Raw genomic sequence first — 230,686 nt, 5'->3', positions numbered from 1 at the left:
TAATGTACAAGTTCGAATATGTAATGAAGCAGGAGAAGAAGTACAGACAGGTGAGGTAGGAACTGTGTATGTGAAAAGTGATCAGTTTTTTATGGGCTATGTATCGGATGGAGCTATAATCCCGCAATTGTCCGAAGGTGGCTGGATGACAGTGCAGGATGTGGGCTACCAAGATGAAGAAGGCTTTATATATATTGTTGGTAGAGAGAAGAATATGATTTTATTTGGAGGAATCAATATTTACCCAGAAGAGATAGAAAGTGTGTTATATACGCATCCAGCTGTTGAAGAAATAGTTGTGGTTGGTGTAGAAGATAGTTACTGGGGTGAAAAGCCTGTCGCTATCGTAAAAGGAAGTGCTACAAAGCAACAATTAAAGAGTTTTTGCTTACAACGATTATCATCTTTTAAAATACCGAAAGAATGGTACTTTGTTGATGAAATACCTTATACAAATAGCGGGAAAATAGCTCGCAATGCAGCAAAAAGTATGATTGAAAACCGGGAGAAGATATATGAATAGGGCGGTTATTGTAGAAGCGAAGAGAACACCTATTGGTAAAAAAAATGGGATGTTGAAAGATTATGAAGTTCAGCAATTAGCAGCAACACTTCTTACGTTTTTAAGTAAAGGAATTGAGAGAGAAATAGACGATGTTATATTAGGGAATGTTGTTGGACCGGGAGGTAATGTTGCAAGATTATCTGCTTTAGAAGCTGGGCTTGGTTATCATATTCCTGGTGTAACGATTGACCGGCAATGCGGCGCTGGATTGGAAGCAATTCGTACTGCGTGTCATTTTATTCAAGGGGATGCAGGTAATTGTTATATTGCTGGGGGCGTAGAGAGTACAAGTACGTCACCTTTTCAAAATAGAGCGCGGTTTTCGCCTGAAACAATTGGGGATCCTGATATGGGAGTGGCAGCTGAGTATGTTGCAGAGCAATATAACATAACAAAAGAGATGCAAGATGAATATGCTTGTCTTAGCTATAAAAGAACGCTGCAAGCATTAGAAAAAGGATATATACAAGAAGAGATATTACCTCATTATTTTAATGGATTATTAGATGAATCTATAAAGCGAGAAATGAATTATGAAAGAATGATTAAGAGAACGAAACCTGTATTTTTACAAAATGGAACGGTAACAGCAGGGAATTCGTGTGGTGTAAATGACGGGGCATGTGCTGTTCTTGTAATGGAAGAGGGGCAAGCTCGGAAATTAGGGTACAAGCCAGTTCTTCGTTTCGTTCATAGTGCTGTAGTTGGAGTTGACCCAAATCTTCCAGGAACTGGTCCGATATTTGCCGTACAAAAACTACTTAGAGAAATGAATTTAGTAATAGAAGATATTGATTGTATTGAGATGAATGAAGCGTTCGCCGCTAAAGTTGTTGCATGTGCGCAAACGTTACAAATTCCGTATGAAAAGTTAAATGTAAATGGTGGTGCAATAGCACTTGGTCATCCGTACGGTGCGTCTGGAGCTATGCTTGTAACGCGCTTGTTTTATCAGGCTAAAAGAGAGTATATGAAATATGGAATTGCTACATTAGGAATTGGGGGAGGGATAGGGCTTGCTCTATTATTTGAGAAAGTAGAAAACTAGCAAGATAACTAGTTTTCTACTTTTTCAGGAATATAGACGTTGTTACCAGGTTTTGCTTTTATTTTGTTCCAAGCAGCGATAGCATCTGTTTTTGATTTTCCTTTGTTGTATGGGTCTTCGAAAAAAGCGCGAGTAAAACGATTGTATTCAAACTGTGTACCGATAGTTGTTTTATAGGATGGTTCTTTTTTACGTTCGTTTTCTTCGTACCAAAACGTTATCGCGTCTTCATACGTTTTTCCGGTATTCTTTTTAAAAAACTTTTGAAGGGCTACTGTAAAGCGGAAGTTTGCTCCAATTTTTTCTTTGAAAAAAGCACGCACATCTTCACTACAGCGGTGATTTTCAGTAATAATTGTTTGAAGAGAAAGATCTTTATAAGAGAGGGAAGCTTTACTTACCTTTTGATGAGAACAGTTTTTTAATATTTTACCTGTAGTTAAATAGTGTGAGATACGCTCGGTTATTTCGATTTTAGAGCCACTAGCTGGTAAATCATGCTCACGACAAAATGTTTGCAGTTCTGTTTTTAACCAATAATAGTTTTGGAAATCTTCAAGGGATATAGGCTTTGTTAAAGGTGGGCGCATGCATATAACAACTTCTTTCTTCCATAATTTTCTTTAATTATAAAACGTACGTTCTTTTTGTGGAAGGATTAATTTATAAATTTAATAGGAAGAGGAGATTACATATGGAAAATGTAATGCAAGTTCGTGTTACTGGGATTTTAATTGAAGGTGAAAAGGTATTGCTAGTAAAACAAAAAGTTGTGAATCGGAATTGGTCTTTACCTGGGGGAAGAGTAGAGAACGGTGAAACGTTAGAAGAAGCGATGATTCGAGAAATGAGAGAAGAAACCGGATTAGAAGTTAAGATTAAGAGACTACTCTATGTTTGTGATAAACCAGATGCTACCCCATCTTTATTACATATTACATTTCTGCTTGAAAGGATTGCAGGTGAAATCAAGCTTCCGTCTAATGAATTTGATCTTAATCCAATTCATGATGTACAAATGGTAGCGATAGAAGAATTGAGTAGATATGGTTTTTCTGAGAAGTTCATTAAACTTGCATCTGAAAAGTTCTTGAACGCAGGAAGTTATCAAGGATTAAAACAAAATATTGGTTTGTAAACATAAGAGGAGGCTGTTATTTTAGAACAGCCTCCTCTTACTCTATAAGTTGTGTTTATTCTCGTATTTTGTTGGAAAATCGATATTTCTTATAGAATCGTTGATATATTTTGATTTATGATAGATATATTTGAAAAATCGTTAATATAATTTCATTTACTGTATTACTATGTATGAAGCAAAGCAGCAAAGAGGATATCATCCAGTTCAATGACATCCCATTCATAAAATAATTTACACTGCTGACTGTAAAGAAGAAACAAGTTGATTTAAAAACTCGTTCCCAGTCATAACCGCTTTTCCTCCGCCGCGAGCACTCTTTTTATTTCCTCCGCCTTTTCCTTCAATAGAAGGGAGGGCATCTTTTAAAAGTGTATTCATATCGAGTGTCACTGCTTTACCACAAGCAAGAATACATTGTAATTTTCCCTCATTTTCAATAACGAAATATGTAATTGCGTGTTCTTGTTGTTCTGTAATAATAGCAGACAGTTTTGCAATTTCTTGCATAGGGCGGTTTGTAAATACTTTAGAAATAAGTATTCCACCGTGTATTTCTAAAGGCTGTTGCAATAGTTCATTTGCTTCTACAAATAATAGTTTTTCATTCATTGCTTGTACTGCCTTTTCGTTTTCTTTTTGAGAGGTAAGAAGTTGTGCCACTTTTACTGGAATATCAGTTTCGCTACTGTTCAATTGCTTAGAAACATCTGTTAATATTTGTTGATGTTGTCCCATTAATTTAAGAGAACGCCAACCAGCAATAAATGTTAAGCGTATACCACCTTTATTGCGCTCCCATCCTAGTACTTGAATAGGGCCTACTTCACCTGTATGTTTCGGGTGTGTTCCACCACAACCGTTGTAGTCATAGTTTTCGATGATAACAACCCGTATATTTTCTGTCATAGTCGGTTCTTTGCGAAGGGGGAATGCTTTGGCCTCTTCTAAGTTCATCCATTTAATACGAATAGGGTGGTTTTCAAAAACAATTTGATTAGCAATTTGTGCGGCCTTCTCAACAGTTTCTGTAGAAAGGTTAGCAGTTTCTAAATCAATGGTTATAGTTTCTTTTCCAAGATGGAATCCGATCGTCGGTATGTTAAAATGATCCCAAAAAGCAGCAGATAAAATGTGCTGAGCTGTATGTTGCTGCATATGATCAAAACGGCGCTCCCAATCTATTTTACCCTCTACTTCTTCTGTATGTAATTGTTCTATTATGAAATGACGAATTTCTCCATTTACTTCTTCAACGTTACTTACCGGAATACCATTTAAGGTTCCAGTGTCGTGTGGTTGCCCGCCGCCTGTTGGATAAAATGCAGTTTCATTTAAGACAACATATAAGTTTCCTTCTGTATCATGCTCTTGTTTTATAACTTTAGTTGTAAAGGTTTGCTGATAAGCATCGATGTAATATAATTTTTTCTCCAATTTTCTTTCCCCTTTCGTGTTAGCTAGTTTCATTGTAAAGCAATTGAAATTAGTTTCCTAATATTTCAGAAGAAAGAAACTTTTTTTAGAATTTTCTTGCTATAATAAGAAGAAAATGCGGGGGGGAATGAAAATGCCATATGAAAACGGCGTAGATAAATTGCTTAGTTTAAGCAGAAATATTTCCGAATTATATCGAGAATTAAATGAGATGACCCGGATTTTAACGGATTGTAATCGAGAAAGTGTGAAATTTGATCGGTTATATGTAAAGGAGTTACTTTGGAAAAAAGAAGATGTGATAGAGAAGTATGAACAATTACTCGTCCAGCTTTGTATTAATGAATGCTTTGATTTAAAAAGTGTAATTACTGGCGAATATAAGTATACATATGAAGAAGTAGAAAGCATTGTTTTAGAATTTAATGAAAAGTATAATGTAGCTATTTTGATTAAAGATGTTTGTAAAGAACTACAGTTTACATATGGAATTGATATGGAAATAACGAGAACAGCTCGAGTATAAACATCTCAAGTATAGAAAAAGGAAAAAGAAAGCAGATCCTTTGCTTTCTTTTTTTATGTAAGAAAAGGGAGAGTAGGTTTAAAGATGAAGGGGAAGTTACAAAATATTCATCCACTTGGAATGAGTATCATTATAGGGACATTATTTGCTAGGTTTGCAACTTCAATGAGCATTCCTTTTTTAGCGATTTATTTAACGACTGTTAAAGACGTATCGGCTGGAATGACCGGTGCTATCATTGGAACGAGTGCGCTTGTTGGAGTGTTTGCTAGTTTTATTGGGGGCAATTTATCGGATCGATTTGGTCGAAAGATGATTATAATATGGTCCATGATTGTTTGGGTGTTTGTATTTATAGGATTTTCAGTTGCAGAGCATGTTTTGAGTTTCTTTCTATTAAACGCTTTGAATGGCTTATGTCGTTCTTTTTTTGAACCGACATCAAGAGCTTTATTATCAGATTTAACGAAACCAGAGTATCGTTTACTCGTATATAATTTGCGTTACGGTGCGATAAATGTTGGAGTAGCGATGGGTCCACTTGTTGGATTACAGATTGGAAGTGCAAAATCAACGATTCCTTTTTTAGTAGCCGCTGGAGTGTACATTTTATATACAGTTATATTAGCGTTTCAATTTAAGAAATATCCACTTGATAAAAAGAAAGTAGCTACAGAAAATCCGGTCACAATGTTAAGTGCGGTTCGGATTTTGCGAAAAGACATAGTATTTTTAGTTGCTTTAGTCGGAATCATTTTGAGTAATAGTGGTTTTTCACATTTAACGACGACACTATCTCAATATTTTGCAAACGCACATATATTTCAAGATGGAGTAAAGTTGTTCTCATATATGCTAACTTTAAATGCGATTACAGTAGTAGTTATTCAATACCCTGTTATTCAAATGTGTAAAAAGTATACGCCGTTAGCATCTATTATGGTTGGAACGTTATTTGTGAGCGGGGGATTGTTTGGATTTGGACTAGTAGAATCTATGTTAGGGGCTGCTATATGTACAATTATTTTTACATTCGGAGAAGTATTAATGTTTTCAATGACAGATGTATTTATTGATGAGATAGCTGTTCCACATTTGAAAGGGACATATTTTGGAGCTATGGGATTTTCAGGAATTGGAGTAGTAATTGGTCCTTGGTTTGGCGGGATACTTCTCGATCATTATGGATATCAAAATGGCTTTATAGTATTTTTAATATTAGCTATATTTTCAAGCATAGCGTTCCCAGTTCTTTTAGTGACAAAAGGTTTAATGAAAAAAAGATATATTAGAAATTCTAAAATAGAAATACATGCGAAATAACATGAGCCCGAGCAAACTAAAAGGTTGCTCGGGCTTATATTTATATCAATCGTTAATTCGAAAAAAGACTTTCTCTTCATGTTTATTGGCAACTTCGTTTTTGGAAATATGAATGGCTAAACATCCATTCTCTAAACAGGCTAGCATCTTGTTATAAATGATATTAGTAGGTAAAGGAACAATCCGCTGTAAAGAAGTGTTTTTATAAAGTATACAAATGTTTAGGCCTGTCTCCATCTTTTTAATGAGTACATTTTGTGCAATTGCATTTGGTACATCTGTTTCCAAAATGTATTCTTGTTCTGTTTCACAAAGGTCAATATGAATTTGATTTGGAAAACTAAAGTTGCTACAAGAATCAGAACAAAATTGATCCATCCATTCTTCGAAACCATCAACATGAAAAAGACAATCCTTCTTTTTCTTGCCCATGAAAGACACCCTCCGTAAAATCTCAATTCATACTATGTTATGCATGAATGAAATAGAGGTGAAGAACAAATAGAAAAATATAAACATTTTATGTGAAAGATACAGTGTGTGTGAATGCTTTTGCTTTACATATCATGATGTGCATGATTTTTTTGACGTGAATGATTATGATTTTTAACTTTGTGAGATCCACTTAAAGGTTCGGGCTGTCCAGAAGATTGCCCTTTTTTCTCGTTTTGACGATTAGATTGATTATTGTTTTTACCCATTGTATTTTACACCTCCTCTCCCTATTTAGAATGAGAGAAGTTTGCGAATTTATACGAGAATGTTTTTTGAGAAACGGGTAAAGATAAGTAGGACTAACTCATATAGGAAGGGGAAAGTGTTATGCCATATCATAAAGATAAGCAACAGGCTTTTCAGGCCGCGCAGCAAGGGGTTGTTCAAGCGGAAAATATATTCAATAATATTGTGAAAAATGACCCGAATTACGGCCATGATTTAAAAGAGTTACGCCAAGAAGTGCAAGAGGCGTACGAACAAATTCAAAATGCACTTGAAGTAGCATCAGAAACGCAGCGTCCACAACTTGAGCAATATGAAAGTAATCTCCAAAATATTATGCGAAATGTAGATCAAATAGAAAAGTGAAAAGGTTGTTGTGAATTCAACAATCTCATTACTTTTAGTGCTACTATGCTGAAACGAAAAATTATTCTATCAATTTTTTCTTTAATTTGTGCAGTACATATATTTCAAGTGGACAAAGTGGAAGCTAAAATGTTGTTAAGAAAAGAGCTAGAGCCAACTGGCTATGTAACATGGGAAGTACCAAATAATGAAAAAATTATCGCAATTACATTTGATGATGGACCGGACCCAACTTATACACCGCAAGTATTAGAGTTATTACGTCAATATAAAGCGGAAGCGACTTTTTTTATGATTGGCTTTCGAGTTCAGCGTAATCCGTACTTAGTAAAGCAAGTGTTGAAAGAAGGGCATGAAATCGGAAATCATACGATGAATCATTTGTATGCGAGTAATTCATCAGATGAAAAATTAGAACATGATATTTTAAATGGAAAGAAATATTTTGAAAAATGGGTGAAAGAACCTTTATTGTTCCGTCCGCCAGGTGGATATATTAATGATGCTGTATTTACTACGGCAAAAAAAGCTGGGTATCAAATTGTTCTATGGTCATGGCATCAAGACCCTCGTGATTGGGCGAATCCAGGTACAGAATCCATAGTAAATCATGTTGTGAAAAATGCTAAAAGTGGAGATATTGTACTGTTGCACGATGGAGGAAGTGATCGTAGTCAAACAGTGGCGGCATTAGCAAAAATTTTACCTGAGCTGAAAAAGCAGGGGTATCGATTTGTAACAGTTTCGGAGTTGTTACGTTATAAACATTAGAGAAAATCCCAAAAGGTATACCTTTTGGGATTTTTCGTTACTGATTCTTTTTTCGTTTTTTATTATTTTGTCGCTCTGCCGGAGTTAAAGGTTCATTTGCGAACTCTTCGTTATAACCAGTTCCTTGTCCTTGTGCGGATGCAGCATTCATTCCTGAAATAGTATGATTTGCTTTTCGTTTACCCATTTTTTCTCACCTCTATAATATTTTTTATAGATGAATCATGAGTTGTTCATAACATATATGAACGTAAAGTAGAGTGCTTTACTTTACAATAATAGTATTTATAAGGAGCATGGACACTATTCAAATTTAGAAAGATAAAGAAAACTTATTATAATCCATAAGTTTCTTATTATTTACTTATTTAGAAAGTTGTAATAAGATATTATCGTAAGGTATTGAAAAGTTTGTCTACATTTTATATTCAGACAAATTAGTCACGTTTAACAGGGGGGAAACATAATGGTCAAACATAATCCATTTCAATCACGTGCAACTTTTGAACTAGATGGAAAGACGTATCATTATTATCAATTGAAAGCGCTTGAAAACGCAGGGGTTGGCAACGTATCTCAATTACCATATTCCGTGAAAGTTTTACTTGAATCTGTACTTCGTCAAGTAGACGGACGCGTAATTACAGAAGAACACGTTACAAATTTAGCGAAATGGGGAACGAAAGATGTTCAAGATATCGATGTTCCGTTTAAACCATCTCGCGTAATCTTACAAGACTTCACAGGTGTTCCAGCTGTTGTAGATTTGGCTTCGCTTCGTAAAGCAATGGCAGACATGGGTGGGGATCCTGACAAAATTAATCCTGAAATTACTGTAGACCTTGTAATTGACCACTCTGTACAGGTTGATAGAGCGGGTACGGCAGACTCGCTTGCATTCAACATGGACTTAGAGTTTAAACGTAATGAAGAACGTTATAAATTTTTAAGCTGGGCACAGAAATCATTTGATAACTACCGTGCAGTTCCACCAGCAACAGGTATTGTACACCAAGTAAATCTTGAATATTTAGCACCGGTTGTTCATGCGGTGAAAAATGCTGAAGGTGACTTAGTTGCATACCCAGATTCATTAGTTGGAACAGACTCACATACAACAATGATTAATGGTATCGGTGTTCTTGGATGGGGCGTTGGTGGTATTGAAGCAGAAGCAGGAATGCTTGGACAGCCTTCATATTTCCCAGTACCTGAAGTAATTGGTGTGAAATTAACTGGTACACTTCCAAGTGGTACAACAGCAACTGACGTTGCATTAAAAGTAACACAAGTATTACGTCAAAAAGGTGTAGTTGGTAAATTTGTTGAGTTCTTCGGTAATGGACTAAAGAGCATGCCTTTAGCTGACCGCGCAACAATTTCAAATATGGCACCAGAATACGGTGCAACTTGTGGATTCTTCCCAATCGACGACATTTCATTAGAATACTTACGTTTAACAGGTAGAGATGAAGAGCAAATTCGCGTTGTTGAAGAATATTGTAAAGCAAATGGCTTATTCTATACAGCAGACAGCAAAGATCCAATCTATACTGATCTTGTTGAAATTGATTTAAATACAATTGAATCTAATCTTTCTGGACCGAAACGTCCGCAAGATTTAATCCCACTTTCAAATATGAAAGAGGAGTTCCATAAAGCTGTTGTAGCACCAGTTGGAACACAAGGACTTGGATTCAATGAGCAAGAGTTCGATAAAGAAGTGAAAGTTACATTGAAAGATCAAGAAGTAACGATGAAAACAGGTGGAATTGCAATCGCTGCAATTACAAGCTGTACAAATACGTCAAATCCGTACGTGTTAATTGGAGCAGGGTTAGTTGCGAAGAAAGCAATTGAAAAAGGACTTAAAGTACCTGGTTACGTAAAAACATCGTTAGCACCAGGATCTAAAGTTGTTACAGAGTACTTAGATAAGTCTGGTTTAACAACGTATTTAGATCAATTAGGTTTCCAAACAGTTGGTTACGGCTGTACGACTTGTATCGGTAACTCTGGTCCATTAGCAGAGGAATTAGAAGAAGCAATCGCAGCAAATGATTTATTAGTAACATCTGTTTTATCTGGTAACCGTAACTTTGAAGGTCGTATTCACCCACTTGTAAAGGCAAACTACTTAGCATCACCACCACTTGTTGTGGCATATGCACTTGCAGGTACTGTTGATATTGACCTGAAAAATGATGAAATCGGTAAAGATGTAAATGGTAATGCTGTTTACTTTAATGATATTTGGCCATCAGCTAAAGAAATTGAAGATGTAGTTCAAAGTGTTGTTACATCTGAATTGTTCAAAAAAGAATATGCACAAGTATTTAACAGCAATGAACGCTGGAATGAAATCCAAACTTCAAATGAAGCTTTATATACTTGGGATAATGATTCAACATACATTCAAAATCCACCGTTCTTCGAAGGATTATCTAAAGAGCCGGGTGAAGTTGAAACGTTATCAGGTTTACGCATAGTTGGTAAATTTGGTGATTCTGTAACAACAGACCACATTTCACCAGCAGGTTCAATTGGTAAGCACACGCCAGCTGGACGTTATTTACTAGAAAACGGCGTACAACCAGTTGACTTTAACTCTTACGGTTCTCGTCGTGGTAACCATGAAGTTATGATGCGTGGTACATTCGCAAACATCCGTATTAAAAACCAAATCGCACCAGGAACAGAAGGCGGATATACAACATATTGGCCAACTGGTGAAGTAACATCTATCTATGATGCTGCTATGAAATATAAAGAAGATGGCACAGGCCTTCTAGTTGTTGCTGGTAAAGACTACGGTATGGGAAGTTCTCGTGACTGGGCTGCGAAAGGTACAAACTTATTAGGTATTAAAGCAGTAATCGCAGAAAGCTTCGAGCGTATTCACCGCAGTAACTTAGTATTAATGGGCGTATTACCATTACAATTTAAAGATGGCGACAGTGCTGAAACATTAGGTCTTGTTGGTGATGAGTCATTTGAAATTCAAATTGACAAAACGGTTAGACCACGCGATCTTGTAAAAGTAGTTGCAATCGATGCAGAAGGCAAAGAGAAGCAATTTGAAGTAGTGGCTCGTTTTGATAGTGAAGTTGAAATTGACTACTACCGTCACGGTGGTATCTTGCAAATGGTTCTTCGTTCGAAAATCGAAGAGTCTAAAGTGTCAAACTAAATAATTGAAATGAATGATAAGGAAGCTAACATTTGTTAGCTTTCTTACTTTATGTACAGAGGGAAAGGGATGAAACCACTTGGTTTCATCCCTTTCCTTTTATTATGCAAAATTGGAGGAATGACAATGAATGAGTATAGAAGAATAATGTTGCCGCTGTTGCAAGAAAAGCTATTGCTAATTAGTGCGATTTGTAGCGGAATAGTAGCTGCCATTTTAAATTTATCCCGTCCGCTATTTATGGGGCTAATTGTAGATAACCTTATTCAGCGGGACTTAAAAGGTACGTATGTATATATTGCTTTGTTTGCGGGGAGCCGCTTTTTGATGTGGGTGAACAATCTGTTATTTGATTATGTAAGCTCAAAAGTAAGTCAGCGAATATTACGAGAGAAGCGTATAGATGTATTACGTCATTTTTTCTTATTACCGTTTGAAGAAAGTGAGAAGGTAAAACAAGGGGAGTTAGAAACATTAGTCGTTTCTGATATTCCGAATTGGGTAAGGTTATATGGATCTATATTAATAGAATACATCCACGCCATTGCACAATTTATTGGTGCGTTCATAGCTCTACAACATATCGATGTACAGTTCATATGGTGGATAACCCCGTTTTTATTTTTAAGTGCAATTGTTCCAATGATTATGGGGGAAAAAGTAAGAAATATTGCAAGTATTGCTCAAAAAAATCAATCAAGTGTTGTAGAGATGATGTCACAGTTTGTAAAAGGTATACAAGATTTACGTAGTTTACAAAAAGAAAAATGGGCAATTCATTTGTTTAAAGGAGTGACGGCACAATCTTATAAAACAGAAGTAAAGAAGACGATGATACAACATTGTATTGGGATAGTTGGAACGGTAATAGAAACAGGAGCATATATAGTTGTTTTTATTGTAGGAGCAAAAAAAATAATAAAAGGGGATATGGAAGTCGGTTCGCTTGTGGCGGTATTAGCTACAATTGAGATGTTATTTTTCCCCGTTCGTTATGCGAGTGATTTATTGATGATGACACAAGTTGCTATTGCTTCGGCAAATCGAGTTTTTGGCTTTTTAGATATACCGGCTGAATACAGAAATGTAGAAAGAGCGATGGGAATGAAATTAACAAACGTTTCATTTCAAGAGAACGGTGAAGAGAGATGTAGAATTAAAAATATACATTTGCAAATTAATCCTGGCGAACTCGTTATTATTGTAGGAGAAAGTGGTGCAGGAAAAACAACGCTTTTAAAATTAATAACGGGTTTGTATAAACCATCTAACGGTAGCATTGTTTATTATGGTAATGGGGCTCGTATGACTACAGTGTGGCAAGAACCTCGTTTCTTTCGTACGACAGTAAAAGAGAATATGTATTTTGGGGAAGGGGTCTTAGAAAAACAGTTAGAAAAAAATATTGAACTTGTAAATGCGAAGTCAATTATTAGGAGTTTATCTAAAGGGATTCAGACTGTACTACATAAAAGCGGTGAAGAGTTTTCGGGAGGAGAGAGAAAGCGTCTTGCGTTATTGCGAGCGATTGTATCAAATCCGAATCTCATTATTCTAGATGAACCGACTGCGGGATTAGATCTGAGCAATCAAGAAGTGGTTTGGAATATGCTTAGAGGGCTAGAGGGGAATGTAACGAGAATTGTGACGACACATGATGTCGAGAGGGCGATGATAGCGGATCGGATTGTTGTCATGAAGAATGGGATTATTGTGGAATGTGGGGATCCTAGAGAATTATTAAATTGTAAGTCATTGTTTAAAGAGATGCTAATAAAAAGATAAGAGCTATATAGCGCTCTTATCTTTACTCGGCATTATTAAGTTGATACGTATAGGAATCAGGGTCATTAGTACTAAATTCTTTGACTAGAGTAAGTTGATTCGTATCTGGATTATATTTAAAGATTTTGATTGTACGTTCGCTACTTAGTGATGGATTATATTCTTGAATAGCAAATGTATTTTCAGCAATCTGTGTCATATTACTGGTTGAAACGTTTTCTACGGCATCATGATTTGTAGAAATTTTAACAACTCTTTCACCGTTGAAAAATAAAAGAACGATTACTAAAACAACTAAACATATTCGTATATAGCGAAGTTCTTTACTTATAGGATGTTCTCCCAAAAATAATCATCCTTTCTATAATTATTGTATAGTAGTGGTGGTGATAGTCATTGTGAAGAAACTAAGAATACCGAGGCCGGCTAAAAGGATAAATGAGATTAAAGCGATATAGAGACAAATACGTCCAACTTGCTTTTTTTCAGGATCTTTACTGAAGAGCGAGATGATCCAAGTGATAATCCCGATTGGGGAAAATATAAAACTAAGAATATATAATAGTATTTTTTCAAATAAATTCATAAAAATCCCCCTTTTTGAAAGTTCTACATGTGCAGTTTTCTTCGTATTAGCGCTGCCGTTATGTAGGAAAGTACAGAATAAACAGCACTATAAACAATCCAAGCGTCTAAGTTTTGTAAAGCTAGGTGTATATTAAATTTAGAGACGATAATGAAAAATATAAGTGGAACAGTAAAAGAAATAATAATTGCAGCCCATTTGAATTTGTATAGTAAGGTGCTAAAAAAAATACATAGTAATGGTAAAGTGAAAAAAACAAAAGTGAAAGGGTTGATAAGTAATTGTAAAATACATATCACCTCGCAAGTTTTGTGTTTATTTCTAATTATATGGTCAACTACCCCCACTGAGATAAAGCGTTTCAGTGGGGGCTTGAGTTAGAACGCTAGGTCTTTTCGTCTATCGCTAGACAGTTGACGCTCTAGAATTCATGCCACCTTATGGTAACACCCCAAGTAAGTTTTTGGTTGGTACTAGAAACGAACAATCGTTTCCCCACTTGCACCACCCTTTCGAAAAAGAGCAGTTCTTCCTTATGGAAGAAGCCACCACTCAGATGAATCCGGCGTGTGCTACAAGCCCCGACAAGTCGAGTACACATGGATGGTTGACGCACCCACTAAGCTATGCGCGAAGCAACAGCCTTACGTGTTTGCACTTCTAATAGAATCGGCGTTTTCACTTTAAGATTTTCATCCAATTCTACAACTTTTGATTTTTGCAATGTATTCAATGCACCATTAATATCAGCATGGATACATGTTCCTGCTTTACTTTGGTACAGACCACGAGTGATTCGTTTGCCACTAAAGTGATAATGCGTCCTATCCTCCTTAGACCAAACTGGAACCTTATCTTTATCAAGAAAACTAGCTTTTGAAGTATAGCTTTCTTCTTGTTTTAAAAATCGGATGCCTTCTTTTATACATTTATTCTCAATCGCTGCAATCAGTTTATGAAACGGGATTTGAACAAATTTTTGATTATTCTTTTTTCCCATATCAGATTTTTGTTTCCAACCCGCGTTATACCCTACGACAACCGTATCTATGTTGCATGCTTTCACTTTTTTGAACAACAGGCCTACAGTTTGTGAAATGTAACCATTTATTTGTCGTTCTCGTTCTCGTTTATGCCAAAGTGCAGCCATTTGGTTCGTTACAACACGTTTTGAAAGTCCATTTTCCATATTTTTCAGTTGTAGATTACGTATCATTTTGTTGAAGTATTGGTTAATGGATTTAAGTTTTTTTCCATCAATTAAAAATGTATCACCTGTATTTGTCGCACAACTTACTAATCTGTCTACACCTAAATCGCAACTCAAAGCATTACTAGTAGTCGTGAATGGTTTCTTCATTTGAGAAACGTGCATCTCATATGTGTAATGCACCTCAAAGAACCGACCTTTTTGCTTCGGTACAATCTCAATGTAGGAGATTTTCTTATTTCTTACATTTTTAGGCATACGTATTTTAATGGAACCGAATTTTTTCCTGAATGCAACATTCATTGGAATCATCCAATACCCGTTATCATCCACCTTTGGAACTTGATAGATTTCAATAATTCGTTTGTCAGTTGAACGAGAATAATTCGGAAACTTAGGACGACCTGTGAAGGTTTCAGGTTTTTTCTTCCACTGTTCCAATGCTTTAAAAAAGCTTTTTACTTCTGTAAATAAGGCTCTACGAATCGCTTGAACAGAGTTTGATTGGACGCCCGAGTAGTTCATATCGGCTTGCATGGCAGTGTCCACTTCTTTTATAGTAGCCATCTTGTTATTATTCAGATAACTTTGTTTAATCGTGTACAATCCAACATTTCGCAACGCTTTTGAACTATGTGACATGCGTTGCAGTAAGCGGAATTCTTTAGCTGTAAGACAAGCTCGTCCGATATTCTGTTTCTGCGTGAATCGTTGCATGGTTTCTCTTTTCTTTTGTTTCCGTAATACTTTCACTGCTTTCTTTCTAACCATTGTTTTCACCATCTTTCGTAGAGAGTTCATTACTTTTGACAAATCAATATTTGAAACGGAACGGAACAAAATTTGAACATGGCCTTCATCATAATTCCTTTTGCCTCAAGTAACCAAATGATTATTATTATCCAATTTCGTTGTCTTACGATATATTCCCTCCTTATCTAGGGGCAGATTATATCGTAAGACAAAAGAAACAAATATTCGCCCCGGGAAAATTGTTATGAACGAAACAAAAGCGTTCAACCTACCTTCTGACGGCAATTCATCTCCACCTGAATTGTTGGGTTTCACCCGTAACACAAATCAGATGGAGTCTTCTTGCCAAAAAGGATAAAAAGGGAAATACTTCATCTTAGTTAAAAATATTCCGACTATTTCGACTGTGAATATTTCCAAGCTTGTCCGTATAAGCTAAAATAAGGTATATAGTATGTAGTTAATTATGTTATAAGAAGATAAACACGTAAGGGTGATATAATATGTGGCGGAAGCTTACCATTATTGTAGTGTTACTTTGTTTAGCGGGATATGCAGCTTATGAACAGTTTGGTAAAGAGGATCAAGTAATGCAAGAAAAGCCTGCCAAAAGTGAAGCTGCTATGAAAGAGATTTTCGCAAGGAACGGTATTGAAATTGGAAAGAGCGCACCAGATTTTGAATTAGCAAAGATAGATGGAACGAATGTAAAGTTATCCGAGTTAAAAGGAAAGAAAGTTATTTTAAACTTTTGGGCAACGTGGTGTGGGCCTTGTCAGCAAGAAATGCCTGATATGGAGGCCTTTTATAAAGAACATAAAGAAAACGTAGAAATTTTAGCTATAAACTATACTCCTTCAGAAAAAGGAGGGGGAGAAGAAAAGGTAAGGAACTTCGCTAAAGAAAAAGGAATTACTTTTCCTATTTTATTGGACAAGAACATTGATGTGACAACAGCGTATAAAGTAATTACCATTCCAACTTCTTATTTTATTGATACAGAAGGTGTCATTCAAGATAAGTTCATTGGACCGATGACGCAAAAAGAGATGGAGAAACGGATTGCTAAATTAAAATAACGGTGAAAAGGTAGAGGTGGAAAGTTACCATTTCTGCCTTTTCTTTTTCACGTAGTGATAGCAGCATGTTATGATAAAAGAAATATAAACGTTTAGAGGTAAAGGAGTGTTTGGAGTGGGGAATATATCCTTACCGTTAGATTATGTTGTAATTGATTTTGAAACAACAGGATTTAACCCTTATAATGATAAAATTATTCAAGTCGCAGCAGTGAAATATCATAATCATGAACTAGTAGATCAATTTGTTTCTTATGTGAATCCAGAGCGTTCAATTCCGGACCGAATAACAAGTTTAACAGGTATTACAAATTATCGTGTTTCAGATGCACCGACGATTGAAGAAGTATTACCTTTATTTTTAGCATTTTTACATACAAATGTTATTGTCGCTCATAATGCATCTTTTGATATGCGTTTTTTAAAAAGTAATGTAAATATGCTTGGACTACCTGAGCCTAAAAATAACGTTATTGATACTGTGTTTTTAGCGAAAAAATATATGAAGCATGCGCCTAATCATAAACTTGAAACGTTAAAACGAATGCTTGGAATTCGATTAAGTTCTCATAATGCATTTGACGACTGTATTACGTGTGCGGCTGTTTATCAAAAATGTGCAGCGGTTGAAGAAGAAGGAAAAAGAAAAGCGAATAAGGAAGTACTTGATGAAACAGCGGTATTTGAAGCAGTAAAAGAAATGCTTGTACGAAATAAACGTGATATTGAGTGGATTCGTTGTATGAATGTTGGGAGTTATTTAGATATAAAAGCCTTTTACCCAATTATAAGGTTAAAGGTCAAAGGGCGAAAGAAATATGTGTTAACAGAAAAAATGGAAGACGATGTAAGAGAAATTTGTACGAGCTTAACATACGAGGCAGCATTGAAAAGTGAGATTGGCAACACGAGAATTATGATTGACAGTGTAGAGGACATTTTGAAGCTAGAGAGCTACATTGTAGAAGAATACGATTCTGTATTACGAGCGCTGGATGAATATAGAGCAAATAAAGTAAATGCGGATGAAGAAATTAAAAAATATTTAAATATGATGGTGTAAAAAATCCCATGTGCAATATATGCGCATGGGATTTTTTATCAAAACATAAAATTTTCTTGCAAATCTGATTAAAGAGTTTTTCATTTGCTCATACTATGTAATAAGAAAGCGTTGAAGAAAGGGTGAGCAACATGAGAAGAAGTCGCCGTAGATCGTTTGAAGAACTTGTAAATGAAAATAAACAACAATTATTAAGCGATCGTGATGCAATGGATCGAATTGAAAAACGAATTGAAAAACGTTATGAAATGAAACTTTTTAAGCAGGCTGAATAATTCTTAACACTAGTACGATACTAGTGTTAAGGAGGCGATAGTAATGGGTAATCCGAAAAAAAATTCAAAAGACTTTGCACCAAATCAAATTGGAACACAATCGAAAAAAGCTGGTGGCAATAAAGGGAAGCAAATGCAAGACCAAACTGGCAAACAACCAATTGTTGATAACGGTTAAAAAAAGGAGAATGTCATCATTCTCCTTTTTGTGCGTTTGGATAATATTGTAAAAATATTTAAAAAGCTGACTTTCGTCAGCCTTTTTTCGTAATTGTAAAGTTTTCAACGAGTAAACGCCAATTTTGTGGGAATGGTAGACCAATCTTCCAATAGCTAATACCGCCAATGCCTTGTTCTTTCATTAAATTGAATTTACTTTGAATAGACCTCGAATCTTCAAACCAAACCTCGTGTTGTACGCCGTTTTCATCAAAGTAATTAAAATGTGGAGCTTGGGCTGTGAAATCATAGCGGATAGGAACATTGTATTTACGAGCAAGTGCAACAGCTGCGACAGAGCTAACTGCTTTTGCGGGTGGATTCCCTTGTTTGAACGGAAGTTTCCAATCAAATCCATATAAATTTTGCCCCATCATAATTTTTTGTGGAGGCATTTGAGATTTTGCATATTGAAGTACTTCTTTCACAGGACCAATAGGGGAAATCGCCATTGGTGGGCCACCTTGCCAACCCCAGTCGTATGTCATAATGACGACGAAATCAACAATTTGTCCTTGTGCTTTATAATCGTGAGCCTCAAAAAATTTCCCTTTTTGATTGGAACTTGTTTTCGGTACAAGCGTTGTACTTAATGTGTACCCGCTAGGTAAGCGTGTTTTCACATTTCGTAAAAAACGATTATAGGCTTCGCGATCTTCAGGTGCCACACTCTCGAAATCGAAATGAATGTCTCGCATGCCATATTTTTCAGCTGTTTGCAAAATGTTAGTAATAAACTTGTTTTGAATTGTTGCATCGCGTAAAATAACCGAGGTCAGATCGGCACTGAAATTTCCATTTTCGATATTTGTAATAACGAGCATAGGGATGGTTTTACCTTGCGTTGCAATATTAGCGATTTTCGCTGTTTCGGTTGGTTCTTTTAATGTACCGTCTCTTTTTGCTTCAAAACTAAAGTAGGCTAAATATGTTAAAAATGGGTTGATAGCACGTGTAGCAGTTACTAAACTTTCTTTTATCGGTATTGTTGAAGGTTGTAAATAAGCAATGGATTCTACTGCTCGTTTTGTTCCTTTCGGTATATATAATTGCTGTCCGACATGGAGAATAGATTTTAATGAAAGGTTATTAACTTTAGCTAAACTGGCGAGAGGAACGTTATACGTTTGAGAAATTCGATAAAGGCTGTCGCCAGGCTGTACATAATAATTATTGCCTTTCGTATTAACGATAAGTGCCTGACCAACAACGAGTGTTTCGGCTGGATTTAGTCCATTGTCTTTTACAATCTCTTCAGGTGTAGATCCATATTTTGAGGCTAAACTATATACGCTATCACCGCTACGAACAGTTACAATTTGAATCATGTGCTTGCCCCTTTCGGTAAAAGATTCACTGTTTTTATTTTATTTTTGATTCCACTGTATTATGATTAAATGTATGCAAGGGAACAGAAGTGAAAGAAGGCGAATAGAAATGTTTGTAGCAGAACATGAAGTTGAAATCCGTTATGCGGAAACAGATCAAATGGGTGTTGTTTACCATTCAAACTATTTAGTGTGGCTTGAACTAGGGCGCACGAAACTTATACAAGATTTAGGATTTTCATATGTTGAAATGGAGAAAGAGGGAATTATTTCTCCTGTGTTAGACTTACAAATTTCATATCGTAAAGCGATGCGTTATGGAGAAAAAGCTATTGTGAAAACGTGGGTTGATACTGTGAGCCCGCTCCGCGTTGTATATGGATATGAAATTTATAATGGTGATGGCGAACTTTGTATTACTGCAAGCACGACGAATATTTGTGCGAAAAAAGAAGGGTTCCGCCCTGTATCATTTAAAAAATTATATCCTGAGTGGTATGCGAAATATGAGGAAATTAAAAAGAAATAAAAAAGCGTGGCAGAAGCCACGCTTTTTTATTTTTCATAATTAAATTGAGGGAAATCATCACCGTCGTTAAGTGTAACTAATAAATTATGTCCATCGAAGAACCACTCATCATCGCTTTCAATAAAGAAGTTAATACCTTCTTCTTGAGTTTGAACAGCAGGGTGCGCAGGGTCATCTTTACGAATACCTAAAGAAAGTCCTTTTTGCACAGTACTGCAACCGCCGTATTGTACGAAAAGGCGTATTGTTTCACCCGATTGTAAGTTTAATTCGTTTTTATACCATTGTGCTGCTTCTTTTGTTACGGAAAGATTCATGTATAGTTCCTCCAAATTATGTTGCTTTTTCTTTTAGTATAAAAAATAACGCAAAAAGACGCTATTAATATGCTTCACGTTTTCTTTTTGCGTTATGTGGGTTACGATCTTATTTTTGCTTTTTTGAAAAGTTTGCTTTTGGTTCAGTTTTATTTATAATTCGTCCGATATTTGCACGGTGTTTATAAATAACCATACCTGCTAATAAACACATCGCAATAATGAAGATTTTATCCCCGCTAACAATGGATGCAATAACAGCAACGACAGCTGTTATCATAGAAGAAAGTGATACGTATCTTGTTGTAAATAAAAGGCTGAAAAAGACAACAGCTAATATTGCAAAAACAACTGGTGAATAGCATAATAGCACCCCAGCAGAAGTTGCAACTGCTTTCCCCCCGCGGAATTTTGCGAAGATCGGATAGACATGTCCAAGAACAGCGGCTAATCCAAACCATAGTGGGTGAATATCTGACCCGAAAATAATCGGTAGACCTGTTGCTAATGTACCTTTTAAAATGTCAGCAATTGTTACGATAAAACCTGCTTTTTTCCCTAATGTACGGAATGTATTTGTTCCGCCTAGATTACCGCTTCCATGCTCACGAATGTCGATTCCATAACCAATTTTTCCAACGACTAATGCAAATGGAATCGAACCAAGTAGATAGGCAACGATAAATAAAAGATATGTAATAACCATGAGTTCAGTCTCCTTTATACAAATGTGTTGATAAAGGGTAAAAAGAGTTTTTCCCATTTATTGTACCATACATTTGTAAAGAGCACATTTCTTTTTTATAAATGAAAAAGTCATTAATTTTTAAAAAAACTTTCACAGGAATGTTACATTTTTCACAGGAACAGAAGAACTATATGTTGTATGATTTTAATCAAAAGACAACAACATGTTGGTGGAGGGTTATGAATGTTGAAACAAAATGTACGTGGAGAAGAATTAATGAAAGTATTTGAGACAATTATCCACGGTAATGAACAAGATTTAATGCAGGAAAATGCAAATGTAGATGGTCGATCTCCAATGGGAGTAATGGGAACGTTCGCATCTGAGAGCGCAAAGTATTATGCAGTAGAAAAATTATTATCAGATCAAGTGAAAAAAGCGATAGATCAAAATATATTATATCCACATGATTTAGATTTTTATGCAACAGGAACGACGACTTGTTCGCAAATTCCGTTAGCGCAAATGCTAGCTAACGGTTTTCATACTGGCCATGGACATATGAGACAACCGCAAGACATTAAAAGTGCGTTGGCGCTTTCTTCAATTATTTTTCAGGCGAATCAAAATATGCAGCACGGTGGTCAATCGTTTGCACTCTTTGATATTGATTTAGCTCCATATGTGAGAAAAACAGTAAAGAGACATAAAAAACGACTACAGTCATATCCGCTTACGAAAGAACAAATAGAGGAATTTGCATGGAAAGAGACAGAAAATGATACGTATCAGGCGTGTGAGGCTTTCGTTCATAATTCAAATAGTATGCATAGTAGGGGCGGGGGACAAGTACCATTTATTTCTATTAACTACGGAACAGACACATCGAAAGAGGGAAGACTTTTAATTAAGCAACTTTTAAAAGCGACGCAAGCTGGACTTGGTAAAGGGGAAACACCGATTTTTCCTATTCAAATTTTCAAAATGAAAAAAGGCGTGAACTTTGAAGAGTGTGATCCGAACTATGATTTATTTGAATTAGCGTTAGAAACGACCGCTGAGCGATTATTCCCTAACTTTTCGTTTTTAGATGCTCCGTTTAATGCTGTGCATTATGACGGTCGACCTGAAAGTGAAGTATGTTATATGGGGTGCCGTACTCGTGTTATGTCTAATATACATGGGGAAGAAACAGCAATTGGAAGAGGGAATTTATCGTTTACTTCTATTAATTTAGTGAAATTAGCGCTAATTAGTGGTTCAAAAGAAGCGTTTTTTGAAGCGCTAAGTTATTATTTAGATTTAGGCGTTAAGCAATTATTAGAGAGATTTGCTTATCAATGTACAAAGAGAGCAAGAGATTTTCAGTTCTTATATTCACAAGGTGTATGGCGCGGTGGAGAGACGTTACAACCTGAAGATGCTGTGGCACCGATTTTAAAACAAGGGACGTTAAGTCTTGGTTTTATCGGTCTTGCAGAATGTTTAGTAGCGTTAACTGGAAAGCATCATGGAGAAAATGAAGAATCGTGGAAGCTTGGATATGAAATTATTTCCTTTATGAGAGAGAGAATGGATAAGGCGATGGAAGAACATCAACTCAATTTCTCTGTAATTGCAACGCCAGCAGAAGGGTTATCAGGAAAGTTTGTGAAAAAAGATAGAGAAGAATTTGGTGAGATTAGCGGTATAACGAACCATAATTACTATACGAATTCATTCCATATTCCAGTTTATTATAACATTCAAGCGATAAATAAAATTCGTTTAGAAGGACCTTTCCATGCCCTATGTAACGGGGGACATATTACGTATATTGAACTAGACGGAGCAGCTATGCATAACAAAAAGGCATTAAAGCAAATTGTGCAAGCGATGGCAGAGAATGGCGTTGGGTACGGTTCAATAAATCATCCTGTTGATCGTTGTAAGTGCTGTAGTTATCACGGAGTTATTGGGAATGAATGTCCAAGCTGTGGAAATGAAGATGAGGCTAATATAGAAAGAATTCGCCGCATAACGGGCTATCTTGTAGGAGATATGTCAAAGTGGAATAGCGCGAAACGTAGTGAAGAGATGGATCGGGTGAAGCATAAATGAAAGTTATGAATATCATTCATGATAGTGTAGTAGATGGAGAAGGGTTGCGGACAGTCGTGTTTTTTGCGGGCTGTCCGCATCGTTGTTTCGGATGCCATAACCCGAAATCTTGGAATGTTTGCAATGGAACTGAAATGACGGTAGAAGAAATTGTGAAAGAGATTGAAAGTAATTCATTAACAGATGTAACATTTTCAGGTGGAGATCCATTCTTCCAAGCTGCTGAAGTGAAAAAAGTAGCAAAAGCTGTGCAAGATTTGAAAAAAAATCTATGGATGTATACAGGTTATACGTTAGAAGAGATACAGAGTTCTCGAAATAATGATATGATAGAGTTGTTACAGTATGGGGATGTTTTAGTCGATGGAAGATTTGAAATCGAGAAAAAAGATTTAACACTTCCATTTCGCGGAAGCTCCAATCAACGTATTATTCGATTGAAAGAGTAAAAAGGCGGGATAGATTATATGAATAAAACAGTATTACTTGTTGAAGATGAAAGAAGATTACGTGAAATTGTTAGTGATTATTTTCGTAATGAAGGCTTTGAAGTAATCGAAGCGGAAGATGGAAAAAAAGCGCTAGAATTATTTGCTGAACATACAATTGATTTAATTATGTTAGATATTATGTTACCAGAAATAGATGGTTGGTCTGTTTGTAGACGAATTAGAAAAGAGTCAGCGGTACCAATTATTATGCTGACAGCACGTTCTGATGAGGATGATACATTACTAGGCTTTGAACTAGGGGCAGATGAGTATGTAACAAAACCTTTTAGTCCGAAAGTGTTAGTAGCTCGTGCAAAGACGTTATTGAAACGTGCGGATGGAGCAGTAGGAGTATCAGAAGAAAATACTATGTCTTTAGCTGGAATAGAAGTGAATCGACTATCTAGAACAGTTTTAGTAGATGGTGAAGAAATTATATTGACACATAAGGAGTTTGAACTTCTTGTTTATTTAATGGAGAACAAAGGAATTGTGTTGTCACGTCAACATTTATTAGATCAGTTATGGGGATATGATTACTACGGTGATGACCGAACGGTTGATACACATATTAAAAAACTGCGAAATAAGCTAGGAGATAAGGCGAAGCATATCGGCACTGTTATTCGAGTAGGTTACAAATTCGAAGAATAACCTTTAAGCTACTATGCATCCCGGCTTTGGGATATAGCAAATTTACACTCTCCTTTGTAGGTGGAATGTACAAAAAATACGTTTCTTGTCTACAATGGTAGATAGGAGTATTTTTTTAATTGGATTTCACGATGAGTTCACAAGAAGGACACAAAATGTGACTATACTGAAAGTACGAATTCACCAGGGAGGGGAAATAAAACATGGGATATTACGACGGACCGAATTTGAATGAAGAGCATAGTGAAACGAGAGAAGTGAAAAAATCAGGTAGTAAAAAAGGATATTTTTTCACAGGTTTAGTTGGAGCTGTAGTCGGGGCGGTTTCGATTAGTTTTGCAGCACCGTACATGCCATGGGTGCAAAATAATGATGCAGCTGTTTCGTCATTCAATTCTAATAAACAAGTAGAAGGAACTGTAGTTCCAGTTGTAAATAAAGCGAAAAATGAAACTGATTTACCGGGAATGATCGAAGGCGCGAAGGATGTTGTTGTAGGTGTGATTAATATGCAACAAAGTGTTGATCCATTTGCGATGCAACCGACAGGTCAAGAACAAACAGCTGGTACAGGCTCAGGTGTTATTTATAAAAAAGCAGGAAATAAAGCATATATCGTAACAAATAACCACGTAGTAGATGGTGCAAATAAACTTGCCGTTAAACTAAGCGATGGAAAGCAAGTCGATGCAAAATTAGTTGGTAAGGACCCTTGGTTGGACTTAGCTGTTGTAGAGATTGATGGATCTAATGTGAATAAAGTTGCAAGTTTAGGTGATTCCAGTAAAATCCGTGCGGGTGAAAAAGCAATTGCAATCGGTAATCCATTAGGATTTGATGGAAGTGTAACGGAGGGTATCATCAGTAGTAAAGAGCGTGAAATTCCAGTTGATATTGATGGTGATAAACGTCCTGATTGGCAAGCACAAGTTATTCAAACAGATGCAGCGATTAACCCTGGTAACAGTGGTGGTGCACTATTTAACCAAAACGGTGAGGTAATCGGTATTAACTCAAGTAAAATAGCTCAGCAATCAGTAGAGGGTATTGGTTTTGCAATTCCAATTAACATTGCAAAACCAGTTATTGAATCACTTGAAAAAGATGGAGTGGTGAAACGTCCAGCACTAGGAGTCGGTGTCGTTTCATTAGAAGATGTGCAAGCTTATGCAGTAAATCAATTAAAAGTGCCAAAAGAAGTAACAAATGGAGTTGTATTAGGTAAAATTTATCCAATATCACCAGCGGAAAAAGCTGGTTTAGAGCAATATGATATAGTAGTAGCGTTAGATGATCAAAAAGTAGAAAATTCACTTCAATTCCGTAAATATTTATATGAAAAGAAAAAAGTAGGCGAGAAAGTAGAAGTTACATTCTATCGCAATGGTCAAAAAATGACGAAATCAGCTACGTTAGCAGATAATTCAGCTACAAAGAATCAATAATCGGAATAAAAGAAAGTCTCTTTCATGTTGAAAGAGACTTTCTTTATCGGATATACTAAAGGAATAGGAGGGATAAATTATGACAATTGAAAACCCAACTCGTACGGAAATTGGTGAAGTATTAAAGAAAAGTAAAACGATTGCAGTTGTTGGATTATCAGATAAGCCAGAACGCACATCGTATATGGTTTCAAAAGCAATGCAAGATGCTGGGTACCGCATTATTCCAGTAAATCCAACAGTAGATGAAGTACTCGGAGAAAAGGCGGTTTCTTCACTGACGGATATTAAAGAACATGTTGATATTGTAAATGTGTTTCGTCGCTCGGAATTTTTAAAGGATGTTGCGGAAGAGTTTGTAGAGATTGATGCAGATGTTTTCTGGGCACAATTAGGAGTACAAGATGAAGATACATATAAACTTTTACAAGAAAAAGGCTACACAGTAATAATGGATCGTTGCATTAAAGTAGAGCATGTAATGACAAAATAGTATAGATTTTAAAGATAGAAAGATTGATTCAGCCCTCGCTTTTTACATAAGTAGGGCGGATGAACGAGGTGTTCATCATGAGATTTTTTAAAGGCTGTTTTTGGGGATTATTACTTGTTATCCCATTTTGGATATTGATCATTTGGATCATGATAAAGGTTTGGAATGTATAATGTTGGAATACATATCCATTTCTCGTTGACAAACGATTATTTTTCTGAAATAGTAGCCTAGAGGAATCCTTGTGAAAAAAACAAGGATTTTTCTATTGAAAATAGTATATAAAAGAGATAAGATAACTTGCCAAAACTATAGTCGAGGCGTTATTCTATAATAGAAACATATGTTCTGATTTGATTAGGAAAGGGGCAAGGAGTTTGGCGAAGCATCAGTTCCAATATAATGAAGATGCAATTCAAGTGTTAGAAGGACTTGAAGCCGTTCGAAAACGCCCGGGTATGTATATCGGGAGTACGGATAGCCGTGGATTGCATCATTTAGTATATGAAATAGTAGATAACTCCGTTGATGAAGCATTAGCGGGATTTGGCGACGAAATTTCTGTCGTAATACATAAAGATAATAGTATTAGCGTAATTGATAAAGGGCGAGGAATGCCTACGGGAATGCATAAGCTTGGAAAGCCGACACCTGAAGTTATTTTAACTGTACTTCATGCTGGTGGTAAGTTTGGCCAAGGAGGCTATAAAACGAGTGGTGGTTTACACGGTGTTGGGGCATCAGTTGTAAACGCCTTATCAGAATGGCTAGTAGTAACGATTAAGCGAGATGGTAGCATTTATGAACAACGCTTTGAAAATGGTGGTACTCCTGCAACGACGTTAGAGAAAATCGGGAAAACGAAAGAGTCTGGTACAACGATGCACTTCAAACCAGATACAACTATTTTCAGCACAACAAATTATAATTATGAAACATTATGTGAGAGATTACGTGAATCTGCATTCTTATTAAAAGGAATGAAAATCTCGATAAAAGATGAACGTAATGATTTAGAAGATGTGTTTCATTATGAAACAGGAATTGAGGCTTTCGTTTCATACTTAAACGAAGAGAAAGATTCGATTCATCCAGTTGTATATTTCTCGGGTGAGCAAAATGGAATTGAAGCAGAGTTAGCGTTTCAGTTTAATGATGGTTACTCAGAAAACATTCTTTCGTTTGTAAATAATGTACGTACAAAAGACGGTGGTACACACGAAGCTGGATTTAAAACAGCAATGACACGTGTGTTCAATGAGTATGCTCGTAAAGTTTCTTTATTAAAAGAAAAAGACAAAAATTTAGAGGGTACAGATATTCGAGAAGGATTAGCTTCGATTGTTTCTGTACGTGTACCAGAAGACGTACTCCAGTTTGAAGGGCAAACGAAAGGGAAACTAGGTACAAGTGAAGCTCGTTCTTCAATTGATGCAATTGTATCTGAGCATTTAGCTTACTTTTTAGAAGAAAACCCGGATGTAGCTACACTTCTTGTGAGAAAGGCAATTAAAGCAGCACAAGCACGTGAGGCTGCTCGTAAAGCGAGAGAAGAAGCGCGTACTGGTAAGAAGAAGAAAAAATCAGAAGGTACTTTAAGCGGGAAGTTAACACCTGCACAATCACGTAATCCTCAGAAAAACGAATTGTATTTAGTAGAGGGTGACTCGGCTGGCGGTTCAGCAAAGCAAGGGCGAGATCGTCGTTTCCAAGCGGTGCTACCATTACGTGGTAAAGTAATTAACACGGAAAAAGCAAAGCTTGCTGATATTTTTAAGAATGAAGAGATCAACACGATTATTTACGCAATTGGCGGCGGCGTAGGGAATGAGTTCGCGGTTGAAGATATTAACTACGATAAAGTTGTTATTATGACCGATGCAGATACGGATGGAGCACATATTCAAGTGTTACTACTGACGTTCTTCTATCGTTATATGAAACCACTTATTGAAGCTGGTAAAGTATTTATCGCACTTCCACCTTTATATAAAGTAAGTAAAGGAAAAGGGAAAAGTGAAGTAATTGAATATGCATGGTCTGATGAAGAATTAGGTGGTGTAACGAAAAAGGTCGGTAAAGGCTACATGTTGCAGCGCTATAAAGGACTTGGCGAAATGAATGCCGATCAATTATGGGAAACAACGATGAACCCTGAAACACGTACGTTAATCCGTGTGAAAATTGACGATGCATCAAGAGCTGAGCGCCGAGTTACGACATTGATGGGTGATAAAGTAGAACCTCGTCGTAAATGGATTGAGCGTAATGTACAATTTGGTATGCAAGAAGAAGGAAATATTTTAGAAAATGAAATGATTATGGAGACGGAGGTGGAATAACATGCAGGCAGAGAAGTTTCATGACCTCCCGCTTGAAGACGTGTTAGGTGACCGCTTTGCACGTTATAGTAAATATATTATTCAAGACCGCGCGCTTCCAGATGCGCGTGACGGTTTAAAACCGGTACAAAGACGTATTTTATATTCTATGTATGTAGAAGGAAACGTACATGATAAAGCGTTTCGTAAATCAGCTAAAACAGTAGGTAATGTTATCGGTAATTATCATCCACATGGTGATTCCTCTGTATATGAGGCGATGGTCCGTTTAAGTCAAACTTGGAAAGTACGTAATGTTTTAGTTGAAATGCACGGAAATAACGGTAGTGTTGATGGGGATCCAGCAGCGGCAATGCGTTATACGGAAGCACGTTTATCACCAATCGCATCTGAGTTATTACGTGATCTTGATAAAGAAACAGTAGAATTCGTGTCAAACTTTGATGATACGAGTGAAGAGCCTATTGTATTACCGGCAATGTTCCCGAACTTATTAGTGAACGGATCTACAGGGATTTCCGCTGGTTATGCAACAGAAATTCCACCGCATCATCTTGGAGAAGTAATTGATGCTACAATGATGCGTATCGATCAACCGAATAGTTCTGTGGATGACTTGTTAACAGTTATTAAAGGACCAGATTTCCCTACAGGTGGTATTATACAAGGGATAGATGGCATTAAAAAAGCGTATGAAACAGGTAAAGGGAAAATTATTATTCGCGGAAAAGCAGAGGTTGAAACGATTCGTGGCGGGAAGCAACAAATCGTTATTACAGAAATTCCGTACGAAGTAAATAAAGCGAATCTTGTTAAGAAAATGGATGAATTACGTATAGATAAAAAGCTAGATGGAATTGCTGAAGTACGTGATGAGACAGATCGTACAGGTCTTCGTATCGTTGTAGAATTAAAAAAAGAAGCGAATGCTGAAGGTATTTTAAATTATTTATATAAAAATACAGATTTACAAATTCCATACAACTTTAATATGGTAGCGATAAATAATCGTCGTCCGACACTTATGACATTACCTAAGATTTTGGATGCATATATTGGACATCAGAAAGAAGTTGTTACAAGACGCTCACAATATGAATTAAGAAAAGCAGAAAATCGTCAGCATATTGTAGAAGGTTTAAAGAAAGCATTATCAATTTTAGATGAAGTGATTGAAACGATCCGTGGGTCTAAAGATAAGCGTAATGCGAAAGATAATTTAAGTGCGAAATTTGGATTTACAGAGGCGCAGTCAGAAGCAATTGTTTCACTGCAATTATATCGTTTAACGAATACAGATATTACAGCGCTAGAGCAAGAAGCAGCGGAACTTAGTAAGAAAATTATAGAGTTACAGTCAATTTTACAAAGTGAAAAAAGACTTTTTCAAGTTATTAAAACAGATTTGAAGAGAGTAAAGAAAACATATAGTGATAATCGCCGTGCGATAATTGAAGAGGAAATTGAAGAAATTAAAATCGATGTGGAAGTTATGATTCCGCAAGAAGATGTCATCGTTACTGTAACGAAAGAAGGCTATGTGAAACGAACAGGTTGGCGTTCGCATAATGCATCGAACGGGAAATACTTCGGTATGAAAGAGGGTGACATCTTACTTGAGCGTTTCGATACAAATACGACAGAAACCGTTCTTTTATTTACGAACAAAGGAAATTATATTTATCTTCCTGTGTATGAAATGCCAGAAATTCGTTGGAAAGATTTAGGTCAACACGTTGCGAATCTTGTTTCACTCGAGCGAGATGAATCGTTAATTTGGGCAACAGTCGTACCGAATTTTGAAGAAGAAAAACGATTTATCGTATTTGTTACACGAAACGGTATGATTAAGAAAACAGAATTAAACCAATATAAAGTGCAGCGTTATTCACGGGCATTCGTTGCTGTAAACTTGAAAAAAGATGATGAAGTTGTTGATATATTTGCGACAGATGGGACAAGTGATATTGTTCTTGCAACACATGGTGCATATGCACTTGTATTCAATGAAGAAGAAGTAAGTCCAGTTGGTGTCAGAGCAGCTGGTGTGAAAGCAATTAATTTAAAAGAAGATGACTATGTTGCTTCTGGTAAACCGTTAAATGGTGAAAAAGATCAACTTATTCTCGTTACGCAGCGAGGTGCTGTGAAACGTATAAAGGCATCGGAAATTGAGAAATCAACGAGGGCGAAGCGAGGCCTTGTAATTTTTAAAGAGTTAAAACGTAATCCGTACCGCATTGTCGGTATTGAAATTGTTCGAGATGATGAATTAGTTTACATGAAGACAGAGAAACACGTTGTAGAAGAAATTGATCCGAAAGCGTTTCGAAATAAAGACCGGTATAGTAATGGTAGTTTAGTACTAGATGTTAATGATACTGGTGAAGTAATTGAAACGTGGACAAAAAAACGAACAGAGTAAATGTGAAAAAACCTTGCTAGTGTATAACTAGCAAGGTTTTTAGTTATGAAAAGGTATGTATGAGCAAAACGTTATGTATATAAAAATAATCTTGTTATAATAATGAGATGAAATCGTTCTCATAAAGTGAAACTTTAATCAGTGGGGGGGGTTCTTCATCCCCCACTGATTATTAGCTTTCACCAATCGGGCTTTTACGAGCAGTTGATTCCTCACCTAATTTCTTTGCTTTCGCTGAATTTTGAGGTAGGAATCTTACTGCCCGCAAATAGCGGGACAAATGGAGGGGCAACATGAAAAAAATAGGTGTAGGGATTGTAGGATTTGGATTTTCTAGTACAACATTTCACATCCCGTTATTACAAACGATAGAAGAATACGATATTCGTGCTATTTTATCATCAAAAGAAGAAGTAGTGAAACAAGCATTACCAAATGCTGAAGTTGTTGGTACAATTGATGAATTAGTAAACCGAGCTGATATTGACTTAGTGGTTATTACTTCGCCGAATACAACCCATTTTCCATATGTAAAAGAAGCAATTGTACACGGCAAGCATGTTGTTGTGGAAAAACCATTCGTTGTTTCAATTGAAGAAGGAGAAGAACTTATTTCATTAGCGAACCGACATAATGTCGTTTTAAGTGTGTATCATAATCGCCGTTTGGATAATGATTTCTTAACGATAAAGAAATTGTTAGAAGAAAAAAGAATAGGGAATGTATACGCATATGAAGCGCATTTCGATCGTTTCCGCCCACATGTACGTGATCGCTGGAGAGAAAAGAATTTACCGGGATCAGGAATTTTATATGATTTAGGCTCACATTTAATTGATCAAGCATTATCATTATTTGGGAAACCAGATGCGATACATGCTGATGTAATAAAGCAACGACCAGGTGCAGAAATTGATGACTACTTCCATGTTGTACTTCACTACGGAGTAAAGCGTGTCATTTTACATAGTAGCAGTTATGTGAAACAAGCTGGACCACATTTTACACTGCATGGAGATAAAGGTTCTATCGTGAAGTATGGTATGGATTCACAGGAAGAACAATTAAAGACTGGAATGAAGCCGGGAGATAATGGTTATGGAGCAGACCCTGAAGAGAATTTTGCTACTTTAGAAACAGAAGAAAGCTTAGAGCGTATTCCAACAGAAGTCGGCTGCTATGACATGTATTATAAAGGCGTGCGAGATAGCATATTAAATGGTGAAAAACTACCTGTAACTGCTCAAGAAGGTTTAGACGTTATTAAATTGATTCAATTGGCGACTGAAAGTAGTGAAACGGGTAGAGTCATTGCGGTAAAATAAAAAAGACACGAATTTCGTGTCTTTTTTATTTTTGTGGAACAGAAAGACCGTAAAAAAACATAGTGACTATATCTTGTATATGTTTTTCTCGATCTCCTTCAAGAAGTTGTGCCCCGAAATCATCACCTAACTTAGTGAACATTTGAATGTATAGTAACATCATTTCTTTAGTAAGGTGAGGGTTAATTTCATTTTTTTGCTGTGCTTGTTCTAGTATTTCTAAATACCAAGGCAGGATTTTTTCGTTTTGATAACTATAAATAAACTCTCGGAGCTCTTCATCCCTTTGCATCATTTGTAGTAACATATCTGGCTGAAATAACCCACCAGTATTCATTTTCCTTACAATCATTTTTTGCATCATATCATGAAAAGGTAAGTTTTCTTCTGCAAGATCTTTATAATATTGAAATTCAGATATTATAAATTCTTGTATGAGCTCTCTAAATAACGCATCTTTACTTCCAAAATGATTATAAATTGTAACTTGAGAAACGTTTGCTTTTTTTGCAATATGTTCTATTTTCACTTCATTAAATCCACGTTCTGAAAATAATGTAAAGGCCGCATCTTTAATGGCACGTTTTTTCTTTTCTTTCACTTTTTCAAAGCCGTTCAAAGCAATCACCTCATTTAAAATATACAAGAAAAAATAATTGAAAACAATATTTTTGAAATATGGACATATAAATATTTCAAAAAGTTGTTGCGAATATGAAAGATGAGGAGTACAATAATTTTGAAATATCATACATTAAATATTTCAAAAAATGAGGTGGGCTTATGATTTCAGTTCAAAATGTCACAAAACAGTTTTCAAATGGAAAAGGCTTGTTTGATATTACATTTGAAGTGAAAGAAGGGGAAGTTTTTGGCTACTTAGGACCAAATGGTGCTGGGAAATCAACAACGATTCGTAATTTAATGGGATTTATAAAACCGACAGCTGGTAAAGCGACAATTTTCGGATTAGATTGTTGGGAAGATGCTGCGAAAATTCAAAGAGAAGTTGGCTATTTGCCAGGAGAGATTTCTTTTATTGAAGGAATGAATGGATTAGAGTTTTTAAATTTGATGCAAGGAATGCGTGGGTTAAAAGATATAAAAAGACGAGATGAATTGATAGAACGTTTGCAGTTCGATGTGAAAACACCAATTCGAAAAATGTCTAAAGGAATGAAACAAAAAGTAGGTATAGTTGCGGCATTTATGCATGATCCAGAAGTGTTAATTTTAGATGAACCGACATCAGGACTCGATCCACTTATGCAACAAGTATTTATAGATTTAATATTAGAGGAAAAGCAAAGAGGAAAAACAATCCTTATGTCATCACATATTTTCACTGAAATTGAGAGAACTTGTGACAGAGTAGCTATTATTAAAGATGGTTGTCTTGTAACCGTTGAAAACATTCATGATTTACAAGGCATGAGAAGGCAGGTGATAGATGTAACAGTATCATCTCAAGAAGAAATCGAGTCTCTTAAACAATGTGATTTGCAATTTGAAGCGGTGAAAGGAAGAGAAGCATCGATTATTGTACAAGGAAACTATCAAGCTGTTTTACAAATACTTTCAAACTATAATGTAACGGCACTTCAAACGAGAGCAATGGATTTAGAACATTTATTTATGCATTATTACGATAAGAAAGAAGGGGTAAAGCATGAATAAGCAATTGTTTTTAGCTAGTTTGAAAGAAACACAAAAAAGTATTTTGAGTTATGCAACTGGTGCAGCTCTTTATTTATGGTTATTAATTTGGATATTCCCATCGATGGTTTCAGCGAAAGGGTTAAATGAATTAATAAGTGCCATGCCTGATAGTGTAAAAAAAATTGTTGGAATGGAAAGTCCAATTCAAAATGTAATGGATTTTTTAGCTGGTGAATATTATAGCCTATTGTTTATTATCATTTTAACAATCTTTTGTGTCACGGTTGCAACGCATTTAATTGCTCGTCATGTAGATAGAGGGGCGATGGCATATTTATTAGCAACACCTGTATCCAGGGTGCAAATTGCTATTACACAAGCGTCTATTCTCATATTGGGACTACTAATCATAGTAACTGTTACGTATGTAGCGGGTATAGTAGGTGCAGAGTGGTTTCTACAAGATAATAACTTAAATAAAGAATTATTCCTGAAGATAAATGTAGTCGGAGGACTAATATTTTTAGTAGTTAGTGCTTATTCATTCTTCTTTTCTTGTATATGTAATGACGAAAGAAAGGCACTAAGTTATTCAGCAAGTTTAACTATCTTATTTTTCGTATTAGATATGGTAGGTAAATTAAGTGATAAGTTAGAATGGATGAGAAATATATCCTTGTTTACATTGTTTCGTCCGAAAGAAATTGCTGAAGGAACATATAATATATGGCCAGTAAGTATAGGCTTAACTGCTGGAGCGCTTAGTATCTTCATAGTAGCAATTGTAGTGTTTAGGAAGAGAGATTTGCCGTTGTAAAGTAGAAAGTCCACTTAATTAGTGGGCTTTTTTCGTTTGTAAATTCGAAGGGATATCTTTTAGAGAAACATTTAAGTAGATAGTCAAAATTGAATGTTTACATTTTTTCTTGTAGAAATATTCAAAAAGAAGGGAACCTTTTTCTAGGATACTCCGTCTAATATGTGTAAAGTTTAATTAATAGTGAGGCTGAAACAGGAGGACCAATTGTGAAAGTAATTCCTTTATATAAGATGATTGTAAAAGAAGAAACGGATGTTTCTTTAGCAAAAAAGGGTAATCATGAGGCTTTTATGACACTTATACATACAGAAAAAGTAAAGATGTATCGCATTGCGAAGGCGATGTTACGTAATGAGACGAATATAGAGGATGCAATGCAGGCAACAATTTTAAAAGCTTATGAAAATATAAAAAAACTGAAAAAAGAAGAGTTTTTTCAAACGTGGCTAATTAGAATTTTAATAAATGAGTGTAACAATATAATTCGCTCTTATAAAAAAGTAATTGTAATTGAGGATCATGATAGTAATATGGTGGCGTTCGATCGATATGAAGATATTGATCTTTGTTATGCTATTCAGTCTTTAACCGAAGAACTAAGAGCTGTAACCGTACTTTATTATTATGAAGATATGAATCAAGAAAGTATTGCAACGCTTTTAGAAATTCCAAAAGGCACGGTTAAATCAAGATTGTCACGTGCAAGGGAACAATTAGAAGAGCGATTAAAGATGGAGTAGGAGGTGGTTAAAATGGATAAAGAAAAATCATTTGATGAAAAATTAAAAAAGAGAATAGAAAAGGATAATACCGTATTGCCACAGGCACTAAACGAAAAAATTAATGATACACTTCATAATCTTCCTGTAAAAAGAAAGAGTTATAGAGTACATATGATGTTTATTAGTGCCGCTGTTCTAACGCTATCAATTGTATCTATGTCTGAGTTTTCTATACAGAGCTTTGCACAAAATGGAGGGATGTTTAATTACGTAAAGAAGAATGCATTTTCTGATTATGAGAATGAAGAAGAAATAAAGTCGAACGTCAATTATCCAGATAAGGAAAAGATTCATCAAAAGATGCTTGATTCAATTGATCATTTCCAAAATGTTTCAGGGCAATTCGAAGAATATTCTAGCTCTACAAAAATTGCTACAACATATAAATATGCGATTGATACGGAGAAACAAAGTGGTATTTCATCTAAAGAAGACAAACTATCGAAAAAAAGCACGATTATTTATAACGAGGGCGGAAAAAAAGAGTTTAATGATAAGAATAATACGTATAAAGAGACGAGATGGAGCCCAAAAGAAAGAAATAATGAACTATTAAAGTTAAACCCTACGGAAAGGTTGTTGAGAAAATCAGGTGAGAAGAAACGGTATGATGACGAATATGTGGGATTCGCTAAGTACAGTATTCAATCAGAATTTGCTGATCTATTAATTCGATATAAAGATTGGAGTTATAAAGAAACGAAGTATCTTGGACTCGATTGCTACAAAATAGAAGGGGTAATAAACATAGAAATGCCTGTAAGTATATCTGAAGATTTGAGTGGGAAATTTGAAATGGTTGTAGATAAAAATACGGGGATTATGTTGAAGTTCCTTAGTTTCCATGAAGGTATGATTCAATATTCGATTACGACTGAATGGATACAAATAAACAAAGGATTGAAAGAGAATGTATTTCAAAAGGATAGCACTAATTATGAAAAATCGAAAAACATATTAGATGAATAGAAAACGGAGGGAACTATATGGAGAATACCTCTCCTTCAAGAGAAAAGAAAAATAAACGAAAATATAAAAAGACAACGATAATAAGTGTATTGTTAGGAGTATTACTATTTGGCGGAGTTGGGTATGGTGCTTATGTATATATGAAAACTTCTAATCTCGTACAAAAATCTAATTTGAACTTATCGCGTGGTGAAAAATCAAATTTACGTGAGAAAGCTGTAAAGCCAATTACACACAACGTTTCAATGTTAATTATGGGAATTGATGAAAATCAAGAACGGCAAAAGGGGTATAATGGTACATTTCATACGGATGCATTATTGTTAGCTACGTTTAATAAAGAAGATAAGACAGTGAAGTTAACCAGTATACCACGAGATACATATACATATGTTCCAATCGAAAAGAAAAAGGATAAAATAACACACGCATATGGAAGTGGTTTCGTTAAAAACGGAAAAGATGGAGGGCCACAAGCTTCTGTTGAGGCAGTAGAAAAGTTACTGCAAGTACCGGTAGATTATTTTGTGAAATTTAATTTTGGTTCATTTATTAAAATTGTTGATGGGCTCGATGGTGTTGAGGTAGATGTCCCGGTTGAATTTACTGAACAAAATAGTAAAGATGAACCTGATACGATTCACTTGAAAAAAGGGGTTCAAAAATTAACGGGAGAAGAATCACTTGCTTTGGCGAGAACTCGTCATATTGATAGTGATGCAATGAGGGGGCAGCGCCAACAACTTGTTATTGAGGCGATTTTAAGTAAATTAAAAAGTGTAGGGTCTATTACAAAACTGGAGAAAATGGTTGAGGCCGTCGATGGCGATTTTAAAACAAATTTAGCATTGGATGATATTTTATCTTTTTATAAATATGGTTTAGATTGTTCAGTTGAGAAGATTCAACTGAACGGTGATGATTTATATTTACCAAATGGCCCAAATGGGAAGCGTGTATATTATTATAATCCTAATAAAAAAGACTTGCAAAATTTGAGTAATACACTCAGAACACATCTTGGATTAAGTGAGAAGCAAATTGAGGGAAATTAAAGCGGATGCTATATCTGCTTTTTTGTTTTTGTAGGAAAGAGATTTCTAAAATATACATTATTTATTAACGACAATCTACAGTCTATTTATTGGGAAGTATCATTAACACTATTAAATTAGTGTATATGTAACGATAAAAAACGATGTTAAAAAACTATATGGAATTTTTATGAATATTACTGTAAGAAAATAATTTTTTAATAATTTTCAATAATAACACTTTACAAATTTTAAAAAATTAGTAGAATAAGAAGTAGTAAGAATCGTCTGATAAATATATAAAGAAAAACAGAATTATCAGAAAATTCTTAAATAGCTATCGTTTAGAATTAGGGAGGGTACAAAAATGAAAAAGAAAAAAATGAAAAAACTAACAGCAGTTGTAGTACCGGTTTTAGCAATGAGCATGGCATTAACAGCATGTTCTACATCAGGCGGAGATAAAAAGACAAGCACAAACTCAAGTGGAGATAGTAAATCAGGAGAAAAACTAGCAGCGAAACAAGTATTAAATCGAACAGAGACAAATGAAATTCCAACGATGGATACTTCGAAAAATACGGATACACTTGGTTCACAAATTTTAGGAAATACAATGGAAGGTTTATATCGCCTAGATAAAGATAATAAGCCAACCCCAGCTGCAGCGGAATCTAGTACGAAAAGCGAGGATGGCAAAAAATATACATTTAAATTACGTAAAGATGCAAAATGGTCAAATGGTGATCCAGTAACTGCGAAAGATTTCGTATATGCTTGGCAACGTCTATTAGATCCAAAAACAGCTGCTGAGTATGCATTTATCGCATTCCCAATTAAAAATGCAGAAGCGGTTAATAAAGGAGAAAAACCTGTAACTGAATTAGGAGTGAAGGCGGTAGATGATAATACGCTTGAAGTTGAATTAGAGCAAGCAGTGCCGTACTTCTTAAACTTAGTTGCATTCCCATCATACTATCCATTAAATGAAAAATTCGTAAAAGAAAAAGGGGATAAATACGGTTTAGAATCTGATACAGTAGTGTATAATGGACCGTTCGTTCTTACTGAATGGAAACATGAGCAAGGTTGGAAATTGAAGAAAAATGATCAATATTGGGATAAAAAGACTGTAAAATTAGATGAAATTAACTATAGCGTTGTAAAAGAGCAAGCAACTCGTGTGAATTTATATGATAGCGGTCAAGTTGACTTTGCTTTACTAAATGGTGAGTTTGTTGATAAATATAGAAATAAGAAAGACGAATTTGGAACATATTCACAAGTGAGTACGTATTTCATCCGTCTGAACCAAAAACGTGGTGGACAAGATACACCATTAAAGAGCAAAAAATTACGTGAAGCAATTGCGTTATCAATTGATAAAAAGAATTTATCAACTGTTATTTTAAATGATGGCTCACAGCCAGCTGATTTCTTAGTACCAAAAGGTTTAGCGACTGGACCAGACGGAAAAGACTTCCAGGAAACATTTAAAAATGGTTTGAAACAAGACCCTAAAAAGGCAGCGGCAGCATGGGAAGAAGCGAAAAAAGAGCTTGGCAAAGATCAAGTTACGATTGAATTTTTAAACTATGATACTGGTAATGCGAAAAAAGTTGGAGAATATATAAAAGATCAAATTGAGAAAAATTTAAAAGGTGTAACAGTAAATATTAAACTTCAGCCATTCAAGCAAAAACTAAAATTAGAAACTGAGCAAGATTATGATATTTCGTTTGCTGGCTGGGGACCTGATTATGCAGATCCAATGACATTCTTAGATATGTTTGATTCTAAGCATTCTCATAACCAAATGAGCTTCTCTGATCCGAAATATGATGAAATGATCAAAAAAGCGGGCGGTGAATTAACGAATGATGCGAAAAAACGTTGGGAAGAACTAGGAAAAGCAGAGAAATTATTACTTGAAGAGGATGTAGTGCTTGTACCTATATACCAACGTGGAGATGCTTACGTTTTACAACCGAATATAAAAGGCATTGTTCACCATAATATTAGTCCAGAGTATAGCTTTAAATGGGCTTATGTAACTGAGAAAGACGGGAAATAATGGAATTTAAAAAGCATTGCAAAAGTGGCTAATCTACTTTTGTAATGCTTTTTTATTGAGCTTAAAATACTAATTTGTAGTGCAAGTAAATAGAGAAGCATAAGGGGTATAGTACGTACATATAGTAGATGGGGGATAAATCATACTAAATTACGAATATTAAAATCAGAATATTTAAAATAAAACTATTTACAAATGCGAAAAAAAGAGTAGAATAATATTAGTTGTAATTTTCAGAAAACTAATTGTTAGCAAGGGGTCTCTCAAGGGTTGGTAATGTACATATAATTAGGGAGGGTACAAAAATGAAGAGAAAAAAGATGAAAAAGTTAACAGCGGTTGTAGTACCGGTTTTAGCAATGAGTGTTGCATTGACAGCATGCTCTGGTTCAGGTGGGGAGAAGAAAACGACTACTACATCTAATAGTGGGGAAGAAAAAAAATCTGATATTAAATATGCAGCGAAGCAAGTATTAAATCGTACAGAAAATCAAGAAATTCCGACGATGGACACTTCTAAGTCTACTGATACGTTAGGCGCACAAATTTTAGGGAACACGATGGAAGGATTATATCGTCTTGATAAAGATAATAAGCCTATTCCAGCTGCTGCAGAATCAAGTACGAAAAGCGAAGATGGTAAAAAATATACGTTTAAACTGCGTAAAGATGCGAAATGGTCAAATGGAGATCCTGTAACAGCGAAAGATTTCGTATACGGATGGCAGCGCTTACTTGATAAAAACACAGCGGCAGAATATGCGTTTATTGCCTACTATATTAAGAATGCAGAGGCAATTAATAAAGGTGAAAAACCTGCAACAGAATTAGGAGCAAAAGCTGTAGATGATTATACACTAGAAGTAGAATTAGAAAAACCGGTACCGTACTTCTTAAACCTATTAGCATTCCCGTCATATTATCCTTTAAATGAAAAGTTTGTAAAAGAAAAAGGAGAGAAATTCGGTTTAGAAGCAGATACAACATTGTATAACGGGCCATTTGTAATGGCATCGTGGAAACATGAACAAGGTTGGCAGCTGAAGAAAAATGATAAGTATTGGGATAATAAGACTGTGAAATTAGAAGAAATTAATTACAGCGTTGTAAAAGAAGTGGCTACAAAAGTAAATTTATATGATACAGGATCGATTGACTTTACATTACTGTCAGGAGAATTTGTAGATAAATATAAATCGAATAAAGATGAATACGGTGAGTATGCAGAATCAAGTACATTCTTCTTACGTTTAAATCAAAAGCGTAACGGACAAGATACACCGTTAAAGAGCAAAAAACTTCGTGAAGCAATTGCGTTATCAGTTGATAAAAAAGGTTTAGCAAATGTTATTTTAAATAATGGATCAAAAGCAACAGATCAATTGGTTCCAAAAGGGCTTGCGACAGGACCTGACGGTAAAGATTACCAAGATACGTTTAAAAATGGTCTGAAACAAGATACGAAAAAAGCAGCAGCTGCATGGGAAGAAGCGAAAAAGGAACTTGGAAAAGATCAAGTTACAATTGAATTACTAAGCTATGATGATGGAACTGCGAAAAAGATTGCTGATTATGTTAAAGATCAAATTGAGAAAAATTTAAAAGGTGTAACAATTAACACGAAAATTCAGCCATTCAAACAGAAATTAAAATTAGAATCAGCGCAAGACTATGAAATTTCCTATGCAGGCTGGAGTCCAGACTATGCGGATCCGATGACATTTATTGATATGTTTGAATCGAAGAGCCCATATAACCAAATGAGTTATTCGAATCCGAAATACGATGAAATGGTGCAAAAAGCAGGTAATGAATTATTATCTGATCCGAAGAAGCGTTGGGAAGCGTTAGGAAAAGCAGAAAAATTATTCCTTGAAGAAGATGCAGGGTTAGTTCCTTTATATCAAACAGGAAGATCGTATGTAATGAAACCGAATGTAAAAGGAATTGTGAAACACAACATTAGTCCAGAATATAGCTTTAAGTGGGCGTATGTAACTGAGGATGGCGGAAAGAAATAATATGAAAGCATTTCAAAAGCGGCTAATCTGCTTTTGAAATGCTTTTTTTGTATGAATAAGAGAATAAGGCACATGGAAATTAGAAAGGAGTTCAACAATTGGATAGATAAATGATAGCAGAGATTTCATATTGATGAAAAAAATATAGAACATAGCAATAGAGAAGAATAAGAGGGGATATGTTTACATATAGTAGACGGGGGATAATTCATATAGTAGTAATAGTAAAATAGCAAGTTATTATCATAAAAAAATAAACATTTAGAAAATTTACAAAAATACTTTACAAAACTGAAAAAAATAGTAGAATATTAATTAATAAGAATTTTCTGATAACGAAAGTTAATAGAGAATCTCTAAATGTTAATATCGTACATATAATTGGGGAGGGTACAAAAAAATGAAGAGAAAAAAGATGACAAAATTAACAGCGGTTGTAGCACCAGTTCTAGTAATGAGTATGGCATTAACAGCTTGCTCGGGATCAGGGGATAAAGATAAGGCAAGCACAACGCCGAAAAGTGGCGAAAAAGAAGGCGGGAAATTAGCTGCAAAGCAAGTACTTAATTTAACGGAGAGCCAAGAGATTCCATCTATGGATTCTTCTAAAGCGACAGACCAAGTATCGTTTCTTGCTTTAAACAACGTAATGGAAGGTTTATATCGACTTGATAAAGATAATAAAGCAGCACCAGGGGTTGCTGAATCATATAAAAAGAGTGATGATGGTAAAAAATATACATTCACATTAAATAAAAATGCGAAATGGTCAAATGGAGAACCTGTAACAGCGAAGGATTTCGTGTTTGCTTGGAAACGCGCGGTAGATAAAAATACAGCAGCGGAATATGCATACATTATGTTTGATTTAAAGAACGCAAAAGCAATTAATGAAGGAAAAGCAGAGCTTGATACGTTAGGAGTAAAAGCTGTAGATGATTACACATTAGAAGTAGAATTAGAAAATCCAGTTCCTTACTTTGTAGAATTAACTTCATTCGGAACATTCTATCCGTTAAATGAAAAATTCGTAAAAGAAAAAGGTGAAAAATACGGTTTAGAGTCGGATACAACGTTGTATAACGGACCGTTTACATTAACAGACTGGAAACATGAACAAGGTTGGAAATTAAAGAAAAATGCACAATACTGGGATAATAAAACAGTTAAATTAGAAGAAATCAACTTTAACGTAGTAAAAGATAGCGGTACACGTGTCAACTTATATGAAAGTGGACAAATCGATCGTGCAGCACTTGCATCTGAAATGGTTGACAAATATAAATCAAATCCAGATTTCTTTACACAAAAAACACCGTCAACGTTCTTCTTACGATTAAACCAAAAACGTGGTAATCAAGATACAGTGTTAAAGAGTAAAGATTTACGTTTAGCGATTGCAATGGCATATGATAAAAAAGGCTTAACGAATGTAATTTTAAATGACGGATCTACACCTGCAGATTACTTAGTACCAAAAGAATTTGCGAAGAGTCCAGATGGAAAAGACTTCCGTAAAGATAACGGAGATATTTTAAAAACAGATGTGAAAAAAGCAAAAGAGCATTGGGAAAAAGCGAAAAAAGAACTTGGAAAAGAGCAAGTAACTGTAGAGCTATTAAACTACGATAGCGATAATGCGAAAAAAGTAGGTGAGTTCTTAAAAGGAGAGCTTGAGAAGAACTTACCGGGCTTAACAGTGAATTTGAAAAACCAACCGTTTAAACAAAAATTAAAATTAGAATCAGATCTAGATTATGATTTATCTTACGCTGGTTGGGGACCTGATTACTTAGATCCAATGACATTCATTGATATGTTCGTTACAAATGGACCTCATAACCAAACTGGATATTCAAATCCGAAATACGATGAAATTGTAGAAAAAGGTAAAGGCGAGCTATTAACGAAAACGAAAGATCGTTGGGATAGCTTACTGAAAGCTGAGAAAATGTTACTTGATGACGCTGTAATTGCACCGTTATATCAACGTGGTGATGCTCTTGTTCAAAGACCGAAAGTAAAAGGTATTATTCACCATCCAGTTGGTGGAGATTACAGCTACAAATGGGCATATATTGGTGAAGATAAGTAAGAGAGAGGGCGCGCGATGCGCCCTTTTTTTATGCACTTTTCTTCCTTCCTGGAATATATAAAATAAAAAAGGGAGAATCGTATGGAACGGAATACTTACATCGACTTCTTAGCTTATTACGGAATAGGGAGTGCTCATCCTGGGGGTTTTACGTTAACGAAGCAATTACTATCTCAATTGCCACTTAGACACGGAGCAAATGTTCTTGAGATAGGTTGCGGCACGGGGAAAACAGCGGCGTATATGACAAAAGAATTGGGTTATAAAGTGACAGCGGTTGAAAAGAATGAAATTATGATTCAAAAAGCGAAAGATAGATGGTTGTTTGATGGTTTAAATATACAATTGATTCAAGGCGATGTAGAAGGGTTACCGTGTTTAAATGATTATTTTGAGCTTGTACTTGGAGAATCTATACTCGCTTTTACAAATAAAGAAAAGGTTATTTCGGAATGTTATCGTGTATTACAAAAGGATGGGAGACTTGTTGTCATTGAAATGATTACCGAAAAACATATTGAGAAGAAAGAGGAGGAAAAGATTGGACAGTTATACGGTATGAAAGAATTATTAACTGAGAATGAGTGGGTTCATTTATTTCAAGCGGCAAATTTTAAAAGAATTACAATTGCGGGTGGCGGAACTATTGCAGAAACAGTTGCAGGACATGTGGAAGAGCCAGAGTGGAATGTATCACCGTTTATTCCGGAAGAATTGTATGAGGCGTGGGTGCAACACGAACAAGTACTGCTTATGTATCAACATATTTTAGGGCATCGGATTTTTATATGTGAAAAATAGAAAAAGAGTTGGCTAAAGATAGTCAACTCTTTACTATGTTAGATGAAAAATAATGCAGCCAAAGTAATTCCAAAAATAAAGCCAAATCCGAGTTCAAGGCCCCAGCCACCGCCGCCACAACCACCGCAACCACGACCGCCGCAACCACAGCCACTAAATCCACCACCGAATCCACCACCGAATCCACCACCGAATCCACCACCGAATCCACCACCGAATCCAAATCCACAGCTGTCACATCTACTAAGACCACCGCAAATATCACATCCACCGTTTGAATATGCGTCATAGTATCCGAATCCTGTATCAAAAGATGAGCGCTGTTGCATTGGTTCAATCCAAACAGAATCGTTTGTTACATCGATTATTTTGCCTAAGTGAATGCGACCATCCCGATCTTCAATTCGAACAACTTTACCGAAATAACGTTGGCATGTATCATAACATCTTTTTCTATGCATGTTCTTTCCTCCTTCCCCATTACAGTAATACGATATGTAGGGGGGACAAGTGCGGCTTGTATGAATGACCTATCTATCATAATTGTTATACGAAAGGGGAAATATACGAACAGGATACATAACGAGGAGGAAGAGAAATGAAATCTACAGACCAATTTCAGACGTACGAAGTTCCTTGGGAGGAATTAATAGAAGCACTGCGAGGTGAAATGAAGAAACAAGTAGGAGCGGATATTATTGATACGGTCGTATGTAATTTGAAAGATGGTTTTGAAGTGTATACATATGTGCAGGGTGATTTGGATTTCGAGTATACAGAAGCTCTTGAACGAAAATATGGGAGTGACGGGAAAATCCCTAATTTGTTAACAGTTATGCTGGTAGCTAGCATTTATAATACGGGTGAAGAGAATATACGTTTACATGCAGATAATAAAGAAAATCCAATTGTTGAGGTATATGTGAAGCAATGAAACACGCTGTGAAAGGCGTGTTTTTTATTTATATGATAAAATGTTAGAAAATTAAGAAAGAAGGCGAGTGAATTGAAAATTAATCATCTTAATTTAACAGTTATAGATGTAACAGCTGCTAGAGAGTTTTTAGAAAAATATTTTAGTTTAACTTGTAGTGGAACAAGGGGGAATGCCTTTGCGGTTTTTGCGGGATAATGATGGGTTTATATTAACTTTAATGAAAGGGAAAGAAGTTCATTATCCGAAAACATTTCATGTAGGATTTCCACAAGAAAATGAAGAACAAGTTAATAAAATTAATCAAAGATTGAAGGAAGACGGATTTTCAGTCGAACCGCCTAAACATGCACATGCGTATACGTTTTATGTCGAAGCACCTGGAGGATATACAATTGAAGTGATGTGCTAATTAAAAATCAAACTTTTTGCTAGGAGTTTTTAATTTTAAAAGTAGGAAAAGTCTGTTTTAAGGGTGGAGCTTAAACAGGCTTTTTTACTTATATAATTGGATAGAAAATGCTAGAAGGAATATTACCAAGTTATATATCTATTTACATAATAAAGTTATGGTTCGTTCGTTGTCCTAAAATACAAGTCATATATCTTGTTTCCCCTCATAAATTTAAACATAGGAATTTGTCTACAAAGGTGGCGAAGCCTCATCATGAAAATTCGAATTTGTGCCACGTTCATGTTGTTTCTATTTATATGTTTACCTTTTTCAGTTTTTGCAAAAGGAGAGGAGGCAAAGGAAAGGGTCGTTTCACTTGTATATGATGATTCGGGCAGCATGAGAAATAACGATCGCTGGAAGTATGCCAATTACGCCTTGCAAAGTTTAGTTGCGCTATTAGATGAGAAAGATAAATTTTCTTACGTTCCAATGAGTAAGCCAAATGATCCGTTAAACATTTCGTTAACAAAGGATCAAAGGCAAACAGAAATTAATGGAATCGGCGCGTGGAAAACATATTTAAATACTCCATTTAGCGCAGTAGAAACGGCGATGCAATCTATAGAGAAGGAAGCAGATATAGATGGGAAACGTGAATTTTGGCTTATTGTATTAACTGACGGGGCATTTAATGATTTGGAGAAAGATAAGATTGGCGGAAAAGAACAAATTACACAGAAGTTAGCGCAGTTTAAGAAAGAGATGGATTCTAAAAAGATCTCTTTACACCCAGTCTTAATCACGATGGAAGAGGATTTAGGGCAGCAAGAAAAAGAGCAGTTAAATACGTTTAAAGAGATTTGGAAAAAAGAAATGAATGGAGTTGTCATGCCGTCTAGCGGTGAGGATGGTATTGTACAAAGTGTGAATCAAGTGGCAGCATTAGTTGCAAATCGTGATCCATTTTCTTCTGTTGAGTCGATTGTCAAAACGAAAATAGTAGGGAAAAAAGTAGAGATTACAACACCATTTCCATTAAAGCGTATGACGCTTGTACGACAATCACCTTCTTTGTCTAATTATAAAGTTATGCAACTTTCCAAACCGTTACAATTGCAGTCTTCTTTTTCTATACATGCACCAGGAGAAGCTAAATTATTCGGAAATATAGTGCATGTAAGTACAGCGAACCAGGAAGTGATTAAGCCAGGGACATATACGATAGAAGTGGATCAGGACATTGAGAAAGAGGGATTACAAGTACTTGTTGAACCAGCGCTTAATTATACTGTTTCTACGTACGACAAAGATGATAAAGATAGAAAAACGCTTGAAAAAATGTATGAAGGTGTGACAGCTGTTATTGAAGCGAAACCTACTGAATTACCAATTCAAACTTCTTATTTCGAAGCAGAAGTAGAAATAGACAGAAAGCAGTATCCGATGAAGTGGGATGATAAAAGACATGTGTTTTATTACGAGACACAGGTTGGTAAAGAGTTAGTACGCGGGAAAGTCCATATGAATATAAAGGGATTTTATAGACAGACGAAAGAATTCAAGATTGAACCAGCTGAAAAACCAAAATTAACACTTCAAGCTGTTACGAAAGATTATGAAGAAAAGGTAACAAATTTAGAAAATAGTAAACCATTTATTTTACAGCCCCAGTTAAATGGTAAACCGATGACAGAAGAGGCTGTAAAGAAACTATTAAAATCTACTGGTGTCACATCGAATCAATCGATCAACTATGAATTAAAACAGCATGGTAGTCAAGTTTATGTTTATCCTCGACCTTATTACTCCGACACATTCAATTTTACAGATACCGGCACCGTAGAGGCTACCATCACGATCAATGATTCAACATTACAAGAAGTAAAGGAAAAGATCGTACTGCACATTGAAAATGCGCCGTTTTTTGAGAAGTATGCGCTCATTTTTAAATTTGTAATTCCTATCACTTTATTACTTTTAATAGTAGGAATTATTATTTTAGGATGGGTTGTTCGTCCGAGATTTCATAGGAAAGCATTACTATATTACGAATGGGATCAAGAAGTAGCGAAAGATTGGCTTTATCAATCTGAACCAGAGTTACTTAAAAATAAATGGTGGAAGCACTATTTTGGCATTCCATTCCGAGCAGAAAGAAAGACTGTGCAATCTGTAACATTAATAGCGAAAAAAGGATCGAAATCTATATTTGTAGCAAAAGAATCGCAAGTAGTTGGGATGATTATTGATGGGATGTTTATAACAGAGGAAGAGGTAGGAATGGAGCATAAGACGTTGTATCCAAATGAACTTTTAGTAATTGATAGAGGATATGGTAAGGAGATTTACCGGTACGAATGTGAATAGTAGATAGGCTGTAAGAGGGGCGGAGGAGGCCCGTCTCTCTTTATTCTTCTTTTCAAACAAGCAAGAATAGGAAGGTGGTTCACATGACATTACAAGTTCCAACAATTTTAATTGGCTTAGGTGGAATCGGTAGTACTGTCACACATCAAATATATGAAAGATTACCTGAGGAGCGTCGTAAAAAGGTAGCAATGCATGTATTTGATACAGATGTGAATACATTGAGTAAATTTGATCATATTCGGAAGTTTAAGACGCAAACGAGTTCGAGTAAAACGCCGAGAGAGTATATTGCGGGAGATCCAACGATTCCAGAGTGGTTTCCGATGGACCCGACTATACTGGATAAACCGTTAACAGAAGGAGCCGGACAGTTACGCGTCATTTCACGTTTAGCGTTACGTGCTGCGATGAAAGAAGATAAACTCACATCGTTTTGGCAAGAAATCGAGAAGATTTTTCCAGTTACAAGTGATCAGACGGAATATGGTGTACGTGTCATTATTGTAACATCACTAGCCGGCGGAACAGGTTCAGGGATGTTTTTACAAATCGCATTATATTTGCGTGAGATGCTCCGGAAGAAATTGCAGCATCATAACATTTTAATTCGCGGTGCGTTTTTAATGCCAGATGTTTTAGTTAAGACGAGAACGGTTAGTGCGAAAGAGTTTGAAACTGTGCAAGCGAATGGTTATGCATCGTTAAAAGAGTTGCACGCTATTACGCTTGGATCGACTGGTGAATTATCCAAACGAGGCGGCGTAACGATTGAATTAGAATATCGTCCTGATCAAGTGGATGAAGATGGAAGAACAAATCATACGATAAAGCAGCATCATTTACCGTACAATTATTGTTTTTTATATGATTATGAAAATTTACATGGGCACCATTTGCACAATTTATCGGATTATATGGAGCAAATGGCAAATACGATTTATTTACAGTTATTTAGTCCAATGTCTGCAAATCATTTTGCACAAGAAGATAATCAAATTCAGCAATTGGCAGAATCGAGTGGGAAAGGGAGATATTGCGGAGCAGGAACGGCGAAGCTCATTTATCCGTATGAGCACGTTTTGAAATACTGTGCTTTAAAATGGGCGGTGCAAGGTTTAGATGAATCGTGGCTTCATTTAGATCAACTGTTTCAAGAGAAGAAGCAAAGATACGATCAAGATGTAAAACGTGGTATGCAGCGTGAACAGCCAGAGCGTGGGAAAAGTTATTTAGAAGATTTAGAGCATCTTGCTACTCGTCCAGAACAGGCTCATATTTTTTATAGACAAATGTTCAATGAGACGCGCGAAGGAGCAGAGGGCAGTAAGGTTGGTGTCGCGAAGTCTAAGTTGTTTTTAGAGGCTGTCGAAAGCTATGTACACCGTACAGTGCAAAAAGATGAAGAATTAAATCGCCTGCAGCATGAGTGTAAAATATCGGCTGCGAAGCTTAAAATGATGGAACAAATGAAGGGGGAAGTAGCGAGAGTTGATCATGCGGTTCGTTTATATGCTTATGCCATTCCGAGCCGTGTACATGAGCATGTGACTACTCTTTTATATGACATGATCGAATCAGATCGTTTTACACCGAGTGGCTCAGAAGGACAGTCTTATCAATTAAATACATGGTTTTTAAAGAAAACGGATCCTGTCCATCCAGTCGCAGCACGTTTTATGCTGTATGAAATTCGAAAGCAGTTAGTAGAGAAGATGAATCGACTGCATGAAAATAATGAACAAAAGCGTAATTTAATTCAAAACTACGATAAGAAATTTAATGTGAGTAATATTGATGGAACGGTAACGGCTGTTCGCCGCGTTGAAATTGCGCAGCAACAAGGCTGGGTCGGGAAAATGTTTTACAATCAGCAACGTGTGTTCAAAAAAGAATTTGAAGATATCGTAACGCAATATGTCCACAAATTAAGTGAGTATCGTAAAGAAATGTTATTAGAACTCGTGTATCAATCGCTATACCAAGCAGTTGATAAAATGATTCAATATTGGGAAAGGTTCTTTGATAATTTACACGAAACACGTGAAAATTTATTGTTTGAAATCCAAAAGCGAAGCAAGGAATTTGAGGGGAAAACGAACCCGACGAATGTATACGTATTAGCTGAAGAGAAATTGCAAGAAAAGATTTGGCAAGATATGCAGCAGCATTTAAATTTAGGTGTATTACCGAAAGATATATCGTCCGAAATTTATATGAGCTTGTACGGGGAATATTGTCGTGATGCGAAAGCCGAAGAAATTCAGTCGAAAAAGGTGGAAGACTTCTATCGTGAACATATATTGAGTTATTGTTATGATGAACTTCAAGTGCGCTATCGTGACAAACTAGAGCTTAATATCGTTGAAGCATTGCGAAAAGAAGCAGATTTCAAGAAACGTGATCGTGATGAATACGTTCGTGAAAAAATTGAAGATCTTTTCCATTTAGCAAGTCCGTTCGTTCCGAAAGTTTCTCATCATAGAGAGTTACAATATTGGGGCGTACATCCTTCTTTAAAACAAGAATTGCAAGAAGAGTTATTGCAAGAAATGTTTAAAGAAAAAGATACGGTAAACGAGGCGTTTTCACCATTTGAAGTGATTTGTTATCGTGCTCATTACGGATTATCGCTACAAGATTTTCCTAAGCTTTCATCTGGACATATTGCGAATGGCTTTATGAACGATAAAGGTGATTATTTTCAATCGTATTATCGCCGCGTGAACAAATTAAATAGTAAAAAATCTAGTTTGACGCCGCATTTAGATAAATATTGGCACTTACCAGCCTTTATGCCAGACTTGAATGCAACGCAAACGAAGTTAGATTACGATAAATGTAATCGTGCTCTTCTGTACGCGTATATGTATCGCTGGATTAGCCTAGTGGCTGTTGATGGACAGTTCGTGTATCAATATAACGGTGTTGGCCGTAGCTTTTTAATTCAGTCGATGGGGAAAAATATTTCAAGTGAAAGTTATAAGTTGCACAGAGCATTGCTTCATAATCCGTTTATTTATGAAAACATCTTGTCACGATTTGAAGAAGAACAAGAAAAGGCAATGATACAAGGTGGACATTTATATACACATGCATTTGTATTAGGCGCTCAAGATATAAGATGGCTCCGTAAAGAGCATGTTCATAATATTTTAGATATGATTTTAATGTATGACCGTGAGGCAAAATATGACCCGACGTTAGAAGAAACATCTGACGATTTGTTAAGGCTATTCCTTGATGAAATTGAGCTGTATTTCCAAAACTATTACGGAACAGGTGCAGATATGGTTGCGAAGAAAGAGAAAGAGATGTTTATGAAACAATTGTGGGATCGTTCGTATGCGAAAGGGTATGTGGATCCAAATAGTGCGCCTTATAAAAAATGGCAAAATATATTACATGTTCCCGATGAAGAAGAAGTGCCAAAAACGAATGTATAATGAGTGAAAAGGGAATCCTTAAGAATGACAATACAACTTTAGAAATGAGGGATTCCGATGCCATTTTTAGGAAGTGTATATCAAATATTTGGATTATATCCAGAAATTTATTATGGAATGATTTCAGCGGAAATCGCTGAACAACAAATGGAAGAACAGAAAGAACAAGAAAATCAAGAGACTGAATTATAAAACCATGCAGGCTACTCGCCTGCGTGGTTTTTTCGTGTTACAATAAAGCGAATTTTTTAAGGGAGAGAATAAGATGAAATGGATATACTTTATTATTATTAACGTTATAGCATTTAGTATGATGGGGCTTGATAAGCGAAAAGCGAAGAAAAAGCAGTGGAGAACGCCAGAAAGTACGTTGTTTTTATCAGCTGCAGCTGGAGGAGCGGTTGGAGCTTGGATTGGTATGTATATGTTTCATCATAAGACACATAAAAGTAAATTTGTCTTCGGTATTCCAGTGCTCGTTATTATAACAGTAGGAGTGTTTTTATACATATAAAGGATTTGCAAAAGGAATGTCGAAAGAAATGCAGATTGAATATTGGTAAAGTAAGCATGTGAGACTTTATAATGAAGAAAAAAAGAGAAGAGGAGAAAAAGGAAGATGGGGAGTCAAACAGCAGAGCAAAAGCAGGGGATTATATATGCAGCAGGTGCGTATACGATGTGGGGAGTCCTTCCGATTTATTGGAAATGGGTGGAGGAAGTACCGGCAGATGAAATATTAGCGCATCGCATCGTTTGGGCATTTGTTTTTATGTTGTTAGTTTTAGGAGTAACGAAGAGGTTTCGTCAGTTTGGTGGGGAGTTAGTGGCCCTTTTTAAACGACCTAAATTATTAATGTCATTAACAATTGCTTCGGTACTTATTAGTGGAAACTGGTTTGTATACATATGGGCCGTAAATCATAACCATGTAATCGAAGCAAGTCTTGGGTATTATATTAATCCACTTATAAGTATTTTACTTGGTACAGTTGTTTTAAAAGAGAAGCTTAATTTTTGGCAATATGTTGCGGTTGGTTTAGCTGGATTGGGCGTTGTTATTTTAACGATACGTTTCGGATCAATTCCATGGGTCTCTCTTTCACTTGCTTTTTCATTTGGATTATATGGATTAACGAAAAAATTATTAAATTATGATGCAACAATTGGGCTTACGATGGAAACGATGTTAGTGACGCCATTTGCACTTATATATTTGTTTATGACAGGAGTTCATGGCTTTGGTTCGTTCGGTTCTATTTCGGCAATATCAACGTTTCTTTTAATAGGGGCAGGTATTGTTACAGCGTTACCACTCTTTTATTTTGCTAAAGGAGCACAACTTATTCCGCTCTATATGATAGGGTTTTTACAATACATCGCGCCGACTATTAGTTTGATTTTAGGTGTGTTCGTTTTTGGTGAACATTTCACATCTACTCATATGATTGCGTTTTTCGGTATATGGATTGCTTTATTTGTCTTTTCAATGGCGAAAACAAAGTTTCTACTACAGAAGCAACCAAAATTCATTAAAAATAAATCAGCAAAAGTATCATAATGCGTAGTATTTTCTACGCATTTTTCTTTATACTTATATTATATAGAAATTCCATTATAGTCAGTGAGGAGCTGAAAAACATGGAAACAATTTTACATAATGATCCACTTATAGCAGCTATAATTTCTTGGTTTTTAGCACAGTTAACGAAAGTCGTTTTTAAATTAATAAAAACAGGCGAGTTTGATTTTGCTAAGTTCTTTGCTTCAGGTGGAATGCCAAGTTCGCATGCTTCGACTGTTACTGCACTTGCTACAGGTGTCGGAGTGGTGGAAGGTGTGGAGAGTCCAATATTTGCGGTTGCCGCTATTTTTGCCATTATTGTTATGTACGATGCTTCAGGAGTAAGGCTTGCGGTAAGTAAACAAGCGAAAATATTGAATGATTTTTTTCATGGTAGACAAACAGAATATAAAAAGTTAAATGAGCTCGTTGGACATACACCGTATCAAGTTGTTGTTGGTGCACTATTAGGAATTGTTGTCGGGGTTGGGTATTGTTTGTAAGCAGAATGTGTGTAATACACGTTCTGCTTTTCTTTGTTTTCATACATATTTAGATGAGTTTTCGAATATCGTATACGGACTTAGAAAAGGTGGGTGAGCGGTGTGCTACTATATGACAAAGTGCATGAGGAGATAGGGCGGAGAACGACTGCACTTCAAACGATGCAAAGGCAAGACGGAACGTGGCAATTTTGTTTTGAAGGAGCTTTGCTAACGGATTGTCACATGATTTTTTTACTCAAATTATTAGGGCGAAATGACGAAATAGAACCGTTTGTGAAAAGGTTAGTATCTCTTCAAACAAATGAAGGGACTTGGAAATTATACGAAGATGAAAAGGGAGGGAATTTATCCGCGACGATTCAAGCATATGCTGCTTTACTTGCTTCGGAAAAATATTCGAAAGAAGATATGAATATGAGGCGAGCTGAAATGTTTATTAAGGAACATGGGGGAGTTTCTCGTGCTCATTTTATGACGAAATTTTTATTAGCGATTCATGGAGAATATGAATTTCCTGCGCTTTTTCACTTTCCAACGCCAATCTTATTTTTACAAGATGACTCCCCCCTCAGTATATTTGGGCTAAGCAGCTCAGCGCGTATACATTTAATTCCGATGATGATTTGTATGAATAAGAGATTCCGTGTAGAGAAAAAGTTATTGCCAAATTTAAATCATATTGCAGGCGGGGGTGGGCAATGGTTTCGAGAGGAGCGGTCTCCGCTGTTTCAATCGTTGTTAGGTGATGTGAAAAAGGTAATATCTTATCCATTATCGTTACATCATAAAGGATACGAAGAAGTAGAGCGCTTTATGAAGGAGCGTATAGATGAAAATGGAACATTATATAGTTACGCCAGTGCTACGTTTTATATGATTTATGCTTTGCTTGCATTAGGGCACTCTATTCAGTCTCCAATTATTGAAAAAGCTGTGATAGGATTAAAATCTTATATATGGAAGATGGACAGAGGAAGTCATTTGCAAAATTCTCCTTCTACCGTATGGGATACCGCTTTACTTAGCTATTCATTGCAAGAAGCTAAAGCTACAAATGAAAATAAGATGATTCAAAGGGCGACGGAGTATTTATTGCAAAAACAACAAACTAAAAAGGTAGATTGGAGCGTACATGCATCATCACTTGTAGCTGGCGGTTGGGGATTTTCAGATGTTAATACGACGATCCCTGATATAGACGATACTACAGCTGCCCTTAGAGCGTTAGCGCGAAGTAGAGGGAATGATAGAGTAGATGATGCGTGGGGAAGAGGTGTGGAATGGGTAAAAGGATTGCAAAACAATGATGGAGGCTGGGGAGCTTTTGAACGAGGGGTAACGAGCAAGTTACTATCGAATTTGCCGATTGAAAATGCGAGTGATATGATAACCGATCCGTCCACACCAGATATTACAGGTAGGGTGTTAGAATTATTCGGAACGTATGCACCGAATGAATTGCTTGAAGAGCAAAAAAAGAAAGCTATCAAATGGTTAATGGATGTACAGGAACAGAATGGATCATGGTATGGAAAATGGGGGATATGTTATATATATGGGACATGGGCAACGATGACAGGCTTACGTGCATTAGGAGTGCCTTCTACTCATCCATCGTTGAAAAAAGCAGCTTCATGGCTCGAACATTTGCAGCATGAAGACGGAGGGTGGGGAGAATCCTGTCAAAGTAGTGTAGAGAAAAAATTTATTTCTTTACCTTTTAGTACGCCGTCACAAACAGCGTGGGCACTTGATGCACTCATTTCTTACTACGATCAAGAAACACCGATTATTCGAAAAGGAATTTCATATTTGCTTGCGCAGTCTACTATGAATGAAAAATATCCTACTGGTACAGGGTTACCGGGGGGCTTTTATATTCGCTATCATAGTTATGGGCATATATATCCGTTACTTGCTTTAGCGCACTACGTAAAGAAATATAGAAAATAAACCGAGAGATACTCTCGGTTTATTTTGATGGGTAGTAGGTCCCTGTTGAAAAGAATAAGGAACGTTGTAGTGCCTTATTTTTCTGTTGATTGGCGTTTTTGACGTGCATCAGCGGCATTTGCACGTGCGTTTGCTTCTAAGTCATTGTGGTCAGCGAGTTCGCGAGCGAACTCAACATCAATGCCATCGGCAGCTTTGTTTCGATTTACATTCTTTTTTTTCATTCGACACAATCTCCTTGTGTTTTATGCGGTGTTGCAAAGTTAGTTTGACACAAATAGACTTTTTTATACAAAGAGGATTTGGAAAGCATAGAGCCGAAATATACAATATAACTAATAGAAATGGGGGATAGAGATGGAATCATTGAATGGGAAAACAGCTGTTGTAACGGGTGCTGCGCAGGGGATTGGAAAAGAAATCGCACGAGTTTTTGCAAAACTAGGGGCCAAAGTATTAATTAGTGATGTAAATGAAGAGAAGCTACAAGAAACGACACGTGAATTATCAGATGAAGGGTATGATGTGAGTTTATATCGATGTGATGTGAGTAATCAAAATGAAGCGAAGTCGTTAATTGAATATGCGGTGCAAAAATTTGGTACATTACATATTTTAGTGAATAACGCTGGAATTACAAAAGATGCAATGTTACATAAGATGGAGAAATCAGCTTGGGAACAAGTATTACAAGTGAACTTAACTGGCGTTTTTTACTGTATGCAGCCAGCGCTTCTTTATATGAGGCAACAAGGGTATGGGCGGATTATTAATATTTCTTCTATTAGTAGGGAAGGAAATATTGGACAAGCAAATTATGCGGCTACAAAAGCAGGGGTTGTAGGTTTAACAAAAACAGCAGCGAAAGAGGTTGGGAGTTTTGGTATTACGTGTAATGCGATTTGTCCAGGATTTATGGATACTGATATGACAAAAACAATACCGGATAAAGTAAAAGAGAAAATGGTTGGAGCGATTCCAGTTGGAAGAATCGGAACGCCGGAAGATATTGCAAACGCAGCTGCCTTTTTAGCATCAGAGTATGCGTCTTACATTACAGGAGAGGTATTAAATGTGAGCGGTGGGTTGCAAGTGTAAATGAATACATAATGAAAAGAACCTGACCGAGTAGGTCAGGTTCTTTCTCGTTAATTTAAGTTAATCCAAACGCTCTTCACTTCTGTATAGTTGTTCAGCGCGTAAGATCCCATTTCGCGGCCAAGACCGGATTGTTTAAATCCTCCAAATGGAGATGCTGCATCAAAGACGTTATAACAGTTTACCCATACAGTACCAGCACGTACTTTACTTGCAACATAGTGTGCTGTTTTAACATTTTCTGTCCATACACCAGCCGCTAAGCCGAATTGTGATTTATTTGCACGTTCAATTACTTCATCAATATCGTTAAAAGGTATTGCAGAAATAACTGGACCGAAAATTTCTTCTTTTGCGATCGTCATTTCGTCATTTACGTCAGCGAATACTGTAGGAGAAACGAAGTAGCCTTGATCGAATGGATTATTTCCTCCGCAAAGTACTACAGCGCCTTCTTCAATCCCTTTTTCAATGTAGCTCATTACACGTTTTTGTTGTTCTTCGGAAACGAGAGGACCGATTGTTGTTTCAGGGTTAAGACCGACACCTTGATTTAGTTTTTTAGAATAGAGGACGAGATCAGCCATGACATTATCATACATTTTCTTTGGAATAAATAAGCGTGATCCAGCAGAGCATACTTGTCCTTGGTTAAACATAACACCAGAAAGTGCACCAGGAATCGCGCGAGATAAGTCGGCGTCTGGTAAAATAATGTTCGGTGATTTACCGCCAAGCTCTAAAGTAACACGTTTCAATGATTCAGATGCTTGTCGCATAATTTGTTTACCGACTGGAGTAGAACCAGTAAATGCAATTTTATCAACGAGTGGATGATTAACAAGTGCTTGTCCAGCTGATTCACCGAATCCAGGAACGATATTAATAACACCTTTCGGGAATCCAGCTTCTTCAATTAATTCAGCTAAGTATAGAGCGGATAGTGGAGTTTGTTCTGCAGGTTTTAAAACGATTGTACATCCTGTAGCAAGCGCAGCTCCCATTTTCCACATTGCCATAAGAAGTGGGAAGTTCCAAGGGATAATTTGACCGACGACACCAACAGCCTCATGGCGTGTATAGTTAAAGTAATCACCGGAAACAGGAATTGTTTGACCAACAATTTTCGTCGCCCAGCCAGCATAATAGCGCATATGCTCAATTGCAAGTGGTATGTCTGCCGCCATTGTTTCACGGATTGGCTTTCCGTTATCTAACGTTTCGAGCTGTGCGAGCTCTTCTTTATGCTCTTCCATTAAATCAGCGAGCTTGTACATAAGACGGCTGCGTTCAGCAGTGCTCATGCGTGACCAAGGACCTTCATCGAAAGCCATTCGAGCAGCTACCACAGCTTTATGAATGTCTTCGCGACCAGCTTCAGCAACGATAGCGAGTGTTTCACCAGTTGCTGGGTTAGGAGTTTTAAAAGTTTTTCCGGAAGCGCTTTCAATGAACGCTCCGTTCACATATAGTTTCTTTGTGCCTTGAAGAAATTTCTCTACCTTTTCATGAAGATTTACAGCTAGTTGACTCATTGTATAACCCCCTTGAAAATATAATTTAAACGCAGTACGAGACGGCGTTTATTCCGAAATCAAGGATGTAGGAACTAGATGGAAAGCCTCTAATTTAAATCATAATTAACAAATGCTGAAAATTCAAATTTCATTTGTGTTACAATTGTAAAAAATATGTAATGTAAGAGGGTCTTCTATATGATTATAAAAAATCCTGCTTGTTTTTGCTTTCTAGTAGGAAAAACTAGAAGAACAATGGTACAATTATACATCGTGAGAGGAGGGGGAAAATGAAGAATTATCATGATGATCCGCGCTTTCGAGTTGCCCATAGAGAAGCGTTAATTGGTCTTGGATTAGCTATTATTAATTTTATAATATGGTATGGATTTGCTTATGGGCTTGGAAGTAAGGATCCGAGTGAATATACATATGTATTAGGTTTTCCAGCATGGTTTTTTTATAGCTGTATCGTTGGATTTATCGTAATGGTTATTTTGCTTATTTTAGTTGTTCGTTTTTTATTTCAAGATATTTCACTCGATGAGGAAGAAAAAAGTGAGGAATGATAGATGAATTGGTATGTAATAATCCCAATGATAATTTCTTTTATCGTTGTGTTTTTAATTGGTGTATATGCATCAAGACGTGTACAAGCAACCGCTAATAATAAATTTTTACAAGAATATTTTCTTGGTGGGCGTGAACTTGGTGGCTTATTATTAGCTATGACGATGATTGCTACGTACGGTAGTGCAAGTAGCTTTATCGGCGGGCCTGGTATTGCTTACAATATGGGTCTTGGATGGGTGCTGTTATCAGCGATTCAAGTTGTAACAGGATATATCGTTTTAACGGTTATTGGTAAAAAGTTTGCTATTATCGCTAGAAAGATGGAAGCAATTACGCTTATTGATTATTTAAAGGGCAGATACAATAATAAAGCGGTAGTTGTTCTTTCTGCGTTATGTATTATAATCTTTTTGTTCTCAGCAACAGTAGCCCAGTGGGTTGGCGGCGGACGATTAATTGAGTCGCTAACAGGACTTTCCTACACAACGGCACTATTTTTATTTACATTTTCTGTACTTGTGTATGTGTTAATTGGTGGATTTCGTGCAGTCGCTTTATCAGATACGTTATTAGGAATCATTATGTTAGTCGGAACAACAATCATTTTAATTGCTACTGTCATTGCTGGTGGCGGAGTTGAAAAGATTATGCAGGAACTTATTCAAATTAATCCGAATTTAATAACACCGTTCGGAGCGGATGGAAGTTTAACGAAATCATATGTCACATCATTTTGGATTTTAATTGGAATTGGTGTCGTTGGATTACCGCAAATTAGTGTGCGTGCTATGTCTTATAAAAATTCAAAAGCTATGCACCAAGCATTAATCATTGGAACGGTTGTCGTCGGTACAATTATGATTGGTATGCATTTAACAGGTGTGTTTGCAAGAGTAGTCCTTCCAGGCATAACGGTACCAGATAAAGTAATGCCGCTACTCGCGATGGAAGTGTTGCCACCTTGGTTAGCTGGAGTTTTCTTAGCTGCACCAATGGCAGCGATAATGTCTACTGTGAATTCATTGTTATTACTTGTAAGTTCGTCAATTATTAAAGATATATATGTGAACTACATAAATAAAGATGCCGCGGATAGTACGATAAAGAAAGGTAGCCTATTGATTACTGGTATCGTAGGATTACTCGTATATGCTGCCGCTATTAAGCCACCAGACTTTTTAATTTGGTTAAATTTATTTTCTTTCGGTGGTTTAGAAGCAGCGTTCATTTGGCCGATTGTGTTAGGTTTATATTGGAAAAAAGGAAATGCAACTGGAGCTCTTGCATCTATTCTAGTTGGAGTAGGCTCCTATATGTTAATTCATCTTTGCTTCCCTAATCCATTTGGTATACATACAGTTGTTTTCCCGATTTGCTTGGCGTTTATCGCTTACATCATTGGAAGTATGAGTGTTGTGAAAAAAACAGTATAAGTTAGAAGAAAAACGTAGTCCATATAGGACTACGTTTTTCTTCTGAATTTGTTCTTTTCTATTCTGTATATCCATGGTTATTCATAAATTAATAACAACTGAGGGGATGGAGTTGAGGTCAATGAAAAAAGTGTTGTTTTTGGGAGACCCGGGAATTGATGACTCTTTAGCAATTATGTATGGATTATTGCATCCTGATATTGATATCGTTGGAGTCGTAACTGGATATGGGAATGTAACGCAGGAAAAGGCGACGAGTAATGCGGCGTATTTATTGCAAATAGCTGGCAGGGAAGATATACCTGTTATTAATGGTGCTAAAATACCTTTGTCTGGTGATTTTGTGACGTATTATCCAGAAATTCACGGCGTAGATGGCTTAGGACCTATTAAACCCCCAAAAGCTTTTTCACCAAATATAAAACCCTTTTGTGCATTTTTCGATATTCTTGAAAAGTATAAAGGAGAATTAATTATTGTTGATGCTGGTAGGTCAACAACATTGGCAACAGCTTTTATTTTAGAAAAACCGATGATGAAGTATGTGAAAGAATATTATATAATGGGCGGTGCGTTCTTAATGCCTGGAAATGTTACACCAGTCGCAGAGGCGAATTTTCATGGTGATCCTATTGCGTCACAATTAGTTATGCAAAATGCAAAAAATGTGACAGTAGTGCCGCTTAACGTTACATCCGAAGCAATTATTACACCAGAGATGGTAAAATATATTACGAAAAACTCTAAAACAAGTTTTAATAAGTTAATCGAACCGATATTTACGTATTATTATAAAGCTTATAAAAAGTTAAATCCCAAAATAACAGGTAGTCCAGTACATGACGTTGTTACAATGATGGTAGCGGCAAATCCATCTCTTTTAGATTACGTGTATCGTCGTGTTGATGTAGATACGATTGGAGTTGCGAAAGGGGAAAGTATCGCTGATTTTCGCCCGCAACCTGAAGCAAAAGCGTTGAAAAATTGGGTTAAAATTGGCTGGTCTTTACATTATAAAAAGTTTCTAGAGGATTTTGTGAAAATTATGACGTAGACATAATAGGAACATACAAGTTAAAATAATGGAGATGATTATTTAAATAATCATCTCCATTATGTTGTTTTTAAAAGATAAATAGAGAAGAGTTACACAATAGGAGAGGAATTTTACTTGAAAAAAACTATAGTATGCGCAGTGGTTGTGGGTATTTTTGTTTTGCTAATATCAGGTAACTTTTTAGTGAAAAAAGTTTGGAGTTCAAATAATGATGATGCGGAATATATAGCATCCTTTATTGAAGAACATAAAGATGAAAAAAATAGCGCGCTTCTAGTAAAGAGAAATGATAAAGTTGTTTATTCTGTAAATCCAAATGTTGTATTGCCAGTTGCTAGTACGATGAAATTAATTGTGGCGCTTGAATATACGAAACAAGTTACCGAAGGGAAAATTGATCCGTCTAGTTTCGTCTCAATTAATGATGTGAATCGTTATTATGTACCAAATACAGATGGTGGTGCACAAGACAGGTGGCAAAATTATTTGCAAAAAACAGGGAAGATAACTGAAGGAGCGGTTTCTTTAGAAGAAGTTGCAAAAGGAATGGTTAAGTTCAGTTCAAATGCAAATACTGAATATTTAATGGAATTGTTAGGGCTAGATAACATTAATCGAAATTTACAAAGCTTATCGCTCCCTGCACACCAACCACTATTTCCGATTGTTTCATCATTATATATTCCAGGATATTTGCATAAAGAATTACATGTTCCAAAATATAAAATAGAGAAAAAGTTAAAAGAAATGTCCCAAGAGCAATATCGAGAGTATGCCATGATTATTCATGAACGCTTAAAAAAGAAGGGACCATTATTACAGAAGGAAATTCCTCTTTATTTAGAGGAACGATACGACAAAATTTGGTCGGATAGATTGCCTGCTGCTTCGGCAAATGATTATATGGTATTGCTTCAAAAGGCAAATCATAAGGGTGGTCTTACAGAAGCTGAAGAAAAAGTGTGGGCGAATATCGTTGAAACAGATATGAGCGCAAAGAAATATCGTAAAACATTCAGGCATGCTGGACAAAAGAATGGTTATACACCATGGACGGTAACTAAAGCAGTTTATGCAATGGATAAACGCGGAAACTGTACAGAAATTGTTTTCTTAGCAAATAATTTAAATGAAGATGACAGTGCTGAAATACGTAAACACTTAGCAAATTTACATTTCCAAGTGTTGCAAAGTGATAAGTATGATGCGACTTTTATTAAATAAACTCGGTGCTATAAGCACCGAGTTTATTTTTACGTACAAGCACTTTTTTGCCATCCCTGGGTATGATGGGTAGTAATACTTAGTTGAGAGGGGAAAAGGTGATGAAACAGAGTAAAGAAGAGTTTATAAAGAGTGAAGGCGCTGATTTCCCTGGGAAAACATATGTGGATTGTGTATTACAGCACGTATTTAATTTTCAGCGTAATTATTTATTAAAAGATATGTTTCAAGTGCATAGGGCACATATTACTATGTTAACTGAAGAAAAGTTAATGAAAAGAGAAGAAGCGAAAGTTATATTAACCGCACTTAAAAAAGTAGAGGGGATTCCAAAGGAGAGGTTGCTATATACAGAGCAACATGAAGATCTTTTTTTCTTAGTTGAACATTTGCTTTCTCAAGAAGCAAAGTGTGAATTTGTAAGTAATATGCATATCGGTAGAAGCAGAAATGATATGGGTGTAACGATGTATCGCATGAGTTTACGGCAATTTGTATTGCGGTTAATGGAACATCATTTATTGCTGCAAGAAAGTATGCTGGAGCTCGCCGGTGAACATATGGAAACAATTATGCCCGCGTATACACATACACAACCGGCGCAGCCGACAACATTTGGTCATTATGTTTTGGCAATTTATGATACGATGCAACGAGATTTAGAAAGAATGAAAAAAGCGTATCATCTTTTAAATCATTCTCCAATGGGGGCAGCTGCCCTTTCTACAACAAGCTTCCCAATTAAGCGAGAACGAGTGGCGCAGTTACTTGGGTTTACAAATGTAATTGAGAACTCATATGATGCTGTTGCTGGAGCGGATTATTTATTAGAAGTTAGCTCGTTACTAATGGTAATTATGACGAATACGAGTAGGTGGATTCATGATTTTTTACTATTAGCGACGAAAGAATATGATGGGATTACTGTAGCGAAGCCATATGTGCAAATAAGTAGTATTATGCCGCAAAAACGAAATCCTGTTTCAATAGAACATGCCCGTGCTATTACGAGTAGTGCTTTAGGGGAAGCATTTACTGTATTTCAAATGATTCATAATACACCATTTGGCGATATTGTCGATACGGAGGATGACTTGCAGCCGTATTTATATAAAGGAATCGAAAAGGCGATTCGTGTTTTTTGTATGATGAACGCAGTTATTCGAACGATGAAAGTAGAAGAGGAAACGTTAAAAAGTCGTTCATATAAACACGCGATTACGATTACAGATTTCGCAGATGTTTTAACAAAAAACTATGAAATACCATTTCGGCATGCACATCATGCAGCAAGTGCGATTGCGAATATGTCATTGGAGCAGAAAAAGGAGTTACATGAATTAAATTTCAAAGATATAAATGTATACTTACAAGAAAATTTGAAAGTAAATTTATTAGAAGAAGAGTGGAAAGAAATTATATCGCCAGAAGCTTTTATTCAAAAAAGAAATGTATATGGTGGACCGAGTAAAAAAGAGATGGAGCGTATGATTAAAAATCGAAAAGAGTCATTTCAAAAAGAAGAAGAGGTATTTGAAAAGGAAAAACAAAGAATTTTACAAGCTGAAAATGATTTGAATACGTTAGCTTCGAATATTATTGAATCGTAAAAGAAGGATTTAATGAATTAATCGCCAATACTTAATTTAAATATAAATCGAGGGAAGAGATTGTCGATGATTCAACTACATGTATATGAAGAGATTCTTAATTTTACAGAAGAGGTTACACCATTTTTAGAGAAGAATGAGCAGGAAAATAATCTCATATTAGGTGTATTACAAATGGTCCAAGAACCGATATTTATAGGAGTAGCAAAACAAGAGGAAGAAATTGCAGCTGTATTTCTTCAAACAGAAGAAAAGAAACAAATAATTGTTGCTACGTCTGAGATTTCGGCAGTAGCTATTAAGGAACTTGCAAAAGAGTTAACGAAAGTATATCCAAATATTCCTGGATTGATTGGTAATAAAAAAATCGTACAGAAATTAGCGGAAGAGATTGCAGTGTTAGAGAATAAGAAAACTAATGTTGCAATGGAGCAAGGTATATATGAATTAAAACAAGTAAAGAAAAAGTGGAACGGAGATGGAATCTTTCGAGAAGTAAGTAGTGATGAGCTAACATTAATAGAGCAGTGGATATATCAATTTTGCGAAGATGTGAAGCTTCCTACTACGAAAGAAGAAGCGAAACAAACTGCTCATACATTAATTACTAATCATCGTCTATTTGGTTTAGAAGTAGACGGGAAGATTGTTTCTGTAGCTGCAAAAACGAGACCGACTACAAACAATATAACAGTTAATTTCGTATATACACCGAAAGAAGCTCGGAAAAAAGGGTACGCATCTAGTTGTATCGCTGCACTTAGTCAACGTATGTTAGATGAAGGCTACAAAACAACGACATTATATACGGACCTGGCAAATCCAACATCAAATAAAATTTATCAAGAGATTGGTTATGAGAAGATGATGGAGTCTGTACTCATATTTTTAGAGAAATAGAATGAAAAGGCACGCTATTATAGCGTGCCTCTTTGTTATTCATCAATTCGAATTACTTCACCCTGCGGGAAATTCTCAGTTTCTAGTAAGTTACGAATAGCTTTCGCAACATATTCAGGTGACAGTAGCTTTCCTTCTTCTTTTAATGCGGTGAATCGATCTAAGTTAATAAAGTCTTCCTTATTTGTTTCACGAATTTGTGCTTGCATATTTGTATCAACAACACCAGGTGCGAAAGCGACAGTTTTTACAGGATATTCTTTCTCCACTTCTTCAGTAGCTGCGCACTGTGTAAACATATTTACACCGGCTTTCGTTGTACAATAAGCTCCCCATCCGAAATAAGGATTTTTTCCTGCGCCAGATGAAATATTTATAACGCGTTTATCTACTTTCCAGTCTTTCGTATGTTTCATGAAAGCGGAAGTAAGGATCATCGGTGCAAGTAAATTAATGTGAACGTTCGTAATGAATTGGTCGCTTTCTGCTTTTTCAATCGGCTTCATAGGTGCAACTGTACCCGCATTATTAATTAAATGAATAGAAGATACATTGTCTTCTTTAATAGATGAAATGATTTCGTTAAAGTTAGTTTCTAAATTATGTACATCTTGAAGATCTAAGGGATGGAAAATGCATTTGCTGTTATATTGTTCTGCGAGTTTAGTAAGCTCTTTATTTTCTCTTCTAGAAATAGAGATGATACTCGTGTTTTCTTCTAACAATTGCGCGGCGATTGCCTCACCTAAACCTTGTGAAGTTCCTGTTACGATAACGTAGCGCATAGTGTAATAAACTCCTCTCCATATATGTGGAATTTTGTTGGACAACGTACGTTGCATAGTTTGTCTACATTTTATAGTATAGAGCACTTTTTACTATAAATGAAATGAGATGATTATGTGCCTTTTATGAATCGCTTTACAACGACAGTACCTGGTGCAGTCACGTTCACTGGGAATACGTTAGGGCTTAGCCCTACATCGCCTGCGCCAGGTAATATTTTTGGTACACTTGCTGTATTTACAACGGTAAATACAGCGCTACAAGTACCAGGATTCCCAGCAGGAACAACGGATGAATGGCAATTGAATTCTTCAAGTGCAATTTTAAATCTTCCGGCGGGGAGTAGTGTGTTATATGCGGAATTAGTTTGGGCTGGTACTTACCGGACTGATACGGAAGATGTTTTACCGTTTTTAAATGATGATATTACATTTACAACACCATCAGGGACGTTTGCTGTTACGCCAGATCCCGCTACCGCGCAGCAAGGTTCAGTAGGAAAGCAGTTTTATTATGCTCGCTCTGCTAATGTAACGAATCTTGTAAGTGCAGGTGGGGCAGGCACATATACAACAGGTGCCGTGCCAGCTGCAAGAACTTCAGCTGATCCAACAATCAGTCGTTCTGCTGGTTGGACACTTGAGGTTGTTTATCAAAATGCAAGTTTACCACTTCGGAATTTGTCAGTATATGCAGGCCAAGAAATTATCGATGCTTCATCCCCGCCAGTTGATGCTACTATTTCAGGGTTTGCTACTCCAGCTACAGGAGCTGTTACAGGAAGAGTGCTCGTAACTGTTCAAGAAGGAGATTCTAACATTTCTGGAGATCAACTTCGCTTTGGTCCGAATGCAAACGCTACAGTTGCATTATTCGGACCGAGAAATCCCGCAAATAATTTCTTTCAGTCTCAAATTTGTAATGATATTGGGGAATTAGATACAACCGGGACGTTTGGAGATTTGAATCAGCCGTTAGGGATAGCTTTGGCCGTTCGAAGACAAGGGTGGGATATTACAAACGTAGATGCTTCATCGTCATTAGTTAATAATCAAACTTCAGCAACTGTTCGTTTCGTTACAAATGGTGATGGTTATGCGGCAGCTGGTTTTGGTGTTCAAATTGATGCGACGGGGCCGATTATAAATCCTGTTAAATCAGTTGATAAAACAGTTGCAGGAATAGGAGATATTCTCACCTATACGATTACCGTTCTGAATACAGGAACAGGAAGTGCAGAAAACGTTGTATTACAAGATAGTATTCCGAACGGAACAACATTTATAGCTGGTAGTGTAACAGTAGGTGGAGTAACACAACCGAGTGCGAATCCCGCGAGTGGGATAAATTTAGGTACAATCCCAAATAACACGCAAAGAATTGTTACATTTCAAGTTCGAATAACATCGTTTCCGAACCCAAATCCTATTTCAAACCATGCAATGGTGTCGTACCAATTCCGTCCTTTCGTCGGAAGTCCTCCTATCACAAGTACAGCTTCTTCAAATACAGTACAGACGACGGTAAACCGTGCAAATCTAAGTTTGCAAAAATCTGTAGATCTACAGACGGCAACACTTAATGACATATTAACGTACACAGTGAATGTCACGAACAATGGGAATGTCGCTGCAAATAATGTTATTTTTGTCGATAGTATACCTGCTGGAACAATGTTTGTAACAAATAGTGTTACGGTAAATGGAGTAGCTCGACCAGGAGCGAATCCCGCAAGTAGTATTAATCTTGGAAGTATTAATGCTTCGCAAACGACTGTAGTACGCTTTCAAGTTCGAGTGACATCTAATCCTCTTGTAAATCCAATTCCGAACCGTGCAAGTGCAACGTTTAACTTTATTCCGGTTCCTGGTCAACAACCAGTTTCAGGCCAAGCGACAAGTAATACAGTATTTACTACAATAAATATAGCTGATATAAGAACGAGAAAAACAGTGGATAAAGCTTTTGCGACGGTTAACGACGTTCTTACGTATACCGTTACAATTGAAAATACAGGAAATGTACTGGCGACGAACGTTATTTTTCAAGATCCAATCCCAATTGGAACGACTTTTATACCAAATAGTGTAACTGTTGATGGAGTTTCGCAACCTGGGGCAAATCCAGCGACTGGTTTTACGGTAGCGAATATATCTCCAGGTGGAAGTAGAACGGTGACTTTTCAAGTACGAGTTACATCTACCCCATCAGGAGGCACGATTGCGAATCGCGGTAATGTATCTGCTAATTTCGTCGTTATTCCGAATCAACCGCCAGTAACGATTAATAGGCAAACGAATACCGTTGTAACACAAGTTAATACAGGTGGTTTAAATGTAATAAAAGAAGTGAATACAACGCAAGCAGCAGTAGGGGATACTTTAACGTATACGATTTCCGTTCAAAATACAGGAAACGTTCCGCTAACAAATGTATTTTTCCAAGACCCTATTCCTTCTGCTGTTTCATTTGTTGCAAATTCTGTAACAATTAATGGAGTACCGCAAAGTGGATTGGATCCGAATCCAGGATTTTCTCTTCCAAATATTCCTGCGGCTCAAACAGTTGTAGTCACATTTGACGTATTAATTGTACAGGATCCAGAAAATGAAGATATTTTAAATCAAGCAAATGTAACAGCAAGTTTTCAAGTGAATCCGAGTGAACCACCAGTAACAATTAATGTTCCTAGTAACATTGTTAACACAACTGTACAATCAGGGGATTTTGAAGTTGTGAAATCAGTCAATACGGATGTTGCAACGGTAGGGGATGTTTTAGTATATACAATCGAAATCATAAATGCAGGTAGTGTACCAGCGACAAATGTATTTTTCCAAGATTCAATTCCGCAAGGGACATTATTTATTGAAAACAGTGTATTAGTTAATGGTGTTTTACAAGAAGGAGCAGATCCAGAACTTGGATTCCCACTAAATAATTTGCCTACTGGCGCAAGTGTAATTGTTTCGTTTGAAGTATTAATTGATGAAATTCCCCAAGGAAATAATGTCGTAAATAATGCGAATGTAACTGGAGATTTCCTTGTAAACCCAACAGAGCCACCAATTACTGTAACAGTACCAAGTAATACTGTTATGACAGTTGTGAATTCTTCAGGGCTAAATGTAATGAAGAGCGTAAGTGCTAGTGAAGCCGGTGTAGGAGATACGTTAACGTATACAGTTCGTATACAAAATAGTGGAACAGTAGCAGCGACAAATGTATCATTCCTTGATCCGATTCCATCTGGAACAACGTTTGTTGCGAATAGTGTAACAATAAACGGGATATCTCAACCTGGTTTAGATCCGACAACTGGATTTCCGCTTGCTAATATTCCGGTAGGTACGATGGTAACAGTTACTTTCCAAGTGTTAATTACAAGTGTACCATCAAATAGAGTTCTTCCGAATAATGCGAATGTCACTGCTGATTTCCAAGTAAGTCCTCTCCAGCCACCAATTACAATTGTAACGATTAGTAATATTGTTGTGACGCGAGTGAATGTAGGATCACTTAATGTAATGAAGAGTGTAAATACACCACAAGCAGGTATAGGAGATACGTTAACGTATACGATTCTTATTCAAAATACAGGAACTGTTCCTGCAACAAATATCATTTTTCAAGATCCAATCCCAACTGGAGCTACATTTGTAGCGAATAGTGTAACGATAAATGGAGTTGTTCAGCAAGGTGCGAATCCTATGACAGGTTTTCCAGTACCAAATATTCCAGTCGGGCAAACCGCTACAATTACGTTTCAAGTTACAGTGACGAGTGTTCCAAGTGGAGGGAATATAAGAAATCAATCGAACGTTACTGCAAGTTTCCTTATAAATCCAGCAGGACCTCCTATAACGACTGTTACGAATAGTAATTTTGTAGTGACACAGGTAAATACGGCACAGTTAAATATACAAAAATCTTCATCTGTACAACAAGCAGCACTTGGAGAGACTTACACGTATTCTGTTGTCATTCGAAATAATGGCACAGTACTAGCGACGAATGTTTCTTTCATTGATCCGATTGCAACAGAAACAACATTTGTCGCAAATAGTGTAACGATAAATGGAACGCCTCAACCTGGCTTTGACCCAAATGTTGGTTTCCCGCTCCCTAATATCGCAGCTGGAACATCATTGACAGTAACGTTCCAAGTTACGGTAGTTGCACCGTCTACACGTGGAGCAGTATTAAACACAGCATCTGCTACAGCCACTTTTTTATTAAATCCTTTACAACCGCCTGTAACAACGACAAATTCAAGTAATACGACAGTAGTTACAATACCGTTACCTCCTCCTGGTGAAGTAACAGCAACAAAAACTGTAAATGTTGCTGCTGGAGCTGTTGGAGATGTATTAACGTATACCGTTCTAATAACGAATGTAGGAATTATACCTGTTACAGATGTACTCTTCCAAGATGTCATTCCAGAAGGATCAACATTTGTCGCAAATAGTGTAACGATAGGTGGAATACAGCAACTTGGTTTAAATCCTGAAATAGGATTTACAGTTACTCCGTCATTAAATGCTGGTGGAAGTATTACGGTAACATTCCAAGTGACGATTACAGAGATTCCAGATAATGAAGTCATATTAAACGATGCTGACGTTACATTTACTTCACAACCAAATCCGCAGGAACCACCGATTACGGAAACGATATTAACAAATTTAGTCGTTACGACGATTAATATAGCGTCTATTTTCCCATTAAAACTAGTAGATAAAGAGGCAGCAACGGTTGGAGAAATATTAACTTACGATGTACTAATTTTTAACTTTGGAACAGTGCCGGCAACAAATGTTCAATTTCTTGATTCTAGTACGAGTGGTGTAGCATTTGTTCCAGGAAGTGTGAGTATAAACGGAATACCAGAGCCTGGATTAGATCCGTTCATAGGCTTTACAGTTCCAGATATACCTGTAGGTGATTTTGTACTTGTCACATACCAAGAGATGGTAACGAGCATACCTCAAGGTGGAACAGTTGTTAACTTTGTGGATGTTACGGCTACATTTGCTGTAAGTGAAACAGAGCCGCCTATTACTGAAACAACGACAAGTAACACGACATTAACGAAAATAAATGAATCTGGTTTGAATGTTTTAAAATCAGTAAGTGAGCCGGTTGTTGCAGTAGGAGATACAATCACATATACAACAGTAGTTCAAAATACGGGAACAGTGACAGCGACGAATGTTCAATATAGTGATGTATTACCTTCCTCTATAACATTCATACCGAACAGTGTAACGATAGACGGTGTGTTACAACCTGGATTCAATCCTAATAATGGATTCACGCTTCCAGATATAAATCCAGGTGAAAGTGTAGAAGTAACCTTCCAAGTAACCGTCGTCAGTGTGCCATCAAACGGAACGATTGCCAATACGGCAAATGTGACTGGAAGCTTTATATTAGTACCAGGAGAACCACCAGTTATAGTAAACCAACCAAGCAATACAACACTCACAACTGTAAATAGAGGACGATTTAATGTTATAAAACAGGTGAACAGGGCTGCGACTCTCGTTGGCGATGTATTAACGTATACAGTGCAAATAACGAATACGGGAACAGTAACAGCTAACAATGTTCAGTTTATTGATACGATTTCAGCAGGAGCGTCATTTGTCCCAAATAGTGTAACGGTAAATGGAACTCCGCAACCTGGTTTGAATCCGATTACTGGGTTTGGAATTGGCGATATACTTGTTGGCAATACGACTATAGTGACGTTCCAAGCGACAGTGACAAATATTCCATCTTCAGGAACAATAACGAATGTTGCAAATATAACAGGAAGTTTTACTTTAGTACCAGGAGAACCACCAGTTGTAGTAACAGAGCCGAGTAATACGACAATAACAAGGGTAAATAGAGGGCGATTCAATGTTATAAAAACTGTCAACAAACAGGCGACACGATTAGGAGATACGTTAACGTATAGTGTGCAAGTTACAAATACAGGAACGGTAACAGCGACAAATGTGCAATTTATTGACGTTCCATCACCTAGTTTAGAATTCGTTCCAGGGAGTGTACAGATAAATGGGATTCCGCAAGTAGGTTTAGATCCTTTTGTAGGCTTTTCATTACCGGATCTTGCAGTAGGGGATGGCGTTTTAATAACGTTCGAAGTAACTGTAATCGCAATTCCGCCTTCTAATAGTATTATGAATTCGGCGAGTGTAACTGGTGATTTTGAATTGATTTCAGGAGAACCTCCATTTACGATAACTAATTTAAGTAATACGACAGTAACACCAGTAAATAGAGGCAGTTTAGATTTGTTAAAAGAAGTAGATCATCCAATTGTTGGAGTAGGAGAAAAGGTAACGTATACTGTTCGTATATTAAATACTGGTACGGCTGATGCGATGAATGTTCAATTTATAGACGTGTTATCTCAGGAAGCTGATTTTGTCCCAAATAGTGTAACGATAAATGGAATACCACAGCCGGGGTTAAATCCACAGATTGGATTTACGATACCAGATATCCCAGTCGGTGAAACGGTGATTGTAACATATGAAGCTACGATTACAAGTTTTCCTGATGGTGGTACGGTAGTGAACGTTGCTGGGGCATTAGCAGAGTATATTTTAGTACCAGGAGAGCCACCAGTTACAGTGATGGACACAAGTAATACAGTTATTGTAACGGTAAATACTGCAATTTTATTTGTTGCAAAAGGAGCGGATTTTGAAGTAGCAATGGTAGGAGATGTTGTCACTTACGGAATTGCTGTTATAAATGATAGTACAGTTCCTGTGACGAATATTATTTTAACAGACATCATTGACCCAAATACGTTATTTATAAATGGCACGGTAACAGTAAATGATGTACCTTTTCCATTTGCCAATCCGAATACTGGTATCCCTTTAGGTAATTTTCAGCCAAATGATGCAGCGATTATTAATTTCCAAGTTGTAATAACAGGGGGGCAAATAAATAATTTAGTTACAAATACAGCTACAGCGAATGGGCTTGCAACTGTAAATCCTAATGAGCCGCCAGTAGTAGTTGAAGGCGATAGTAATACAGTTGTTATCCCGTTTATTCCTCAAAATGTTTCAACAACAGTCGTAAAAACGGCAGATCTTCAATCAGCAACGATAGGCGATGTTATTACGTTTACGACAGTTATTACGAATACGGGGGATACAGCGATACAAAATATTCGTTTTCAAGATATGTTAGATAGTAGTTTTCGATTTGTTCCTGGAAGTGTAACTGTTGATAATACGCCAGTGCCAAATGTAAGCCCAGTATTAGGGTTTCTTATAGGAAGTTTAAATCCAGGTGAAGCACGGACAGTTTCGTTCCAAGTAACAGTTCAGAGTGCACCAAGCGGTTCAGGAAATTATATTAATCAAGCGAGTATTCGCTTCGAACATCAAGTAGGCACAGTATTGCCACCTGTTACACAAATAATAGATAGTAACATAGTTGTCATTCCATTTGTTCCAACGATAGAACAAATTTGTGAAACAAACTTTAATTGTTTAGACAAAATTCCATTTCACTGTTCCCCGTGTAATCAGTTGCGAATAAATAAAAAATAAACACAAAAAGAGCATCCTGAAAGAATAGGATGCTCTTTTTGTTTAGATCAAGTAGCTTCTTCTTCGGGAGAAGTGAAAAATTCGTTGACTTTGTTGGAGAGTAGAAATGGAATAGCTCCTTTTATAACGGAAATGTCCCAGTCCCACCATGCAAGGTTTTCTAGTTTTTCAATGATTTCTTGCGGGAAACGATATCGAACTAGTTTGGCAGGATTACCAGCGACGATTGCATATGGAGGTACGTCTTTTGTAACAACACTCTTGGCCCCGATAATGGCCCCGTTACCAATTGTAACACCAGATAAAATGCAGGATTGATAACCAATCCATACATCATTGCCGACTACGATATCACCTTTTGAAGAAGGATGACCAGTAATGTGTGCTCCTTCTTCGAAGAGGACATTAAATGGATAAGTTGTTATCCAATCAGCACGATGTTCACCGCCAAGTACGAAAACGACTTCTTCTCCTAATGAACAAAACTTACCTATTTTTAATTTTGTTTCATCATTCCAAGAAAAAATAATAGGGCCTACTTTACTGTAAGTATAATCACCGATATCATATTTATTATATTCAGGTTTTTGATTTAAATATAACATACCAATTTTAGCATCCTCTCTAAAGAAAGTAATGGATATGGAACATTATATGCAAGGTGAAGTAAGGCGAACTATGTTGTATGAAATAGTAATGTGCAAAAATGTTAGTAGGCAAGATGAATAAAAGGGAGTGAAATGTATGAGATACGAAATGGGATTATATAATAAACCTTTTCAGTCGATTCAATTAGGAAAAAAAGTATATGAAGTACGCTTATACGATAAAAAACGTCAACTTATAAAACAAGACGATGAAATTGTATTTACGAACCTTACGACAGCAGAAACGATGGCTGTAAAAGTAACGGAGATAAAACGATACGAAAGCTTTAAAGCAATGTACGAACAAATTGATAAAAAATTATTTGATTGTGAAGAACTTAGTATAAAAGAAATGTTAGAAAGTACATACGGAATATATACGAAAGAACAAGAAAAAGAATGGGGAACAGTTGCGATTGGTGTTGAGGTAATAAAGTGAGAAGAAATCGCGGTGCAGCTATAATTATACAAGGTGGTAAAATCGCTCTTATAAAACGTGTTCGAGAAGGTGAAATGTATTTTGTTTTTCCAGGTGGGGGAATTGAAGAAGGAGAAACACCTGAAGAAGCAACGAAGCGAGAGGTCTATGAAGAATTAGGGATACATATACAAGTGAAGAATCTGATTGCAAAGGTGGAGTATAAAGGTACGGAGTATTATTATAATGCCCATATTATAGGTGGAGTTTTCGGAAGTGGTAAAGGCGAGGAGTTCGAGCTGAAAGATAGAGGGAGTTATATTCCTTTATGGATGCCGGTAAATGAGTTGCCAAATTTAAATGTAAAGCCTTATGATGTGGCCAAATGTGTATTTGATTATTATGGAATATAAGGTCTGACAACATACAAAAAAAACCATTGACATAGCCTTCTGATTTAAGTATTGTATTCGAGTATGTTTATAATCAGGAGGTTTATATGAGCAATCAAACTACTACACATCATGTGAAAATGACAACAGCAGATCCATCTGGAATTGGTCTATTTGGATTAGCGATGGTAACACTTGTAGCATCATCTCAAAAGTTAGGCTTAACAGATGGCGTTTCACTTGTATTACCATGGGCAATCTTTTTAGGAGGATTTGCACAAATCTTTGCATGCATTCACGATGCAAAGCATAACAATACGTTCGGTACAACAGCATTTGGTGCGTACGGCCTATTTTGGTTAGGTGTTGGAATGACTTGGTTAATTCAACTCGGAGTATTTGGCGAAAAATTAGCCCAAACTGCAGATTCAAAACAGCTTGGTGTAGCCTTTATCGGATACTTGATTTTCACGATCTTTATGACAATTGGTGCAATGGAAACACATAAAGTATTATTTATGATTTTCGTCCTTATTGATTTCTTATTTATCGGTCTTTCATTAAGTACTTTAGGTGTTATGCCGCACGCAATGCATAATTTAGCAGCGTATTCTGAACTATGTATTTCATTATTATCTTTCTATGGTTCAGCAGCAGCCGTGTTAAATACACACTTCGGAAAAGTTGTATTACCAGTTGGAAAACCATTTGGTATTTTTAAAAAGTAATAAAAAAGAACAGATGATTGTATAGTCATCTGTTCTTTTTTATTTATTTATTGCTACAGCAGTAGATCCTGTCATTTCGGAAATCTTTTGAGAGCTTGCTGGGCTGCCATCTATCGTTACATGAACTTGTTGCTTAGGGTTCGAGGTAACAACCCAGGCGTTTGGTAAATAGCGTGATTTATGAGATAAGGTTGAAGGGATGTTTAAAATGTCTCCCATTGCGTACAATGTTGCTGACGAGCCCCCGTCCATTGCCATTGCATTTATGGCCCCTTTTTCATAAAGAATATCTTGGCAGTCTCTTAAAGAAGCTCCGATACTATGAGGTTGTCTTCCATCAATGATGAAAAACATAATTGATCCATCTTTTTTCTGAGCCATAATACTTCGGGGACCATAGCCCCATCCGCCATCATTTGTAATCATTTTTTCGCCATTTACAATTAGTTGAGGCATAAAGCCAGCAGCGGAAACGACATTCTTATTTAACAGTTGATTAGCAGAAAACTCTCCTGAAACCATTTGTCCGTATTTTGTAAGTCCACTGACGAGAGTAGGGGTATTAATGTCTTGCGGTGTGTTGATAACTTTCCCGTTTTCAATAACAATACCGATGCCTGTTTTACCACCACCATGCCCCGTTTCATCCCAGAACCCACTAGCATTTACAGCAGCAAGTGCATGGTTTCGTTTTGCCATGACATATATTTTTTCTCCAACGTCTTTCCCTTCTGAACCTTGTTGTGTAACGAGCTTTACATTTAATGGATTACTAATAGTCATTAATTTACCTTCAAAAAAATGATCATTGTATTTTTTCTTTATCGTTTCAATCGAAACGTTTAATGGTGCATTTTTCTTTCGCTCTAATTCTTGTTTTGAAAGTTTAGTATTGGCAAAATCGCTATTTTTCCATTTTGGATTTGTAATGGATTGAGAAATATCATTTAACTCGTTATCAGACAGTAATGTAATTTTTGCGTATTGCGGATGTTGAGACGTTAAAATACTTTCCGCTGCGATGACACGTAAATTATGGCCGTATGAAGTGCCAAATAGAATAATGGCACCCACTGTTAATAATAGTGCTGTCAAAAGGGATGATATTTTTAAAAGTCTAATAAAAAATTTTTTCATTAGAAAGACTCCTCTTTTTGTAAGATCGAAATTGTTTGTTACCTAAAAATAATGAAATGTGTAAATGGCCTTTCGCATTATATATGCAACATATTAAATGTGAAAGGATGTATATACAATAAGTTGAGAAACTAGATTTGGCAATAGATGAATATGAATGTTAATACTCAAAATGAAAAGGGAATAGTCAGATGTACCATTTCTTTTAACATAAATGAAAAGGATATAAATTGAATGAAAATAATAATTGAAATTGATTCTCATTATTAATATAATGAGAATGAGAATCAATTATTGTAAGAGGGGGATGCCAAAGTGGCGAAAATTTTAATAGCGTATGCAAGTATGTCAGGGAATACAGAGAGTATTGCTGACTTAATTAAAGTAAGTTTAGATGCCTTTGATCACGAAGTAGTATTGCAAGAGATGGAAGGTATGGATGCTGAAGAATTATTAGCTTATGATGGAATCATTTTAGGATCTTATACGTGGGGTGATGGTGAATTACCATTTGAAGCGGAAGATTTCCATGATGAGTTAGAAAATATAGATTTAACGGGTAAAAAAGTGGCTGTTTTTGGATCAGGTGATACGGCGTATGAGCTGTTTTGTGAAGCGGTAACGATATTTGAAGAACGTCTTGTAAAATGCGGGGCAGAACTTGTACAAGAAGGATTGAAAATTGAATTAGCTCCAGAAGATAAAGAAGACGTTGAAAAATGCAGTGATTTTGCAATTGCTTTTGCCGAGAAGTTCTAGGAACGGGAGTGTCAACGTGGAAACAATGTTAAGTGCAACTGCTATTACAAAGTTAAGAGATGGAAAGCTTTTGTTAGCTACTACATATAATGGTTTATTCATTGAAAAAGATGGAGAATGGAAACAGGCTTTAACTGGTTTCCAAAAACGAATTCGAGATTTACATAGTGAAGGTAACGTAGTTTACGGAGTAGGGGACGAAGGAGTTTTTATTCGTAGTATGAATGGTGGAGAAACGTGGACGATCCAGCGCTTTCCAACGAAAGCAACGAGCTGGAATGTATGTAGTAATGAGAATGGAACAGTAATTGCTCATGGAGATAAAACACTGTATCATTCTAATAATTTTGGTTCCACATGGGAGACTATTCAGCCATTTCTTAATTACGGTAGTGAGGCACCATCTATTCGATCATTATTTTTATATAAACATTACTTATTTATCGGTACGAAAATACATACTAAATATGGTGGTGTTTGGCTTTTTGATTTAGAGACACGTAAATTAAAAAGGATTAAAATAGCGATGAATCAGATGATTTCTGCGTTGACTATACATAATTCCTATTTAGTAGCGGCAAGTGGATCGTGCAAGGGAATTAGCGGAAATATTTCTTTTTGCAGAATAGATGAGAGTATCGAAAGTGATAAAATAGGTTGGCATACATGTCAAAGTGAACAAAAAGCGAGTAGTTATTTAGATTTAAGTGTGGATCAACATGTGTTATATACAACGTCAACGCAAAATAAGGCGGGAATTAGCACTGTTTGCCGTGTGCTTCTTGAAGAAGGAATTGTTACAGTATGTGATTCGGTTAAAGGGCATGGTTGGCGCATTGTTAATGAAAAAGAAGGCTATGTTGTAGCTGGATCAGGTGAATTAAAAGCGATGCAGTGGAAAAAAAAGCTGTATAACTTTAAAAAAACTTTACTTTTATTATATTGGTATGATATAGTTACTTTAAACCATTTTACTTTTAATAATATAGAGATTTAAATGAGCTGTAACTTCCGAGGAGGATAGCAATGTTAAATCTCCTCTGGGGTTGCAGTTTTTTAATATATGATGTATTATTGTAAAGTGGTTGAAAATGAATATGTACATATAGGTACATTGTAGGAGGATTTTTTAAATGCAAAACGGTAAAGTAAAATGGTTTAACGCAGAAAAAGGTTTCGGTTTCATCGAGGTTGAAGGCGGAGAAGACGTATTCGTTCATTTCTCAGCTATCCAAGGCGACGGATTCAAATCTTTAGAAGAAGGTCAAGAAGTTACTTTCGAAGTAGAACAAGGTAACCGTGGACCTCAAGCTACAAACGTAAACAAGAAGTAATTATGAAAAAAGAAGGGCTTGCCCTTCTTTTTTTTTTGCGTTTTTATTGAATATCCTCCTATGTACATGTAATAATAAGACTGAATTTTTGATTTTTATGTGAAGTTTTTCATGCATAAAGTGCATTAATAAATAAATACTGAAAATAAAGTATGTGTGTGAAAAGGAATTTAGAAAGAGGTAAATAAATTGAAAAACGCTACACACTTCATTGTGTTTGATATTGAAAGGAATTTTAGGCCGTATAAATCAGAAGATCCGTCAGAAATAGTTGATATTGGAGCTGTAAAAATAGATGTGAGTACAATGAAGGTTATTGGAGAATTTTCAGAGTTAGTAAAACCAAGTGCCCCATTAACTCGTCATACAACAAAATTAACTGGAATTACAAAGAAAGATTTAATAGGTGTAGGGAATTTCCCTCAAATTATAGAGAAATTTATTCAGTTCATCGGAGAAGATTCTATATTTATTTCATGGGGAAAAGAAGATTACCGTTTTCTATCTCAAGATTGTACATTATACGGTGTAGAATGCCCATGTATGGAAAAAGAGAGCAGATTTGATGTGCAAAAATTTGTTTTTCAGGCGTATGAAGAATTATTTGAGCATACACCAAGTTTACAATTTGCAGTGGATCAGCTCGGCTTAACATGGGAAGGGAAGCAGCACCGGGCTTTAGCAGATGCTGAGAATACAGCAAATATCTTTCTGAAAGTATATGGCGAGAGAGATATTAACAAGCGATACAAGAGACATGGTGAGCTTGAACTTGTAAAGAACGGAAAACTAACAGAAAAAGCGAAAAAAAGGATGCGGAAATGGGTGTTTAAAGAACTGAGAAAAAATACAGAGCGTCCTTTTGTATGGAGTGCATTTGAAAGCAGTGACACGTGGGAAAGTATAACGGAAAGATATTATATAAGTGAATCAGCAGTAGAACTTCTGAAAAAACACTTTCCTACTGCGGTGAGAAAAGCGGAGCGGCAGCTTAGGTATTTGGCTGAGATGGAGAAAGTAGTAGAAGGAAGTTAGTAATAAAATTTATTTTATTCATATGTACAACTAGACTTTAGGATTAAGTTGCTGAAGTTTAGTTGGAAAATTCACGGCTTGTCCTGTATTGTTAATGGAATATTTTGTTGTTTTTAGTACGGATATACATAGAAAAGAGTGTAGTTTAATGGAAGCAATCTTTAACATTTTAACCATTTTAGTTTTTTTGATAATATTTACCACACTATTTGCACTAATTACACTTCCTTTCATAGCAAAGAAGAAGAATTGGAAAAAGCTTAATATATCTTTAACTCGTGGTGTATTAAAGATTAAAATCGAAGAGTAAGGTAAGAGTCTTATACAAGGGAGGTGTGATAGTGATAGACTTGGAAATCAAAGATGTCACCGTACAGATGGAATTAAATGGTGTCTTTTGGAATGAGGATGGAATTGCTGAAATGATGGTGACTACAAAAGCGGAGCATTCTCTTATTCTTCGTCTAGTAGTTGACTTAGAAAGTAAAACGATTCGTGCGATGAATGCCGAGATAGTGGGTGGGTTCTGTCCTCTATGTAAACAGAAAAGGAACGAATGTAGTGAACTTAATGACGTGCAAAATAAAATGGATATTTTAGAAGAAGCCTACGATTGGTTGAGAGAGCATCCGGAATATCGTTTTCAATTATCTTTTTACGAATACAATAAATTTGAGGTAGTAAAGTGAAATTTTCATTTTAACAACATACATAATGACTAAAAGGAAAAACACCAAAAACTTATAGAAGGACTTGGTCAACTAGAAATATTGAAGTAGATGTCTCTCATGGAAATATGCTTGATTCTACAAGAAATGTCATCTTGGAGCAAAAATATTTTTTAAAAATAAGCATATTTGTTATAAAGAAGAAAAACCGATTCTTAGTAGAATCGGTTTTTAATATAAATGTCAACTATGTCCCAAATAAAAGAGCGCTTGTTAATAGAGCTCAGTAAAAATAGGTATATGGAAGCATTTATTCAATCCCATTCGGATCATAAGAATACTGCTGTTTATTCTCAATTCGCTTAATCACATCTTGTAATTCATCTTGCCTCAGAAGCTCAATATAAGAGAATCCTTTCTCAATACTTTTAACTACTTGTCTCCAAAATAGCAGGGCGTACATAAAATACTGTATATATGATTTTAAAGGAGATGTTTTCTTGACGAAAAGAAATTGTAGGAGCCATAATCATTCGTTTGCTCCCTTCATCAGCCCCAATCCCATCACCTCATTTAATCGGGTTAAACGTTATCCCTAAATTGATAAAACAGCTTTTATAAGTCCGTTTTCTAGTGTAATAGGAGATGTGAGAATTAAAGATAATGTATATGTAGCTCCTAATGTAAGCGTTCGTGCGGATGAAGGAACTCCATTCTATATTAGTTCAAACACAAATCTGCAAGACGGAGTTATCTTACATGGTTTATTGAATAAATTTGTTTCTGTTGATGATAAAAAGTATTCCATCTATATTGGAAAAAAAGTAAGTGTTGCGCATGGCGCTCTCATTCACGGTCCTTGTTATATAGGGAATAAGGTGTGCGTCGGTTTTAAATCAATTGTGTATAATGCGATTATTGGAGAAGGAACGTTTATTTCATATAATGCAGTAGTAACAAACGGTGTGCGTGTTGCGACGAACAGGTTTGTGCCGCCTGGAGCCAATATAGATACACAAGAAAAAGCAGATGCGCTCATTCGAGTACCAAAAGACGAAGAAGAATTTGCACGAGAAGTACAACGTGTAAATCAAGAATTTCCTGCTTCCTATAACTTATTATTCGGTTCGCATCGTTGTTCTTGCGGAATGCCGTACAATCATTAAAAATTAGCAGTTTTTGAGATGAAGTGTTTATTATGCATGAGAGTGGTTTAAAAGACTCGTATCCATTGAGAGATGGTGCTTCATTTGAAAAAAATGCCGGATCATACAATATAACATTAACAGATATACAAGACGGACACGTTACAGCGCATGTTCTTGATACGAAATGTTTTCGATAATAAAAAGACAATGATGGAATTTAACCCATCATTGTCTTTTTTACATTATTCTATTCAATTTCTCCTGATCCATAGCTATACTGTTGCTTATTCTCAATCCGCTCAATTACGTCTTGCAACTCATCCGGCTTCAGAAACTCAATCGGAGAGAAGCCTTTTTCAAACGTAAGTGTGTCAGCCTCAATCATTAATACATAGCGGTCGTTTACCTTTGCGATATGTATTAGGTCTCCAAAATCAGCAAGCAACGCCTTTACAGAGATATGATCTGCTTTTAACTTTAATTCTACTTCTACTTCAGGGGCGTGCTCGACGATTTGAGCAGTAGCTTCCATTACTTCTTCGGTTGAAAATTGTTCCATAATTTCGCGTTTCGGACTGGCAGCCCATACTTCCATCGCTTGGTCGAATTGTTCGCGTTCTTCAGTACCTTCTTCAAATACATCTTCAATTTGGTCGTATACCATGTCCATTACTTGTGTTTTCATAATTTCAGGCATGGAGCGTTCGTATTCGACGAATTTTAAGAAGTCTTCAAAGTAGCGGGCGTGTGATGCTTGGTGTATTTTTAGTTCGCCAGGCTCCACCATACCTTCTTCAGGCATGTATGGGTACTGAATAGATTTCATATTCTTTGTTGTGATGGCCATTTCAACGTTACGAATAAGTGTTGATTCATCAGAAATGGAAGCAACCTTTGGTTCGAAGTCACATTTCATTACGAATACGAATGGATCATCAAAGTATTTGCGTAGTTTTGCTTGAGCGATTAAAAACACACCACCACGTACAGCGCTTGTGTCAAGGTATGTATAAACGAGAGGTTCGCTCATATCTTTGAAGTTTTCTTTTGTTTCTGCAAAGCGAATACGATTAAATAAGTTGTAATGAGGGTTTGAATCGAGTTCATGCCCTTCTTCTACAATAAAGCGACCAATCTTCGTTGGGGCTTGTTCTGTTTTTGCGTGACGTTCTACTTTTCGCTTTGAAATTTTTAATAATTCACCATTCAAAAATTCTTTTAAAGAGCTATCTTCATACTCTTCAGCGTCTAATGTTTGAAAATGTTTATAGCGCTTATCAACTGCTTCACCTTTTCCTTCTACTTGTACTACATAAAAGGAAAGAAAATTTATTTCAAAATCCATATTTATCACCTTGTTTCATTTCATTAACTCTTATCAGTATAGAGATGGAAAAAACTTTCGTCAATTTATATAAGGAAGGGGGAGTCCCTTCCTTATATATTTGTTATTTTCGAAATTAAAATCCGTCTTCTAATGCTGAAAATGGAATGTTTAGCCTGTTTTCTACTGTACGTAAACGCTGATTTAAGCGATTTAATCTACGTGTATGACGCTCAACTGTGTTTTCTAGTTGACGTACTCTTTGCTCGAGCTCATTTACTCGTCTTTCTAATTGACGGTTTCCAGCACCAGGAAAAGAGATTGGAAGTTGAAATTGGCGATTTGGATCATATGGATTAATTTGCTCTGTTTGATCTATATATTGTTGGTATTGTGCCTGTAAATCATACTGAGGTTGGTAACCATATTGGTTATATGAATCATAAGGGTTGTAGGGATACATAAAAAAATCCTCCATTTCTTTATAATAGGTTAAATTCACCATAATGTATGTGCAAAAGCGGAGTAGTGGCACGGAAAATACCTATATACACTGAAGCGAATGATTGTTTTTACCTATAAAAGCTCGGTTTAAGTTGTTTAATAATGATCACATATGAAAAATCGGTATTACGGTTTCTAAAGCATGCAGGTGAATAAAGAGGTGAAATGAAAGAGTTTTACATTTGTATTTTATCTGTTAAATGGTATATACTGGATGAGGATAGGTTGCATAAAAGTTACAATCTTATCAAACTCGAAAATTTATATAAATATGTATAGACATTTACAAAAGAAAAGAGTAATTTTAATAGAGTAAAAAACAACTTGTAACATTTTCTAAATATATTGTAAAATGATTGTAACAAAAGATACATAAAAATGAAATAATACATAAGAAATAATGTTGGGGAAAAGGAGAGAGTATATTGTTCCGAAAAATAAAGGGTATATTAGTAGGGGTGCTATGCGTAGCTGTAGTAAGTGGTTGTGGAACAAAAGTAAGTGATGTGGCATTAGTAAGTGATTTTGGAGGGAACGTTGTAGAGGCTAAGGCTGATGTACAGGATTCAATTAGCTTAGTGGATGGGCGTACTGGTACTGAGGTGAAAAAATTAGATTTATCGAGCTTAGGTTATTTTGAAGATGAAGCGAAATTCAAAGCAGCGGTAACGAAGGTTGCTAGTGAAGTTGGTAAAAGTGTCGATAAAAAGATGGTACCTTCCCGTTTGGCACCTGATGGAACGTGGCAAGAAGGAAAGCCTGCTTATGAGTTAATGGAAAAAGAATTAGTGGCTAAATTATTAAATGTGGGTATGTGGGATTCTTCTTATCAGTTACCAATTGTGGAGAAAAAACCGGTTGCAACACTTAGTGATGCTCAAGGAAGTGGTACTGTAATTGGTAGATATGAAACGAATTTAGGTGGCTCAGCAGGTGGTAGAGTTGAAAATATTCGTTTGTCTGCCGCGAGCATAAATGGGGTTGTTTTAGCGAAGGGAGACCGTTTCTCTTTCAATGCATTAATCGGTGATACAACACCAGATAAAGGGTATCAATTAGGAAAAGAAATTGTGGATGGTAAATTAGTAGATGGTTATGGTGGTGGCGTTTGTCAAACATCATCAACGCTATACAATGCAGCAGATCAAGCTGGTTTGAAAATGGTAGATAGAACTACACATTCTAAAACAGTAGGTTATGTCCCGCAGGGAAGAGATGCTACAATTGCTTATCCATATTTAGACTTAGTATTTGAAAATACGAATGATGCTCCTGTTAAGCTTTATATGGGCATTCAAGGCGGAAAGTTAGTTGCTGAAGTACATAAGATGAAATAAATATGTAGTTAAAGGATAATAAAGTAAAATATTTATAGTTTCTATAATTGAAGCCATCTCTTCTGAATTTCAGAGGAGATGGCTTTTGTGTACAGTTTATTAAGAATAGTAAATTGATGTATTACTAGTATGTTCGAAAAAGGGTTGAGTTTAATTCTTAGTTTTCCTATTGACATTGTTTTAAAATGGCTGTATTCTTCATAATAACAACTTAATAAATGGAAAAATTTATTAGTTTTCTTATCAAGAGAGATGGAGGGACTGGCCCGATGAAATCTCAGCAACAGGCTACAAAAGTACTGTGCTAATTCCAGCAAACGTATGAGGCGTTTGGAAGATGGGGGGAAATGGATTAACATTCAACTCTTCTTATATGTGTAAGAAGAGTTTTTTTGTTTAGAGAGGGGGGAGAAAATGAAATTTGATGTAACGTATTTTTTAGAAAGTTTTCCGCAATTATTTAAGTATGTATACATAACTTTAGGGATTACTGTTGTTTCCATGATTATTTCTTTCTTTATAGGGATTGGCTTGGCAATCATAACAAAAAACAAAACGAAATTTTTATATCCAATTGCAAGGGTGTATATCTCTTTCTTTAGAGGAACACCGTTATTGGTTCAATTGTTTGTGTTGTATTTCGGATTGCCACAAATATCTCCGGCTTTTACAGTACTTACAGCTATGCAAGCAACTTTAATTGGTCTCAGTTTAAATAATGCTGCTTATTTGTCAGAGATCATTCGAGGTTCATTGAATGCTGTGGAATCAGGGCAAATGGATGCTTGTTTATCAGTTGGAATGACAAAAGCGCAAGCGATGCGACAAATTATCTTTCCGCAGGCTATTCGTGTAGCAGTGCCGTCACTTGGAAATAATTTTGTTGGATTGTTAAAAGAATCTTCGTTATCTTTTGCACTTGGAGTGGCTGAAATATTGGCACAAGCGAAAATGCTGGCGGCACAATCGTATCGTTATATGGAAAGCTATTTAGCGGTAGCGATTGTGTATTGGATTATTACAATCGTAATCAGCTGGGGACAGAAAAGGTTGGAGAAGAAACTTGATGCACCGTATTTATAAGAGAAGTGAGGTGATATATGTGATTGAGTTAAAAAAATTGTATAAATCTTACAAACATAATGAAGTGCTGAAAGGAATCTCACTTACTGTCAAAAAAGGGGAAGTGGTAGTAATTATTGGACCTTCTGGTTCAGGGAAATCGACATTACTACGATGTTTAAATTTATTAGAACAACCGGATGATGGCAGTATTAGAATTGAAGATTTAGAGATTCATACGAAGAAACTTTATCAAAAAGAAATCATAAAATTACGTCAAAAAACAGCTATGGTTTTTCAAAACTATAATTTATTTAAAAATAAAACAGCATTGCAAAATATTACAACAGCATTAACGGTTGTACAGAAAAAAAGTGAAGAAGAGGCAAATGGAATAGCGAGAGAAATATTAAAACAAGTAGGCTTAGCTGATAAAGAAGATTTTTATCCGGCAATGTTATCAGGTGGACAACAGCAAAGGGTAGGGATTGCTAGGGCAATGGCTCTAAATCCAGCTGTATTATTGTTTGATGAACCGACTTCAGCACTTGATCCAGAATTAGTTAATGAGGTATTACAAGTTATTAAAGATTTGGCAAGACAACATATAACGATGGTTATTGTTACACATGAAATGAATTTTGCAAAAGAGGTGGCTGATCGCGTTATTTTTATGGCTGATGGAATTGTCGTAGAGCAGGGAACGCCAGAAGAGATTTTTCGAAACCCACAAAATGAACGTACGAAAAAGTTTTTACGGCAATTAAATGCATCTGAAGAAGGAAATCATTTCGTTATTTAGGAGGAAGAGTTATGAGAAAATCGTCATTATTACTAACATTAGCATTAACACTATCAGTTGGAGCTTTGTCTGCATGTGGTTCTAATGCAGCAAGTAAAAAGACAGATGGAAAAGTAGTGAAAGTTGGGACTTCTGCAGGTCGTAGCCCATTTATATTTAAAGAAGGTGAGAAAGTAAAAGGTTTTGATGCTGAAATTATTGAAGCGGCTGCTAAGAAAGCTGGATATAAAGTAGAATGGAATGTTTCTGATTTTGAAGGATTATTCGGTTTATTAGATTCAGGCCGTATTGATACGATTGCAAATGAATTATCCGTTTCTCCGGAAAGAAAAAAGAAATATGACTTTTCGATCCCGTATGTGTATTCAGGTTCTGTTTTTGCGGTGAAGAAAAATAATAATACAATTAAATCGCTAGAGGATCTAAAAGGAAAGACTGTAGGTGTTGGACTTGGTACAGCAGGAGAGCAAGAGTTAAAAGCTTTAAATAAAAATAATGCTTTTACGATTAAAACGTACTCAGAGGACCCAACGGCGGAATTGAACGAAGTAGGCTTTGGACGCGTCGATGCTTATTATAATGATAAAGTTCAAGTGGAAACAACAATAACAAAGGCGAAACTAGATAATATCAAAGTTGGATTTGGCCCACTTGAATGGGGAGAGATTGCATTTCCATTTGCAAAAAAGAGTGAAAAGTTAGAAGATATAAATAAGGCGTTAAAAGAATTAGAGCAAGATGGAACATTAAGTGACATATCGAAAAAATGGCTAAAAGTTGATGCTACAAAAAAACAAAATTAAGGTGTATTCGTTGAATGGGCCTATTGCCTATCAACTTACATAAAAAACTAAAGGGAACTGGAGAGGAAGTTATTCATGGTACAAATTCATCCGAAAACACGTATTGGTCATGTTGCATTTAAAGTAAAAGATCTAGAGCGTCAAATTGCCTTCTATGAAAATGTAGTAGGATTAGAAGTAATTAAACAAGAGGAGAACAAAGCACACTTAGCTGGAAAGGGTGGTAAGAATACGTTACTTGTTCTTGAGCAGTTGGAAGATGCAGCGCTACAAGAACCGAGTACGACGGGTATATATCACGTTGCCTTTTTAGTTCCGACTCGTGAAGCTTTTGCTTCGGCACTATTTGGTGTTATTCGCAATAAAAAGGTAATTGATAGTCCGGCTGAGCAAGAAGGGCGTTATACATATTCAAATGAAATTTTACCAATTTCAAGGTTTAATAGCGCAAGTGATCATACGTATAGTGAGGCATTTTATTTACAAGACTTAGAGGGTAATGGTATCGAAATATATGCAGACCGTCCGCGTGATCAGTGGGGAGAAGGGCCAGGAGGAAGTACGCCACTTGATTTAAAAGAACTAGCAGTGCTCGTTGATTATGAGTTTGATGGCTTACCAGCCGAAACGGTGGTTGGACACGTACATTTACGAATAGCTGATGTGGAGAAGTCACATGAGTTTTATGTAGATACAGTAGGTTTTGAAGTACAACAGCGTGAAGATGATTGCTTATTCATTTCGGCAGGAGGCTATCATCACCATATTGGTGCAAATACGTGGAACGGGGTAAATAATCCACATCCATCAGCACATGCAACGGGACTAAAAGTGTATACGATAGTACTACCGCATAAAGAAGCGTTAGATGAAGTGAAAGAAAGATTAATAGAAAAACAACATGAAATAAATGAAACTACAAATGGATTTACTGTAGTAGATCCAAGTGGTATTACAGTGCAGTTTGAAATAGAAGCAGTATAAAGTGAAACTTTAATTAGTGGGGGTTTTGTTCATCCCCCACTGATTATTAGCCTTCACCAATCGGGTGTTTATGAGCAGTTAATCTCCCACCACTATGAGAGGTAAGTGAAGGAAACCGATACAGCTTGTGCGTATGCAGTGCATTTTGGTCTGGGTCACAGTCTTTTAACGTGGTCGAACTATAGGAGGAGTAAGCATGTTCCCGATGGATCCATTTCCATACTTCCATTATCTAGGGAAATCCCCCAGTATCCAAGACTAAATTTTACCCATACATCATTTTTTTGATGTAGCTCTTGAAGATAAAAACTATTTAATTTTCAAGGAACAGTTATTAACTTAAAACTTATTATACGAGGAGGGTGTATCATGAAAAAAATATGCTTTGTATTAATTGTCGACGCTGGTATAAATTATGGTTCAATATTTTCTCTACCATTTTTAAGGAATCAGGATGATTTGAAGGAATATTTTTCTAAGTATTATGATGTTTCAATTAATTATATTAGGGATAAAAACTCAGTTGACTATTTGGTAGTTCCCAAACCGTGTCCACCTTTTGATAATGAAAATAATCTTCCAATAATTGAAGTACCAGCAATCTTATTTATGGAAAAGGATTTTGAAAAAATAAAGACTTATATAGACAATTATTTTTCTAATAACTCATAAAGAAAATAAAAGTACAGTAAAAAGAAGTCCGATAAAAAACGAGTGGCGTAGAATATTTCTATTAATCATTCGTTTTTTATTATATTTACATATATTTTTTAAAAGAGGATTATAGACGTTCTGAAAAAAATTAATTATAACAAGAACAGTGTTCGTGCTACTATCTACGGTTATTTTTTGTACTAAGTACCCCTTTAACTAACAAGACAACAAAAAATAATTAACATATTAAAGTGAATAATGTTACAAACAATGTAAGGGCTTTCTCTTTGAGTTTTAGCTCTGAATAATAAAGATAGTTAAATCACTAAATGGAGGAGAAAGTAATGACTAATTTATTGCGTAAACTAGCAGATGAAGAAATGGAAACGTCGCTATCTAATGGAGGAGCAGGTCAATTTTGTTCCTTGTATAGTAAATTGTTACCTATCTCTATTGCAGGTTGTATGGCAGGTAACAGTAGCAGTTGTAGCGAAATGCAGCATTACACAGAATATCTTCATAAATACTGTTAATAATAATTATTTTTTCAAAGTAAGATAATACAATAATATGGAGGAGCAGGTAAAGGTGCTACCATTTATCGCTTTGTGAGTGATCAATTCTCTAGCTTTTATACAAAAGTGATTAATACGAATGCTAGGGATGCCGTTCATGTCATTGATGGTTTACTACATCACGAAACAGATTTACATATTGAAGAGCATTATACTGATACAGCTGGATATACAGATCAAGTATTCGGTCTTACTCATTTGCTAGGGTATCGCTTTGCCCCAAGATTAAGAGATATTTTGGACTCGAAACTCTACACATTTGAAAAGCCTGAACAATATCCTGATATGGAGAAATTGTTACGCGGAAGGATTCATAAAAAAGTCATTCAAGAGAATTACGATGATGTGTTAAGGTTAGCACATTCCGTTCGGGAAGGAACAGCGTCTGCGTCTCTTATTATGGGGAAGATTGGTTCTTATTCTAGGCAGAATAGTCTTGCAAAAGCGATAAGAGAAATGGGACGAGTTGAAAAAACTTTATTTATTTTAGACTATATTTCTAGTGAAACGTTACGCCGGCGCATTCAAAAGGGATTAAATAAAGGAGAAGCAATGAATGCCTTAGCAAGAGCTATTTTCTTTGGAAAACATGGTGAACTTCGAGAGCGTGCACTGCAAGACCAATTACAGCGTGCCAGTGCATTAAATCTTATTATAAATGCAATTAGCATTTGGAATACCGTATATTTATCCCGAGCGATTGAGCATATGATGGAAGTAGGAAAACATCAGGAGTCTTTACTTGCCCATATTTCACCTTTAGGTTGGGAGCATATAAATTTCTTAGGTCAATATAAATTCGATATTAACAGTTCCCATTCTATTCGATCATTACGCCCCCTTAGAACATAAATGAAGCCCTTGATTTTCTGCTTAGCGTAGACAAATCAAGGGTTTTTCTTTCAAAATCTTTCTTAGCGTATAATTTCCGCGTTTTGTCGGCAGGACCCCTTAAAGGGCACTATTGTTGAATAAACCTTAGATTTTTAAACGACTTTATTGTTATATTTTCGAGTACAGTGAAGTATCTTATATCGAAAATTAAACAACTATATTTTAACCCCGTCCTAAATTTAGAACGGGGTTATGCTTGTTTTAGTCTTTAAAATTTAATAGCTTTATTGTCTTTTTACAGTTAATTGAAGAAGAAAGGACATAACATATTAGTTATATAAAATATGTTATGTCCTTTAATTTATCAACTTTTTTTCAATTTAGGTCTTGATAAGGGATTCACTTTCTGGCTTGTTTTTGATTATTTAGAGCTCAATCCAATACCTTCTCACAACATTCCCATCTTCTTCAGTGTAATCTTCATCCCGGAGACCGCCGTTATGTAAAATCGTTTTCTCAGAAGCCGTATTCACTTCGTCACAAACGACAAGTGCTTTCGTGATGTTTAATTCTTTCGTTTTTTCTAATGATAACTCTAGTAACTTTGTAGCATAACCTTTTCTTCTTTCAGAAGGGCGAATACCATAACCGATATGGCCTCCAGCATTAAATAAATGCTCCGTCAAACTATGACGAATATTAACAACTCCTACAATTTTATTTTCATTTGTAACAAGCCAATAAGTAGAATCTGGTACCCAAGTTTCAGGAATATTTATTCCGTTATGTGCGTCGTGTAATTCTTGAATCATTGCCGTGAAATTAGAAGGATTTTTTGAAATAACGAATGGAATCATCGCTTCACCGCTATCTTTCCATTCGTTATAAAAATCTAAGTATTCTTCTTGTAAATCGGTAGTAGGTGTAAGTAAAGAGATGTTCATTGTTAGTAAGCTCCTTTTATTTATGTTTTTTTCCACAAAAATTATGATATAAAATGAAAGCGTTTTCTGACTTTCTCAACCTCATTTCACGCAACTCATATGCCATTTTTAACTGAAAATAAGTTAGACGTTGAACTTTAAAGGTTTTTTGTATGAGAAGTAGGATGTTTTATTTATGTTAATATTTAAAATATTAACATAAAATCACTGGGATATTAAATGTATTTTAATAAAATGCTTTTATATCGATGGGTAGATGCATGTGATAATTTTTGTTTTATCTCTCTATAATGAATAAAAGGGGGAAGTGCTTGTGAGCTTACATATTGATTTTATTATACGAATCGGTGTTGCTGGTTTGTTAGGGGCGATAATCGGTATTGAAAGGGAAATTCGCTCAAAAGAAGCTGGATTAAAAACACATTTCCTAGTAGCCGTAGGGAGTGCTTTAATAATGGTCGTTTCGAAATATGCTTTTTCGGATATTGTGATTGAAGAACATATGGCTCTTGATCCGAGCCGGATTGCAGCGCAAGTTGTTAGTGGAGTTGGATTTTTAGGTGCAGGTACAATCATTATTCAAAAGCAGGCAGTGAAAGGATTAACGACAGCGGCTGGTTTATGGGCTACAGCAGGAATAGGGTTAGCAATTGGAGCAGGTATGTATGTTGTAGGGATTGGAGCGATGATTCTCGTTTTGATTGGTTTAGAGATTGTAAGTCGTATTTTTAAGGTGCAATTTTTATTTCCGCAAAATATAACAGTGCAAATGTGTATAAATAAACACGAAGCGGTACAACAAATAGTAGAGACGCTACGAGTGAAAGGTATTCCAATACTTTCATATGAAGTGGAAGCTTTACAGCAAGATACAGAAATAGTTTATAAGGTAGGAATGCAATTGAAAAATATATCGTCAGAAGAAAAGAATGCATTTATTCAGCATATGCAAACATTGCCGGAAATTACGTTTATAAAGTTAAAATCATAGTGTTGAAATAGAGGATAGATGTAGCAGGAATTTCGCTATTATCTATCCTTTTTTGACATAAATCACATGTGAAGTCAAGTGTTAATTTCAATTTGAATGGATACATGTGTGAACGTTCCCTTCTTTTTTCTCAATACAGAATAAATAGTCAGAATAGTAAAATAATGGAGCGGGACACTAAAAAATGTAAGGTAGGGGAGAGCATGAAAGGCTATTCAAAAAAAGTTTTAGTAGGGGTAAGTTTTGCTAGTTTAATGTTAGGGAGTTTTCAAGGAAGCATATTGGCGGAAGATACTAAGGGAGAGCAAGTTTCATATCGAAATGTGCTAAAAATGGAGCCGATTGGTGTACAACTGCCCATGGAAGAATTAGCTCATTCATCGAAAGTATTAGAAAGCAAGTCTTTTGAGAAAAGGCTACAATTTGCTGATTTATCGCAAAGACCACCGGAAGTAAAAAAGGAAAGTAAGCAATTAGCTGTAGCGAAAACTTATACAATTGCTGAATTAAATCAATTAAGCAATCAACAATTAGTAGATTTACTTGTAACAATCGATTGGGAGCAAATTACGGGGCTATTTCAGTTTAATAAGGACAGTCTTGCATTCTATCAAAATGATAGTAGGATGCAGGCAATTATTGATAAATTGAAGCAGCAAGGACAAGCTTATACGAAGGATGATTCAAAAGGGGTTGAGACATTAGTAGAGGTATTGCGCTCTGGATTTTATTTAGGTTTTTATAATGCAGAATTAAGTAAACTTAATGAGCGGAGCTATCATGACAAGTGCTTGCCGGCGTTAAAAACGATTGCGAACAATCCAAATTTCAAGCTCGGTACATTGGAACAAAATAAAGTTGTATCATCATACGGAAAATTAATAGGAAATGCTTCGAGTGATGTGGAAACGGTAACATCGGCTGCAAAGATTTTTAAGCAATATAATGATAATTTTTCTACATTGGTAGATAATCTTTCAGCTGGAAATGCGATTTACGATATTATGCAAGGTGTCGATTATGATATTCAATCGTATTTGTACGATACGAGAAAAGTACCGAAAGATACAGTATGGTACCAAAAAATAGATAGTTATATTAATGAGTTAAGTAGATTTGCGTTAATGGGAACGATTACAGAGAAAAACGGATGGCTTATTAATAATGGCATTTATTATACAGGTAGACTCGGCACATTCCATAGTACAGGGACGAAAGGATTACAAGTTGTAACAGACGCGATGAAAATTTATCCTTATTTAGGTGAGCAATATTTCGTAGCAGCTGAGCAAATTACGACGAATTATGGCGGGAAAGATGCAAACGGTAACGTTGTTAATTTAGATCAAATACGAGAAGATGGGAAGAAAAAGTATTTGCCGAAAACGTATACGTTTGATGATGGTGCAATTGTTTTAAAAGCCGGAGATAAAGTGACTGAGGAGAAAGTTAAACGTTTATATTGGGCAGCAAAAGAAGTGAAGGCACAATTCCATCGTACGGTTGAAAGTGACCAACCGTTAGAAAAAGGAAATCCAGATGATGTATTAACGATGGTTATTTATAATAGCCCAGCTGAATACCAATTTAACCGTCAATTGTACGGATATGAAACGAATAACGGCGGTCTTTATATAGAAGGAACAGGTACGTTCTTTACTTATGAACGTACGCCACAAGAAAGTATTTATAGTTTAGAAGAATTGTTCCGACATGAGTTCACTCATTATTTACAAGGTAGATATGAAGTGCCAGGACTTTGGGGGCAAGGTAAGATGTATGAGAATGAGAGATTATCTTGGTTTGAAGAAGGGAATGCTGAGTTTTTTGCAGGTGCAACGAGAACGGACAATGTCGTTCCAAGAAAGAGTATTATAGGAGGACTATCTTCGAATCCAGCAGAACGTTATACGGCAGAGCGAACGTTAAATGCAAAGTATGGAACGTGGGATTTCTATAATTATTCCTTTGCTTTACAATTGTATATGTACAATAAGAGATACGATATGTTTGATAAAGTTCATGATCTTATTAGGAAAAATGATGTAACAGCATATGATGCATACCGCTCTGCTTTAAGTAAAGATGCGAATTTAAATAAAGAGTATCAAGACTATATGCAAATGTTAGTAGACAATCGTGAGAAATATAATGTTCCGTTAGTGTCAGATGATTATTTAGCAACTCATGCACCGAAACCAGTTTCAGATATTGCCGCAGAAATTACAGCGGAAGCAAAATTAAGTAATGTATCAGTAAAGAAAAATAAATCACAATTCTTTAATACATTTACACTGCAAGGAACATATACAGGAACTTCTGCAAAAGGAGAATATGAAGACTGGAAAACAATTACGCAAAACGTTAATGATACGTTAAAACGTTTAAGTGCAAAAGAATGGACAGGCTATAAAACAGTAACAGCTTACTTCGTGAATTACCGTGTAAATGCATCAGGGCAATTTGAATATGATGTTGTGTTCCACGGTATTAATACAGAAGAAGGTGCTGTGAATAAAGCGCCGGTCGCGGTTATAAATGGTCCGTATAGCGGACATACGAATGAAGCAATCTCGTTTAAAAGCGATGGATCAAAAGATGAAGATGGGAAAATTGCTTCTTATAACTGGGAGTTCGGTGATGGTGCGGTAAGTAATGAGCAAAATCCAACTCACGTATATACAAAAGAAGGAACGTATACGGCGAAATTAACAGTAACAGACGATAAAGGATTAACTAATACTGCTACAACAAGTGTAACGGTTCAAAAGAAAGAAGATAACAGTGTAGAAAAAGAGCCAAATAATTCATTCCAAACGGCAAATAAACTGCAGTTAAATCAAGTTTTACGTGCTAGTTTAGGAAACGGTGATACGAGTGATTACTTTGAAATAAATATAGAAACTGCGAAAAATCTTCAAATTAATGTAACGAAGGAAAATAATATCGGAGTAAACTGGGTTCTTTATTCAGAAGCAGATTTAAATAATTATGTTACGTATGCACAGCAACAAGGAAATAAATTAGTAGGTAGTTACTATACGTATCCAGGGAAGTACTATTTACATGTATACCAGTATGGTGGTGGAACAGGGAATTATACGGTAGAAGTGAAGTGAAAAAAAGGGTCGCCATTCATGGCGATCCTTTTTTGTTATGCGTTATACCCGAATAATTTTAGATCTTCTCCTGAGTCTGAAATTATTTTTTCGAATCGCAATCCTACTTTTTCTAACAGCGTACCTGAAGCAGCATTATCTATAGAAGTAATTGCTACAATTCGTTTCATTCTTAGCTTCTGTACACCGTATTCTATTACAGCAGAAGCTGATTCATAGCCGTATCCTTTCGAACGGAATTTTTCTAAAAAGGCAAAGCCGATATCAACATCTTCTAATGAATCTCTTTTAATAAGGCCGCACATACCAATTGGTGTGAGATTTTCTTTTTGTTCAACTAAGTAAAGACCAAAGCCCATTTTATTATACATATCGACGGGTCCATTTAAGATGTATTTTTTTGCATCTTCTAAGTTTTTAATACCTTTATCACCAATAAATTGAATCCATGCAGGATCATTTACTAATTCAAGAATAAACGGAGCATCTTTTACATCGAGCCAGCGAAGAGTGAGTCTTTCAGTTTCAAGAACTATCAATCTATTGCACCACCTTTAATAGTTATAACAATTAGTATGGATTGCGAAATACAAAAGTGCAACATATTTTAATAGAGCCCTGCTTGTTCACATAAAGTTCGTTTGTTTTGTATAAAAGGATATTTTATAATTAGAATTGATTGTAAAGAGTGAGATACTTATACAATGACTCCTAGGTAACTAGGAGTTTTTACTATATAACTATCATTATTACTAAATATGACGCACTACACATTCTACTTAAGGAGGTACATAATGAAGAAATTATATAATGCATCGTTTACTTATTTGATTATCGGTTTATTGTCAGGAATATTTGCTAGGGAGTATGGAAAATATAAAGGGATTTTAGGATCTACTTTATTAAATCTTTTGCATACGCATACGTTAGTACTTGGCTTTTTCTTCTTTTTAATTGCTTTAGGATTAGCGAAAGTATTCGCGTTTCATGAAGTGAAAGGATTTAATAACTGGTTTATTTTACATAATATCGCATTAACTTTAATGTTAGGTTCGCTAGCAGCGAGAGGACTTCTTCAACTAAATGGAGCGGACTTTAAAGGGTTAACTTATATTGTAGGGTTCTCTCATTCTATGATGGCATTTACTTTAGTTTGGTTTATGATTCTGTTGAAAAAATCATCTAAAATATAGTTTTAAAAAAGAACTTGTAGAAAAAGTGAATATAGGGTAAATAGTATAATAAAACAAATCCAGACCTTATACTTAGAGTTTTTGAGTTTGATTATATATAATCAAACTTTTTATTTGTATGGGGTAGCACCACATACCCATCAAGCTAAAATTTTATAGTACCCCCCAGACCGAAATTTTGTGCTACCTTATAGGGGTAGCACAAACAAAACGCGAATTTCGTACGCTAAGGATATCCAATATAAAAAATCCCAATCTCTCAGTGATATACATAAGAAATTGGGATTTAATTATTTAACAATTGCACTCAACTGTTAAATAATATCTATTTTTTTCATACGCTTTACAAACCTATAACCTGTTATCTCGTAACCAAGGAATTTATATAGTTCGTGTGCCTTTATCCTCTGTTCACTTTTTCCACTTAGAAGATAAATAAAATTAGAACCCCTTTTCAAAGACCATTCTTCCACATATTTAATTAATGCTTTCGCAATACCTTGACCACGATATTCTTTCTTTGTAACTAGCGATGTTATTTGAATCTTTTCATCATTGTTTGTGTACGTTGTATGAATTGTTATTCCTATCATCCCTACTAAGTTATTATCATTTATTGCAACAAAGGTGTAGTAATTTGTATTGGATTCGATACGTTGCATTCTTACTTTCATTTCATCTAATGAACTGGGATAACCTAAATCTGGCATTAAATCTGTAAATTGTTTGATGTCATCAGAATTATATTTTCTTATCTCCACTAAGGAACCCCCCACATTTTTTCTCCAATTATATCATCTTTAATATTACAATATTTGTCTTAACGTACAGAATACGCGTTATGTTGGTGCTACCCCATGCCCATCAACTTAAGAATTTAGAACTCCCCCAAAAAATTATGAGTTTTTTGTTACAAGTTATCACAAAATTTTCGTTTTTTGGGTAGTTTTATTTTCTTAGCTTGATTGCGATGAGCGGTACCCCATAAAGGCCCCTGATACATAATTGATGTTCTGCCATTTGTAGAAAACAATCCACTTATACCATTTTAACAAGAAGAAATATCTCGTCCATGTTGTAATATTGGCTTACGTTAAGCTTGTGAAAAAAACATATTCATGTATAATACAATTGATGTATGATACATTAGTTGTAGGAGGGTGACCTATTTGAAAAGAGAAGATGCCTTAAAACTAAGAACAGATATTAAGAAAATGATTATAATAACTGGGGTTTTTGAATCTCAAAATTTGCCCAATGGACCATTTGAAAAACCTTTACCAACTTCTCAAATGATGGCGTTAGAGGAACTAGAGGTGGAAAAATTAACTGTTTGGCAACTATCCAATAAACTTAGATTAGAGACTTCAACTGTAAGTAGATTGGTAGATAAGTTAGTAAAAAAGGGGCTTATTTATCGTGAAGTAAATGAAAAAAATAGAAGAGAACTTTTTCTGCACCTCACAGAAAAAGGTCACATAACTGTTAATTGCTTAAGAGAGCAATCCATTACATTTTATCAAAGTATTCTCAATAATTTATCAGAATCAGAACAAAAAATAGTTGTGGATGGTTTTGAATTATTTATTGATTCTATTTCTAAGCCTTTTGATTAGAGTGAGGTAAATCATAACATTTGGAGGGTAAAATGAGTTTGGATTTTGAACGTCCTATTATTGAATTAAAAGAGAAATTTGATGAATTAAAGAAAATTATGAAAGAAAATAATGTAGATTTATCGCCAGAAATTCATGTATTAGAAAAACGTTTAAATAAAATGCAAGATAAAATTTATTCTAATATTACACCTTTTCAACGAGTTCAAATTGCAAGGCTACGTAACCGGCCCACGACATTGGACTATATACCTTTATTGTTTACAAACTTTCTCGAACTTCATGGTGATCGATTATATGGTGATGATAAAGCAATGATAGGTGGTATTGCAAAATTTAAAGGGATGCCCGTTACGGTTATTGGTCATCAAAGAGGTAGAAATACAAAGGAAAATATAGAAAGAAATTTTGGAATGGCACATCCAGAAGGTTATAGAAAAGCGCTAAGACTTATGAAACAAGCTGATAAATTTAATCGCCCTATTATTACATTTATTGATACAATAGGCGCCTATCCAGGGAAAGGGTCTGAAGAACGTGGAATTTCTGAAGCGATAGCTCGAAATCTATTTGAAATGGCTACACTTAAAGTGCCAATTGTTTGTATTGTAATTGGAGAGGCATCAAGTGGTGGAGCTCTTGGCATTAGTGTCGGTAACCATATCCATATGTTAGAGTATTCATGGTACTCGGTAATTTCGCCAGAAGGAGCAGCATCTATCCTATGGAAGGACGCTAAGTATGCTCCAGAAGCTGCTGAACATATGAAAATTTCAGCAAAAGATTTAAAACATTTAGGAATTATTGATGAAATCATTCCTGAAATTAAAGGTGGAGCACAAAATGATATAAAATCACAGGCAAAAGTGATTGAATCTGTAATCGAATCATCTCTAAAAAAATTGATACTATTATCCTCGGAAGAGCTTATACAACAGCGGTATGAAAAGTATAGACAAATAGAGAATTATAAATGAAAATATTTAAAGTCCGTATTACATTTCGGAGGATTCTCGCAAAAAAATTCTAAATATTTTGTAAGTAACCTCTTAAACTGGGATATGCTGATACTATTACTCTACAAAAGATGTGTGATCGGTATGGAAAAGGAAAATTTGTTCAAATGGAAGCATTATCACATACCCATCAACTTAAGAAATTGATTGTTCCCCAAAACGAAAAAATGAGCTGAATTCTCATAAATAACTGTAAAAAGGTGAAAATTTCGGTATGGGGGTATCTCAAAAGCTTAGGTTGATGGCAATGTGGCGTGACCCCTGTATTTTTTTTATTTTTCATTAAGAATTTTTTGTATGGCAGTTATATATCCTGCCTTATATACCTGAATGCCGTTTTCTTTTACTCTGCCATATTTATCGGTAGTCCATCCCTGATGGTTCATAAATTCGTTTGATATGGCATTTCTCAGCGCATCTATTTCGGTATCTGTCAGATTATAAGAAGGCTCGACTATAACGACATCCTTATTTTTACTTATATCGTTTATAGGACGCAAATCAATCGTAAAGGTTGTTTGTTCCTTAAGCAGAGAGTTTTCTCTTTTGAGCTTTTTATTCTCTGCCATAAGCATACCAACCAATGCTTTGGTTGTTGGTTCGGAGATACTTGCTAAGATATCATCGTTTACGGTTGTTCTCTTTTCTTTTTTAGGCTTTTTAGTGGTAGTTTTATAGTATTCAGCCCACTTGCTTATCAAAACCCTGTAATCCTCGGCATTTTTGTTTCTAAGTGCTTGTTCACTTGGACCGCCATCATCTGCTATCAGTCTGGCTATGGTGCCAATGGAAAAATCTTTTATGTCAGACTCGGACTGTTTTTTTACAGGCATTATTTATGAGTTCTAATGTTTTCTTTTTCCTTGTAGAAGCGTTCTCGTAAAACTTTAAGAACAGTTCATCTGGATGCATTTCCATCATATATCCTCCTATACCTACATTTTGATTATTATATTACATATAATACCGTAGATATTTAAATGTAACTACAATAAAAAAGGCACTACATCATTAAAATGTAATACCTTTTTAGTAGTTTGATTATAAATATTTTACCCTAGATAAGGAATACTGCAAGTTCTTTTTTGTATATAAAATTATAGGAATCTTACTATTCAGATTATTTTGTATAAAAATGGTATAATTAATGTGGCGTAAATAATATAAAAGGAGAGTACGTAATGGAAATAACAATTGAACGTTTAGTAAATGAATTAAAGGATGTACTTCCTGAAGAGCAAGTAGTGGTTAATAAGACAGTAAGAGAGTTACATAGTAAAGATGAATCTTACCATTATAGTAGTTTACCTGATGTAGTTGTTTTTCCAAAAACGATGGAAGAGGTTAGAGCAATAATGAAAGTAGCGAGTGAGCATAAAAAACCTGTCATTCCATTTGGAGTAGGTTCTAGTTTAGAAGGTCATATAATTCCTTATGAAAAGGGGATTACAGTTGATTTTTCATTAATGAACAAAATACTTGAAATAAGAGAGAAAGATTTTCTTGTGAAAGTACAACCAGGAGTGACTCGTTCTCAGCTCAATAAAGAATTGAAAAAGTACGGTTTGTTTTTTAGTGTAGATCCAGGTGCAGATGCAACGTTAGGGGGCATGGTTGCTACGAATGCGAGCGGAACGACAGCGGTTAAGTATGGCGTAATGCGTGATCAAGTTCGTGATTTAGAAGTGGTGCTTGCTGATGGGCAAGTGATACATACTGGCAATTTAGCGGCGAAGTCATCATCAGGTTATCATTTAAATGGTATTTTCGTAGGATCAGAGGGTACGCTTGGATGCTTTACAGAGCTAACATTAAAAGTATACGGCATACCAGAACATGTTATGGCTGTGAGAGCATCGTTTCCAACTATAAATGATGCAGTAGAAGCTGTTATTAATATACTGCAAGCTGGCATTCCAATTGCGAGAATAGAACTTGTTGATGAATTATCTATGAAACAAGTAAATCATTATAATGAGACAAATTACAGAGAAGAACCAACACTGTTTTTAGAGTTTCACGGAAATGAAGCAGGGCTAACGCAAGATATCGAGTTTACGAAGGAAATTGTTTTTGATCATAAATGTAAAGAAGTCGCTTTTGAAACTGAAACTGCGGCAAGAAATAAATTATGGGATGCAAGACATAACTTAGCTTATTCTTACGTTCATAGTTATCCTGGTAAAAAGCTAATGAGCACAGATGTATGTGTGCCAATTTCAGAGTTAGCTGGCGCGATTCAAAATGCGAAAGAGACGTTAGATAAGGTGGGCCTTGTTGGTGGTATTCTTGGCCATGTAGGAGACGGGAATTTTCACGTGCTCTTAATGATTGATCCAAATGATAAAGATGAAGTGAAAAAAGCGGACGAAATAAATGAAAGTATTGTACTGTATGCTCTTAAGCGTGGCGGAACTTGTACAGGAGAGCATGGCGTTGGAATAGGAAAGCAGAAGTATCAAGAAGAAGAACATGGTGCGGCATTATTGGTAATGGAGAAAATAAAGAAAGCTCTTGATCCGCAAAATATTTTAAATCCGAATAAAATTTTCAAGCTAACAGATAAGGAATGATGAAGTTTGGAGAAACGAATTATACACTTTGAAGGATTGGTCGTCTTATTAGCTACGATTTATATATATGCATTATGTGGATTTAGTTGGTTATTATTTATCGTATTACTTTTTGCACCTGATTTAGCAATGGTGGCGTACTCTATTAACAAACGTATCGGTGCACAAATATATAATCTATTTCACACATATATCATATCAATATTACTTGTTTTAATAGGAGTCTATTTAAAGATGGATACAATTTTAATGGTTGGTTTAATATGGACAGCACATATTGGCATGGATCGAATGCTTGGGTATGGATTGAAGTATGAAACTGATTTTAAGGATACGCATATTCAGAGGTTATAAAAGTGATTTGAGAAGGGTGGTCAATTGAAACAATTTATTACTGTTGAGAAATATAATACACAATGGGAAAGTGAATTTTGTAAATTACAGACGTTGATTAATAACGTAATGGGAGAACTCATTTTTTCTATAGAGCACGTTGGGAGTACATCTGTTAAAGGCCTTGCTTCTAAACCGATATTAGATGTCGATGTTGTAATAGAAGATTATGATGTTTTTCCAAAAGTAATAAAGAGACTTGAACAGATAGGTTATTTTCATCAAGAAGAGTGGAGTTTTAAGGGGAGAGAGGCTTTTGGGCGAAAGGGTCAATATGTTCCGAGGGACGGGAAGAATACAATTTGGATGGAACATCATTTATATGTATGCGATAAGAATAGTGAAGAGTTAAGAAGACATGTAGCGTTTCGTGAGTATCTTCGTGGAAATCCAAACGTTGTTATTGAATATGGGAAGTTAAAGAAAGAGTTAGCAGAAACGGCGGAAAATCGCTCAAGTTATAGCTTAGGTAAAACAGAATTCATTGAATATGTATTAGAAAAAGCTATGAAGGATAGTTGAATAGAAGAGTTTGTATCAATACGAAAATAGACTAAGGTGGCAGAAATTATATAATGCCACCTATTGTTTTTGAAGAAGAGGTTTTACTATATGAACTGACCTTATAAAACAATTACAATCTGCCCCTGCCAAATAATAAATCTCGTAAATATAATGGGAAATAAGAAGATAAGAAAAGAGGGAGCTTATGTACATACCAAAACATTTCACTATACAAGATGAAGAGACGAAGTACGAAATGATTGAACAAAATAGCTTTGCAACTTTATTTTCTCAACATAACGGGGAACCATATGCAACGCACTTACCGTTGTTATTAAATAGGGAGACTCTAACTTTACATGGCCATTTCGCACGTCCGAATGAACAGTGGAAAGATATTGAGAATCAAGAAGTATTAGCAATATTCCAAGGACCACACAGTTACATATCGCCGTCGTGGTATAAAACAAACAAAGCTGTACCAACGTGGAACTATGTTGCGGTGCATGTATATGGAGAGTTAGAAATTGTTGAAGATGAACAGGAATTAATAGATTCTCTTCAAGATTTAGTACATAAATATGAAAATCCAAAGAGCGCCTACTCACTGAACGATGTAGATCCAAATTATATGGAAGGATTAAGTAGGGGAATAGTTGGATTCAAAATAAAGATAAATAAAATAGAAGGAAAAGCGAAGTTAAGTCAAAATCATTCTGTGGAGAGACGAGGGTTAGTTATAGAAGAACTTGAGAAAGTTGGGAGTGAGGGGAGTAGGGGGATTGCAGGGTTGATGAAGGAAATAGAGTGAGAGAGAGAATTTATGTGAAATAAAGGGATGGTTCTATTTTTGTAGAAATATATTTTACTTGAAAAAACTGCCTCCGTAGCTCTAGAAGGGAAGAGCGCCGGAAAACAGTGTAGAACCGGGTCGCAAGGCGAAGGTTTCAGAAGCACCGAAAAGCAAATGAGCTGAGACAGGTGAAACTCCTGTCGGTGAAATTCCGTAGGGAAGCGTGTTCCCCTTAGCCTATGCTTACGAAAGGAGTGCGGGTTCGAATCCCGTCGGAGGCATATTGAAAACCCTATATTAAGAAATAGTTTGTCTTTATTATACCTATTTAATGGTAAAATTAAGGTTAGGATATTTTATAGTGGGAAACAAAATGGAAGTGTTTTTAGTAGCCGCTTTTTCAGCTATGATCATAATGATGACAGTTTTTGTTATAATAAAAGCTTGTTTTACGGGGTACAAGAGGAATGATATATCATTTCGGAAATTTATTTTTTTATCAAGTGTTTCAATTATGCTAGGCTGTTTAGTATCATGGGTATTACCATTTGGCTATGAAAAAATATTGGATTATATTAACTAAATAAATGCATTTAAAAAGACCTTCTTAATTGAAGGTCTTTCATTTTTTAAAGTGCTTTTTCAGCTGTTGTTGTGTTGTAGTCTTTGCTTACGTCAACGGATTGAACAAAGTCAGGTTTTTGTGGTGCAGGGAAATCTGCATGACTTGCTTGATATGTAAATGAACCATTTATTCCAAGGGACACAATTCCGATGACAGATAATCCTAAAATAGCAGAACTAATTCTTTTAATCATTTTAATGCTCCTTTCTCAAATGTTTTTTCTTTTGCTTGTAACGCTTTATGAAAATATTCACTAGCCTTTACATGATTATTTTCATCATAAAGTTTGACGGCGAATTTCTCTGAATATTCTTGAGTGTAGTTATATAAAGATTCTTTGTCGAAATACGTAATTCCTTCAATAATAATTTTTCTAAGTCTTCAGTTGAATCATTATTGTTTAAAGACTTTAAAATTTTAAAGTGGAGTATATATTCCTCATTATTTAGTTCTGTACAAAGCTTTAATCCTTTTGTAATAAATTCTTCTGCAATATTTGTTTCGCCAAGTTTAGAATGTTCTCGTGCTTGTAAGAAAATCGCTTTAAAATGGGTTGGCATTTTTGTTGTTACTTCAGATAAGTGACGAATAGCTAACGTTGATAGGTTTTGATTGGCATATAGCCAACCTAAGTTATTACGTACTCTTAAAAGTAAAGATTCTTCATTTTGTTTTTGTAAAACATTTATTGCTGAATTGTAGTGTTCTTCAGCTTGTTCGTATTGTCTTAATTGTACACAGGAGGCACCTAAAACGCTGTCACATGAAGCAACAGTTTTTTCATAATCTCTATGTGTGATAAGTACTTCTCGAGCTTTATTAGCATATTGAATCGCTTCAATAGGTTTATAAAAATGTTGATTAAAGATAGCGAATCGGTAATTAAATTCTGCTTCCTCTAGTTTATCTGAAATATTGACTAATAGTTTCTCAGCCTCTTCATAATGTTCACATGCTAAGTTATAATTTGTTGTTAAAGTAGCATAAATTCCTTTAAACAAATGATAATAATAAGAAAGTTGATTGTTAGAAGAGATAGAATAAGAATCAATTTTTTCAAAACTATCTTTTGTAATGCTTAAACTATCTGTTAAAATTTTATAGCGAAAATCTAGTAAGGAATAGTATAATGCTAAATTTTCGTCTTCTTTAAAGTTTAGTTCCTTTTCCTCAATTTCATGCTTTAAATTCTTCGCCTGTGAAACATCTTGCTTTAGCATGGCTAAATACCAATCATTAAATAGTTTTGTAACTTGTTCATTACCTTGTAGTTGAACGTTCATAAAATCCCCTCACTTTTTGAATATTCTTATAAAATATATTATCAAAAATAACAATATTTAGAAATGGAGTTTTATATTTCTCAATATTTGTTTGGTAGATTTACTATTAAATAAATTGGAATAAAGATAGTTTTGATATTTAGTTTAAGGAAGGAGGGAGTGGAATATAGTAAGGGTAGCTAAAGAGTGATTCAGTCTGTTTATTTGGAAGGGAAATGTATAAAAAAGGTGTGTTCAAACAATTTGTATGAACACACCTTTTTACATATGAAACAATCACGTCCCGCAAAAAGTACGATAAGGACGATTAGACGGCACAGGAGGCGTGCAGTAATCCGCTTGTTCTTGAGAATATTCATAAGGATTTGCTAAAGCTTGAAGAAGTTTCTCCATTACGCTATAGTCTCCATCTTTAACAGCTGCTTCTAGTGCTTCTTCTACTCGGTGGTTCCTGGGGATGATTACTGGGTTGTTATTTTTCATTAATTTGTATGCATCATCTTTCGATTCTTTTTGTCTTTCTAACCGAGATTGCCATAGCTCGTACCATTCTTTAAATTCAGGACTTTCAAATAAAGGTGTATTTTCTAATGTAGTGTCAGTTAATGCACGGAATGTATTTGTATAATCTGCTTTATATTTTTCCATTGCTTTTAAAAGTTTCTCAATAAGTGATTGATCTTGCTCTTCATTGCTAAATAGTCCTAATTTCTTCTTCATTCTGAGGAACCAATTGTTTTCGTACTGCACGCTAAACTTTGAAATTTCATCTTGTGCAATTTTTAGTGCTTCATCTTCATCTTCGTGTAGAATCGGCATTAAAGATTCAGCTAATCGTGCAAGGTCCCATGCAGCCATATATGGTTGATTTCCGTATGCATAACGGCCTTGTGTGTCAATAGAGCTAAATACTGTTCCTTGATTATAACTATCCATAAAGGCACACGGACCGTAATCAATCGTTTCACCGCTAATCGTTATATTGTCAGTGTTCATTACGCCGTGAATGAAGCCAACGAGTTGCCATTTTGCGATAAGGCTTGCTTGTCTCTTAATGACTTCTTGTAGTAGTGCGACATATGGATTTTCAGTAGATTCAACTTCTGGATAATGTCTTTTTATCGTATAATCAGCTAAAGCTTTGAGATCTTCGATTGAGCCTCGAGCTGCGGCGTATTGGAATGTTCCAACGCGTATATGACTGCTTGCAACTCTAGTTAAAATAGCTCCAGGTAACTTCGTTTCGCGATAGATTGGTTCGCCAGTTGAGACTACTGCTAAACTGCGAGTAGTTGGAATATCAAGCGCGTACATCGCTTCACTAATAATATACTCACGTAGCATCGGACCGAGTGCAGCGCGGCCATCACCACGGCGCGAATATGGAGTTGGACCGGAACCTTTCAATTGAATATCAAACCGTTCGCCTGAAGGAGTAATTTGTTCTCCAATTAAAAGGGTACGACCATCTCCTAATATGTTGAAATGACCAAATTGGTGCCCAGCATACGCCTGAGCTAGTGGATGAGCTCCTTCTGGGATTGCGTTACCAGCTAAAATGGCAACTTCGGTTTCTTTTTTAAATTCCTCAGGAGTAAAGCCAAGAGATATTGCTAAAGAATTATTTAGTTTAATTAACTCCGGTGAGTGTACAGGAGTTGGGGTGATTTCTGTATAAAATGATTGTGGTAAAGTCGTATAACTATTATCTAAATTCCAACCTGCTTCATTATTTTTAGTCATTTTATCTCCTCCTTGTTTATTTTTTTATTATGTATTTGTACGTATGTATTCTTTGTAAAATTAGCTAAAAGTATAATATGATATTTCCCCTTGAAATCTATTGTAAGGACTTCATTGCACTATGTCTATTTAACAGCAAATAATAAAACTCCATTTTAAAAAAATGGAGTTTTATTATTATTTGATTTTTACAATTATCTTTCCTTTTGCTCTTCCAGACTCTGAATATTCCATTGCTTTTTGAGTATCTTCAAAAGGGAAAATGCGATCGATTATAGGTTTGATTTGTCCAGATTCAATATGCTTTGCAATTATACGTAATTGATCTCCGCTTGGTTTCATAAACAAAAACGAATATTGAGCATTATGCTTTTTTTCAAGTGCAGTAAGTTTTTTGCTTGCTAATGAAAATAAGAGTGTTTTGAAAAATCCTGAACCAAATTCTTTACCGAAGCGAGCATTCGGCATTCCTGAAACGGAAACAATGTTCCCTTCGCTTTTTATAATATCGAATGATTTTTCAAGTGTTGTACCGCCAAGTGTATCAAATACCGCATCATAATTTTTCAGTATATCTTCAAACTTTTCTTTTTTGTAATTAATAATTTCATCTGCGCCAAGAGACTTTACTAAATTTTCACCAGCTTCACTAGCAGTTGTTGCAACAGTGGCACCCATTATTTTTGCTAACTGAATTGCGAAAGTACCAACACCGCCGGATCCAGCGTGAATCAAAATCTTTTGTCCTTTTTGTAATTGCATGATGTCATGTAATGCTTGATATGATGTTAAGCCAACGAGAGGAATCGACGCCGCTTCCTCAAAAGTTAAATTTTTCGGTTTTAAGGCTATATCATCTTCATGAATGGCTATATATTCCGCAAAAGTACCGATCTTATCTTTTCTTGGACGTGCATATATTTCATCACCAACTTTAAATTGAGTCACCTTTGTTCCGACTTTTACAATGACACCAGAAAAGTCATTACCAAGAATAAGGGGCATTTTATATTTAAGTAACAACTTCACTTTTCCATCGCGTATTTTAAAATCAATTGGGTTAATGCTAGCTGTATGAATTTCTGCGAGCACCTCATACTCATTTATTTCAGGGGTGGGCATCTCAGTCATACGCATTGGAACTTTCCCGTACTTATCAATCACCATTGCTCTCATTTCTTATACCTCCAAAGTTCAATAAAAGTTTTGCAGTAGCTTCTCAATATCTAATACAAGGTTTTTTAATAATCCTAATTTTGTACGTATGTCAATATAATAAAAGTTCTTTGTACCTTCTTTACGCATTAAAATAATACCAGCTTCTCGTAAAATCTTAAGGTGATGTGATACTGCTGGTCGAGAAAGGTGTGTTTGTTTAGTGATTTCGCCAACACGTAATCCAGTTTGACATTCTGTTTTCATTAGAACTAACAAAATAGCTTGACGTGTTTCGTCACCAATTGCCACTAATACTTTTTGACAATTAATAAAATCTTCTTTAATAACATTTAATTGTTCTTGTTTATTCATTTCAATCACTATACCTCCAATAATTAGTCGAAAGGTTTAAGATGATGAACCATTACATCGATACGGTAATGCTACATGAATGTTGTATGAGCTGCAATATTGAGAAAGAAAATCGAGACGAATCCATTTTTACGTATTGAAAATTATGGAGTATTTATTATAAGGAATAGAAGGATATATATATATTTTCTATAGTAATTAATGAATTCAAAAGGTAGGAAATGATTTAACAATGCGTTGTCTGCCGAGGATAAAGGGTAGCCATTTAACAATAAAATAAGCGGTCGTAACCTTGTATAATTTACAAGGTTACGACCGCTTATAATGTTTTTATTATTTTTGATGTCTATATCAGAGAATAGTTCAAAGTAAAGTAGGGCCTTCTTTTTTATCCTTTCATACGCACACAAATTAAGTGACTTGTAGATGTATGAAAGGATAAAAGTAATTTGGGGCGTAATCTATCTATATGATAATTCAAAATGAAATATAAGTCTATATTTTTGTTGGTTTTTTGATTATATTTATGTCACTGAGCTCAGAAGAATATATGTGGAGGGAAAATGTATGGAATCGAAACATGTACCAGTTTTAATTGTTGGAGGGGGATTATCAGGATTATCGTCTGCATTATTTCTTGCGAAACATAACATTGATTATGTACTTATTGAAAGGCATCTGTCTACTGCGATTCATCCGAAAGCGGGTGGAATTACATTTCGCACAATGGAATTATTCCGAGAACTGGGTCTAGAAAAAGGAATTAGATTAGCTGGTAAAGCATTAGAGAATTGTCACGGGAGAATTGCAGTTCAAGCAATAGCTGAGGTAAAGCATGAAGAGTTGGAACAAATAAGGGCGGCGCAGTATGAAAATAACGAAAATTCATTTCGTAAAGTGGAAGAGATTAGCCCATCAAAACAAACTGCTTGTTATCAAATTACTTTAGAAGAGATGATGTTACAGTGCGCGAAAAAATTAGGCGGAGAGCTATCTTTTTATCATGAACTGGTTTCTTATGAACAAAATGAGAACGGAGTAATAGCAACTATTCGAAATCGTGACACGAAAGAAGAGAGCATGATTCATTGTGATTATGTAATTGCAGCAGATGGAGCGAAAAGTAAAATACGTGAACAGCTAGGTATTCTAACTGAGGGCCGTGGTACAATCGGTGGTTATTATATGAACATATATTTTGAAGCGGATTTGAGTGAATTTATTAAAGGAGACGCATTCGGTTTTACTATGATACTTCATCCAGAAGTAATTGGTGCGCTTATTCCAGTCGATAACGAAAGTAAATGGATTTATCATGTAGCTTATGATCCAGTAAAAGGGGAGCGACCAGAGGATTTCTCTATAGAACGCTGTAAACAAATTATTCAAACTGCAATTGGAAGTACGGATATTAAGCCAGAAATAGTAAGTGTTTTGCCGTGGGAAGCGAGTGAAAGTACAGCGGTAAAATTTCAGGACAATCGCATCTTTTTAGTTGGTGACTCGGCGCATATTATGCCGCCAACAGGAGGATTCGGTTCAAATACAGGAATACAAGATGCACATAATTTAGCTTGGAAATTAGCGGCTGTTATAAAAGGGAAAGCAAATCCAAAATTGTTAGAAACGTATCATGACGAGAGATATCCTGTTGCAAAATTAACGACGGACCATGCGAGTAGTATATTATTTCGTGCTGCGAATAGAGAGGAAGGTAATTTGAGTAATATGGATAGTTTAGCTGTCACTGCTGGTTATCAGTATTGCTCAGAAGCAATTATAGACGAATGTAACACATCGCATAGAATGAATATAGTTGATTTGAACGGACGCCCGGGAACGCGTGCGCCACATTTTTGGGGAACTTATGAAGGAAAAGAAGTTTCTATACTTGATCTATTTGGTAGCGACTTTGTGTTACTTACTGGAGCAGAGCCTAGTACTTGGACTGAAGCTACAAATGTTGTTTCATCTGGATTAGGAGTAAAGATAAAAGTGTATCAGGTAGGTTTAACTGGTGATTTTATCGATCAAGGTAACTTTTTTAGAAAACTATACGGGATAGAAAATGGAGGAGCGGTAGTAATAAGACCAGATGGATTTATTGGATGGCGTACGGAAAATGAGATAGTAAAGCCGGGTATATTACTTGAAGAGATAATGAATCGTTTATTATGTAATTAAATATAAAAACACCGCTTGTATTTCAAAAGCGGTGTTTTTATTGCTTACAACTTACAAAAATAAAATATTGTAAGTTGTAAGCGGATGTGCTAATCTTATAACCTACTTGAAAGATGAATTTTTTTGATTACAACTTACAAATAATAAAAAATGTAAGTTGTTGAAATAACAGAAGATAATTTTATTATATAAACAAAATGGATGGTGAAAGAAATGACTGAAAAGGCATTGACGAAAAATGTTGTTTTGGATGCAGCGGAAAAGGAATTGATTAAATATGGATGGAGTAGGACGACACTCGTTAGTATTGCGAAATCACTTGATGTTAGTCATGCAGCTTTATACTCTTATTTTCGTAGTAAGGCAGCACTTCGAGACGCTATTTTGGAAAGATGGTTATTAAAGTATTCGGATCAACTTGAGAAAATTAGTGGGAAAGACGGAGAAACAGCAGTGATTTTACAAGAGTGGTTCTTATGTTTGTTCCAACTTAAACAGAAAGAGTTACTGGAAAATGAAGAGCTATTTACATTGAATAGTTCGTTAGTTCAGCAAAAAAATGCTGTTATCCAAAAACACGAAGAAAGATTAGTTAGACAACTGGAGAAGGTTATAAATCAAGGGATAGAGCGTAACGAGATTGAAAAACAAGACAGTTTATTTTTAGCGCATACGATTTTTGGACTCCTTTCACCGTTCTACCACCCTGCTTTTTCTGAGCGATGGAAAGAAGAGAAGATAAACGAAGAATTTCAAAAGTCATGGGAAATTGTTGCGCGTGGTATTTTTCAAAAGTAAAGAACTTCGTATCATATAAGGCTTTCAATCAGGAAACGTAATGAGAAGGGGAGATTATATGAGTCATTATAAAGAAGAACAACAACGTGTAAATGTAGTCATTGAAAAAGTAGACGAGGAACTGAATGAGCTGGACAGCCGAGTTGGTTCGGTGAAGTCTGAAATTGTAAATATAAGAAAAAACTTTTGGGAAGATGTAAAAGTAAATATAGATAATATTAAAGAGGCGGTTGAAACGGCGGCTAGTATTAGGCAAGAGGCCGAGATTCTTTCGGAAAGGGAGCATACCCATCGACATGCGAAAAATGAATATAATCTTTTAACGAAAATAAAAGATACACCGTACTTTGGAAGAATTGATTTTAAAGAAGAACAAGAGGTGGATACTGATGAGATCTATATTGGTATCGGCTCTTTTTATGATAAAGAGACAGATGAATTTTTAGTATATGATTGGCGCGCACCTATTTCTAGTCTTTATTACGATTATTCTTTAGGAAGTGCAAAGTATATAGCGCCAATGGGGACAATATCAGGTGACTTACTTTTGAAACGTCAATATATTATCCGAAATGGTAACATTCAAAGTATGTTCGATACAGGTGTAACGATAGGGGATGAACTCCTTCAAGAAGCGTTAGGAAGAAATGCAAGTGAACAAATGAAAAGTATTGTAGCGACAATTCAAAAGGAACAGAACAAAATTATTCGAAACGATAAAAGTGATGTACTAATTGTGCAAGGGACGGCTGGAAGTGGGAAAACTTCAGCAGCTCTGCAACGGGTTGCGTATTTATTATATCGTTACCGCGGGACAGTAAACGCGGATCAAATTTTGCTATTTTCTCCGAATGAGTTGTTCAATAGCTATATTGCTAACGTCTTACCAGAGCTTGGTGAGGAGAATATGCAACAAACAACTATCCAAGCATACATGGAACATATGATTGGGAAAAGTTTTACTGTAGAAGATCCTTTTTCGCAGTTAGAATACATGTTAACGAAAGAACAGGAAAACGTGTATGAAACGAGGCTAAAAGGAATTCAATATAAATCATCAATTGAATTTATGGGGCTGATTGAAAAGTATGCGAGAAACCTTGGTGAAAAAGGGATGCAATTTCATGATGTAACATTTAAAGGGGAAATAATCATACATGCAAATGCAATATATGATTATTTTTATTCCCTAAACACAGCCATTTCAATACCGAATCGAATGCAACTTGTAACGGAATGGATTAGTAAAAAATTAAATAGCTTTGAAAAGAAAGAAGCGAAAAAAGAATGGGTAGAGCGGGAAATTCAATATTTAAATAAAGAAGATTATAATCGTTTGTATGAAAAGTTAGAGAAGGATAATCAATTTGATTATTACGAGAAAGAGCATGAAGTGTTAACGAAATATGTAGTGAGAAAGCATTTCCGTTCGGTGCGAAGAAAGGTGAAATCTTTAGCTTTTGTAAATCATTCTGCAATATTTCAGCAGTTCTTTGAAACGATCCAGAAAGATGTTTTCGCACCGGATGGTTGGGAAGAAATATGTAAGCAAACAGTAAAGTGTTTAGAGGAAAAGCGGTTAGCATATGAAGATGTAGCTCCTTATTTATTTTTAAAAGAATTAATAGAAGGTTTTAAAACGAACCATCTTGTGAAATTTGTATTTGTTGATGAAGTACAAGATTATACACCATTTCAATTAGCGTTTATGAAACGACTGTTTCCGAAGGTAAAGTGGACGTTGCTCGGTGATGTAAATCAAAACATTTTCGCTCATGCTAGTAATAGAGGAACAAATATAATTTCAACGTTGTTTGCAAATAGCAAAGTAGAAACCATTCAGTTAAATCGTAGTTATCGCTCAGCAAAACCTATTATTGAACTTACAAAACATATCATTCCGAACGGGAAAGAAATCGAAGCTTTTAATCGGGATGGTAAGAAGCCGTTATGTATAAAAGTGAATGATGAACAAGAGCGTGTGGAAAGTATCATTGATAAAGCAAGAGATTTGCAAGAGAAAGGTCATAAATCAATTGCGATCATTTGTAAAACAAATGAAGAATGTATGAAGGCTATGGAGTTAATAGGGGATAAATTAGACTACCATTTTGTGCAGAAAGAAAATACGACTTATGAGAATGGCGTTGTTATTATTCCTGCTTATTTAGCAAAAGGGATAGAGTTCGACGCTGTTATTGTATTTGATGCTTCAAGTGATATTTACAGTAAAGAATCTGAACGGAATTTATTTTATGTAGCATGTACACGAGCGATGCATGAATTATATGTATATTATGCTGGAGAGATTATGGCAATTCTTTCGAAAGTACCGAAAGAATTATTTCAAAACGAAACGAGTAAAGGGAGAGATGCTTAATGGCTAATCAATTAAATGCTTTTCAAAACTGTAGTAAGGAAGTTTCAATGTTATTACCAATTCCGAAGTATGTAAAATTAGTGCATGAGCATGAAGAACTACGTGATGGTGTAAATGTTGAAATACATCGTTATCAAGCAGAAGAACCACTGAATTATGGTGGCTCTCATATTACAACTATTACTTCTCAAAAGAGTAAGTATCTTTTAAGCTACACGAATATGATGCCAGTATACGCTAATAAACTACCTCATAAGGATGAGGCAGAGAAAATAGCGATGGATGTAATGGAAAAGGTTGATCGACAATATGCAAAGGGCCTAACTTTACTTCGTATAGAAAAACAAACTAGACATTATGTTGACGGGGGACAAACTGTGGAGTTTCCTGTACTATGGATAAAGATGATGCATAATAACGGAAGTTTTAACTGGGTGACAATTGGTGGTGACGGACAAATCATTGAATTTGAGCGAGAAGTGCGCTGGGATTATATGATGAGTCGTCGCCAAACAGAAATGTGGTATTACGATGATTGGGTATTGGCGCGCATCGGGAAAGGACCGCAATTATTGCCGCCAGCTGCGTTGGCTTAATATGTGTACAATGGTAGGCGTCTATGATAATATATCGCTAGTTATGCCTTATCTGTATAATAAAATAAACATAAAGGGCTGAGCGTTATGAGAAGAAAAGGTTATTTTATAGACAATGAGAGTAAGCGGTTATACAACAATGACATCGTAGTCTCAAATAAAATATATTCTAATAATCCTACGTTGGCAGAACTGAAACAAATGATTTATAACGGTGGAATAGAAGAAGTGTTTATATCTAATTATTTTGACGATCGAAAAAGTAATTTAGAGCGTGAATCAATAGATGATGTGAGAGCCGAATGGGATACAAAATATCACAATAATATTTGTCTTACTGATGAACCAGTATCTTTAGAAGATTTCCCAGATGAATATCTCTTCTTTGTTGAAATATGGGAAAATGAAAAAGGAAAAGTAATTTTAGTGTTATTTATGCATCATTAGAATGTTCGGGGAGCCTTTATATTGGCTTCCCGATATTTTATATGTTGAAAAAATATTATGCAAGATGTTGGTAATATGATACGTATTTTTCTAACCCTTCAATCTCTTTCTCAGGAGGTTCAATTCCACCTTTTCGGCCGTAGCAAACATTTCTCAAGTATTCACCGAAAATCATAGAGCGACTTTTCTCATTTTCCATCCAATTATATCTATTAATTATAAAATCACCATCAAAACTTGTATCAAATGTATATGGAATACAAGTTATATGTTTTGGTAAATGTTTTTTTAATACTCTATATTGCCGGCCTGCTCCTAAGCTTTTACATACAAATAGTAAACTATTAATTGTTGTAAAATCATTATATAGCGATTTTGTTTAGTAGAAAAAGGGAAGTTTTTCATTTGACAGTTCCCCTTTTATGATAACTCTCCTATAAACAAAAGTTCTCCTTCATCATAAAATCCATCTTCATCATTGATTATCTCTTGGAAATACAATGTTTGGACACTGTTAGAAATTGATATTTTCCATTCATGCCCGAAGTCGGAAGCATTGGAGAGGGGAATCCATTTTTGAAATTCGTTATCTCTATTGAAAAAATTTTGAAAGTAGTCATCGTTTTTAAATATGATGATTTGTGAGTTCCATAAGCTTGCTATTTTGATCATAACAACGACTCGATATGTATTTGTATCGTTCGGTTTCATTGTCATTAATTGATTCGCTTGATTTAACAGGGCTTGAATGCACAATCGCTTTACTTTCCTAGGTGTTGTACTAGAATCGATAAAAGCTTGAGAGCCTGGTAAAGGCATATGCCAGTATTCATCGTTATAGAAAGTAGACGGAAATGCTTTAGTAGAGTCTTCAATTCTTTTTATAAGAGTTTGTGTTCTTCGTTTCATACCACGTATTTTCTGTTCACGCATTGTTGATCATCTCCATAAATTTTTGCAAGGCAGCTGAGTGAAAAATGTCTTTTCGAGTAATAAAGGTAGTAGGAACCTTTTTAAAGTGATTTGGTAATGTATTTAAAGATACACCATGTTCATAATCTGGAATAATGGATTTCATCATAATAGCCGCGCCCATACCTGATTTTACACATGCAAGTATTGCTTCAATTGTTCCGAACTCTAGTATTCTTTTAGGTGAAACCCCTTCTTCTTGAAGCCAGTTTTCTAATAGTTTTCTGTAATAACATCCTTGACTAAAAGCGAGTAAATTCAGTTCTCCTATTGTTTTAAAGGAAGATAGAGGAGTCTTACTAATGAGAACGAGTTCTTCTTCTCGAAATAAAAGTGTATGAAGTTCAACATGCTGAATATTTCCAGCGATGAATGCTCCATCCAGTTGACGGTCTAAGACGAGTTGAGTTAACCGTTCGGTCGTATTTGTTTCTAAAATAAATTCGACTTCTGGATACTTTTCATAATAGGTCGTTAATATAGGTGTGAGACGAACGGCTGTTGTAGATTCTGTGCACCCGATTTTTAATGTGCCTTTCGGATGGGTTCCGCTACTTTGAACAGCTTTAATGGATTGATCCATTAAGTGGATGATTTGTTTTGCATATGTTAATAAAATTTCTCCGTTAGAAGTTAAAGTAACACCTTTTCCGTTTCGATAAAATAGTGGTACGCCTAATTCATTTTCTAGTTGTTTTATACGCATCGTTACACCTGATTGTACATAGTTTAAGTTTTTAGCGGCATGAGATATATTTCCTTCTTTCGCAACTTCGAAAAAAACCGTTAAATCTTTAATGTCCATTTATTATCACCCCGAAAAAGGTATCAATTTTTTTGATGGATTCTATTAATAACACTTATTTTACATGATATCAGAACCTTCATACAATGAAAGGTATATGGGGGAGATAACGTTGATAAGTGAAGAAAAAATTGAAAAGTACAGTAGTTCTAATAAATGGATCATGTTAACTTTGGCAACGGTAGCACAGGCAAGTGCAACACTTATAACATATGGAGTAGGGGTACTCGCTTTATTTTGGAAACAGAAATATGCACTTTCGAATATGCAGGTTGGGTTGTTAATAAGTGCTGTAAATATTGGTCCGCTGTTTTGTATGCTTTTTGCCGGAAGGTTACTTGATCGATATAATGAAAGAATATTAATTGGAGCGAGTGCTGTATTACTTGGCGGGGCGCTGTTACTTGCTCATACGGCAAGGGGATTTATTGGGTTATTATTTGTTCTTCTTTTAATAGGGACCTTTTATAGTGTATCCCAGCCAGGTGGAAGTAAAGTAATCTTGAAATGGTTTCCGAAAGAAACACGCGGATTAGCTATGGGAATAAGGCAAGCGGGTATACCTATTGGCGGGGCATTAGCAGGAGTAATAATCCCTTTGCTTACAATTAAATTTAGTTTAGCTTATACGATAAATGTTATTGCAACTATATGTATAGTAGGCGGGTTATTGTTTTTCATATTTTATAAGGAATCGTACGTACGAGAACACACGAGCCAAGAAAATGTAAGTATTTCTTTTTGGATGCAGTTAAAAAAGGTAATATGTAAAAAAGAGCTGTATCCAATTTTTATTACAGGTATTTGCATGATTTCTTTACAAATGATATTAGTCGGACATTTTATAAAATTTTTAGTCATTGAAAAATCGATAACACCTATTGTAGCAGGGAAAGCATTTTCAGTTATGCTAGTTGCAGGAATGATAGGCCGAATTATATTAGCTACAATAAGTGATACATATTACAAAGGGAATCGTCGTACACCGTTGTTTATATGTGCATGTATTTCTTTTTGCTTAATTTTAGTTGTTGTGATGAGTATACATACAATGAGACTTGGGGCATTATTTGTGGCAAGCGGACTGTTAGGTTTTTTTGCAATTGGTTGGTTTAGTCTTTTTATGGTCGAAGTTGCTGAGTCTGCAAGTGAGGAATCGGTAGGCGTAACAGTGAGTTTTGCGCTTACGCTTAATCAAATTGCTATTATCTTTGCACCTGCTTTGTTTGGTTATATAGTAGATGGAAAAGGCTACACATATGCATGGATGGGGATAGCTGCATTACTAAGCGTTTCAGCAGTGAGTTTATGTAAAAGTAAACGAATATTAAAAATGTAAATCTTTTATGAAGAAAATCTAAAGAAATGTCGTGGGAGTGACATTTCTTTTTTTATATGTTGTATAATCAAGTTATAAATGAGATTCGTTTTCATTAACGCTCATTTCCTCTTTTGAAATTACCTGTAATTTTGGCCATAATAAGCTGTTTTTCTTTTTCGTTACTTGCCCGATTTATTTTGTTTAAAAATTTTTCAGCATCATTTCCTTTTAAAATAATAATCCATTTTCCGTAATATTCAATTGAAACTATATTGTTTTTTGTTACTCGATAATGAAACATCATATCATCTAAACGATTGCGCTTATCGGTCTTTTTCAAATTAACGCCTCCATTCTTGTTAATGTGTAACGAATGTTACATAAAAAATTAAAATTAAAGTTGGATGTATCCGATTGTAAGGTGGAAATTTTGTAAAAAAGAACTACAATAGAGAGTAGTTAAAATTTGAACGTTAGAAAAAGGAATCTAGTTTACTATGAGGAATAATAGAGTAGATAGATTATAAGATATTTAAAAACTAAAAGATATAGAATAGAATGGAAAAGTATAAAGTGAAACTAGATAAAAGAGGGTTCCCATATGTTTAAGAAATGGTTAATTGCTTTCTTTGTTTTTGCTATTTTTTGTGGGAGTGTCGCTGCACTCATACATGCAAATAAAGAAAAGAAATACAGTTTGAAGGCATTTTCAAATTTTGAGGATAAAGTTGGAAATGTTCAACCGAAAGTTGATGCGAATCAGCAAAAACGTTATGATATTGCAGCAACGAAACTCGATCAATATTTAAAAGATAAAGGATTTAACGGGACGGTTCTCGTAACGGATAAAAATAATGTGGTTTTACGAAAAGGCTACGGGTATGCGAATGTAAAAGATAAAGTTTTTACAACGCCAAGAACAAAATATCGCATCGGTTCCATAACGAAAACAGTAGTTGCAATATCTATATTACAGCTAAGAGAAAAAGGGAAATTGAATATTGAAGACAATGTAAATAAGTATATTCCATCGTTTCCAGCAGATAAAAACATTACGTTACGAAATTTGTTAACACATACGTCCGGGTTACCAGATCAGGGACAAGGTAGTGTTGATGCGGCATCACGTTTAAAGTTAGTAACGTGGATTGGAGCGCAAAAGTTGCAATTTCCTGCAGGGACAGGATGGAAATATACAGATTATAATTATATGGTACTTGCGTATATTGTAGAAAAGATATCGAATAAACCGCTTGCTGAATATGTGAAAGAAAACATTTTTACTCCTGTTGAAATGAATGAATCTGGTATGGGTGCAACTCTCCCTGAAGATATTTTCTTAGCAGAAGGTTACACGAAAAAAGATAATGAGTTAATAGCTACACCCCGCTTAAAAATGAACTGGCTGTATGGTTGTGGTGAAATGTATACGACCGTTGAAGATATGAAAAGATTAGATGAGGCTATTATGGATGGAAAGCTGATTTCTAAACAAAGCTTATCAGATATGTTTACAGTATCACCTGCGAGAAAATATGGATTTAGCTTCTATATTTACCCAGATTATTATCATAACCACGGTGTATTAGCTGGCTGGAACACTTTTAATAATTTTAACTGGGATAAAAGAACGTTTGTAATATTATTCTCTAACGTACAAAATGGTATGAATGATACATTTAATCAAGAGTTTAGGAAATTAGCGAATGATTTAATAGAAGGAAAATAATTATTTTAAAATCGGTATTGATATGTAATTATCAATACCGATTTTTTTATTTAATAATGTTTTATTTAGTGAACAAGCAGGTATGAGAGTGGATTAGTACTAGAATAAATTTATGAAGGAAGTCAAATGATATTAATGTTAAATATAGGAAATATACTTTGTGAATGTCATCTATTTGTATTGAAATTATGTGATTATCATGCGGAAGAATAATTGGTAATTTTTACATTGATGAAAAAGCTTGAGCTTCACACTATGTTAAGCCTTACAGTATTGTAGACATGAACAGGAGGTTGAAAAATGAAAAAAATAGTAAATTTTTGTTTAATAGCTATATTATCTACAACGATTATTAGTGGATGTTCTTTTGAAGGGAATAATGAAAATGCCAAAGGGAAAGAGAAAGAGGATAAAAAAGTAGAGGTACAGAAAAACGCTGGAAAATATACGATGCCGGATGAAAAAGATAAACATGAAGGTACATGGCTACAATGGCCTCATGAATACACATATGGTCAAGAGTATAAACAAGAAGTTGAACCTATTTGGATTAAGATGGCAAGTGCTTTAACTGAGGGTGAAAAAGTCCACATTGTTGCATATGATGAGGAAGAGAAAGAGCGAATCAATAAGCTTTTAATAGATAAAGGGCTGAATATGGATAAAGTTGATTTCTTTATCGCTCCTACTGATGATGTGTGGGCAAGAGATAGTGGACCGATTTTTGTTTATGACAATAATAAAAATCTGAAAATATTAGATCCAGCATTTAATGGTTGGGGAAAGAAAACTCCATATAAAAATGATGCCCGTATACGTGAGAATGTTAGTAAACAATTAGGGATTGAAAGAATTGATTGGGGGAAATTTGTCCTTGAAGGTGGCGCAATTGAATTAGACAGCAATGGGACTGCTTTATTAACTCGAAGCGCAGTAACGAATAAAAATAGAAATCCTGATTTATCAGAAGCGGAAATTGAAAAATATATAAGTGACCTTGGGGTGACAAACTTTATTTGGTTAGATGGAGTGCCTAATTTAGATATTACTGATTTTCATATTGATGGATTTGCTAAATTCCATGATAAATCTACAATCGTAACGATGGCAGAAGATGACTTGGCTGAATGGGGCTTGTCAAACAAAGATATGGATAAATTGTTAGATGCAAAAAATGCTTCAGGACAGAAATATAAGTACGAATACTTACCGCTTAGTAAAGATAAAGTTACTTTAGAAGGTGGAAAAACTCTAGATTATAAGGGGTCGTATATCAATTATTATGTTGGGAATACAGTTATATTGGTGCCTAACTATAATGATCCAAATGACAAAATCGCAAACGATACGATTCAGAAATTATACCCGGATCGTAAAGTAGTGGGAATTGATGTGAGAGAGCTTTATAAAAATGGCGGAATGATCCATTGTGTGACACAGCAACAACCGATTCAATTGAAGTAATCGATTATAGTTTCGTTATGTTGCTTTATAGACAAAATAGGTGAAATGCTATCTTTACTTATTTTGTCTTGTTTTAACATCTGTAACAAGAATGAAATGTGTAATTTTAATGTAACGATAATTAAATAAAAGTATATTGTCATTATTGTTTTATATGGAAAAGGAGAAAAATGTTTGTGTTAAAGAATTTAAAAAGAGTATTTTCGTTTTTCCCTATCGTTCTACAGTACATTATAAATGTAGCTTTGATCTGTTTGGGAATTGTTTTAAGTGTGTTTCTTATGAAAGAAGTCATTCAATTTATACAAGAACTTAAATTAAATAGTGAGGAATCTAGTTATCATTTAATTGATAGCATTGTCGTATTCTTTTTATATTTTGAATTCATCGTAATGATTATAAAGTACTTTCAAATGAATTTTCATTTTCCATTACGTTATTTTATATATATAGGTATAACTGCTATTGTTCGTCTAATTATTATAGACCATGATAGTCCAATGGATTCATTGATATATGCTTGCGCGATTCTTGTATTAATTAGTGCTTTATTCATTGCAAATTCTAAAATAATGCGTCGTGATTTAGAAGAGTGAACGTTTGTTGTTTAAATCAAAAAAGATGTTTTATCTTTTGGTAAAAAGGAGTAACAGTATTGAAAGAAATAATCTTAACCAGTTTTATAATAATAGGGTTTATGATTCTGCTATTTAATTGTATACTTTCATAATTTAAAAGAATAAAAGGTTAATAAGGAAAGAGGTTTTTGTAAGTATGGTTCATTACAATAATCAAAATAGTTTACATCAAATATTTACATTAAAAGGAACGGTTGTAAGAGATATTTTCCCGCAAATTTTATTATATATATGTATTTCAACGATAGTAACTGTGATTAATTATTATTATGTAGAAATAAAAATTAATCAAACTCCTTGGGTAATTGTTGGAGGAGCTTTAGGTCTACTGTTAGTTTTTCGTACTAACACTGCCTATGATAGGTATTGGGAAGGTAGAAAGTTATTTGGAACGGTTGGTGCTTGTACTAGAAATTTGGCAGTTAGTTTTTTATGTTATTGGGAGTCTGAAGGGAAAAAGACGGATCAGGAAAAATTAAAATTTTTACATTTGTTAATTGCTTTTCCAAAGATAGCGAAAGGACATTTGAGAGACGAAAAAGATTTATCCGAAATAAAAGCATTGTTTGATATTTGTTCTGAGAAGGAAAAAGAAATGTTGGCTGAGTCTATTCATTTACCGATTAGTATAGTTTTTATGTTAAAAACTATACTATCAAAAGGTTTGAAAACGGGTCAAATTCACCCAAATGCAATAATTAATATGGAAGCTGATTTGAATACTCTGCTTACGGCTGTGGGTGGATGTGATCGGATCAAAACAACGCCTATTCCTTTTGCATATTTTGCTCATATTAAAATTTTACTGCTCATATTTTGCGGGACTTTATCGATTGGTCTTGTTGATAGTCTTGGATGGTTTACAGTACTTGCAACTACGTTTATAAGTTTTGCATTTATAGGGATTGAAGCAATAGGAGTTGAAATTGAGGATCCATTTGGTCAAGATCCAAACGATCTTCCGCTAGAAGGGATTTGCATTGGGGTAGAAACGCATTTAGTGAATTTATATAATCAAAACGCTCTATTAGAAGTAATGGATTTGAATCTTGATAAAAAAGTCATCTAATCCTTCATTGTGTACGACGATTAAAATTTAAAAATCTTGTCAAGAGTCAGTTTACGGCTTAACGACGTCTTTATATTTTTTATATAAATATATAATATTTCTCCGTGCTATAATCCATTCATGAAATGTGCACGTTTCAAAAATTGTAATGAAAAGAGAAATGAATTGGGGAATAGTTGGCTTATTGAAAACAGTTATTCAATCATTATTAAAAAGCGAGGTAAGTAATATGGAACAAAAACATAGTGGCATTATTTTTACTGCAATACCAGATGAATCGAATGAATATTATCGACCATTTTATGAAGACATTATTTATTTTAATGAATACTTAAATGCAAATAAAGCATTTACCGATCAACTTATATCTTTATCTGTTGAAGAGCAAGACTTTCATACAAACTTTTTTGAGTATGATGATATTTGGCTAAGAGATGTTGCACCAGTTGTAACAAATCATCTAGTCAAATTCAAATATCAACCGAATTATTTACCGAAAGATCAAGGACGATATTTAGATCAACAATTTAATAAATGGTTGAAAAAAAACGACTTTGAATTTGTGACATCTCCATTGATATTAGACGGTGGAAATCTTATTTGGAATAAAAAAGATACCGTTATATTAACGGAACGCATATTTGATGATAATTATGATTGGACGGAAGAAGAAATTATAGAGCAACTGGAATGGGATTTAGATGTGAGTCGGGTTATTATTATTCCTGCTGAAGAGGGAGATGTACTTGCACACGCAGACGGGATGGTTAAATTTATTGATGAACATACAATGTTTATTAGTGATTTTTTAGGGGATCATGAATTTAGATATAAGGTTCAAGAGATTATTCAAGAGCAAATGCCAGAGGCTGAATTTATAGTTGTTCCTTCGTCATATACAGAGAAGGGTCAATACGATGAAGAGATAGCGTCAGCAAAAGGTTTATATATAAATATGTTAGAAACATGTGATACGCTTTACGTTCCTAAGTTTGGATTAGCTAAAGATGAGGAAGTTTTACGATATATTCAACAGCATACTGAGAAACAAGTTATTCAAAGTCATGTAGGAGAAATATCGACAATGGGAGGCGCGATGAATTGTTTAACGTGGTATTGTCCTAGTCATTTGTTACCTTCAAAAATGAAAAGGCTGAACGATCAGAATGAAGGTTCTTCAATCAGAAAAATATTTGATTGGTTTTAATAAATAAGCTTATATATAAGAAAATGTATTCAAGGGGTATTTATATGTATACAATTACTGAATTTTCACGGATTTGTAAAATGAGTACACGAATGTTAAGGCATTATGATAAAGAGGAAATATTGAAACCAGCATATGTGAACCCAGAAAATGGGTATAGATATTATGAGCAAGGGCAGTTAGAAATAGCGTTGAAAATTAAAAAGCTAAGAGAGTACAAGTTCCCTTTACCGAAAATTAAAATAATTCTTCAATCATCAGATCAAGATTCATTTATTAAACATATGCAATCGCAAATTATAGAGTTGTCTCATGAGGTGAAACAAAATTTACAGGTTATTTCAGAAATGAATGAAATGGTAAATATGAATCATGGTTTAAATATTGCTCGCCATAGAAGTTACGATATATTAATTGGAATGAGAAATGAAATGACGGTAATTGCTCAAAGACTGCAAATAAATATAGATGATATGGATGATTATTTTTATGACTTATATGAAAAAGTACAAAAGCATAACTTACAAATGGTTGGTTCGCCCTCTACGGTCTTTTATGATGAAGAGTATATTCCAAATGAAAGTGATGTTGAATTAAGGATTCCGGTCATGCATGGGAACAATAAAGATGTAGTACAAGAATATGAAATAAAAAAATTAAATCTACATCAAATCGTTACTACTATGCATTATGGAAGTTATGACTATATAGGCTACGCTTATATTGCGTTAGAAAAATGGATTGAAAGAAATGGTTATGTAATAGATGGTTCACCATATGAGGTCTACATAAAGGGACCTGAATGTGATTGTTTAGTAGAGGAGTATGTGACACAAATTTGTTTTTTAGTTATGAAAATAGACTGAGAATAAGGATTGACATTAACATTATGTCAATCCTTATTCTATTTATGTAAGTAATTCATCATAATAAAAAGGAGAAAGAATATGAAAAGAACAATCACGATTATTTGTCTGATTCTAAGCATGACATGGGTTTCAGCGTGTACTCCTGGAGTAGGAGAAGGTGAGAATGGTAGCTTCGTTCTACCTAATCAGTTGCCCAAAAATGTAGTGTTTAAAAATGGTACAATCTATACTTCAAATGACAAGCAAGACATTGTAGAGGCTGTAGCCGTTAAAGAAGGGAAAATTACATTTGTTGGTTCAAACAAAGATGTAGAAGGATTTATAAATGAAGATACGAAAGTGGTGGATTTACAAGGACGTTTTATTCTCCCTGGTTTTGTGGACAATCATAATCATATATTTGAGGCGAAATCACCAGCAGCAGGGAATTGTAGTGTCTCACCAGATGCTGCGCTGCAAGAACAACGATCGTATTTAAAAGCTTGTAAAAAAGATATAAAGACAGGGGAATGGATAAGTGGAACAGGGTTCAGTTTGGAAGAGCTGTTAAAAGATATGGATGAAAAATCAGAACATCAAACCCCATTACAAGTTCTTGATGAGCTATTTCCTAATAACCCGGTATTAATTATGGAAAGAACCTCTCATTCTGTATGGGTTAACTCAAAGGCATTGGAATCAGCAGGAATAAATAAAGAGACGAAAGATCCGCAAGGCGGAAGAATCATCCGGGATCCAGAGACAGGAAAACCTTTTGGAATTCTGTATGATACAGCTGGGGATATCGTGATGGAAAAAGCATGGAATTCTCAGCCTAATCTCTTTGGAAAAAATTATGAAGGTTTGTTAGACGGTTTAGATGAGGTTGCGAAGAATGGAATTACTACAGTCGGCGATGGACGTCTCTATTGGAAACGAGGCTGGTTAGATGTTTGGAATAAAGTAAATGATGAGAAAAAGTTAACATCGCGAGTAGTACTTCGTCCGTGGGTATATCCGAACTTAAATGAAGCAGAACAAATGGAGTATTTCAAAAAAATTAAGCGTGATGATGTATCATCTCGAATGCTTATTAATCAAGTGAAAATGTATAGTGATGGAATTAGCATTAACAGCACAGCTAAAATACTAGAAAAATATAAATTTGAGTGGTTTAAGGGAACACCGTATGGCTTGAACTATATTCCAGAAGAAAAAATGAAATGGTGGTTAACGGAACTTAATAAACTTGGTTACGGTGCACTCATTCATACGATTGGGGATGGCGGGGTAAGAGAGAGTTTAAATGCAATTGAAGCAGCGAAAAAAGAAGGTGCAAATCAGCCTTATACGCTCACACATGTTGAGATGGTAGAAGATAGTGATATAAATCGTTTTGCTAAGTTAGGTATTAGCGCTGATTTTCAAGTAGGCCATGATTTTGCGGAAGATCCTAAACAAAGCGGGGCAAGTACGTATTTTACAGATCAACAGATGAAACGAATTATGCCGTTAGGGCGAATTTGGAAAACAGGAGCAAATGTATCGCTTAGTAGTGATTGGGATGTAAATGAACTAAATCCACTTGTGACAATTTCGAATGCATTAAGTATTGAAGAGAAAGGCTTATCTGATATATATGCAGCTATTGATGCTTATACGATTAAGCCCGCCAAAGCATTAGGCCTTGATAATGTTACTGGTTCAATTGAAGTAGGTAAATCAGCCGATATGGTATTACTAAATGAAGATATCACTAAAATGAGTGTCGATAAGATTCCGAATGCGAAAGTTTTAGTGACGGTTTTACAAGGGGAAGTAGTGTATCACAAAGAGAAATAAAGAGACACCTTATAAAGTAGTTACAAGTAAATGAATATATTCCTGTTGACCTTAACACGATGTCAAAGTTTAGACTGAACTTACATTCGAAGAAGGGGTGAACATGTATGAGAAATATGGAAAATAGTTTGTTTTATATGCCAGCTGAGTGGGAAAATCATGAGGGGACATGGCTCCAATGGCCTCATGATAAAGCTCATAGAGGTGAAGGTTACAAAGCTAAGCTAGATGATATTTGGGTAACGATGGCAAAGGAGCTTCATTACGGTGAAAATGTGCATATTGTTGTATATGATGAGGAAGAAAAAGTACATGTCCAATCGAAGTTAATGGAAGCGAAAGTGGATATGGATAAAATTGATTTCTTAGTTCAAGAGACGGATGACGTGTGGATAAGAGATAATGGACCGATCTTTGTAAAAGATACGGAAGGCAATCTCTGCTTAACGCACTGGATTTTTAATGGTTGGGGAGATAAATATCCGTATGAAAATGATGTTGTTATTCCGGAAAAAATAAGTGAAATGTATAGCATTCCAAAAGTTAAATCTAGTGTTTGTATAGAAGGTGGAGGAATAGAGATAAATGGAAATGGCACCTTAATGGCGGCAAAAACTTCTATTATAAATGAAAATCGAAATCCTACACTAAGTCAGGAAGAGATTGAAATAGAGTTAACGAAGTATTTGGGAGTAACGAATTTTATATGGATAACTGGTATTCGCGGAGAGGATAATTATGATGAAGATACAGATTACCATATTGATGGGGCAGCGCGTTTTGTAAATGAAAATACAATTCTTTATGAATATGATCCTTTCGGGGAAAGCGAATCATACCTTTTGGAGGCGTACGAAAAGCATTATCAAGAATTGAGACAAGCAAGAAATATAGATAGAAAGCCATTTCAGCTCATACCAGTACCGGTGACAAGAAAAGTGGTAAAAGAAGCAGACTGTAAGGGCTCATATTTGAACTTTTATATTGGAAATGAAGTTGTATTAGTTCCTATATATGGCGATGAACATGACAAGTTAGGGCTTCAAATCATTGAAGGGCAGTTTCCAGGAAGAAGAATTGTCGGTGTTTATGTAAATGAACTGTATGCGTATGGTGGTATGATTCATTGTGTGACGCAGCAACATTTAGTATAAAGTAACCGAAATGAAAAAAGCATGCAGATTCTATAATCTGCATGCTTTTTTCTATAATGCTGAAAACTCTTCAACAAGTTGGGTGAATCGATTTAATGCACTTTCAATCGGTTCTGGCGTAGTTAAATCAACGCCAGCTTTTTTCAGTAGATTTAATGGATAGTCTGAACTACCGCCTTTAAGGAATTCAATATAGTTTTTCTGAGCATTTGGATCGCCGCTTAATAATTTATCGGCGATTTGAATGGCAGAAGCGAAGCCCGTTGCGTATTTGTATACGTAAAATGGACGGTAGAAATGAGGGATTCTAGACCAGCCATATTTTACTTCTTCGTCAAATACAAGTGAATCACCGTTATATTCTCTAAATAACTTTTCATAAATTTCGCTAAAGACTTGGGCGTTTAGTGGTTTACCTTGTTCGGCCATTTCATGTGTGATTTTTTCAAATTCTGCAAACATGATTTGTGTAAAGAAAGTACCTTTAAAGCTATCGATAAAGTAGTTAATTAAATGATTACGTACGTTCGTTTCTTTTGCTTCTTTTAATAAATAATGAATTAATAACACTTCATTTACGGTAGAAGCGACTTCCGCTACGAAAATGGAATAGTGTGCAGAAATTCTTGGTTGGTATCCGTGTGAGTAATGCGTATGCATACCGTGTCCGCATTCATGAGTAAGGGTGAAAAGGCTATTTAAATCATCATGATGATTTAAAAGAATGAAAGGATGAACACCGTATACACCAAAATTATAAGCACCAGAACGTTTTCCTGGTGTTTCTCTCACGTCTATATAGCGTTTATTTTTAAAGTTTTTTAATGTTTCGATATATTCTTCACCTAAAGGAGCTAGTGACGCGATCATTATATCAAACGCTTCGTCGTATGGAATGTCTTGTTTTACACCTTTTACTAAATCAACACTCAAGTCGTATTGTCTTAGTTCATCTACATTTAATTTTTCTTTTCTAAGTTCATTATACGTATGTAATGATTGAATGTTTTTTTTCGTCGTATCGATTAAATTTTCATATACTTCTTTCGGAACCATGTCGCCAAATAATGATTTTTCTAAAGCTGATGGATATTTTCGTAGCTTTGAGACAGTAACATTATTTTTAATAGCTGCGGACAAAGTAGAAGCGATAGAGTTTTTTAACTGAACATACGGCTTGTAATAAGCTTTATATGCTTCTTCACGTTTCTCACGATTCTCATCTTCTATTAGCTTTGAATACATTCCACGTGTTAAGTTTACTTTTTCTCCATCATCAGTAGTCACTTCACCAAAAATTATATCTGCATTATTTAACATGCCAAATGTATGCTGCGGGGAGGAGAGGGCTTCACCCATTTGTGATAAAATCTCTTCTTGGTCTTTATTCAAAACGTGTTTTTTATAACGGTATAGCTCAAATAAGTCTTCTTTATAATAGTGTAAGCCTTCTGTTTCTTCTATGTAAGAATGTAATGTGCTTTCATCTACACTAAGTAAGAATGGGGAAAAGAAAGATTTAGCCGCACTTACTTTCACGTGTAATTGTGATACTTTATCGACAAGGGATTGAGCGTCAGTATCGCGTGTATCAAGATCAGATTGTAATCGTGCATAAGCGAACATTAAAGATATTATGCTAGATATTTCTTCACTCTTTGTTAAATAAGCTAATAAACTATTGCCATCGTGAATATTTCCATTAAACTTGTGTAATTCATTCGTTAATACTTCAATTTTATGAAAATCGCTTTCCCAATCTTCAATTGTATGGTAAATATCCGTTAAATCCCATTTTTCTTTATCAGCTACTTGTAGTCGATCTTTAAGTTCTGTCATAATCATTTCCTTTCTAAATATGTAGTTATATTCCTATATAACTATGAAATACAACAAATTGCAAAAAATCCCTGCTGGAAAATAAAAAGCCTTGCCGAGAATGGCGAGGCTTTAAAAGTTATAATGTAATGCCGAACGTTGAATGAAGGAGGTTTGTATATTGCTCTTTTGTAATTGTTTCTTTTGTTTTATTTCTATTTTTCGTTACTGTAAGGCTATCTTTTGTTAATGATGCGTGCCCGTCATGAGTAAGTTTTACAACAAGAGGTACTTTGTTAAATGGTGAACCTTCATGTTCAACAATAATTTTTTGTGCTGCATTTGCTTTCGTTTCATCCACTTCTTCCAAGTAAAATGCATAACCTACTGTCCAATCATCAGTAGAAGATTGATCTAGAAACTCATTGCTTTTACGCATTTCTAAAATATAATTACCTTTTTCAGTCGTTTCTTTACGAATACGATAGTCGCCTGTTACAGAATGAACGATCTCACCTGAGAAAGGAACAGGGGAAAGGGGTAAATATGATCCGAAACCTACTTCAATTAAGTAAAGTTCATTATGATGTTGTAAAACAGTTGCGATATGCCCTGAATCTACAGCCCATATAGAATTTGTAGCGTTATAAACTGTTCCTGAAACGAGATGGACATCGAATTTAGAGTCTTTAAGGAAGTAATACATAGCCGGATTCAATTCATAACAAAGGCCGCCACGGTTGTTTATTAAAATTTTTTCTTTTAGATTTTCTTTTGATATTTCTTTAAAGTTGTTTTCGAGAATATTTAAGTTTTCAAAAGGGATAGATTGTGACATTGCGTACATAATGTTAGGTAAATCTTCAAATGAAACTGTTTCTTTTTCTTCTATATTTAATCGTGCGAAAAATTGTTTTTGAAAGTTTGTCATGAAAATCCCTCCGTTATGATTTTATAGGTAAATTGTAAACAATCTTGAATAAGATGTGAAATTTAAACTATGTGGGGGTACTTGTGGAATATGTGAAGTTACGTGAAAAATAATGTGAGAGATTAAAAGATTACTACTTTACTAACTGTAGAACGAATATTATAATAATTTTAATAAATTATGCAAACGTTTTCTTGAAGGGGATGGTGTAAATATGTTGAAAAGGATTATGGTAGTCTGTTTATTGTTTACTTTACTTTTTCCTAATATATATGAGGGGAATAAGGCAGAAGCAGCAACAGTGAACAATGGAACATTAATGCAGTATTTTGAGTGGTACGCTCCGAATGATGGGAATCATTGGAATCGTTTGCGTTCCGATGCTGAAAGTTTAGCTCATAAAGGAATCACATCTGTATGGATACCACCTGCATATAAAGGGACTTCGCAAAATGATGTAGGGTATGGGGCCTATGATTTATATGATTTAGGGGAGTTCAATCAAAAAGGAACGGTGCGGACGAAATATGGGACGAAAGCACAGTTGAAATCTGCAATTGACGCTTTACATAAGCAAAACATCGACGTATACGGTGATGTAGTTATGAATCATAAAGGTGGGGCTGATTATACTGAAACCGTAACAGCTGTTGAGGTAGACCGTAACAATCGAAATATTGAAGTATCAGGTGATTATCAAATTAGTGCATGGACGGGGTTTAATTTTCCAGGGCGCGGAGATGCTTATTCTAATTTCAAATGGAAATGGTATCATTTTGACGGAACGGATTGGGATGAAGGAAGGAAATTAAATCGAATTTATAAATTTAGGGGTGTAGGTAAAGCGTGGGACTCGGAAGTGTCTAGCGAGAATGGGAATTATGATTATTTGATGTATGCAGATCTTGATTTTGATCATCCTGATGTTGCGAATGAGATGAAAAATTGGGGAACATGGTATGCGAATGAATTAAATTTAGATGGCTTTCGTTTGGACGCTGTTAAACATATTGATCATGAATATTTACGCGATTGGGTAAATCATGCCAGACAGCAAACGGGGAAAGAAATGTTTACAGTAGCTGAATATTGGCAAAATGATGTTCAGGCTTTAAACAATTATTTAGCGAAAGTCAATTATAATCAATCTGTGTTTGATGCACCGCTTCATTACAATTTTCATTATGCTTCAACAGGAAATGGGAATTATGATATGAGAAATATTTTAAATGGAACAGTAATGAAAAATCACCCTGCACTCGCAGTTACTCTCGTTGAGAATCATGATTCACAGCCTGGACAGTCATTGGAATCTGTAGTAAGCCCGTGGTTTAAACCGTTGGCATATGCATTTATTTTAACTCGTGCAGAGGGCTATCCTTCAGTTTTCTATGGTGATTACTATGGAACAAACGGAAATAGTAGTTATGAAATTCCAGCGTTAAAAGATAAAATTGATCCGATTTTGACGGCACGAAAAAACTTTGCATATGGTACGCAGCGTGATTATTTAGACCATCCAGATGTGATTGGCTGGACAAGAGAAGGTGATGGTGTACATGCTAATTCTGGTTTAGCGACATTACTCTCAGACGGACCAGGAGGATCAAAGTGGATGGATGTTGGAAAGAATAACGCTGGGGAAGTATGGTACGATATTACGGGTAATCAAACAAATACTGTAACAATTAATAAAGATGGATGGGGGCAGTTCCATGTAAATGGAGGCTCAGTTTCAATATATATTCAGCAGTAAATTTGTGATAAAAAAGAAGGGGCAGATTGAAATATAAGTTCTCCTCTTCTTTTTTACATTCTGCATAGTTATTAAAGTATGACACCTTTACTTCTTATAAAACATATAGTATGATGATTTCAATAAATTAGATTTCAATGAACATAAAATATAAATTAATGAGAGGTGCTTTTTGTGAGTGCGGTAGGTACTAAATAGGAAAAATTTAATGAAATAAATCGGATAAGACCAGGGGATTTTTATGTATATCATACCCCTAATTTTGTCATGCATTTATTTCGAAACCTATGAAGATACCTACAATACTTTATAAAGCGTGTAATAAGGGGATTGCCATCTGTTTTTATGGCTTATTTTCTCATATGTTATTACACATGCCTTGTAAATGTAAAAGCTGCGGTATCCCCGCAGCTTTTTTGTATATGTTTTTAATGTATAAAAATGATAATTGAATAATGTAGAACTCATTGGAATCTAATGAGTAGGTATCTTCATTGATGATAAAAACCAATCATAGTGAGGAGAAACAAAATGAATATGATGACTTTTGAAAAGTTACAATATAACGAATTAAAGGATATAGTGAAATCTTATTGTGTAAGTGGATTAGGTAAGGAATTATTAAATAAATTAGAGCCGAGTACGAGTATAAAAGTAGTGAGAAATCGCTTAAATGAAACGACAGAAGCACGAGCTATAGTAGATGCAGAAGGACATGTGCCTTTCTTCGGTATTTCAAATATTGCTAGTACAATTCAAAAATTAGAAAAAGGGATGATTTTAGACCCAGCAGAGTTAGTGAGCGTTTCAGACTTTTTACGTGGGTGCCGAAAGATTAAAAAGTTTATGCTAGATAAAGAATTTTTTGCGCCAGTATTAGCTTCTTATGCAAATTCAATGACTGAATTTAAAAGTATTGAAGAGGAAATTAACTTTTCAATTAAAGGAAATAGCATTGATGCAGCGGCTAGTAAAGAGTTAAAACGAATTCGAAATAACATTGATTCTGTAGACGGAAAAATAAAAGAGCGCTTAACGAAGTTTTTAAATAGTAGTGCAAATAAGAAGTATATTCAAGAGTTCTTTATTAGTAAGAAGGATGATAGGTATACAATTCCAATTAAATCTTCTTATAAAAATCAAGTTGCGGGAAGTATAGTTGAAGCGTCCGCTAAAGGCTCTACTGTATTTATAGAACCACATACGGTTACAAAGTTAAATGCGGAACTCGCAAGTTGGAAAGCAGAAGAAGCGATGGAAGAGTATCAAATTTTAGCGACATTATCAGGAATGGTATTAGAAAACATTTATCATATAAAAATTAATATGGAACTAATTAGCCAATATGATATGGTATTTGCGAAAGCGAAGTTTAGTAAATCAATCGATGGAATAGAGCCGAAGCTAAATGATCATGGCTACATTCATTTAGTAAATTGTAAGCATCCGCTTTTAAGTGGGAAAGTAGTACCGTTAAACTTTGAAATCGGTCAAGAATACCGTAGTTTAATTATTACAGGACCGAATGCAGGCGGAAAAACGATTGTGTTAAAAACAATCGGATTGTTAACATTAGCGACAATGTCAGGCCTGCACATCGCTGGAGATAAAGAAACAGAAATTGCTATTTTCGAAAATGTATTTGTAGATATTGGTGATAATCAAAGTATTGAAAATGCACTAAGTACATTCTCATCGCATATGAAAAATCTATCCGAGATTATGAGGATGTCAAATAATAATACATTACTACTATTTGACGAAATAGGAAGCGGTACAGAACCGAATGAAGGTGCGGCGCTTGCGATATCTATTTTAGAAGAATTTTACCTTGCGGGATGTATTACAATTGCGAGTACGCATTACGGTGAAATTAAGCGTTTTTCAGAAATGCATGGTGATTTTATGAACGCAGCAATGCAATTTAATAGTGAAACACTAGAGCCACTTTATAAATTAGTGATCGGTAAATCAGGTGAAAGTAATGCACTTTGGATTGCGAATAAAATGAATGTGAGAGACCATGTACTGCAAAGAGCGAAAGAGTATATGGCAAATAAAGAATACGCTCTAGAAAAAGTGAATGAAAGTAAAATTAGAAAACCAAAATTCGTGCAAGAAAAAAGAGAAAATGACTATGAATATAAAATCGGTGACCGTGTGAATTTATTGGATCATGATGATTTTGGTATCATCTATAAGGAAAGAGATAATTTCTATAATGTCGTTGTATATTATAACGGTGAATTCGTTGAAGTGAATGTGAAACGTATTACTTTAGAGGTAGCGGCGAAAGAATTATACCCAGAAGGATATGATTTAAATACACTATTTGTCGATTGTAAAGAAAGAAAAATGCAGCACGATATGGAGCGCGGATCGAAAAAAGCGCTTCGTAAAATTGAAAAAGAAATAAGAAAGAATAGAGGATAATATAGAATGGTAACGATTAGACAAGAACAACAAAATGATTGTAGTAAAACTGAAGAAGTTGTAAAACAAGCATTTTCAAATGAAGAATTTAGTGATAAAAAGGAACATGAACTTGTAAAACGTATTAGAGAATGTGACGCGTTTATTCCTGAATTATCAATCGTTGCAGTAGATGAGGAAATAGTCGGGCATATTATGTTATCAAAAATTAAGATAGAACAAGACGGAACTTCTGTAGAATCATTAGCACTCGCACCAGTTTCAGTTGCTAGGGGCCATCAGAAAAAAGGAATTGGCGGAAAATTGATCGTAGCTGCTTTAGAAAAAGCGAAAGAACTAGGATATGAATCTGTTGTGGTATTAGGACATCCAGAGTACTATCCGAAATTTGGATTTAAAAAAGCAAGTGATTGGAATATAAAAGCACCATTTGAAGTGCCAGATGAAGTGTTTATGGTGATGGAATTAAGAGAGAATGCTCTTCAAGGTGTAGAAGGAGTTGTACAGTATTCGAGTGCTTTTGCTGAGTAGGAGAATCGATTAAGGAATAATCATAAAAGATGCTATCTTTTTGTAGGGATATACAGAAAGATAGCTTTTTTTATTAAGCAAATTCACTTACGTATATTTTGCTCAATGAATAATTGAGATGGTAAAATTGATATAGAAATGTAAAGGGAGAGAATATGATGAAGAATCGAGAAACAGATAGCAATGAGAATGTAGTTACGTTATATGTTACAAGACATGGAAAAACAATATTAAATACGAACCAGCGCGCGCAAGGTTGGGCAGATTCTCCGTTAGTAGAAAAAGGTGTGGAAGTTGCCTCTAATTTAGGAACAGGATTAAAAGATGTTCATTTTGCGAATGCGTATAGTAGTGATAGCGGCCGAGCGATTGAAACTGCTAATTTAGTATTAAAATATAGTGAGCAATCAAACTTAAAACTTGAGCAAAGGAAAAATTTACGAGAATTAAATTTTGGTATTTTTGAAGGTGAAAAACTTGAAAATATGTGGGATGTGGTTGGAAAAGCTGCGGGCGTTGCATCACCAGAAGAACTCATGAAGTTTTCTATTCAAGAAGTGATTAATCTGATTAGAGCAGCAGACCCTACGAAACAGGCGGAAGATTGGGAATTATTTTCTACTCGTATAAAAACAGAGATTGATAAAATTAGTGAAGAAGCTGCTAAAAATGGAGGTGGCAACGTTTTAGTTGTCGTTCATGGGCTTTTGATTACTGCCTTAATAGAAATGTTAGACAGTACCAAAACAAAACTTGGAGTAGAGAATGCAAGTGTAACGAAAGTTGTATATCAAGATGGGGAATATACAGTAGAATCAGTTGGGGATATGAGTTATGTTGCAAAAGGGAAAGAAAGTGTGGAAATTTAACAGGGTGTATTACGATTCCTTTTAGATTTTCAAAATGGGGGGAATAATGGATTTTCAAGATTTGATGGAATTTAAAGGATATATATATTTAAACAAATTGATTGAACCTGAAGAAAATTCACTGAGGGTACTTATTGATAGGTGCAAAGTTAACAAAACTAAGGGACTTATGAAAATTACAAATGAGGTTGAAATAGAAGGGTCATCCATTGATGTTGATGACAATCTACCAATTGTGCAATTGGATTTTGAAACGTATGTTGCTTACTCCATTACTAATGAATCGTTTACTGTAATGGATGACTACGAAATTTCAGAAGGTAGAATTTTTAGGATTTACTCAAAATCAAGATATTTGGATTTCATTAAAGCAGGAACAATTGCTGAATTTATATTTCCTGAAGAGCAGTTCGTCCACTATCAAATTCCTTGTTTGAACCATATCATCGACATTATTTCATATGATGAGCCGAAAATTACTGGAATAAAAAGAAACTAATAAAATTCCATACTAAAAGAGCATCGGAATCGATGCTCTTTTATATGCTTATCTTTTCCTTTTTAAAGTAGAACGGTTATGGAATTAATAAAATCTTCCCAGTACTTTTTCGGCTCTCTAATAATTCATGTGCAAGAGCACCATCTTGTAAAGCGAATGTAGTTGGACTCGCGATATTTAATTCTCCTGCAGTGATCCAATCAAATAATTGAGTAGAGCGTTGCTTACGTTCTTCATACGTAGTAAGAACGTTCCAAAGGTCTCCGCCAGTTAAAGTTTTCGAAGTATCCATAAGCATACGTGGATCAACTGGCGCAGGATTACCACCGGCCATTCCGTAAAATACGACAGTACCACCAGTTTTAGTTGCTTTAAAGCTTTCCGCGAGCGTAGAACCTACGGATTCATACACAACATTTACTCCGGCACCATTAGTCATTTCAAGTACATTCGTATGCCATGCTTCAGTATATAAAAATACGTGATCAGCACCAGCTAACGTGGCTATCTGTGCTTTTTCTTTTGATGACGTAAGACCGATTACTTTTCCGCCTTGTAGTTTAATCATTTGGATGAGAAGTTGACCAACACCACCAGCTGCGGCATGTACTAAAGCTATATCACCCTGTTTTATTTGATAGCTATCTTTCGTTAAATAATGTGCTGTTAATCCTTGTAATAAGACAGAAGCGGCTGTTTCAAAAGAAATAGAATCTGGAAGCGTAATTGCTTTTTCAGATGGAACGGCAACTAATTCTGCATTTGAGAATGGAACGTCAGCAAATGCAATACGGTCTCCAGGATTGATAGTAGTAACGTCTGCTCCTACTTTTTCAACAATACCAGCGCCTTCATAACCTAATATATAAGGCGGGTTACCAGCGAGATGATAATCACCGCGGCGTCTATAAATATCAGCGAAATTTAAACCGATTGCTTTTGTACGAACAAGAATTTCATTTGAATCTATGATTGGATCAGGTATTTTTTTATATTGTAGTACATCTGGACTTCCAAACTGTTCGAAACAAAGTGCTTTCATATGGAATACCTCCATTTTATTGTTTGTCGATGCTATTTATCATACAATACAAATATCAATAGACAAAGAGGATTATTTCGATGAAATCAATCGGAAATACCGATTGAAAAGAGGGATGATAAATGGAGATAAAACAATTAATTACATTTAAAGTAGCAGCGGACACTTTGAACTTTACGCAAACTGCGAAGAAATTGAACTTTGCTCAATCGAGCGTAACGGCGCAAATTAAAACGTTAGAAGCTGAGCTAGGTACGCCGTTATTTGAAAGATTAGGAAAACGTCTTTTCTTAACTGAAGCAGGCAGGAAGTTTCAACTATATGCTGATAAGATGATTGCACTCAGTAACGAAGCGAAAATGGCTGTGAAAGATGATGAGGAAATAGCGGGTACGTTAATAATCGGTGCACAAGAAAGTCAATGTACATATAGGCTTCCATCTATATTAAAGAAATTTAAAGCACAATTTCCGCAAATAAAGCTTATATTTAAACCTGCGCATTCAAATAAAGATGCGAAGGAACAATTGATGGAGGGGAAAGTAGATCTTGTATTTATTTTGGACGAATGTAAAACAGAGGATGTTTTACATGTGGAGCCGCTTATGAAAGAAGAATTAAAAGTAGTAGCTGCTCATACGCATCGTTTACTTGAACAACCTTCCGTTTCTACAAAAGATTTAGAAAGCGAAACACTTTTACTAACAGAACTAGGTTGCTCGTATCGGACTTTATTTGAAGAGTTATTCCGTGCGGAAGATGTATACCCAGCAAATAAGATTGAATTTGTTAGTGTCGAGGCAATTAAACAATGCGTTATTGCAGATTTAGGTATAGCAGTTTTGCCAGCAATAGTAGTAGAAAAAGATATACGAGAGGGAACGATAAAGGAATTAGTCTTAAAGAATACAATCACTCCGATCTATACGCAAATTGCTTGGCATAAAGATAAATGGATGACAGCGCCACTGCAGCAATTTATTGAGGTGACGAGGGAGTCTTTTGCAAGGAATTAAGTGGAGAAATATTTGTTTTATATGTAAGAAAAAATGGCACTTTTGTATAGAGAGAACCGATACTTGGATGAAACAAGTATCGGTTCTTTATAGCATATTTTTATAATCATTTTTAAGTATTGCCATAATAATTTCATCCGAGTACGTATCATTATAAAATAAGGATTGACGTAAGGTTCCTTCTTTTACAAACCCAACCTTTTCATAAGCTCTAATTCCACGTAAATTATGGCTAAATACTTCTAACTGTAAACGATTGAATGTGAGTTGTTCAAAAACAAATCTTAAAACTATTTTCATAGCTTCAGTTCCGTAGCCTTTCCCTGTTAATGAAATAGAAAGCATAGATATTCTGAATCCAGCTCTTTGGTTCTCCTCATCGATATCTAAAATCGATAACTCTCCAATCATTTCGTCAGTGCTGTTTAAACAAATAGCGAAATCATAGCGATTTGAATCATTATTTATATTATCTATATGTGCTTTAATTTGCTCCAATGAAAAAGTAGGCTTGGTTCCAGTCATATATCTTATTTCTTCATCCATTGTACTTTCTAATATAATGGGCGCATCTAGCTCGCAAAGGGGCCTTAAATAAATTCTTTCACTCTCTAATCTCATTATAAATTTCTCCTTAAGGTTGGTGATAGAGTATATAAATATTTTTGATATACATTGAAGAAGAGTTTTATTTTGTGTATCGTTTGAAAAGTATGTATCTTACTTTGATGTTACATGAATTTTATAATGGTATGGTATACCTAAAACAAATAATAAAAGTTTTATACACAACAAAATGTATCAACAAGTTTTTTGATAATACTATTATTATTGCTTTTCATTCCACTTTTAAATGAACATGAATTTTTTATAAATATTTTTAGTGGAAAATAAGCCTTTCCCACTAATTTGCACCGTAGTTAAACAAGAATTAAATAACGTTATTGTCACTTTACAAGAGCATGTTTTGATTGGTTCTCAAAACATGCTCCTTCTTTTTGTTTGTTTATCCCGTATTAACGGATAGTGAGACTCCAACTTCGAACCTTGACCGAAGCAAAGTAGGTAGGAGTCGGCTTATCCAGAAAAGCCTGATAGAGTAGGGAGGTTCCTTTAATGTTTTGGAATAATTTAGCATAAGTGATTTTCATATCTCTAAATTTATGCTCTAATTAAAATAAAGGAGGCAAGTAAATGGGGAATGAGATTAAACGATATGTAATACGAACTTTTATATTTACATGGATACTATGGGGGCTATTAATTAGCTTAATAAAATTAAACATTACGACATTTGGTACACCGCTAGCGATGATATTATTTGTTTTCGGGGGAATCATGCCGGCAATCGTTGCAATTAGTTTAAAGAAAAAATATGGATCAAAAGAAGAGTTCAGAGTGTTTATTAAAAATATTGTTAATCCTAGGCATCACTTTGTATGGTATGTTCTAATCGTTGTTCTAGCTTTTATTAGCTGTTATCTTCCAACGATATTTGGTGGAGCAACGATGCAAAAACCATTATACGTGGCATTACTTAGTTTTCCAACAATGATCGTTGGTGGTGGTCTTGAAGAAATTGGATGGAGAGGATTTTTACAACCTGCCCTTCAGAAAAAAATTCGGCATTTTTTAGTACGGTTATTGTGAGTGTTATATGGGCTATTTGGCACTGGCCGTTATGGTTTATTCCAGGCACGAATCAAACTCAAAGGGATTTTATAGCCTTTATAATTACGACAATTGCCGTATCTTTCTTATTAACTACAATTTTTAACGCAACTAAAAGTATTTTTATGTGTCTAATTTTTCATGCGCTTCTTAATTCTTTTTGGAGTGTGTACGTGCCAAATGATAAAGTGTTACCAGCATTTCCAACTTTTATTTTCGGAATTTTCGTATTTATCGTGTATAAAGTCATAATAAAAAGAAAGAACCTCTTATTGATTAGGTAACTGAAATAATAAAAGGAAACATATTAATATATTTTTTATGGATATGAAACTAATTAATAAGAACACGACACAAACATAATTAAAATATAATACAAGTTTGTGCCGTAAAAAAATTTGCAAAACTATAAACAATATCAAAAAGAATGAAGAGCCTTTCCGTATACATAAACAATGCTAACGACAGTTATAGTAATTCATTTGTTAGAACAATTGAATTAACTAAGGTCTGTGTCAGGAGGAGTATATCCAAGGTGACGAGTCATTGATACAATTTGGCCTTTATGATGAAATTCATGTGTCTCCGTATGAGTTAAAAGCCATAGCGGAGTTGTGCTCCAAGGTTCTTTTTGCCATTTCACTTCATTTGCTATATTTTCGAGCCAACGGTCATTGTATTCATCTAAAAAACGCATTACAACCTCATCGACTAACTTAAATCTAGCACGAACTTTCTCGACATCTGCATGCTCAATTTCATAATCACTAGCGAATGAAAAATCTGCTCGTTTTTGCTTGAATGCGAATGATCCAAGCCAGTATCGGTAGCAATCAGCTACATGAATATGGGTTTTTAAAATGCTGCCACTTCCGAAATTAGGAACTATGCTGTGCAATTTTTCTCGTGGAATTTCTTCCAAAAATGTAAATAGATGTTCCCTTGTAGCACTAATAAGATTATATTGTTGTTTTAAAACATCTACCATGTAATTACACTCCTCTTTTGTTTACTAAAATATTTGCGCTGTAAGTAATTCTATATTTACGGGGGTTGTACCTTTTTAAAAAAACATATTTCCGAAGTGCGTTAAGCATATTAGATGTTTTTCTTAATTGTTTCTGATAGATTAAACAAGGTGAAACTTTAATAAGTTTAACATCCTTAGTTCATAATAAATTGTACATAAAAAAGGGGACGATAAAATGAATAGAATAATTGGTTTAAAACAATTTGAAATAACGCGTGGGGCATTACTTAAATTTATGGAAACGTTAGATGACAAAACTGCGGATACGCAGCCGGAGGGCTTTAACAATACAATTCGCTGGCATATCGGTCACGTGTTAACGGCGGCAGAAGTTTTCATGTTTGGAAAAGAATTCAAACAATTACCAACTGAATATCCAGGTATGTTTGGGTATGGATCAAAACCGTCTAAATGGAAAACAGAAGGGCCATCATTAGAAGTGTTAACGGTTCAATTAAAAGAACAAGCGAAGCGCATTCAAGAAATTCCAGCAGAAGCATTTGAAAATAAACTTCCAGAGCCATTTTTAGGGTTGGAAACAGTTGGAGAGCTTTACGGTATGATGCTTTATCATGAAGCAGACCATATTGGGCAAATGAAGGCGATGGAACGTATTATTAAGGCTCTTTAGTTTTTGGTAATGTTAAATAATATATAGACAAAAAAGGGGTAGATAATTTATTATCTATCCTTTTTTGTTGTTGAACTTCTTGAAGGATTAAGGATTATGAACGCTAATCATCGTGATGCTGATGAAGAAGGAAAGAAAACCAACCAATTAGGATAAAGAAACATCCTAAGTTTTATGGTAGTTATTATTTTTTTTGTATTACTTAATAGAAAAATATTGAAAATAATACAGAAGAAAGTATAAGGTTGCAAAATCTGTATGAAATAGGGTATTCCTAAATATGGAATATACGTATAATAAAAGAGAGGAACTAGAAAATGGGGGAATACTATGATTACATTGGAACAAAAGTTGGAGCAATACACACATACATATGCACAGTTAAAGGGAGAACTAAAATGGAAAACAAGTGATTCTCGAACAGGTATGATGATTGCTGCTATGTATGCAGGTAGTGATAAACTGTTTGATCTCGGACGTTTTTTAGAAATTAGTAGTTATATTAAGAATCAGGTAGGGATGTTTTCATACTTAAAGTCTTATCATCGCTTTGTGGTGGCCGCAACATTAGATATTCACTTTACAGATTACAAGGAAGCTTTTCGGAGGTTTTTAGATTTATATGAACAATTGGTCGCTGGTGGCTTTAGCCGGAGTATATTTACTTATCTCGCAGCAGCTGTGCTTTTAACAGAAGAAAATGAACAGCATGGCACGCACATTCAGCGTTCGATGCAAGTATATAAACGGATGAAAGAGGATCATCTTTTTCTTACAGGTACAAATGATTATCCACTCGCGGTTTTACTAGCAGGACAATCAGAGAATGTAGAAACACTTATGGACCGGGTAGAACGTCTTTATCAGAAACTAGCGAAAGCTGGTTTGCGTAAAGGGAATGATCTTCAGTTTTTAAGTCATATCCTCTCACTAAAGAAGGATGTCCGTGAAGAAATGTTAGTTGCAACATGTACAAACATATGGAATTTGTTAAAACAAGAAAAGGTAAAAGTGAAACAGATGCATTATCCAGCTATCGGGCTACTAGCGTTACTTGAGGATGGAGAAAAAGAGATTCATTCTATTAAAGCGTTGATTGAAAAATTGCAAGGGGAGAAATTTTTCCGTTGGCATACAGATACGAATATTCTTATTGCTATTCAACTGTTCGTAAGTCAGAAAGGTGAGGAAAGTAAAGCTACCAACGCAGGTTTACAAACAATGATAGAAGTCCTCATACAAGCACAACAAGCAGCTATGATAGCAACGATTGCCGCTTCATCTGCAGCAACCTCTTCTGCTAGTACTAGTTCATAATGTGTAACTGCTTATGCGCTTGTAAATTATGATGAACCTATAACCTCTTTGATGAGAACGGTTTAAAAAATATTAATAAAAAAGGCCCATCACTCTCTAATGAGTGATGGGTTAACTATTTTTACAGAGTGGATTTTTTTATTGGGTAAGGAAGATAAGTTGTTATTTTAATGTTTTTACATAATTAGCATTATCTTTTCGACTGCTTAAAATGTTTGAGTTGTGTAACAATCATAATGCTAATAACAACGAGTAAAAACCATGAGCTAATTTTGCTTAGGTGAACGAGATTCCACGTTTCCTGTTGATTTGGATATTGCCATGCTCCGAAAAATGTTGCAATGTTCTCTGCAATCCAAATAAAGAAACCGATAAGGAAAAAGGAGAGAACGAGTGGCATTTTATATGTAATGCCTTGTAATGAAAATTCCACAAATGTGCGAAAGAATACAATGAATAAAAGTAAGGTTAATACCCATCTAAAGTCATATAGAAAATGATGTGTGAAAAAATTGAAGTAAATCATAGCTCCTAACGGTATTGCAAAAATAGCCCTCGGCCAATTATACATTTGTAAATGCAATCTTCTCCACGCTTGGCATATGTAACTAGCAACACTCGCATACATAAAACCGCTGTAAAGCGGAACTCCGAAAATTTTTGAATATGCCTCTTCAGGATAACTCCATGAACCGAAATGTACTTTATATATTTCTAGTAGAAGGCCGATGAGGTGAAAGACAGTAATTACTTTTAGTTCGTCTTTTGTTTCAAGACCAGTCTTGTACATAATCCACTGCATAAGAAGACATACGATGAGTATGAAATCATATCGGTACAGCCCTGGAATCGAAATGATTTTTGAAAGAGCAAGTGTTAAAAAAATAACGACAGGGAACAAACAGGATAATGCTTGTTCATAAGTAAAATAGAGTAGTTGTTTTACATAAAACATGTTTTCACCTTCAGGGTTATTATTTGAAAAATCAAAATAATAACTTAGTATACTACAAATTTGAAAATAAAACAGTACGTCATTTTGCATGTATTTGGAAGTTTTAGAAGGGAATTGTAATAAGTATTTTGATAGTTTAACAAAGTAAAAAAATAGTTTGCTATTTAAAAAAAGTGGGGATATAATATCTAAATGAAAATGATAATTATTATCAATAATGATTATAAATAAAAAATAATTATAAAAAAGAACTGAATATAAAGGATGAAATGAAACATGTTACATAAGTTTACTGTACATGCTGGCAATAATCGCTGGATACATATTAAGTTCGTATGTTTCATGAGCTTAACAATTTTATGTTTAATCGGATCTATATTTTTAGCTATTGCATTCGGGGCAAAGGATATTCATTTGCAAACGGTGTGGGCAGCGGTTTTTGATTATAATCCGAAATTAACACAGCATCAAATTATTTATGAATTAAGGCTCCCAAGGGTAATTGGCGCAGCAGTTGTAGGAGCTGCTTTTGCAGTCGCTGGAGCTGTTATGCAAGGGGTAACACGAAATCCTTTAGCTGATGCAGGTGTACTCGGAATAAATGCAGGTGCGATGTTTGTAGTAGCACTTAGTTTTGCTTTTTTCCCGCATATGCCGTATTCCTATTTAATGATTGTCTCCTTTATTGGAGCAGTTTTAAGTACAGTACTCATTTTTATTATTGGATCAGCAACATCAGACGGTTTAACGCCGATGAGGTTAACGATTGCAGGGGCAGTTATGGCCGCGCTTTTACATTCGTTAAGTTCAGGTGTCGCGATTTATTATGACTTAAGCCAAGATTTAGCATTTTGGTATGCTGGTGGTGTTGCGGGGGTTAAGTGGGAACACTTGAAATTTTTAGTGCCTATTATTCTCATAACAATTGTTTTTGCGACAGCGCTAGGGCGATCTATTTCACTCATATCGATGGGGGATGATGTCGCTACAAATTTAGGTGTAAAAACGAACCGAACGAGAATACTTGGGATGATTATGGTAGTGATTCTAGCAGGTGTTTCTGTTTCAGCTGTTGGTTCCATTGGATTTGTAGGACTAGTCATTCCGCACATTGCTAGAAAATTAGTAGATGTTAATTATCGACGAATTATTCCTATGTCAGCATTATTAGGAGCTATGTTATTAGTTTTAGCTGATTTAGGGGCAAGAACAGTAAATCCTCCTAAAGAACTTGCGATAGGGATTATGGTAGCTCTTGTTGGAGTTCCGTTCTTTCTCTATATAGCACGTAAAGTTGGGAGTGAGCTATAAGTGAAGAATCTTTTTAACAAGGATAAAAAGAGGGCTATTACTGTAACTACAATTTTCGGATGTATAAGTATCGCTGTAATTTTGATTAGCTTAAATACGGGGACGCTGAGCATCGCGCCGCTCAAAGTAATTCAAACGCTTTTTGGCTATGGTGATTTTGAGAGTGCAACCGTGCTATACGATTATCGTATGCCAAGAATTATAATCACAATGTTAGCAGGTATTGGCCTTGGAGTTTCCGGTGCGATTTTGCAAGGGCTATCTCGTAATGCACTAGCAGATCCCGGTATTCTTGGATTACATTCGGGTGCTTCTTTCGGGCTTATTGTATTTGTTACTTTCTTTCATTCTATTAACGAGAGTGCATCGATTTTAATACCGTTATTTACATTTGGCGGAGGAGTGCTAGCTGCATTTCTTATTGTTTTGCTTGCGAGTGATCGGTCAAAAGGTTTACTTCCCATTAGACTTATTCTTGTTGGTATTGCAGTTTCAGCTGGTTTTAGTGCACTTTCGTTATTTTTCTCGCTCAAGTTAAATGATGAGACGTATACATTCGCTTCTAGGTGGTTAGTTGGTAACGTGTGGGGAAGAGATTGGATTCATGTCCTAGCATTATTACCTTGGATTTTGATACTAACTCCGTACGCATGGCTGAAATCCAAAACGTTAAATGTACTGTCACTAGGTGATAGTGTAGCAGCAGGGCTTGGTGTATCTGTTCAAAAAGAACGGTTACTGCTTTTAGCTACAGCGGTAGGATTGTCTTGTGCAAGTGTATCAATGGCAGGGGGAATTGGCTTTATCGGCTTAGTTTCTCCGCATATCGCAAGAAAGTTAGTAGGTAGTACATATCAACATTTCCTTCCGTTAGCTGGCATAATTGGAATGATTATTTTAGTACTCGCGGATACGATAGGACGATCTTTATTTGAGCCAAACTCTATTCCAGCTGGCGTAGTAGTAGCGGCTTTAGGTGCGCCATATTTTCTTTATTTACTTACAAAAACAAAATAAATACTTCAAAGAGGAGAACATATGAAAAAGAAACTTACTATTTTATTTAGCATTATGTTTATTTTAGTATTATCAGCATGTGGTCAAACGAAATCTAGTGAAGAGGCAACTAAAAAAACTGAAAAAAGTAATGATCCAAAAATTGCTTCTATGTCTATTCATTTAACGAATAACTTACTTGCATTAGGAATTACACCGGTAGGTTCTGTAATTGGTGGAGATTTAAAAGATTTCTTACCTCACGTGAAAGAACAGTTGAAAGATACGAAGAAACTTGGCGTTGTAACAGATCCGAATATGGAAGCATTACTACAATTAAAGCCATCTGAAATTTATGTGGATGAAAAATATGCTGGCAAAGATTTAGCGAAATACGAAAAAATTGCAAAAACACATTCTTTTAATTTAGATGAAGGTACGTGGAGAGATCATTTAAAAGAAGTTGGTAAGCTTGTAAACCGTGAGAAAGAAGCAGATAAATATATTCAAGATTATGAAGAGCAATCAAAACGAGTAAAAAGTTTAATAGATAAAGAGCTAGGTAATAATGAGAAAGTAATGGCAATTCGCGTTACTGCAAAAGAATTACGTGTATTTAGTACGAAAAGACCGATGGGACCAATTTTATTCCAAGACTTAGGATTACAACCTGCAAATGGTGTAGAGAAAATTGATGGAGACCGTCCTTTCGAAGTCATTTCACAAGAAGTATTACCTGACTTTGATGCGGATGCTATTTTCGTTGTTGTAAACAGAGACGATAAAGCGAAAGCAGCATTTAAACAACTTCAAGAAACACCAATTTGGAAAGACTTAAAAGCTGTTAAAGGCAAGCACGTATACATTATCAATGACCAACCATGGCTTGACTATTCTGCTTTAGGCAACAAAATGGCAATGGATGAAGCGGAGAAAATGTTTACGAAATAATACAGTTTTACTATTAGGAAAGGCCCTCTAAATTTGGAGGGCCTTTTTATTGTTGTTATTGTTAGAATAAATGAAAAATTATACAATGAAGTTAATTCAATGCAAGGGAGATGTGCCAATGTCAGCGCTTATTGTAAGTATCCCGTTAAAAAACAGTTTATGGAACAAGGGGATAAAGTGAAACTTTAATCAGTGGGGGTTTTGTTCATCCCCCAGTGATTATTAGCCTTCACCAATCGGGCGTTTACGGGCAGCCCGACTCCCACCTAACTTCTTCGCTCCAGCTGAATTTTGAGGTGGGAGTCTTACTGCCCGTTAATGCGGGATAAATAGGCTAAAATAATTATCCCCGCTATTTAATAAAGGGGGAGTTTGAAATGACGATGAATCTTTTTCAAAATAAAACTATTAAATTATCAGCTATTAGAGCGACAGATGCTGAAGTAATGGCTATGTGGCAAGAGGATAGTGAATATTTAAGAAATGTAGATACAGACTTAGCATTCCCGCAATCGTTACATGAAATAGCGAGTGATGGGCTATTAAAGGGACGGAGATCGAATAGTGTTTCTTTCATGTTAAGAACAGTTCAAGATGATCGCTTAATTGGTTTTGTTGCAATTCACGGCATAGAGTGGAATAACAGAACAGGTCTATTAGCAATTGGTATAGGAGAGGCAAATGATAGAGGGAAGGGATATGGGAAAGAAGCGATACATATTATTCTAAAGTATGCGTTCTATGAAATGAATTTACACCGCGTCGGTCTCGATGTTATTTCTTATAATAAAGCAGCCATTGCGTTGTATAAAAAGATGGGTTTTCAGATGGAAGGGTGTATGAGAGAAGCAGTTCAGCGAGACGGAAAGTGTTTTGATCGTATGATTATGGGGATATTGCGGGATGAATGGATAGAGCTGCAGAACTAGCAAAAACATACAGAATAATTGTGTAGTGTAGAGTGAAAAGTTGTAATATTTGGGTAATAATGAGCGGAGGAGTGTACTAATGGAAGGTTTATCTTCATTAAGAGAGTGTTTATATCAGCTAGAGGAACGATTACTTAAACCAGGGGTTCGCACATCTCAAAAGGAGCTTAAAAAGATACTTGCCGCTGATTTTTTTGAGTTTGGGAGTTCTGGTAAAGTTTTATATAAAAATGAGGATATCGATAAAAGTGGAATTGGTGTGGTAAAAATGACTTTGAGTGATTTCGAAGTACATCCATTATCCAAAGATGTAGCATTAACTACTTATCGAATATTCAATGAAATAAATAATCAACACTCGTTACGTAGTTCGATATGGAAATTTAGAGAAGGAAGATGGCAAATGTATTTTCATCAAGGTACACCTGCTAAATTTTAGTGAAGCTTTTTGTATGAAAAAGAAACTATAAAGAATAGAATTGTTGAATATATTAGTCCTTTATATATATAAAGAACTAATGAAAGTTGTCTTTTTAAAATATCTAAATTTGTTCTTAAAAGGGTCTTGTTAATAAAGGTACATTCCATATTATATATGTAGTATGCAGGAGATATAACGATAATTGGCGAAATTTTACAGTGAACTGATTGAATTTATAAGGAGTTATGCGAGATGAACTTAGAAAAAAGTAAGCCAGTAAATGAAGAGGTCGCTGAATTAAAAGAACTAATCAAAGAATTACATGGAAGTGTGCACCAACTTCAAAGTGAAGTGCAGCAACTAAGGCACGAAAGGCCGGTTGTTGAAGTGAGGAAAGGTGTTCAATTATCACCAACAATCATCGGACAAATTGGTGGTATGATTTTAGGTGGATTAGCAATTATAGGTATATTTTGGTGATGGAAAAAGGTATGCGGCGTAGTGCTGCATACCTTTTTTGTTTGAAGATATAATTTCATATAATACAGCTTTTACATTAAATAACGTAAATATATATAAGCATGTGATAACAATAGAGCAATGATCGTTAAGGGGAAACCGATTTTTAAGAAGTCCATATAAGAGAACCCATGTCCTTCACGTTTTGCAATACCAGCAACGACTACGTTTGCTGATGCTCCAATTAATGTTCCGTTGCCTCCTAGGCAAGCTCCAAGTGATAACGCCCACCATAGTACTTCAATTTGCGGAGAATCGACAGATAGTCCGAGTCCTGTAGCTAAATCTTGAATAAGTGGAATCATCGTTGCGACAAATGGGATGTTATCAATTGTCGCAGATGCGATGCCAGATACCCATAAGATAAGTATAGCAGCGAAACCGATATCGCCATTTGTTACGTCGAGTACTTCTTTTGCGAGTGAAGAAATAAGTCCGATATCAATTAATCCGCCAACGAGAACGAATAGTCCAGCGAAGAAGAAAATTGTTACCCATTCAACGTGGGCAAATACATCTTCAATATCATGTTCTTTCACACCGATTAACATAAGAAGTGTAGCACCTGTCATCGCAATAACGGCAGCGTCTACATGAATAATAGAATGAAGTACAAAGCCTAAAATAGTTAGTCCTAAAATCGTAATGGATTTTAAAAGGAGGCTCTGATCTTTAATATAATCTTTTTCATTTAATGCCATTAGCTTTTCGATTTGCTCAGGCGTTGTTTTTAGTTTGTTGCGATACATGAAGTAAATAATGCCAAGTGTAACGATAGAAATAATGATTACGATTGGAGCTAAGTTTAGTAAAAAGGCATTAAAGTCTAAATGCTTATTAGCTGATCCAATCATAATGTTCGGTGGGTCACCAATTAATGTTGCTGTTCCACCTATATTTGAAAATAGTACTTCTGAAATCAAATAAGGAACAGGATTTACTTTTAAAATACGTGTAATGGATAGTGTAACAGGTACGATTAATAATACGGTTGTTACGTTGTCCAAAAATGCAGAACCGACAGCGGTTAATATGGATAGTAATAATAAAATGCGGATTGGTTTTCCGCCAGCTGTTTTTGCTGCTTTAATGGCTACAAATTCAAATACGCCTGATTGACTCGTAATATGTACGAGAATCATCATCCCAATTAAAAGGGTGATTGTTTCCCATTGAATATGTGATGTGAAAGCAGTATGTAAATCTACAATTCCAAAAATAATCATAATAGCAGCACCGAATAGTGCGATTACAGCACGATTCAATTTCTCAGAAATAATAAAACCGTACGTGACTAAAAATACGGCAATTGCAAAATAATATTGCCAATTTGCTACTTCATGTGCTGAATGTTCCAAACATGTCACCTTCTTTAAAGTATGTATTCAATTGTAAAAATGCATCCCTCTGCGTAATTTATATTGTAGCAAATTCAAAAAAGAAAGAAAACTATTTAACAAAGTGAAGGAAAAAACATCAATTCTACATATGATATAAAAAAATAAAAAAACACAGTGCAAATTATTAGGAAAAGTGAGCGTTGTCCTCTAATATAGAGATAGCAATTTACATTATTTTTGCGTAAAATGGTTTAAAGAGGTGAATTCCGATGGAAATAGTAAAAGATAGTTCTCTTATTCAAAATGAAATCGAACGTTTTGTAAATAAAGATGTATATATTCATTTAGAAACGACAAACGGAGCGTATGCATCACACATAAATGAAAAGATGATGACAGTTGGAGCATTCATTCGAAATGCAATTATCCGTTTTGAGCGCGGGAAAATAACTGGAACAAACCCATACCGAGTTGGTCTGAAAATGGATCATGGCTGGGTATATGCTGAAGGTATTACGCATTGGGAAGTAGATGATCAAGAGCGTTTATTATTAGCTGGACATGATAATCTAGGCCGCCTAGCAGTTGCGCTTGAATTAAGCTTAACACCATTTAAGTAAGAAGGAGGGAAACTTATGGAGAGACATGTACTTGTTGTATTTCCGCATCCAGATGATGAAGCATATGCTGCGGGAGGAACAATTCGCTTATTAACAGATCAAGGAGTACCTGTAACGTATGCATGTGGTACTCTTGGACAAATGGGACGTAATATGGGGAAAAACGTATTCGCTAACCGTGAAACGATTCCAAATATTCGCGAGAAAGAATTGAAAGAGGCTTGTGAAGCGATGGGCATTCAAGATTTAAGAATGCTTGGTTTCCATGATAAAACGTTAGAGTTTGAAGATGTTGATTTCGTTGCAGACAAAATTGAAGCAATCATTCAAGAAGTAAATCCATCTCGAATTATTACATTTTATCCTGAGCATGGCGTACATCCAGACCATAATGCATTTGGCCGTGCTGTCGTTCGCGCTGTATCACGTATGCCAAAAGAAGGGCGTCCAGTCATTCATGCAGTTGCAATTACGAAAAATCGTGAAGCAGTACTCGGTGAGCCGGATGTTGTAAATAATATTAGTGAAGTATTTGAACATAAGTTAACTGCACTAGGTGCGCATCGTTCACAAACAGAAGCGATGCTGGAAGACACGCATGCAAAAATAAAAAATAAAGATGCAGCAACATTAAAATGGCTGCAACTTGAACAGTTTTGGACTTATAAATGGGAGTAGGCTAGAAGGGTATCTTCTAGTAGCTCTTACATAGAAAAAGCGCCGTCACTTGTGATGGCGCTTTTTCTATTAAAGACTATATATTTCTTAGAGCCGTACTTCAAATTTTAAAATTAGCGTGCAGTATAGCCTCCATCAACAAGAAGTGTTGTACCATTAACAAAGCTAGCATCATCACTTGCTAAAAATAAGACAGCTTTGGCTATTTCTTTTGGTGTTCCAAGTCTGCCTTGTGGATGAAGTGAAGCTAAATATTCTTTCTGTTGAGGATTAACACTACCAAGTAAAGGGGTGTCAATATAGCCAGGGCACACCGCATTAATACGTATTCCATATTTAGCGTAGGCAGTACATAAATTTTGAGTTAATAGTTTCACACCACCTTTTGCAGAGGAGTATGCTGTTGGGGTAGGTAATGAAACAAAACTATGAATCGAACCAGCGTTAACGATGACACCGCCTGTACCTTGTTTAAGAAATTGTTCAATCGAATATTTATCAGAGAGGAATACCCCAGACAAGTTAATATCAATGGTTCTTTTCCATTTTTCATAGGACAGTTCGTTTGCCGGTGCATCATCAGCAACGCCGGCATTGGCATACATAATATCTAATTTACCGTATTTACTTACTGTCTCATGGATTAGCTGTTTAATATCTGCTTCTTTTGTTACATCAGTTTTAATAAATAATGTATTATATCCATGTGCATTCAATTCATCTGATAGGCCTTTTCCACGTTCAGAAAAGTCAGCAATAACTACTTTTGCACCTTCTTCAATAAAAAGGCGAACAGTGGATTCACCAATTCCACTTGCACCACCAGTTATGATTGCTACTTTGTCTTTTAATTTCATATAAACCTCTCCATTCATCAATGAATTTAAGTCAAATTTTTTAGTCTGGTTATATCACTATTAACCTTAAATAATAAGTAGATAGAAGAAAAAATTAGAGTTTACTTAATTGTGAGAGTACTAATTTTTTTCTTTATTTACTTTCTTTCTTTTTTGCACTTAATCCTTTTAGAAATGATATTTAGTAATAGTGTATAAGAAGCGTATATTTTGAATTATTTAATAGATTGATATATATTTATATTGATTAAATGATTTTAGTTTGTTAAAAATGGGGAAATCGATATGAAGATTAAATTTGCTGTAATAAAAGATGAAAATTTTGATTTTATTCTATTAGAAACAAAATTATTGAAAACCTTTAAAGAAGTGGATAGTAAAGCTGATATTGTAAAAGTTGAGGATGAAATTTTTGAAAACAATGCTATTCAAACACATTTAGTGGAAATCAGCATTAATGTTCATGGGAAAAATATCGGATATAGATCTGCTTCAGCTAGTATATTTCTTGTACTAGAGAGTTTATCAATACAGCTAGTTCATATTAATATTAGTATACATTAAGTAGCTAAAAAAGATGATTTTTAAGAAGAGAATACTGACTATATTGAGTTTTAAATATGAGAATGGTGATTTAAATAATAGTAATTATCGTAGGTGCTACCGCATGTTGGATTGCATCTTGTTTGTTGTTAAAAAAATAAAAAAGGCTTTAAATATGCTACAGGTCTTTATGAAACGGCATATAAAGAGTACTTAGAATACATTATTAAAGTAGAATAATGAGATTTCTTTTTATACCACATATTATCTAAACGAAGACTTATATATAGGAGAATGGAAACGTGTAAGTAATTCAATTAGATTGTACAAATAATTTGGTGTGCGGATATACGGAATGTATTCACAGGTAAGAGGGTTGTCTCATAATATATATATATATAGTTTTTTCTATTGAGATGAACAGATGGTGTAAAAATATGGAAGGCGTTTACGCTAAAATTGACAGTCTCAAGGCGGAGCAAAAAGAAATTATGAGAGACATTCGTAATTTAGAAACGCGTACCACTATTAATGAGAAAGACATAGCAACAATCAATAAGCAATTGGAAAAAATAAGTACAAACATAACTTGGATTTTGCGAATTATTATAAGTGCAATAGTAATGTCAGTTTTGGGGTTGATATTAAAAGGGATGATTTAATCTTGTGAAATAGGACGATATAAAAGAAAGAGGGGAGCTTCCCCTTTCTTTTATGTAAATGAGAAGCTATAAATTTTCCGCTTCTTTTTTATCTGCATATTTTTCCTCTAAGGAAATTAATAGAGGAATTGATATAGTTACAAGAATGATTAAAGTGGTTATAAAAGATTTAGAAAGAGAAAAAGAACCTTCGATTAAAGGTGATAAAAACTTGAATGAAAGTATACTTGTTATTAAGGAAACTACTAAAAAGCTAAAAAGAGACACATTTTTATTTTTGATAGATGTTTCTATAAAATCTTTAAGACAGCTTATGACGACAAATATAGTTAATATAATAAGAGAAATAAAATAATGTGTTAAATTTGTCATACTAATAGTAGAGTCGTCTATTATGTAAGCAAGTAACTTAGATACTAACATACCTCCAAACAATAAAATAATAAAAGCAAGTAATCCTTCTGATATATAAGTGCTGAAATTATCTTTCTTGTTAAAGAGTTTATAGTTTAGAGTAGATTGGATTATTTGAATTAGAAATAGGGTAATAATCCATACATAATATACAAGTGGTAATTCTCCTGAGAAGAGAGCAATTAGGAAATTTATTACTGTCCTTAAAATTTCAATCATTACAAAAGTCCTCCTGTTTGTAAGCTTTACGACATTACAAATATGCTAGTCTATCATGCAATAATTCGATCTATCAATTCAAACTATTACTAATTATTCCATAAAATAGTGACGGTATCAAGTTATCCTTCTAACAAATCCTCCAAAGCTCAATACTAGAAAAAGAAACGCAATATGTAATATAATTGAAAAAGTATATTTTAAAATCAATGTTAATATTACCCTCCTATAAGTATTAACATACGTAATTGAGGTGTTTTGTTTGTTGTTTTATGATCGAATTTCTATAATGGCCCCTCCTGTTCCGTAGCTAAGGAAAGTCTATTCATTTCTGAGATTTTCAAAGTTATAGGAGGGTATTAAAAATGAAAAAAGTCTCAGTACCATCGCTTTTGTTAATGATAATTCTTGTGGCATTTCCGCAAATTAGTGAAACGATTTACACACCGTCTTTACCTGACATTTCAAAGGCGTTGCACGTAAGTAATAATGAGGTACAGTTAACACTTAGTGTTTATTTTGCTGGATTTGCTTTAGGTGTATTTTTTATTGGATGGTTATCAGATATAATTGGTCGTCGCCCAGCAATGTTATTTGGAATTGTAGTATATGGCGCTGGAAGTTTCTTATGCTATATTGCAAATTCTATTGAATTTTTATTGTTTAGTCGTTTTATTCAAGCATTTGGAGCAAGTGCTGGTTCAGTTGTGACACAAACGATTCTTCGTGAAAGTGTAGAAGGGCATAAGCGCCACGTTATGTTTGCTCAAATTTCAGCAGTCATTGCTTTTACACCAGCGATAGGTCCACTAATTGGGGGCTTTCTTGATCAAATGTTTGGATTTAAAATAGTATTTTTAAGTTTAGTTGTTATGAGTGTTGGGATTTTGTTATATACGTTTGTTTCTCTTCCGGAAACAAAAACGGAATCAGTAACGGATAAAATAAATGTGTTTTCCGTAGCGAAAAGGTTGATTACAAATCCGAAAGTAGTAACGTATGGATTATTAATTGGAGGAGCAAATGGTGTTTTATTTAGCTACTATGCAGAAGCGCCGTTTATCTTTATTGAATACTTTCAGTTATCGCCTAGTATGTACGGATTTCTAGGAATTGTTGTTGCTTCCGCTTCTATTATTGGAGCGAAAGTTTCAAAGCGGTTACTTGCTACTTATAAACCAGAGAAAATTATATATATCGGTTGTCTTGTAATGGCAGGGGGAGCTATCCTCTTAACTGTTATTACTTCATTTGGATCAAATCCAAACATAATATATATGATTGGATTTTTAGTAGCGATGTTTATATTGCTATTAGGAATTGGGGTAGCATTACCTAACTGTTTAAGTTTAGCATTAGTAGATTTTCAAGATGTCATTGGTACAGCTGGAGCATTATTTAGCTTAGGGTACTATGTAATTGTAACGATGACAATTTTGGGAATGAGTCAGCTGCATACGGGCTCGTTAATAGTGATGCCACTTTATTTTCTTGTTATTGTAGTTATAATGATGGTGTTTACTAAGGTGTTTATTTTTGGTAAGAAAACTTCAAAATCGATTTAAATATGAAATCGTAAAAGAGTCTCATTTTTTAATGAGACTCTTTTATATTTTATGAACATAACTATAGGAATGAATATGTAATTAATATTAAAATATAACAAAGTTGTATAGTTATAGTTATTGGGGAGGGTGAAACTATGTTAATGAACCTAGTATGCGCTCTACTAATCATTTCCGGACTTATTATAGTTGTGAGAAAAAATTTCATTTTAAATCATTATCTTTGTAATTTAATGGCATTCTTTTGTGCTTATATGACATCATCTACCTACGTATTAGAGCAACTTTCATTAACAAAAACAATGTTTATACTATGTTTGTTGTTTATAACTTTTGTTCTTGTATACTCACATTTCGATATTAGAGGGCTAACTTTTAACGATTATACAGTATTTAATCTGCCTTCTAGACGAGTGAATATATTAGTGAAAGAAGGGCTTACTGAAGCGGACATAGAATTTACTTTGAATAAAAATAATATATATTTATCAGGATCTCCTGTGAAAATCCGAATATTACATAGACCGTTACATACAACTAATATTTTATTTAGGAAATGTCCAGAGAATATGAGGACAGAAATTAAAGGTATTATTGAGAAAAAGATAAAAGCTGAAGAAAAGAGTTTTCCGCTTTCAGGTGTAGTGTTGATTGTATTAAGTATAGTTATATTTTTCTTAAAATAGGAGATGGGAAAGAGAAAATTTATATGTAAGCATTGGGTAAACAAGAGAGGGAGAAGTTAGTAATATTATAGTTTTACTGATATATTAAATTCCCTGCATGATTTGTTAATCAAACATGCGGGGAATTACATTATGAACTATAAAGATTGAAGTACATGAGGTATGAAACCGAGGCGGATATTTTCTCCTCGGTTATTTATATTGTAATAATATTCACACTAGAATCATATTGAATAGATGTATTTTATTGTTAATTTAGTTAAAAATTAATCAAACTAATATATAATAATTTACTGAAAAAATAATTGAACTTTTCAGATAAATGAATTAATATAAAGTGAGCAATTTTAAGTTTTATAGAAAATAGGAAGATGAGGGGTTTTGGGAATTTTATAAGAGGCAAAATGAGATTTTAGGATAGCTTTAAAGTTAGTCTAAAATGACGTTTGTTTCATCATTTTCAGGGCCAAACAGGAATTAGGGTACACCATCTTACTTTAAATGCGGCTATGAATCATCTAAGAGGGGGAAATGAAGTGGCAAACAAAGAATTGAAACGAGGTTTAGAAGCACGTCATATTCAAATGATTGCTTTAGGCGGAACAATTGGTGTTGGTTTGTTTATGGGGTCAGCCAGCACGATTAAATGGACGGGTCCGTCAGTAATGCTTGCATATGCAATCGCAGGTGTTTTCATCTTCTTCATTATGCGTGCCATGGGAGAAATGTTGTATATGGAGCCAAGCACAGGTTCATTTGCGACATTTGGTCACAAATATATTCATCCGTTAGCTGGTTATATGACAGCGTGGAGTAACTGGTTTCAGTGGGTTATTGTTGGGATGTCAGAGATTATCGCAGTTGGAGCGTATATGAAATATTGGTTCCCGGATTTACCAGCTTGGATACCTGGTATTATCGCGATGGTTATTCTTGGTGCGGCTAACTTAATTTCTGTTAAGTCATTTGGTGAATTTGAATTTTGGTTTGCGATGATTAAAATCGTTACGATTCTATTAATGATTATTGCGGGATTTGGACTTATTTTCTTTGGAATTGGTAACGGCGGAGAAGCGATTGGCATATCTAATCTTTGGGCAAACGGTGGTTTCTTTACAGGTGGTTTTTCAGGATTCTTCTTTGCATTATCACTTGTAGTTGGAGCGTATCAAGGTGTGGAATTAATCGGGATTACTGCTGGTGAAGCGAAAGATCCGAAGAAGACACTTACTAGAGCAATTCAAAGTACAATTTGGCGTATTTTAATTTTCTATATTGGTGCTATTTTCGTTATTGTAACTGTTTATCCTTGGGATCAATTAAGTTCAATTGGTAGTCCGTTCGTAGCGACTTTTGCGAAAGTTGGTATTACGGCAGCTGCGGGACTTATTAACTTCGTTGTTATTACAGCCGCAATGTCTGGTTGTAACAGTGGTATTTATAGTGCTGGACGTATGCTTTATACACTAGGTGTAAATGGACAAGCACCGAAATACTTTACGAAGATCTCTAATAACGGTGTACCTTTATTCGGTACAGTTGGTGTAATTATCGGTTTAGCGGTTGGTGTTGTTTTAAGTTATATTGCACCAAAAAACTTATTCGTATATGTATATAGTGCGAGTGTACTTCCTGGTATGGTGCCATGGTTTGTCATTTTAATTAGTCAAATTCGTTTTAGAAAAGAAAAGGGAGCAGAGATGAAAGATCATCCATTCAAAATGCCATTTGCTCCTGTTACAAACTATTTGACGATAGCCTTTTTAATTATGGTATTAATCGGAATGTGGTTTAACGATGATACACGTATTTCACTAATTGTAGGTATTGTTTTCTTAGCTATCGTAACAATTAGTTTCTATGCTTTCGGAATAGGGAAACGAGCTCCGTTAGACGTTAAAAATGATCAAGAGATTTCAAGTAAATAAAGATAGTAAAAAGTCCGATTTCCCGTTTAGAAATCGGACTTTTTATTATTAAAATTTCTCTACAACGATCTTTCCAATTGTACGCCCACTTTCAAGTTGTGCATGTGCTTTCTTTATGTTTTCAGCGTTAATTGGTGTGAATGTTTCATTTAATGTAGTCTTTAAAATACCTTCATCTAATAGCTCGCTTACTTTATTTAATAGTTCGTGCTGCGTACTCATATCACCAGTTTCATACATCGCTTTTGTAAACATAAACTCCCAAACGAATGTAGCACTTTTACTTTTTAAAATTCCCATCTCAAGAGGGTGTTCATTTTCTACGATAGAGCAAATTTTACCTTGTGGTTTAATGATGTCACCCATCGCGTGCCAATGCTGATCAGTATTGTTTAAGCAGAAGATATAATCTACATCTTTTAGCCCAAATTCTAATATTTGATCTTTTAAAGGTTGGTGATGATTAACTATATAATCGGCACCGAATTTTTCCACCCAGTGTATAGTTTCGTTGCGGGATGCGGTTGCGATTACGTTTAGTCCAGCCCATTTAGCTAACTGAATAGCAATCGAGCCAACACCACCAGCTCCGCCGATAATTAAAATGTTTTTAAATGAATTTTCATCTTTCTTATTATAATCAATCCCTAAACGTTCAAACAAACCTTCCCATGCGGTAATGGCTGTTAAAGGAAGTGCTGCAGATTCAGCATCACTTAACGTTTTTGGTTTTTTACCAACAATTCTTTCATCAACTAAATGGTATTCACTGTATGTACCTTGCCTTGTAATGCTTCCAGCGTAAAACACTTCATCGCCTTCTTTAAATAACGTACAACCATCGCCAGTTTGCACGACAACACCACTAGCATCCCAGCCAAGTATTTTTGCTATATCTTCTTTTTTATCTTTTGGAGATCGAACTTTTGTATCAACTGGATTAACGGAAATAGCGTTAATCTTTACAAGTATATCTCTTCCTGTGGCAACAGGTCTTTCAACTTCAATATCAATTAAACTGTTTTCTTCTTCAATAGGTAAGTATTCATGTAAACCAATTGCTTTCATTTTTATTCCCTCCATTAAAGTAAGAGTATTTTTCTCTTTTATTATAGATGCAGAAAGGTTGTTATGTAAAAAAGTATACTCATTTTTATACTGTCATTTGATTGGTTTTAAAATTCTGACAAATAATATACAATTAGTATAGAAAATAATGCGAGGTGAATGACTAATGACCGCAAAACTAAGAAAAAGTGATTATGTAATCGTCATGGCAATTATTATAATGTATTCGTTAATTGGTCACGTATTAAATTTAGATATCTTAAAAGTGATGGCTATTCAACAAAATGGATTTAGTATTAGTTTTGTAGGTATTGCTATATGTTATATCACAGCTAGGTTATTGTTTTTTGCTATTCGGAAATTTAAAAATGATAAGTAATGCTGTAATGAAGAATTTGTGAACAACCTAAAAATAATAGTTGAAACAATGGAAGAAGAGAAGGAGTTTATTTCTCATAAGCGAAATATAGTATTGTTTTATCCTAAATTATTTGTAAAGGTGGATACATAATGACAGTAAAGAAGCTTTATTTCGTCCCAGCAGGTCGTTGTATGTTGGATCATTCGTCTGTTAACAGTACATTAACACCAGGAAAATTATTAGACTTACCGGTTTGGTGTTATCTTTTGGAGACTGAAGAAGGACCTATTTTAGTAGATACAGGTATGCCAGAAAGTGCGATTAATAATGAAGGCCTTTTTAACGGTACATTTGTTGAAGGACAGATTTTACCGAAAATGACTGAAGAAGATAGAATCGTGAATATTTTAAAACGCGTTGGTTATGAGCCGGAAGACCTTCTGTATATTATTAGTTCTCACTTACATTTTGATCATGCAGGAGGAAATGGTGCTTTTACAAATACACCGATTATTGTGCAGCGTGCTGAATATGAGGCGGCACAACATAGTGAAGAATATATGAAAGAATGTATATTGCCGAATTTGAAATACAAGATCATTGAAGGGGATTATGAAGTCGTACCAGGAGTTCAATTATTGTATACACCAGGACATACTCCAGGGCATCAGTCACTATTCATTGAGACAGAGAACTCTGGCCCAGTGTTATTAACGATCGATGCATCGTATAGGAAAGAAAATTTTGAAGATGAAGTGCCGTTCGCTGGATTTGATTCGGAATTAGCTTTATCTTCAATTAAACGTTTAAAAGAAGTTGTTAGGAAAGAGAACCCAATTGTTTTTTTTGGACATGATATAGAGCAGGAAAAGAGCTGTAAAGTGTTCCCTGAATATATATAAATAGAAAAAGTCATGGGCCTAGTTGAAGTAGCTCATGACTTTTTCTATTAAATAACCTTTTTAAATAAGTTATATACTTTTTTCGAATTACCTTCATTTAATTGATAATAAGTAAGGTCTACGTCATCAGGAGTGTTTTGATGGGCAATCATAACTTCACTACTGTTGTTATCTACTATCCAAATTAAATATTGTTTATAAGTTCCATCTTGGAAAGTAATCCACATGTTACAATCTACTAGATCAGAACCTTCTTCATCTAGCGTTAAATCGCCTTTTTTTGCTGTATCCATACTGTTAATGAATGTTTTTAATTCATCTGTTTTTGTAAGGAAGATAGATTTTTTTGTCTTAAGCGACTCTACATGTATATCTTTTATTTCCTGTTTTCCTAAAAAAACAGGAGGTGCATTTGGGTCTCTTTGAGTTGAAATAATAGTAGCTTTCTTCTTTGGTTTACTTGCTGTATAGAGATCTTGAATAGATTTTCCAGAGTTTAAAAACCATACGGTTCCAAAAACAATCAATGCGCTACCTATCAATAAAATGATTTTCTTAATAGGGTATTCTCCTCTCTATGGCTTCATGTGAAGAGCTTTTCTATTAATATATGATAGGTAAGCGTAAAGTATTATAGTTGAACGTGGTTATGCTTCACGGTTTTTATAGGGCGATCAACGAGTAAATTGTAAGTAAGCCCTATTAATACGAGAATTCCACCGATAATTTTTCCGGGTGATAGTTCGTGTGACAGGAAGAAATCGATGATAGTCCCCGTAAACAATTGTCCGATAAAGATGAGTAACGTTAAATAAAATGCTGATATTTTAGGAGTAATATAGTTTGATAATGAGATAACGATAACGCCTACTAATCCGCCTAAGTATACGGCGATAGGTATGGATTGTAACGTATGACTAGAAATATACAACGAATCTGAACTGAAAATTAAAAAGAACATGGAGAAAAATAATCCAGTAATATAATTGAAAAATGTGCCTTCCCAATTTCCAATTTCCTTTGCTAAATTCGCGTTAATAATTCTAGCAACAACGATAGAAACACCAGCTAAAATAGCGATACAAATATATAACATTTTCTTACCTCCATTAGTAAATTGTCATGACTATAATTCCAGAAGAGATGAATAATAATCCAATTAATTTTTTCTTATCAAACTTCGAAACTTTCATTTCTAATAAACCGAAATGATCAATAACTATGGAAGCGATGGATTGACCAAGTAAGCTTAATGCAATCGTAATAGAGGCACCAAGAGCAGAGAAACTTATATTATTAAAAAGAACAGTGAATACTCCAATTGCCCCAGCGCTATATAAAAAAAGTGGAATACCTTTATCAAAATGGATTTTATTTTTGTTTATGATTAAAACGAAAATAACTGCTATTAAACCGACAAGATGAATGACAACGCTTGCTGTATACTTGCCAATTAACTCAGATAAAATCCCGTTCAAAGGAAGCATAATGGCGATAAGCACGCCAATAAAGACAGAAAAAAAGTTATACAATGTAATATCCCCTTTATATTTCATATTTGTAATGACTGTATCATGCTGAAATTGTGTATTACTATGACATATGTCATAGTGGAAGAAGAAAATTTTAATTACAATGGGGATAGTTGTAAAGGCGGGGAAACTATGAAGAAAGTATGTAATTCTAATAAATTAGCAGAGTATATGAAGCAAAATAATATCGATTCATTTTTTAGTAGTGATATGAAACCGTATATGGAACTTATATTTTTTAAAAAGAATGAGTTTATTTGTAGAGAAAATGAAGAGATAGATTATTTATATTTTTTTGTTGAAGGAAAAGCGAAAGCGTTTAATACATTAAGTAACGGGAAATCTGTATTATTATGTTTTTATGATAGTTTGCAGTTACTAGGAGATGTGGAGTTAATTCATTCTCAAAAGACTGCTTCAAACGTACAAGTGATGGCAGATTCGTATTGTGTTGGGCTACCTTTAGGGAAAGTGAGAAATCAATTATTTCATGATGCGAAATTTTTAAGATGTATTTGCGGATCGTTAGCACATAAATTAAATCGACTTTCAAAAAATAGTACAATTAATTTACTGTATCCACTTGAAAATCGACTTGCGAGTTACATGTTAGCAGCAGGGGAACGGGCGGTTCAGCACGGAAATAGAATTGTGTTTAGTGGGAATTTAACGGAAATAGCTGAATTGTTAGGGACGAGTTATCGGCATTTATTACGTACATTAAATGTTTTTTGTGATAAAGAAATTATAAAGAAAAGCAATGGTTGTTTTGAAGTGATGAATGTAGATGTTTTGCGGGAATTGGCGGCGGATGTTTATAAATAGGAGGGTATTATAAATGATTACACCTATATTTAGAATTTTTGATATTGAAAAGGCTCAGTTATTTTACTTGAATTTTTTAGGGTTTAAACTGGATTGGGAACATCGGTATGAGGAAAATATGCCATTATATATGCAAATTTCGTTAAATGATACTGTAATACATCTATCTGAACATCATGGGGATGCTTCACCAGGCGGTGCAATTCGTGTGAAAATAGAGGATTTAAAAAGTTATTATGCTATTTTATCAAGTAAAGATTATGCGTATTCAAAACCTGATATAGAGAGAACACCTTGGGATACAATTGAATTAACTGTGATTGATCCGTTCTCAAATAGAATTACATTTTATGAGGAAAGGGTTTAGAAATTGAGGTGTTATAAATAATTTATCAAAGTAGGGGTTACAATGAAGAGAAAAATAGCGATGATTTCAGATATTAATGGGAATAGTCACGCTTTAAAGGCGGTATTAAAAGATATTCGAAATGATAATAAATTTAGGTGATAGTGTGTATGGGCCGTTAGATCCTTTGGGGACAATTGAAATATTAATGAGTAACGAGATGATACATATTAAGGGGAGTTTACTTTATAGTGAACTGCTCTTTTTTATTTTGGATAGATATTGAATTATAAAAAAATAAAATGTTATGATTATGGAAACGTATGAACATATGAACATGTATTCATGTGTTTGTGAGAAGGAGGAATTGGAATGAAAGATATAATTATCGTTGGAGCTGGTCAAGCTGGATTAACAATGGGATACTACTTGAAGCAGGAAGGATGTAGTTTCTTATTACTTGAGGCGGGAAACCGAATTGGCGATTCTTGGAGAGACCGCTATGATTCTTTGCAGCTCTTCACACCAAGGGAATATAGTAGTTTACCAGGTATGATATTAAAAGGAGAAGGGAGTGGATTTCCATGTAAAGATGAAATTGCAATTTATTTAGAAGAATATGCAAGGTATTTTCAATTGCCGGTACAATTACAGACTCAAGTTTTAAAAATAAGAAAAGAGAAAGAAATATTTGAATTACACACTCCTACAGAAATTTTACAATCGAAAAAAGTTATTATCGCATCAGGTGGTTTTCAGCAACCATTCATCCCCTCATTTTCACAACATCTTTCATCACATATTTTTCAAATACATTCATCACAATATAAATCACCATTACAAATTCCAAAGGGAAAAGTACTTGTAGTAGGTGGTGGGAATTCAGGCATGCAAATAGCAGTAGAACTTGCAAAAACTCATGAAGTTACAATGTCTATAAGTCATCCGTTAACCTTTTTACCGTTATATCTTTTTAGAAAAAGCATTTTTAATTGGTTAGAAAAAATGGGTTTATTGTATGCCGAAATACATACAAAGAGAGGAAGGTGGTTTCAGAAGCGAAAGGATCCCATTTTTGGTTTTGAAGGTAAGGAACTTATTCGTAGTGGAGCAATAAAACTACAGGGAAAAGTGGTAAGTGCATCAGGAAATAATATTATGTTTCAGAATGGTGGCACGTATAGTGCACAAAGTATTATATGGTCAACTGGTTTTGTTCAAGATTATAAATGGATTGAAATAGAAAAGGCAGTGAATATGAATGGATTTCCTAATCATACAAAGGGAATGAGTCCAGTAAGAGGATTGTATTATATTGGGCTGCCGTGGCAATCTCAAAGGGGTTCTGCGCTTATTTGTGGTGTAGGAAAGGATGCGGTGTATTTGCTTTCTGAAATCAAAAAATAGATCAGTAGCAACAGCTACTGATCATCCATATGTACATGAATTAGGAGAGGTCAAACATTTCAAACGTTTATTAGCTTTAGTATAATAGATTTTCATGAAATAAAAAACTGAAAATTATAATTTTTTTGTTGAGAAAGTTTTTTGTATCGAAATATATAAAAAAACGGGAATTTCTATTGAAAGAAAATATGATATTTATCCCGCATTAACGGGCAGTAAGATCCCCCACCTCAAAATTCGGCACATGCGAGGAAGTTAGGTGAGAGATCAACTGCCCGTAAAAGTCCCTCTGATTAAAGTTTCACTTTATATTTTAGTAAAGTATGATATAGTCTATATAAGATTGATTTCCTTAAAATATCTTTTTTGTATAGTAATTACATTCACAGTTGGGAAGGGGAACAGATTGTGAAGTTTGATGATCAACGTCTACTAGGAATACGATTAGGTTCTGTACTCATAACAGAAGAAAATCAATATTTAGTAATTAAGAAGAAAGATCATTATGCACTATTAAACATACATAATTTAGAATGCACACATGTCGAAGTGCAGTTAGAACATATTGAAGAACTGCTGCATGAAGATTTCCAAGAAAGTATAACGGAAATTATCGCACCAGAACATATTAAAATTGTGGTGAAAAATGTTATATAAAGAAAGAAGCTGGGAGAATCAGCTTCTTTCTTTGTTTTACTTCGTTAATTATAAGGATAACATTTTTAAAATCTCACCAATAATTCCATCCTTTTGATGAACACCTAAATCCGAGTTCGTCATAATAACAGCGCCATCACCTCGGTATGGATTACATACCATCATACATTGAAATCCAACACCCCAGCCAAGTGAATAAATTTGTAAGTCTTCATTAGAATACTCTAGAAAAACACCTAATCCAGTCCATTTAGTGCATCCTTGAGGAGAAATCATATCTTGTACTGTTTTTTGAGAAAGTTTCAGTTTGCTATTTCCCTGTAAGGACTGAATGATTTCAATAATTAAAGTTGATAAGTCAGTTGGTGTTGTCCAAACGCCTGAAGCTGCTGCGAATGGATAAAATGGATACTTCTCATTTGTTACAGTTCCATCTTTATTATGCCCGCAAGCAAAAGCATCGGTTTTATCTATGTCTTCGGGAGAGAAGAGTGTACTATTTTTCATTTGTAGTGGCTGAAAAATAAATTCTTCAAGTAAAAGGTTGAACGATTTCCCAGTAATATCTTCAAGTAGTTGTTCGATAATACAAAAATTTGCGTCAGAGTAGTGGAATTGGCTTTCTGGTGCATAAGTTACTTCTATAGGTACTGGGCAATATAATGTTTTACCAGCAAGGAGCTCATCCATTTTAGGTAGTTCTTGTGCAAGTGTATAATGTTCAAAACTATTGGGAGGATCAATGATTCCAGATTGGTGACTTAATAAGTTTCGCAGCGTTACTTTTTTCTGTGAAGTAAATAGACTGGTAGGGATGTTCCAAGATGTGAGTCTATCATTTACGTCTTCATCTAAATGTACGATTCCTTGATCTGATAACGTTAGTACAAGCATTGAAGTGATGAATTTGCTAATAGAACAAGAATTGAATATGGAATTCGTAGTGACAGTTCTAGTTGTTCCAGTTTCAAGTGTTCCGAAGGCAGTAGTTTCATCAAGTCTACCGTCACGTATAACGGCAAAGCTTAATCCTGCAACGGAATATTGGTTCATTTTCTCATATATATTGTTGTTTTTTAAGTTCATGGTGACCCCTTCCCTCCAAAAGACAGAATATTAGTTTTATTATACAGTAATAAATAGAGAGAAGGAGAGAAAAAGAAAACACTTCATCTATTATCGATGAAGTGTTTTCTTAGTTTAAGTTAATTCGAAGTAAAGGCTTTGAAAAATTTATCTCGGTACATGTACATAAGCCATGAGGTTGTTAGTAAGGAAATAATGATTTGTTTGTTTTTAATTGGTGCATTGAAAACAAGCCAGCCAACGATATCAAATAATAAATGTAGTGCAATTGAAAGAACTACAAATTGTAGTAATGTCTTAAAAAATCTTTTCATAAAGTGTCCCCCTAAAATAAAAGGTTTTATCCCGCATTAACGGGCAGTAAAACTCCCACTGATTAAAGTTTCACTTTATCAACAGTGTTGTATATTACTATTATACATTAAATGTGTCATGTGGTAAAATTTACATAAGTTACTTAAATAAAACATATGAAAGCTAGTGAGGAGGAATAGTCATGGAATTTTGGATGATCATACCGATAGCGGTCTTTGGGTTTATTTATATAGTTGAAAAATTAAATAAAATCGAAAAGAAAACGGATGCGCGTTTAAAGCGGATGGAAGATAGATTACAATTAATTACGAAAGAAATGGGAATTGTAGATAGAGAACCCGAAATTAATAAAGAGTTGCGGCAGCTTATGGAAGAAGGAAAAACAGTTACGGCAGTTAAGAGAGTAAGAGAAGCATTTGGTTTTTCAATACTAGAAGCGAAGCAATATGTTGATAAGTTATAAAAAGGTCATCCATTTGGGTGATCTTTTTTCACTGCACCATACGTGTATTTACATAAGCAGCTATTATAACGTGGCCAATTATAATGATAGGAAATACGATTTTTGCATTAGGGGTAGTGAAGACACTACCAATTGTGGCGATAACACCAGCGGTTAAATTATAAAGACCAACTATCTTCGATAACTTAACTTTATCTGACACACGGCGTTCATTGAATCTTGATAAGAGCCAAGTGTATTGTTTTACTCCGATGAAATAAGCTAATGCAAATGAAATGATTGCTAGTATGAATAATGATGGAGAAGCGAAGAGAGTCATTGAGAACACCTCCGTTAATGGACTATAAATAAATTATAGTATGATTTTAAGTTTATTAAAAATGAGATATTTACGATGAAGGGAGATTACATATGAATATTTCGGAATTCCAGCAATATGTATCGAGTTTCAGTAAAGAAAAAGGATTTCAAGATACAACAATTGAAGAGCGTACGATGTATGCGATGGCGGAATTAGGTGAATTAGCGGAAGTTATATTAAGGCGTGATAAAATACAAGATTCGAAAAGAGAGATTGGTTTAGAAATGTTTGATGTAATTTGGAATGTATGTGATTTAGCAAACAAGTTAGAAATTGATTTAGAGAAGGCATTCGAAGAAAAAATGATGATTAATAAAAAACGTGAATGGTAAAAGGAAAGTTAAAAAGCGCACAAAATTTTGTGCGCTTTTTATTAATGGTATGAAAAATATGTAAAAAAAGATGGAACAAACATTTGAGATGAACTGTCTAATATAGGTAATAACTATTTAGTTTGAAAGAAAGGGTGGAGAAAATGAAAAAGAATACATTATTAAAATTAGGGGTATGTGTTAGTTTGCTAGGAACAACCCAATTTGTTAGCACAATTTCTTCTGTGAAAGCGGAACAAAAGCTAGAGCAAAAAGTAATAAAGAATGAGACAGGAACTATTTCAATTTCTCAGTTAAATAAAAATGTATGGGTTCATACTGAGCTAGGTTATTTTAATGGAGTAGCAGTTCCTTCGAGTGGTCTAGTTCTTACTACTTCTAATGGGTTAGTACTTGTCGATTCTTCTTGGGATGATAAGTTAACGAAGGAACTAATAGAGATGGTAGAAAAGAAATTTAAGAAGCGCGTAACGGATGTTATTATTACACATGCGCATGCTGATCGAATTGGCGGAATTAAAACGTTGAAAGAAAGAGGCATTAAAGCGCATAGTACAGCATTAACTGCGGAACTAGCAAAGAAAAATGGATATGAAGAGCCACTTGGAGACTTACAAACAATTACGAATATGAAGTTTGGAAATATAAAAGTAGAAACGTTCTATCCAGGGAAAGGGCATACAGAAGATAATATTGTCGTATGGTTACCGCAATACAACATTTTAGCTGGAGGCTGTTTAGTGAAATCTGCGGAAGCTAAAGATTTAGGGAATGTTGCTGATGCATATGTAAATGAATGGTCCACATCGATTGAGAATGTGTTGAACCGATACGGAAATATGAACTTAGTAGTGCCTGGTCATGGAGAAGTAGGGGACAGAGGATTACTTTTACATACATTGGATTTGTTGAAATAAGAAACTGTGGGAATATAAAAGCGAGGAGAAATAATTTTCTCCTCGCTTTCTTCTAACTATATTTAAATGCGAAGCTATCAATTATGCCTGCATAAGTTACTGAGATTTTAATTCCAAGTATACAAATACCAGTACCGTCATAATTGCTATAACAACGTAAGTAACATCAAGCATTATAAGTGTCTTTAAAGTTTCAGTCATCCTAATTCACCCCTGGTATGAAAATGTAACATAATCTCTTATCAATCAGTTAAGAGATTATAAAGATAACGATGTACATGAAATTTCTTAAGTAGTTTCTATATAAATATATCATATAAATAATGTAAAAAATGTTAAGATGGTGTAAATGTATTGTAAATAAAGAGGTTTCCTCTAAAATCTTTAATCAAAAAATTGATAGTTCTTCAAAATGAAAAAATGCTATTCTTTCTGTTGAATGATAGAAAGAATAGCGTTTTTGTATGCTTATTAGTTGCTAATAGTTCTCTAAATCAATCATCTAGCTATTTGAAAGTATTAACAAAGGTGTCCGTTTTTTAGCGCCAATAAAAATATTATGTCAACAATATGAACTGTCACAAATTTATATATATTATTGTGATTCATATCACATCCTTTTTTCCTAATGGGTATTATGCTTGATTTGTAAGGAATGATTGGGAGAGGGTGGGATGATATGTTTTGTTATCAATGTGAACAAACGCCAACAGGCGGATGTAAAGTGATGGGTGTTTGTGGTAAGAATGAAACAATTGCAAGTTTACAAGATACGATTGTGTTTGGATTAAAAGGAATAGCGGCTTATCGTACACATGCTGCGCAGCTAGGGTATACAGATGCATTTGTAGATGCTACAACTCAAGAAGCGCTATATATGACATTAACAAATTCTAACTTTAATGAACAAGAACATATTGATATGGCTATGAAAGTAGGGGAATCGGCTTTACGAGTAATGGAGTTATTAGATGAGGCACATACGAATCACTTTGGTGTTCCGGAGCCTGTTCAAATTACACAAAACCATGTAGAAGGTAAGGCAATTGTAGTTACTGGTCATAATTTATTTGCATTAGAAGAGTTATTAAAGCAAACAGAAGGAAAAGAAATTAACATTTATACGCATTCTGAAATGCTACCAGCACACGGATATCCACAACTGAAAAAATATAAACATTTAAAAGGAAACATCGGTAAGGCATGGTACGATCAACGACGACTTTTCGAAAAATTTACAGGTGCCATATTAGCGACAACGAACTGTGTTATGCCAATTAAAGGATCATACTCTGATCGATTCTTTTCATATGATATTGCAGGCTTAGAGGGCGTACAAAAAATTGAAAATGACGATTTTGCACCATTGATTCAAAAAGCGCTAGAACTTCCAGAAGTACATATGGAGTCGGATGAACAGTTAGTAACAGGGTTTCACCATAATACGGTATTATCATTAGCTCCAGAAATTATTGAGGCAGTAAAGGAAGGGAAAATAAAGCGTTTCTTTGTTATCGCAGGTTGTGATGCCCCAGGAAAAGGCGGGGAATATTATCGTGAATTAGCAACGTCACTTCCGCCAGAAACGGTTATTTTAACAACTTCTTGTGGAAAATTCCGCTTTAATGATGTGAATTATGGGGTTGTACCTGGTACGGAGATTCCGCGTTACATTGACTTAGGACAATGTAATAATTCAATTTCGACAGTGAAAATAGCGGCCGCTTTAGCTGATGCTTTTCAATGTGAAGTGAATGAATTGCCAGTGAGTATTGTTCTATCATGGTTCGAACAAAAAGCGGTTGCCATTTTACTTGGGCTATTTAGTCTTGGTATTCAAGATATTCGCATTGGTCCAAAGGCACCTGAATTTATTTCACCTGGTGTGCTTGATGTATTACAAGAAACATTCGGTTTAAAACTAATTACAACCGCAGCAGAAGACATGAATATGATGTTATCGTAACAAAAAGGATGTCCTATATGTAGAGTTGACTTTATCCCGCTATTTGCGGGCAGTAAAACTCCCACCTCAAAATTCAGCTGGAGCAAAGAAGTTAGGGGGGAGCCCTGCTGCCCGTAAACGCCCGATTGGTGAGGGCTAATAATTAGTGGGGGATGAACAGAACCCCCCCACTAATTAAAGTTTCACTTTATAAAGAGTTTGTATGTATTCGCAAGCTCATGTATTAGATGCACAGGTGCATTAGTAGAAGAACAAAAAATGATCCGTCTTTTTAATAAGGAGAGCTAGCCACATTCATTAACTTCGGAATATTATAACGCCCCAAAACAAAAATGTGGAATTTTTGTTTTGGGTATTTCCTTTTCTTAGCTGGATAGGTATGTGGTGAGATTTCTTAAGAAGAAAATAGGCAGTATCCAATAGATAATAGCGGATTTAAGAAAAAATTTAAAAATCGAGTTGACATTCTATCTACATAGTCATACAATGTAGTAGTAATGAGTAATACTGAATAGCGTAGTTTTTAAAAATATATTCAGTATCCAATAGGCAAAAGCGGATTTAAGAAAAAATTTAAAAATCGAGTTGACATTCCATCTACTTAGTCATACAATGTAGTTGTAATAAGTAATACTGAATAGTGAGGTTTCTCAAAAGCTATTCAGAAAAATTAGCCTTAGTACTCTGTGATACTGAATATAAGTCAGACAGAATAGGGGGTAAAGGAGGATCAGAATATGGAAAATTTAACTGAAATGCTGAAAGGTTCGCTGGAAGGATGTGTTCTGGAAATCATTAGCCGCCGTGAAACTTATGGCTATGAGATTACCCGCCACCTGAATGAGCTTGGGTTTACTGAAGTCGTGGAAGGAACGGTCTATACCATCCTTGTGCGATTAGAGAAGAAAAAACTTGTGAATATTGAAAAGAAACCGTCAGACATGGGGCCGCCTCGCAAGTTTTATTCACTAAATGAGGATGGCCGTCAGGAGCTTGAATTGTTTTGGAGAAAATGGGATTTTGTATCATCAAAAATTAACGTCTTGAAGTCAAACTAGCCTCATAAGATTAAATATTCGGCCGATATTTTGGGAGTTTCTTGTTCTGCTTTATAAAAAAGGAGGAAAAATAATATGTTGGAAATGTTCAAAAAATTAATTGGTGATAAAAAAGAGTACAAAATGATGATGGCACGGGTTGGAGCTCTGCCAGAGGACTATCAGTTTGTGTTTAAGAAAATTCAAAACTACATGTGGAATTTCTCAGCTGGTAACGGGATGGATATGCTACACATACAGTATGAACTAATCGATTTGTTTGAAGCCGGTGCGGCGGAAGGCAGACAAGTGCTAGAAATAACTGGGGAGGACGTGGCATCCTTTGCTGACGAACTAGTGGCAAATGCTAAAACTTATGTTTCCAAGTATCGTGAAGATTTGAACGAAAGTATCATGAAGCAATTGAGAAAAAAATAAATGCAACAGGTAATACCGACTGATTAGCTGGTTACAAATGTGAATTGACGCCACTGCTATTCAGTTATATTTTTAAACCAGTACTAAGTAATACAGATTATCAGTAATACTAAATAGAGGAGTGCAGGCAGTCTAGCTTTACAAAACATTTTTTAAGGAGGAAAAAAGCATGACCAATACAGCGATTTCTGTAAAAGGATTAAAAAAATCCTTTAAAGATAAGGAAGTGTTAAAAGGGGTAGATTTTGAAGTGCAGCGTGGCGAAATTTTCGCACTGCTGGGCTCAAATGGAGCGGGCAAGACGACGATAGTCAATATCCTCTCGACGCTGATGAAGCAAGATGGCGGCGAAGTAGGTATTTGTGGTTTTGACGTCCAGCGTCAATCGGATCATGTTCGTCAAAGTATCAGTTTGACAGGGCAGTTCGCAGCTTTAGACGGTATGCTCACGGGGAGAGAAAACTTGATAATGATCGCCAAGTTGCGTGGAGTTTCTAGTCCTGCTCAAGTCGCTGACAATTTGCTTGCAAGATTTAGCCTGACCGATGCAGCCAACCAGAGGGCAGATCAGTATTCAGGTGGGATGAAGCGCCGGCTTGATATCGCGATGAGTTTGATCGGAACGCCAGCAGTCATTTTTCTCGATGAACCGACGACAGGGCTTGACCCCGAAGCGCGGATTGAAGTGTGGGATACCGTCAAGGAACTTGCCGGCGGCGGCACAACCATCTTGCTGACAACTCAGTACTTGGAGGAAGCCGAACAACTGGCGGACCGTATCGCTATCTTGCATGGTGGAAAAATTATTACGACTGGTACTCTTACAGAACTTAAAGAGATGTTCCCGCCAACAAAAGTGGAGTATATCGAGAAGCAGCCGACATTGGAAGAAATTTTCCTTGCGATCATTGGCAAAAAGGAGGAGATGTAAATGAAGAGCAAAACAGGGGTATTATTAGGGCGTTTAATGCGCAACATTATGCGCAGTCCGGATACAATTATTACGGTAGCGATTACGCCGATTATGATGATGCTGTTGTTTGTCTACGTATTTGGCGGCGCCATAAAGACAGGAACGGATAACTACGTCAATTATTTATTGCCGGGAATCTTGCTGATGGCTATCGCATCCGGTGTCGCTTACACTTCCGTACGGTTGTTTACGGATGTAAAGAGCGGGCTGATGGCACGTTTCATTACTATGCCTATCAAGCGTTCGTCGGTATTATGGGCTCACGTATTAACATCACTTGTTGCTAATGTGCTTACTATCGTGGTGGTTATCCTTGTTGCGCTCTTAATGGGCTTCCGTTCCAGTGCCAATATTCTGGATTGGCTCGCGGTAGCTGGAATACTCGGGATGTTTACGCTGGCGCTGACATGGTTGGCTATCATTCCTGGGTTGACAGCGAAGTCTATGGAAGGGGCGACAGCCTACTCGTACCCACTAATTTTTCTGCCCTTTATTAGTTCGGCCTTTGTTCCTACCGAAACTATGCCAAAAATTGTTCGTGCGTTCGCTGAAAACCAGCCTGTGACTTCAATTGTGAATGCGATTCGTGCCCTCTTATATGAAGGGACTGTTGGCAACGATATTTGGACTGCACTTGCTTGGTGCGTTGGCATTATGGTTATCGCTTACTTCTTCGCTGGTAAAGCATTTAAACGTCAGTTAGGGTAAAACCATCAGTTCGGTGTTCTATTGCAACTAAATCTTCTGAAATAATATATATGTTTGGAAAAGTGGATTAAAATCACATCAATCTTAGTTAATGCTATAATTGTTAGTATTCTTACTGGTTATGCAGTTGGTACGTAAGTAGGCTCAGACGTTGAGAAAAAGCAGACTGAGAGAGTTAAAAGGGAAGAGATAATATTTTGACCTCAATTCTAATTGCCATATAATAAATGCAATTTTTATACATGAAAAGCCCACCTATTTCCGTAGGTGGGCTATATCTTTACTACACAATTCGAAAGTATACTCTCTTTTTCTAAACATGTAATTATGCATATTTAGAAAAAACTACACTTAATAAATATTACATATAGTAAATGGAAACTTATGGTGTAATTCTTTTAACAGGCTCAACATGATAACCATTACATAAGGTGCGTAGGCTCCTTTGTAAAAGTTCTTCTTTTCTGAAAAATGAATATTGATTCGCTATATGTAATAAAAATTCATGGGAATAATTTTATGTTTTCTAAATTTATTCCTTTACATCAATGTGTATTATTTATTACAACAGCTTCATGTCAAAGATAAGATGTGAAAGCAAAGGGAAATATAAGTATCTTTATAACGAGTTCCTAATATAATCAATGTGTTAACGAAAGGAACTCTGTATTATGTTTATTTTTCTATTAACTAATACAGCTTCAAAAAATAGACACAATTGCTACATACCAATTGTAATTTATTATCTATTCATAATTCTGTTTATTCTGTCTTTCTAAAAATAAAAAAATATTAGACTCGCAAATATAAACGTTATAATGAGGGCGTCGAGAGGTAACCGATTACCTACGAAGAAAATATCAAACATTTTAAAATTGGACAGACTGAAACGAGTAATTACAGAAAGGTGTGTGACCAGAAGGGGGATTTCTTCAAAATAGTTTAGCAGCAGCGGATATCGTATTAGCTGGTGTAAACAATATCATCAATGGTAAGTAAAGGGTTGGAGGATAAATGCCTCGCACATTAAGAGAGACAGCTTTAGGTGGAATCGTTTACAATATGGTGCATCAAGTAAGCGGTTCATTTTTTAAGAATGGTCTATATTCTTAAGCTTAAAAAGAGACGTAAAAATAGGATACAAGGGGGATTTATTATATGAATGGGAATACTGCAAAAAAAATAGAATTTCAAGCTGAAAATAATGCAGTGAAAAATGAGAAATATCTAGATCCTAAAAAGTGGCATAAACAAGATACTACCTGGGCATTGAGCCTTTTTGGAACAGCAATTGGAGCAGGGGTGCTCTTTTTACCGATTAATGCAGGTTCAGGTGGTTTATTATCATTACTACTAATTACATTGCTTGCATATCCAGTTATGTATTACTCACATAGGGCACTTGCTAAAATGATTTACACTTCTAATTCTGCTGATGAGGGGATTACAGGCACAATAAGAGAGTATTTCGGAAATAAGGCAAGTATCATTTTTAACATCGTATATTTCGGCTCAATTTATACAATCGTATTGATGTATTCGGTTGCGCTTACAAATACCGCAAGTAGTTTTATCGTGCATCAATTGCACATGCCGGAGCCTCCAAGGGCCATTTTATCTCTTGTATTAGTGCTCGGCCTTATTGCTATACTAAATTTTGGTCAAGATATTACTGTGAAAATCATGAGTATGCTCGTATATCCTTTCATAGCTTCTCTACTTTTCATCGCAATATCTTTAATTCCACAGTGGAATACGTCAATGCTTAGCTTTTCAAGTGTTTCTACTGCTTCAACAGGAACAGGATATTTTGGAACGATATTAATGATTTTACCAATCATCGTATTCTCATTTAATCATTCACCTATGATTTCATCATTTGTTGTGAAACAGAAGGCTACGTATGGAATAGAAGCTACTGATGCTAAATGTGCACAAATACAAAAAGTTTGTTATATCATGACATTCGTTGTAGTTATGTTCTTCGTTTGGAGTAGTACACTGAGTTTGACTCCAGAGGATTTAAAAATGGCAAAAGAGCAAAACTTATCAATCCTTTCATATCTTGCTAATGAGCTTAATTCGCCTGTAATCACTATTGCAGCTCCAATCATTGCTTTTGTGGCTATTACAAAGTCTTTCCTTGGCCATTATATAGGAGCATTTGAGGTAATGCGTGACGTGATTATGAAGTTCGGTAAAACACGTGGAAAAGTTATTGAAGAAAAAACAATTAAGACAATGATCCTTACTTTTGTTGTATTAACATGCTGGTTTGTCGCTTATACAAATCCAAGTATTCTTGGAATTATTGATTCTCTAAGCGGTCCATTAGTTGCTGCTATCTTATGTCTATTACCGATGTATGCGATTAGTAAAGTACCAGTACTAGCTAAATACAAAGGGAAAATGAGCAATGTATTTGTTATTGTTGTAGGTATACTTACTGTCCTAGCAAGTATTAAGTCATTATTCTAATTCGCTATTGTTAGTTCAAGTGCTAAAATAGTGGGATATGAAAAAAGAATGAAAGAGATTATGGATAAGATAAGTCCATATTCGAATTTTAAACAAGCTGTTTTATGAGGGTTAAACTCTAATATAAAAAGACATGAACAAAGATTAGTTCATGTCTTTTTTTGTGTTGGCGTTATTCTTAGAAAAGCGTTTAAAGTAGGTAGCGGATAAAATGTTTTTACTAGGTATTTAAATAGAGGTAACTGGCATCTAGTCAAACTCAATATTATTTTGGGTTTAACTGGCCACTGCTTATGGGCAGTATAAACATAATCTCTCTTTTAAACCTTCTAACACTTCTTCAGGAACTTCCCTAATTTTGATATCTTTACCTAGGAAAAGTATCCAATTCGTTATTTCTGTTAATTCATCGGGATTGTTAACATTGATAAAAGTTTTTAGAATGGCTGTGGATTGGTAAGGATTTGTATAGGAAATAGAAATTTTTAAAGGATGGTATTTTTTGAACTGGGCAATCGCTTTTGGACCAAGTTCAAGTACAAGGTTGAGTGCTTCGTCCTTCTTACTTAGTTTTTCTAAAATCTTTTTCTTACTTAATCTCTTTTTCGTCGTATAGGGTTCGGCATTAATGAGATGATCGACAAGAAACATCTTCTTTTTTTCTTCTTTTATGTCAAAGCCTTCAATTATCCAATGGCTTTTTTCTTGATAAAGGTGTAGTAGATAAATTGGATAAGACTTGAATTCCTCCTCTTCTTTTACGGTAATCAATAAATGGCTATCCAAAAGAAGGATTTGGATGAGTTTTTCTAACATAGGATGGGGGAGGTCAGAAAGCTCAAGTAGGTCGGGATTATGGGGGTTAGTCCCTTCAAAAAGCAAGATTTGATTTAAAAGAACAAGGTCATCTTGCTGGATTTCTGAGATGAGTCCTAGTAGTTTTTCGGCTAAAGACTGACGACTCTTTAGATAGGGAAGTTGTTGATTTCTTGTGGCCATAAAGGCAATAAAAAGAGCTTTGACCTCATTATCAGTAAAGCGAACAACGGGCAGGATAGAGTTATGCATGACAAAATATCCCCCATCCCTTCCAACTTCAGCGACGAGCGGCATCCCCATGGCTTCAATTTCTCTAATGTCTCTAATTGCTGTCGATCGTGAGATGTTAAATTCTCGTATGATTTCAGAAATTGTAAAGTGGGAGCGGTTGTTAATATAGCGCATGATCGTATTAATCCGTTCAACTTTTTTCATGGTGGTCTCCTAAACAGTATCATTTTTTGACATGATTTAAAGATATTATAAACTCATCAAGTGAAAAGATAAATCGTTTGATTAATTTAAAAGTGAGGAAGGTTTTAAATATGAAAAATTATACAATAGAAGAAAAAGATAGCTTTATCGTGTTAGGTATTGGAACTGAACTTAAGAGCCACTATACAGACTTTGCGGGCATAAACAAGGAAAAGGCAGACTTTTGGCTGGCCGTCGAACAAGATGGAAGGTTGGACACTTTAAAAGCTTTAGCTACAAATGATTACATTTTTTCTGTGAGTGAAGCGGTGAATAACAAGATGATGTATTACGCTGGTGTCATGACAGAGGCAACGATACAAGAAGAATCTAGAGTTATCCAGTTTCCGAGGGGAGAATACCTAGTAGTTAAAGGGGAAGGCAATACAGCTGAGGAGCTAAGTAATAAGCTTACTGGTATTGCATTTGGTCAAGCATTAGCAGAAGTAAAAGATTTTGCCTATGTTGGTGGGCCAAATACAACAGTTGAGATGGGGCAGCGAAACGGCTTAGTATTTGGTGAAATATGGATTCCAGTTGTTAGGAAGTAAAGTGTTAAAAGGAGAGATGGAATTGTCCAATATAGTTGATTTTAAAAACGTAACTACAGCTGGCATGGAGTCTTCACCTGTAGCGGAAGCACTTGCTGGTTTACGTGCCCATGAAGCACGTTACTTTATGAATAAATACAAGCATGAATTTACGGTTGTACAAGCTAGTGAAAGCGAGAAGACTCTTGATTATGTGAACCGCATTTTGAAAGAAGAACGTAATATTGAGTTTGCGGCAAAACCTTTAGAAACATCGTGTTTTCAAGTGGAAAATATTAAATTTGCCTATGTCTTCTATGAGGATGGTCTTGCAGTCAACGTCATGTATACGTTGGATAATCCAAAGAAGCGGGCCGTTGGATTTAAGCTTTCTGAGGGAATGGAGATACCAACGGAGTTAGTAGAGAAGTTTAAGTTTGCTAGACAGAAGTCTAAACTTGCTGGAACAATTCGAGGTTCGTTTTTTGTAATTAAAGGAGAATATATTGCAAGTTGAAGAACCAGTCATTTGTTGTATTGAGTTATTCTTTTAAAAGGCGCGATTAAGGCTAACAATCTTGAATTGTTAGCCTTTTTTTACATAAGTATAATATTCATAGTCTGCTACACACTACGTTCAGATAAAATAAAACGAAAGGAAATTACTGTAGGGTGGTGGTGGCGTGAGCAAAAAAAGGCTATTTGAGTTATTCTTAGTAACTTTTGCTTTACTATTCCTTCATGTAAGCACATTTACTAATGAAAAATTGAATGATAAATTTGGTAACTTTACCTTCTTTGTTGTATTTCTCATGTTTTATATCAACGTTGCATTTATAGAACGTTATTTTGATGATATACAAAAGTGGATTCGAAATATCACATTTCTTCTTGCCTTGTTAGTAGTAACTTTAATATCACTATGGATAGGTTACTTTTAAAGCCTTGTGACTAAGGGGATTTTGTTATCTTTCCTTAACAACAAACAAGACGCCAACCAGATCATGGTAGCGCCTAAGATAAGTACTATTGGTTTAATCATTAACAAGTATACCTGGACCCTTTTTCAACATATACGAGAAACCCGAAATAAATACGATACTAAATATAATAATGGAAGACCACATATTAAAATGAAATTCTTTACCTACAACTAAATAGTAGATGTTATGGACCAAGAAATTAGCACCTATGATAATCCCACCTAACATTGAACTAATTACAAGACTGAGTAAATAAAATTTGAGCTTCTGAAACATTTCCTCTCTACTCCTTTTCTAAAATCAACTTTATTCAGGATGTTTTAGGAAATTATACCATTTATTTTTCTGATATTCTTAAATCTATAATATATTTAAGGTTATTTTAAGAGAAGAAGAATTGCCTACCAAAATGTCCATTTCGGGGTTTCACCAATATGCCCATCAAGCTAATGAAACTAGTATCCTAAAAACAAAAAATGTATATTTTCATCTGGAGATGCCAATTTTCTCGTTTTGGGGATACTATAAAATTTTAGGTTGATAGCCATGTGGTCCCGCCACATTGCCATCAAGTTAAGAAACTCATTGTTCCCCAAAAATGAAAAAATGAACTACAATTGTTTACTGAGAAATTCCCCCGACATATGTCATCACATATCTTGGATAAATTAGCTAGAGAAATAGGATTTGTTCAACAGGAAAATAAATATTAGCATCTTTCTTCCAAGAACAAATAAAAGAAAGCGTTGATTCTTATCTTCATTATCCAGGAATATACTCAGGCGGCCAAGAAAATAATTAGTGCAATAGTTACTCGAAAGAATAACTGAAAAATAACATACGAGGAGATGGAAGAAATGAAAAACGAAAGGATTCAACAATTACAAGAAAATTGGGAGTTAGATAAACGTTGGAAAGGGGTAAAACGCCCGTATTGTGCCGAAGATGTTATTCGTCTTCGAGGATCTATCGATATTGAGCATACACTAGCACGCCACGGTGCAGAGAAACTTTGGCAATCGCTTCATATAGAAGACTACATCAATGCGCTTGGTGCATTAACAGGAAATCAAGCAATGCAGCAAGTGAAAGCAGGTTTAAAAGCAATTTGTGTAAGTGGTTGGCAAGTAGCTGCTGATGCCAATTTATCTGGACATATGTATCCAGACCAAAGTTTATATCCAGTGAATAGTGTGCCCGCTGTTGTAAAAAGAATCAATCAAACGTTGCAACGTGCTGATCAAATTCAGCATATGGAAGGTGGCAGTGATATAGATTATTTCGTACCAATTGTTGCAGATGCAGAAGCTGGTTTTGGTGGGCAATTAAACGTATTTGAATTAATGAAAGGAATGATTGAAGCAGGTGCAGCAGGTGTACATTTTGAAGATCAGTTGTCTTCAGAAAAGAAATGCGGACATTTAGGTGGAAAAGTATTATTACCGACACAAACGGCGGTACGTAATTTAATTTCTGCTCGTTTAGCTGCGGATGTTATGGGCGTGCCGACAGTAATCGTGGCAAGAACAGATGCAGATGCAGCAGATTTAATTACGAGCGACATTGATCCAATTGATCAAGAATTTATTACAGGAGAAAGAACAACGGAAGGTTTTTATCGTACAAAAGCGGGGCTCAATCAAGCAATTGCACGTGGCCTAGCATATGCACCGTACGCAGATCTTATTTGGTGTGAAACGTCTGAACCAAATTTAGAAGATGCGAAGCGTTTTGCAGAAGCAATTCATAAGAGATACCCAGGAAAGTTACTCGCATATAACTGTTCACCGTCGTTTAATTGGAAACAAAAATTAGATCAAAAAACAATTGAAAACTTTCAAAAAGAACTGGCATCATATGGTTACAAACTCCAATTTGTAACACTTGCAGGATTCCATTCGTTAAACCACAGTATGTTCGAATTAGCACGCGGCTATAAAGAGCGTGGTATGGCAGCGTATTCTGAATTACAACAGGCCGAATTTGCAGCAGAAGAGCATGGTTATTTTGCTATGCGTCATCAACGAGAAGTCGGAACAGGTTACTTTGACGAAGTAGCACAAGTGATTACGGGTGGAACTTCATCTACGACAGCGCTGAAAGGTTCTACGGAAGAATTGCAGTTTAAAGATAATTAATTCAGTTATTGTGGAGAAAGTCTTAAATAACATTGGCATTTTGAACAAAAATTGCATGAGAAACACATATATATAACATTCTATTTATTTCGAATTTTCTCAATGTGTTTGTTGCATTTTTAAATTATAATATAAGTAACTCTTTTTATTGCTATATATCTGTCATTTCTTGTTACAGAATCCTTATTATAAGGATTCTGTTTTTTTGCATTAAATTTCTACAAACAAAAAAGATAAGATCGGAGAATTCAATCTTATCTTTAGTACAAGGAGTAAACATAAGGAATAATCATCATATTTTTATCACGCTTTATTTTTAAATTTTGAAACTATAAATAACAAGTATATCTATATTGAGAAATTTATTGCAAATTTAGTTGTAAATGTTTCAAATTAGAAAAGGTTAGCTCCTCACTTCACCCCAGCCAAAAACCTTACACCCAAAAACGAAGGGTAACTCAATTATCAAACTCATATTAAGTTTCAATCTTGCCTAAGCACCCATTAGGATATACAACTGATCATCTATTTTTCTTTACATAATCTCCAGATACAGTCCATATCAACTATAGATTCTTGTCTTATGCTAAATGTAGTTCCAAACAAAACAAGGAGGTAATGAAAAATGATTAAAACATTATTAGCAGGAGCACTTTTAAGTACAGGATTGGTAGCGGGGGGGGCAGTAGGTGCAGATGATGCGAAAATGGACAATTTAAAATCAAATGAAGATAGTTCAAATCAAGTAATTACACGGAGTGCAGATGGAACAACGTCTTTCTCACAAAACTTTGATGTACCTAAAGATGCAGTGCCAGCAACTCCTAAAGGAGATGCAAAAACTGTTGAAAGAACAGAAGGTACAGGTTCTCAAGAAGGAAAAATGGTACCAACAAAAGAAGGAAATTAAATAATATATAGTTATAACGAAGAGCATCCAAAAAGTGGTGCTCTTTTTATATTATAGGGATCAACTGGTTTTACTCAATATAGAACTGTAGGAGGAATTCAAGCTAGAATATGGGTTACTGTCTCTTCAAATCAGGGTGTTTGAAGCACTAGTTTTGATGGTAACGTTACAACATAAACATTTTATTAGAGATTTTTTAAATTTACATACACTCTAGATAAGCTACATATCAACTTCAGATACTTGTTTTATGATACAAGTAATCAAACAAAAGGAGGGCAATACAAAATGATTACAACAGTATTAACAGGGCACTCTTTTAAGTATAGGAGATTATTGACATGTGGAGAAAATGTTGAAGATGTACAGACAGATAAACATATTCCATATGAACAAAATGAATTGTAACAAACTCTAGAAAAGTACGATTCGAAGAAATTTGAGTTATAAAAAGAAAATAGATAAATATAGTGAAAATAGATAAATTGACAAGAGAAAAGCACTTTGTGTATATCACAGGTGCTTTTTATTTTCATTTTAATATAGGGCTTGAATTAAATTTTTACACTAAAATATATACGGCAAAAAGGGGGGGAGTTCATTGCACAAAGTTATTTATGGAATATTAATTTTAATTTATACTTTGTATTCATTTTTTGTAAGTGATGGAAGTGAAGTAGGGTTTATTATGGTGTTAACTATAGTACTTATCTTTTCTGTAGTTTTAGAAAAAGGAAATGCAAACAAAACGACTGATTAAAGGTCTTTTTGTTTGCATTTTTTAGTTGGCTATTACATTCCAGATGTTTTAGGGATAGCACCAAATCGCCATCAAGCTTAAAGAACGATTTATCCCCAAACAATAAATACGAGCAACATGCATAAAATTTTCGTTCTGGAGGTGGTATGAGATTTTGAGTTGATGGGCATGTGGTGCTCCCCCATACCCATCAACTTAAAAATTCAGAATTACCCCGAAATGAAAAAATGAGCATTTTTGTTACAAGTTAGCACAAAATTTCGTTCTGGGGGTACTATAAAATTTTAGCTTGATGGAGATTTGACGTTACCCCTATAAAGGTATGGTTTTCGTACTTTTAAATACAATTATGTCACTTAAGTAATGTGAGCGTCGCTGCTATTACATTGTCGATAAATGAACGTTGGGGGCGAGATTTCATCATAACCGTTAGACCGATTAACGATACAATCAGTGCCTGTGCCAAAGACTTTGCATCTGTGTTGGCTTCCAGCTCACCTGATTGGATTCCTCGTTCGATCGTCTCCTGAAAAATGACGGCGAGGTACATTTGATGTTCTCTGGTCAAAATTTCAAATCTCTCATCATGAGGTGCTAGTTCAACCATTGTATTGATACAAAAACAACCTTTACTAAGATCCCCTGCGTATTCTTCATTGACGACATCGGCAAAGAAAATAGAAAATGCCTCTTTTACAGAGGAGTGACTTTGAAGCCTATTTCGTATATCAGAGGCCCGAGACATTGTATACCTGCGAAGTGCGGCTTCAAACAATTCTTTCTTATCTCCAAAAGTCGAATAAATACTAGGGCGTTGAATGCCCATTCTAGAAGTAAGATCACTTAATGAGGTAGCCTCATATCCCTTCTCCCAAAATAACTGCATTGCTGCATCTAAAACTTGATCCTCATCAAATTCACGGGTTCTTGCCATTAAGAATTCTCCTCCTCAAACTTTGATTTTATTAATTGTTTTAGGATAGGTGTGTAGGTAATTACAATTGTTGTTTTTATTACCAAACAGTATGTAATTATTATATAATTAGCCATTCTTCCTGTCAAATCAAGCTCCATTCATTTAATGAAATATTAACTTTAGTGCAAAAAATCGTTGACATCATGAATAAGGCTAAGTTATATTTACCAGTAATCATATTGTACTGAACGGTATGTTATGGTTAAAAAATCTAATGTGATTGGAGGTTAAGGTATGTGCAAAACAGAGACAAATATAGAAGATGATCCACTCTACACTAAGATAAGTCATAAATCTTCCGTAACAAAACCTAATTTGAATCAACAGCCATCCATGTCTCACGCTTTGGCATTATTGTTTGCGACTGCCTGTGGAATGTCTGTTGCCAATATTTACTTTGCACAGCCGTTGCTTGATCAACTATCTAATGAGTTTAGTATTAACCATTCCATTATTGGTGTTGTTATTACCATTACACAAATTTTTTATGGATTGGGCTTACTACTACTCGTACCGCTTGGAGATTTGCTAAACCAGCGACGTCTAATTGTCGGTCAGATGCTATTATCTACAACAGCTCTGGTTATAGTTGGTACTGCTTCTTCCAGCATGGTACTTTTCGCAGGTATGGCTTTGGTGGGTCTGCTTGCAGTTGTGACACAGACTCTCGTGGCGTTTGCAGCGACCATCGCTTCCCCTACAGAAAGAGGACGTGTCGTTGGCATTGTAACAAGTGGGATAGTTATTGGCATACTTCTCGCACGTACTTTTGCTGGTATATTAACAGATGTTGCGGGATGGCGTTCTGTATATCTATTTTCTGCAGCACTCATGCTTTTGATGGTTTTTATGTTTATAAAGATGTTGCCCAATGTTGAACGCGAGGTAAAATCGCTATCCTACCCTCAGTTGATTAGATCGGTGCTTGCTTTGTTTATTCAAGAACGAACGTTACGCGTTCGCTCCGTTCTAGCCATGCTGATTTTTGCTGATTTCAGCATTTTGTGGACTTCACTAGTACTGCCACTTAGTACACCGCCAATTGCTCTATCTCATAGTGCAATTGGCGCATTCGGTCTTGTAGGTGTGGCTGGAGCCTTGGCTGCGGCACGGGCAGGAAAATTGGCCGATCAAGGTTACGGACAACGAACGACAGGCATTGCTTTAGCTCTATTATTGATTTCATGGTTGTTCATCAGCTATATAGAGCAGTCATTAATCGCATTAGTGATAGGGATAGTTTTACTTGATTTGGCCGTACAAGCAATACATGTCACAAATCAAACCATGATCCTTCCATTGCATACAGAAGCACGGAGTCGACTTACTGCTGGATATATGGTGTTTTATTCTATCGGCAGTGCTGGTGGGTCAATTACGTCGACTCAAATATACGTACACTTTGGCTGGGGAGGGGTTTCCTTACTCGGAGCCTCTGTCAGTGCTTTAGCTCTTCTTTTTTGGGCTATGACCAGACCAGTTAAGATTTTATGAAATAAACGTGTGTTAGCCAATATGAGAAACACGTTACTACCATAAAGGAAATGATTAATTTTTTGACTTAAATCTAATTGGACTAGGAGAGATAACAAATGGAAATAGGTATTACGTCTTTTGTAGAAACGAAACCAGATGTTCATAGTGGTGAAGTGATAAGTCACGCACAGCGATTACGTGAAGTTGTTGAAGAAATCGTTCTTGCTGATCAAGTAGGACTTGATGTGTTTGGTGTTGGTGAGCATCATAGGAAGGATTATGCCGCATCCTCTCCAGCGATGGTTCTATCAGCGGCGGCACCACAAACGAAAAAGATACGGCTCGCGAGTGCAGTAACCGTGCTTTCTTCAGCTGATCCTGTGCGCGTTTTTCAGGATTTTTCTACACTGGATGGCATTTCAAATGGACGCGCAGAGATTATGGCGGGTCGTGGCTCCTTTATCGAATCTTTTCCATTGTTTGGCTATAACTTGAAAGACTATGAAGAACTGTTTGAAGAACATTTGGACCTACTGCTCAAAATACGTCAGTCCGAAAAAGTGACTTGGGAAGGCGGACATAGACCAGCAATCAATAATTTAGGTGTATATCCAAGACCTGTTCAAGATCCTTTACCGATATGGGTTGGTAGCGGTGGGAATCAGGAATCTGCTATCCGTGCCGGTTTTCTGGGATTACCACTTATGCTGGCGATTATTGGTGGTAGCCCAATGCACTTTGCACGAATCGTACAGCTATATAAGAAAGCAGCGGCTCACGCTGGTCATGATGTATCAAAGCTTCAGGTGGGATCTCATTCAATTGGATTTGTTGGAGAGAATACGGAATTGGCAGCAGATACATTTTTCCCTTCCACTCAGGCAGGCATGAATAAACTTGGTAAAGAGCGGGGGTGGCCTTATTATGATCGTTCCAGCTTTGATGCTGCACGAAGTTTTGAAGGGGCGTTGTATGTTGGTGATCCAGATACAGTCGCCGAAAAAATCATTCATCTTCGTAAGCATGTAGGGATTACACGCTTTATGATGTATGTGCCATTAAGTACCATGCCACATGATCAAGTCATGCGTGCCATAGAATTGCTTGGAACAGAAGTTGCTCCTCGTGTAAGAGAGGAAATTGCCAAATGGGAAGCTGAAGGAGAACAGGAGACACATCTATTCCGTTAATTATTCCATAAGGATTACATCAAGTTTCATTATTTAACTGGAGGAATTTATATGAAAATTGACAGTCGAGTATTACCAGAATTAAAACAGGCTTTCTCACAATTTCCAGGCTTTCAATTAGAGGGGGATTTAGAGGCGAGTCGAAGTCTCCTGTCGAATCCACATTTGGAAAAATCAGAGCTTGTAAACATGACCAAGCGAATGATTCCTGGCGCAGCCGGCGAGATGTTAGTTAAAATTTACGAACCCGTTGAGAAAAATCTTGATAAACTTCCAGCTATGCTGTGGATTCACGGTGGTGGATACGTAATGGGCCACCCTGATATGGACGATGTTTTGTGTGAACGCTTTGTTCAGACTGCTGAATGCGTTGTTGTGTCTGTCGATTATCGACTTGCGCCCGAACATCCTTATCCAGCGGCTATTGAAGATTGTTATGCATGCTTGGTTTGGATGACAAATGAGGCAGACTCGCTTGGAATTGATGTGAATCGAGTTGCGATCGCCGGTGCAAGTGGAGGCGGTGGACTAACAGCAGCGCTTGCGTTAATGGCTCGTGATAAAGGAGGTCCATCTATTATTTTTCAGATGCCGCTGTATCCGATGCTTGATAGCCACAACATAACACCATCAAGCTATGAGATTATAGAAGACAATGCAACATGGAATAGATCAAACAATTTAACGGCTTGGAATATGTACTTGGGAAAGAAGAACGATACTAACGAACCATCTCCCTATGCCGTACCTTCGAGAGCAGAAAACTTAGCCGGACTACCGCCAACTTATACATGTGTAGGTCAACTCGATTTATTCCGAGATGAAATTATTGAATATGTAACACGACTTGCACAAGCAGGAGTAGATGTTGAATTTCATCTCTACCCCGGCTGCTTCCATTGCTTTGAAGTACTTGTGCCTGAAGCCGAAGTGAGTCAGCGTGCCAGTCAGAATTATTTTGATGCGATGGCACGGGCGCTTCATCCATAACTTATCTTAGTTCAGTCATCGGGGTATTCAACTGAAGGCATGAGTGATAGCTCTAAATTTATTCGATGAGTAGAGATTACAGAAAGAAGTACAAATAGTGCCACCATATACTTTAAATTTTGCCCCGTACTCATTGATTAATAACAGGAAATACTTCAAAGTTGGAATAGTTAACCAAGGTTTCAAAATAGTGTGCTAGCAATTCAACTTTTTTACTGCGGTTACGATGATAAGCACAATCAACACTTTGGAGCGGTTTTTTTCGTAAGTCGAGTTACTTTTTTAATCGCATTCATACTAAACAGCAGCAGGAAAGGGCGCCAATTGAACATTGGCACCGTTTATAAGAAGCGATAGACTGCATCCTTAGCTGGATATTCATTTCAAGCTCGGAAAAAATAGAATTAAGTTCTTTTGGTAGTTGATGATATTGGTTATTTTGAGCTATTGTAGTTAAGGCACCTCTTCTGTGGTAGTGATTTCTAGGTAATCTCACTATACCAAGGATCGAGGTGTTTTTCATTTTACTCAAGTTGTACAGTACACAATTGATAGACTCTTAATTCAATATAGCTAAATCTCCCCGCTTATTTTATAGGTGCGAAAGTTGAGTTATTTGATTCCCATGTTAATGAAGAATTATTGAAATATATTTCTCCATTAGAATGGGAACACATTAATATTCTAGGAAAATACCGATTTAGTATAAAAGAAATTGCATCATTAGACTCCCTACAATCACTACAAACAACTTAACAGTAAAAAGCCAATTATTCTCTTAGAGTACCGGAAATCGGCTTTTTCTTATGAAATTTTGCTTAGCGTACGAAATTCGCGTTTTGATGGTGCTACCCCATTATGTTGAAAAGGAAAAGAACATCTGTGGAACTAGTGGTGACAATAGAGTTGTTCCACAAATGAGACAGAAGAATAGTGTTCTCTATCTGAGGGAATGGGAATATTATGATTACGGAAACTATAGCTATTGAAAATAGAACAAATAAAAGCTAAATAACAATAATATAATATCTTTTCTAGATATGCCTTTATCAAGAATCAAAGAATTTAATACCACTTAGTACAAAAGCATCAGAACTTGGGCTATAACCAACTAACTTTCTTGTTCCTTCAATATCAATTCGTTTAAACCTGTTGTTAGATACACCATGTAAAATTGAAAATGGAGGTAAGTTCTTTGCCGTCATCGACTTTAAGAGAAGGTCCATAAAATCTTCTGGGCTTAAGTATGCACTCATATCTCTAGCTGTTAGTGGTTTACCATATGGATTATAATCATCATATGCACCTATACGAATAGCAAGACTTTGTAACCCTTCTTCATAAGCAAAATAAGAAGCAACAGCCTCTGCAAAACACTTACTTACCCCGTACATATTTTTGGGTCTCGTGGGTGAATAAGCATGTGGTTGATAATCCAAAGGATAGCCTTCAATTGTTTGAGCACTGGAAGCAACTATCACTTTGGATACATTATTATCACTAGCAGCTCTAAAAATATTATAGGTTCCCTTTATATGATTTTCTAATAAGGAGCCATAAAAATCAGCATTTGGCGAAGGATTACCTGCCAAGTGTATAACTATATCTATACCTTTCGTAAATTCTTGACAAGCAGCTAAATCAGAAACATCTAAATATATGATTTCATGATTTGTATCTTTAAAAGTTTCTAAAGCAGATAAGTTAATATCTGCTAGCCGTAACTGGTAATTCCCTTGCTTATCTAGGAATCTTGTAACATCTTGGCCAATCTTACCTGCAGCACCTGTAACTAAAATTTTTTGCATTTCACTTCATCCTTCCATAAAAAATACATCCCTTGTCAAGGGTCATATAATAGAGCATGCACTTATTGTATGTTGGTAATGGCATTAAATAAAACGAAGAAATATAATGGAGACATGAATAAAATTCATGAGGAGGACCATAGTGACTTTAACAAAATATGAAATATTTAACAAAGTGGCAGAACTCAATAGTTTTACAAAAGCTGCAGAAGTGTTAGGTTTCACCCAATCTGCTGTAAGTCATGCAATTAGCAGTTTGGAAAAAGAGTTTTCCTTTCCTTTATTTATTCGTAATCACTCTACTTTAACATTGACCAAAAATGCAGAGGAGCTTTTAATTACCGTTCGGAAAATTTTATACTATAACAACATGCTGAAGCAGGAAGTAGCCGCTATCAATGGGTTCCAAAAAGGAACAGTAAGAGTGGGGGTTTTTTCGAGTATTTCTAAAAACTGGATTCCTGGTATTCTTAAAAAAATGGAGGAAAAGTTTCCAAATATTGAAATCGAATTACTGGAAGGAAACTATGCTGAGGTTGAGACTTGGTTACAAAACGGGAGATTAGATTGTGGATTTATTAATAATGATACTTACTTTGGATCATTTGAAAAATCCTTTGAAATCGTACAATTGAAGAGGGATCGACTTTTATGTGTTGTATCTAACCAATCCCCATTATGTAAGGAAAACCAAGTATCAATGCAACAAATAGAAAATGTACCTTTTATTATGCCAACATATCAGTGTTATGATGATATTCAAAAAATATTTAGGGAGAATAAAGTTAGCCCAAATATTCGATTCGAAAATATGAATGAATACTCAGTGATCTCCATGGTGGAGAATAATCTAGGGATTAGTATATTGCCAGAAATGATTATACCGACATCAAAAATTTCTTTTGCAGCCATTCCACTTGAAAGTGATAGCTATCGAACTATTGGATTAGCTATAAGAAAACCAACCTCACTCGCGACTAAGAAATTTTCTGAGATTACTAAAAGGTGGGTATCATTTGAATCAATTTAATTTTGCCAAAATCTGAGTTATTTAAACTGATATGGTTCTTCTTGAATGGAGCAGATTAGTTCAATAAGCAATGAGAAAAAGTTATATATTATGTGTTGATGTAGAACTATAATATAAAAAAATCAGGAGGTAATTATATGGTAATATATAAATTATACGACAGAATACCCTAATAACTTTGACTAATTACTAAACCTATATGAATCTTTATGGTGGAATTCACTTAAATTAACAAGTAATGATTTGGAACGAATGTGCAATCAAAGTTGATACGCCATACGCATTTGATGAAAAATAATTAGTGGGTATGGGGCGTGTTATTTCAGATGGTGTAATTACTGGAGTAGTTTGGGGAATATGCGTTCTACCAATCTATCTGTCCGAAGGAATCGCCGCCATGTACAAATAGCGCTGGACAATTGAATCATTTTTCCGCTGGATTTAGCTGAATTTGAACGTTTCCGTATTGTTTGGCACAACATCCAATGCGTTGTTCAATCAGTTATTCACAGCTATAATTGCCGATGCTTTGTTGAAATTTCTTCGTGCACAAGGCCAAAAGAAAAAATAAACGCTTGTCATTTGCAGGTTTCACACGCCTGTTTCTTTGTGAAGCCTTGTCAATTGAGTGGCAAATTAGTTTGAAAGAAACACTTGAATTCTACAGGTCGATAAATCAAGAAACTGTATTACTTTGGTTAATCAACATACGTGTTAATTTATAGTATAATAATTGCTTGAAATAATGCGGTGGAAAACAGGGAAAAGAGGGAACCGATGCCTACTATACTAGTTGCTGACGACGATGCGAACATTCGCGAACTCGTCTGTTTATTTCTACGCAACGACGGATTCGCAACAGCTGAAGCAGCGGACGGCAAGGAAGCACTGGCCGTCTACATCTCAACGAATGTCGATCTTGTCGTACTTGACATTATGATGCCGATTATGGATGGTTGGACGTTAAGCAAGGAGCTCCGAAGAGCCAATCCTGATCTACCTTTACTTATGCTGACCGCGAGAGGAGAAACATGGGAGAAAGTGAAAGGTTTCGAACTTGGGACGGACGATTATTTAACCAAACCATTCGATCCGTTAGAGTTGACGGTTCGTGTTAGGGCACTACTCAAACGATACAAGATTGGCTCCACGCAGACGATCCATTTAGGGAACGTCATCCTTGATCGACAGACCTATAAGGTGATGAAAGGGACGGAGTCGCTTACGTTGCCGCTAAAGGAGTTCGAATTGCTGTATAAGCTCGCTGGAACACCCGGACAAGTCTATACGCGCGTGCAGTTGATCGATCAGATTTGGGGTATCGATTACGCCGGAGATGATCGAACGGTAGACGTACATATTAAACGGCTGCGTGAACGGTTCGCGACAACACCCGATTTTCGGATCGAAACGGTGCGCGGGCTTGGGTATCGGCTTGAGGTTTATGAATGATCAGATCCTTATATATACGTGTTGTCCTGACATTTTTAGTCTCCATCATCGGGGGCACGATCATTTCTTTTTTTGTGTCAACTTGGATATTCGAAGATAAATTGAACGAAAACGCTCAAATCAACTCACGTAACTTTGGCCAAGACATCGTCCGGATTTACAAGACCTTTCCGTTACGTGAAGCGGACTTGTTCGTAAGTGAAATGAAGCAGCTCGATTCTTATTATATTCGAATTTACGAAGCAACGGGTCAGTTCAAGTCTTACGGTAAACTTCACGGACACAAACCTGCGCCTGTGACGATGGAGCAACTAAAGAAAGTATTAGATGGAGGTGTTGTTCAGGACACTCCTAATGGTATTGCCACGGTCCTCTTAGGGTTGCCGTTGAAAACGGAAATGGGAACGAAAGCGATATTTTTGGAAGCGCTCGCCCCTCCTTCAGCCTCTTTTGTCACAAAGTGGGCATTGGTCTTTGCAACATGTTCGTTGATTGCAGGAAGCTTATTGATTCTAGTTGCCTCTGTATTCCTGGTAAGACCGATAAAAAAGCTGACAAAAGCGACCAAGCGGATAGCATCTGGAGATTTCAACGTCAAGTTGAATATTAAGCAAACGAGTGAGCTGGGTACTTTGGCTCGCAGCTTCGAAGAAATGATGCACGATCTGCAGCAACTTGAGCGGATGCGCAGGGAATTCGTAACGAACGTGTCGCACGAGATTCAGTCTCCGCTCACTTCGATATCCGGTTATGCTCTAGTGCTTAAGCAAGTTGACCTTTCAGAATACGAACGAAGCCGTTATCTTGATATTATCATCGCTGAAGCGAAAAGGATGTCCAAAATGAGCGATAACCTGTTAAAGCTGAGTTTTCTTGAATCGCAGTCAAAGCAACTGCGGCTCGTCACGCTCAGCCTCGATGAACAAATCCGACGGATAATTGTGGCGCTCCAGCCACAATGGTCTGCTCACGATATACATTTCGAGCTTGATTTACAGACAGTTAAAGTAACGGCTGATCATGACCTGTTAAATCAGGTATGGACGAATATCCTCAGAAATAGCATCAAATTTTCCGAGGATACCGGCGTGATTAACGTAAGCATCAAACAAGATATCAAAAACGTCACAATCCTAATATCCGACACTGGTATTGGTATTCACCTTGACGACCAGAAGCGTATATTCGAGCGTTTTTTTAAGGCCGATCGTTCCCACAGTCGTAAGTATGACGGAAGTGGTATGGGACTCGCTATCGTTAAACAGATCGTGTCGCTTCATCAAGGTGACATCCGAGTGAAAAGTGAACCTGGTCAAGGAACGACCTTCATTGTCACATTGCCAATCACTACACCAACAGATTAGTTAGATTCATTCTCTATGCTACGACTCATATGCAAGCTTACTTGTATATAGAGCCGTAGCATTTTTTTGGCAGTTCATATTCAGTTCATATTGTCGTCATGGTGAGTACATCTTCATTGGTTAAGTTTTCATTACAGGCACATGAAGGAAGGCAAACTGATCAGGACAGGAGAAGATGACAGTGACACAACAAGAGGAAAAGAAAACGCTAAGTGGAATGAAAATAAAGAAAGTGCGAAACATCTTACTTAAAATCATAGGAGCAATCGTTCTAGCCATTGTACTTTTTTTAGGTATTGTTTATATCGTAAATGTGATGAGTAGTCATTCGGAGCAAAAACGAATAGTGCCCTACGGGCAGCACGTATCTGTAGACGGGAAAAACATGAATGTGTTAATTCAAGGCGAGGGCGAGGAAACGATCGTGCTCCTGCCTGGTTATGGAACAGCTACTCCAGGGCTTGATTTTAAGCTTCTTATCGATGAATTATCTCCATTTTACAAAGTTGTTGTGGTAGAGCCTTTCGGTTATGGATTAAGTGATGAAACTGTAAAAGAGCGAACCACGGAGAATATGGTAAGTGAAGTTCATGAAGCTCTACAGCAGCTTAATATTAACAGATACATGCTCATGGGCCACTCCATTGCAGGCATTTATGGAATTGATTATGTGAATAAATATCCAAACGAGGTGACTGCATTTGTCGGAATCGATAGTAGTGTTGCAACACAACCGGGTATAGATATCAATTTCCCATTAAAAACGTTTGCATATCTCAAAAAATCAGGTCTCTTAAGATTGGCTATGAAAATCAGTGCTGACCCCTATGCTGGACTGGCATTTGATGAAAAAACCGTAGAGCAAATGAAAATGATTTCGAATAAAAACATGTATAATGACACAACCTTGAATGAGATGGACCATATTTCGTCTAATTTTAAAGGGGCTCAAGGTTTAATCTTCCCTAAATATCTTCCACTTCTTCTCTTTGTAGAAGCGAATAATGAAGATGTAGCAGGATGGATACCTCTGCATGAAGGGCAGATCAAAGACTCGGTACATGGAAAAGTAGTAACCATGGATGGATCACATTATTTACACCATACCAAATTCAAAGAAATCGCTGAAAACGTTAGACTATTTATGAAAGAAGTAAAGTAAGTGTTCAGAGAAAGGTTCATTCGTTATTTTATGCATTTGTCTACAGTCTGCAAGACCATCATTTCGATGGTCTTTTTTATGTCCAAACAGTTGTATATTTCCAAACCAAGATTATACTTTCGCCTGAAAGGCATTGGGTTTCATTTTCATATTAACTAACGAGGCAGGTGTGCGGCCGAGCCTAGGTCGTATCATATAACGGGTGGGATTCCCGTCGAGTAAGAACTAGCCATTCGCTCGTAGCGAGTCTTGGAGGGCTAAAGGTAACTTTAGTTTTTAAGCGTAGACAGTTAGGTGGCGGATTTGCTTTACTGATCGTTCTATTCATCCTGATAATCATTATAGGCTGTAGTTGTTGGGGCGGCGGTAGCGGCGGATTCGGTTACTAAAAAAAGGGGCACTCATAAGAGTGCCTTTTTTCTCAATATAAGAACTCTAAGAATATGATATTATTTTAATGCAAATTCCCTTTTGTGCAATGAGATAGTAATGCCCAACAAAAAACCCACCTATTTCCGTAGGTGGGCCTTATCTTTATTACACAATATCAAAGTATACGCTCTTTTTCTCGTGAATTTTATGTAATTATACATATTTGTAAAAATTACATAAAATAAATATTACACGTAGTAAAATATAAATTGTGGACACGTTCTATAAAGCTGATTCTCCGATTAGAAAGCGTAACACATCTCAACCATATAGGTGTGGTGTGGCGTTGCTTTAATCTAGCCAAACAAACGATCTCGATTCTCTTATATTTGTACACTAACAATCTGTTGAAAATAAATGATTCTGTTTTATAGGACGTGTTTACTTAATGTCCAATACATATTATTAAATTAAAGTGGTTCAAGTCGGAGGAAGGCACCGGCACCTTAGGGTGTCTTTTCTTTTTATGTAATAATGCATAGAATATTAAATTTAACAGATATTATGATATACTCTCAAGGTGTGATACATACTTTCTTTAAATTGGAAAACTAAACCTTATCTACCCAATTGTGGGGGACGCCTTATGGCGTCTTTTTTTTAGGACCTGCTCAATTCAGGCGTAAAAACATAAGGTAAAGTGAACCCGTTAAAATACATGGAATGAACCCTAGTTTCACCCTCTTATCTAAAGGAGGAAATATTATTATGGGATATGGTGGTAGTTGCGGCGAAGGCTGCGGTTTTGCTGGAGGATTTGCTTTACTTGTTGTATTATTTATTTTATTAATCATTATCGGATGCAGTTGCTTCTGCTAAAAAACTATTGGAAAAGACACTCTTATATGGGTGTCTTTTCTTTATGGGGTCTCACCACATCGCCATCAACTAAAAAAATATATAAAACCCCCAAAAAGGAATTTTATATATTTTCAATTTGAAGAGATCAATTTTCTCGTTTGAGGTATTTGTTTACCTTATCATGAGGACAATAAAGTGTTTTATGCTATATTTTTTGAAATATCAGTAAATTATTTGATGAATTAATAAGTTACTATTAATCTATAAATAGTAACAGTGCAGTAATCCAAAAGAAAAATGCTCAAATCGATAAATAGGGGAGGATTCTAGATGAAGGTAAATCAGAATATTGTTTTAAAAATTATTGGGTTAGAATTTTTATTAATGATTTTTTACACGCTTAACGGGGCCTATCAAACTATTACTAAGCCATCCAGTCCAGTATTACAATTTATTGGACTTGTTCCTTTAGCAGTGGGAATTTTAATATATTTAACAATAAAGAACAAGTGGAAATTCTATTTCTTTGATATTAAGTTAAATAATTCAATGAAGAATACCATTTTATTAAATTCCCCATTAGTGATTGTTCTATTAGTAATACTACTTGGTAATAAAGGATTAAACACAACATCGGTATCTGACTTATTTTTTATGTTTATCATGCAATTTTTTGTTGTTGCATTTATTGAGGAAATCTTTTTTCGTGGATTTATGCTCAAAATGTTGTTTTCAAAGGGGATAAAAAAATCAGTTTTGATTTCGAGTTTTTTGTTTGGTCTCACCCATTTATTACAACTAATTGGTGGGCAGTCTATTGAAGATACCATTTTACAAATCATATATGCATTTTTAGTTGGACTTGTTCTGTCCTTACTTATCGTAAATAAGCAATCAATTATTATCACCATTACTTTCCACACTTTTAATAATTTCTTTAATTTTATGGGGAATGTTCAAGCCTCGTCGCTTTTTGCATATGTTATTATTGCAATTTTATTCTTCTACACCATATATTTATGGAAACGTGCTAATAAAAAAGAGTGTATTCGACAGGAAATAAATATAGCAGTTTGAGTTGTGATATTACCTTTTCAGTATAGAGGGCAGCCTGGTACCGCAATATTACCTTTAAAGGGGCTTGCTGCATGCTCATCAACTTAAGAGATTAATTGTTCCACTTAAAATGAAAAAATACGTTATTCTTTCTGTAGAATTATAGGAAAGGATGGCGTTTTTTTCATTCTAGGGGGCATTTCTTTTTATTAGCTTGATAGCGATGTGGCGGTACCCCATTAATAGAAAACTACTGAAAGAGTTATAGTTTTATGTTTTCATTTCCCTTTTTGCATTTATCTTTTAATCAGATGAATGCTTTTTTTAGTACATAATAAAAAAATAACCAGAAAAACTGTCACAAAATCCGTTTTTCTGGTTTCTCTATAATACAGGCATCAAATTGAAAGTGAGGTTTAAACTAACATGTTAACCATAGAAAATGAAGAAAGTCATGCTTCTGATATGCCTTTTGAAGATTTATTTAAGCGGTACTATGCTTATGCTGTGAAACAGATTATATGGATTGTTAAAGATCAATCTATCGCTGAAGAATTAGCACAAGAAGTGTTTTTACAATTATATCGTAGCGACTGGAAAGTAATTGAAAACATACCTGGATGGTTGATTAAATCTTCTACTTATGTAGCTTATAACCATTTACGATCTGAAAAAAGGCAACAAGCGAAGATTGATAAAGAAATACAATACCATGAAGTACAAAATGTTTCATCATTAGACGATGATTGGATAAGAAAAGAAGAAATTACAAAGGTACAAACGATACTAAATAAAATGAATGATCGAGAACGAACCCTTTTACTAATGAAATTCTCTGGTTTTCAATATAAAGAAATTGCAGAAATACTTCAAATTGAAATATCTTCTATTGGAACATTATTGGTCCGAGCCAAAATGAAATTTCGCAAGATTTATAAACAAATGGAGGAGGCATAACAAATGAAATGTTATGATATCGGATTTATTCAAACATATATTGATGGAGAACTTTCTCATGATATAAGAAAGGAATTCACAAAGCACTTAGATACATGTGAAGCATGCCAAGATTTATTAGTAGAAATCAGTAAATTAAATCAATGGGAAAACGTAATGCTAGATGAAGAATCTGCAAATTCACCACAAGAAATCAAAATTGATATAGAACAAGCATGGAAAACATTTGAAAGTCGTTCCAAGCTAGACAATATTTCTAATATAAATCACAAAAAACAACAGAAGAAGGGACTCTTTACAAACATGAGTAAAAAATCAAAACGTTTCATGTATACAGCAGTAGCTGCAGCAGCACTTTTCACAACAGCAATGATTCCACAAGTACAAGTAGCGGCTACAAATGTTGCCTCATATTTTTCTGATGCAATTACAAATGATAAAGTTGTAAATGAAGGAATACAAGATGAAAATGGTGTCACACAAGATATGATGAAGAATGGTAAATATATTCCTATTGATGAAAAAATTACAGATCAAGGTATTACTGTACATTTCAAAGAATTATATATCGCAGATTCACGTATATCAGTTCATTATAGAATGGAAAAAGCTGACGGAAGTTTAGTGCCATTTGAATTTGATACATCAGGATTAGAGCTCGAAAGTGATGGTAAAATTAATGGGAAACAAGAGGAAAACCCTGAGATTAAACATGAAGGGAGACTATCATTTATCCATGATTCAGATGACCGTCTTCCTTTTGAACTTATGGCAGCAGGTAAAAAATTAAATGATGTAGGTATTCGTGATAATGATAAACCCGAAGGTGTTGCTACATTTGTTATAGTTTCTGAGGGAAGAGACGATTTTAAACAGCCCCTTACTTTAGATGTAAATATAAATAGAATTGGAAAAGTAATTGGATCTTGGAAAGGTGAAATTCAAATTGATACTTCACATCTGAAAAATAATACTAATTAAAATGAAAAAAAGAATAGGACAATATGTATCTAATGCTCAGTTTATATGTTTTCTTGTTTTCGTTACATTTATTTCTTATATAGTTTTTACTCTATCTTTTATTTATGATTTAAGTTTATAACCTTAAATCAATCATTTAAGACCATTACGAGAAAAACCTCCCTAAAAAAGTAGGGAAATAAATAACCGGTCCCTTAACGTATAAGGAATCGGTTATTTTGTATCTAAAATGTGTCTAAACTTACAATTTTCTTTTTTGATATGGTGCCCCTATAGAGAAAGAATTTTTTCGTTTAGGGGGTACTGCAAAACCTTAACTTGATGGCGATGGGGTCCCGCCAACATAACGCGAATTTCGTACGCTAAGGAACTTTTTATTTAAAAAACTTGGTTTTCCGTACATTAAGAGTGTTCCATAAACGATATTTGATGTTTGATATAAAACTTTGTTTTTGGTCATGAGTTTTTGAACTGAATTTTAAACATATTTCAGTCAGTTTTGATAGATATAAAATACCTTAATAACATTGTAGAGCAAGATCATCGTTTTATTAAAAAGAGAGTTCGTTCAATGTTGGGATTGAAATCTTTTCGTACAGCTAAATCTATTCTTTCAGGAATAGAAGCTATGCATATCATTAAAAAAGGCCAACTTATTTTACGGGACAAGTCTGTCCAAAATGAAATGAAGTTTATTCATCAACTATTCGGAATGGCTACATAAGAATAGATTCCATTAGGAATCTATATGCCTCTTTCAAATAGATGCAATCTTTGCACCAGAACCCTTTATCTTTATGCTGATGGGATACCCCCTAAACATTTGCCATGATTCATGTTTGGATGAATGCTTACTTCTGTTTAATAGGCAGTGCATAATAGCCAAAAGCCAAATCGAGCAAGGCGCTCGCTTCTTGACGCAGTAACAGATCCTTCGGACGGAAGGTAAAAGATCCGTCAGCATTGATGGTAGTATCAGGGTCTATGATTCCTTGTGAGGCAAGGGATTGAATGGACTGGACCGCCCAGGCATCCGCAGTGTCGAGCAATTTCACATGATTGGCTTGGTCAGGTTGAATCTGTTTCAAGTTTTGAATCATGGTTGCTGCAACTTGTCTGCTAATCGGAGTCGCACGGTCATATCCTGGTATGCCTGCTATAAATTGCTTCTTAATCCCTTCGGCTTGACCCGGGAAAATGCTCCATCCATGTGCCAACAACAAGGCATCCGTAAATTCTCCTTGTGTCATCGTGCCCATCGGATCGAATAGATTATCCGCTTTAGCATCCATGATGTTTAAAGCATGAAGATTGTCGATATGGCTTCTATAGTTACTCTTTTGCGGGACGTCTGCAAAAGGTGGTTTGATATTGATTTTCTGAGATTGAGCAACAATGCCTAGGCCTTTAGGACTGGTGTAATAAAAATATGCGATTTCTCCGGCCGCATTTTTTTGGAAAGCAATCTTATTTCCTTCTGGATCCTCAAACAACAACGGGTGAATCATTTTAAGGACTTGTTTGCCAGCTGTTTCATCTTCCATGACCAACGTTCCATTCTCATAGGTAAAGTGGGTACGAATCGCAAACGCACGTGTGTTTTGGTACATGCCTAAGTATTTTTTGGCTTCTTTTTCCTCTAACGAGAGATATACTGTTTTCTCCGCCTTGGGAGCAGGGAAATAATGGTCCATGAACGCTTCATATACTTCTCGACTCATCATAGAATCATTATTGTAAGACATGAAGAATGCGGTTTTTTGTTCAGGTATCAAAACCATCAATGAAGAATGTCCTGGCATATTCCCGCCCTTTAATACGACATGCTGACCATTGGCAAGGTCATTGAAATATGTTTCAAATCCAACTGTCGCAATAGGAATCGTCTTATCTGCGAAAACTTGGTAGGCATGCATCATATCCATGCTTTTTTTACTTGCGATTTCTTTACCTTCAAACTTTCCATTCTGTAGCTGCATGATCATGTACTTTGACATGTCTTCCCCGGTGGACAAAATGCTTCCTTGTGGTCCATCAGTTGGAGCGTGCCCATTTGTTGGATGAGGATCGCCAGTGGGACCGTAATGTGTAGCCATTCTTTTGAGAAGGTCAGGCGTAAAGCGCACACTTGTAGACTTCATGCCTAATGGTTTGAAAATATTCTTTTCCATATATCGTGAGAAGGATGTGCCTGTAACATTCTCCACTGCAAATCCTGCGAGTAAAAAAGCAAAGTTGTCATACGTATAAGCTTCACCGGGCGGCCGTACCACTGTCGGCATATGTTTAGGTAGAAATTCCTTAATAGATATATTTTGATTTACATATTCAGGCCCGATTAGCGTGGTGATATCGGGCAGGTCTACGCCGCTGGTATAGGTCAACATATCAAACAGGGTGAGGGGTTTTCCTGTTTTATTGGGGATTTTCAATCCACCGAGATATTGTTGTACATCTTGATCTAGTTTAAGCTTTCCTTTATCAACTTGTTGCATCACGGCCAAGGCGGTAAAAGTTTTCGAGACTGAAGCGATTTGAAAGACCGTGTCCTTATTGACGGGAATCTGCTTTTCTTTATCTGCATAACCATACCCTTTATTGACGACAACCTTTCCATCATGAACGACGACAAAACTTGAACCGTTCACATTGTACTTCTTCATTTTTTCTTCAAATAACGGATCAGCAAAAGATTCTACTTCTTTTTTGTTATTAGGTGCTTTCGTCATTTTGATATTGGTTGCAAGTGTCGATGATTTTGATTTTCCAACTTCCAATGATTGTTGGGAACACGCAGAAATCATGCTTGTAGAAGTGAGCAGAATTGCGACGAGCCCCAGTTTATTGATTGCTTTTTTCATTTTTGTACACTCCTTTATGAGATTGAAGATTTCTTGTTTGCACAACGAGTTGTCAGCTCGTTAGTGTATGAACCGAGTGTAGCAAGTGGCAAGTCATAGTAACTAGTGACCTTTCGTCATATTCATGCATGACATAAAAAATAGAGCGTAGTACGGCTAGTTTTATAGCCACGATCTACAAGTTATGACATTTTGACACTATTGTGTGTGACAGATGAAAAGTTAGAATCGAAGGGTGACTCATAGGTTATTAGCAAAGAAAAGAAAATGGAGGAGAGAATCTAATGACAAAAGAATCTGTTCAAAAAAGCTTGCAAGATTTCTACTTTTTGTTGTTTACCTTTGGATCTGGATTATTTTACTTTTTCTTTTATTTGGTCAGCATTACATTTGCATTGGTGCTGACGGTTATCTTCATAGGTATTCCTTTTTTGGCATGGGTGCTGCAAACAACTCACACGTTTGTCCAGTATGAACGCATTCAGACGAAAGTTTATACGGGCATATCGATAGAGCCAATCTTGCCAATGACAAAAAATGAAGGGGATAAATGGATTAAAGCGAGAGAGACAATTCTTAATAGTAGCAATTGGAGAGCTATTTTTTGGCTCATGCAAAAATCTTTTGTTGGAGTGATTAGCCTTATATGTGCCGTTATATTGTACGTAGCTCCGTTTGCATTTACCTTAACACCATTACTTTTTCAATATTTTGATATATACTTATTGGGAATTGTTGTGAATTCATGGCAGAAGGCTATTTTTGTCATGATTGTTGGGTGTATTCTCATCTGGATATGTATTTGTATTGGAAACAGCTTAGTTCGAACAATTGGAATGTACACGCGTTCCATGTTTAAAGCTATTAAGGGGTGATAATTTGTTTAAGACCTTGAAACTATGGTTCTGGTATGATTGGGTATTACTTTGTATACGTTTTATCATTTGGCTATCATTGATGGTAACGACTATTCAACACCGAGACCATTTGACTATACCACTTTGGATCATTATCCTTTGGGAAGTCGCTTCATTTTCAATACCTTGGATTTGTTTAATGTTCAGTTATCGCTATTATCTATTTACTGAGATAATTTTATTTGGCGGAGTATGCTTCTACTTAACTTTATTATTTCCGTCAGCGTACCTTGCTTTTTTAATGCCGACTTTTATGATTGCGGCAAATAGTGCTCATAAATCATACCGTTGGTCGGCTTCTATCACAATTGTTTTATTTCCGTTGCTCATTGCAATATTTTCCCATGGAATAGATGTATGGGTGATTATTCTACAAATCGGTCTGGCTTTTGCTGTGGGTTCTTCCTTTCGTTTACTAGTTGTCAATTACCGTCAAAGTGAAACGATTCGGAACCAAAAGCATGTATTGGAACAGTACGTATCTCAAGTTGAGCGGATTACTTTACTGGAGGAACGTGACAGGCTCTCAAAAGATTTACATGATACGATGGGGCATTCTTATACCTCAATTATTATGGGGATGGAAACATTACGTACGGAATTAAAGACTAAAGAAGGAGAGCAAAAGCTCGACTCATTATTACAATTGGCCCGTAACAGTATGGAAGAAGTAAGAATGTATTTGCATCAGATGGACTTACCACAAGAATCGCTTTCCTTAACTCTCACCTTACAACAATTGACAGAGGAATTTGAGAAGCATGCAAAAGTAAATGTACATACTCGAATAATAGGGGAAGAGTATACGGTCTCCAAGCAATCAAAACTGACAATGTACCGGAGCTTACAGGAATCATTAACAAATGCGGTTCGCCATGGACACTCCACCGAAATCATTGTGTCACTTCATTTTGAGCCGCAACAGATAAGATTGGATGTGCAGGATAATGGCTGCGGGGTAGAGGAATGGAAGGATGGCTTCGGATTAACTGCGATGAAAGAGCGCGTGAGTCAGTTACAAGGGAGAGTTATTGTTTACTCCAAAAAAGGAGAAGGGACGTTAATTTCATGTGTGTTACCGAGACTTGAACAATTGCCCAATGAACCAATCCGCTTGTGTATCGTCGATGATCATTCTTTTATTCGAGAAAGTCTTCATACAATTTTGGATGGACAGGATGGCTTGCAAGTAGTGGGAATGGCTGAAGATGGAGAACAGGCTGTAGAATTGTGTGAAAGACTGAAACCAGATTTAGTATTAATGGATTTAGAGATGTCCAATCTGAATGGGATTCGTGCGACCAAAATAATTAAGGGGAAATGGCCAGACATTCGTGTCCTCATTCTTTCAACGTTTCAGGATACCAAAAGGGCGAAGGAAATTATACAAAATGGAGCTGACGGTTATTTGCTGAAATCCATAGATTCTCGTGAACTAGCTGAATCGATTCGCCTCATCTATCGGGGAGGCACGATGATTGACCAAGATTTGTTCCATAAGATGTGGGATGGAGATGATGAGGAAGAGTCAGTCGAATTGAAGTCAGATGGAAAAGAGTATGGCTTAACGAAACGCGAGTTAGAGGTTTTGAATCTTTTGTCTCAAGGAATCCGTTATAAAACAATTGCTTCGAAACTTTACTTATCAAATGGCACAGTTAGAAATTATGCCTCTACTCTTTATGACAAGCTAGAAGTCAAAAATCGAGAAGAAGCCGTGCAAAAAGCAAGAGATACAGGATTACTCTCGTAAGAGGGAGTGCTGTCATCTGCTAGGGGTACGTGAATAATTCGAGGTTTCAGGGACTACACTTCAAAAAATGTAATTTGAATGTCTGTTATAGGCGATTTTATAGATTCTATAAATAATGTTTAATTTTTAATAAAGACAATCATATAAAACCCAACATAATCGATCTTACGTCGGGTTTTATAGTGAACATTAGCTTTGTAACCCTTATACATGGAATTAATTTAAAGGATGGCCCTATACCTCGAATCGGTCACATACCTAAATAGGGTTCTGGTGCAAAAACTTAAGGATAATTGCAATGAATCTATAAATCTTGGACATACTGTTACTATTACTTTAGAAAGAGTGCGTGATTGGTATGGAAAAGGGAAATGTATTCAAATGGAAGCATTATCAACCAGACATCATCTTGTTAACGGTACAACCTTAGTTTTCGTGATTTGGTGGAAATGCTAGAAGAACGGGGTTTATCCATTTCTGACACGATTCCGTTAGGAATATATGTGCTTTATTCTACTGTATTTTATTTTTGCACCAGAACCACTTGTTTTACCGGACAAGTCTGTCCAAAGCGAGAAAGAATTTATTCATAAATTGTTTGGCTTAGATTCATAAGATAGAAATGAAAAGGAAATTGCGACTCTATGTTTCTAACTAACATTTTTGCACCAGAACCATATAAAAAGAGGACGAATAGTTACGTCTTCTTTTTATATGGTTATATTAGCTACAAAATAATATCATTTAAATAAATCTTCTATTATATTAGCAGGGGATAGTGATAGAAAAGTGTGTTCCTTTTCCTAGTTCACTTTCTATCTCTATATCTCCGTTTAATTCTTTAATAATACTGTACGCAATCATAGTACCAAGCCCAGTACCTTTTTCTGTTGTTGAATAAAATGGCAAGGCAATACGTTTTATTTGTTGGGAAGACATTCCTATTCCTGTATCAATAATATCAATTACAATATTATCTTTTATTTTTTGTATATTTATTTGTAATACGCCACCATTTTTCATAGCCTCAATTCCATTTTGTATGATGTTGGTTAGACATATTTTTAATTTTTCAGTATTAGCATTTATGTAAAGGGAATCTGTTGTAATATGCTGTTTTATTTCAACATTATATGAAAGAGCGAGTGGTGAAATATTATCTTTCACTTGATTTAATATGTAATTAATATCTAGTTCCTCTTTTATAATGTTTTGTGGTTTGGTTAAAGATAAATAGTTATTAATAGTAGATTGTATTTGCTGCATTTCAAGTAACATAATTTCTAAGTACGTATCTTGAGACATCTTAGCACTCTCATCTTCATTTAGTAATTGAGTGAATCCACGTACCGTGGTCAGTGGATTATGAATTTCATGCGCAATCGATGCAGCTAGTTCGCTAGCTATATAAAATTTTTCTGCTCTTTGCATTCTTTCTTTTATTTTATATTTCTCGATCATTCCTTCTATTAAATAAACTGATAATAATACTGTGAAAATATTTATGATTATATAATTGAATAAAAATTCAATGAGAGTAGAGTCAATTTTACCACCTGTATTTATTTGCGTTACAATACCGCAGATAGAAAGGGAAGTTGTACATATCAAAATAAGTAGAATACTTAATAATATCTTCTTTTCCTTGAAATAAGTAGGTGACAAGTAACGAAACATGATTGTAATAACAGAAATAACAGTAAAGATAATAAATGATGGGAAGACTCCGCTTCCACCTAAGTAAAATCTATAAGAAAGATATAAAACTCCAATACAAAAAATGCTCTTTGTATTTCCATATAGAAAAACTAATATAATGGGAATAAAACGTAAATCATAAATGAACCCAGCATGTAAATGAAAAGGAAAAGTCATACAAAAAATAATTGCAATGGAGGAAAGTACAGAAATTAATATATTATTACATGCCATTTTTTCTTTATGTTCTAGCCAAAATACTTGGTAACTAAGGATACAAATAATAATAATAAATGTATTTAATAATAGTGTAGGAATTCCCATAGTTTATACCTCTCTGAGAGTTTGTAAGTAGGATTATGTATGTGTTTAATCTAGGTGTTTGATTTTATTAGATTTTCTATCTTTAAAAAAGAAAAGGAAGGGCACTTGAAAAAGTGCTTTTTTACCATTTATATTAAAATCGATGAGGAAGATAGAATAAAAAGTTACTTTTACTTATGAACAAAAAAATTGAAAGTAGCCCTTGTATAGGTAAAAGATGAAGCAAATTACTGAAATAGTTACGTTTCTCTGGAGTGAATATTCCGAAAAAACATTGTGTATGGGGAAATCCATTTTATAACCTTCGCCATATTAACATGCAACTTATTAAATTACAAAGAAAAAATTAAAAATTATTATTTTTTTGTTATTTTAATTTATTTAAAAACGTAAAAGTATTCAAGAGGTTACCATTGAGATGCTAGGGTACTTAGACCAATATTCGAACTTTGTAATAACGTTGTTACTTTTTTACTAATATTATTAATACTAATTTTAGTATAATTAATCGATTGAAAGTTCTAATAATTATCTGCGTACCCCTTTTTTTATATCATTTTATATTAAATACAATGATATTTATTGTCACATAATAATGCAAATTTCCAGTAAACTAATAGAAAAAATCCTATAAAAACATAATTTACTATCTTTTATATAAACATTGCAGGTGTAAATGCAATAAAATTTCATTATTAATACATATATTCAATTTGAAAATATCTTTGTAGTGGTCCTTCATGCGAAGAATCGTTTCCGTACTCCAACTACCGTTATTCTAGTATTTTACCAAGTTTCTTATTTTGTTAAGGTATCCTAATATTGTCACTTTTGTGAAATGGAATGTTTTAATATTATAATTTATAGTGGTTGTTGAGAAAATAAATAATTTGTAAAAATAATATAATATTTGTAACTTTATGTCTTATAATATGAAATATCTTCGTTGTGATTATTTTAAATATTTGAATAATACATCGGGTTCATTTTATCTAGGGAGGTTTTAAAATTGGGGAGAAGAGTTGTTAAAAGAGTTTTTGCATTATTATCAGTACTAGCATTATTCTTTAATGTGTTTCTACCGAAGGCAAATGCGGAGGTTATGACGCATGAAAAGTATTCAATGAACTGGAGTTATAGCGACAGTTTAGGTAAGTACATTCGAACTGAAATTATCAAAAATTCAAGCGGTCAAATTGCTTATTGTTTAACCCTTGGCTTAAAATCACCAAATGGTGAAGATCTTCCTGAAATGGGGAAAACAGATAATGTAGTATATAGGGTTCTATTAAATGGTTTCCCACAAAAAAGTATAGAACAACTGGGAGTAGCTAATAAGAATGAAGCACATTATGCAACTCAGCTTGCGGTTTGGAATGCATTAGGTCAACTTGATGTAAATGAATTAAAGTATGAAAATAAAAATGTTGAAAAAGCGGCTAAGACAATTATTAATGCTGCAAATACAAGTGAAGATACTCAAGATATTTTTATGAATGTGATTCCTGCTGAAAAGCAAAAGGCAGAATTAAAGGGTGAGTTTTTTGAAACAAACCTATACACAGTACAAACAAATGCTAAGAGTGGTTCTTATAAAGTAGTAGCGAAAAATGCACCTAATGGAGTTAAAATTGTTAGTGAAAATGGAGAAGTGAAAGATCAGCTTTCACTTGGGGAAAAATTCCGTATCCAAATTCCTAAAGATACAAAAACAGGTGAATTTAATCTAAGTGTTGCTGCAAATTTAACTAAAGTTCAAGCAATTGCTTATCGCGGTACTGATACTGTTCAGAATGCTACAGTGCTACTAGAAAGAAATGAGGAAAAGCTTAGTAGTGACCTTGCAGTAAATTGGGAAGCTGCTGGTTCTTTAAAAATTAAAAAGGTTGGGGAAAATGGAGAAATATTAGCTGGTGCAGTATTTGAAGTCTTTAATGCAAATAATGAATCCGTTGGAAAAATCACGACGGGTGCTGATGGTACTGCAGAATTAAATAACCTACCAATTGGTACCTACACAGTAAAAGAAATTAAAGCACCAACAGGTTATGTTTCAGGTGATAAACCAGAAACTATTGAAGTTAAGACAGGGGAAATAGGAGCTGTTCAAGTAGTAAACAACAAAGTAAAAGGTAACATCGAAATAAAAAAACTTAGTGATTCAGGTAAGATGTTACCTAATGTTGAATTCACGGTCTTTACTGAAGATGGAAAAGAAGTGAAAAAAGTAGTAACAAAAGAAAATGGAATTGCAAATGTTGATGGTCTTACGTATGGTAAATATTATTTCTTAGAGACAAAAACACCTAATGGATATATTGGAAATAAAACAAAGTACCCTTTTGAAATTAAAGAGCACAATAAAACACTTACTTTTACAGTGGAAAATACAGAAGTGAAAGGTAGTGTGAAATTACTAAAAGTAGATAATGAAGATATCAGTAAAAAATTAGAAGGTGCAGTATTCGAGCTAAAAGATGCAAGCGGGAAAGTAATTGGGGAATATAAGACAGATAAAGATGGTGAAGTTAACGTCAAAGATTTAGCGTATGGTAAATATTCATTTGTAGAAAAGGCTTCTCCAAATGGTTACGTTCTTATTACAGAACCAATTGTGTTCGAAATAAAGGAACACGGAAAAATTATTGAGCTATTAGCAGTTAATCATCTTATCAAAGGTGATCTAGAAATTACAAAAGTTGATGTAGCTGATGGAAACAATAAGCTTCCGAATGCAGAGTTTACTATTTATAATGAAGCAGGAAAAGAAGTAGTTAAAGGGAAAACAGACGATAAAGGTATCGCGAAGTTTGAAAAGTTACCATTTGGAAAATACACATATAAAGAAACTGTTGCACCAAAAGGTTATGTATTGAATGAAGAAATATTCTCTTTTGAGATCAAAGAGAATGGTCAAATAATTAAACATATTGTCAAAGATGAAAAGATTCCATCAGTAAAAACAACAGCTACTGATAAAACCGATGGTACAAAAGAAATGCACACTTCTAAGTCTGTAACAATCCAAGATAAAGTGGAATACAAAGACCTACAAGTAGGTAAAGAGTACACTTTAAAAGGTAAATTAATGGATAAAGAGACTAATAAACTATTAGTTGTAAATGGTAAAGAAGTAACTGCTGAAACTAAGTTTACACCAAAAGAAGCAAATGGTTCTATTACACTAGATTTCACTTTTGATGCAAATGGTTTAGAAGAAAAAGAAGTAGTAGTATTCGAAGAGTTACTGAAAGACGGAAAAGTTGTTACTACACATGCTGATATCAATGATAAAGGTCAAACAGTTAAGTTCGTTAAGCCATCAGTAAAAACAACTGCTACAAACAAAGCTGATGATGGAAAAGAGATTCATTCAAAGGATTCTATCACTATTCAAGATAAAGTAGAGTATACTAACTTAGTTGTAGGTAAAGAGTATACTGTAAAAGGTAAATTAATGAACAAAGCTATTAACAAACCATTATTAATTGATGGTAAAGAAATAACAGCAGAGACTAAGTTCATTGCAAAAGAAAAGAATGGTTTTGTAACATTAGACTTTACTTTCGTTGGTGCTGAACAGCAAGGAAGAGAAGTAGTTGTGTTTGAAGACTTATTGCATGAAGGTCAAGTAATTGCAACTCACGCTGACATTAACGATGTAGGTCAAACAGTTCGATTTGTAGAGCCTTCCATTAAAACGACAGCTACAAACAAAGCTGATGGTTCTAAAGAGTTAGACGCTTCTAAATCTGTAACAATCCAAGATAAAGTGGAATACAAAGACTTAATCGTGGGTAAAGAGTACGTTGTAAAAGGCAAACTAATGGATAAAGCAACAAACAAACCATTATTAGTTGATGGTAAAGAAGTAACAGTAGAATCTAAGTTTACTGCTAAAGAGAAAAATGGTTCTATCACACTAGATTTCACATTTAATGCTTCTGCATTACAAGGTAAAGAAGTGGTAGTATTTGAAGAATTGTATCAAGATAATGTCTTGGTTGCTATTCATGTTGACATCGAAGATAAGGGTCAAACGGTGAAATTTAAAGAGGTAAAACCGGAACAACCAAAACCAGAACAGCCGAATCAAGATAAAAATACTCCAACATCAGAGCAACCTAAAGAGCAAGTAAAAGAGCAACCACAACCTAAGAAAGAAATTCAATCTAAAATTGGATGGTTACCGCAAACAGGCGCTGACCTTACAAGCTGGATCTCTATGGCTGCAGGTGCATTACTGTTAATTGTTGGTGGAGTTATTTTCTTAAAACGTAAAAACGCATAAAACTCTTTAAAAAAGCACATCTGTTTTTTACAAGATGTGCTTTTTTTTATGTTAGTAATTTAGTCTTATTTACAGTATTTGTGGGTTTGAAATAAAGTCACGATGTTTTTAAGAAAGACGGTAGGTTTTGAAAAAAGTTGCGATATTGCATTACTTCAAAAAAACAATTGAGTTTTGATTAATCCTTTGTCAAAATGGATTCCTTTTTCATGCTGTAAAATATGATCTTGTTCAATATTTTTGATAAGACTTTATTTCAAAGCTACAGAAATACATGGCAATGACAGGGATCTCAAAATTACTTGGAAAACTTTCATAACATTCTATTCTATAAAGGACTAGTTGAATTCTCGATATGATGGAACTTAAGGATACATAAAGCTTATATGTTATATTGAGCAAACACATTTTAAAAAGATGTTTTAGTAACTATTTTTTATCATTTTAGCCAAGAAGACTCCTTCCTCAAGGAGCGTGAAGGGTTACAGCCCAGTGAGTAGGTGGGAGATGAATTGGCTTCGAACAAGGGATGGCAGGAAGCCATCTTAATTGTTCGACATACATAAAGATTATCGTTTTTGCACCAGAACCGATATCCCTATATTTATCTACCCATTTGGTAAGGCATTGAATAAACCTTATGTATACCACTGAGATTCCTGATAACTTACATATAGAGGTATCACTCAATATAACAAAAATGTAATGTTAATGAAATGTAATTCCACCGATACTATTAATGAAATTATATAAAATGAAGGAGAGTTAAAGAATTTTTATAATGAAAAAGGAGAAGTATTAATGCGAAATATATTAAATGTAGAAAAAATTGAAAAATATTATGGTAATAAAGATAATGTTACAAAGGCTATAGATAATATTAGTTTTAAGGTAGATGAGGGAGAATTTGTTGGGATAATGGGCCCCTCAGGAAGTGGCAAAACTACATTACTTAATTGTATATCAACTATTGATAATGTTACTACAGGAAAAATAATAATCAATAATAGTGACATTACTCGGTTAAAATCAAAGACACTAGATAAGTTTAGACAAAATGAATTAGGGTTTGTATTTCAGGACTTTAATTTATTAGATACCCTTACTGCTTATGAAAATATCGCCCTAGCGTTAACTATAAAAGGTGAGGAAAGTTCAAAAATTGATGGCAAAATACAAGCAGTTGCAAAATATTTAGACATTGAACAAGTATTAAGCAAATACCCTTATCAAATGTCAGGCGGACAAAAACAAAGGGTTGCTTCGGCAAGAGCTATCGTAACAGATCCATCTTTAGTACTTGCAGATGAACCAACAGGATCGTTAGATTCTAAATCAGCTAGATTATTACTCGAAAGATTTGAAAGTCTAAATAAGGATTTAAAAGCTACAATACTTATGGTTACTCATGATGCATTTACAGCAAGCTATGCTCGTAGAATTCTTTTTATTAAAGATGGAAAAATATTTATCGAGTTGGTAAGAGGGAATGATTCCAGAAAAGAATTCTTTACTAAAATTATCGAAGTTATAGTCCTTCTTGGAGGTGACGATAATAATGTATTCTAAGATTGCTATTGGGAATGTAAAGAAAAGTCTTAAAGATTATGCAATATATTTCTTAACACTAACACTGGCTGTTTGTATATTTTATAGCTTTAATTCAATAGAATCACAAAAGGCACTTATGGAAATTAACGCTTCAGATAGAAAGTATGTGCCTACAATAATGAAAGTTATCTCAAATGTGTCAGTATTTGTATCCGTAATATTAGGTGGTTTAATATTGTATGCAAATAATTTCTTAATCAAAAAACGTAAACAAGAATTAGGGATATACATGACTTTAGGTATGGGAAGAAGAAACATATCCAGAATATTAGTAACAGAGACATTTCTAGTTGGTGTTATATCTTTAGTGAGTGGGCTTATAATAGGTATTGGAGTATCACAGGGATTATCTACATTTGCATTAAAGTTATTTGACTTGCCTATGAATAAATATAAATTTGCAATTTCAACAGGTGCTATAGGTAAAAGCGTATTATACTTTGGAATCATGTTTTTGCTTGTTATGTTATTTAATGTGTACGTTGTTTCTAAATACAAAATAATTGATTTGTTAACAGCAGGTAGAAAAAACGAAGATGTAAAATTTAGGAATCCTCTTATCTATGTAATCACATTTATTATGTGTGTAGCATCACTTGGATATGCATATGTGACTGTACTAAAAATCGGATTGAATTTTACTAATCCTATACTCATGGTATCAATCATTCTTGGCATATTAGGTACATTGCTGTTTTTCTTTAGTTTATCTGGATTAATATTATATGTTGTAAAGAAGAATAAAAAAGTCTATTTTAAAGGTTTAAATATATTTATCATCAAACAAATAAATAGTAAGGTTAATACAAATTTTATATCCATGTCTGTAATCTGTTTAATGTTATGCCTCACAATGGTGGCTTTATCTACAGGAATCAGCTTTAACAGAATGATGGAAGCAAGAACGAAAGAAGTAACACCATTTGATGCCAGTATTACGTTGGAGAATAAGGATGAAAGTTACACGATAGAAGACGTATTAAATAAAGCTAACTTTAAAATAAGTAATAACGAAAACTATATATCTTATAATGTATATCGAACAGGGATGGAAGTGGTGGACTTTGTACCAGAACTTAAAGATTATAATATGAGTATAGATTTCATTAAAGTATCTGATTATAATAAAATTTTAAATCTTAAAGGTGAAAAGGAAAACACTTTAAATAACAATGAAATTTTACTTTTATCAAATGAAAGCCGGTTTGTTAATTCGACAAATGAAAGATTAAAAAATAGCAATAAGATAAACATTAAAGAAAAAGAATATTCGATAAAAAACGCTAAAGTTATACAAGAGAATCTTTACACTTCTGATGTGCGAACTAATTACTTCACAATCGTTATAAATGATGAGTTTTTATCAGGCTACAAAATTACTGAATCCGTACTTAATGTAAATTATTTAGATGGAAATAGAAAAGAATATAATAAAAAATATGATAACGTTGCACGGGGCTTTTATGACGAAAATGGCCAGAAATTAAATCTTAATCGTATAGCTGGCAAATCAAAGGATGAAGTTTGTGCAGAAAATAAGGGATTGAAAACTATCATACTGTTTATTGGGATATATATAGGTATTGTATTTTTAATAACGAGTATGGCTGTATTAGCTCTTCAACAATTATCAGAAGCCAGTGATAGCATAGATCGATATAAATCATTGAAGAGAATTGGTTCAAACGGAGCAATGATCGATAAAACGATTTTTATTCAAACTTTCGTATACTTTAGTCTGCCAGTTATTCTTGCCATAATTCATTCTACAGTTGGAATTTATGTAGTCAATGATTTTATTAACGCATTTCAACAAACAGACATTATTTTACCAGCATTGATGACTGGCTTAGTATTTCTTGTAGTTTATGTAATATATTTATACACGACATATGTTGGGTATAAAAATATTGTAAAAAGTAATACTTGATTTTATAATGCTCATTAGGGCTATTACACCTTGTTTCTTAAGATGTAATAGCCTTATATTTTATATAGGAAGGGAAAAGTCATGAAAAAAATCATACTGATTGAAGATGATGAAATCATCAGAGAAGAATTACAAAATTTTTTTATAAAGTATGGATATGAAGTAAAGGCTCCTGCAGATTTTAATCATATTATCGAATATATAGAAAGTGAGAATGCAGATCTTATATTGCTAGACATAAACCTTCCTGTGTTCGATGGCTATTATATATGCAGGGAAATACGTAAAACTTCAGATGTTCCAATTATCATGGTTACAAGCAGAGATAGTGATGTAGATGAACTAATAAGTATGAATTTAGGAGCAGATGATTTTATAACAAAGCCTTATAATACAGAAATACTATTAGCAAGAGTAACAAACATTTTAAGAAGAACATATGGAGATTTAAAGACAAATAATATCTTAATTTATAGAAATTTTAATTTAAATCTTTCAAATGCAACAGTTACTTATCAAGACAAGTCTGTAGAGTTAACTAAAAATGAAGTTAAAATACTCTCATGCTTAATAAATAATCGCGGATATATTGTCAAAAGAGATTCACTTATAGAAACCTTATGGAAATCTGATTATTTTGTGGATGATAGCACCTTAACTGTTAATATAAATAGATTAAGAAAAAAGCTTGAAGAGATAGGTATAGAAAATCCAATTGCAACAAGAAGAAGCTTAGGGTATATAATGCCATGAATATAGGTGAATTTATTAAAGATAAAATAGTAGTAATACTATCAAACGTACTGGTATTTATTATACTAGCAGGTGTATTGCTGACTGCGAATGTTCAGTTCATTATAATATTCTTAGTCTTTTGTATTTGGTTTTTTCCATTGATTTTATATATGGCTATGGAATTTATAAAATGTAAAAATTATTATAATGAGATTAATGGCATATTAGAAAACTTGGAGAAAAAATATCTACTTCCGGAGGTAGTAAAGGAATCAAACTTTATACATGGGGAAAAGCTTAACGCTATACTGCAAGAAACAAGTAGAGATATGCATGAAAATATAAAGTATTATAGAGATATGCAATTGGATTATAGGGAATATATAGAAACATGGGTACATGAAATTAAGACGCCGATAGCTTCTACAAAGCTAATAATTGAAAATAATCAAAATGAAGTAACTAATAAAATAGACTCGCAATTGGATCGAATCGAAGGGTTTGTAGAACAGGTGTTGTATTATTCTCGAAGCAATAATGTCGGTAAGGACTATATTATAAAACCACTCAACCTTGATGATTTAGTAAGAACTGTAATTAAAAGAAATTATAGAGATTTTATTCATAAGAGAATAAAATTAGATATTCAGGATATTGATGAAATCGTATATAGTGATGGGAAATGGATTGGATTTATTATTAATCAAATAATAGGAAATTCTATAAAGTACTCAAATAACAAAGAACAAATGATACGTATATATTCAATTAAGAAAGCTAACTCAGTAATATTAACTATAGAGGACAATGGAGTAGGGATAATACCTAAAGATGTAAATAGAGTTTTCGAAAAGGGATTTACGGGAGAGAATGGTAGGAGATTTAGTAAAAGTACAGGAATGGGCTTGTATCTATGCGAAAAACTTTGTTCAAAATTAGGATTGAAAATTGGCATTGAATCTGAAATGAATAAAGGAACTAGCGTTACATTAATATTTCCATTATCAGATATGGTAACATTTGAGCCGTATTTATAAAAGAGATGCTGCCATTTTTCCGCGAATATCGTATGAAACTTATAAATAAATGTAAAGCGGTATGAAAAGAGTAGAAATTCTATTCATACCGTTTGTATTCTTTATCCATTAAAAACACCCACGATTGTTCGAGGGTGTTTTTACGCCTATTTAAACTCCTACAGCAAAACAGAGTCCGATTATGTTCATATGCAGGTGAGACATGTCTATCGTCTCTTTATTGTAAACCTACCAACGAAAAACAAGAAACAACATACTGAATAAAGTGATGCCATTCTCCTTAAGATAATGTTCATAATATACTGCTAAACTGTACACAATTCATTAGAATCCATCTGTTTTTTAATTAACTTTCCTTTGAATACACCAGTACTACGCCCTTTTTAGGCAATGTAATATCTTTATGCTTTAGATACACAACATGGTAGATTTGAAGTACTTAATAAAAAGGGGAAACATCAGGGAGAGGTAGACTTTAATTTAAACTCAACAAAACCTGCGGACAAATCTGGGGGATATATTCTTGTTTGCATTATTGTGTTCTAACGAGGATTACATTGTAAATAGTAGGCCTTTTAATTACCTTATCAAGTTATTTTTTGTTAGTTAGAAGCAGGCATAAGAAAATTACATAGATATATTGCGAAAACGTAGTATGTAAGATTGCATGAATAAAATGGTTACAGGTTGGCCGATACCAATCAAACAAATACAATCGTCATGAATGGAGATGTTATAGAATGGGTATGAAAAAATTAATTTTAGCAGGTGCTTTAGGGTTCGCAGCATTATCAGGAACAAATCTACCAGGATTAGAAGCAACAAAAGCGAGTGCAGCTTCTATTGAAACAAATTTCTCGACATTAGAAGGACACGTTGTAGAAGTGGATCATGGTGTGATTGTTGTGAAATCTAAACAATATGAAGAACCTGTTAGTGTGTATATAGAAAATCTTTCAAATATGAAAGTAGGAGACGAAGTAAAAGCGACTGGATCTATGATGCGTAATTTTACGGAATATATGGTTGCAACAGAAGTTGAAAATACTACAAACAAATTAGGTATGCATTTGAAAGAAAATGGCTCATCTGATTGGTGAAGTATCAGAAGTAGGTACGATGGAAGACAGTGCTACTAAATATGTCGTTGTTGAGTATCCATCACTAAATGGGGAGAAAGACATAATTGACGTGTTCTTAACAAAGGGACAAGTATTTAAAACGGGTGAGAAAGTCAAAATTGATATGAAGTATGTAGGTTGGGGCGGCATTTCTATTAATTACAACACAGTTGATCATATCGAAAAAGTACATAAGGTAAACAATAACACTCAAAATAATGATGATGTGTGGATTTGGTCTTAATAAGATTAGTAATATTAGAATCGAAACAGTAAGACGTACTTATGTTGTAAAAGCTATACTGAAGTGAGTATGGATTACAAAATTTAGTTCGAATAAAGAAAAAGAGAGGAGTCTATTCTATGACTTCTCTCTTTTTCTTTATTCGAACTTTGTTTGAGTCTATTTATATGACCATATTTAAGCAAGTATAGCTTTTAAAATCGACACTTTGTTTGTAGTAAATAATACATAATTTTGTTTTACAGTTCTAATTAATATACGATCAGTTGTCCCATATGCTGTTCCGATACGGATTACACTTGGTTCTTCAACACCCGCATAGGTAGCATCTTCGGTAACCTCGATTACATCACGTAATGGAATCGTGACCTCCGCAAATTGCCATGAAATAATTAACTCTTCTTTTGTTTTTTTGACATCAATACCTAGCATTATACCAAGACCTTTCTATAATAGAATGCTACACTTCTTATCTTATTATACAAATTTTTAGGTTGTTTTTCTACATGTATGAATAGAGCTGATATTTTAAGGGTTCCAAAAGAAAGGGAAGATATACTATCAATCTATTAAGGAATACGTTATGAAGAAAAGTTCACAGGGAATTAATATGGATTTGATATGGTTGAAGTATGATGAATGAGTAACAGTAGGAGTTGCAGGAAGGAAATGAATGATGAGACTTAAATTAGTAGGAACCTTAACTTGTATAGTAGTAATGCTAGGTATCTTTATCATTTACACCAATATATCTATTGGTAAAGAACCATATAAGACAAACCATGAAACTAGTGAAAACTCCATAAATAAAGAAAAAAATAGTAAGCAAAATGGGACTTCAAATAAGATAGCAAGTTCCTTTGCTAGTATACAGGCTGTAGTAAATAAGGAATATGGTTTACCCGAAGACTATATGCCAGAGGATTTAGTTGTACCAAATGTACCGTTCTCATTTAGTGGAACGGTAGAAAAGAGTCATCTTCGTAAAGAAGCAGCGGAAGCGTTAGAAAAACTATTCCTTTTAGCTAAGCAAGATGGGATCCAGTTGAATGCTGTTTCAGGATTTCGTTCCTATGAGTATCAAAAAGGTCTGTATGCCAACAATGTTAAAAAGAAAGGGCAAGAGCATACGGATCGCTTCTCTGCAAAGCCAGGGCATAGCGAACATCAAACAGGGTTAACGATGGATGTTTCTTCTAAAAGTGCGAACAATGAACTAGAGCTATCCTTTGCGAATACGAAGGAAGGAAAATGGCTGAAAGAAAACGCGCATCGTGCAGGGTTTATCATTCGTTATCCTAAGGGGAAGGAAAGTATTACGGGTTATGCATATGAACCTTGGCATATTCGCTATGTAGGAGATATTGCTGAAAATATATATAAGGAAAAACTGACTTTAGAAGAATATATGAATCTGTGAAAATAGAATTGAAGAGTTAAATTGTATTCATTGTTTATAAATGCTACTTTTTCTATTAAAAAGCCTAATTTCTCAATGTTTTGTAGAGAAATTAGGTTTTTTTCATCACTTCATTAGAGTTTTTTAGGCTTCGTTCGTTGGTATACTTCACACAATATTATAAAGGAAATAGAACTTACTGAAGATAACATATGAATGTTTTATAAATGTATCAAAAAAGTGAACAAAATCGTTATTTTGCACAACAAGATAGTCAGCGTAATGAAATAACTGCTTGTAAAAAAAGAAGCCCTATAGGAAATATTACAGGGCTTCACCAAGTTGAGTTATGTCGTATTCACAAGGGATTTTAACATGATATTTGTGTTGAATAAACTGGTAAATGTGTCCAAGTAATTTGGAGCTATTTTATAAAAAAAGAGAAGCGCTTAATCAGGACGCTCCTCTTAATGCCAATACACAATAACTATCCCATTATACTGTATAAGCGTAAAATATTTAACAATTACCTTCATGGTAAATATTTCATTTTGTCTTAGTACCTTTAAATCACGAAAAAAGGTTCCGCTGTTTCCAACAGAACCTTTCCCAAAATGGCAAAGAGTAACTCTTACCTTACTGTTTGTTTATATACTACAGGAGTTTTAATGAAAATCCAAGGCTCCTGATACTGAGAAATAAAGAAGAAACATTATAAAAAATTTTATCTTTTTCCATAAATAAAAGAGCAGCTAGCAAAAACTAACTGCTCAATACAAGGAGATACAGAGAAAACTAAATGGATTTTGGCATACAGCCTATCAACATTATGGACATAATATTGATTTTTATTCGAAGGAATTCATGTTTTACAAATCAGATTATGATAGTCGATATTCTCCATATTGACCAGAAAAGAACCAAGAATTCTAGTGAAATTCCAAGTGTTCTTTTCCTAGTTTTTTGAAATTCTTTTACTAAATAGCCAATAGCGCTAATTGCTAGAAGAATGAAAAGAATAAGTTCTAGTGTAACTGGCATTTGATCTACTCCTAATCCATTATTTTAATTTATTATATAACGATTATAAGATATTTTTTTGTGGTTAGTGGTGAGAAATTAAACAAAACCATCTCTTTATGAAAAAAGGTCCTGTTGTCTCCAACAGAACCTCTCCTAAAATGGCAAAGAGTAACTCTTACCTTACTCTTTGTTCATATACTACAGGAGTTTTAATGAAAATCCAAGGCTCCTTATATTGAGAAATAAAGAAGAATCATTCTAAAGAATCTTAGCTTTGTTATAAATATAAGAGCAGTTAGCAAAAACTAACTGCTCATCTCCAAGGGGGAACAAGGAGAAAAATCTAATGTCATCTATATTATTGACGGAATATTGAGTTTTACTCATAAAAAACTACGTTTAACTTAATGCATAACCCACAATCAAAGTTAGTGTTAAAAACACTGATAATAACAATGTTAGTAAGACTGTTGCTACACTCCTAAGCATCGCAATCCAATTATTCATCTTAGAAAATCCTATAATGCCAGCAAAAAAAGTTCCTATTGTTAAAACTAGTAATATAAATAAAGGGTGAATGTGTAATGAATCCGTGAAAAATTTGAATAATTCAAGTGGAATTTCAAAATATAAACGGAATAGTCCAACGCAAATCAAAGAGCATATAAAGGACCATAGATTGAGGTTATGTTTCATAGCTTTCTCCTATGTTATCAAAATAGTTTTACTCAATTTTAATGGGAAATAAAAGAAAAAGATAGAGGTTATAAATTAGAATCAAGTTTTTAACAAAATAATCCTTTTAATAGAAAGAGAGGAATAACAATGGGACTCGGAAACCGTGGGATGGCATTTGAAATGCTTATCAATCTAGCGAATGAAATGTATCATAGAAACAATTAAAGAAAAAGGCGCTTCTATTAAGTCGTTAAAAGACAATTGGCTTGATACTACAAGCGATAATCCATACAGCACTTTCCGACTCACTGTAATGGCTGGTGTTAATCAGTTAGAACGTGACCTAATTCGAATGCGGCAACGAGAAGGTATTGAACTAGCTAAAGAGCGTGGTGTTTATAAAGGGCGCCCTAAGAAGTACGATGATGATAATCCTAATATGGAACATGCTTTAGATCTGCTTGCAAACCGAAAGGAAAACAAGCTTACAGTAAAGAAGATATGTGAAGTTACAGGTGTAAGCCGCACGGTTCTTTATGAGAGAGCAAAAGAAAAGGGAGTTATGTAGATTTTAAAGCAGCGAATCCGCTGCTTTTTTATTTTATCAAATAAATTGTTCTTGAGTAGAAATGAAAATAGGGGTTTGCCTTAAACATTTATTATTAATCAAGAATATGAGTATAGAAACAGGTTTAAATTTTGTAATGGTGGAGGGGATTGTTGTGGACATAACTCAAAGTGTGGTAAGAATAGTGGTTAATGGGAAAGACCTTCCGTTCACTTCAGTTCAAACCTCTGCATGGAATCATGGACCTGTAAATGATTTAATCGTTTCGACGAATCAGAGAGTGAATGAGCTTTATCAATTCATGTGGTCACAAGTACCAGTTACGATCTCGGTGTATTTTCTTCAAGGGGCGGACTTAATGAGATTCGCTAGGATCGCTGGAATTAATGAACGTGTAACGGGAGAATATATATATCATTTCATTTGGGGATAAGAAGAATTCAAAGTAGCTTAACAGCTGCTTTTTTATTTTGCATAGAAAAAGGAACCATAATAGGCTCCTTAATTTGATTCAGAAGTTGTGTAGTTTTTCTTGATGATATCTTTTATGTTGATAATTAAGGATATAAGGAATCCAGCAGCTAGGATACCGTTTACCCAGTAATATGTATTCCCGGATGTAAATTTATTATAAAAGGAATCGATATTATAATACACTAAGCCTGCTGAAATGACGGTAGAGATTACTAACGTACCAAAACTTTTCATGACGCCGCCCTCTGATTCTGAAATTTTAGACTTTTAATACAATTATACATTTAAATAAAAAGTTTACAAAGGAATTACCATAAGGAGGAGCTATAACGAGTTTCTTCCAATTGATGGTTTTTATTTTTAAAAAAATAACTATTTTATAAAAAATATTTTTTTGACCCCCATAAAATTATTTATTCCTTCGAATATGTATAAGTAGAAGAAAATAAATGAAAGAAAAAGCTAAAATTACCAAAAATATAGCGAAGAGTTATTCAAAGATTGCAGCTAAAATAGAAAAGAGCAAGTGGTATTGCAAAAGAAAACAAGAAAGTAATACAAAATACAGACTTCACTTTAGTACAAGTGGAAAAAATAGTCATATAAAAAAATTGGACTCGAAAAATATGAGCAATAGCAAGTAGACAAGCCCAAAGAAAAGTACTAAGAAAATGTGGTTAAATTGTCACTTGTTTAGTGGCCATTTTGCTATTTGAAGCAGAAGGAGGCAGGGAGATTACTAGTGTTGAGTTTAGTAATGAAAATCTTAAAAAAAACGAAAATAGAAGATATCGTATTTAACATACAAAACAACGGTGGAGATAAGGAAGCTTTTATCGTACAGTATCAGCCGTTTATTAGAAAATCAATATCGTCTGTCTGCCGCAGGTACATTACAGAGCAGGATGATGAATATAGCATTGGATTATTTGCATTTAACGAAGCAATTGAACAGTATTCATATAAAAAAGGAAAATCTTTTCTAGCGTTTGCTGATCTTCTTATAAAAAGAGATGTAATTGACTATATACGCAAGGAGTCTAAACATAATCTTGTCTTTTTAAAAGAAGATAAGCAAGAGGAAATGTTAGAAATGCAAGTGTCGCTTACGGAGTATATGAAAGAGATGGAAAATAGTAACCGTAAGGAGGAAATTCTTCATTTTCAAAGTGTACTAGCTGAGTTTAAAATCACATTTTCAGAGCTTACTAAGGAATCCCCTAAGCATCGTGATACGCGTGAGCACTTAATAGAAATTGTAAAGATTATTATAAAAGACGAGAAAATGATGGAAGAGCTGTTCCGAAAGAAAAAATTACCCCTTAAACATATTGAACCACGTGTTAGGGTAAGTCGTAAAACGTTGGAGCGACATCGAAAATACATTATTGCGATGTGTATTATCTTTGCAAACAAGTATACATATATTCTGGATTACATAAGAGGGGAAAAGCATGATGAATAAAGGAATTGTGATGGATATAAAAAAGCATAGCGTAGTTGTTTTAACTCCAAATGGAGAGTTTATTACATTTAAAAGAAAAGCGCACCCATACATGATAGGAGAGGAAATCTTGTTTAACAAACAAGAACAAAGAGCGCCTCGTTTTTCAATGCCACCTTTCTTAAAGCCGACAACAGTAATTGTTGCTGGTTTTCTATGCGTATTGCTGTTTTTCTACAATCAACCAGAAGAAAAAGTGTTTGCTTATGTCTCAGTTGATATAAATCCAAGTTTAGAGGCGAGCGTAACGGAAGATCTTCGTGTTATAGATTTGCGGGCTTGTAATGATGACGGAAGGCGTATTTTAAAAGAAATGAAAGGGTGGGAAAATAAGCATCTGCAAGATGTGATACGCACTATTATAAAGCAGAGTCAAGAGGATAAGTACTTAACGAATGATAAGCAAGTTATGCTAACAGCTGTTGCAAAGGACAAGTCGCTAGAACCACAGTTGGAAAAGGTTATGCAGGAATTAAAGAAAGAGTATGAGATAAAACATATTACAGTTGAATATCAAAGCAGTACGATGCAAATGCGGGAGGATGCCAAGAAAGCAGGGGTTGGAACGGGCGTTTATATAAAACAAGAGAATGAGAAGAAAAAATCGCTTACTCCACCTGCACCTCCGTCTAATCAAGAACAACAAAAGTCATCTTCTGATGCATCATCGGACGCATCTCCTGTAAAAGAAGAAAGCAACGAGAAGAAAGAGCATATAGAACAAAAGCAATCTAAGGAACAACAACCGAAGCAAATAAAAGAAAATAATGGGAATCAGCAAGAGAACAACGGAAGAGGATCACAAGGAAATAATGGAAATGGGCAAGGAAACAACGGAAGAGGGTCACAAGGAAATAATGGAAATGGGCAAGGAAACAACGGAAGAGAGTCACAAGGAAATAATGGAAATGGGCAAGGAAACAACGGAAGAGGGTCCCAAGGGAACAACGGAAGAGAATCGCAAGGGAATAATGGGCATCATCAAGGGAACAACGGAAGAGAATCGCAAGGGAATAATGGAAATGGTCAAGGGAACAACGGAAGAGAATCGCAAGGGAATAATGGGAATGGTCAAGGGAACAACGGAAGAGAATCGCAAGGGAATAATGGGAATGCTCAAGGGAACAACGGAAGAGAATCGCAAGGGGATAATGGGAATCAGCAAGGGAACAACGGAAGAGAATCGCAAGGGAATAATGGGAATGGTCAAGGGAACAACGGAAGAGAATCGCAAGGGAATAATGGGAATCAGCAAGGGAACAATGGCAGAGGGTCTCAAGGGAATAATGGAAATCAGCAAGAGAACAACGGTAGAGGATCACAAGGAAATAATGGGAATCAGCAAGGGAACAATGGTAGAGGCTCTCAGTAAGGAAAGCTCCTACCACATAATATCGAGTGAAAGAAAAATCTATAGAATATTGAACAGAGGGATTCCTTCCATCTGAAGGAATTTCTTAATATTTTTTAAAATGACGGACATAAAATCGTATATCCTTTCGAATTATATATATGGATATCATTAATAGTTATATAAAAGGAGAGAAAAAATATGAAAGAAATGTATGAAGAAATCACTGAAGTATTAAAGGTGTTGGCGCATCCTGTCCGTTTATCATTAGTAAAAATAATGCTTGCAAAAGGTCCTATTAACGTAACGACAATGTATGAAACATTACAAATGCCTCAAAGTACAATTAGTCAACATTTATCTAAACTAAAAGCTACTAAAGTCGTTACAGGTACTCGGAAAGGATTAGAAATTTATTATGAAGTAACAGATAATCGTACAAAAGCGATATTATTAAGCTTGGCTTAAAGGGTAACTGTTTAGATTTCAAAATTAAGTAAGTAATTCAGCGACTATAATTTTCTTATTAACAGTAGTCGTATGTGTTGTTGTTTTTAATTTGTTTAATACATTTCTTTATTAGGGTCTTGCCGTATCACTATCAAGCTAAAGTTTAAATGGATTATAAAAATGAAAGTTTTCTTATTAGGGTCTTTTTGTTAGCTTGATAGTGATGTGCCATTCCCACTAGTATGTAAAGAATTTGGTAGTTTTTTTAGTCATGTAATCTTTTGATCTGATGGTCTTTTCCCCATTCAAATAGTTCATCCATAATTTGCATTAAAGATTTTCCATGTTCGCTTATTGTGTACTCAACCTTTGGTGGTACTTCTTGATATACAGTACGATGGATAATCCCATCAGCCTCAAGTTGCCGAAGTTGCTGTGTGAGAACTTTTTGTGTAATGTTTGGGATTTCTCGTTTTATTTCATTTGTTCGCATTTTTCCATCCGCCAAAACACATAAAATATGAATTTTCCATTTTCCACCGATCACGTCGAGTGTCGTTGCGATTGGGCAATTATCATTTTGATTCATATAACACCTCCAAAGGTACTTTAAGGTTCCTATAGCACTTTAAAGTACGTACTTTTCAATTATATGTGACTCATTCATACTAATACTAAAGCGTTTGAATTATTTATAAGGGGGAAGAAAATATATGAAAACACTTGTAATTGTAGCACATCCTGATATTGAAAAGTCTCGAATTAATAAAAGATGGGTAGAAGAACTTGAGAAATATCCAGATGAAATAACGGTGCATGAATTCAAATTGGGAATTTAATATTGAAGAAGAACAAAAGCTGTTAGTAGAGCACGACCGATATATATTCCAATTTCCACTCTACTGGTATAGCTCACCACCATTATTAAAAAAATGGTTCGATGATGTATTAACATATGGATTTGCCTACGGATCAAAAGGGGATAAAGTGAAGGGGAAAGAATTTGGTGTAGCTATTTCTATAGGTGGGTTAGAAAAAGACTATAAAAATAGCGGAATTACAATGGATGAATTAACCAAACCATTCCACGCTACGAGCTTATATACAGGAATGGAATTTATACCATCATTTTATTTATATGGTGCGGAATATGAAATCAGTGATGAAGAGATTGACAAAAGTGCACCTGAGTATGTGAAATATGTGATGAATAAGGAGTATTCTAATATATAAGGAGAAATAGCCATTTACTTGTTAAGTAGATGGCTATTTTTGTTTATCCCGCATTAACCGCCCGTAAGGTGTGGACTAATAATCAGTCGGGATGAACACCTCACATCGACTAAAGATTCACTTCATTTAAATTCACTAAGTTTAATCTTTAGTAAATTAATAGTTAATCTGGTAAAAAAAATCCTAACATATATAAAGGGGAGTTTTACTTGAGAACGATGCGACAATTATTACAAAAAAGAGCAATGCAGTCACCAAATTTGGAAGCGCTTATCGGTGGAGAGAAAAGGTATTCGTTTCAGCAGTATAATGAACGAGTAAATCAGCTTGCACATTATTTGTTACATACCGGTGTGAAAAGAGGGGATCGTATAGGAATTCTATGCAAAAATAATCATCCGTTTCCAAGCGTTATGATGGCAAGCTTAAAAATTGGAGCGGTATTTATTCCGCTTAATCATCAGCTTACTGCTTATGAATTAGAATCGATTGTAAAAGAAGCGAGATTAAAAGTATTAGTTATTGATGATGAATTTAGTGAAGTTGTATTAAAGATTAATGGAGTTAAAGAAATTCCTTATGTAATTGAGACGACAAAAGAAGGGTTTGGCTTATTTGAATTAAAATTAAAGGAACAGCCAATAACAGAGCCGAATGTGGAAGTTCATGAAGATGATGATGCTATTTACTTATTTACTTCAGGAACGACTGGACAGGCAAAAGCATGTGTAATTGGTCATAAAAACTTACACCATTATTTTACTGAAATTGCGGGGCAAAGAGAAATTCCAGCAGGTGAACGCTTTTTATCAGTGCACCCATTGTTTCATATGAGTGGCGTGCTTTCTATTTTAAATTGTATTTATCATGGCGTTACGATGGTCTTTTTAGCTGATTCGAATCCTACTCTTATTTGGGATAAGATTGAAGAAGAGAAAATTACTACGATGCTTGCGTTCCCAGCTGTTTATAGTTACATGCTTGATGAATTAGATAAAAAGGAACGAAACATTTCAACTTTTAAAGTAGCACAAAGCGGTGGTACAAAGGTGCCAGAAACACTTATCCAAAAATATATGGAAAAAGGCATTTATATGGTGCAAGGTTATGGTAGTACAGAAGGTTGGGTAGTAACTTCTTGGCATCCAAATATGGGGAAAGAAAAAATGTCTTCTGTAGGGAAAACTTTGAAACATGTAGAGCTGAAAATTGTTCATCCAGAAACAGGTGATGAGCTAACAACAAATAAAGTTGGAGAGATTCACGTGAAAAGCCCGTACATGTTTAAAGGATATTGGAATAATGAAGAGGCAACAAAGAAGGTAGTAAAAGATAATTGGTTTAACATGGGTGATGCCGGTATGATAGATGATGATGGATTTCTACATATTATGGGAAGATATAAAGACGTTATCGTACGCGGTGGTGACAACGTATATCCAGATCAAGTAGAAGATGTAATTCATGAAATAAATGGCGTTTTAGAAGTTGCAGTAGTTGGGATTCCAAATGACTTTTGGGGGGAGGTTCCAACAGCTTACATTGTAAAGGACATTCAAACGTCTTTAACAGAAGAAGAGATTATTCAGCATTGTAAAGAAAAACTAGCAAGCTATAAAATACCAGAAGTTGTATTTATGGACGAATTACCGAAAAACGCTTTAGGGAAAGTGTTGAAGAGGGAATTAAGGGATGTTTTTCTTGTGAAATAAAAGGTTATTAAATAATGAAGAATCCAGTTATGTAAAAAGGATAACTGGATTTTTTTTTATAAAAAACATAATGATTTACTAGATTTTGTATTTTGTGTAAGATAATAAAGAATATTCAATTAACAATTAAAGGAAGAGATATAAATGAAGCTGCCACTATTACAAGTAGAGACAGAGAGACTGATTATTCGTCCATTTCAAAAAGAGGATTATGAAAGTTGGTTAGATGGATTCAATAAGAGGTTACCATCTCAATATAAATACGATGATGGCTATCATGACATGTCGTCTTCAACGAAAGAATGGTTTACGGAATGGATAAGAGGATTTGATGAGGCGGCACGACGAGATGAAATGTATGTGCTAGGTATTTTTCAGAAAGAAGATGGCGCCAATATTGGAAAGCTAGAACTTATAAAAATTTTACGTATGGACTATCAATGGGCAATGATGGGCTACTCTATTCATAATCAACATTGGAAAAATGGATACGGAGTAGAAAGTGTAAAAGCTGCGCTGCCGTTATTTTTTAATGGCCTTCAATTTCATAGAATCGAATTACATATACACATCGATAATGAGCCATCCGTTCGTCTTGCAGAAAGAGCTGGTTTTTCATTTGAATGTATGAGGGAGGCATTTTCTATGGGGAATGGTAAGTGGGCAGATTTTCTTATTTATTATAAAAATAAGGAGACGGATATATGAGGGTACTTATTACAGGTGGAAATCGTGGATTAGGGTTACAGTTAGTGAAAGTGTTTCATGAAAATGGGCATATTGTTTATCCGTTAGCTAGAAGTGAGGTTGCGGTAACGCAATTGAAGAAAATGTTTAGTTCTAGATGTTTTCCTATATTAGCAGACTTATCGATTGATGAGAGTACGGAGCAAATTAAAAACCAGCTGGAGGAATATACAAAGTATATTGATCTAGTTATAAATAACGCTGGAATTACTGGTAAGGAAACCGAGATTTTACGTGCAAATTCTGAAGAGTTAATGGAACTATTTAATGTTCATTGCTTAGGAGTTATTCGAGCTGTAAAAGGTACATATGTGGCTTTAACTAAGTCGAATCAACCAAGAATAATAAATGTATCCTCTCGATTAGGTTCATTGCATAAAATGGCCGGAAAAGAATTTCCACAAGGGCAGTTCTCATATTCATATCGGATCGCAAAAGCTGCACAGAATATGTTAACGCTCTGCTTACAACAGGAGTTTGAGAATGAAGGAATTGGTGTAACCGCAATTCATCCTGGGAAGTTAAAGACTGACATTGGTGCCTTTGATGCGAATATGGCTCCGGCTGAAGGAGCACAAAATATATATGATTGGGTAATGGATTCAAATGAGGATGTTTCGGGTAAGTTTATTGAGCCGGGTGTAGGGGAATTGAAGTGGTAAAGTACAATCTTACAAGTATTAACAATTGGAAAATTAGAAGAAGATTAGGGGACAAAGAAATGAAGACTATAAACGTATTTCATTACGACGCATTTACGAATAAACCAAATATGGGAAATCCAGCAGGTGTTGTACTAGAGGCGGATGGATTAACGGAAGAGGAAATGCAGCGTATTGCTGAAAAGGTTGGATTTAACGAAACAGCTTTCGTTCTTTCTTCAGAAGTAGCAGATATAAGAATGCGCTATTTTACACCAGGGTTTGAAATGAATTTATGTGGTCATGGGACAGTTGGCACTATATATGCCTTGCGTGAAAGAGGTTTATTAGAAGAAAAAACAAACCTTACGATTGAAACGAAGGCAGGTGTTTTACCAATACAAATAGGTGCAAATGAAAATGGAGAAACCTTTATTAAAATGAGGCAGGCAGCACCTCAGTT

212 protein-coding genes, 20 pseudogenes and 1 riboswitch (2 of these 233 only partly in view) are annotated in these 230,686 nt (G+C 35.0%); of the genes and pseudogenes, 172 read left to right on the top strand and 60 right to left on the bottom strand.

Annotated features, from left to right (window positions below):
• Both I6L50_RS23775 and I6L50_RS23770 read left to right on the top strand, forming a co-directional pair.
• Nucleotides 1-523 carry the final stretch of an acyl-CoA synthetase gene (locus tag I6L50_RS23775; protein ID WP_219303304.1) on the top strand. 941 nt of this gene lie to the left of the window's left edge, so only the last 523 of its 1,464 coding nucleotides appear in the window; its start codon lies beyond the left edge, outside the window; it ends in the stop codon at nucleotides 521-523.
• Entirely contained in the window at nucleotides 516-1,613 is a 1,098-nt protein-coding gene (locus I6L50_RS23770; RefSeq protein ID WP_219303303.1) for an acetyl-CoA C-acyltransferase, read from the top strand. The genes I6L50_RS23775 and I6L50_RS23770 overlap by 8 nt, the downstream gene beginning before the upstream one ends.
• Before the next feature lie 8 nt (nucleotides 1,614-1,621).
• Here the strand turns inward: I6L50_RS23770 and I6L50_RS23765 are convergent, their stop codons facing one another.
• Entirely contained in the window at nucleotides 1,622-2,203 is a 582-nt protein-coding gene (locus I6L50_RS23765) for a DUF6434 domain-containing protein (RefSeq protein WP_113936081.1), read from the bottom strand.
• 104 nt (nucleotides 2,204-2,307) lie between these two features.
• Here I6L50_RS23765 and I6L50_RS23760 point away from each other — a divergent pair, with 104 nt between their 5' ends.
• Nucleotides 2,308-2,751 carry an NUDIX hydrolase gene (locus I6L50_RS23760; RefSeq protein ID WP_219303302.1) on the top strand — a complete coding sequence of 148 codons (444 nt, stop codon included), beginning with the start codon at nucleotides 2,308-2,310 and terminating at the stop codon, nucleotides 2,749-2,751.
• Nucleotides 2,752-2,985: 234 nt separating this feature from the next.
• Here I6L50_RS23760 and I6L50_RS23755 read toward each other — a convergent pair whose 3' ends face one another.
• Nucleotides 2,986-4,188 carry an alanyl-tRNA editing protein gene (locus tag I6L50_RS23755; RefSeq protein WP_219303301.1) on the bottom strand — a complete coding sequence of 401 codons (1,203 nt, stop codon included), beginning with the start codon at nucleotides 4,186-4,188 and terminating at the stop codon, nucleotides 2,986-2,988.
• A gap of 133 nt (nucleotides 4,189-4,321) precedes the next feature.
• Between I6L50_RS23755 and I6L50_RS23750 the strand changes: the two genes are divergently transcribed.
• Entirely contained in the window at nucleotides 4,322-4,714 is a 393-nt protein-coding gene (locus tag I6L50_RS23750; protein ID WP_002137716.1) for a hypothetical protein, read from the top strand.
• A gap of 84 nt (nucleotides 4,715-4,798) precedes the next feature.
• Nucleotides 4,799-6,037: an MDR family MFS transporter gene (locus I6L50_RS23745; RefSeq protein WP_002014277.1), complete on the top strand. Its 1,239-nt coding sequence runs from the start codon at nucleotides 4,799-4,801 to the stop codon at nucleotides 6,035-6,037.
• A gap of 45 nt (nucleotides 6,038-6,082) precedes the next feature.
• On the opposite strand, the gene I6L50_RS23740 is transcribed toward I6L50_RS23745, so the two are convergent.
• Complete coding sequence (locus I6L50_RS23740; RefSeq protein WP_219303300.1) at nucleotides 6,083-6,469, bottom strand: Hsp20/alpha crystallin family protein; 387 nt, start codon at nucleotides 6,467-6,469, stop codon at nucleotides 6,083-6,085.
• Between the two features lie 125 nt (nucleotides 6,470-6,594).
• Entirely contained in the window at nucleotides 6,595-6,738 is a 144-nt protein-coding gene (locus I6L50_RS23735; protein ID WP_219303299.1) for a small acid-soluble spore protein P, read from the bottom strand.
• 121 nt (nucleotides 6,739-6,859) lie between these two features.
• Between I6L50_RS23735 and I6L50_RS23730 the strand changes: the two genes are divergently transcribed.
• Together I6L50_RS23730 and pdaB are read left to right on the top strand one after the other, a co-directional pair.
• A complete protein-coding gene (locus I6L50_RS23730) occupies nucleotides 6,860-7,123 on the top strand; it encodes a hypothetical protein (RefSeq protein WP_002014282.1) in 264 nt (87 codons plus the stop codon).
• A 45-nt stretch (nucleotides 7,124-7,168) separates the two neighbouring features.
• Complete coding sequence (pdaB, locus tag I6L50_RS23725; RefSeq protein WP_002066634.1) at nucleotides 7,169-7,894, top strand: polysaccharide deacetylase family sporulation protein PdaB; 726 nt, start codon at nucleotides 7,169-7,171, stop codon at nucleotides 7,892-7,894.
• A 37-nt stretch (nucleotides 7,895-7,931) separates the two neighbouring features.
• On the opposite strand, the gene sspO is transcribed toward pdaB, so the two are convergent.
• A complete protein-coding gene (gene sspO, locus I6L50_RS23720) occupies nucleotides 7,932-8,081 on the bottom strand; it encodes an acid-soluble spore protein SspO (RefSeq protein WP_000518057.1) in 150 nt (49 codons plus the stop codon).
• A 279-nt stretch (nucleotides 8,082-8,360) separates the two neighbouring features.
• Here sspO and acnA point away from each other — a divergent pair, with 279 nt between their 5' ends.
• The gene (gene acnA / locus I6L50_RS23715; RefSeq protein ID WP_002014285.1) at nucleotides 8,361-11,084 is read left to right on the top strand and encodes an aconitate hydratase AcnA; all 2,724 of its coding nucleotides are present in this window, start codon (nucleotides 8,361-8,363) and stop codon (nucleotides 11,082-11,084) included.
• 69 nt (nucleotides 11,085-11,153) lie between these two features.
• The gene (locus I6L50_RS23710; RefSeq protein WP_219303298.1) at nucleotides 11,154-12,869 is read left to right on the top strand and encodes an ABC transporter ATP-binding protein; all 1,716 of its coding nucleotides are present in this window, start codon (nucleotides 11,154-11,156) and stop codon (nucleotides 12,867-12,869) included.
• Nucleotides 12,870-12,891: 22 nt separating this feature from the next.
• On the opposite strand, the gene I6L50_RS23705 is transcribed toward I6L50_RS23710, so the two are convergent.
• The 3 genes from I6L50_RS23705 to I6L50_RS23695 form a co-directional block, all read right to left on the bottom strand.
• The gene (locus I6L50_RS23705; protein WP_002137709.1) at nucleotides 12,892-13,215 is read right to left on the bottom strand and encodes a YmzC family protein; all 324 of its coding nucleotides are present in this window, start codon (nucleotides 13,213-13,215) and stop codon (nucleotides 12,892-12,894) included.
• 21 nt (nucleotides 13,216-13,236) lie between these two features.
• Complete coding sequence (locus I6L50_RS23700) at nucleotides 13,237-13,455, bottom strand: hypothetical protein (protein WP_002137707.1); 219 nt, start codon at nucleotides 13,453-13,455, stop codon at nucleotides 13,237-13,239.
• Between the two features lie 619 nt (nucleotides 13,456-14,074).
• Complete coding sequence (locus tag I6L50_RS23695) at nucleotides 14,075-15,436, bottom strand: RNA-guided endonuclease TnpB family protein (RefSeq protein ID WP_219303297.1); 1,362 nt, start codon at nucleotides 15,434-15,436, stop codon at nucleotides 14,075-14,077.
• A gap of 485 nt (nucleotides 15,437-15,921) precedes the next feature.
• On the opposite strand from I6L50_RS23695, the gene I6L50_RS23690 reads away from it, so the two are divergent.
• From I6L50_RS23690 to sspN, 4 genes are all read left to right on the top strand, one after another.
• Nucleotides 15,922-16,497, top strand: coding sequence for a TlpA family protein disulfide reductase (locus tag I6L50_RS23690; protein WP_002087785.1), 576 nt, complete (start codon nucleotides 15,922-15,924; stop codon nucleotides 16,495-16,497).
• Nucleotides 16,498-16,612: 115 nt separating this feature from the next.
• Nucleotides 16,613-17,560, top strand: a complete 948-nt coding sequence (locus tag I6L50_RS23685; protein ID WP_219303296.1) for a 3'-5' exonuclease — start codon at nucleotides 16,613-16,615, stop codon at nucleotides 17,558-17,560.
• 131 nt (nucleotides 17,561-17,691) lie between these two features.
• A complete protein-coding gene (locus tag I6L50_RS23680; RefSeq protein ID WP_002014298.1) occupies nucleotides 17,692-17,835 on the top strand; it encodes an FbpB family small basic protein in 144 nt (47 codons plus the stop codon).
• A gap of 43 nt (nucleotides 17,836-17,878) precedes the next feature.
• Nucleotides 17,879-18,013, top strand: a complete 135-nt coding sequence (sspN, locus tag I6L50_RS23675) for an acid-soluble spore protein SspN (protein WP_000527988.1) — start codon at nucleotides 17,879-17,881, stop codon at nucleotides 18,011-18,013.
• A 76-nt stretch (nucleotides 18,014-18,089) separates the two neighbouring features.
• Here the strand turns inward: sspN and I6L50_RS23670 are convergent, their stop codons facing one another.
• Nucleotides 18,090-19,382, bottom strand: a complete 1,293-nt coding sequence (locus I6L50_RS23670; RefSeq protein WP_002014302.1) for a glycoside hydrolase family 18 protein — start codon at nucleotides 19,380-19,382, stop codon at nucleotides 18,090-18,092.
• 109 nt (nucleotides 19,383-19,491) lie between these two features.
• Here I6L50_RS23670 and I6L50_RS23665 point away from each other — a divergent pair, with 109 nt between their 5' ends.
• Nucleotides 19,492-19,911, top strand: a complete 420-nt coding sequence (locus I6L50_RS23665; protein ID WP_000495812.1) for an acyl-CoA thioesterase — start codon at nucleotides 19,492-19,494, stop codon at nucleotides 19,909-19,911.
• A 26-nt stretch (nucleotides 19,912-19,937) separates the two neighbouring features.
• On the opposite strand, the gene I6L50_RS23660 is transcribed toward I6L50_RS23665, so the two are convergent.
• Nucleotides 19,938-20,228, bottom strand: a complete 291-nt coding sequence (locus tag I6L50_RS23660) for a HesB/YadR/YfhF family protein (RefSeq protein ID WP_002014303.1) — start codon at nucleotides 20,226-20,228, stop codon at nucleotides 19,938-19,940.
• Between the two features lie 109 nt (nucleotides 20,229-20,337).
• Complete coding sequence (gene plsY / locus I6L50_RS23655; RefSeq protein WP_002014306.1) at nucleotides 20,338-20,934, bottom strand: glycerol-3-phosphate 1-O-acyltransferase PlsY; 597 nt, start codon at nucleotides 20,932-20,934, stop codon at nucleotides 20,338-20,340.
• A 225-nt stretch (nucleotides 20,935-21,159) separates the two neighbouring features.
• Between plsY and I6L50_RS23650 the strand changes: the two genes are divergently transcribed.
• The 8 genes from I6L50_RS23650 to I6L50_RS23615 all read left to right on the top strand — a co-directional run bounded on the left by I6L50_RS23650 (nucleotide 21,160) and on the right by I6L50_RS23615 (nucleotide 32,191).
• Nucleotides 21,160-23,016, top strand: a complete 1,857-nt coding sequence (locus I6L50_RS23650) for an anaerobic ribonucleoside triphosphate reductase (RefSeq protein WP_113936075.1) — start codon at nucleotides 21,160-21,162, stop codon at nucleotides 23,014-23,016.
• On the top strand, nucleotides 23,013-23,465 hold the full coding sequence (nrdG, locus tag I6L50_RS23645; protein ID WP_016092073.1) for an anaerobic ribonucleoside-triphosphate reductase activating protein: 453 nt from the start codon (nucleotides 23,013-23,015) through the stop codon (nucleotides 23,463-23,465). Before I6L50_RS23650 ends, nrdG begins: the two co-directional genes overlap by 4 nt.
• A gap of 18 nt (nucleotides 23,466-23,483) precedes the next feature.
• Complete coding sequence (locus tag I6L50_RS23640; RefSeq protein WP_002087776.1) at nucleotides 23,484-24,161, top strand: response regulator transcription factor; 678 nt, start codon at nucleotides 23,484-23,486, stop codon at nucleotides 24,159-24,161.
• Between the two features lie 203 nt (nucleotides 24,162-24,364).
• Nucleotides 24,365-25,606: a S1C family serine protease gene (locus I6L50_RS23635; protein WP_016092072.1), complete on the top strand. Its 1,242-nt coding sequence runs from the start codon at nucleotides 24,365-24,367 to the stop codon at nucleotides 25,604-25,606.
• A 79-nt stretch (nucleotides 25,607-25,685) separates the two neighbouring features.
• Nucleotides 25,686-26,099 (top strand): CoA-binding protein, encoded by a 414-nt coding sequence (locus tag I6L50_RS23630; RefSeq protein ID WP_193663220.1) that lies wholly within the window; start codon nucleotides 25,686-25,688, stop codon nucleotides 26,097-26,099.
• A gap of 377 nt (nucleotides 26,100-26,476) precedes the next feature.
• Nucleotides 26,477-28,441 (top strand): DNA topoisomerase IV subunit B, encoded by a 1,965-nt coding sequence (parE, locus tag I6L50_RS23625; RefSeq protein ID WP_002087772.1) that lies wholly within the window; start codon nucleotides 26,477-26,479, stop codon nucleotides 28,439-28,441.
• A 1-nt stretch (nucleotide 28,442) separates the two neighbouring features.
• A complete protein-coding gene (parC, locus tag I6L50_RS23620) occupies nucleotides 28,443-30,866 on the top strand; it encodes a DNA topoisomerase IV subunit A (protein WP_219303295.1) in 2,424 nt (807 codons plus the stop codon).
• Nucleotides 30,867-31,159: 293 nt separating this feature from the next.
• On the top strand, nucleotides 31,160-32,191 hold the full coding sequence (locus I6L50_RS23615; RefSeq protein ID WP_219303294.1) for an oxidoreductase: 1,032 nt from the start codon (nucleotides 31,160-31,162) through the stop codon (nucleotides 32,189-32,191).
• Nucleotides 32,192-32,216: 25 nt separating this feature from the next.
• Here the strand turns inward: I6L50_RS23615 and I6L50_RS23610 are convergent, their stop codons facing one another.
• The gene (locus I6L50_RS23610) at nucleotides 32,217-32,810 is read right to left on the bottom strand and encodes a TetR/AcrR family transcriptional regulator (RefSeq protein ID WP_219303293.1); all 594 of its coding nucleotides are present in this window, start codon (nucleotides 32,808-32,810) and stop codon (nucleotides 32,217-32,219) included.
• 164 nt (nucleotides 32,811-32,974) lie between these two features.
• Between I6L50_RS23610 and I6L50_RS23605 the strand changes: the two genes are divergently transcribed.
• From I6L50_RS23605 to I6L50_RS23565, 9 genes are all read left to right on the top strand, one after another.
• Complete coding sequence (locus I6L50_RS23605; protein ID WP_219303292.1) at nucleotides 32,975-33,868, top strand: ABC transporter ATP-binding protein; 894 nt, start codon at nucleotides 32,975-32,977, stop codon at nucleotides 33,866-33,868.
• Nucleotides 33,861-34,667: an ABC transporter permease subunit gene (locus tag I6L50_RS23600; protein WP_219303291.1), complete on the top strand. Its 807-nt coding sequence runs from the start codon at nucleotides 33,861-33,863 to the stop codon at nucleotides 34,665-34,667. Before I6L50_RS23605 ends, I6L50_RS23600 begins: the two co-directional genes overlap by 8 nt.
• A gap of 209 nt (nucleotides 34,668-34,876) precedes the next feature.
• Nucleotides 34,877-35,410 carry an RNA polymerase sigma factor gene (locus I6L50_RS23595; protein ID WP_219303290.1) on the top strand — a complete coding sequence of 178 codons (534 nt, stop codon included), beginning with the start codon at nucleotides 34,877-34,879 and terminating at the stop codon, nucleotides 35,408-35,410.
• A gap of 12 nt (nucleotides 35,411-35,422) precedes the next feature.
• A complete protein-coding gene (locus I6L50_RS23590; RefSeq protein WP_219303289.1) occupies nucleotides 35,423-36,421 on the top strand; it encodes an anti-sigma factor in 999 nt (332 codons plus the stop codon).
• A 17-nt stretch (nucleotides 36,422-36,438) separates the two neighbouring features.
• The gene (locus tag I6L50_RS23585) at nucleotides 36,439-37,476 is read left to right on the top strand and encodes an LCP family protein (RefSeq protein ID WP_219303288.1); all 1,038 of its coding nucleotides are present in this window, start codon (nucleotides 36,439-36,441) and stop codon (nucleotides 37,474-37,476) included.
• A gap of 346 nt (nucleotides 37,477-37,822) precedes the next feature.
• On the top strand, nucleotides 37,823-39,529 hold the full coding sequence (locus tag I6L50_RS23580; protein WP_219303287.1) for a peptide ABC transporter substrate-binding protein: 1,707 nt from the start codon (nucleotides 37,823-37,825) through the stop codon (nucleotides 39,527-39,529).
• Between the two features lie 305 nt (nucleotides 39,530-39,834).
• Nucleotides 39,835-41,550 carry a peptide ABC transporter substrate-binding protein gene (locus I6L50_RS23575; protein WP_002137690.1) on the top strand — a complete coding sequence of 572 codons (1,716 nt, stop codon included), beginning with the start codon at nucleotides 39,835-39,837 and terminating at the stop codon, nucleotides 41,548-41,550.
• A gap of 400 nt (nucleotides 41,551-41,950) precedes the next feature.
• On the top strand, nucleotides 41,951-43,645 hold the full coding sequence (locus I6L50_RS23570; RefSeq protein ID WP_219303286.1) for a peptide ABC transporter substrate-binding protein: 1,695 nt from the start codon (nucleotides 41,951-41,953) through the stop codon (nucleotides 43,643-43,645).
• A gap of 81 nt (nucleotides 43,646-43,726) precedes the next feature.
• Nucleotides 43,727-44,446, top strand: coding sequence for a class I SAM-dependent methyltransferase (locus I6L50_RS23565; protein ID WP_219303285.1), 720 nt, complete (start codon nucleotides 43,727-43,729; stop codon nucleotides 44,444-44,446).
• A 38-nt stretch (nucleotides 44,447-44,484) separates the two neighbouring features.
• Here I6L50_RS23565 and I6L50_RS23560 read toward each other — a convergent pair whose 3' ends face one another.
• The gene (locus I6L50_RS23560; RefSeq protein ID WP_219303284.1) at nucleotides 44,485-44,907 is read right to left on the bottom strand and encodes a hypothetical protein; all 423 of its coding nucleotides are present in this window, start codon (nucleotides 44,905-44,907) and stop codon (nucleotides 44,485-44,487) included.
• A gap of 137 nt (nucleotides 44,908-45,044) precedes the next feature.
• Between I6L50_RS23560 and I6L50_RS23555 the strand changes: the two genes are divergently transcribed.
• From I6L50_RS23555 to I6L50_RS23515, 9 genes and pseudogenes are all read left to right on the top strand, one after another.
• Nucleotides 45,045-45,380: a hypothetical protein gene (locus I6L50_RS23555; RefSeq protein WP_219303283.1), complete on the top strand. Its 336-nt coding sequence runs from the start codon at nucleotides 45,045-45,047 to the stop codon at nucleotides 45,378-45,380.
• 72 nt (nucleotides 45,381-45,452) lie between these two features.
• A pseudogene (locus tag I6L50_RS23550) lies at nucleotides 45,453-45,792 on the top strand (VOC family protein).
• Nucleotides 45,793-46,047: 255 nt separating this feature from the next.
• A complete protein-coding gene (locus tag I6L50_RS23545; protein ID WP_219303282.1) occupies nucleotides 46,048-48,144 on the top strand; it encodes a vWA domain-containing protein in 2,097 nt (698 codons plus the stop codon).
• Between the two features lie 83 nt (nucleotides 48,145-48,227).
• Complete coding sequence (locus tag I6L50_RS23540) at nucleotides 48,228-51,590, top strand: tubulin-like doman-containing protein (protein WP_215551912.1); 3,363 nt, start codon at nucleotides 48,228-48,230, stop codon at nucleotides 51,588-51,590.
• Nucleotides 51,591-51,647: 57 nt separating this feature from the next.
• Nucleotides 51,648-51,782 (top strand): hypothetical protein, encoded by a 135-nt coding sequence (locus I6L50_RS23535; protein ID WP_002014348.1) that lies wholly within the window; start codon nucleotides 51,648-51,650, stop codon nucleotides 51,780-51,782.
• A 73-nt stretch (nucleotides 51,783-51,855) separates the two neighbouring features.
• Entirely contained in the window at nucleotides 51,856-52,104 is a 249-nt protein-coding gene (locus tag I6L50_RS23530) for a DUF1294 domain-containing protein (protein ID WP_000871335.1), read from the top strand.
• Between the two features lie 105 nt (nucleotides 52,105-52,209).
• A complete protein-coding gene (gene rarD / locus I6L50_RS23525; RefSeq protein WP_219303281.1) occupies nucleotides 52,210-53,151 on the top strand; it encodes an EamA family transporter RarD in 942 nt (313 codons plus the stop codon).
• 80 nt (nucleotides 53,152-53,231) lie between these two features.
• On the top strand, nucleotides 53,232-53,657 hold the full coding sequence (locus I6L50_RS23520) for a divergent PAP2 family protein (RefSeq protein ID WP_000447809.1): 426 nt from the start codon (nucleotides 53,232-53,234) through the stop codon (nucleotides 53,655-53,657).
• A gap of 102 nt (nucleotides 53,658-53,759) precedes the next feature.
• Nucleotides 53,760-55,613 (top strand): terpene cyclase/mutase family protein, encoded by a 1,854-nt coding sequence (locus I6L50_RS23515; protein WP_219303280.1) that lies wholly within the window; start codon nucleotides 53,760-53,762, stop codon nucleotides 55,611-55,613.
• Between the two features lie 74 nt (nucleotides 55,614-55,687).
• Here I6L50_RS23515 and I6L50_RS23510 read toward each other — a convergent pair whose 3' ends face one another.
• On the bottom strand, nucleotides 55,688-55,837 hold the full coding sequence (locus I6L50_RS23510) for a YfhD family protein (RefSeq protein WP_002066466.1): 150 nt from the start codon (nucleotides 55,835-55,837) through the stop codon (nucleotides 55,688-55,690).
• A 133-nt stretch (nucleotides 55,838-55,970) separates the two neighbouring features.
• Here I6L50_RS23510 and fabG point away from each other — a divergent pair, with 133 nt between their 5' ends.
• Entirely contained in the window at nucleotides 55,971-56,711 is a 741-nt protein-coding gene (gene fabG / locus I6L50_RS23505) for a 3-oxoacyl-ACP reductase FabG (RefSeq protein ID WP_219303279.1), read from the top strand.
• A 50-nt stretch (nucleotides 56,712-56,761) separates the two neighbouring features.
• Here the strand turns inward: fabG and dhaS are convergent, their stop codons facing one another.
• Nucleotides 56,762-58,246, bottom strand: coding sequence for an aldehyde dehydrogenase DhaS (dhaS, locus tag I6L50_RS23500; RefSeq protein WP_219303278.1), 1,485 nt, complete (start codon nucleotides 58,244-58,246; stop codon nucleotides 56,762-56,764).
• Between the two features lie 272 nt (nucleotides 58,247-58,518).
• Between dhaS and I6L50_RS23495 the strand changes: the two genes are divergently transcribed.
• The 6 genes from I6L50_RS23495 to I6L50_RS23470 all read left to right on the top strand — a co-directional run bounded on the left by I6L50_RS23495 (nucleotide 58,519) and on the right by I6L50_RS23470 (nucleotide 65,025).
• On the top strand, nucleotides 58,519-58,797 hold the full coding sequence (locus tag I6L50_RS23495) for a YhdT family protein (protein WP_002014357.1): 279 nt from the start codon (nucleotides 58,519-58,521) through the stop codon (nucleotides 58,795-58,797).
• A gap of 3 nt (nucleotides 58,798-58,800) precedes the next feature.
• Complete coding sequence (gene panF, locus I6L50_RS23490; RefSeq protein WP_016092055.1) at nucleotides 58,801-60,234, top strand: sodium/pantothenate symporter; 1,434 nt, start codon at nucleotides 58,801-58,803, stop codon at nucleotides 60,232-60,234.
• 121 nt (nucleotides 60,235-60,355) lie between these two features.
• Nucleotides 60,356-61,288, top strand: a complete 933-nt coding sequence (locus I6L50_RS23485; protein WP_219303277.1) for a nucleoside hydrolase — start codon at nucleotides 60,356-60,358, stop codon at nucleotides 61,286-61,288.
• Between the two features lie 117 nt (nucleotides 61,289-61,405).
• The gene (locus I6L50_RS23480; protein ID WP_002137672.1) at nucleotides 61,406-62,515 is read left to right on the top strand and encodes a serine hydrolase; all 1,110 of its coding nucleotides are present in this window, start codon (nucleotides 61,406-61,408) and stop codon (nucleotides 62,513-62,515) included.
• 101 nt (nucleotides 62,516-62,616) lie between these two features.
• Nucleotides 62,617-64,125 carry an argininosuccinate lyase gene (argH, locus tag I6L50_RS23475; RefSeq protein ID WP_219303276.1) on the top strand — a complete coding sequence of 503 codons (1,509 nt, stop codon included), beginning with the start codon at nucleotides 62,617-62,619 and terminating at the stop codon, nucleotides 64,123-64,125.
• A gap of 66 nt (nucleotides 64,126-64,191) precedes the next feature.
• Entirely contained in the window at nucleotides 64,192-65,025 is an 834-nt protein-coding gene (locus I6L50_RS23470) for a GNAT family N-acetyltransferase (RefSeq protein ID WP_219303275.1), read from the top strand.
• A gap of 35 nt (nucleotides 65,026-65,060) precedes the next feature.
• Here I6L50_RS23470 and I6L50_RS23465 read toward each other — a convergent pair whose 3' ends face one another.
• On the bottom strand, nucleotides 65,061-65,810 hold the full coding sequence (locus I6L50_RS23465; RefSeq protein WP_219303274.1) for a (S)-benzoin forming benzil reductase: 750 nt from the start codon (nucleotides 65,808-65,810) through the stop codon (nucleotides 65,061-65,063).
• Between the two features lie 117 nt (nucleotides 65,811-65,927).
• On the opposite strand from I6L50_RS23465, the gene I6L50_RS23460 reads away from it, so the two are divergent.
• Nucleotides 65,928-73,400 carry a DUF7507 domain-containing protein gene (locus tag I6L50_RS23460; protein ID WP_219303273.1) on the top strand — a complete coding sequence of 2,491 codons (7,473 nt, stop codon included), beginning with the start codon at nucleotides 65,928-65,930 and terminating at the stop codon, nucleotides 73,398-73,400.
• Nucleotides 73,401-73,447: 47 nt separating this feature from the next.
• On the opposite strand, the gene I6L50_RS23455 is transcribed toward I6L50_RS23460, so the two are convergent.
• Entirely contained in the window at nucleotides 73,448-74,005 is a 558-nt protein-coding gene (locus tag I6L50_RS23455) for a CatB-related O-acetyltransferase (protein WP_002128459.1), read from the bottom strand.
• Nucleotides 74,006-74,144: 139 nt separating this feature from the next.
• Here I6L50_RS23455 and I6L50_RS23450 point away from each other — a divergent pair, with 139 nt between their 5' ends.
• From I6L50_RS23450 to I6L50_RS23440, 3 genes are all read left to right on the top strand, one after another.
• The gene (locus I6L50_RS23450; protein ID WP_002128458.1) at nucleotides 74,145-74,486 is read left to right on the top strand and encodes an ASCH domain-containing protein; all 342 of its coding nucleotides are present in this window, start codon (nucleotides 74,145-74,147) and stop codon (nucleotides 74,484-74,486) included.
• Nucleotides 74,483-74,878, top strand: coding sequence for an NUDIX hydrolase (locus tag I6L50_RS23445; protein WP_016092047.1), 396 nt, complete (start codon nucleotides 74,483-74,485; stop codon nucleotides 74,876-74,878). The genes I6L50_RS23450 and I6L50_RS23445 overlap by 4 nt, the downstream gene beginning before the upstream one ends.
• An 86-nt stretch (nucleotides 74,879-74,964) precedes the next feature.
• A complete protein-coding gene (locus I6L50_RS23440; RefSeq protein WP_000070943.1) occupies nucleotides 74,965-75,585 on the top strand; it encodes an acetate uptake transporter in 621 nt (206 codons plus the stop codon).
• Between the two features lie 39 nt (nucleotides 75,586-75,624).
• Here I6L50_RS23440 and I6L50_RS23435 read toward each other — a convergent pair whose 3' ends face one another.
• Entirely contained in the window at nucleotides 75,625-76,722 is a 1,098-nt protein-coding gene (locus I6L50_RS23435) for a phosphodiester glycosidase family protein (protein WP_219303272.1), read from the bottom strand.
• A gap of 315 nt (nucleotides 76,723-77,037) precedes the next feature.
• Here I6L50_RS23435 and I6L50_RS23430 point away from each other — a divergent pair, with 315 nt between their 5' ends.
• The 5 genes from I6L50_RS23430 (at nucleotide 77,038) to I6L50_RS23410 (ending at nucleotide 80,539) form a co-directional block, all read left to right on the top strand.
• Nucleotides 77,038-77,481, top strand: a complete 444-nt coding sequence (locus I6L50_RS23430; protein ID WP_001062757.1) for a flavodoxin — start codon at nucleotides 77,038-77,040, stop codon at nucleotides 77,479-77,481.
• Nucleotides 77,482-77,497: 16 nt separating this feature from the next.
• Nucleotides 77,498-78,478, top strand: coding sequence for a WD40/YVTN/BNR-like repeat-containing protein (locus I6L50_RS23425; protein WP_016096383.1), 981 nt, complete (start codon nucleotides 77,498-77,500; stop codon nucleotides 78,476-78,478).
• Nucleotides 78,479-78,614: 136 nt separating this feature from the next.
• Nucleotides 78,615-78,815 carry a cold shock-like protein CspB gene (gene cspB / locus I6L50_RS23420; protein WP_001179147.1) on the top strand — a complete coding sequence of 67 codons (201 nt, stop codon included), beginning with the start codon at nucleotides 78,615-78,617 and terminating at the stop codon, nucleotides 78,813-78,815.
• 189 nt (nucleotides 78,816-79,004) lie between these two features.
• A complete protein-coding gene (locus tag I6L50_RS23415; RefSeq protein WP_219303271.1) occupies nucleotides 79,005-79,850 on the top strand; it encodes an exonuclease in 846 nt (281 codons plus the stop codon).
• A gap of 341 nt (nucleotides 79,851-80,191) precedes the next feature.
• Nucleotides 80,192-80,539 (top strand): hypothetical protein, encoded by a 348-nt coding sequence (locus tag I6L50_RS23410; RefSeq protein ID WP_219303270.1) that lies wholly within the window; start codon nucleotides 80,192-80,194, stop codon nucleotides 80,537-80,539.
• Between the two features lie 289 nt (nucleotides 80,540-80,828).
• Here the strand turns inward: I6L50_RS23410 and I6L50_RS36025 are convergent.
• Nucleotides 80,829-80,945, bottom strand: a pseudogene (locus tag I6L50_RS36025) (DUF3900 domain-containing protein); the annotation flags it as partial.
• A 73-nt stretch (nucleotides 80,946-81,018) separates the two neighbouring features.
• Here I6L50_RS36025 and I6L50_RS23405 point away from each other — a divergent pair.
• Together I6L50_RS23405 and I6L50_RS23400 are read left to right on the top strand one after the other, a co-directional pair.
• A pseudogene (locus tag I6L50_RS23405) lies at nucleotides 81,019-81,684 on the top strand (LbetaH domain-containing protein).
• 32 nt (nucleotides 81,685-81,716) lie between these two features.
• Nucleotides 81,717-81,863: a hypothetical protein gene (locus I6L50_RS23400; protein ID WP_219303760.1), complete on the top strand. Its 147-nt coding sequence runs from the start codon at nucleotides 81,717-81,719 to the stop codon at nucleotides 81,861-81,863.
• Between the two features lie 50 nt (nucleotides 81,864-81,913).
• On the opposite strand, the gene I6L50_RS23395 is transcribed toward I6L50_RS23400, so the two are convergent.
• The gene (locus tag I6L50_RS23395) at nucleotides 81,914-83,011 is read right to left on the bottom strand and encodes a DUF3900 domain-containing protein (protein WP_219303269.1); all 1,098 of its coding nucleotides are present in this window, start codon (nucleotides 83,009-83,011) and stop codon (nucleotides 81,914-81,916) included.
• A gap of 115 nt (nucleotides 83,012-83,126) precedes the next feature.
• Nucleotides 83,127-83,453, bottom strand: a complete 327-nt coding sequence (locus I6L50_RS23390; RefSeq protein WP_002137656.1) for a hypothetical protein — start codon at nucleotides 83,451-83,453, stop codon at nucleotides 83,127-83,129.
• Nucleotides 83,454-83,919: 466 nt separating this feature from the next.
• On the opposite strand from I6L50_RS23390, the gene I6L50_RS23385 reads away from it, so the two are divergent.
• From I6L50_RS23385 to I6L50_RS23350, 8 genes and pseudogenes are all read left to right on the top strand, one after another.
• Nucleotides 83,920-84,831, top strand: coding sequence for a VanW family protein (locus I6L50_RS23385; protein ID WP_002137655.1), 912 nt, complete (start codon nucleotides 83,920-83,922; stop codon nucleotides 84,829-84,831).
• Between the two features lie 237 nt (nucleotides 84,832-85,068).
• A riboswitch (SAM riboswitch) is annotated at nucleotides 85,069-85,175 on the top strand.
• Between the two features lie 70 nt (nucleotides 85,176-85,245).
• Complete coding sequence (locus I6L50_RS23380; RefSeq protein WP_002137653.1) at nucleotides 85,246-85,914, top strand: amino acid ABC transporter permease; 669 nt, start codon at nucleotides 85,246-85,248, stop codon at nucleotides 85,912-85,914.
• Nucleotides 85,915-85,933: 19 nt separating this feature from the next.
• Entirely contained in the window at nucleotides 85,934-86,695 is a 762-nt protein-coding gene (locus tag I6L50_RS23375) for an amino acid ABC transporter ATP-binding protein (RefSeq protein ID WP_033716462.1), read from the top strand.
• 11 nt (nucleotides 86,696-86,706) lie between these two features.
• Nucleotides 86,707-87,498, top strand: coding sequence for an amino acid ABC transporter substrate-binding protein (locus I6L50_RS23370; protein ID WP_219303268.1), 792 nt, complete (start codon nucleotides 86,707-86,709; stop codon nucleotides 87,496-87,498).
• Nucleotides 87,499-87,573: 75 nt separating this feature from the next.
• Nucleotides 87,574-88,482 (top strand): VOC family protein, encoded by a 909-nt coding sequence (locus tag I6L50_RS23365; RefSeq protein ID WP_219303267.1) that lies wholly within the window; start codon nucleotides 87,574-87,576, stop codon nucleotides 88,480-88,482.
• A 369-nt stretch (nucleotides 88,483-88,851) separates the two neighbouring features.
• The gene (locus I6L50_RS23360; protein ID WP_000717614.1) at nucleotides 88,852-89,154 is read left to right on the top strand and encodes a hypothetical protein; all 303 of its coding nucleotides are present in this window, start codon (nucleotides 88,852-88,854) and stop codon (nucleotides 89,152-89,154) included.
• 326 nt (nucleotides 89,155-89,480) lie between these two features.
• On the top strand, nucleotides 89,481-89,669 hold the full coding sequence (locus I6L50_RS23355) for a hypothetical protein (RefSeq protein WP_000183240.1): 189 nt from the start codon (nucleotides 89,481-89,483) through the stop codon (nucleotides 89,667-89,669).
• 42 nt (nucleotides 89,670-89,711) lie between these two features.
• A pseudogene (locus I6L50_RS23350) lies at nucleotides 89,712-90,563 on the top strand (transposase); the annotation flags it as partial.
• Nucleotides 90,564-90,970: 407 nt separating this feature from the next.
• Here I6L50_RS23350 and I6L50_RS23345 read toward each other — a convergent pair.
• Nucleotides 90,971-91,489 (bottom strand): GNAT family N-acetyltransferase, encoded by a 519-nt coding sequence (locus tag I6L50_RS23345; RefSeq protein WP_219303266.1) that lies wholly within the window; start codon nucleotides 91,487-91,489, stop codon nucleotides 90,971-90,973.
• 313 nt (nucleotides 91,490-91,802) lie between these two features.
• On the opposite strand from I6L50_RS23345, the gene I6L50_RS23340 reads away from it, so the two are divergent.
• Both I6L50_RS23340 and colA read left to right on the top strand, forming a co-directional pair.
• Nucleotides 91,803-92,480: an MgtC/SapB family protein gene (locus I6L50_RS23340; RefSeq protein ID WP_219303265.1), complete on the top strand. Its 678-nt coding sequence runs from the start codon at nucleotides 91,803-91,805 to the stop codon at nucleotides 92,478-92,480.
• A gap of 203 nt (nucleotides 92,481-92,683) precedes the next feature.
• Entirely contained in the window at nucleotides 92,684-95,599 is a 2,916-nt protein-coding gene (gene colA, locus I6L50_RS23335) for a collagenase ColA (protein WP_219303264.1), read from the top strand.
• A 35-nt stretch (nucleotides 95,600-95,634) separates the two neighbouring features.
• Here colA and I6L50_RS23330 read toward each other — a convergent pair whose 3' ends face one another.
• Entirely contained in the window at nucleotides 95,635-96,138 is a 504-nt protein-coding gene (locus I6L50_RS23330; RefSeq protein ID WP_002142650.1) for a GNAT family N-acetyltransferase, read from the bottom strand.
• 255 nt (nucleotides 96,139-96,393) lie between these two features.
• Between I6L50_RS23330 and I6L50_RS23325 the strand changes: the two genes are divergently transcribed.
• Entirely contained in the window at nucleotides 96,394-96,792 is a 399-nt protein-coding gene (locus I6L50_RS23325; RefSeq protein WP_002033617.1) for a DUF2871 family protein, read from the top strand.
• A gap of 314 nt (nucleotides 96,793-97,106) precedes the next feature.
• Here I6L50_RS23325 and I6L50_RS23320 read toward each other — a convergent pair whose 3' ends face one another.
• Complete coding sequence (locus tag I6L50_RS23320; RefSeq protein ID WP_219303263.1) at nucleotides 97,107-97,553, bottom strand: GNAT family N-acetyltransferase; 447 nt, start codon at nucleotides 97,551-97,553, stop codon at nucleotides 97,107-97,109.
• Nucleotides 97,554-97,961: 408 nt separating this feature from the next.
• On the opposite strand from I6L50_RS23320, the gene I6L50_RS23315 reads away from it, so the two are divergent.
• Together I6L50_RS23315 and I6L50_RS23310 are read left to right on the top strand one after the other, a co-directional pair.
• Nucleotides 97,962-98,408 carry a MarR family winged helix-turn-helix transcriptional regulator gene (locus tag I6L50_RS23315; RefSeq protein ID WP_000817662.1) on the top strand — a complete coding sequence of 149 codons (447 nt, stop codon included), beginning with the start codon at nucleotides 97,962-97,964 and terminating at the stop codon, nucleotides 98,406-98,408.
• Between the two features lie 32 nt (nucleotides 98,409-98,440).
• On the top strand, nucleotides 98,441-99,385 hold the full coding sequence (locus I6L50_RS23310) for an acetyl-CoA carboxylase carboxyltransferase subunit alpha (RefSeq protein WP_000050726.1): 945 nt from the start codon (nucleotides 98,441-98,443) through the stop codon (nucleotides 99,383-99,385).
• 311 nt (nucleotides 99,386-99,696) lie between these two features.
• Here I6L50_RS23310 and gmtX read toward each other — a convergent pair whose 3' ends face one another.
• A complete protein-coding gene (gmtX, locus tag I6L50_RS23305; RefSeq protein ID WP_257475411.1) occupies nucleotides 99,697-100,257 on the bottom strand; it encodes a gamma-mobile-trio protein GmtX in 561 nt (186 codons plus the stop codon).
• Nucleotides 100,258-100,605: 348 nt separating this feature from the next.
• Here gmtX and I6L50_RS23300 point away from each other — a divergent pair, with 348 nt between their 5' ends.
• The 5 genes from I6L50_RS23300 (at nucleotide 100,606) to I6L50_RS35715 (ending at nucleotide 104,270) form a co-directional block, all read left to right on the top strand.
• Nucleotides 100,606-101,997: an FAD-binding oxidoreductase gene (locus tag I6L50_RS23300; RefSeq protein ID WP_219303262.1), complete on the top strand. Its 1,392-nt coding sequence runs from the start codon at nucleotides 100,606-100,608 to the stop codon at nucleotides 101,995-101,997.
• Between the two features lie 6 nt (nucleotides 101,998-102,003).
• The gene (locus I6L50_RS23295; protein WP_219303261.1) at nucleotides 102,004-102,351 is read left to right on the top strand and encodes a DUF4260 domain-containing protein; all 348 of its coding nucleotides are present in this window, start codon (nucleotides 102,004-102,006) and stop codon (nucleotides 102,349-102,351) included.
• Nucleotides 102,352-102,375: 24 nt separating this feature from the next.
• Entirely contained in the window at nucleotides 102,376-102,912 is a 537-nt protein-coding gene (locus I6L50_RS23290) for a GrpB family protein (protein ID WP_219303260.1), read from the top strand.
• A 187-nt stretch (nucleotides 102,913-103,099) separates the two neighbouring features.
• Complete coding sequence (locus I6L50_RS23285) at nucleotides 103,100-103,705, top strand: FMN-binding negative transcriptional regulator (RefSeq protein WP_219303259.1); 606 nt, start codon at nucleotides 103,100-103,102, stop codon at nucleotides 103,703-103,705.
• Between the two features lie 355 nt (nucleotides 103,706-104,060).
• The gene (locus I6L50_RS35715; protein WP_307897085.1) at nucleotides 104,061-104,270 is read left to right on the top strand and encodes a hypothetical protein; all 210 of its coding nucleotides are present in this window, start codon (nucleotides 104,061-104,063) and stop codon (nucleotides 104,268-104,270) included.
• A 46-nt stretch (nucleotides 104,271-104,316) separates the two neighbouring features.
• Here I6L50_RS35715 and I6L50_RS23280 read toward each other — a convergent pair whose 3' ends face one another.
• The 5 genes and pseudogenes from I6L50_RS23280 to I6L50_RS23260 form a co-directional block, all read right to left on the bottom strand.
• The gene (locus I6L50_RS23280) at nucleotides 104,317-104,505 is read right to left on the bottom strand and encodes a Phr family secreted Rap phosphatase inhibitor (RefSeq protein ID WP_193663173.1); all 189 of its coding nucleotides are present in this window, start codon (nucleotides 104,503-104,505) and stop codon (nucleotides 104,317-104,319) included.
• Nucleotides 104,502-105,595 (bottom strand): annotated as a pseudogene (locus I6L50_RS23275) (response regulator aspartate phosphatase). The gene I6L50_RS23280 and the pseudogene I6L50_RS23275 overlap by 4 nt, the downstream one beginning before the upstream one ends.
• Before the next feature lie 276 nt (nucleotides 105,596-105,871).
• Nucleotides 105,872-107,338 carry a protein adenylyltransferase SelO gene (locus I6L50_RS23270; RefSeq protein ID WP_219303258.1) on the bottom strand — a complete coding sequence of 489 codons (1,467 nt, stop codon included), beginning with the start codon at nucleotides 107,336-107,338 and terminating at the stop codon, nucleotides 105,872-105,874.
• Between the two features lie 177 nt (nucleotides 107,339-107,515).
• Nucleotides 107,516-108,514 (bottom strand): NADP-dependent oxidoreductase, encoded by a 999-nt coding sequence (locus I6L50_RS23265; RefSeq protein ID WP_219303257.1) that lies wholly within the window; start codon nucleotides 108,512-108,514, stop codon nucleotides 107,516-107,518.
• A gap of 18 nt (nucleotides 108,515-108,532) precedes the next feature.
• Nucleotides 108,533-108,877 (bottom strand): ArsR/SmtB family transcription factor, encoded by a 345-nt coding sequence (locus tag I6L50_RS23260; protein WP_002033417.1) that lies wholly within the window; start codon nucleotides 108,875-108,877, stop codon nucleotides 108,533-108,535.
• Between the two features lie 558 nt (nucleotides 108,878-109,435).
• On the opposite strand from I6L50_RS23260, the gene I6L50_RS23255 reads away from it, so the two are divergent.
• The 5 genes from I6L50_RS23255 (at nucleotide 109,436) to I6L50_RS23235 (ending at nucleotide 115,273) form a co-directional block, all read left to right on the top strand.
• Nucleotides 109,436-111,052, top strand: coding sequence for an FAD-dependent oxidoreductase (locus I6L50_RS23255; RefSeq protein WP_219303256.1), 1,617 nt, complete (start codon nucleotides 109,436-109,438; stop codon nucleotides 111,050-111,052).
• 213 nt (nucleotides 111,053-111,265) lie between these two features.
• A complete protein-coding gene (locus I6L50_RS23250) occupies nucleotides 111,266-111,850 on the top strand; it encodes a TetR/AcrR family transcriptional regulator (RefSeq protein ID WP_002087686.1) in 585 nt (194 codons plus the stop codon).
• A 58-nt stretch (nucleotides 111,851-111,908) separates the two neighbouring features.
• Complete coding sequence (helD, locus tag I6L50_RS23245; protein WP_219303255.1) at nucleotides 111,909-114,230, top strand: RNA polymerase recycling motor HelD; 2,322 nt, start codon at nucleotides 111,909-111,911, stop codon at nucleotides 114,228-114,230.
• On the top strand, nucleotides 114,230-114,826 hold the full coding sequence (locus I6L50_RS23240; protein ID WP_219303254.1) for a hypothetical protein: 597 nt from the start codon (nucleotides 114,230-114,232) through the stop codon (nucleotides 114,824-114,826). The genes helD and I6L50_RS23240 overlap by 1 nt, the downstream gene beginning before the upstream one ends.
• Nucleotides 114,827-114,913: 87 nt before the next feature.
• Nucleotides 114,914-115,273, top strand: coding sequence for a hypothetical protein (locus I6L50_RS23235; RefSeq protein WP_078178925.1), 360 nt, complete (start codon nucleotides 114,914-114,916; stop codon nucleotides 115,271-115,273).
• 55 nt (nucleotides 115,274-115,328) lie between these two features.
• On the opposite strand, the pseudogene I6L50_RS23230 reads toward I6L50_RS23235, so the two are convergent.
• The 3 genes and pseudogenes from I6L50_RS23230 to I6L50_RS23220 all read right to left on the bottom strand — a co-directional run.
• Nucleotides 115,329-115,634, bottom strand: a pseudogene (locus tag I6L50_RS23230) (YdcF family protein); the annotation flags it as partial.
• Between the two features lie 59 nt (nucleotides 115,635-115,693).
• Nucleotides 115,694-116,206 (bottom strand): DUF3916 domain-containing protein, encoded by a 513-nt coding sequence (locus tag I6L50_RS23225; RefSeq protein WP_219303253.1) that lies wholly within the window; start codon nucleotides 116,204-116,206, stop codon nucleotides 115,694-115,696.
• Nucleotides 116,199-117,050 (bottom strand): LysR family transcriptional regulator, encoded by an 852-nt coding sequence (locus tag I6L50_RS23220; RefSeq protein WP_219303252.1) that lies wholly within the window; start codon nucleotides 117,048-117,050, stop codon nucleotides 116,199-116,201. Before I6L50_RS23220 ends, I6L50_RS23225 begins: the two co-directional genes overlap by 8 nt.
• A 112-nt stretch (nucleotides 117,051-117,162) precedes the next feature.
• Here I6L50_RS23220 and I6L50_RS23215 point away from each other — a divergent pair, with 112 nt between their 5' ends.
• On the top strand, nucleotides 117,163-118,389 hold the full coding sequence (locus I6L50_RS23215) for an MFS transporter (protein ID WP_219303251.1): 1,227 nt from the start codon (nucleotides 117,163-117,165) through the stop codon (nucleotides 118,387-118,389).
• Between the two features lie 94 nt (nucleotides 118,390-118,483).
• Here the strand turns inward: I6L50_RS23215 and I6L50_RS23210 are convergent, their stop codons facing one another.
• The gene (locus I6L50_RS23210) at nucleotides 118,484-118,711 is read right to left on the bottom strand and encodes a hypothetical protein (RefSeq protein ID WP_098168573.1); all 228 of its coding nucleotides are present in this window, start codon (nucleotides 118,709-118,711) and stop codon (nucleotides 118,484-118,486) included.
• A gap of 261 nt (nucleotides 118,712-118,972) precedes the next feature.
• Between I6L50_RS23210 and I6L50_RS23205 the strand changes: the two genes are divergently transcribed.
• The 8 genes from I6L50_RS23205 (at nucleotide 118,973) to I6L50_RS23170 (ending at nucleotide 128,322) form a co-directional block, all read left to right on the top strand.
• Nucleotides 118,973-120,100 (top strand): serine hydrolase domain-containing protein, encoded by a 1,128-nt coding sequence (locus I6L50_RS23205; protein ID WP_219303250.1) that lies wholly within the window; start codon nucleotides 118,973-118,975, stop codon nucleotides 120,098-120,100.
• 300 nt (nucleotides 120,101-120,400) lie between these two features.
• On the top strand, nucleotides 120,401-121,564 hold the full coding sequence (locus tag I6L50_RS23200; protein WP_219303249.1) for an agmatine deiminase family protein: 1,164 nt from the start codon (nucleotides 120,401-120,403) through the stop codon (nucleotides 121,562-121,564).
• 176 nt (nucleotides 121,565-121,740) lie between these two features.
• A complete protein-coding gene (psiE, locus tag I6L50_RS23195) occupies nucleotides 121,741-122,160 on the top strand; it encodes a phosphate-starvation-inducible protein PsiE (protein ID WP_002165314.1) in 420 nt (139 codons plus the stop codon).
• 178 nt (nucleotides 122,161-122,338) lie between these two features.
• Nucleotides 122,339-123,271, top strand: coding sequence for a bestrophin family protein (locus tag I6L50_RS23190; RefSeq protein WP_002142623.1), 933 nt, complete (start codon nucleotides 122,339-122,341; stop codon nucleotides 123,269-123,271).
• 229 nt (nucleotides 123,272-123,500) lie between these two features.
• A complete protein-coding gene (locus I6L50_RS23185; RefSeq protein ID WP_219303248.1) occupies nucleotides 123,501-124,478 on the top strand; it encodes an agmatine deiminase family protein in 978 nt (325 codons plus the stop codon).
• A gap of 44 nt (nucleotides 124,479-124,522) precedes the next feature.
• The gene (locus I6L50_RS23180; RefSeq protein ID WP_219303247.1) at nucleotides 124,523-125,344 is read left to right on the top strand and encodes a MerR family transcriptional regulator; all 822 of its coding nucleotides are present in this window, start codon (nucleotides 124,523-124,525) and stop codon (nucleotides 125,342-125,344) included.
• An 81-nt stretch (nucleotides 125,345-125,425) separates the two neighbouring features.
• On the top strand, nucleotides 125,426-127,168 hold the full coding sequence (locus tag I6L50_RS23175) for an amidohydrolase (RefSeq protein ID WP_219303246.1): 1,743 nt from the start codon (nucleotides 125,426-125,428) through the stop codon (nucleotides 127,166-127,168).
• Between the two features lie 107 nt (nucleotides 127,169-127,275).
• The gene (locus I6L50_RS23170; protein WP_219303245.1) at nucleotides 127,276-128,322 is read left to right on the top strand and encodes an agmatine deiminase family protein; all 1,047 of its coding nucleotides are present in this window, start codon (nucleotides 127,276-127,278) and stop codon (nucleotides 128,320-128,322) included.
• A gap of 51 nt (nucleotides 128,323-128,373) precedes the next feature.
• Here I6L50_RS23170 and pepF read toward each other — a convergent pair whose 3' ends face one another.
• Together pepF and I6L50_RS23160 are read right to left on the bottom strand one after the other, a co-directional pair.
• Nucleotides 128,374-130,161 (bottom strand): oligoendopeptidase F, encoded by a 1,788-nt coding sequence (gene pepF / locus I6L50_RS23165; RefSeq protein ID WP_219303244.1) that lies wholly within the window; start codon nucleotides 130,159-130,161, stop codon nucleotides 128,374-128,376.
• Between the two features lie 118 nt (nucleotides 130,162-130,279).
• Nucleotides 130,280-131,071: an arylamine N-acetyltransferase family protein gene (locus tag I6L50_RS23160; protein ID WP_219303243.1), complete on the bottom strand. Its 792-nt coding sequence runs from the start codon at nucleotides 131,069-131,071 to the stop codon at nucleotides 130,280-130,282.
• 214 nt (nucleotides 131,072-131,285) lie between these two features.
• On the opposite strand from I6L50_RS23160, the gene amyS reads away from it, so the two are divergent.
• The 5 genes from amyS (at nucleotide 131,286) to I6L50_RS23135 (ending at nucleotide 137,159) form a co-directional block, all read left to right on the top strand.
• Complete coding sequence (gene amyS, locus I6L50_RS23155) at nucleotides 131,286-132,827, top strand: alpha-amylase (protein ID WP_219303242.1); 1,542 nt, start codon at nucleotides 131,286-131,288, stop codon at nucleotides 132,825-132,827.
• A 531-nt stretch (nucleotides 132,828-133,358) separates the two neighbouring features.
• Nucleotides 133,359-135,260, top strand: a complete 1,902-nt coding sequence (locus I6L50_RS23150) for an endonuclease MutS2 (protein WP_219303241.1) — start codon at nucleotides 133,359-133,361, stop codon at nucleotides 135,258-135,260.
• Nucleotides 135,261-135,266: 6 nt separating this feature from the next.
• Complete coding sequence (locus tag I6L50_RS23145; protein ID WP_002137597.1) at nucleotides 135,267-135,791, top strand: GNAT family N-acetyltransferase; 525 nt, start codon at nucleotides 135,267-135,269, stop codon at nucleotides 135,789-135,791.
• A 158-nt stretch (nucleotides 135,792-135,949) separates the two neighbouring features.
• Nucleotides 135,950-136,660, top strand: a complete 711-nt coding sequence (locus I6L50_RS23140; RefSeq protein WP_219303240.1) for a histidine phosphatase family protein — start codon at nucleotides 135,950-135,952, stop codon at nucleotides 136,658-136,660.
• A 46-nt stretch (nucleotides 136,661-136,706) separates the two neighbouring features.
• The gene (locus I6L50_RS23135) at nucleotides 136,707-137,159 is read left to right on the top strand and encodes a hypothetical protein (protein ID WP_215577268.1); all 453 of its coding nucleotides are present in this window, start codon (nucleotides 136,707-136,709) and stop codon (nucleotides 137,157-137,159) included.
• Nucleotides 137,160-137,235: 76 nt separating this feature from the next.
• Here the strand turns inward: I6L50_RS23135 and I6L50_RS23130 are convergent, their stop codons facing one another.
• Nucleotides 137,236-138,201 (bottom strand): quinone oxidoreductase family protein, encoded by a 966-nt coding sequence (locus I6L50_RS23130; RefSeq protein WP_219303239.1) that lies wholly within the window; start codon nucleotides 138,199-138,201, stop codon nucleotides 137,236-137,238.
• A 122-nt stretch (nucleotides 138,202-138,323) separates the two neighbouring features.
• Here I6L50_RS23130 and I6L50_RS23125 point away from each other — a divergent pair, with 122 nt between their 5' ends.
• Nucleotides 138,324-139,217: a LysR family transcriptional regulator gene (locus tag I6L50_RS23125; RefSeq protein ID WP_219303238.1), complete on the top strand. Its 894-nt coding sequence runs from the start codon at nucleotides 138,324-138,326 to the stop codon at nucleotides 139,215-139,217.
• Between the two features lie 87 nt (nucleotides 139,218-139,304).
• On the opposite strand, the gene I6L50_RS23120 is transcribed toward I6L50_RS23125, so the two are convergent.
• Nucleotides 139,305-139,838: a GNAT family N-acetyltransferase gene (locus I6L50_RS23120; RefSeq protein ID WP_002190291.1), complete on the bottom strand. Its 534-nt coding sequence runs from the start codon at nucleotides 139,836-139,838 to the stop codon at nucleotides 139,305-139,307.
• Between the two features lie 573 nt (nucleotides 139,839-140,411).
• Here I6L50_RS23120 and I6L50_RS23115 point away from each other — a divergent pair.
• Nucleotides 140,412-141,172: pseudogene (locus tag I6L50_RS23115) on the top strand (CPBP family intramembrane glutamic endopeptidase).
• 215 nt (nucleotides 141,173-141,387) lie between these two features.
• On the opposite strand, the gene I6L50_RS23110 reads toward I6L50_RS23115, so the two are convergent.
• Nucleotides 141,388-141,876 (bottom strand): DinB family protein, encoded by a 489-nt coding sequence (locus I6L50_RS23110; RefSeq protein ID WP_219303237.1) that lies wholly within the window; start codon nucleotides 141,874-141,876, stop codon nucleotides 141,388-141,390.
• 217 nt (nucleotides 141,877-142,093) lie between these two features.
• On the opposite strand from I6L50_RS23110, the gene I6L50_RS23105 reads away from it, so the two are divergent.
• Both I6L50_RS23105 and I6L50_RS23100 read left to right on the top strand, forming a co-directional pair.
• The gene (locus I6L50_RS23105) at nucleotides 142,094-142,549 is read left to right on the top strand and encodes a DinB family protein (protein ID WP_219303236.1); all 456 of its coding nucleotides are present in this window, start codon (nucleotides 142,094-142,096) and stop codon (nucleotides 142,547-142,549) included.
• Nucleotides 142,550-142,829: 280 nt separating this feature from the next.
• A pseudogene (locus tag I6L50_RS23100) lies at nucleotides 142,830-143,866 on the top strand (DUF4003 domain-containing protein).
• Between the two features lie 190 nt (nucleotides 143,867-144,056).
• Here I6L50_RS23100 and I6L50_RS23095 read toward each other — a convergent pair.
• Entirely contained in the window at nucleotides 144,057-144,821 is a 765-nt protein-coding gene (locus tag I6L50_RS23095; RefSeq protein ID WP_219303234.1) for a DUF817 domain-containing protein, read from the bottom strand.
• Between the two features lie 276 nt (nucleotides 144,822-145,097).
• On the opposite strand from I6L50_RS23095, the gene I6L50_RS23090 reads away from it, so the two are divergent.
• The 6 genes from I6L50_RS23090 to I6L50_RS23065 all read left to right on the top strand — a co-directional run bounded on the left by I6L50_RS23090 (nucleotide 145,098) and on the right by I6L50_RS23065 (nucleotide 149,909).
• Nucleotides 145,098-146,132, top strand: coding sequence for a FecCD family ABC transporter permease (locus I6L50_RS23090; RefSeq protein ID WP_219303233.1), 1,035 nt, complete (start codon nucleotides 145,098-145,100; stop codon nucleotides 146,130-146,132).
• Nucleotides 146,133-147,149: a FecCD family ABC transporter permease gene (locus I6L50_RS23085; RefSeq protein ID WP_219303232.1), complete on the top strand. Its 1,017-nt coding sequence runs from the start codon at nucleotides 146,133-146,135 to the stop codon at nucleotides 147,147-147,149.
• 21 nt (nucleotides 147,150-147,170) lie between these two features.
• Nucleotides 147,171-148,079: an iron-hydroxamate ABC transporter substrate-binding protein gene (locus tag I6L50_RS23080; protein WP_219303231.1), complete on the top strand. Its 909-nt coding sequence runs from the start codon at nucleotides 147,171-147,173 to the stop codon at nucleotides 148,077-148,079.
• A gap of 377 nt (nucleotides 148,080-148,456) precedes the next feature.
• A complete protein-coding gene (locus I6L50_RS23075; RefSeq protein WP_219303230.1) occupies nucleotides 148,457-149,008 on the top strand; it encodes a GNAT family N-acetyltransferase in 552 nt (183 codons plus the stop codon).
• A gap of 79 nt (nucleotides 149,009-149,087) precedes the next feature.
• Nucleotides 149,088-149,447 (top strand): nuclear transport factor 2 family protein, encoded by a 360-nt coding sequence (locus tag I6L50_RS23070; RefSeq protein WP_002033457.1) that lies wholly within the window; start codon nucleotides 149,088-149,090, stop codon nucleotides 149,445-149,447.
• 234 nt (nucleotides 149,448-149,681) lie between these two features.
• Complete coding sequence (locus I6L50_RS23065; RefSeq protein ID WP_002033458.1) at nucleotides 149,682-149,909, top strand: coiled-coil domain-containing protein; 228 nt, start codon at nucleotides 149,682-149,684, stop codon at nucleotides 149,907-149,909.
• Nucleotides 149,910-149,980: 71 nt separating this feature from the next.
• On the opposite strand, the gene I6L50_RS23060 is transcribed toward I6L50_RS23065, so the two are convergent.
• Nucleotides 149,981-151,306 (bottom strand): ArsB/NhaD family transporter, encoded by a 1,326-nt coding sequence (locus I6L50_RS23060; RefSeq protein WP_219303229.1) that lies wholly within the window; start codon nucleotides 151,304-151,306, stop codon nucleotides 149,981-149,983.
• Nucleotides 151,307-151,557: 251 nt separating this feature from the next.
• Here I6L50_RS23060 and I6L50_RS23055 point away from each other — a divergent pair, with 251 nt between their 5' ends.
• Together I6L50_RS23055 and bshB2 are read left to right on the top strand one after the other, a co-directional pair.
• Nucleotides 151,558-151,908, top strand: a complete 351-nt coding sequence (locus I6L50_RS23055) for a YojF family protein (protein ID WP_000407045.1) — start codon at nucleotides 151,558-151,560, stop codon at nucleotides 151,906-151,908.
• 15 nt (nucleotides 151,909-151,923) lie between these two features.
• Complete coding sequence (gene bshB2 / locus I6L50_RS23050) at nucleotides 151,924-152,586, top strand: bacillithiol biosynthesis deacetylase BshB2 (RefSeq protein ID WP_219303228.1); 663 nt, start codon at nucleotides 151,924-151,926, stop codon at nucleotides 152,584-152,586.
• A 113-nt stretch (nucleotides 152,587-152,699) separates the two neighbouring features.
• Here the strand turns inward: bshB2 and I6L50_RS23045 are convergent, their stop codons facing one another.
• Nucleotides 152,700-153,443, bottom strand: a complete 744-nt coding sequence (locus I6L50_RS23045; RefSeq protein ID WP_002087632.1) for an SDR family NAD(P)-dependent oxidoreductase — start codon at nucleotides 153,441-153,443, stop codon at nucleotides 152,700-152,702.
• A 285-nt stretch (nucleotides 153,444-153,728) separates the two neighbouring features.
• Here I6L50_RS23045 and I6L50_RS23040 point away from each other — a divergent pair, with 285 nt between their 5' ends.
• Nucleotides 153,729-154,007 (top strand): hypothetical protein, encoded by a 279-nt coding sequence (locus I6L50_RS23040; RefSeq protein WP_219303227.1) that lies wholly within the window; start codon nucleotides 153,729-153,731, stop codon nucleotides 154,005-154,007.
• A gap of 416 nt (nucleotides 154,008-154,423) precedes the next feature.
• Nucleotides 154,424-154,648, top strand: coding sequence for a hemolysin XhlA family protein (locus I6L50_RS23035; RefSeq protein ID WP_078205238.1), 225 nt, complete (start codon nucleotides 154,424-154,426; stop codon nucleotides 154,646-154,648).
• Between the two features lie 66 nt (nucleotides 154,649-154,714).
• Here the strand turns inward: I6L50_RS23035 and I6L50_RS23030 are convergent, their stop codons facing one another.
• Complete coding sequence (locus I6L50_RS23030; protein ID WP_219303226.1) at nucleotides 154,715-155,281, bottom strand: DUF5823 family protein; 567 nt, start codon at nucleotides 155,279-155,281, stop codon at nucleotides 154,715-154,717.
• A gap of 365 nt (nucleotides 155,282-155,646) precedes the next feature.
• Here I6L50_RS23030 and I6L50_RS23025 point away from each other — a divergent pair, with 365 nt between their 5' ends.
• The 3 genes from I6L50_RS23025 (at nucleotide 155,647) to I6L50_RS23015 (ending at nucleotide 159,460) form a co-directional block, all read left to right on the top strand.
• Complete coding sequence (locus I6L50_RS23025) at nucleotides 155,647-156,846, top strand: multidrug effflux MFS transporter (protein WP_016091917.1); 1,200 nt, start codon at nucleotides 155,647-155,649, stop codon at nucleotides 156,844-156,846.
• A gap of 137 nt (nucleotides 156,847-156,983) precedes the next feature.
• The gene (locus I6L50_RS23020; RefSeq protein ID WP_002137571.1) at nucleotides 156,984-157,532 is read left to right on the top strand and encodes a hypothetical protein; all 549 of its coding nucleotides are present in this window, start codon (nucleotides 156,984-156,986) and stop codon (nucleotides 157,530-157,532) included.
• Nucleotides 157,533-158,068: 536 nt separating this feature from the next.
• Nucleotides 158,069-159,460, top strand: a complete 1,392-nt coding sequence (locus tag I6L50_RS23015; RefSeq protein ID WP_219303225.1) for an amino acid permease — start codon at nucleotides 158,069-158,071, stop codon at nucleotides 159,458-159,460.
• A gap of 48 nt (nucleotides 159,461-159,508) precedes the next feature.
• Here I6L50_RS23015 and I6L50_RS23010 read toward each other — a convergent pair whose 3' ends face one another.
• Complete coding sequence (locus I6L50_RS23010) at nucleotides 159,509-160,528, bottom strand: zinc-binding alcohol dehydrogenase family protein (protein WP_113735950.1); 1,020 nt, start codon at nucleotides 160,526-160,528, stop codon at nucleotides 159,509-159,511.
• A 166-nt stretch (nucleotides 160,529-160,694) separates the two neighbouring features.
• On the opposite strand from I6L50_RS23010, the gene I6L50_RS23005 reads away from it, so the two are divergent.
• Together I6L50_RS23005 and aiiA are read left to right on the top strand one after the other, a co-directional pair.
• Nucleotides 160,695-160,907 carry a hypothetical protein gene (locus I6L50_RS23005; protein WP_219303224.1) on the top strand — a complete coding sequence of 71 codons (213 nt, stop codon included), beginning with the start codon at nucleotides 160,695-160,697 and terminating at the stop codon, nucleotides 160,905-160,907.
• Nucleotides 160,908-161,038: 131 nt separating this feature from the next.
• Nucleotides 161,039-161,791 (top strand): quorum-quenching N-acyl homoserine lactonase AiiA, encoded by a 753-nt coding sequence (gene aiiA / locus I6L50_RS23000; protein WP_131245382.1) that lies wholly within the window; start codon nucleotides 161,039-161,041, stop codon nucleotides 161,789-161,791.
• A 47-nt stretch (nucleotides 161,792-161,838) separates the two neighbouring features.
• Here the strand turns inward: aiiA and I6L50_RS22995 are convergent, their stop codons facing one another.
• The 3 genes from I6L50_RS22995 to I6L50_RS22985 form a co-directional block, all read right to left on the bottom strand.
• Nucleotides 161,839-162,318: a hypothetical protein gene (locus I6L50_RS22995; protein ID WP_002128384.1), complete on the bottom strand. Its 480-nt coding sequence runs from the start codon at nucleotides 162,316-162,318 to the stop codon at nucleotides 161,839-161,841.
• A 104-nt stretch (nucleotides 162,319-162,422) separates the two neighbouring features.
• Complete coding sequence (locus I6L50_RS22990) at nucleotides 162,423-162,887, bottom strand: DMT family transporter (protein WP_219303223.1); 465 nt, start codon at nucleotides 162,885-162,887, stop codon at nucleotides 162,423-162,425.
• 13 nt (nucleotides 162,888-162,900) lie between these two features.
• Nucleotides 162,901-163,347 (bottom strand): DMT family transporter, encoded by a 447-nt coding sequence (locus I6L50_RS22985; protein WP_219303222.1) that lies wholly within the window; start codon nucleotides 163,345-163,347, stop codon nucleotides 162,901-162,903.
• A gap of 108 nt (nucleotides 163,348-163,455) precedes the next feature.
• On the opposite strand from I6L50_RS22985, the gene yeiL reads away from it, so the two are divergent.
• From yeiL to I6L50_RS22965, 5 genes and pseudogenes are all read left to right on the top strand, one after another.
• Nucleotides 163,456-164,148, top strand: coding sequence for a transcriptional regulator YeiL (yeiL, locus tag I6L50_RS22980; protein WP_002165330.1), 693 nt, complete (start codon nucleotides 163,456-163,458; stop codon nucleotides 164,146-164,148).
• A gap of 13 nt (nucleotides 164,149-164,161) precedes the next feature.
• A complete protein-coding gene (locus I6L50_RS22975) occupies nucleotides 164,162-164,515 on the top strand; it encodes a glyoxalase superfamily protein (protein ID WP_002014124.1) in 354 nt (117 codons plus the stop codon).
• Between the two features lie 42 nt (nucleotides 164,516-164,557).
• A pseudogene (locus tag I6L50_RS35710) lies at nucleotides 164,558-164,735 on the top strand (metallophosphoesterase family protein); the annotation flags it as partial.
• 131 nt (nucleotides 164,736-164,866) lie between these two features.
• A complete protein-coding gene (locus tag I6L50_RS22970) occupies nucleotides 164,867-165,901 on the top strand; it encodes a flavin-containing monooxygenase (RefSeq protein ID WP_219303221.1) in 1,035 nt (344 codons plus the stop codon).
• A 408-nt stretch (nucleotides 165,902-166,309) separates the two neighbouring features.
• Complete coding sequence (locus I6L50_RS22965; RefSeq protein WP_002087603.1) at nucleotides 166,310-166,558, top strand: hypothetical protein; 249 nt, start codon at nucleotides 166,310-166,312, stop codon at nucleotides 166,556-166,558.
• 48 nt (nucleotides 166,559-166,606) lie between these two features.
• On the opposite strand, the gene I6L50_RS22960 is transcribed toward I6L50_RS22965, so the two are convergent.
• The gene (locus I6L50_RS22960) at nucleotides 166,607-167,644 is read right to left on the bottom strand and encodes a serine hydrolase domain-containing protein (protein WP_219303220.1); all 1,038 of its coding nucleotides are present in this window, start codon (nucleotides 167,642-167,644) and stop codon (nucleotides 166,607-166,609) included.
• A gap of 119 nt (nucleotides 167,645-167,763) precedes the next feature.
• Nucleotides 167,764-167,958 (bottom strand): hypothetical protein, encoded by a 195-nt coding sequence (locus I6L50_RS22955; protein WP_103655114.1) that lies wholly within the window; start codon nucleotides 167,956-167,958, stop codon nucleotides 167,764-167,766.
• 182 nt (nucleotides 167,959-168,140) lie between these two features.
• Here I6L50_RS22955 and I6L50_RS22950 point away from each other — a divergent pair, with 182 nt between their 5' ends.
• On the top strand, nucleotides 168,141-168,422 hold the full coding sequence (locus tag I6L50_RS22950) for a hypothetical protein (protein WP_219303219.1): 282 nt from the start codon (nucleotides 168,141-168,143) through the stop codon (nucleotides 168,420-168,422).
• 28 nt (nucleotides 168,423-168,450) lie between these two features.
• Here I6L50_RS22950 and I6L50_RS22945 read toward each other — a convergent pair whose 3' ends face one another.
• A complete protein-coding gene (locus I6L50_RS22945; protein ID WP_219303218.1) occupies nucleotides 168,451-168,741 on the bottom strand; it encodes a DUF3784 domain-containing protein in 291 nt (96 codons plus the stop codon).
• 92 nt (nucleotides 168,742-168,833) lie between these two features.
• On the opposite strand from I6L50_RS22945, the gene I6L50_RS22940 reads away from it, so the two are divergent.
• From I6L50_RS22940 to I6L50_RS22905, 9 genes and pseudogenes are all read left to right on the top strand, one after another.
• Complete coding sequence (locus I6L50_RS22940; RefSeq protein ID WP_219303217.1) at nucleotides 168,834-169,115, top strand: MazG nucleotide pyrophosphohydrolase domain-containing protein; 282 nt, start codon at nucleotides 168,834-168,836, stop codon at nucleotides 169,113-169,115.
• Between the two features lie 143 nt (nucleotides 169,116-169,258).
• The gene (bla2, locus tag I6L50_RS22935) at nucleotides 169,259-170,032 is read left to right on the top strand and encodes a BcII family subclass B1 metallo-beta-lactamase (protein WP_002137546.1); all 774 of its coding nucleotides are present in this window, start codon (nucleotides 169,259-169,261) and stop codon (nucleotides 170,030-170,032) included.
• Between the two features lie 679 nt (nucleotides 170,033-170,711).
• Entirely contained in the window at nucleotides 170,712-171,998 is a 1,287-nt protein-coding gene (gene hcp, locus I6L50_RS22930; protein WP_219303216.1) for a hydroxylamine reductase, read from the top strand.
• A 737-nt stretch (nucleotides 171,999-172,735) separates the two neighbouring features.
• Nucleotides 172,736-173,056: a PadR family transcriptional regulator gene (locus I6L50_RS22925; RefSeq protein WP_002128372.1), complete on the top strand. Its 321-nt coding sequence runs from the start codon at nucleotides 172,736-172,738 to the stop codon at nucleotides 173,054-173,056.
• Between the two features lie 75 nt (nucleotides 173,057-173,131).
• The gene (locus I6L50_RS22920) at nucleotides 173,132-173,473 is read left to right on the top strand and encodes a DUF1048 domain-containing protein (RefSeq protein WP_002014108.1); all 342 of its coding nucleotides are present in this window, start codon (nucleotides 173,132-173,134) and stop codon (nucleotides 173,471-173,473) included.
• Between the two features lie 169 nt (nucleotides 173,474-173,642).
• Nucleotides 173,643-174,404, top strand: coding sequence for an ABC transporter ATP-binding protein (locus tag I6L50_RS22915; protein ID WP_219303215.1), 762 nt, complete (start codon nucleotides 173,643-173,645; stop codon nucleotides 174,402-174,404).
• A complete protein-coding gene (locus tag I6L50_RS22910; RefSeq protein WP_219303214.1) occupies nucleotides 174,405-175,154 on the top strand; it encodes an ABC transporter permease in 750 nt (249 codons plus the stop codon).
• 54 nt (nucleotides 175,155-175,208) lie between these two features.
• A pseudogene (locus tag I6L50_RS35705) lies at nucleotides 175,209-175,404 on the top strand (PRK06770 family protein); the annotation flags it as partial.
• Between the two features lie 908 nt (nucleotides 175,405-176,312).
• Nucleotides 176,313-177,632, top strand: coding sequence for an aromatic amino acid transport family protein (locus I6L50_RS22905; protein ID WP_215589996.1), 1,320 nt, complete (start codon nucleotides 176,313-176,315; stop codon nucleotides 177,630-177,632).
• Nucleotides 177,633-177,923: 291 nt separating this feature from the next.
• Here I6L50_RS22905 and I6L50_RS22900 read toward each other — a convergent pair whose 3' ends face one another.
• A complete protein-coding gene (locus tag I6L50_RS22900) occupies nucleotides 177,924-178,886 on the bottom strand; it encodes a helix-turn-helix transcriptional regulator (RefSeq protein ID WP_063217440.1) in 963 nt (320 codons plus the stop codon).
• Nucleotides 178,887-178,996: 110 nt separating this feature from the next.
• On the opposite strand from I6L50_RS22900, the gene I6L50_RS22895 reads away from it, so the two are divergent.
• The 3 genes from I6L50_RS22895 to I6L50_RS22885 all read left to right on the top strand — a co-directional run bounded on the left by I6L50_RS22895 (nucleotide 178,997) and on the right by I6L50_RS22885 (nucleotide 180,396).
• A complete protein-coding gene (locus tag I6L50_RS22895; RefSeq protein ID WP_016091906.1) occupies nucleotides 178,997-179,476 on the top strand; it encodes a GyrI-like domain-containing protein in 480 nt (159 codons plus the stop codon).
• Nucleotides 179,463-179,972, top strand: coding sequence for a phage tail protein (locus I6L50_RS22890; RefSeq protein WP_219303742.1), 510 nt, complete (start codon nucleotides 179,463-179,465; stop codon nucleotides 179,970-179,972). Before I6L50_RS22895 ends, I6L50_RS22890 begins: the two co-directional genes overlap by 14 nt.
• A 166-nt stretch (nucleotides 179,973-180,138) precedes the next feature.
• Nucleotides 180,139-180,396, top strand: coding sequence for a DUF3963 domain-containing protein (locus I6L50_RS22885; protein ID WP_002128363.1), 258 nt, complete (start codon nucleotides 180,139-180,141; stop codon nucleotides 180,394-180,396).
• A gap of 93 nt (nucleotides 180,397-180,489) precedes the next feature.
• Here I6L50_RS22885 and I6L50_RS22880 read toward each other — a convergent pair whose 3' ends face one another.
• Complete coding sequence (locus I6L50_RS22880) at nucleotides 180,490-180,714, bottom strand: hypothetical protein (RefSeq protein WP_219303213.1); 225 nt, start codon at nucleotides 180,712-180,714, stop codon at nucleotides 180,490-180,492.
• A gap of 581 nt (nucleotides 180,715-181,295) precedes the next feature.
• Between I6L50_RS22880 and aceA the strand changes: the two genes are divergently transcribed.
• The 3 genes and pseudogenes from aceA (at nucleotide 181,296) to I6L50_RS22865 (ending at nucleotide 184,246) form a co-directional block, all read left to right on the top strand.
• Nucleotides 181,296-182,576 (top strand): isocitrate lyase, encoded by a 1,281-nt coding sequence (aceA, locus tag I6L50_RS22875; RefSeq protein ID WP_219303212.1) that lies wholly within the window; start codon nucleotides 181,296-181,298, stop codon nucleotides 182,574-182,576.
• Nucleotides 182,577-183,201: 625 nt separating this feature from the next.
• Nucleotides 183,202-183,480, top strand: a pseudogene (locus I6L50_RS22870) (hypothetical protein); the annotation flags it as partial.
• 607 nt (nucleotides 183,481-184,087) lie between these two features.
• Nucleotides 184,088-184,246, top strand: a complete 159-nt coding sequence (locus I6L50_RS22865; RefSeq protein ID WP_002137521.1) for a hypothetical protein — start codon at nucleotides 184,088-184,090, stop codon at nucleotides 184,244-184,246.
• Nucleotides 184,247-184,598: 352 nt separating this feature from the next.
• On the opposite strand, the gene I6L50_RS22860 is transcribed toward I6L50_RS22865, so the two are convergent.
• Nucleotides 184,599-185,180 (bottom strand): TetR/AcrR family transcriptional regulator, encoded by a 582-nt coding sequence (locus tag I6L50_RS22860; RefSeq protein ID WP_219303211.1) that lies wholly within the window; start codon nucleotides 185,178-185,180, stop codon nucleotides 184,599-184,601.
• 276 nt (nucleotides 185,181-185,456) lie between these two features.
• On the opposite strand from I6L50_RS22860, the gene I6L50_RS22855 reads away from it, so the two are divergent.
• The 3 genes from I6L50_RS22855 to I6L50_RS22845 all read left to right on the top strand — a co-directional run bounded on the left by I6L50_RS22855 (nucleotide 185,457) and on the right by I6L50_RS22845 (nucleotide 188,878).
• Nucleotides 185,457-186,716 carry an MFS transporter gene (locus I6L50_RS22855; protein WP_219303210.1) on the top strand — a complete coding sequence of 420 codons (1,260 nt, stop codon included), beginning with the start codon at nucleotides 185,457-185,459 and terminating at the stop codon, nucleotides 186,714-186,716.
• 98 nt (nucleotides 186,717-186,814) lie between these two features.
• Nucleotides 186,815-187,888, top strand: coding sequence for an LLM class flavin-dependent oxidoreductase (locus I6L50_RS22850; protein WP_219303209.1), 1,074 nt, complete (start codon nucleotides 186,815-186,817; stop codon nucleotides 187,886-187,888).
• A gap of 51 nt (nucleotides 187,889-187,939) precedes the next feature.
• On the top strand, nucleotides 187,940-188,878 hold the full coding sequence (locus I6L50_RS22845; protein ID WP_219303208.1) for an alpha/beta hydrolase: 939 nt from the start codon (nucleotides 187,940-187,942) through the stop codon (nucleotides 188,876-188,878).
• 1,049 nt (nucleotides 188,879-189,927) lie between these two features.
• Here the strand turns inward: I6L50_RS22845 and I6L50_RS22840 are convergent.
• Complete coding sequence (locus tag I6L50_RS22840; RefSeq protein ID WP_002014092.1) at nucleotides 189,928-190,686, bottom strand: NAD-dependent epimerase/dehydratase family protein; 759 nt, start codon at nucleotides 190,684-190,686, stop codon at nucleotides 189,928-189,930.
• Between the two features lie 142 nt (nucleotides 190,687-190,828).
• On the opposite strand from I6L50_RS22840, the gene I6L50_RS22835 reads away from it, so the two are divergent.
• From I6L50_RS22835 to I6L50_RS22790, 11 genes and pseudogenes are all read left to right on the top strand, one after another.
• The gene (locus tag I6L50_RS22835; protein WP_219303207.1) at nucleotides 190,829-191,716 is read left to right on the top strand and encodes a LysR substrate-binding domain-containing protein; all 888 of its coding nucleotides are present in this window, start codon (nucleotides 190,829-190,831) and stop codon (nucleotides 191,714-191,716) included.
• 147 nt (nucleotides 191,717-191,863) lie between these two features.
• Nucleotides 191,864-192,107, top strand: a pseudogene (locus tag I6L50_RS35015) (GNAT family N-acetyltransferase); the annotation flags it as partial.
• A gap of 386 nt (nucleotides 192,108-192,493) precedes the next feature.
• Nucleotides 192,494-193,168 carry a response regulator transcription factor gene (locus I6L50_RS22830; RefSeq protein ID WP_001142154.1) on the top strand — a complete coding sequence of 225 codons (675 nt, stop codon included), beginning with the start codon at nucleotides 192,494-192,496 and terminating at the stop codon, nucleotides 193,166-193,168.
• Nucleotides 193,165-194,532 carry a sensor histidine kinase gene (locus I6L50_RS22825; RefSeq protein ID WP_219303206.1) on the top strand — a complete coding sequence of 456 codons (1,368 nt, stop codon included), beginning with the start codon at nucleotides 193,165-193,167 and terminating at the stop codon, nucleotides 194,530-194,532. The genes I6L50_RS22830 and I6L50_RS22825 overlap by 4 nt, the downstream gene beginning before the upstream one ends.
• A 181-nt stretch (nucleotides 194,533-194,713) precedes the next feature.
• Complete coding sequence (locus I6L50_RS22820) at nucleotides 194,714-195,694, top strand: alpha/beta hydrolase (RefSeq protein ID WP_219303205.1); 981 nt, start codon at nucleotides 194,714-194,716, stop codon at nucleotides 195,692-195,694.
• 293 nt (nucleotides 195,695-195,987) lie between these two features.
• A pseudogene (locus tag I6L50_RS22815) lies at nucleotides 195,988-196,083 on the top strand (YjcZ family sporulation protein); the annotation flags it as partial.
• Between the two features lie 751 nt (nucleotides 196,084-196,834).
• Complete coding sequence (locus I6L50_RS22810) at nucleotides 196,835-196,945, top strand: YjcZ family sporulation protein (protein ID WP_000540371.1); 111 nt, start codon at nucleotides 196,835-196,837, stop codon at nucleotides 196,943-196,945.
• A gap of 312 nt (nucleotides 196,946-197,257) precedes the next feature.
• Complete coding sequence (locus I6L50_RS22805) at nucleotides 197,258-198,004, top strand: CPBP family intramembrane glutamic endopeptidase (RefSeq protein WP_002084319.1); 747 nt, start codon at nucleotides 197,258-197,260, stop codon at nucleotides 198,002-198,004.
• 405 nt (nucleotides 198,005-198,409) lie between these two features.
• The gene (locus I6L50_RS22800) at nucleotides 198,410-198,940 is read left to right on the top strand and encodes an RNA polymerase sigma factor SigX (protein WP_219303204.1); all 531 of its coding nucleotides are present in this window, start codon (nucleotides 198,410-198,412) and stop codon (nucleotides 198,938-198,940) included.
• 3 nt (nucleotides 198,941-198,943) lie between these two features.
• Nucleotides 198,944-199,921, top strand: a complete 978-nt coding sequence (locus I6L50_RS22795) for a DUF4179 domain-containing protein (protein WP_219303203.1) — start codon at nucleotides 198,944-198,946, stop codon at nucleotides 199,919-199,921.
• 508 nt (nucleotides 199,922-200,429) lie between these two features.
• Nucleotides 200,430-200,645 (top strand): annotated as a pseudogene (locus tag I6L50_RS22790) (DDE-type integrase/transposase/recombinase); the annotation flags it as partial.
• A gap of 127 nt (nucleotides 200,646-200,772) precedes the next feature.
• Here the strand turns inward: I6L50_RS22790 and I6L50_RS22785 are convergent.
• Nucleotides 200,773-202,782, bottom strand: coding sequence for a serine hydrolase domain-containing protein (locus tag I6L50_RS22785; RefSeq protein WP_219303202.1), 2,010 nt, complete (start codon nucleotides 202,780-202,782; stop codon nucleotides 200,773-200,775).
• Nucleotides 202,783-203,066: 284 nt separating this feature from the next.
• Here I6L50_RS22785 and I6L50_RS22780 point away from each other — a divergent pair, with 284 nt between their 5' ends.
• The 3 genes and pseudogenes from I6L50_RS22780 to I6L50_RS22770 form a co-directional block, all read left to right on the top strand.
• Complete coding sequence (locus I6L50_RS22780; RefSeq protein ID WP_073515743.1) at nucleotides 203,067-203,657, top strand: sensor domain-containing protein; 591 nt, start codon at nucleotides 203,067-203,069, stop codon at nucleotides 203,655-203,657.
• Between the two features lie 4 nt (nucleotides 203,658-203,661).
• Nucleotides 203,662-205,452, top strand: a complete 1,791-nt coding sequence (locus I6L50_RS22775; RefSeq protein ID WP_219303201.1) for a helix-turn-helix transcriptional regulator — start codon at nucleotides 203,662-203,664, stop codon at nucleotides 205,450-205,452.
• 358 nt (nucleotides 205,453-205,810) lie between these two features.
• Nucleotides 205,811-205,937, top strand: a pseudogene (locus tag I6L50_RS22770) (IS6 family transposase); the annotation flags it as partial.
• A gap of 280 nt (nucleotides 205,938-206,217) precedes the next feature.
• On the opposite strand, the gene I6L50_RS22765 reads toward I6L50_RS22770, so the two are convergent.
• On the bottom strand, nucleotides 206,218-207,474 hold the full coding sequence (locus I6L50_RS22765; protein ID WP_219303200.1) for an ATP-binding protein: 1,257 nt from the start codon (nucleotides 207,472-207,474) through the stop codon (nucleotides 206,218-206,220).
• A gap of 1,009 nt (nucleotides 207,475-208,483) precedes the next feature.
• Here I6L50_RS22765 and I6L50_RS22760 point away from each other — a divergent pair.
• From I6L50_RS22760 to I6L50_RS22730, 7 genes and pseudogenes are all read left to right on the top strand, one after another.
• Nucleotides 208,484-211,765 carry a VaFE repeat-containing surface-anchored protein gene (locus tag I6L50_RS22760; RefSeq protein ID WP_219303199.1) on the top strand — a complete coding sequence of 1,094 codons (3,282 nt, stop codon included), beginning with the start codon at nucleotides 208,484-208,486 and terminating at the stop codon, nucleotides 211,763-211,765.
• Between the two features lie 801 nt (nucleotides 211,766-212,566).
• Complete coding sequence (locus tag I6L50_RS22755; RefSeq protein WP_219303198.1) at nucleotides 212,567-213,334, top strand: ABC transporter ATP-binding protein; 768 nt, start codon at nucleotides 212,567-212,569, stop codon at nucleotides 213,332-213,334.
• Nucleotides 213,324-215,306 (top strand): FtsX-like permease family protein, encoded by a 1,983-nt coding sequence (locus I6L50_RS22750; protein WP_219303197.1) that lies wholly within the window; start codon nucleotides 213,324-213,326, stop codon nucleotides 215,304-215,306. Before I6L50_RS22755 ends, I6L50_RS22750 begins: the two co-directional genes overlap by 11 nt.
• Nucleotides 215,307-215,387: 81 nt before the next feature.
• Nucleotides 215,388-216,059, top strand: coding sequence for a response regulator transcription factor (locus I6L50_RS22745; RefSeq protein WP_219303196.1), 672 nt, complete (start codon nucleotides 215,388-215,390; stop codon nucleotides 216,057-216,059).
• Complete coding sequence (locus tag I6L50_RS22740; protein ID WP_219303195.1) at nucleotides 216,056-217,078, top strand: sensor histidine kinase; 1,023 nt, start codon at nucleotides 216,056-216,058, stop codon at nucleotides 217,076-217,078. The genes I6L50_RS22745 and I6L50_RS22740 overlap by 4 nt, the downstream gene beginning before the upstream one ends.
• Nucleotides 217,079-217,489: 411 nt before the next feature.
• Nucleotides 217,490-217,624 (top strand): annotated as a pseudogene (locus tag I6L50_RS22735) (hypothetical protein); the annotation flags it as partial.
• A 194-nt stretch (nucleotides 217,625-217,818) separates the two neighbouring features.
• Nucleotides 217,819-218,443 (top strand): annotated as a pseudogene (locus I6L50_RS22730) (hypothetical protein).
• A gap of 177 nt (nucleotides 218,444-218,620) precedes the next feature.
• Here the strand turns inward: I6L50_RS22730 and I6L50_RS22725 are convergent.
• Nucleotides 218,621-218,875 (bottom strand): SunI/YnzG family protein, encoded by a 255-nt coding sequence (locus I6L50_RS22725; protein ID WP_219303194.1) that lies wholly within the window; start codon nucleotides 218,873-218,875, stop codon nucleotides 218,621-218,623.
• Between the two features lie 244 nt (nucleotides 218,876-219,119).
• On the opposite strand from I6L50_RS22725, the gene I6L50_RS22720 reads away from it, so the two are divergent.
• Complete coding sequence (locus I6L50_RS22720) at nucleotides 219,120-219,863, top strand: M15 family metallopeptidase (protein ID WP_033709884.1); 744 nt, start codon at nucleotides 219,120-219,122, stop codon at nucleotides 219,861-219,863.
• A gap of 1,401 nt (nucleotides 219,864-221,264) precedes the next feature.
• Here the strand turns inward: I6L50_RS22720 and I6L50_RS35010 are convergent.
• Nucleotides 221,265-221,561: a hypothetical protein gene (locus tag I6L50_RS35010; protein ID WP_002142559.1), complete on the bottom strand. Its 297-nt coding sequence runs from the start codon at nucleotides 221,559-221,561 to the stop codon at nucleotides 221,265-221,267.
• 129 nt (nucleotides 221,562-221,690) lie between these two features.
• Between I6L50_RS35010 and I6L50_RS35005 the strand changes: the two are divergent.
• The 3 genes and pseudogenes from I6L50_RS35005 to I6L50_RS22710 form a co-directional block, all read left to right on the top strand.
• Nucleotides 221,691-221,759 (top strand): annotated as a pseudogene (locus tag I6L50_RS35005) (Holliday junction resolvase RecU); the annotation flags it as partial.
• A pseudogene (locus I6L50_RS22715) lies at nucleotides 221,752-222,111 on the top strand (recombinase family protein); the annotation flags it as partial. The pseudogenes I6L50_RS35005 and I6L50_RS22715, both read left to right, overlap by 8 nt.
• 61 nt (nucleotides 222,112-222,172) lie before the next feature.
• Nucleotides 222,173-222,544 (top strand): hypothetical protein, encoded by a 372-nt coding sequence (locus I6L50_RS22710; RefSeq protein WP_002084333.1) that lies wholly within the window; start codon nucleotides 222,173-222,175, stop codon nucleotides 222,542-222,544.
• Between the two features lie 68 nt (nucleotides 222,545-222,612).
• On the opposite strand, the gene I6L50_RS22705 is transcribed toward I6L50_RS22710, so the two are convergent.
• Nucleotides 222,613-222,819: a hypothetical protein gene (locus tag I6L50_RS22705; protein ID WP_000834521.1), complete on the bottom strand. Its 207-nt coding sequence runs from the start codon at nucleotides 222,817-222,819 to the stop codon at nucleotides 222,613-222,615.
• A 215-nt stretch (nucleotides 222,820-223,034) separates the two neighbouring features.
• On the opposite strand from I6L50_RS22705, the gene I6L50_RS22700 reads away from it, so the two are divergent.
• The 4 genes from I6L50_RS22700 to I6L50_RS22685 all read left to right on the top strand — a co-directional run bounded on the left by I6L50_RS22700 (nucleotide 223,035) and on the right by I6L50_RS22685 (nucleotide 225,908).
• Nucleotides 223,035-223,229 (top strand): hypothetical protein, encoded by a 195-nt coding sequence (locus I6L50_RS22700; RefSeq protein ID WP_219303759.1) that lies wholly within the window; start codon nucleotides 223,035-223,037, stop codon nucleotides 223,227-223,229.
• 98 nt (nucleotides 223,230-223,327) lie between these two features.
• Nucleotides 223,328-224,050: an RNA polymerase sigma factor SigI gene (gene sigI, locus I6L50_RS22695; protein WP_219303193.1), complete on the top strand. Its 723-nt coding sequence runs from the start codon at nucleotides 223,328-223,330 to the stop codon at nucleotides 224,048-224,050.
• The gene (locus I6L50_RS22690) at nucleotides 224,043-225,461 is read left to right on the top strand and encodes an anti-sigma factor domain-containing protein (RefSeq protein WP_307897030.1); all 1,419 of its coding nucleotides are present in this window, start codon (nucleotides 224,043-224,045) and stop codon (nucleotides 225,459-225,461) included. The genes sigI and I6L50_RS22690 overlap by 8 nt, the downstream gene beginning before the upstream one ends.
• Before the next feature lie 180 nt (nucleotides 225,462-225,641).
• On the top strand, nucleotides 225,642-225,908 hold the full coding sequence (locus I6L50_RS22685; protein WP_000661861.1) for an ArsR/SmtB family transcription factor: 267 nt from the start codon (nucleotides 225,642-225,644) through the stop codon (nucleotides 225,906-225,908).
• Nucleotides 225,909-226,155: 247 nt separating this feature from the next.
• Here I6L50_RS22685 and I6L50_RS22680 read toward each other — a convergent pair whose 3' ends face one another.
• Nucleotides 226,156-226,479, bottom strand: a complete 324-nt coding sequence (locus I6L50_RS22680) for a winged helix-turn-helix transcriptional regulator (protein WP_002033301.1) — start codon at nucleotides 226,477-226,479, stop codon at nucleotides 226,156-226,158.
• A 124-nt stretch (nucleotides 226,480-226,603) separates the two neighbouring features.
• On the opposite strand from I6L50_RS22680, the pseudogene I6L50_RS22675 reads away from it, so the two are divergent.
• From I6L50_RS22675 to I6L50_RS22655, 5 genes and pseudogenes are all read left to right on the top strand, one after another.
• A pseudogene (locus I6L50_RS22675) lies at nucleotides 226,604-227,123 on the top strand (NAD(P)H-dependent oxidoreductase).
• Nucleotides 227,124-227,332: 209 nt separating this feature from the next.
• Nucleotides 227,333-228,835: a class I adenylate-forming enzyme family protein gene (locus I6L50_RS22670; RefSeq protein WP_219303191.1), complete on the top strand. Its 1,503-nt coding sequence runs from the start codon at nucleotides 227,333-227,335 to the stop codon at nucleotides 228,833-228,835.
• A 144-nt stretch (nucleotides 228,836-228,979) separates the two neighbouring features.
• Nucleotides 228,980-229,543 carry a GNAT family N-acetyltransferase gene (locus I6L50_RS22665; RefSeq protein WP_219303190.1) on the top strand — a complete coding sequence of 188 codons (564 nt, stop codon included), beginning with the start codon at nucleotides 228,980-228,982 and terminating at the stop codon, nucleotides 229,541-229,543.
• Nucleotides 229,540-230,244 carry an SDR family NAD(P)-dependent oxidoreductase gene (locus tag I6L50_RS22660; protein ID WP_219303189.1) on the top strand — a complete coding sequence of 235 codons (705 nt, stop codon included), beginning with the start codon at nucleotides 229,540-229,542 and terminating at the stop codon, nucleotides 230,242-230,244. Before I6L50_RS22665 ends, I6L50_RS22660 begins: the two co-directional genes overlap by 4 nt.
• Before the next feature lie 59 nt (nucleotides 230,245-230,303).
• A protein-coding gene (locus tag I6L50_RS22655) for a PhzF family phenazine biosynthesis isomerase (protein WP_219303188.1) crosses the window boundary here: on the top strand, nucleotides 230,304-230,686 show its 5' portion. Its footprint extends 517 nt past the window's final position; 383 of the gene's 900 nt are visible here — the first part of the coding sequence; it begins with the start codon at nucleotides 230,304-230,306; its stop codon lies off the right edge, out of view.

Source organism: Bacillus sp. FDAARGOS_1420, assembly GCF_019344915.1.
Taxonomy (GTDB): Bacteria; Bacillota; Bacilli; order Bacillales; family Bacillaceae_G; genus Bacillus_A; species Bacillus_A mycoides.
The sequence above is the reverse complement of the archived record's forward strand: the minus strand, read 5'-3'. Positions and strand labels throughout refer to the sequence as shown.

Excerpts from the sequence above, each read along its gene's own strand:
- I6L50_RS23770 (WP_219303303.1), top strand. The coding sequence starts at position 516 with ATGAATAGGGCGGTTATTGTAGAAGCGAAGAGAACACCTATTGGTAAA.
- I6L50_RS23765 (WP_113936081.1), bottom strand. The coding sequence starts at position 2,203 with ATGCGCCCACCTTTAACAAAGCCTATATCCCTTGAAGATTTCCAAAAC.
- I6L50_RS23760 (WP_219303302.1), top strand. The coding sequence starts at position 2,308 with ATGGAAAATGTAATGCAAGTTCGTGTTACTGGGATTTTAATTGAAGGT.
- I6L50_RS23750 (WP_002137716.1), top strand. The coding sequence starts at position 4,322 with ATGCCATATGAAAACGGCGTAGATAAATTGCTTAGTTTAAGCAGAAAT.
- I6L50_RS23745 (WP_002014277.1), top strand. The coding sequence starts at position 4,799 with ATGAAGGGGAAGTTACAAAATATTCATCCACTTGGAATGAGTATCATT.
- I6L50_RS23740 (WP_219303300.1), bottom strand. The coding sequence starts at position 6,469 with ATGGGCAAGAAAAAGAAGGATTGTCTTTTTCATGTTGATGGTTTCGAA.
- I6L50_RS23735 (WP_219303299.1), bottom strand. The coding sequence starts at position 6,738 with ATGGGTAAAAACAATAATCAATCTAATCGTCAAAACGAGAAAAAAGGG.
- I6L50_RS23730 (WP_002014282.1), top strand. The coding sequence starts at position 6,860 with ATGCCATATCATAAAGATAAGCAACAGGCTTTTCAGGCCGCGCAGCAA.
- pdaB (WP_002066634.1), top strand. The coding sequence starts at position 7,169 with ATGCTGAAACGAAAAATTATTCTATCAATTTTTTCTTTAATTTGTGCA.
- sspO (WP_000518057.1), bottom strand. The coding sequence starts at position 8,081 with ATGGGTAAACGAAAAGCAAATCATACTATTTCAGGAATGAATGCTGCA.
- acnA (WP_002014285.1), top strand. The coding sequence starts at position 8,361 with ATGGTCAAACATAATCCATTTCAATCACGTGCAACTTTTGAACTAGAT.
- I6L50_RS23710 (WP_219303298.1), top strand. The coding sequence starts at position 11,154 with ATGAAACCACTTGGTTTCATCCCTTTCCTTTTATTATGCAAAATTGGA.
- I6L50_RS23700 (WP_002137707.1), bottom strand. The coding sequence starts at position 13,455 with ATGAATTTATTTGAAAAAATACTATTATATATTCTTAGTTTTATATTT.
- I6L50_RS23695 (WP_219303297.1), bottom strand. The coding sequence starts at position 15,436 with ATGGTTAGAAAGAAAGCAGTGAAAGTATTACGGAAACAAAAGAAAAGA.
- I6L50_RS23690 (WP_002087785.1), top strand. The coding sequence starts at position 15,922 with ATGTGGCGGAAGCTTACCATTATTGTAGTGTTACTTTGTTTAGCGGGA.
- I6L50_RS23680 (WP_002014298.1), top strand. The coding sequence starts at position 17,692 with ATGAGAAGAAGTCGCCGTAGATCGTTTGAAGAACTTGTAAATGAAAAT.
- sspN (WP_000527988.1), top strand. The coding sequence starts at position 17,879 with ATGGGTAATCCGAAAAAAAATTCAAAAGACTTTGCACCAAATCAAATT.
- I6L50_RS23670 (WP_002014302.1), bottom strand. The coding sequence starts at position 19,382 with ATGATTCAAATTGTAACTGTTCGTAGCGGTGATAGCGTATATAGTTTA.
- I6L50_RS23665 (WP_000495812.1), top strand. The coding sequence starts at position 19,492 with ATGTTTGTAGCAGAACATGAAGTTGAAATCCGTTATGCGGAAACAGAT.
- I6L50_RS23660 (WP_002014303.1), bottom strand. The coding sequence starts at position 20,228 with ATGAATCTTTCCGTAACAAAAGAAGCAGCACAATGGTATAAAAACGAA.
- plsY (WP_002014306.1), bottom strand. The coding sequence starts at position 20,934 with ATGGTTATTACATATCTTTTATTTATCGTTGCCTATCTACTTGGTTCG.
- I6L50_RS23650 (WP_113936075.1), top strand. The coding sequence starts at position 21,160 with ATGTTGAAACAAAATGTACGTGGAGAAGAATTAATGAAAGTATTTGAG.
- nrdG (WP_016092073.1), top strand. The coding sequence starts at position 23,013 with ATGAAAGTTATGAATATCATTCATGATAGTGTAGTAGATGGAGAAGGG.
- I6L50_RS23640 (WP_002087776.1), top strand. The coding sequence starts at position 23,484 with ATGAATAAAACAGTATTACTTGTTGAAGATGAAAGAAGATTACGTGAA.
- I6L50_RS23635 (WP_016092072.1), top strand. The coding sequence starts at position 24,365 with ATGGGATATTACGACGGACCGAATTTGAATGAAGAGCATAGTGAAACG.
- I6L50_RS23630 (WP_193663220.1), top strand. The coding sequence starts at position 25,686 with ATGACAATTGAAAACCCAACTCGTACGGAAATTGGTGAAGTATTAAAG.
- parC (WP_219303295.1), top strand. The coding sequence starts at position 28,443 with ATGCAGGCAGAGAAGTTTCATGACCTCCCGCTTGAAGACGTGTTAGGT.
- I6L50_RS23615 (WP_219303294.1), top strand. The coding sequence starts at position 31,160 with ATGAAAAAAATAGGTGTAGGGATTGTAGGATTTGGATTTTCTAGTACA.
- I6L50_RS23605 (WP_219303292.1), top strand. The coding sequence starts at position 32,975 with ATGATTTCAGTTCAAAATGTCACAAAACAGTTTTCAAATGGAAAAGGC.
- I6L50_RS23600 (WP_219303291.1), top strand. The coding sequence starts at position 33,861 with ATGAATAAGCAATTGTTTTTAGCTAGTTTGAAAGAAACACAAAAAAGT.
- I6L50_RS23590 (WP_219303289.1), top strand. The coding sequence starts at position 35,423 with ATGGATAAAGAAAAATCATTTGATGAAAAATTAAAAAAGAGAATAGAA.
- I6L50_RS23585 (WP_219303288.1), top strand. The coding sequence starts at position 36,439 with ATGGAGAATACCTCTCCTTCAAGAGAAAAGAAAAATAAACGAAAATAT.
- I6L50_RS23580 (WP_219303287.1), top strand. The coding sequence starts at position 37,823 with ATGAAAAAGAAAAAAATGAAAAAACTAACAGCAGTTGTAGTACCGGTT.
- I6L50_RS23575 (WP_002137690.1), top strand. The coding sequence starts at position 39,835 with ATGAAGAGAAAAAAGATGAAAAAGTTAACAGCGGTTGTAGTACCGGTT.
- I6L50_RS23570 (WP_219303286.1), top strand. The coding sequence starts at position 41,951 with ATGAAGAGAAAAAAGATGACAAAATTAACAGCGGTTGTAGCACCAGTT.
- I6L50_RS23565 (WP_219303285.1), top strand. The coding sequence starts at position 43,727 with ATGGAACGGAATACTTACATCGACTTCTTAGCTTATTACGGAATAGGG.
- I6L50_RS23560 (WP_219303284.1), bottom strand. The coding sequence starts at position 44,907 with ATGCATAGAAAAAGATGTTATGATACATGCCAACGTTATTTCGGTAAA.
- I6L50_RS23555 (WP_219303283.1), top strand. The coding sequence starts at position 45,045 with ATGAAATCTACAGACCAATTTCAGACGTACGAAGTTCCTTGGGAGGAA.
- I6L50_RS23545 (WP_219303282.1), top strand. The coding sequence starts at position 46,048 with ATGAAAATTCGAATTTGTGCCACGTTCATGTTGTTTCTATTTATATGT.
- I6L50_RS23540 (WP_215551912.1), top strand. The coding sequence starts at position 48,228 with ATGACATTACAAGTTCCAACAATTTTAATTGGCTTAGGTGGAATCGGT.
- I6L50_RS23535 (WP_002014348.1), top strand. The coding sequence starts at position 51,648 with ATGCCATTTTTAGGAAGTGTATATCAAATATTTGGATTATATCCAGAA.
- I6L50_RS23530 (WP_000871335.1), top strand. The coding sequence starts at position 51,856 with ATGAAATGGATATACTTTATTATTATTAACGTTATAGCATTTAGTATG.
- rarD (WP_219303281.1), top strand. The coding sequence starts at position 52,210 with ATGGGGAGTCAAACAGCAGAGCAAAAGCAGGGGATTATATATGCAGCA.
- I6L50_RS23520 (WP_000447809.1), top strand. The coding sequence starts at position 53,232 with ATGGAAACAATTTTACATAATGATCCACTTATAGCAGCTATAATTTCT.
- I6L50_RS23510 (WP_002066466.1), bottom strand. The coding sequence starts at position 55,837 with ATGAAAAAAAAGAATGTAAATCGAAACAAAGCTGCCGATGGCATTGAT.
- fabG (WP_219303279.1), top strand. The coding sequence starts at position 55,971 with ATGGAATCATTGAATGGGAAAACAGCTGTTGTAACGGGTGCTGCGCAG.
- dhaS (WP_219303278.1), bottom strand. The coding sequence starts at position 58,246 with ATGAGTCAACTAGCTGTAAATCTTCATGAAAAGGTAGAGAAATTTCTT.
- I6L50_RS23495 (WP_002014357.1), top strand. The coding sequence starts at position 58,519 with ATGAAGAATTATCATGATGATCCGCGCTTTCGAGTTGCCCATAGAGAA.
- panF (WP_016092055.1), top strand. The coding sequence starts at position 58,801 with ATGAATTGGTATGTAATAATCCCAATGATAATTTCTTTTATCGTTGTG.
- I6L50_RS23485 (WP_219303277.1), top strand. The coding sequence starts at position 60,356 with ATGAAAAAAGTGTTGTTTTTGGGAGACCCGGGAATTGATGACTCTTTA.
- argH (WP_219303276.1), top strand. The coding sequence starts at position 62,617 with ATGAAACAGAGTAAAGAAGAGTTTATAAAGAGTGAAGGCGCTGATTTC.
- I6L50_RS23470 (WP_219303275.1), top strand. The coding sequence starts at position 64,192 with ATGATTCAACTACATGTATATGAAGAGATTCTTAATTTTACAGAAGAG.
- I6L50_RS23465 (WP_219303274.1), bottom strand. The coding sequence starts at position 65,810 with ATGCGCTACGTTATCGTAACAGGAACTTCACAAGGTTTAGGTGAGGCA.
- I6L50_RS23455 (WP_002128459.1), bottom strand. The coding sequence starts at position 74,005 with ATGTTATATTTAAATCAAAAACCTGAATATAATAAATATGATATCGGT.
- I6L50_RS23450 (WP_002128458.1), top strand. The coding sequence starts at position 74,145 with ATGAGATACGAAATGGGATTATATAATAAACCTTTTCAGTCGATTCAA.
- I6L50_RS23440 (WP_000070943.1), top strand. The coding sequence starts at position 74,965 with ATGAGCAATCAAACTACTACACATCATGTGAAAATGACAACAGCAGAT.
- I6L50_RS23435 (WP_219303272.1), bottom strand. The coding sequence starts at position 76,722 with ATGAAAAAATTTTTTATTAGACTTTTAAAAATATCATCCCTTTTGACA.
- cspB (WP_001179147.1), top strand. The coding sequence starts at position 78,615 with ATGCAAAACGGTAAAGTAAAATGGTTTAACGCAGAAAAAGGTTTCGGT.
- I6L50_RS23400 (WP_219303760.1), top strand. The coding sequence starts at position 81,717 with ATGCATGAGAGTGGTTTAAAAGACTCGTATCCATTGAGAGATGGTGCT.
- I6L50_RS23395 (WP_219303269.1), bottom strand. The coding sequence starts at position 83,011 with ATGGATTTTGAAATAAATTTTCTTTCCTTTTATGTAGTACAAGTAGAA.
- I6L50_RS23390 (WP_002137656.1), bottom strand. The coding sequence starts at position 83,453 with ATGTATCCCTACAACCCTTATGATTCATATAACCAATATGGTTACCAA.
- I6L50_RS23380 (WP_002137653.1), top strand. The coding sequence starts at position 85,246 with ATGAAATTTGATGTAACGTATTTTTTAGAAAGTTTTCCGCAATTATTT.
- I6L50_RS23370 (WP_219303268.1), top strand. The coding sequence starts at position 86,707 with ATGAGAAAATCGTCATTATTACTAACATTAGCATTAACACTATCAGTT.
- I6L50_RS23365 (WP_219303267.1), top strand. The coding sequence starts at position 87,574 with ATGGTACAAATTCATCCGAAAACACGTATTGGTCATGTTGCATTTAAA.
- I6L50_RS23360 (WP_000717614.1), top strand. The coding sequence starts at position 88,852 with ATGAAAAAAATATGCTTTGTATTAATTGTCGACGCTGGTATAAATTAT.
- I6L50_RS23355 (WP_000183240.1), top strand. The coding sequence starts at position 89,481 with ATGACTAATTTATTGCGTAAACTAGCAGATGAAGAAATGGAAACGTCG.
- I6L50_RS23345 (WP_219303266.1), bottom strand. The coding sequence starts at position 91,489 with ATGAACATCTCTTTACTTACACCTACTACCGATTTACAAGAAGAATAC.
- colA (WP_219303264.1), top strand. The coding sequence starts at position 92,684 with ATGAAAGGCTATTCAAAAAAAGTTTTAGTAGGGGTAAGTTTTGCTAGT.
- I6L50_RS23325 (WP_002033617.1), top strand. The coding sequence starts at position 96,394 with ATGAAGAAATTATATAATGCATCGTTTACTTATTTGATTATCGGTTTA.
- I6L50_RS23310 (WP_000050726.1), top strand. The coding sequence starts at position 98,441 with ATGAGTTTGGATTTTGAACGTCCTATTATTGAATTAAAAGAGAAATTT.
- gmtX (WP_257475411.1), bottom strand. The coding sequence starts at position 100,257 with ATGCCTGTAAAAAAACAGTCCGAGTCTGACATAAAAGATTTTTCCATT.
- I6L50_RS23300 (WP_219303262.1), top strand. The coding sequence starts at position 100,606 with ATGGAAATAACAATTGAACGTTTAGTAAATGAATTAAAGGATGTACTT.
- I6L50_RS23285 (WP_219303259.1), top strand. The coding sequence starts at position 103,100 with ATGTACATACCAAAACATTTCACTATACAAGATGAAGAGACGAAGTAC.
- I6L50_RS35715 (WP_307897085.1), top strand. The coding sequence starts at position 104,061 with ATGGAAGTGTTTTTAGTAGCCGCTTTTTCAGCTATGATCATAATGATG.
- I6L50_RS23280 (WP_193663173.1), bottom strand. The coding sequence starts at position 104,505 with ATGATTAAAAGAATTAGTTCTGCTATTTTAGGATTATCTGTCATCGGA.
- I6L50_RS23270 (WP_219303258.1), bottom strand. The coding sequence starts at position 107,338 with ATGACTAAAAATAATGAAGCAGGTTGGAATTTAGATAATAGTTATACG.
- I6L50_RS23265 (WP_219303257.1), bottom strand. The coding sequence starts at position 108,514 with ATGAGAGCAATGGTGATTGATAAGTACGGGAAAGTTCCAATGCGTATG.
- I6L50_RS23255 (WP_219303256.1), top strand. The coding sequence starts at position 109,436 with ATGGAATCGAAACATGTACCAGTTTTAATTGTTGGAGGGGGATTATCA.
- I6L50_RS23250 (WP_002087686.1), top strand. The coding sequence starts at position 111,266 with ATGACTGAAAAGGCATTGACGAAAAATGTTGTTTTGGATGCAGCGGAA.
- helD (WP_219303255.1), top strand. The coding sequence starts at position 111,909 with ATGAGTCATTATAAAGAAGAACAACAACGTGTAAATGTAGTCATTGAA.
- I6L50_RS23240 (WP_219303254.1), top strand. The coding sequence starts at position 114,230 with ATGGCTAATCAATTAAATGCTTTTCAAAACTGTAGTAAGGAAGTTTCA.
- I6L50_RS23235 (WP_078178925.1), top strand. The coding sequence starts at position 114,914 with ATGAGAAGAAAAGGTTATTTTATAGACAATGAGAGTAAGCGGTTATAC.
- I6L50_RS23225 (WP_219303253.1), bottom strand. The coding sequence starts at position 116,206 with ATGCGTGAACAGAAAATACGTGGTATGAAACGAAGAACACAAACTCTT.
- I6L50_RS23220 (WP_219303252.1), bottom strand. The coding sequence starts at position 117,050 with ATGGACATTAAAGATTTAACGGTTTTTTTCGAAGTTGCGAAAGAAGGA.
- I6L50_RS23205 (WP_219303250.1), top strand. The coding sequence starts at position 118,973 with ATGTTTAAGAAATGGTTAATTGCTTTCTTTGTTTTTGCTATTTTTTGT.
- I6L50_RS23200 (WP_219303249.1), top strand. The coding sequence starts at position 120,401 with ATGAAAAAAATAGTAAATTTTTGTTTAATAGCTATATTATCTACAACG.
- I6L50_RS23190 (WP_002142623.1), top strand. The coding sequence starts at position 122,339 with ATGGTTCATTACAATAATCAAAATAGTTTACATCAAATATTTACATTA.
- I6L50_RS23185 (WP_219303248.1), top strand. The coding sequence starts at position 123,501 with ATGGAACAAAAACATAGTGGCATTATTTTTACTGCAATACCAGATGAA.
- I6L50_RS23180 (WP_219303247.1), top strand. The coding sequence starts at position 124,523 with ATGTATACAATTACTGAATTTTCACGGATTTGTAAAATGAGTACACGA.
- I6L50_RS23175 (WP_219303246.1), top strand. The coding sequence starts at position 125,426 with ATGAAAAGAACAATCACGATTATTTGTCTGATTCTAAGCATGACATGG.
- I6L50_RS23170 (WP_219303245.1), top strand. The coding sequence starts at position 127,276 with ATGAGAAATATGGAAAATAGTTTGTTTTATATGCCAGCTGAGTGGGAA.
- pepF (WP_219303244.1), bottom strand. The coding sequence starts at position 130,161 with ATGACAGAACTTAAAGATCGACTACAAGTAGCTGATAAAGAAAAATGG.
- I6L50_RS23160 (WP_219303243.1), bottom strand. The coding sequence starts at position 131,071 with ATGACAAACTTTCAAAAACAATTTTTCGCACGATTAAATATAGAAGAA.
- amyS (WP_219303242.1), top strand. The coding sequence starts at position 131,286 with ATGTTGAAAAGGATTATGGTAGTCTGTTTATTGTTTACTTTACTTTTT.
- I6L50_RS23150 (WP_219303241.1), top strand. The coding sequence starts at position 133,359 with ATGAATATGATGACTTTTGAAAAGTTACAATATAACGAATTAAAGGAT.
- I6L50_RS23145 (WP_002137597.1), top strand. The coding sequence starts at position 135,267 with ATGGTAACGATTAGACAAGAACAACAAAATGATTGTAGTAAAACTGAA.
- I6L50_RS23140 (WP_219303240.1), top strand. The coding sequence starts at position 135,950 with ATGAAGAATCGAGAAACAGATAGCAATGAGAATGTAGTTACGTTATAT.
- I6L50_RS23135 (WP_215577268.1), top strand. The coding sequence starts at position 136,707 with ATGGATTTTCAAGATTTGATGGAATTTAAAGGATATATATATTTAAAC.
- I6L50_RS23130 (WP_219303239.1), bottom strand. The coding sequence starts at position 138,201 with ATGAAAGCACTTTGTTTCGAACAGTTTGGAAGTCCAGATGTACTACAA.
- I6L50_RS23125 (WP_219303238.1), top strand. The coding sequence starts at position 138,324 with ATGGAGATAAAACAATTAATTACATTTAAAGTAGCAGCGGACACTTTG.
- I6L50_RS23120 (WP_002190291.1), bottom strand. The coding sequence starts at position 139,838 with ATGAGATTAGAGAGTGAAAGAATTTATTTAAGGCCCCTTTGCGAGCTA.
- I6L50_RS23110 (WP_219303237.1), bottom strand. The coding sequence starts at position 141,876 with ATGGTAGATGTTTTAAAACAACAATATAATCTTATTAGTGCTACAAGG.
- I6L50_RS23105 (WP_219303236.1), top strand. The coding sequence starts at position 142,094 with ATGAATAGAATAATTGGTTTAAAACAATTTGAAATAACGCGTGGGGCA.
- I6L50_RS23095 (WP_219303234.1), bottom strand. The coding sequence starts at position 144,821 with ATGTTTTATGTAAAACAACTACTCTATTTTACTTATGAACAAGCATTA.
- I6L50_RS23090 (WP_219303233.1), top strand. The coding sequence starts at position 145,098 with ATGTTACATAAGTTTACTGTACATGCTGGCAATAATCGCTGGATACAT.
- I6L50_RS23080 (WP_219303231.1), top strand. The coding sequence starts at position 147,171 with ATGAAAAAGAAACTTACTATTTTATTTAGCATTATGTTTATTTTAGTA.
- I6L50_RS23075 (WP_219303230.1), top strand. The coding sequence starts at position 148,457 with ATGACGATGAATCTTTTTCAAAATAAAACTATTAAATTATCAGCTATT.
- I6L50_RS23070 (WP_002033457.1), top strand. The coding sequence starts at position 149,088 with ATGGAAGGTTTATCTTCATTAAGAGAGTGTTTATATCAGCTAGAGGAA.
- I6L50_RS23065 (WP_002033458.1), top strand. The coding sequence starts at position 149,682 with ATGAACTTAGAAAAAAGTAAGCCAGTAAATGAAGAGGTCGCTGAATTA.
- I6L50_RS23055 (WP_000407045.1), top strand. The coding sequence starts at position 151,558 with ATGGAAATAGTAAAAGATAGTTCTCTTATTCAAAATGAAATCGAACGT.
- bshB2 (WP_219303228.1), top strand. The coding sequence starts at position 151,924 with ATGGAGAGACATGTACTTGTTGTATTTCCGCATCCAGATGATGAAGCA.
- I6L50_RS23045 (WP_002087632.1), bottom strand. The coding sequence starts at position 153,443 with ATGAAATTAAAAGACAAAGTAGCAATCATAACTGGTGGTGCAAGTGGA.
- I6L50_RS23040 (WP_219303227.1), top strand. The coding sequence starts at position 153,729 with ATGAAGATTAAATTTGCTGTAATAAAAGATGAAAATTTTGATTTTATT.
- I6L50_RS23035 (WP_078205238.1), top strand. The coding sequence starts at position 154,424 with ATGGAAGGCGTTTACGCTAAAATTGACAGTCTCAAGGCGGAGCAAAAA.
- I6L50_RS23030 (WP_219303226.1), bottom strand. The coding sequence starts at position 155,281 with ATGATTGAAATTTTAAGGACAGTAATAAATTTCCTAATTGCTCTCTTC.
- I6L50_RS23025 (WP_016091917.1), top strand. The coding sequence starts at position 155,647 with ATGAAAAAAGTCTCAGTACCATCGCTTTTGTTAATGATAATTCTTGTG.
- I6L50_RS23020 (WP_002137571.1), top strand. The coding sequence starts at position 156,984 with ATGTTAATGAACCTAGTATGCGCTCTACTAATCATTTCCGGACTTATT.
- I6L50_RS23010 (WP_113735950.1), bottom strand. The coding sequence starts at position 160,528 with ATGAAAGCAATTGGTTTACATGAATACTTACCTATTGAAGAAGAAAAC.
- I6L50_RS23005 (WP_219303224.1), top strand. The coding sequence starts at position 160,695 with ATGACCGCAAAACTAAGAAAAAGTGATTATGTAATCGTCATGGCAATT.
- aiiA (WP_131245382.1), top strand. The coding sequence starts at position 161,039 with ATGACAGTAAAGAAGCTTTATTTCGTCCCAGCAGGTCGTTGTATGTTG.
- I6L50_RS22990 (WP_219303223.1), bottom strand. The coding sequence starts at position 162,887 with ATGTTATATATTTGTATCGCTATTTTAGCTGGTGTTTCTATCGTTGTT.
- I6L50_RS22985 (WP_219303222.1), bottom strand. The coding sequence starts at position 163,347 with ATGAAATATAAAGGGGATATTACATTGTATAACTTTTTTTCTGTCTTT.
- yeiL (WP_002165330.1), top strand. The coding sequence starts at position 163,456 with ATGAAGAAAGTATGTAATTCTAATAAATTAGCAGAGTATATGAAGCAA.
- I6L50_RS22975 (WP_002014124.1), top strand. The coding sequence starts at position 164,162 with ATGATTACACCTATATTTAGAATTTTTGATATTGAAAAGGCTCAGTTA.
- I6L50_RS22970 (WP_219303221.1), top strand. The coding sequence starts at position 164,867 with ATGAAAGATATAATTATCGTTGGAGCTGGTCAAGCTGGATTAACAATG.
- I6L50_RS22960 (WP_219303220.1), bottom strand. The coding sequence starts at position 167,644 with ATGAACTTAAAAAACAACAATATATATGAGAAAATGAACCAATATTCC.
- I6L50_RS22955 (WP_103655114.1), bottom strand. The coding sequence starts at position 167,958 with ATGAAAAGATTTTTTAAGACATTACTACAATTTGTAGTTCTTTCAATT.
- I6L50_RS22950 (WP_219303219.1), top strand. The coding sequence starts at position 168,141 with ATGGAATTTTGGATGATCATACCGATAGCGGTCTTTGGGTTTATTTAT.
- I6L50_RS22945 (WP_219303218.1), bottom strand. The coding sequence starts at position 168,741 with ATGACTCTCTTCGCTTCTCCATCATTATTCATACTAGCAATCATTTCA.
- I6L50_RS22940 (WP_219303217.1), top strand. The coding sequence starts at position 168,834 with ATGAATATTTCGGAATTCCAGCAATATGTATCGAGTTTCAGTAAAGAA.
- bla2 (WP_002137546.1), top strand. The coding sequence starts at position 169,259 with ATGAAAAAGAATACATTATTAAAATTAGGGGTATGTGTTAGTTTGCTA.
- hcp (WP_219303216.1), top strand. The coding sequence starts at position 170,712 with ATGTTTTGTTATCAATGTGAACAAACGCCAACAGGCGGATGTAAAGTG.
- I6L50_RS22925 (WP_002128372.1), top strand. The coding sequence starts at position 172,736 with ATGGAAAATTTAACTGAAATGCTGAAAGGTTCGCTGGAAGGATGTGTT.
- I6L50_RS22920 (WP_002014108.1), top strand. The coding sequence starts at position 173,132 with ATGTTGGAAATGTTCAAAAAATTAATTGGTGATAAAAAAGAGTACAAA.
- I6L50_RS22915 (WP_219303215.1), top strand. The coding sequence starts at position 173,643 with ATGACCAATACAGCGATTTCTGTAAAAGGATTAAAAAAATCCTTTAAA.
- I6L50_RS22910 (WP_219303214.1), top strand. The coding sequence starts at position 174,405 with ATGAAGAGCAAAACAGGGGTATTATTAGGGCGTTTAATGCGCAACATT.
- I6L50_RS22905 (WP_215589996.1), top strand. The coding sequence starts at position 176,313 with ATGAATGGGAATACTGCAAAAAAAATAGAATTTCAAGCTGAAAATAAT.
- I6L50_RS22900 (WP_063217440.1), bottom strand. The coding sequence starts at position 178,886 with ATGAAAAAAGTTGAACGGATTAATACGATCATGCGCTATATTAACAAC.
- I6L50_RS22895 (WP_016091906.1), top strand. The coding sequence starts at position 178,997 with ATGAAAAATTATACAATAGAAGAAAAAGATAGCTTTATCGTGTTAGGT.
- I6L50_RS22880 (WP_219303213.1), bottom strand. The coding sequence starts at position 180,714 with ATGTTTCAGAAGCTCAAATTTTATTTACTCAGTCTTGTAATTAGTTCA.
- aceA (WP_219303212.1), top strand. The coding sequence starts at position 181,296 with ATGAAAAACGAAAGGATTCAACAATTACAAGAAAATTGGGAGTTAGAT.
- I6L50_RS22860 (WP_219303211.1), bottom strand. The coding sequence starts at position 185,180 with ATGGCAAGAACCCGTGAATTTGATGAGGATCAAGTTTTAGATGCAGCA.
- I6L50_RS22855 (WP_219303210.1), top strand. The coding sequence starts at position 185,457 with ATGTGCAAAACAGAGACAAATATAGAAGATGATCCACTCTACACTAAG.
- I6L50_RS22850 (WP_219303209.1), top strand. The coding sequence starts at position 186,815 with ATGGAAATAGGTATTACGTCTTTTGTAGAAACGAAACCAGATGTTCAT.
- I6L50_RS22845 (WP_219303208.1), top strand. The coding sequence starts at position 187,940 with ATGAAAATTGACAGTCGAGTATTACCAGAATTAAAACAGGCTTTCTCA.
- I6L50_RS22840 (WP_002014092.1), bottom strand. The coding sequence starts at position 190,686 with ATGCAAAAAATTTTAGTTACAGGTGCTGCAGGTAAGATTGGCCAAGAT.
- I6L50_RS22830 (WP_001142154.1), top strand. The coding sequence starts at position 192,494 with ATGCCTACTATACTAGTTGCTGACGACGATGCGAACATTCGCGAACTC.
- I6L50_RS22825 (WP_219303206.1), top strand. The coding sequence starts at position 193,165 with ATGATCAGATCCTTATATATACGTGTTGTCCTGACATTTTTAGTCTCC.
- I6L50_RS22810 (WP_000540371.1), top strand. The coding sequence starts at position 196,835 with ATGGGATATGGTGGTAGTTGCGGCGAAGGCTGCGGTTTTGCTGGAGGA.
- I6L50_RS22805 (WP_002084319.1), top strand. The coding sequence starts at position 197,258 with ATGAAGGTAAATCAGAATATTGTTTTAAAAATTATTGGGTTAGAATTT.
- I6L50_RS22800 (WP_219303204.1), top strand. The coding sequence starts at position 198,410 with ATGTTAACCATAGAAAATGAAGAAAGTCATGCTTCTGATATGCCTTTT.
- I6L50_RS22795 (WP_219303203.1), top strand. The coding sequence starts at position 198,944 with ATGAAATGTTATGATATCGGATTTATTCAAACATATATTGATGGAGAA.
- I6L50_RS22785 (WP_219303202.1), bottom strand. The coding sequence starts at position 202,782 with ATGAAAAAAGCAATCAATAAACTGGGGCTCGTCGCAATTCTGCTCACT.
- I6L50_RS22780 (WP_073515743.1), top strand. The coding sequence starts at position 203,067 with ATGACAAAAGAATCTGTTCAAAAAAGCTTGCAAGATTTCTACTTTTTG.
- I6L50_RS22765 (WP_219303200.1), bottom strand. The coding sequence starts at position 207,474 with ATGGGAATTCCTACACTATTATTAAATACATTTATTATTATTATTTGT.
- I6L50_RS22755 (WP_219303198.1), top strand. The coding sequence starts at position 212,567 with ATGCGAAATATATTAAATGTAGAAAAAATTGAAAAATATTATGGTAAT.
- I6L50_RS22750 (WP_219303197.1), top strand. The coding sequence starts at position 213,324 with ATGTATTCTAAGATTGCTATTGGGAATGTAAAGAAAAGTCTTAAAGAT.
- I6L50_RS22745 (WP_219303196.1), top strand. The coding sequence starts at position 215,388 with ATGAAAAAAATCATACTGATTGAAGATGATGAAATCATCAGAGAAGAA.
- I6L50_RS22740 (WP_219303195.1), top strand. The coding sequence starts at position 216,056 with ATGAATATAGGTGAATTTATTAAAGATAAAATAGTAGTAATACTATCA.
- I6L50_RS22725 (WP_219303194.1), bottom strand. The coding sequence starts at position 218,875 with ATGCTAGGTATTGATGTCAAAAAAACAAAAGAAGAGTTAATTATTTCA.
- I6L50_RS22720 (WP_033709884.1), top strand. The coding sequence starts at position 219,120 with ATGAGACTTAAATTAGTAGGAACCTTAACTTGTATAGTAGTAATGCTA.
- I6L50_RS35010 (WP_002142559.1), bottom strand. The coding sequence starts at position 221,561 with ATGAAACATAACCTCAATCTATGGTCCTTTATATGCTCTTTGATTTGC.
- I6L50_RS22710 (WP_002084333.1), top strand. The coding sequence starts at position 222,173 with ATGAAAATAGGGGTTTGCCTTAAACATTTATTATTAATCAAGAATATG.
- I6L50_RS22705 (WP_000834521.1), bottom strand. The coding sequence starts at position 222,819 with ATGAAAAGTTTTGGTACGTTAGTAATCTCTACCGTCATTTCAGCAGGC.
- I6L50_RS22700 (WP_219303759.1), top strand. The coding sequence starts at position 223,035 with ATGAAAGAAAAAGCTAAAATTACCAAAAATATAGCGAAGAGTTATTCA.
- I6L50_RS22690 (WP_307897030.1), top strand. The coding sequence starts at position 224,043 with ATGAATAAAGGAATTGTGATGGATATAAAAAAGCATAGCGTAGTTGTT.
- I6L50_RS22685 (WP_000661861.1), top strand. The coding sequence starts at position 225,642 with ATGAAAGAAATGTATGAAGAAATCACTGAAGTATTAAAGGTGTTGGCG.
- I6L50_RS22680 (WP_002033301.1), bottom strand. The coding sequence starts at position 226,479 with ATGAATCAAAATGATAATTGCCCAATCGCAACGACACTCGACGTGATC.
- I6L50_RS22665 (WP_219303190.1), top strand. The coding sequence starts at position 228,980 with ATGAAGCTGCCACTATTACAAGTAGAGACAGAGAGACTGATTATTCGT.
- I6L50_RS22660 (WP_219303189.1), top strand. The coding sequence starts at position 229,540 with ATGAGGGTACTTATTACAGGTGGAAATCGTGGATTAGGGTTACAGTTA.